This window comes from Duodenibacillus massiliensis (assembly GCF_928721995.1).
Classification (GTDB): domain Bacteria; phylum Pseudomonadota; class Gammaproteobacteria; order Burkholderiales; family Burkholderiaceae_F; genus Duodenibacillus; species Duodenibacillus massiliensis.
This window is the reverse complement of the sequence record NZ_OV788642.1, coordinates 1,544,351-1,770,328: the sequence shown is the minus strand read 5'-3', so window position 1 is coordinate 1,770,328 and position 225,978 is coordinate 1,544,351. Positions and strand designations below refer to the sequence as shown.

Annotated in this window: 217 protein-coding genes, 7 tRNA genes and 1 other RNA gene (1 of these 225 running past the window's edge); 76 read left to right on the top strand and 149 right to left on the bottom strand. The window is 56.5% G+C overall.

What is annotated here, in order from left to right; genetic code table 11:
* Positions 1-29: 29 nt before the first annotated feature.
* The 3 genes from NXF97_RS08165 to hrpA all read right to left on the bottom strand — a co-directional run bounded on the left by NXF97_RS08165 (position 30) and on the right by hrpA (position 6,491).
* The gene (locus NXF97_RS08165) at positions 30-1,136 is read right to left on the bottom strand and encodes an aspartate/glutamate racemase family protein (RefSeq protein ID WP_274955688.1); all 1,107 of its coding nucleotides are present in this window, start codon (positions 1,134-1,136) and stop codon (positions 30-32) included.
* A gap of 136 nt (positions 1,137-1,272) precedes the next feature.
* Complete coding sequence (locus NXF97_RS08160; protein WP_274955687.1) at positions 1,273-2,238, bottom strand: D-alanyl-D-alanine carboxypeptidase family protein; 966 nt, start codon at positions 2,236-2,238, stop codon at positions 1,273-1,275.
* A 137-nt stretch (positions 2,239-2,375) separates the two neighbouring features.
* A complete protein-coding gene (hrpA, locus tag NXF97_RS08155) occupies positions 2,376-6,491 on the bottom strand; it encodes an ATP-dependent RNA helicase HrpA (RefSeq protein WP_274955686.1) in 4,116 nt (1,371 codons plus the stop codon).
* Between the two features lie 385 nt (positions 6,492-6,876).
* Here hrpA and argA point away from each other — a divergent pair, with 385 nt between their 5' ends.
* Positions 6,877-8,253: an amino-acid N-acetyltransferase gene (gene argA, locus NXF97_RS08150; protein ID WP_274955685.1), complete on the top strand. Its 1,377-nt coding sequence runs from the start codon at positions 6,877-6,879 to the stop codon at positions 8,251-8,253.
* A gap of 12 nt (positions 8,254-8,265) precedes the next feature.
* Positions 8,266-8,550, top strand: a complete 285-nt coding sequence (locus NXF97_RS08145) for an oxidative damage protection protein (protein WP_274955684.1) — start codon at positions 8,266-8,268, stop codon at positions 8,548-8,550.
* A gap of 73 nt (positions 8,551-8,623) precedes the next feature.
* On the opposite strand, the gene rpiA is transcribed toward NXF97_RS08145, so the two are convergent.
* Positions 8,624-9,286: a ribose-5-phosphate isomerase RpiA gene (rpiA, locus tag NXF97_RS08140; RefSeq protein WP_274955683.1), complete on the bottom strand. Its 663-nt coding sequence runs from the start codon at positions 9,284-9,286 to the stop codon at positions 8,624-8,626.
* Positions 9,287-9,365: 79 nt separating this feature from the next.
* Between rpiA and NXF97_RS08135 the strand changes: the two genes are divergently transcribed.
* The 8 genes from NXF97_RS08135 (at position 9,366) to xth (ending at position 18,108) form a co-directional block, all read left to right on the top strand.
* A complete protein-coding gene (locus NXF97_RS08135) occupies positions 9,366-10,073 on the top strand; it encodes an ATP-binding protein (RefSeq protein ID WP_274955682.1) in 708 nt (235 codons plus the stop codon).
* A 73-nt stretch (positions 10,074-10,146) separates the two neighbouring features.
* Positions 10,147-10,791 (top strand): response regulator transcription factor, encoded by a 645-nt coding sequence (locus NXF97_RS08130; RefSeq protein WP_022373472.1) that lies wholly within the window; start codon positions 10,147-10,149, stop codon positions 10,789-10,791.
* Positions 10,792-10,868: 77 nt separating this feature from the next.
* Positions 10,869-11,948 carry a hypothetical protein gene (locus tag NXF97_RS08125; RefSeq protein WP_274955681.1) on the top strand — a complete coding sequence of 360 codons (1,080 nt, stop codon included), beginning with the start codon at positions 10,869-10,871 and terminating at the stop codon, positions 11,946-11,948.
* 6 nt (positions 11,949-11,954) lie between these two features.
* A complete protein-coding gene (recJ, locus tag NXF97_RS08120; RefSeq protein WP_274955680.1) occupies positions 11,955-13,655 on the top strand; it encodes a single-stranded-DNA-specific exonuclease RecJ in 1,701 nt (566 codons plus the stop codon).
* Between the two features lie 169 nt (positions 13,656-13,824).
* A protein-coding gene (gene prfB / locus NXF97_RS08115) for a peptide chain release factor 2 (protein ID WP_274956734.1) occupies positions 13,825-14,929 on the top strand; the annotation gives its coding sequence in 2 pieces (ribosomal slippage) (positions 13,825-13,905 and positions 13,907-14,929; 1,104 coding nt in all).
* A 46-nt stretch (positions 14,930-14,975) separates the two neighbouring features.
* Positions 14,976-16,499, top strand: a complete 1,524-nt coding sequence (lysS, locus tag NXF97_RS08110; protein ID WP_022373468.1) for a lysine--tRNA ligase — start codon at positions 14,976-14,978, stop codon at positions 16,497-16,499.
* Between the two features lie 17 nt (positions 16,500-16,516).
* A complete protein-coding gene (locus NXF97_RS08105) occupies positions 16,517-17,317 on the top strand; it encodes an NUDIX domain-containing protein (RefSeq protein WP_274955679.1) in 801 nt (266 codons plus the stop codon).
* Positions 17,314-18,108 (top strand): exodeoxyribonuclease III, encoded by a 795-nt coding sequence (gene xth / locus NXF97_RS08100; protein WP_274955678.1) that lies wholly within the window; start codon positions 17,314-17,316, stop codon positions 18,106-18,108. The genes NXF97_RS08105 and xth overlap by 4 nt, the downstream gene beginning before the upstream one ends.
* A 75-nt stretch (positions 18,109-18,183) precedes the next feature.
* Here the strand turns inward: xth and NXF97_RS08095 are convergent, their stop codons facing one another.
* The 9 genes from NXF97_RS08095 to NXF97_RS08055 form a co-directional block, all read right to left on the bottom strand.
* Complete coding sequence (locus tag NXF97_RS08095) at positions 18,184-18,540, bottom strand: cytochrome c3 family protein (RefSeq protein ID WP_022373465.1); 357 nt, start codon at positions 18,538-18,540, stop codon at positions 18,184-18,186.
* A gap of 158 nt (positions 18,541-18,698) precedes the next feature.
* On the bottom strand, positions 18,699-18,899 hold the full coding sequence (gene iscX / locus NXF97_RS08090) for a Fe-S cluster assembly protein IscX (protein WP_074009202.1): 201 nt from the start codon (positions 18,897-18,899) through the stop codon (positions 18,699-18,701).
* A 70-nt stretch (positions 18,900-18,969) separates the two neighbouring features.
* A complete protein-coding gene (gene fdx / locus NXF97_RS08085) occupies positions 18,970-19,302 on the bottom strand; it encodes an ISC system 2Fe-2S type ferredoxin (protein ID WP_022373463.1) in 333 nt (110 codons plus the stop codon).
* Between the two features lie 26 nt (positions 19,303-19,328).
* Positions 19,329-21,206 carry a Fe-S protein assembly chaperone HscA gene (hscA, locus tag NXF97_RS08080; RefSeq protein WP_274955677.1) on the bottom strand — a complete coding sequence of 626 codons (1,878 nt, stop codon included), beginning with the start codon at positions 21,204-21,206 and terminating at the stop codon, positions 19,329-19,331.
* A 2-nt stretch (positions 21,207-21,208) separates the two neighbouring features.
* Positions 21,209-21,718: a Fe-S protein assembly co-chaperone HscB gene (hscB, locus tag NXF97_RS08075; RefSeq protein WP_274955676.1), complete on the bottom strand. Its 510-nt coding sequence runs from the start codon at positions 21,716-21,718 to the stop codon at positions 21,209-21,211.
* A gap of 9 nt (positions 21,719-21,727) precedes the next feature.
* Entirely contained in the window at positions 21,728-22,051 is a 324-nt protein-coding gene (iscA, locus tag NXF97_RS08070) for an iron-sulfur cluster assembly protein IscA (protein ID WP_022373459.1), read from the bottom strand.
* A gap of 37 nt (positions 22,052-22,088) precedes the next feature.
* Positions 22,089-22,475: a Fe-S cluster assembly scaffold IscU gene (gene iscU / locus NXF97_RS08065; protein ID WP_022373458.1), complete on the bottom strand. Its 387-nt coding sequence runs from the start codon at positions 22,473-22,475 to the stop codon at positions 22,089-22,091.
* A 77-nt stretch (positions 22,476-22,552) separates the two neighbouring features.
* Positions 22,553-23,770, bottom strand: coding sequence for an IscS subfamily cysteine desulfurase (locus NXF97_RS08060; RefSeq protein ID WP_274955675.1), 1,218 nt, complete (start codon positions 23,768-23,770; stop codon positions 22,553-22,555).
* Positions 23,771-23,852: 82 nt separating this feature from the next.
* Entirely contained in the window at positions 23,853-24,323 is a 471-nt protein-coding gene (locus tag NXF97_RS08055) for an Rrf2 family transcriptional regulator (RefSeq protein ID WP_074009206.1), read from the bottom strand.
* A 227-nt stretch (positions 24,324-24,550) separates the two neighbouring features.
* On the opposite strand from NXF97_RS08055, the gene NXF97_RS08050 reads away from it, so the two are divergent.
* The gene (locus NXF97_RS08050; RefSeq protein WP_274955674.1) at positions 24,551-25,297 is read left to right on the top strand and encodes a basic amino acid ABC transporter substrate-binding protein; all 747 of its coding nucleotides are present in this window, start codon (positions 24,551-24,553) and stop codon (positions 25,295-25,297) included.
* A 174-nt stretch (positions 25,298-25,471) separates the two neighbouring features.
* A complete protein-coding gene (locus tag NXF97_RS08045; protein WP_074009207.1) occupies positions 25,472-26,137 on the top strand; it encodes an amino acid ABC transporter permease in 666 nt (221 codons plus the stop codon).
* A gap of 79 nt (positions 26,138-26,216) precedes the next feature.
* Here NXF97_RS08045 and NXF97_RS08040 read toward each other — a convergent pair whose 3' ends face one another.
* The 5 genes from NXF97_RS08040 to NXF97_RS08020 form a co-directional block, all read right to left on the bottom strand.
* A complete protein-coding gene (locus NXF97_RS08040; protein WP_274955673.1) occupies positions 26,217-26,996 on the bottom strand; it encodes a sulfite exporter TauE/SafE family protein in 780 nt (259 codons plus the stop codon).
* Between the two features lie 12 nt (positions 26,997-27,008).
* Positions 27,009-28,820 (bottom strand): ABC transporter ATP-binding protein, encoded by a 1,812-nt coding sequence (locus NXF97_RS08035; protein WP_274955672.1) that lies wholly within the window; start codon positions 28,818-28,820, stop codon positions 27,009-27,011.
* Between the two features lie 404 nt (positions 28,821-29,224).
* A complete protein-coding gene (locus NXF97_RS08030; RefSeq protein ID WP_423767299.1) occupies positions 29,225-30,703 on the bottom strand; it encodes an ABC transporter permease in 1,479 nt (492 codons plus the stop codon).
* A 13-nt stretch (positions 30,704-30,716) separates the two neighbouring features.
* Positions 30,717-31,694, bottom strand: coding sequence for an ABC transporter permease (locus tag NXF97_RS08025; protein WP_022373289.1), 978 nt, complete (start codon positions 31,692-31,694; stop codon positions 30,717-30,719).
* Positions 31,691-33,928 carry an ABC transporter substrate-binding protein gene (locus tag NXF97_RS08020; RefSeq protein ID WP_418928254.1) on the bottom strand — a complete coding sequence of 746 codons (2,238 nt, stop codon included), beginning with the start codon at positions 33,926-33,928 and terminating at the stop codon, positions 31,691-31,693. Before NXF97_RS08020 ends, NXF97_RS08025 begins: the two co-directional genes overlap by 4 nt.
* 127 nt (positions 33,929-34,055) lie before the next feature.
* Here NXF97_RS08020 and ybgC point away from each other — a divergent pair, with 127 nt between their 5' ends.
* The 4 genes from ybgC to tolA are packed head-to-tail and all read left to right on the top strand — an operon-like array spanning position 34,056 to position 36,979.
* Complete coding sequence (gene ybgC, locus NXF97_RS08015) at positions 34,056-34,502, top strand: tol-pal system-associated acyl-CoA thioesterase (protein ID WP_274955670.1); 447 nt, start codon at positions 34,056-34,058, stop codon at positions 34,500-34,502.
* Positions 34,503-34,504: 2 nt separating this feature from the next.
* The gene (gene tolQ, locus NXF97_RS08010) at positions 34,505-35,176 is read left to right on the top strand and encodes a protein TolQ (protein ID WP_022373286.1); all 672 of its coding nucleotides are present in this window, start codon (positions 34,505-34,507) and stop codon (positions 35,174-35,176) included.
* Positions 35,177-35,198: 22 nt separating this feature from the next.
* Entirely contained in the window at positions 35,199-35,624 is a 426-nt protein-coding gene (locus NXF97_RS08005; RefSeq protein ID WP_022373285.1) for a biopolymer transporter ExbD, read from the top strand.
* Positions 35,621-36,979, top strand: a complete 1,359-nt coding sequence (gene tolA / locus NXF97_RS08000) for a cell envelope integrity protein TolA (protein WP_274955669.1) — start codon at positions 35,621-35,623, stop codon at positions 36,977-36,979. The genes NXF97_RS08005 and tolA overlap by 4 nt, the downstream gene beginning before the upstream one ends.
* 61 nt (positions 36,980-37,040) lie before the next feature.
* Here the strand turns inward: tolA and NXF97_RS07995 are convergent, their stop codons facing one another.
* The 3 genes from NXF97_RS07995 to NXF97_RS07985 form a co-directional block, all read right to left on the bottom strand.
* On the bottom strand, positions 37,041-37,508 hold the full coding sequence (locus tag NXF97_RS07995; protein WP_274955668.1) for a hypothetical protein: 468 nt from the start codon (positions 37,506-37,508) through the stop codon (positions 37,041-37,043).
* Positions 37,484-38,530, bottom strand: coding sequence for a radical SAM protein (locus NXF97_RS07990; protein WP_274955667.1), 1,047 nt, complete (start codon positions 38,528-38,530; stop codon positions 37,484-37,486). Before NXF97_RS07990 ends, NXF97_RS07995 begins: the two co-directional genes overlap by 25 nt.
* Positions 38,531-38,707: 177 nt before the next feature.
* Positions 38,708-39,001, bottom strand: a complete 294-nt coding sequence (locus NXF97_RS07985) for a hypothetical protein (protein ID WP_274955666.1) — start codon at positions 38,999-39,001, stop codon at positions 38,708-38,710.
* Between NXF97_RS07985 and NXF97_RS10810 the strand changes: the two genes are divergently transcribed.
* Positions 38,894-39,232 carry a helix-turn-helix domain-containing protein gene (locus NXF97_RS10810; protein WP_423767313.1) on the top strand — a complete coding sequence of 113 codons (339 nt, stop codon included), beginning with the start codon at positions 38,894-38,896 and terminating at the stop codon, positions 39,230-39,232. The genes NXF97_RS07985 and NXF97_RS10810 overlap by 108 nt on opposite strands.
* 96 nt (positions 39,233-39,328) lie before the next feature.
* Here the strand turns inward: NXF97_RS10810 and ntrC are convergent, their stop codons facing one another.
* The 5 genes from ntrC to NXF97_RS07960 form a co-directional block, all read right to left on the bottom strand.
* Entirely contained in the window at positions 39,329-40,729 is a 1,401-nt protein-coding gene (gene ntrC / locus NXF97_RS07980; protein WP_274955665.1) for a nitrogen regulation protein NR(I), read from the bottom strand.
* A 27-nt stretch (positions 40,730-40,756) separates the two neighbouring features.
* Positions 40,757-41,968 (bottom strand): RNA-guided endonuclease IscB, encoded by a 1,212-nt coding sequence (gene iscB, locus NXF97_RS07975; protein WP_274955664.1) that lies wholly within the window; start codon positions 41,966-41,968, stop codon positions 40,757-40,759.
* 305 nt (positions 41,969-42,273) lie between these two features.
* A complete protein-coding gene (glnL, locus tag NXF97_RS07970; protein WP_274955663.1) occupies positions 42,274-43,302 on the bottom strand; it encodes a nitrogen regulation protein NR(II) in 1,029 nt (342 codons plus the stop codon).
* A 210-nt stretch (positions 43,303-43,512) separates the two neighbouring features.
* Positions 43,513-44,925, bottom strand: coding sequence for a type I glutamate--ammonia ligase (gene glnA / locus NXF97_RS07965; protein WP_022373278.1), 1,413 nt, complete (start codon positions 44,923-44,925; stop codon positions 43,513-43,515).
* Positions 44,922-45,182 carry a hypothetical protein gene (locus NXF97_RS07960; RefSeq protein ID WP_274955662.1) on the bottom strand — a complete coding sequence of 87 codons (261 nt, stop codon included), beginning with the start codon at positions 45,180-45,182 and terminating at the stop codon, positions 44,922-44,924. Before NXF97_RS07960 ends, glnA begins: the two co-directional genes overlap by 4 nt.
* Positions 45,183-45,221: 39 nt before the next feature.
* Between NXF97_RS07960 and ssrA the strand changes: the two genes are divergently transcribed.
* Positions 45,222-45,584, top strand: a transfer-messenger RNA (tmRNA) gene (ssrA, locus tag NXF97_RS07955).
* Positions 45,585-45,774: 190 nt separating this feature from the next.
* Entirely contained in the window at positions 45,775-47,106 is a 1,332-nt protein-coding gene (locus NXF97_RS07950; RefSeq protein WP_274955661.1) for a tyrosine-type recombinase/integrase, read from the top strand.
* Positions 47,107-47,219: 113 nt separating this feature from the next.
* On the opposite strand, the gene NXF97_RS07945 is transcribed toward NXF97_RS07950, so the two are convergent.
* The 11 genes from NXF97_RS07945 to NXF97_RS07895 all read right to left on the bottom strand — a co-directional run bounded on the left by NXF97_RS07945 (position 47,220) and on the right by NXF97_RS07895 (position 61,823).
* Complete coding sequence (locus tag NXF97_RS07945; RefSeq protein ID WP_274955660.1) at positions 47,220-47,852, bottom strand: hypothetical protein; 633 nt, start codon at positions 47,850-47,852, stop codon at positions 47,220-47,222.
* 27 nt (positions 47,853-47,879) lie between these two features.
* Positions 47,880-48,722 carry a hypothetical protein gene (locus NXF97_RS07940; RefSeq protein ID WP_274955659.1) on the bottom strand — a complete coding sequence of 281 codons (843 nt, stop codon included), beginning with the start codon at positions 48,720-48,722 and terminating at the stop codon, positions 47,880-47,882.
* Positions 48,723-48,761: 39 nt separating this feature from the next.
* Positions 48,762-51,287 carry a hypothetical protein gene (locus NXF97_RS07935; RefSeq protein WP_274955658.1) on the bottom strand — a complete coding sequence of 842 codons (2,526 nt, stop codon included), beginning with the start codon at positions 51,285-51,287 and terminating at the stop codon, positions 48,762-48,764.
* Positions 51,280-51,540 (bottom strand): helix-turn-helix transcriptional regulator, encoded by a 261-nt coding sequence (locus NXF97_RS07930; RefSeq protein ID WP_274955657.1) that lies wholly within the window; start codon positions 51,538-51,540, stop codon positions 51,280-51,282. The genes NXF97_RS07935 and NXF97_RS07930 overlap by 8 nt, the downstream gene beginning before the upstream one ends.
* A gap of 96 nt (positions 51,541-51,636) precedes the next feature.
* Complete coding sequence (locus tag NXF97_RS07925; RefSeq protein ID WP_274955656.1) at positions 51,637-52,404, bottom strand: hypothetical protein; 768 nt, start codon at positions 52,402-52,404, stop codon at positions 51,637-51,639.
* Complete coding sequence (locus tag NXF97_RS07920) at positions 52,388-53,602, bottom strand: hypothetical protein (protein WP_274955655.1); 1,215 nt, start codon at positions 53,600-53,602, stop codon at positions 52,388-52,390. The genes NXF97_RS07925 and NXF97_RS07920 overlap by 17 nt, the downstream gene beginning before the upstream one ends.
* 13 nt (positions 53,603-53,615) lie before the next feature.
* Positions 53,616-54,767, bottom strand: a complete 1,152-nt coding sequence (locus NXF97_RS07915) for a restriction endonuclease subunit S (RefSeq protein ID WP_274955654.1) — start codon at positions 54,765-54,767, stop codon at positions 53,616-53,618.
* Entirely contained in the window at positions 54,757-56,343 is a 1,587-nt protein-coding gene (locus NXF97_RS07910) for an N-6 DNA methylase (protein WP_274955653.1), read from the bottom strand. The genes NXF97_RS07915 and NXF97_RS07910 overlap by 11 nt, the downstream gene beginning before the upstream one ends.
* A gap of 18 nt (positions 56,344-56,361) precedes the next feature.
* Positions 56,362-59,592 (bottom strand): type I restriction endonuclease subunit R, encoded by a 3,231-nt coding sequence (locus NXF97_RS07905; protein ID WP_274955652.1) that lies wholly within the window; start codon positions 59,590-59,592, stop codon positions 56,362-56,364.
* A 1,220-nt stretch (positions 59,593-60,812) separates the two neighbouring features.
* On the bottom strand, positions 60,813-61,319 hold the full coding sequence (locus NXF97_RS07900; protein ID WP_274955651.1) for a methylated-DNA--[protein]-cysteine S-methyltransferase: 507 nt from the start codon (positions 61,317-61,319) through the stop codon (positions 60,813-60,815).
* 30 nt (positions 61,320-61,349) lie between these two features.
* Positions 61,350-61,823 (bottom strand): MFS transporter, encoded by a 474-nt coding sequence (locus NXF97_RS07895; protein ID WP_274955650.1) that lies wholly within the window; start codon positions 61,821-61,823, stop codon positions 61,350-61,352.
* A 71-nt stretch (positions 61,824-61,894) separates the two neighbouring features.
* On the opposite strand from NXF97_RS07895, the gene NXF97_RS07890 reads away from it, so the two are divergent.
* Genes NXF97_RS07890 through NXF97_RS07880 form a run of 3 tightly spaced genes read left to right on the top strand, consistent with a single transcriptional unit; the run spans position 61,895 to position 67,641 of the window.
* Positions 61,895-62,656, top strand: coding sequence for an AraC family transcriptional regulator (locus tag NXF97_RS07890; protein ID WP_274955649.1), 762 nt, complete (start codon positions 61,895-61,897; stop codon positions 62,654-62,656).
* Positions 62,657-62,693: 37 nt separating this feature from the next.
* Entirely contained in the window at positions 62,694-63,935 is a 1,242-nt protein-coding gene (sbcD, locus tag NXF97_RS07885; RefSeq protein ID WP_274955648.1) for an exonuclease subunit SbcD, read from the top strand.
* On the top strand, positions 63,925-67,641 hold the full coding sequence (locus NXF97_RS07880; protein ID WP_274955647.1) for an AAA family ATPase: 3,717 nt from the start codon (positions 63,925-63,927) through the stop codon (positions 67,639-67,641). Before sbcD ends, NXF97_RS07880 begins: the two co-directional genes overlap by 11 nt.
* A 42-nt stretch (positions 67,642-67,683) precedes the next feature.
* Here the strand turns inward: NXF97_RS07880 and NXF97_RS07875 are convergent, their stop codons facing one another.
* Entirely contained in the window at positions 67,684-69,285 is a 1,602-nt protein-coding gene (locus tag NXF97_RS07875; RefSeq protein WP_274955646.1) for a hypothetical protein, read from the bottom strand.
* 555 nt (positions 69,286-69,840) lie between these two features.
* Here NXF97_RS07875 and NXF97_RS07870 point away from each other — a divergent pair.
* The 5 genes from NXF97_RS07870 to NXF97_RS07850 are packed head-to-tail and all read left to right on the top strand — an operon-like array spanning position 69,841 to position 75,718.
* On the top strand, positions 69,841-70,434 hold the full coding sequence (locus NXF97_RS07870) for a recombinase family protein (protein WP_274955640.1): 594 nt from the start codon (positions 69,841-69,843) through the stop codon (positions 70,432-70,434).
* Positions 70,431-71,330: a DEAD/DEAH box helicase family protein gene (locus tag NXF97_RS07865; RefSeq protein WP_274955641.1), complete on the top strand. Its 900-nt coding sequence runs from the start codon at positions 70,431-70,433 to the stop codon at positions 71,328-71,330. Before NXF97_RS07870 ends, NXF97_RS07865 begins: the two co-directional genes overlap by 4 nt.
* Positions 71,254-72,870: an EcoAI/FtnUII family type I restriction enzme subunit R gene (gene hsdR / locus NXF97_RS07860; RefSeq protein ID WP_274955642.1), complete on the top strand. Its 1,617-nt coding sequence runs from the start codon at positions 71,254-71,256 to the stop codon at positions 72,868-72,870. Before NXF97_RS07865 ends, hsdR (NXF97_RS07860) begins: the two co-directional genes overlap by 77 nt.
* Positions 72,867-74,342 carry an HsdM family class I SAM-dependent methyltransferase gene (locus NXF97_RS07855; RefSeq protein WP_274955643.1) on the top strand — a complete coding sequence of 492 codons (1,476 nt, stop codon included), beginning with the start codon at positions 72,867-72,869 and terminating at the stop codon, positions 74,340-74,342. The genes hsdR (NXF97_RS07860) and NXF97_RS07855 overlap by 4 nt, the downstream gene beginning before the upstream one ends.
* Positions 74,339-75,718: a restriction endonuclease subunit S gene (locus NXF97_RS07850; protein ID WP_274955645.1), complete on the top strand. Its 1,380-nt coding sequence runs from the start codon at positions 74,339-74,341 to the stop codon at positions 75,716-75,718. The genes NXF97_RS07855 and NXF97_RS07850 overlap by 4 nt, the downstream gene beginning before the upstream one ends.
* 391 nt (positions 75,719-76,109) lie before the next feature.
* On the opposite strand, the gene NXF97_RS07845 is transcribed toward NXF97_RS07850, so the two are convergent.
* The 14 genes from NXF97_RS07845 to NXF97_RS07780 form a co-directional block, all read right to left on the bottom strand.
* Positions 76,110-77,501: a restriction endonuclease subunit S gene (locus tag NXF97_RS07845; protein WP_274955644.1), complete on the bottom strand. Its 1,392-nt coding sequence runs from the start codon at positions 77,499-77,501 to the stop codon at positions 76,110-76,112.
* Positions 77,498-78,973 carry an HsdM family class I SAM-dependent methyltransferase gene (locus tag NXF97_RS07840; RefSeq protein ID WP_274955643.1) on the bottom strand — a complete coding sequence of 492 codons (1,476 nt, stop codon included), beginning with the start codon at positions 78,971-78,973 and terminating at the stop codon, positions 77,498-77,500. Before NXF97_RS07840 ends, NXF97_RS07845 begins: the two co-directional genes overlap by 4 nt.
* Positions 78,970-80,586 (bottom strand): EcoAI/FtnUII family type I restriction enzme subunit R, encoded by a 1,617-nt coding sequence (hsdR, locus tag NXF97_RS07835; protein WP_274955642.1) that lies wholly within the window; start codon positions 80,584-80,586, stop codon positions 78,970-78,972. Before hsdR (NXF97_RS07835) ends, NXF97_RS07840 begins: the two co-directional genes overlap by 4 nt.
* On the bottom strand, positions 80,510-81,409 hold the full coding sequence (locus tag NXF97_RS07830; RefSeq protein ID WP_274955641.1) for a DEAD/DEAH box helicase family protein: 900 nt from the start codon (positions 81,407-81,409) through the stop codon (positions 80,510-80,512). Before NXF97_RS07830 ends, hsdR (NXF97_RS07835) begins: the two co-directional genes overlap by 77 nt.
* Positions 81,406-81,999 (bottom strand): recombinase family protein, encoded by a 594-nt coding sequence (locus NXF97_RS07825; protein ID WP_274955640.1) that lies wholly within the window; start codon positions 81,997-81,999, stop codon positions 81,406-81,408. The genes NXF97_RS07830 and NXF97_RS07825 overlap by 4 nt, the downstream gene beginning before the upstream one ends.
* Before the next feature lie 114 nt (positions 82,000-82,113).
* Positions 82,114-82,584: an ATP-binding protein gene (locus NXF97_RS07820; protein WP_274955639.1), complete on the bottom strand. Its 471-nt coding sequence runs from the start codon at positions 82,582-82,584 to the stop codon at positions 82,114-82,116.
* 9 nt (positions 82,585-82,593) lie between these two features.
* Positions 82,594-84,171, bottom strand: coding sequence for an IS21 family transposase (istA, locus tag NXF97_RS07815; protein WP_274955416.1), 1,578 nt, complete (start codon positions 84,169-84,171; stop codon positions 82,594-82,596).
* 113 nt (positions 84,172-84,284) lie between these two features.
* On the bottom strand, positions 84,285-84,566 hold the full coding sequence (locus NXF97_RS07810) for a hypothetical protein (RefSeq protein ID WP_274955638.1): 282 nt from the start codon (positions 84,564-84,566) through the stop codon (positions 84,285-84,287).
* Positions 84,567-84,632: 66 nt separating this feature from the next.
* Positions 84,633-85,970, bottom strand: coding sequence for a DUF7146 domain-containing protein (locus tag NXF97_RS07805; RefSeq protein ID WP_274955637.1), 1,338 nt, complete (start codon positions 85,968-85,970; stop codon positions 84,633-84,635).
* 87 nt (positions 85,971-86,057) lie between these two features.
* The gene (locus NXF97_RS07800) at positions 86,058-87,686 is read right to left on the bottom strand and encodes a hypothetical protein (protein ID WP_274955636.1); all 1,629 of its coding nucleotides are present in this window, start codon (positions 87,684-87,686) and stop codon (positions 86,058-86,060) included.
* Between the two features lie 108 nt (positions 87,687-87,794).
* The gene (locus NXF97_RS07795; protein ID WP_274955635.1) at positions 87,795-89,066 is read right to left on the bottom strand and encodes a DUF3150 domain-containing protein; all 1,272 of its coding nucleotides are present in this window, start codon (positions 89,064-89,066) and stop codon (positions 87,795-87,797) included.
* A 93-nt stretch (positions 89,067-89,159) separates the two neighbouring features.
* The gene (locus NXF97_RS07790) at positions 89,160-90,173 is read right to left on the bottom strand and encodes a YqaJ viral recombinase family protein (RefSeq protein ID WP_274955634.1); all 1,014 of its coding nucleotides are present in this window, start codon (positions 90,171-90,173) and stop codon (positions 89,160-89,162) included.
* On the bottom strand, positions 90,160-91,062 hold the full coding sequence (locus NXF97_RS07785) for a recombinase RecT (RefSeq protein WP_274955633.1): 903 nt from the start codon (positions 91,060-91,062) through the stop codon (positions 90,160-90,162). The genes NXF97_RS07790 and NXF97_RS07785 overlap by 14 nt, the downstream gene beginning before the upstream one ends.
* A 110-nt stretch (positions 91,063-91,172) precedes the next feature.
* Positions 91,173-92,180 carry an AAA family ATPase gene (locus tag NXF97_RS07780; RefSeq protein WP_274955632.1) on the bottom strand — a complete coding sequence of 336 codons (1,008 nt, stop codon included), beginning with the start codon at positions 92,178-92,180 and terminating at the stop codon, positions 91,173-91,175.
* Positions 92,181-92,490: 310 nt separating this feature from the next.
* Between NXF97_RS07780 and NXF97_RS07775 the strand changes: the two genes are divergently transcribed.
* Positions 92,491-93,090, top strand: a complete 600-nt coding sequence (locus NXF97_RS07775; protein WP_274955631.1) for a hypothetical protein — start codon at positions 92,491-92,493, stop codon at positions 93,088-93,090.
* A 43-nt stretch (positions 93,091-93,133) separates the two neighbouring features.
* On the opposite strand, the gene NXF97_RS07770 is transcribed toward NXF97_RS07775, so the two are convergent.
* The 7 genes from NXF97_RS07770 to NXF97_RS07740 all read right to left on the bottom strand — a co-directional run bounded on the left by NXF97_RS07770 (position 93,134) and on the right by NXF97_RS07740 (position 100,994).
* The gene (locus NXF97_RS07770; protein ID WP_274955630.1) at positions 93,134-93,763 is read right to left on the bottom strand and encodes a DUF4400 domain-containing protein; all 630 of its coding nucleotides are present in this window, start codon (positions 93,761-93,763) and stop codon (positions 93,134-93,136) included.
* Positions 93,760-95,658 (bottom strand): conjugative transfer system coupling protein TraD, encoded by a 1,899-nt coding sequence (traD, locus tag NXF97_RS07765; protein ID WP_274955629.1) that lies wholly within the window; start codon positions 95,656-95,658, stop codon positions 93,760-93,762. Before traD ends, NXF97_RS07770 begins: the two co-directional genes overlap by 4 nt.
* A gap of 87 nt (positions 95,659-95,745) precedes the next feature.
* Entirely contained in the window at positions 95,746-97,437 is a 1,692-nt protein-coding gene (locus NXF97_RS07760; RefSeq protein ID WP_274955628.1) for a TraI domain-containing protein, read from the bottom strand.
* A gap of 1 nt (position 97,438) precedes the next feature.
* Entirely contained in the window at positions 97,439-98,032 is a 594-nt protein-coding gene (locus NXF97_RS07755; protein ID WP_274955627.1) for a hypothetical protein, read from the bottom strand.
* An 87-nt stretch (positions 98,033-98,119) separates the two neighbouring features.
* Positions 98,120-99,121 carry a hypothetical protein gene (locus tag NXF97_RS07750; protein WP_274955626.1) on the bottom strand — a complete coding sequence of 334 codons (1,002 nt, stop codon included), beginning with the start codon at positions 99,119-99,121 and terminating at the stop codon, positions 98,120-98,122.
* A gap of 204 nt (positions 99,122-99,325) precedes the next feature.
* Positions 99,326-100,642 (bottom strand): tyrosine-type recombinase/integrase, encoded by a 1,317-nt coding sequence (locus tag NXF97_RS07745; RefSeq protein ID WP_274955625.1) that lies wholly within the window; start codon positions 100,640-100,642, stop codon positions 99,326-99,328.
* A 277-nt stretch (positions 100,643-100,919) separates the two neighbouring features.
* Positions 100,920-100,994, bottom strand: a tRNA-Val gene (locus NXF97_RS07740).
* 188 nt (positions 100,995-101,182) lie between these two features.
* Between NXF97_RS07740 and ruvC the strand changes: the two genes are divergently transcribed.
* The 3 genes from ruvC to ruvB are packed head-to-tail and all read left to right on the top strand — an operon-like array spanning position 101,183 to position 103,426.
* Entirely contained in the window at positions 101,183-101,782 is a 600-nt protein-coding gene (ruvC, locus tag NXF97_RS07735) for a crossover junction endodeoxyribonuclease RuvC (RefSeq protein WP_274955624.1), read from the top strand.
* Positions 101,779-102,351 (top strand): Holliday junction branch migration protein RuvA, encoded by a 573-nt coding sequence (ruvA, locus tag NXF97_RS07730; RefSeq protein WP_274955623.1) that lies wholly within the window; start codon positions 101,779-101,781, stop codon positions 102,349-102,351. The genes ruvC and ruvA overlap by 4 nt, the downstream gene beginning before the upstream one ends.
* Positions 102,352-102,379: 28 nt before the next feature.
* Complete coding sequence (ruvB, locus tag NXF97_RS07725; RefSeq protein WP_204206982.1) at positions 102,380-103,426, top strand: Holliday junction branch migration DNA helicase RuvB; 1,047 nt, start codon at positions 102,380-102,382, stop codon at positions 103,424-103,426.
* A 4-nt stretch (positions 103,427-103,430) separates the two neighbouring features.
* Here ruvB and NXF97_RS07720 read toward each other — a convergent pair whose 3' ends face one another.
* Together NXF97_RS07720 and NXF97_RS07715 are read right to left on the bottom strand one after the other, a co-directional pair.
* Entirely contained in the window at positions 103,431-104,099 is a 669-nt protein-coding gene (locus NXF97_RS07720; RefSeq protein WP_274955622.1) for a LuxR C-terminal-related transcriptional regulator, read from the bottom strand.
* 14 nt (positions 104,100-104,113) lie between these two features.
* Complete coding sequence (locus NXF97_RS07715) at positions 104,114-105,382, bottom strand: Zn-dependent hydrolase (protein WP_022372837.1); 1,269 nt, start codon at positions 105,380-105,382, stop codon at positions 104,114-104,116.
* 321 nt (positions 105,383-105,703) lie between these two features.
* On the opposite strand from NXF97_RS07715, the gene NXF97_RS07710 reads away from it, so the two are divergent.
* On the top strand, positions 105,704-106,969 hold the full coding sequence (locus NXF97_RS07710) for an amidohydrolase (protein WP_274955621.1): 1,266 nt from the start codon (positions 105,704-105,706) through the stop codon (positions 106,967-106,969).
* Positions 106,970-107,066: 97 nt separating this feature from the next.
* Here the strand turns inward: NXF97_RS07710 and NXF97_RS07705 are convergent, their stop codons facing one another.
* The 5 genes from NXF97_RS07705 to NXF97_RS07685 form a co-directional block, all read right to left on the bottom strand.
* Positions 107,067-107,912, bottom strand: a complete 846-nt coding sequence (locus NXF97_RS07705; RefSeq protein WP_274955620.1) for an ABC transporter permease — start codon at positions 107,910-107,912, stop codon at positions 107,067-107,069.
* 21 nt (positions 107,913-107,933) lie between these two features.
* Entirely contained in the window at positions 107,934-108,746 is an 813-nt protein-coding gene (locus NXF97_RS07700; protein ID WP_022372834.1) for an ABC transporter ATP-binding protein, read from the bottom strand.
* A gap of 81 nt (positions 108,747-108,827) precedes the next feature.
* Entirely contained in the window at positions 108,828-109,853 is a 1,026-nt protein-coding gene (locus NXF97_RS07695) for an ABC transporter substrate-binding protein (protein ID WP_274955619.1), read from the bottom strand.
* A 474-nt stretch (positions 109,854-110,327) separates the two neighbouring features.
* Positions 110,328-110,951 carry a recombination mediator RecR gene (recR, locus tag NXF97_RS07690; protein WP_274955618.1) on the bottom strand — a complete coding sequence of 208 codons (624 nt, stop codon included), beginning with the start codon at positions 110,949-110,951 and terminating at the stop codon, positions 110,328-110,330.
* Between the two features lie 244 nt (positions 110,952-111,195).
* Complete coding sequence (locus NXF97_RS07685) at positions 111,196-111,531, bottom strand: transposase (RefSeq protein WP_274955617.1); 336 nt, start codon at positions 111,529-111,531, stop codon at positions 111,196-111,198.
* Positions 111,532-111,640: 109 nt separating this feature from the next.
* Between NXF97_RS07685 and NXF97_RS07680 the strand changes: the two genes are divergently transcribed.
* Together NXF97_RS07680 and NXF97_RS07675 are read left to right on the top strand one after the other, a co-directional pair.
* Positions 111,641-111,934, top strand: a complete 294-nt coding sequence (locus tag NXF97_RS07680) for a KTSC domain-containing protein (RefSeq protein ID WP_022372974.1) — start codon at positions 111,641-111,643, stop codon at positions 111,932-111,934.
* Positions 111,935-112,212: 278 nt separating this feature from the next.
* Positions 112,213-112,833 carry a transposase gene (locus NXF97_RS07675; RefSeq protein ID WP_274955616.1) on the top strand — a complete coding sequence of 207 codons (621 nt, stop codon included), beginning with the start codon at positions 112,213-112,215 and terminating at the stop codon, positions 112,831-112,833.
* A gap of 250 nt (positions 112,834-113,083) precedes the next feature.
* Here the strand turns inward: NXF97_RS07675 and NXF97_RS07670 are convergent, their stop codons facing one another.
* From NXF97_RS07670 to mpl, 13 genes are all read right to left on the bottom strand, one after another.
* The gene (locus NXF97_RS07670) at positions 113,084-113,821 is read right to left on the bottom strand and encodes a c-type cytochrome (protein WP_274955615.1); all 738 of its coding nucleotides are present in this window, start codon (positions 113,819-113,821) and stop codon (positions 113,084-113,086) included.
* Positions 113,822-113,830: 9 nt separating this feature from the next.
* Positions 113,831-115,201: an NAD(P)/FAD-dependent oxidoreductase gene (locus tag NXF97_RS07665; protein ID WP_274955614.1), complete on the bottom strand. Its 1,371-nt coding sequence runs from the start codon at positions 115,199-115,201 to the stop codon at positions 113,831-113,833.
* Positions 115,198-115,536, bottom strand: a complete 339-nt coding sequence (locus NXF97_RS07660; RefSeq protein WP_074008813.1) for a c-type cytochrome — start codon at positions 115,534-115,536, stop codon at positions 115,198-115,200. Before NXF97_RS07660 ends, NXF97_RS07665 begins: the two co-directional genes overlap by 4 nt.
* Before the next feature lie 9 nt (positions 115,537-115,545).
* Positions 115,546-116,694 carry a hypothetical protein gene (locus tag NXF97_RS07655; protein ID WP_274955613.1) on the bottom strand — a complete coding sequence of 383 codons (1,149 nt, stop codon included), beginning with the start codon at positions 116,692-116,694 and terminating at the stop codon, positions 115,546-115,548.
* Between the two features lie 95 nt (positions 116,695-116,789).
* The gene (locus NXF97_RS07650) at positions 116,790-118,136 is read right to left on the bottom strand and encodes a c-type cytochrome (RefSeq protein ID WP_274955612.1); all 1,347 of its coding nucleotides are present in this window, start codon (positions 118,134-118,136) and stop codon (positions 116,790-116,792) included.
* Positions 118,137-118,639: 503 nt separating this feature from the next.
* Positions 118,640-118,912 carry a hypothetical protein gene (locus tag NXF97_RS07645; protein ID WP_274955611.1) on the bottom strand — a complete coding sequence of 91 codons (273 nt, stop codon included), beginning with the start codon at positions 118,910-118,912 and terminating at the stop codon, positions 118,640-118,642.
* Between the two features lie 369 nt (positions 118,913-119,281).
* Positions 119,282-119,794, bottom strand: coding sequence for a hypothetical protein (locus NXF97_RS07640; protein ID WP_274955610.1), 513 nt, complete (start codon positions 119,792-119,794; stop codon positions 119,282-119,284).
* Between the two features lie 12 nt (positions 119,795-119,806).
* Positions 119,807-120,325 carry a hypothetical protein gene (locus NXF97_RS07635; protein WP_274955609.1) on the bottom strand — a complete coding sequence of 173 codons (519 nt, stop codon included), beginning with the start codon at positions 120,323-120,325 and terminating at the stop codon, positions 119,807-119,809.
* A 194-nt stretch (positions 120,326-120,519) separates the two neighbouring features.
* Positions 120,520-122,013, bottom strand: coding sequence for a magnesium transporter (gene mgtE, locus NXF97_RS07630; RefSeq protein WP_417042641.1), 1,494 nt, complete (start codon positions 122,011-122,013; stop codon positions 120,520-120,522).
* Positions 122,014-122,267: 254 nt separating this feature from the next.
* Complete coding sequence (gene aroE, locus NXF97_RS07625) at positions 122,268-123,080, bottom strand: shikimate dehydrogenase (protein WP_274955608.1); 813 nt, start codon at positions 123,078-123,080, stop codon at positions 122,268-122,270.
* A 99-nt stretch (positions 123,081-123,179) separates the two neighbouring features.
* A complete protein-coding gene (locus NXF97_RS07620; protein ID WP_274955607.1) occupies positions 123,180-125,183 on the bottom strand; it encodes a ribonuclease catalytic domain-containing protein in 2,004 nt (667 codons plus the stop codon).
* A 4-nt stretch (positions 125,184-125,187) separates the two neighbouring features.
* Positions 125,188-125,850: a YqiA/YcfP family alpha/beta fold hydrolase gene (locus tag NXF97_RS07615; protein WP_274955606.1), complete on the bottom strand. Its 663-nt coding sequence runs from the start codon at positions 125,848-125,850 to the stop codon at positions 125,188-125,190.
* A 12-nt stretch (positions 125,851-125,862) separates the two neighbouring features.
* Positions 125,863-127,218: a UDP-N-acetylmuramate:L-alanyl-gamma-D-glutamyl-meso-diaminopimelate ligase gene (gene mpl, locus NXF97_RS07610; protein WP_274955605.1), complete on the bottom strand. Its 1,356-nt coding sequence runs from the start codon at positions 127,216-127,218 to the stop codon at positions 125,863-125,865.
* Between the two features lie 101 nt (positions 127,219-127,319).
* Between mpl and NXF97_RS07605 the strand changes: the two genes are divergently transcribed.
* Positions 127,320-127,955: a hypothetical protein gene (locus NXF97_RS07605; RefSeq protein ID WP_274955604.1), complete on the top strand. Its 636-nt coding sequence runs from the start codon at positions 127,320-127,322 to the stop codon at positions 127,953-127,955.
* Here NXF97_RS07605 and NXF97_RS07600 read toward each other — a convergent pair.
* Entirely contained in the window at positions 127,935-128,741 is an 807-nt protein-coding gene (locus tag NXF97_RS07600) for a hypothetical protein (RefSeq protein WP_274955603.1), read from the bottom strand. The genes NXF97_RS07605 and NXF97_RS07600 overlap by 21 nt on opposite strands.
* Before the next feature lie 551 nt (positions 128,742-129,292).
* On the opposite strand from NXF97_RS07600, the gene accB reads away from it, so the two are divergent.
* The 5 genes from accB (at position 129,293) to NXF97_RS07575 (ending at position 134,449) form a co-directional block, all read left to right on the top strand.
* On the top strand, positions 129,293-129,757 hold the full coding sequence (gene accB, locus NXF97_RS07595; RefSeq protein WP_274955602.1) for an acetyl-CoA carboxylase biotin carboxyl carrier protein: 465 nt from the start codon (positions 129,293-129,295) through the stop codon (positions 129,755-129,757).
* Positions 129,758-129,816: 59 nt separating this feature from the next.
* Positions 129,817-131,199 carry an acetyl-CoA carboxylase biotin carboxylase subunit gene (gene accC / locus NXF97_RS07590; protein WP_274955601.1) on the top strand — a complete coding sequence of 461 codons (1,383 nt, stop codon included), beginning with the start codon at positions 129,817-129,819 and terminating at the stop codon, positions 131,197-131,199.
* On the top strand, positions 131,200-132,099 hold the full coding sequence (gene prmA, locus NXF97_RS07585; protein WP_274955600.1) for a 50S ribosomal protein L11 methyltransferase: 900 nt from the start codon (positions 131,200-131,202) through the stop codon (positions 132,097-132,099).
* A gap of 70 nt (positions 132,100-132,169) precedes the next feature.
* The gene (locus tag NXF97_RS07580) at positions 132,170-133,369 is read left to right on the top strand and encodes a zinc-ribbon and DUF3426 domain-containing protein (protein WP_274955599.1); all 1,200 of its coding nucleotides are present in this window, start codon (positions 132,170-132,172) and stop codon (positions 133,367-133,369) included.
* A 147-nt stretch (positions 133,370-133,516) separates the two neighbouring features.
* Complete coding sequence (locus NXF97_RS07575) at positions 133,517-134,449, top strand: carbohydrate kinase family protein (protein ID WP_022372978.1); 933 nt, start codon at positions 133,517-133,519, stop codon at positions 134,447-134,449.
* Positions 134,450-134,589: 140 nt separating this feature from the next.
* Here the strand turns inward: NXF97_RS07575 and NXF97_RS07570 are convergent, their stop codons facing one another.
* Positions 134,590-135,375, bottom strand: coding sequence for an MBL fold metallo-hydrolase (locus tag NXF97_RS07570; protein ID WP_274955598.1), 786 nt, complete (start codon positions 135,373-135,375; stop codon positions 134,590-134,592).
* A gap of 95 nt (positions 135,376-135,470) precedes the next feature.
* Here NXF97_RS07570 and NXF97_RS07565 point away from each other — a divergent pair, with 95 nt between their 5' ends.
* The gene (locus NXF97_RS07565) at positions 135,471-135,854 is read left to right on the top strand and encodes a MerR family transcriptional regulator (protein WP_022372980.1); all 384 of its coding nucleotides are present in this window, start codon (positions 135,471-135,473) and stop codon (positions 135,852-135,854) included.
* A 90-nt stretch (positions 135,855-135,944) separates the two neighbouring features.
* Here NXF97_RS07565 and NXF97_RS07560 read toward each other — a convergent pair whose 3' ends face one another.
* From NXF97_RS07560 to NXF97_RS07525, 8 genes are all read right to left on the bottom strand, one after another.
* Positions 135,945-138,668: a DUF4118 domain-containing protein gene (locus NXF97_RS07560; RefSeq protein ID WP_274955597.1), complete on the bottom strand. Its 2,724-nt coding sequence runs from the start codon at positions 138,666-138,668 to the stop codon at positions 135,945-135,947.
* Positions 138,669-138,710: 42 nt separating this feature from the next.
* Complete coding sequence (gene kdpC, locus NXF97_RS07555) at positions 138,711-139,334, bottom strand: potassium-transporting ATPase subunit KdpC (RefSeq protein WP_274955596.1); 624 nt, start codon at positions 139,332-139,334, stop codon at positions 138,711-138,713.
* 11 nt (positions 139,335-139,345) lie between these two features.
* Entirely contained in the window at positions 139,346-141,424 is a 2,079-nt protein-coding gene (gene kdpB / locus NXF97_RS07550; protein WP_274955595.1) for a potassium-transporting ATPase subunit KdpB, read from the bottom strand.
* Between the two features lie 16 nt (positions 141,425-141,440).
* The gene (kdpA, locus tag NXF97_RS07545) at positions 141,441-143,126 is read right to left on the bottom strand and encodes a potassium-transporting ATPase subunit KdpA (RefSeq protein WP_274955594.1); all 1,686 of its coding nucleotides are present in this window, start codon (positions 143,124-143,126) and stop codon (positions 141,441-141,443) included.
* 248 nt (positions 143,127-143,374) lie between these two features.
* Entirely contained in the window at positions 143,375-143,923 is a 549-nt protein-coding gene (locus NXF97_RS07540) for a YggT family protein (protein WP_022372986.1), read from the bottom strand.
* Between the two features lie 77 nt (positions 143,924-144,000).
* Positions 144,001-144,615, bottom strand: coding sequence for a 1,6-anhydro-N-acetylmuramyl-L-alanine amidase AmpD (gene ampD, locus NXF97_RS07535; protein ID WP_274955593.1), 615 nt, complete (start codon positions 144,613-144,615; stop codon positions 144,001-144,003).
* The gene (locus NXF97_RS07530; protein ID WP_274955592.1) at positions 144,602-144,898 is read right to left on the bottom strand and encodes a PP0621 family protein; all 297 of its coding nucleotides are present in this window, start codon (positions 144,896-144,898) and stop codon (positions 144,602-144,604) included. Before NXF97_RS07530 ends, ampD begins: the two co-directional genes overlap by 14 nt.
* A gap of 6 nt (positions 144,899-144,904) precedes the next feature.
* The gene (locus NXF97_RS07525; RefSeq protein WP_022372989.1) at positions 144,905-145,738 is read right to left on the bottom strand and encodes a cytochrome C assembly family protein; all 834 of its coding nucleotides are present in this window, start codon (positions 145,736-145,738) and stop codon (positions 144,905-144,907) included.
* 256 nt (positions 145,739-145,994) lie between these two features.
* Here NXF97_RS07525 and ffh point away from each other — a divergent pair, with 256 nt between their 5' ends.
* The 8 genes from ffh to trmB all read left to right on the top strand — a co-directional run bounded on the left by ffh (position 145,995) and on the right by trmB (position 152,330).
* On the top strand, positions 145,995-147,380 hold the full coding sequence (gene ffh, locus NXF97_RS07520) for a signal recognition particle protein (protein WP_074008833.1): 1,386 nt from the start codon (positions 145,995-145,997) through the stop codon (positions 147,378-147,380).
* A 12-nt stretch (positions 147,381-147,392) separates the two neighbouring features.
* Positions 147,393-148,178 carry a class I SAM-dependent methyltransferase gene (locus tag NXF97_RS07515; protein WP_274955591.1) on the top strand — a complete coding sequence of 262 codons (786 nt, stop codon included), beginning with the start codon at positions 147,393-147,395 and terminating at the stop codon, positions 148,176-148,178.
* Positions 148,175-148,678, top strand: a complete 504-nt coding sequence (rnhA, locus tag NXF97_RS07510; protein ID WP_274955590.1) for a ribonuclease HI — start codon at positions 148,175-148,177, stop codon at positions 148,676-148,678. The genes NXF97_RS07515 and rnhA overlap by 4 nt, the downstream gene beginning before the upstream one ends.
* On the top strand, positions 148,675-149,472 hold the full coding sequence (gene dnaQ, locus NXF97_RS07505) for a DNA polymerase III subunit epsilon (RefSeq protein WP_022372993.1): 798 nt from the start codon (positions 148,675-148,677) through the stop codon (positions 149,470-149,472). The genes rnhA and dnaQ overlap by 4 nt, the downstream gene beginning before the upstream one ends.
* 149 nt (positions 149,473-149,621) lie before the next feature.
* A complete protein-coding gene (locus tag NXF97_RS07500) occupies positions 149,622-150,674 on the top strand; it encodes a methionine ABC transporter ATP-binding protein (RefSeq protein ID WP_074008837.1) in 1,053 nt (350 codons plus the stop codon).
* A complete protein-coding gene (locus NXF97_RS07495) occupies positions 150,664-151,317 on the top strand; it encodes a methionine ABC transporter permease (RefSeq protein WP_022372995.1) in 654 nt (217 codons plus the stop codon). Before NXF97_RS07500 ends, NXF97_RS07495 begins: the two co-directional genes overlap by 11 nt.
* 142 nt (positions 151,318-151,459) lie before the next feature.
* Positions 151,460-151,533: transfer RNA gene (locus NXF97_RS07490), tRNA-Gly, on the top strand.
* Between the two features lie 74 nt (positions 151,534-151,607).
* Entirely contained in the window at positions 151,608-152,330 is a 723-nt protein-coding gene (gene trmB / locus NXF97_RS07485; RefSeq protein ID WP_022372996.1) for a tRNA (guanosine(46)-N7)-methyltransferase TrmB, read from the top strand.
* A gap of 4 nt (positions 152,331-152,334) precedes the next feature.
* On the opposite strand, the gene hisI is transcribed toward trmB, so the two are convergent.
* The 12 genes from hisI to NXF97_RS07425 form a co-directional block, all read right to left on the bottom strand.
* Positions 152,335-152,724: a phosphoribosyl-AMP cyclohydrolase gene (hisI, locus tag NXF97_RS07480; protein WP_274955589.1), complete on the bottom strand. Its 390-nt coding sequence runs from the start codon at positions 152,722-152,724 to the stop codon at positions 152,335-152,337.
* 14 nt (positions 152,725-152,738) lie between these two features.
* Positions 152,739-153,512, bottom strand: a complete 774-nt coding sequence (gene hisF, locus NXF97_RS07475; protein WP_274955588.1) for an imidazole glycerol phosphate synthase subunit HisF — start codon at positions 153,510-153,512, stop codon at positions 152,739-152,741.
* Between the two features lie 9 nt (positions 153,513-153,521).
* Positions 153,522-154,265: a 1-(5-phosphoribosyl)-5-[(5-phosphoribosylamino)methylideneamino]imidazole-4-carboxamide isomerase gene (gene hisA / locus NXF97_RS07470; protein WP_074008840.1), complete on the bottom strand. Its 744-nt coding sequence runs from the start codon at positions 154,263-154,265 to the stop codon at positions 153,522-153,524.
* A 41-nt stretch (positions 154,266-154,306) separates the two neighbouring features.
* Positions 154,307-154,951, bottom strand: coding sequence for an imidazole glycerol phosphate synthase subunit HisH (hisH, locus tag NXF97_RS07465; protein WP_274955587.1), 645 nt, complete (start codon positions 154,949-154,951; stop codon positions 154,307-154,309).
* Positions 154,948-155,535, bottom strand: a complete 588-nt coding sequence (hisB, locus tag NXF97_RS07460; protein WP_022373001.1) for an imidazoleglycerol-phosphate dehydratase HisB — start codon at positions 155,533-155,535, stop codon at positions 154,948-154,950. The genes hisH and hisB overlap by 4 nt, the downstream gene beginning before the upstream one ends.
* Before the next feature lie 45 nt (positions 155,536-155,580).
* Positions 155,581-156,879, bottom strand: a complete 1,299-nt coding sequence (gene hisD / locus NXF97_RS07455) for a histidinol dehydrogenase (RefSeq protein ID WP_022373002.1) — start codon at positions 156,877-156,879, stop codon at positions 155,581-155,583.
* Positions 156,880-156,911: 32 nt separating this feature from the next.
* Positions 156,912-157,589 (bottom strand): ATP phosphoribosyltransferase, encoded by a 678-nt coding sequence (hisG, locus tag NXF97_RS07450; RefSeq protein WP_022373003.1) that lies wholly within the window; start codon positions 157,587-157,589, stop codon positions 156,912-156,914.
* 27 nt (positions 157,590-157,616) lie between these two features.
* On the bottom strand, positions 157,617-158,870 hold the full coding sequence (gene murA / locus NXF97_RS07445) for a UDP-N-acetylglucosamine 1-carboxyvinyltransferase (protein ID WP_274955586.1): 1,254 nt from the start codon (positions 158,868-158,870) through the stop codon (positions 157,617-157,619).
* Positions 158,871-158,986: 116 nt separating this feature from the next.
* Positions 158,987-159,850 (bottom strand): bifunctional hydroxymethylpyrimidine kinase/phosphomethylpyrimidine kinase, encoded by an 864-nt coding sequence (gene thiD, locus NXF97_RS07440; protein WP_274955585.1) that lies wholly within the window; start codon positions 159,848-159,850, stop codon positions 158,987-158,989.
* The gene (locus NXF97_RS07435) at positions 159,832-161,115 is read right to left on the bottom strand and encodes a 3-deoxy-D-manno-octulosonic acid transferase (RefSeq protein ID WP_274955584.1); all 1,284 of its coding nucleotides are present in this window, start codon (positions 161,113-161,115) and stop codon (positions 159,832-159,834) included. Before NXF97_RS07435 ends, thiD begins: the two co-directional genes overlap by 19 nt.
* Positions 161,112-162,089: a lipopolysaccharide heptosyltransferase I gene (waaC, locus tag NXF97_RS07430; protein WP_274955583.1), complete on the bottom strand. Its 978-nt coding sequence runs from the start codon at positions 162,087-162,089 to the stop codon at positions 161,112-161,114. The genes NXF97_RS07435 and waaC overlap by 4 nt, the downstream gene beginning before the upstream one ends.
* Positions 162,089-163,501, bottom strand: a complete 1,413-nt coding sequence (locus tag NXF97_RS07425; protein ID WP_074008846.1) for a glucose-6-phosphate isomerase — start codon at positions 163,499-163,501, stop codon at positions 162,089-162,091. The genes waaC and NXF97_RS07425 overlap by 1 nt, the downstream gene beginning before the upstream one ends.
* Positions 163,502-163,758: 257 nt before the next feature.
* Here NXF97_RS07425 and rfaE1 point away from each other — a divergent pair, with 257 nt between their 5' ends.
* The 3 genes from rfaE1 to gmhB are packed head-to-tail and all read left to right on the top strand — an operon-like array spanning position 163,759 to position 166,237.
* A complete protein-coding gene (gene rfaE1 / locus NXF97_RS07420; RefSeq protein ID WP_074008901.1) occupies positions 163,759-164,694 on the top strand; it encodes a D-glycero-beta-D-manno-heptose-7-phosphate kinase in 936 nt (311 codons plus the stop codon).
* The gene (gene rfaD, locus NXF97_RS07415; protein WP_274955582.1) at positions 164,695-165,687 is read left to right on the top strand and encodes an ADP-glyceromanno-heptose 6-epimerase; all 993 of its coding nucleotides are present in this window, start codon (positions 164,695-164,697) and stop codon (positions 165,685-165,687) included.
* Positions 165,674-166,237 carry a D-glycero-beta-D-manno-heptose 1,7-bisphosphate 7-phosphatase gene (gmhB, locus tag NXF97_RS07410; protein WP_235836712.1) on the top strand — a complete coding sequence of 188 codons (564 nt, stop codon included), beginning with the start codon at positions 165,674-165,676 and terminating at the stop codon, positions 166,235-166,237. Before rfaD ends, gmhB begins: the two co-directional genes overlap by 14 nt.
* Here the strand turns inward: gmhB and NXF97_RS07405 are convergent, their stop codons facing one another.
* From NXF97_RS07405 to recA, 7 genes are all read right to left on the bottom strand, one after another.
* On the bottom strand, positions 166,238-166,387 hold the full coding sequence (locus NXF97_RS07405) for a hypothetical protein (protein WP_154666302.1): 150 nt from the start codon (positions 166,385-166,387) through the stop codon (positions 166,238-166,240). It abuts the gene before it with no gap.
* Entirely contained in the window at positions 166,363-166,701 is a 339-nt protein-coding gene (locus tag NXF97_RS10805) for an AEC family transporter (RefSeq protein WP_337560128.1), read from the bottom strand. Before NXF97_RS10805 ends, NXF97_RS07405 begins: the two co-directional genes overlap by 25 nt.
* A 256-nt stretch (positions 166,702-166,957) precedes the next feature.
* On the bottom strand, positions 166,958-167,644 hold the full coding sequence (locus NXF97_RS07400) for a TerC family protein (protein WP_235836718.1): 687 nt from the start codon (positions 167,642-167,644) through the stop codon (positions 166,958-166,960).
* Positions 167,645-167,772: 128 nt separating this feature from the next.
* Positions 167,773-168,651, bottom strand: a complete 879-nt coding sequence (gene sucD, locus NXF97_RS07395; protein ID WP_274955581.1) for a succinate--CoA ligase subunit alpha — start codon at positions 168,649-168,651, stop codon at positions 167,773-167,775.
* Positions 168,648-169,838, bottom strand: coding sequence for an ADP-forming succinate--CoA ligase subunit beta (sucC, locus tag NXF97_RS07390; protein ID WP_074008850.1), 1,191 nt, complete (start codon positions 169,836-169,838; stop codon positions 168,648-168,650). Before sucC ends, sucD begins: the two co-directional genes overlap by 4 nt.
* A 123-nt stretch (positions 169,839-169,961) precedes the next feature.
* Positions 169,962-170,447, bottom strand: coding sequence for a recombination regulator RecX (gene recX / locus NXF97_RS07385; protein WP_235836713.1), 486 nt, complete (start codon positions 170,445-170,447; stop codon positions 169,962-169,964).
* A 6-nt stretch (positions 170,448-170,453) separates the two neighbouring features.
* Positions 170,454-171,668: a recombinase RecA gene (recA, locus tag NXF97_RS07380; protein ID WP_274955580.1), complete on the bottom strand. Its 1,215-nt coding sequence runs from the start codon at positions 171,666-171,668 to the stop codon at positions 170,454-170,456.
* A gap of 401 nt (positions 171,669-172,069) precedes the next feature.
* Between recA and NXF97_RS07375 the strand changes: the two genes are divergently transcribed.
* Together NXF97_RS07375 and NXF97_RS07370 are read left to right on the top strand one after the other, a co-directional pair.
* Positions 172,070-172,145 (top strand) — tRNA-Lys (locus NXF97_RS07375).
* A gap of 14 nt (positions 172,146-172,159) precedes the next feature.
* Positions 172,160-172,235: transfer RNA gene (locus NXF97_RS07370), tRNA-Lys, on the top strand.
* 159 nt (positions 172,236-172,394) lie between these two features.
* On the opposite strand, the gene tatC is transcribed toward NXF97_RS07370, so the two are convergent.
* The 5 genes from tatC to NXF97_RS07345 all read right to left on the bottom strand — a co-directional run bounded on the left by tatC (position 172,395) and on the right by NXF97_RS07345 (position 175,002).
* Positions 172,395-173,192: a twin-arginine translocase subunit TatC gene (tatC, locus tag NXF97_RS07365; RefSeq protein WP_022373018.1), complete on the bottom strand. Its 798-nt coding sequence runs from the start codon at positions 173,190-173,192 to the stop codon at positions 172,395-172,397.
* 12 nt (positions 173,193-173,204) lie between these two features.
* The gene (gene tatB, locus NXF97_RS07360) at positions 173,205-173,855 is read right to left on the bottom strand and encodes a Sec-independent protein translocase protein TatB (RefSeq protein WP_022373019.1); all 651 of its coding nucleotides are present in this window, start codon (positions 173,853-173,855) and stop codon (positions 173,205-173,207) included.
* A gap of 104 nt (positions 173,856-173,959) precedes the next feature.
* The gene (gene tatA, locus NXF97_RS07355) at positions 173,960-174,223 is read right to left on the bottom strand and encodes a Sec-independent protein translocase subunit TatA (protein WP_274955579.1); all 264 of its coding nucleotides are present in this window, start codon (positions 174,221-174,223) and stop codon (positions 173,960-173,962) included.
* Between the two features lie 35 nt (positions 174,224-174,258).
* Positions 174,259-174,603, bottom strand: a complete 345-nt coding sequence (locus NXF97_RS07350; protein ID WP_022373021.1) for a histidine triad nucleotide-binding protein — start codon at positions 174,601-174,603, stop codon at positions 174,259-174,261.
* Between the two features lie 15 nt (positions 174,604-174,618).
* On the bottom strand, positions 174,619-175,002 hold the full coding sequence (locus tag NXF97_RS07345; RefSeq protein WP_022373022.1) for a phosphoribosyl-ATP diphosphatase: 384 nt from the start codon (positions 175,000-175,002) through the stop codon (positions 174,619-174,621).
* 395 nt (positions 175,003-175,397) lie between these two features.
* Between NXF97_RS07345 and NXF97_RS07340 the strand changes: the two genes are divergently transcribed.
* Entirely contained in the window at positions 175,398-175,991 is a 594-nt protein-coding gene (locus NXF97_RS07340) for a transposase (protein ID WP_274955578.1), read from the top strand.
* Between the two features lie 18 nt (positions 175,992-176,009).
* A complete protein-coding gene (locus NXF97_RS07335) occupies positions 176,010-176,426 on the top strand; it encodes a transposase (protein WP_074008852.1) in 417 nt (138 codons plus the stop codon).
* A gap of 231 nt (positions 176,427-176,657) precedes the next feature.
* Here the strand turns inward: NXF97_RS07335 and NXF97_RS07330 are convergent, their stop codons facing one another.
* Both NXF97_RS07330 and NXF97_RS07325 read right to left on the bottom strand, forming a co-directional pair.
* Entirely contained in the window at positions 176,658-177,692 is a 1,035-nt protein-coding gene (locus tag NXF97_RS07330) for a C4-dicarboxylate ABC transporter (protein WP_074008853.1), read from the bottom strand.
* Positions 177,693-177,751: 59 nt separating this feature from the next.
* On the bottom strand, positions 177,752-178,480 hold the full coding sequence (locus tag NXF97_RS07325; RefSeq protein WP_274955577.1) for an ArsR/SmtB family transcription factor: 729 nt from the start codon (positions 178,478-178,480) through the stop codon (positions 177,752-177,754).
* Between the two features lie 691 nt (positions 178,481-179,171).
* Here NXF97_RS07325 and NXF97_RS07320 point away from each other — a divergent pair.
* Positions 179,172-179,585 carry a hypothetical protein gene (locus tag NXF97_RS07320; RefSeq protein ID WP_274955576.1) on the top strand — a complete coding sequence of 138 codons (414 nt, stop codon included), beginning with the start codon at positions 179,172-179,174 and terminating at the stop codon, positions 179,583-179,585.
* A gap of 138 nt (positions 179,586-179,723) precedes the next feature.
* Here the strand turns inward: NXF97_RS07320 and NXF97_RS07315 are convergent.
* The 10 genes from NXF97_RS07315 to NXF97_RS07270 form a co-directional block, all read right to left on the bottom strand.
* Positions 179,724-179,800: transfer RNA gene (locus NXF97_RS07315), tRNA-Met, on the bottom strand.
* A 76-nt stretch (positions 179,801-179,876) separates the two neighbouring features.
* Positions 179,877-180,170, bottom strand: coding sequence for an STAS domain-containing protein (locus tag NXF97_RS07310; RefSeq protein WP_022372780.1), 294 nt, complete (start codon positions 180,168-180,170; stop codon positions 179,877-179,879).
* Positions 180,171-180,179: 9 nt separating this feature from the next.
* A complete protein-coding gene (locus NXF97_RS07305; protein ID WP_022372781.1) occupies positions 180,180-180,812 on the bottom strand; it encodes an MlaC/ttg2D family ABC transporter substrate-binding protein in 633 nt (210 codons plus the stop codon).
* Complete coding sequence (locus tag NXF97_RS07300; RefSeq protein ID WP_274955575.1) at positions 180,809-181,600, bottom strand: MlaA family lipoprotein; 792 nt, start codon at positions 181,598-181,600, stop codon at positions 180,809-180,811. Before NXF97_RS07300 ends, NXF97_RS07305 begins: the two co-directional genes overlap by 4 nt.
* Before the next feature lie 21 nt (positions 181,601-181,621).
* Positions 181,622-182,098: an outer membrane lipid asymmetry maintenance protein MlaD gene (gene mlaD / locus NXF97_RS07295; protein WP_074008857.1), complete on the bottom strand. Its 477-nt coding sequence runs from the start codon at positions 182,096-182,098 to the stop codon at positions 181,622-181,624.
* Positions 182,099-182,122: 24 nt separating this feature from the next.
* Entirely contained in the window at positions 182,123-182,917 is a 795-nt protein-coding gene (gene mlaE / locus NXF97_RS07290) for a lipid asymmetry maintenance ABC transporter permease subunit MlaE (protein WP_022372784.1), read from the bottom strand.
* Positions 182,914-183,723 carry an ABC transporter ATP-binding protein gene (locus NXF97_RS07285; RefSeq protein ID WP_074008858.1) on the bottom strand — a complete coding sequence of 270 codons (810 nt, stop codon included), beginning with the start codon at positions 183,721-183,723 and terminating at the stop codon, positions 182,914-182,916. The genes mlaE and NXF97_RS07285 overlap by 4 nt, the downstream gene beginning before the upstream one ends.
* Before the next feature lie 162 nt (positions 183,724-183,885).
* Positions 183,886-184,728, bottom strand: coding sequence for a lysophospholipid acyltransferase family protein (locus NXF97_RS07280; RefSeq protein ID WP_274955574.1), 843 nt, complete (start codon positions 184,726-184,728; stop codon positions 183,886-183,888).
* 4 nt (positions 184,729-184,732) lie between these two features.
* Entirely contained in the window at positions 184,733-185,149 is a 417-nt protein-coding gene (gene ruvX / locus NXF97_RS07275; protein WP_022372787.1) for a Holliday junction resolvase RuvX, read from the bottom strand.
* A gap of 41 nt (positions 185,150-185,190) precedes the next feature.
* Entirely contained in the window at positions 185,191-185,772 is a 582-nt protein-coding gene (locus NXF97_RS07270) for a YqgE/AlgH family protein (RefSeq protein WP_274955573.1), read from the bottom strand.
* A 149-nt stretch (positions 185,773-185,921) separates the two neighbouring features.
* Between NXF97_RS07270 and NXF97_RS07265 the strand changes: the two genes are divergently transcribed.
* The 3 genes from NXF97_RS07265 to NXF97_RS07255 are packed head-to-tail and all read left to right on the top strand — an operon-like array spanning position 185,922 to position 187,315.
* Entirely contained in the window at positions 185,922-186,419 is a 498-nt protein-coding gene (locus tag NXF97_RS07265; RefSeq protein WP_022372788.1) for a YbaK/EbsC family protein, read from the top strand.
* Positions 186,420-186,426: 7 nt separating this feature from the next.
* Positions 186,427-186,855, top strand: coding sequence for a DUF2721 domain-containing protein (locus tag NXF97_RS07260; protein ID WP_074008862.1), 429 nt, complete (start codon positions 186,427-186,429; stop codon positions 186,853-186,855).
* Between the two features lie 13 nt (positions 186,856-186,868).
* Positions 186,869-187,315 (top strand): DUF2721 domain-containing protein, encoded by a 447-nt coding sequence (locus NXF97_RS07255; protein ID WP_022372790.1) that lies wholly within the window; start codon positions 186,869-186,871, stop codon positions 187,313-187,315.
* Between the two features lie 60 nt (positions 187,316-187,375).
* On the opposite strand, the gene NXF97_RS07250 is transcribed toward NXF97_RS07255, so the two are convergent.
* The 7 genes from NXF97_RS07250 to NXF97_RS07220 all read right to left on the bottom strand — a co-directional run bounded on the left by NXF97_RS07250 (position 187,376) and on the right by NXF97_RS07220 (position 192,119).
* Positions 187,376-187,624 (bottom strand): hypothetical protein, encoded by a 249-nt coding sequence (locus NXF97_RS07250; RefSeq protein WP_274955572.1) that lies wholly within the window; start codon positions 187,622-187,624, stop codon positions 187,376-187,378.
* Between the two features lie 14 nt (positions 187,625-187,638).
* Positions 187,639-188,442, bottom strand: coding sequence for a hypothetical protein (locus NXF97_RS07245; protein WP_274955571.1), 804 nt, complete (start codon positions 188,440-188,442; stop codon positions 187,639-187,641).
* Between the two features lie 147 nt (positions 188,443-188,589).
* Entirely contained in the window at positions 188,590-189,594 is a 1,005-nt protein-coding gene (locus tag NXF97_RS07240; RefSeq protein ID WP_274955570.1) for a DUF7146 domain-containing protein, read from the bottom strand.
* A gap of 123 nt (positions 189,595-189,717) precedes the next feature.
* A complete protein-coding gene (locus NXF97_RS07235; RefSeq protein ID WP_274955569.1) occupies positions 189,718-190,227 on the bottom strand; it encodes a hypothetical protein in 510 nt (169 codons plus the stop codon).
* Between the two features lie 93 nt (positions 190,228-190,320).
* Positions 190,321-191,001 (bottom strand): response regulator, encoded by a 681-nt coding sequence (locus NXF97_RS07230; RefSeq protein WP_074008866.1) that lies wholly within the window; start codon positions 190,999-191,001, stop codon positions 190,321-190,323.
* A gap of 75 nt (positions 191,002-191,076) precedes the next feature.
* Entirely contained in the window at positions 191,077-191,619 is a 543-nt protein-coding gene (secB, locus tag NXF97_RS07225) for a protein-export chaperone SecB (protein ID WP_022372795.1), read from the bottom strand.
* Between the two features lie 95 nt (positions 191,620-191,714).
* Complete coding sequence (locus NXF97_RS07220) at positions 191,715-192,119, bottom strand: rhodanese-like domain-containing protein (RefSeq protein ID WP_074008867.1); 405 nt, start codon at positions 192,117-192,119, stop codon at positions 191,715-191,717.
* 134 nt (positions 192,120-192,253) lie between these two features.
* On the opposite strand from NXF97_RS07220, the gene gpmA reads away from it, so the two are divergent.
* The 4 genes from gpmA (at position 192,254) to NXF97_RS07200 (ending at position 196,747) form a co-directional block, all read left to right on the top strand.
* The gene (gene gpmA, locus NXF97_RS07215; RefSeq protein ID WP_074008868.1) at positions 192,254-193,000 is read left to right on the top strand and encodes a 2,3-diphosphoglycerate-dependent phosphoglycerate mutase; all 747 of its coding nucleotides are present in this window, start codon (positions 192,254-192,256) and stop codon (positions 192,998-193,000) included.
* Between the two features lie 61 nt (positions 193,001-193,061).
* Positions 193,062-194,345 (top strand): murein hydrolase activator EnvC family protein, encoded by a 1,284-nt coding sequence (locus NXF97_RS07210; RefSeq protein WP_274955568.1) that lies wholly within the window; start codon positions 193,062-193,064, stop codon positions 194,343-194,345.
* Positions 194,346-194,480: 135 nt separating this feature from the next.
* Positions 194,481-196,010 carry a S41 family peptidase gene (locus tag NXF97_RS07205; protein ID WP_274955567.1) on the top strand — a complete coding sequence of 510 codons (1,530 nt, stop codon included), beginning with the start codon at positions 194,481-194,483 and terminating at the stop codon, positions 196,008-196,010.
* Complete coding sequence (locus NXF97_RS07200; protein ID WP_274955566.1) at positions 196,007-196,747, top strand: HesA/MoeB/ThiF family protein; 741 nt, start codon at positions 196,007-196,009, stop codon at positions 196,745-196,747. The genes NXF97_RS07205 and NXF97_RS07200 overlap by 4 nt, the downstream gene beginning before the upstream one ends.
* A 61-nt stretch (positions 196,748-196,808) precedes the next feature.
* Here NXF97_RS07200 and NXF97_RS07195 read toward each other — a convergent pair whose 3' ends face one another.
* Positions 196,809-199,022, bottom strand: coding sequence for a patatin-like phospholipase family protein (locus tag NXF97_RS07195; RefSeq protein ID WP_274955565.1), 2,214 nt, complete (start codon positions 199,020-199,022; stop codon positions 196,809-196,811).
* A 281-nt stretch (positions 199,023-199,303) separates the two neighbouring features.
* Here NXF97_RS07195 and NXF97_RS07190 point away from each other — a divergent pair, with 281 nt between their 5' ends.
* Both NXF97_RS07190 and NXF97_RS07185 read left to right on the top strand, forming a co-directional pair.
* Complete coding sequence (locus NXF97_RS07190) at positions 199,304-200,032, top strand: amino acid ABC transporter ATP-binding protein (RefSeq protein ID WP_074008908.1); 729 nt, start codon at positions 199,304-199,306, stop codon at positions 200,030-200,032.
* 391 nt (positions 200,033-200,423) lie between these two features.
* Positions 200,424-201,023, top strand: coding sequence for an FAD-binding protein (locus NXF97_RS07185; protein ID WP_418744450.1), 600 nt, complete (start codon positions 200,424-200,426; stop codon positions 201,021-201,023).
* Positions 201,024-201,074: 51 nt separating this feature from the next.
* Here the strand turns inward: NXF97_RS07185 and NXF97_RS07180 are convergent, their stop codons facing one another.
* The 7 genes from NXF97_RS07180 to rsmD all read right to left on the bottom strand — a co-directional run bounded on the left by NXF97_RS07180 (position 201,075) and on the right by rsmD (position 207,116).
* The gene (locus tag NXF97_RS07180; RefSeq protein ID WP_274955563.1) at positions 201,075-201,491 is read right to left on the bottom strand and encodes a cyclophilin-like fold protein; all 417 of its coding nucleotides are present in this window, start codon (positions 201,489-201,491) and stop codon (positions 201,075-201,077) included.
* 106 nt (positions 201,492-201,597) lie between these two features.
* Positions 201,598-202,737, bottom strand: a complete 1,140-nt coding sequence (gene lptG, locus NXF97_RS07175; RefSeq protein ID WP_274955562.1) for an LPS export ABC transporter permease LptG — start codon at positions 202,735-202,737, stop codon at positions 201,598-201,600.
* Positions 202,734-203,861, bottom strand: coding sequence for an LPS export ABC transporter permease LptF (gene lptF, locus NXF97_RS07170; protein ID WP_074008875.1), 1,128 nt, complete (start codon positions 203,859-203,861; stop codon positions 202,734-202,736). The genes lptG and lptF overlap by 4 nt, the downstream gene beginning before the upstream one ends.
* Before the next feature lie 144 nt (positions 203,862-204,005).
* Positions 204,006-205,556 carry a Na+/H+ antiporter NhaC family protein gene (locus tag NXF97_RS07165; protein WP_022373048.1) on the bottom strand — a complete coding sequence of 517 codons (1,551 nt, stop codon included), beginning with the start codon at positions 205,554-205,556 and terminating at the stop codon, positions 204,006-204,008.
* Positions 205,557-205,598: 42 nt separating this feature from the next.
* Complete coding sequence (locus tag NXF97_RS07160) at positions 205,599-205,892, bottom strand: 4Fe-4S binding protein (RefSeq protein WP_022373049.1); 294 nt, start codon at positions 205,890-205,892, stop codon at positions 205,599-205,601.
* Positions 205,892-206,386: a pantetheine-phosphate adenylyltransferase gene (coaD, locus tag NXF97_RS07155; RefSeq protein ID WP_274956731.1), complete on the bottom strand. Its 495-nt coding sequence runs from the start codon at positions 206,384-206,386 to the stop codon at positions 205,892-205,894. Before coaD ends, NXF97_RS07160 begins: the two co-directional genes overlap by 1 nt.
* Before the next feature lie 34 nt (positions 206,387-206,420).
* Entirely contained in the window at positions 206,421-207,116 is a 696-nt protein-coding gene (gene rsmD / locus NXF97_RS07150) for a 16S rRNA (guanine(966)-N(2))-methyltransferase RsmD (RefSeq protein WP_274955561.1), read from the bottom strand.
* Here rsmD and ftsY point away from each other — a divergent pair.
* The 6 genes from ftsY to trmL all read left to right on the top strand — a co-directional run bounded on the left by ftsY (position 207,115) and on the right by trmL (position 213,213).
* The gene (gene ftsY / locus NXF97_RS07145) at positions 207,115-208,029 is read left to right on the top strand and encodes a signal recognition particle-docking protein FtsY (protein ID WP_274955560.1); all 915 of its coding nucleotides are present in this window, start codon (positions 207,115-207,117) and stop codon (positions 208,027-208,029) included. The two genes, rsmD and ftsY, sit on opposite strands and share 2 nt — an antisense overlap.
* Before the next feature lie 49 nt (positions 208,030-208,078).
* Entirely contained in the window at positions 208,079-209,596 is a 1,518-nt protein-coding gene (locus NXF97_RS07140; protein WP_274955559.1) for a Ppx/GppA phosphatase family protein, read from the top strand.
* 2 nt (positions 209,597-209,598) lie between these two features.
* Positions 209,599-210,303, top strand: a complete 705-nt coding sequence (locus NXF97_RS07135) for a cell division ATP-binding protein FtsE (RefSeq protein WP_274955558.1) — start codon at positions 209,599-209,601, stop codon at positions 210,301-210,303.
* Positions 210,291-211,199: a cell division protein FtsX gene (locus NXF97_RS07130; RefSeq protein ID WP_074008879.1), complete on the top strand. Its 909-nt coding sequence runs from the start codon at positions 210,291-210,293 to the stop codon at positions 211,197-211,199. The genes NXF97_RS07135 and NXF97_RS07130 overlap by 13 nt, the downstream gene beginning before the upstream one ends.
* Positions 211,200-211,664: 465 nt before the next feature.
* The gene (gene rpoH / locus NXF97_RS07125) at positions 211,665-212,711 is read left to right on the top strand and encodes an RNA polymerase sigma factor RpoH (protein ID WP_022372760.1); all 1,047 of its coding nucleotides are present in this window, start codon (positions 211,665-211,667) and stop codon (positions 212,709-212,711) included.
* A 31-nt stretch (positions 212,712-212,742) separates the two neighbouring features.
* Complete coding sequence (gene trmL / locus NXF97_RS07120) at positions 212,743-213,213, top strand: tRNA (uridine(34)/cytosine(34)/5-carboxymethylaminomethyluridine(34)-2'-O)-methyltransferase TrmL (protein WP_074008880.1); 471 nt, start codon at positions 212,743-212,745, stop codon at positions 213,211-213,213.
* 50 nt (positions 213,214-213,263) lie between these two features.
* Here trmL and proB read toward each other — a convergent pair whose 3' ends face one another.
* From proB to NXF97_RS07090, 6 genes are all read right to left on the bottom strand, one after another.
* Positions 213,264-214,388, bottom strand: a complete 1,125-nt coding sequence (gene proB, locus NXF97_RS07115; RefSeq protein WP_274955557.1) for a glutamate 5-kinase — start codon at positions 214,386-214,388, stop codon at positions 213,264-213,266.
* Positions 214,389-214,396: 8 nt separating this feature from the next.
* Entirely contained in the window at positions 214,397-215,509 is a 1,113-nt protein-coding gene (cgtA, locus tag NXF97_RS07110; RefSeq protein WP_022372764.1) for an Obg family GTPase CgtA, read from the bottom strand.
* A 134-nt stretch (positions 215,510-215,643) separates the two neighbouring features.
* Positions 215,644-215,907, bottom strand: coding sequence for a 50S ribosomal protein L27 (rpmA, locus tag NXF97_RS07105; RefSeq protein ID WP_022372765.1), 264 nt, complete (start codon positions 215,905-215,907; stop codon positions 215,644-215,646).
* 38 nt (positions 215,908-215,945) lie between these two features.
* Positions 215,946-216,257, bottom strand: coding sequence for a 50S ribosomal protein L21 (rplU, locus tag NXF97_RS07100; protein WP_022372766.1), 312 nt, complete (start codon positions 216,255-216,257; stop codon positions 215,946-215,948).
* Positions 216,258-216,456: 199 nt separating this feature from the next.
* Positions 216,457-217,938 (bottom strand): glycerol-3-phosphate dehydrogenase/oxidase, encoded by a 1,482-nt coding sequence (locus NXF97_RS07095; RefSeq protein WP_274955556.1) that lies wholly within the window; start codon positions 217,936-217,938, stop codon positions 216,457-216,459.
* A gap of 192 nt (positions 217,939-218,130) precedes the next feature.
* A complete protein-coding gene (locus NXF97_RS07090) occupies positions 218,131-218,829 on the bottom strand; it encodes a hypothetical protein (RefSeq protein WP_074008883.1) in 699 nt (232 codons plus the stop codon).
* 258 nt (positions 218,830-219,087) lie between these two features.
* Here NXF97_RS07090 and NXF97_RS07085 point away from each other — a divergent pair, with 258 nt between their 5' ends.
* Entirely contained in the window at positions 219,088-219,387 is a 300-nt protein-coding gene (locus tag NXF97_RS07085; protein ID WP_022372515.1) for an HPF/RaiA family ribosome-associated protein, read from the top strand.
* Between the two features lie 145 nt (positions 219,388-219,532).
* Here NXF97_RS07085 and NXF97_RS07080 read toward each other — a convergent pair.
* A tRNA-Glu gene (locus NXF97_RS07080) sits at positions 219,533-219,608 on the bottom strand.
* A 10-nt stretch (positions 219,609-219,618) separates the two neighbouring features.
* Positions 219,619-219,694, bottom strand: a tRNA-Ala gene (locus tag NXF97_RS07075).
* Between the two features lie 180 nt (positions 219,695-219,874).
* On the opposite strand from NXF97_RS07075, the gene rfaE2 reads away from it, so the two are divergent.
* Positions 219,875-220,369 carry a D-glycero-beta-D-manno-heptose 1-phosphate adenylyltransferase gene (gene rfaE2, locus NXF97_RS07070; protein WP_074008884.1) on the top strand — a complete coding sequence of 165 codons (495 nt, stop codon included), beginning with the start codon at positions 219,875-219,877 and terminating at the stop codon, positions 220,367-220,369.
* On the opposite strand, the gene galU is transcribed toward rfaE2, so the two are convergent.
* On the bottom strand, positions 220,366-221,202 hold the full coding sequence (galU, locus tag NXF97_RS07065) for a UTP--glucose-1-phosphate uridylyltransferase GalU (RefSeq protein WP_274955555.1): 837 nt from the start codon (positions 221,200-221,202) through the stop codon (positions 220,366-220,368). The genes rfaE2 and galU overlap by 4 nt on opposite strands.
* Before the next feature lie 194 nt (positions 221,203-221,396).
* Here galU and NXF97_RS07060 point away from each other — a divergent pair, with 194 nt between their 5' ends.
* The gene (locus tag NXF97_RS07060; RefSeq protein WP_022372518.1) at positions 221,397-222,209 is read left to right on the top strand and encodes a symmetrical bis(5'-nucleosyl)-tetraphosphatase; all 813 of its coding nucleotides are present in this window, start codon (positions 221,397-221,399) and stop codon (positions 222,207-222,209) included.
* A gap of 99 nt (positions 222,210-222,308) precedes the next feature.
* Positions 222,309-225,978: the 5' portion of an excinuclease ABC subunit UvrA gene (gene uvrA, locus NXF97_RS07055; RefSeq protein ID WP_274955554.1), read on the top strand. It continues 2,153 nt past the right edge of the window; only the first 3,670 of its 5,823 coding nucleotides appear in the window; it begins with the start codon at positions 222,309-222,311; its stop codon lies beyond the right edge, outside the window.

Here is a 225,978-nt window from a genome sequence, read left to right as displayed (position 1 = left end):
TCAGACGGGCACTGCCGCTGTTTTTCTTGTCAGAAACCGCGCTCCTTGTTGGCGGCAAGCGCGGTCTTTACGACGCGACGCGCCAGAGACGATGTCGGATCGATGATGTAGACCGTCTTACCTGCGCAGTCAAAATCCCCTTCATCCAAAATCAGCGGCAGCTCCGTGCAGCCCAGAATGAGCACGTTGCAGTCATAGGTCTTCACCAGGTACTCGGCGGCGCTGACGAGGTCCTCGCGGCAGATGCCGTCGGTAAATCCCGCCTTGGCGCCCTTGGGCCCGTAAATCGCCGCCATTACGCGCGCCTGATGCGCCTCATCGGGCACAAACATGGGAATGCCCATCGCTTCAGCTTTCTTCGAGTAAATGCCGGTGCGCACGGTGCCTGTCGTCGCCATCAGACCAACGCGGGCCTTATCGCCGAACTTTGCCTGAATTTCGTTGAGGCACGACTCCTGCATGTCGATGAAATTCACATCGAGGTGACGCCGCATGTAGGGCATAAAGGCGTGCGCCGTATTGCACGGGATGATGACTGCGTCACAGCCGTCGGCCTGCAGGGCCTTGGCGCAGCGGTACAGTGCGAGCGTGGGATCGGCTCCGCCCTCCAAAAGCGCCTTCGTCCGGTCCGGAATCTGGGGATTTTGTTCCACCACCAGACGGATATGTTCCTGATCGGTTGTCGCGGGCGTTGCCTTCACAATCTTGTCGTAGAGGTCCACCGTTGCAGCGGGTCCAAGGCCGCCGATAAGTCCCACCTTGTAGGGTTTCGCAGGCAGCGCATCACACGTTGAAAGCAGCTTTTCCGCGTAGTCTTCAACGGGAAGAGGCTCGCCCTTGGCGCCGCAGGCATCCACCACGGCGATGCTCACCTCGGCCGCGAGCTCATCAAACCAGGCATGCGGGCACGCACAGGTAAAGGCGGCAATTCTCACGCCCTTTGCGGCAAGCGCTTCCACCGCGTTAAAAAGCTCAATCTTGCGGTCGGCAAGCTTCACCCGTTCGTCCGGCGCATCCTGCCGCATGGCCGTCTCTTCAATCACAACCTTCACGAGCGGATCTTTTGCAATGAGTGCGGCTTTCAGAGCCGTTGCCTGCTCCGGTTTGGCGCCGGCCACAATACCGATATATTTCATTTCTTTCTCTCCTGCACTTTGTGTCTGCAGTGTTTTTTCCAGGACGCCCGCGGCGCCCGGCTGATCGGGTCATGATACCGCCCCTGATACGAAAAAACCTTCGGTTTTTTTCCGAAGGTTTTGCCTCTGCCGGGTCTTACATCAGCTCGTAAGGAGTGCTCTTGGCAAAGACCGCCTGATACTCGGTTTCGTCCTCAAGCCAGCGGCGCATCCTGAGCATATCGTCGGCGCGCTTACCGTTGGTGGCGGAGTCAAGCACCACCATCACAAGGCGGTGCCCGGCAAATTCGCTCTGCACCACCATGCAGCGGCCCGCTGCCGTCGTAAAGCCCGTTTTCTGCAGTCCCACATTCCAGCGCGGATCACCGATCAGACGGTTTGTGGTCTGAAGGCGAAGTTTCGAAATCCCGGCGTTTAGTAGTGCCGTGGGCGTTGTCGATGCCTTACGGATCACGGCATAGCCGTGTGCGGCCGCCGCCAAAAGCCCGAGATCGCGGGCCGTGGAAATATTTTCGTTGGAAAGTCCCGTGGGATCGGTAAAGCGGCTACTTGTCATGCCGAGTTCCGCAGCCTTCTCGTTCATTGCCTTCACAAAGGCTTTAACACCCCCGGGATACGTGCGCGCAAGCATGTGCGCGGCGCGGTTGTCGGAGCTCATAAGCGCCGCCTGCAGCGTGGCTTCACGCGTTAAAACCATTCCGTTTCTGAGCTTACTTTCCGCGCGCGACTTCACGTAATCGGCGCGCGTCACCCGCAGTTTCGCTTTCATCGGCAGTTCGCTTTCCACAATCACCAGAGCCGTCATCAGTTTGGTGACGGAAGCGATCGGAAGGCGCACATCGGCATTTTTCTCAAAAAAGACTTCGCCCGAGTCCTGATCGGCCATATAGGCAACGGAACTCGAAAGTTCCAGCGGATCCGGTGTATCGCGCAGGCCCGCGAGCATCGCCACCGACGGTCTCTGGCGCGTAAAGCGCGCACGGGTGCGGCGCTTGGGCGTTTTCACCTGGGGCTTGGCAGGCGCATAAACCGAGGCGGGCCGCAGGCTTGCAACGGCGTCGCCCGTGGCGGCGGGCGCGGCAATGGCCGAGCCTGCCAGCACAAAAGCAGCACTGACTGAAATCAACAATTGACGGAAAAACACGCGGAGAGCCCCGAAAAAAACGCGCCCGAAAACGGCAAAAACCCTATTAATGCTAAGGAAAAATTTCTTCAAAATCAACCAGATTAACAATTTTTTTAAAGTCGGCGGATCGACTCCCAGACCTTGGTGAGGCGCTTCACGCTCACGGGCATCGGGGTTCTCAATTCCTGAGCAAAGAAGGACACCCTCAGCTCTTCAAGAAGCCAGCGGAAGTCCGTGAGCCGCTCATCGGGCTGTCCGCGCCGCTCGGCCAATTCCCGGAAGTACGGTACCGAAAGGCGGGTGATGTCTGCCATGCGTTCGGCGTCTTTTGCCGGATCATTACGGATTTTGTCCAGACGGCTGTTGACCGCCTTCACGTAGCGCTCGTAATGCCTGAGTCTGTCAAGCCCCACCACCAGGAGAAAGTGTTTCGGGAAAAGCCCCCGCAACTGATTTTTGATGTCCTTGACGGCCTCGGGCCAGGCCTTGGCGCCCTGCAGTTTTTTGGGCACGAGCGCGAGTTGCGCCGTCACCGCTTCAAGCGTGCGGGCAATTTCCTGGCCGATGAGCGTGAGTTTTGTCCGCGCCTCGTCCTTGCGGTGTCCGAACTCTTCGGCGTTCACGGGCCAGGGTTCAGCCATCGCGCAGGTCTCAACGGCCGCTGCCACCACGTCGTCGCGGAGCGCTTCAAAGCTTTCAAAGGCGGCACTTACCTCCTCAATGACACCGGCCTGCATCTGCACGCGGTGCAGTCCCGAGAGGTTCTTTTCGAGGTACTTCACCTGCTCTTTCATCTGAATGATGAAAAGGCGACGCAGCCCCGCGCGGTGCGCGGCCTTTGCCTGCAGCGGATCATCGAAGACTTCCAGGGAGCACGCGTCTCCCCGGTCGACTAAGGCCGGGTGCCCGATCAGAGTCTCACCCCGGCGGCTGATCTCCATAAGTTCAGGCAGTTCCCCGAAATTCCAGACCGTGATGTTGTCGGCCAAATCTTCGGCAATCGATTCATCGGCCTGCGCCACGGTCTGAAAACTCTTTTGAGCCTCCTCTCCGAGCTCACTTCTGAGTTCGGCAAGGTTTCGGCCCATACCGAGCTGACGGCCGTGCTCATCAACAACCTTAAAGTTCATGATGAGGTGCTTGGCGAGAAACTCGGTTTTAAAGTCTTCCCGCTGACAGCGCACGCCGCTCTCTTGGGCAATATCGTCGATCAGGGCATCAATGAGGGTTTTGGAGCCGACCTGAACCCCCTTGGTGCGCTCGAAAAAGCCCGCGGCGTACTGCTGCAGCGGCACGCAGTGCCGTCTTAAGCGCTGCGGCAGGCTCTTTAAAAGACTCTGCACCTTTTCCTTGAGCATACCCGGCACCAGCCACTCGCAGCGCACGGGATTAACCTGATTGAGCGCGAAAATCGGCACCGTCATCGTGACACCGTCGCGCGGTGCACCGGGTTCAAAGTGGTAGGTAAGCCCCATCTCAACCCCCGCAACCGTCACCTTCTTCGGGAAGAAGTCCGTGGTGACCCCCTGCGCATCGTGGCGCATGAGCTCTTCCCGGGAGAGGTAAAGCACCTTTTTATTGTCTTTTACCGCCTCTTTGAGCCACGCTTCAAAGCCCGCCTGATCCGTCACGTCCTTGGGGATACGCTCATCGTAAAAAGCCACAATGAGTTCATCATCGACCAAAACGTCCGGACGGCGGCTTTTGTTTTCAATGTCGCGGATTTCCCGCACAAGCTGCATGTTGTGCCGGAAAAAGGCGGCGTTACTGTCAAAGTCCCCGCCGACGAGCCCCTCGCGGATAAAAAGTTCTCGCGCGAGCACCGGATCATGCCGGGCAAAGGAGACACGGCGCTGCATGTAAACGGGGAGCCCGTAGAGCGTCCCCCTTTCAAGCGCCACCACTTCACCGCGTTTTTTCTCCCAGTGCGGTTCCGTCCAGCTCTTTTTGATGAGGTGCGCCGCGGCCCTTTCCACCCACTGCGGCTCAATATCAGCCGCGCAGCGGGCAAAAAGCCGGCTTGTTTCAACGAGTTCCGCGGCTATGAGCCACTTTGCGGCTTTCTTTGCCAGCCCCGAGCCCGGCCACACCCAGAAGTGAATGCCGCGGGCACCGAGATACGGGGGCGCCCGGAAGTCGGCGTCAAGCTGCCGGCAGCCGAGGTTACTCAAAAGCCCTGTTAACAGTGCCTCGTGAATCTCTTCGTAGCGGGCGGGCTTGGTGTTCACGGTCCAGCCGATCTCGCTCGTAAGTTCACTTAACTGCTTAAAAACGTCGCGCCACTCGTGAAGCCTTCGCGCAGAAATAAAGCGCCGGTGCAGCTCTTCGGTAAGTTTCCGGTTGCTTTCTTTTTTGGCGCGTGCCTCTTCGTACCAGCGCCAGATTCTGAGATAGGACAAAAAGTCGCTTTTTTCGTCCTTAAACATCTTGTGCGCGTTGTCGGCGGCGTCCGCCGCATCCGCAGGCCGCTCTCTGGGATCCTGAATCGAAAGACCGGAAACAATCACAAGCGCTTCAGCCAAAGACCCCTTCTCGTGCGCGGCAAGGAGCATCCGCGAAAGGCGCGGGTCCACCGGAAGACGCGCCAGAGTCTTACCGACCTCGGTGAGGTTTCCGATGTCGTCCGTTGCGTTTAATTCATTGAGAATCTGATAGCCGTCGGCCACCGCGCGCGCGGGCGGCGCCTGCACAAAGGGAAAGTCCCGGACTTCGCCGAGTTTTAAGGACTTCATCCGCAGAATCACCGCCGCCAGGTTGGAGCGCATGATTTCCGGATCGGTAAAGGCCGGGCGCCGGGCAAAATCTTCTTCCCCATAAAGACGGATACAGATACCGTCGGCCACACGGCCGCAGCGGCCGGCACGCTGATTGGCCGAAGCCTGACTCACGGGCTCAACCAAAAGCTGCTCCACTTTGTTGCGGTAGGAGTAGCGCTTGATGCGCGCCAAGCCCGTATCCACCACAAAGCGGATTCCGGGCACCGTAATGGAGGTTTCCGCCACGTTTGTGGCAAGCACCACGCGTCTTAAGCCGCCCGGTCGAAAAACGCGCTCCTGATCCTGCGCCGAAAGCCGTGCGTACAGGGGAAGAATATCAATCATCCCGGGGCGGTGATGCTTGGCAATCACTTCCGCGGCTTCCCGGATTTCACGTTCTCCGGGCAAAAAGACAAGAATGTCGCCGCGGCCTGCCGTCTCCAGTTCATCAACGGCATCGGCAACCGCGTCCATAAGCGTGCGGTCGTCTTCCTCGTCGAGGTCTTCCACAGGTCTCCAGCGGATTTCCACCGGATACATGCGGCCTGAAATCGTAAAGACAGGGACCGGATGCTCGGCGTCTTTACCGAAGTGCTTGGCAAAGCGCTCGGAGTCAATTGTTGCGGACGTCACAATAACTTTGAGGTCAGGACGCTTTGAGAGAAGGCGCTTTAAGTACCCCAGCAGAAAATCAATATTGATCGAGCGCTCATGCGCTTCGTCGATAATGATCGTGTCGTATTTTTTGAGCAGCGGATCGGTCTGGGTTTCCGCAAGGAGAATGCCGTCGGTCATCAGCTTGATGGTGGCGCCGAGCGAAGTGACGTCGGTGAAGCGCACCTTGTAGCCCACCACCTCACCGGGCTCGGTGTTCAGTTCCTGAGCAATGCGTTTAGCGATGGAACTTGCGGCAATACGCCGCGGCTGAGTGTGACCGATAAGCCCCTTTTTGCCGCGCCCCGCCATCAGACAGATTTTCGGAAGCTGCGTGGTCTTCCCCGACCCCGTTTCACCGCAGACGATGATCACCTGGTTATCTCGTATGGCCTTCACAAGCAGATCACCCTGCTCACTTACGGGCAGCCCCGGCGCGAGCTCAAAAGGCGGAATCGGGTTGCGGGATTCTTCAAAACTTAAGCGCGCTTTTGCCGGTGCCGCGGGTTTTCGGGCTTTTTCATGATCCGCCCGGCGGGCTTTCTGAAGGGGCCCTTGGGCCGGCATCTCACTTCTGCGGTTTACCGGCGCGCGCTGCGGCTGCTTTTTCTCTGTGGGCTGCTTTGCTGCCGCACGGCCCGTCTTCACTTCCTGCACGGCCGTTTTTTCGGGCTGCCGGGCCTTTTTGAGCTGATCCGGTTTCTGCGGGGTCTGAGGCTTTGCCGCTAACTTGGGCGCAGCCGCCAGAAAAGTGGCCTTCCGGCCCTCAATAAGGCTGCGCAAATCACCGAACGGACGGGCCGAGGCTGAATCTGTCATAAGGAATTGAAAAAACGGACGAAATAACAGAAGGCCGCCATTTTAACGAAGTCGGGGAAGGCCCAACCACGAAACAAATCCGAACTTCCGCAGAATCCGCGCAACCGTTTCGCCCTTGAGGAAGGCGATATCCGGGATTCGGTGTTGGCAGAGTTCCGCCGAATCACAGTGCCGCCGTTGCGGCGTCTGTTGAGTACAGAAAACTGCCAAAAGTTAACGCCCGCAAGTCTCGTAAACAAGCGGGCGTTGGAGGACGCGATGAGCACTAGAAACCATCGCTTACCTGCCATTCTACTCAGACTCAGATGCGAATTCGGCGTAGGATGCGCTTACGGCCGACAGCTGCTGGCTTTTCCGGCCGTTTTGCACACAGCAAGGAAACACCATGCCGACAGAAGAAAATCACGCCGCAGAGACGCAGAAAGCCGTCCCCGCGGTCACAGAACCGGCCGCCGCCGACCTCTCACGCTGGGTGGCGTGGCTGCGCTCGGCCGCGCCCTACGTGCATCTTTTCCACGGCAAAACCTTTGTGATCAGCTTTGCGGGCGAAGTGGTGGCCGACACCAAGCTTCTGAACCGCCTCGTGATGGACGCAAGCCTTATTGCGAGCCTCGGGATCAAGCTCGTGCTCGTGCACGGCTCGCGCCCTCAGATTGAAGAGCTGATGCAGTTAAGGGGGCTTGCGGGTGAATTTCATAAGGGCGTGCGCATCACCGATGAAGCGGTTTTGGAATGCGTGAAGGAAGCCTGCGGCGAAACGCGGTTTGACATTGAAGCAGCGTTTTCCCAGGGGCTTCCCAACACCCCGATGCAGCACTCCCGCATCCGCGTGGTCTCCGGCAACTTTGTGACCGCCCGCCCCATGGGCATTATTGACGGCGTGGACTTCCGGCACACCGGTCTTGTGCGCAAAGTCGACGCCCAGAGTATTGAAGACGTCTTAAACCGGGGCTTTGTCGTGCTCGTGAGCCCCTTCGGCTTTTCCCCCACGGGCGAAGGTTTTAACCTCACGACCGAAGACGTCGCCACGTCCATCGCTTCTGCCATCAAGGCCGACAAACTCATTCTTCAGGTCGGGGTTGCAGGCGTTCGTCCTGACGGGGTCATGGCCCCGGAACTCACGGCCACACAGGCCGAAAAACTGATCGGCGACAAACGCGTCGACGCTGAAGACGTCTACAACCTCAACTTTGCCCTTAAGGCGATCCGTAACGGCGTGAGCCGCGTGCACATCGTCCCCTGGATGGTTGACGGCGCCATTTTGACCGAGCTTTTCACGCACGACGGCGTGGGCACGATGATTGCCGAAGAGAATATGGAAAGCATGCGTGAGGCGGTCGCCGACGACGTGGGCGGCATCATGAAGCTGCTTGAGCCCTTTGAAAACGAAGGGATCCTTGTAAAGCGCCCGCGCGAAAAGCTTGAGCGCGAAATCAGTCACTTTACTGTTTTGGAACACGACGGCATCATTTACGGCTCGGCCGCCCTCTATCCCTATCAGGAAGCTAAAATCGGGGAAATGGCCGCCTTTGCCGTGCATCCGGCCTATCAGGGCAGCGGCGACGGCGACAGGCTTTTGCGCCGCATCGAGCAGCGTGCCCGCGAACTCGGGCTCACGCGGCTTTTTGTGCTCACCACGCGCACATCGCACTGGTTTATCAATCACGGGTTTGAGGCTGCGGACCTCGAGAGCCTTCCGATTGAAAAGCAGCGCATGTACAACTGGAACCGGCGCTCACAGATTTTTATCAAGCAACTTTAAGGAATAACGACCATGGCACGCACCGTGCACTGCATCAAACTCAACAAAAACGCCGAAGGGCTCGATTTTCCGCCGGTTCCGGGCGAACTCGGCAAGCGCATCTGGGCTGAAGTCAGCAAAGAAGCCTGGGAAGACTGGAAGAAGCTGCAGACGATGATGATCAATGAGTACGGTCTGAACTGCGCCGACCCCAAGATCCGCAAGCATCTGATGGAGCAGTGCGAACGCTACTTCTTCGGCGAGGGCGTGGAAGCCGTCCCCAATCATGTGCCTGTGGAAGAAAAGAAGCCTGAATAATTCCGCTTCCCTCCAAAGCAAAAGCCGGCGAAGACTCGACAAAGGCGTCTAGCCGGCTTTTTTGTCTATGCGCTTAACGGACCTTGAAGGTCTTCACGCCCTCTTCCGTTCCGAGCAACAGCACATCCGCCCCTCTCCGGGCGAAAAGCCCGACCGTCACGACGCCCGCCATCGAATTAATCTTGTCTTCAAGCGCCTTGGCGTCCGTAATCGAGAGCCCGTGCACATCGAGAATCCGGCAGCCGTTATCAGTCACAAAGTCCCGGAGCACCGGACGCCCGCCCAGGGCGGCAAGTTCCCGGGTTAAAAGGCGGGCAGCCATCGGGATGACTTCAACGGGCAAGGGAAAACGCCCGAGCACATCGACTTTTTTACTTGCGTCAGCAATGCAGACAAAAGTGTCGGAAGCCGCGGCCACGATCTTTTCACGGGTGAGCGCGCCGCCGCCCCCCTTGATCATTTCAAAGTCCGCGTTGATTTCATCGGCCCCGTCCACGTACACCGAAATGCGGTCTTCGAGCGTATTGAGGTCAATCACCTTAAAGCCCAGGGCTTCCAGTTTTTTGCGGGAGCGCTCGGAACTTGACACACAGGCGGACGGCTTTTTCCCGGCTTCTTTGAGAGCATCAATAAAAAAATCCACCGTGGAACCGGTACCGACGCCAAGCACTTCGCCGTCGGTGACATAGTCAAGCGCCGCAAGGGCGGTTTTGCGTTTAAGATCGTTCTGATTCATCTTTTAAATCCTCTGCGGGGCGGTGTTTAACCGTCTCAACAGAGCGAATTTTGGCAAACGCGGGCGCAGATTGGAAACCATGGCAACAGGACACAACGAAACGGACACCCCAGAGGCTCAGTTTCTCGCGCATCAGCTCATGCAGCCGGTGACGGCTGCCGACAATTACGCGGCGGCTCTCCTGGAACTCCTTCACGGCGGGCGCCTTACCCCCGAAAAGCTCGAAGAAGGACTCGCCAAAATTAAGTCGCAGACAGAAAAAGCGCTCGGCACCGCCAAGGCCCTCCGGGCACTCACCCGCGCGCAGACAACGGCTGCGGGCCGTGCCCTTTTTTCAGAGGCGTTTAAGGCGGGGCTTACCCGCGTGCAGACCCTTTTTCCGGCCTTTTCCTGTCCGGCCGAAGGCCTTTGCGGTACGAACGTTGTCTGCGACCCGGTCCTTTTGGAAGAGCTCCTTTTTAATCTGCTGAAAAACGCCGCAGAAGCCGCTTCTGACACGGGCAGCACTAAAGCCCGCGCAGCCGTCACGGTCTCGGGGGGCACCCTCGTTTTCACGCTCACCAACCCCGTTGCGGACGCAGACGAGGCGTTCACCGCCGCGCAGGGACCTGCGGCCGCAAACCGCAAAAAAGGCGGCAGCGGCACGGGACTCATTGTCGTGCGGCGCATTTTGGAGGCCTGCAGAGGACGCCTCTCACTGACCGCTCTTTCCGAAGGACAATTCAGCGCAACCGTCACGTTTTGTGTCGCCGGATACAGCCCGCGAACCGTTTCTAATAAAAACTAACCCTTACGCGTAAACCCTCGGTGCGGTACAATAAGAAACACGACCGATTGCTATTGTTCCAGGAGTTTGATTTATGGCTTTCCCGGATTACTTCACCGAGCCGCAGCAGCCTTTGGGCACTGTTTACGTTGTCGACGACGATGAGGCCGTCTGCGATTCCGTGCGCTGGCTTCTGGAAGCCGGCAACTACAAGGTGGAGATTTTCGACAGCGGCGAAAGCTTTATCGCAAAGTACGATCCGCAGGCCATTGCCGTGCTGCTGCTTGATGTGCGCATGAGCGGCATGAGCGGACTGGAAGTCCAAGAACACCTCATTGCCCGCAAGGCAGACCTTCCGATCATCATTCTCACGGCCTACGGCGACGTGCAGATGGCCGTCAACGCCCTGAAAAAGGGTGCCGTCGACTTCATTGAAAAACCCTTTGACCATGCGGCTCTGAGGCAGCTCGTGGAAAAAATGCTCGGTGAAGCTCGCCGCAGACGCAGTCTCAACGAGCGGGAAGCCGCGGGGCGCCAGAAACTTGCCAAACTCACGCCGCGCGAACGCCAGGTTCTGGAGCGCATCGTAGCCGGGCGCCTTAACAAGCAGATTGCCGATGACCTCGGTATCTCCATTAAGACGGTGGAAGCCCACCGCGCCTCCATTATGGATAAAACAGCCTCCGGCACCGTTGCCGATCTGATGCGTGTGGTGATGGATTCGGGCGAGCGGCTCTGAAGCCCGCCTGACAACGACTTAACGCAATCCGGCGCAAGAAAAACAAAAAACGCCGGATTTTGTTTGGCTTTCCTTTAATGACCCAGGTTTATTTTCTGATTCCGGGCTTGCTGCTGCCTGAAGCGGCGCGCCCCTTTCTCTCAGCCGAAACGCTTGCCGTTGCGGGACGCATCACACGCGCTGCGGCGGGCGACGCCGTCACGCAGGTGCTCACCGCCGGCCCTGCGGCAGCAAGTGTGCATCTGGCATGGCTCTGGCGGGTGCTTACGCGAAAGCCCCTGCCGTTTGCCTCAGCTCCCTACGCCTGGCTTATGGATCAGGGGCCGGAACTTTCGGGCGAAATCTGGCGCATGCACTTTGCTCACGATGACGGCACGGCACTTACGGACCTGGACGGCCGCATCACAAATGACGCGGCCGAGAGCCTTGCGCAGTTACTCAGAGCGCCTCTTGATCAGGCGGGCTTTGTGCTGCAACGCTGGGATCAGACGTTTTACCTCACCCGCAAGACGGACTGGGGCGTGGAAGCGGCCGCCTGGCCCGCGCTGCGCGCAGGAGTCATTAACCGGGATTGCGCCCTGGCCGCGCGCTCTGATGCGGCGCCCGACGCATTACCGAAAGCGCAGGAAACGGTGAGAACCATCAACAGCCTCTTGGCCGGCGTCCGCATCACAACAGACGGTACCCAAGTCAACTTCACCTGGATTGACGGGGGCGGTCACGGCGAGCGCTTTTATCCACCCACCAAAATCCGCAGCGTCCTCACCGACGAACCGGCTGTTTTGGGCTGGGCTCAGGAAGCCGGGATTCTCAACCACCGCACCGGAAAAGCCAAGGACGCAGAGACCTGGCCCGGGGATGCCCCTCCGGGCGAATGCATTGCCGTGCTTGAGGACCTTTACGAGCCGTGGCTCACGCGCGACTGGAAAACCTGGAGTGAAAAACTTCCGGCGCTTGTCACGCACATCGAAACGCTTGCTGCCGCCTCCCGCATCAAAAACTGTGATCAGGCGCTTGTTGTTGCCTGCGGCATGACGCACACGGTGTCGGTTCCGGTGAGACTTCCCGGGGCCGCCGCACGCGCCTTAAGCCTTTTGGAGCGCCTCAGGGGAAACAGCGGGCTTACTGCCGAAGCCTGGCTTTTCGAACCGGATTAATTCATCATGACCACTCTTTTTCAGCTGCGTCCTTACGACAAGCAGGCGTTTGAAACACTGGTGCACGGCGGAGTACTGCGGCCCGTCGCGCAGGCTCTCGCGGCCCGCGGGGTCACCTCAAACGAAGACCTGCGGGAAGACTGGAAGGCGATGCTCCCTCCGTCAGCGCTTGAAGGCACCGAAAAAGCAGCCCGCCTTTTAGCCGACCTCAGGGAAAAGAAGGGCCGCGTCATCATCGTTGCCGACTACGACTGTGACGGGGCAACGGCCTGCGCCGTGGCGATGAAGGGGCTCAACCTCATGGGGATTGCCGCCGACTACATCGTCCCTGACCGCTTTAAGCTCGGCTACGGGCTTACGCCCGAGATCGTGGACATGTGTGCGGAACGCACGCCGAACCCCGATCTCATCATCACGGTTGATAACGGCATAGCAAGCATTGAGGGTGTGGCGCACGCCAAGGCGCTCGGAATCGACGTTTTGGTCACCGACCACCATCTGCCCGCGGATGTGCTGCCCGAGGCTGCCTGCATCGTGAACCCCAACGTAAAAACAAGTACCTTCCCGAGTAAGTCCCTTGCCGGCTGTGGTGTGATGTACTACGTGCTTCTTGCGCTGCGTGCGGAGCTGAGACGCCGGGGTGTGTTTACCGCAGAAACACAGCCGAGGCTTGATGCGTTAAGCGACCTCGTTGCCTTGGGGACGGTCGCTGATGTCGTGAGACTCGACAAAAACAACCGCATTCTTGTGGCGCAGGGGCTCGGACGCATCCGCCGGGGCCTTGCCGCCCCGGGCATTTCCGCGCTTTTTACCGTCGCGGGCCGCGACTGGCAGAAGGCTTCGGCGCGCGACATTGCCTTTGCGGTCGCCCCGCGCATCAACGCCGCAGGGCGCCTCACGGAAATGGGTGTCGGTATTGAATGTCTTTTAACCGACAACCCCGATCACGCACAGCTCTGCGCCGAAAAACTTGAGGAACTCAACAAAGAGCGGCGCGGTCTGGAAGACACCATGCAAAACGACGCGAGCGAATACGTCGCGCAGCTTGACTGGCACAGCCGTGCCACCGTTACGCTTTTTGACGAGAGCTGGCATCAGGGTGTGGTGGGACTTGTGGCAAGCCGCGTCAAGGAAAAAATCCACCGTCCGGTGATTGCCTTTGCCTGTGACGGCGAAGAAGAACTCAAGGGGTCGGGGCGCTCAATCGAGGGAATTCACCTCAGAGATGCCCTGGATCGGGTGAGCAAAATTGCTCCGGACGTCATCGTGCGCTTCGGCGGCCACGCCATGGCCGCGGGCCTTACGATCCGCAAGGAAAACCTGCGGCGCTTCAGCGCGCTTTTTGAGCAGGCAGTCTCCGAAATGTACGACGCCTCCGTCTTTAACCGCGTGGTGCTTGTAGACGGCGCGTTAAGTCCCGAAGAGATCACGTTTCCTCTGGTGGAAGCGATCAGCGCGCGCATCTGGGGGCAGGGCTTTGAAAGGCCCCTTTTTGCCAATGACTTTACGGTGCTTTCGCAGCGCGTTTTGAAGGAAACGCACTTAAAGATTTTGCTCGAACTCGGCGACATGCGCTTTGACGCGATTTTTTTCCGCAGAAACACACCGTTGCCGGCCAAGGTACGCCTGGCGTACCGCCCTGAAATCAATGAATTTCAGGGGCGGTGCACCGTGCAGCTCGTCGTTGAAGCCGCTGAAGGCGCTTAAGCTTTCATTTTTCGAAAGAAAAACGCGCCCCGCGGGCTTTTGTAAGCGGTCCTGCTCCCTTATAATTCACAGTTTCTCCGCACGAAAAGCACTTTTTTGAAAGAGGCCGGGTTCACGCGTGAATCCGCCCGTGCGGACCGTTTGACGAATACATATTTGTAGGGACATGATGGAAGCCGAACGCATCAACCACATCACGAACCTCTGTGAAGATTTAGCTCACCGTCTTGTTGAGCTTAGGGGGTATCTTTGACGTCGACCGCAAGGAGCGCCGACTCGAAGAAGTAAACCGCGAAATGGAAAATCCGGATCTCTGGAACGATCCGGAACACGCGCAGAAAATCAGCAAGGAAAAGAAAACGCTTGAGGATCTGTGCGGCAGTTTCAAGCGTCTCACATCGGGCATAGCCGACGCCAAAGAGCTCTTTGAGATGAGCCTGGTCGACAACGATGAAGCCGGCGCCGAAACGGTTGCCGCCGAAGTCGAAGGCTTTGAAAAAGACGTTGAAAAGCTCGAATTCAAGCGCATGTTCAATCAGCCGATGGACAGCGCCAACTGCTACCTCGAAATTCAGGCGGGCGCAGGCGGCACCGAAGCCCAGGACTGGGCCTCGATGCTTGAGCGCATGTATCTGAGGTATGCCGAACGCTCCGGGTTTTCCGCCAAACTCACCGAAGAAACCGAGGGTGACGTCGCAGGGATCAAAGGCTGCACGATCTTTATCGAGGGCGAATGGGCCTACGGCACGCTCAGAACTGAAACCGGCATTCACCGTCTGGTGAGAAAAAGCCCCTTTGACGCCAACGCCCGCCGCCACACGTCCTTTGCCAGCGTCTACGTCTACCCCGAGGTCGACGATTCCATTGAAATCACGATTAATCCGGCGGACCTTCGCGTTGACGTCTTCCGCGCTTCCGGTGCGGGCGGCCAGCACGTGCAGAAAACGGAATCCGCGGTGCGCATCACCCATATTCCGACCGGTATCGTCACCGTCTGTCAGGATGACCGCAGCCAGCACAACAACCGTGAGCAGGCCATGCGCCAGTTAAAGGCCAAGCTTTACGAAGCCGAACTCAGAAAACGCATGGCCGCACAGGAAAAACTTGAGGAAAGTAAGAGCGACATCGGCTGGGGACACCAGATCAGAAGTTACGTTCTCGATCAGTCCCGCGTTAAGGATCTCCGGACCAACGTTGAAACCGGCAACACCGGTGCGGTTCTGGACGGCGACCTGGATCAGTTTATTGAGGCAAGCCTCAAGCAGGGCATTTAACCGGACGGCCCAAACGGACACAACTATTTTTCGGAAAAAAGAGAAAATGACCGAACAGAACAACAAGAATCAAGCCCCGGCAGCCGCAGCTGAGGATGAAAACCACATCATCGCCGAGCGCCGTGCCAAGCTCGCACGCCTGCGTGAAGCCGGTGTCGCCTACCCCAACGATTTCGTGCGCAAGGACCTTTTCGGGGACCTGCGCGCCAAGTTTGGCGACAAAAGCCGCGAAGAACTCGAGGAACTTAAGCCCGAAGTCGCCGTTTCCGGCCGCATGATGCTGAAGCGCGTCATGGGTAAAGCCGCCTTTGCGACCATGCATGACTTCACAGGCGACATGCAGTACTTCATCACCCCGAGCGAAGTGGGCGATGAAGCGTTTGCGCAGTTTAAGGCGATGGACCTCGGGGACATTGTCGCCGCCCAAGGGCGCCTTTTCCGCACCAACCGCGGAGAGCTCTCGGTGCACGTCACCAAAATCCGGCTGCTCACAAAGAGTATCCGGCCGCTGCCCAATAAATTTAAGGGCCTGCAGGATCCGGAACAGTGCTGCCGTCAGCGCTACGCCGATCTCATCATCAATCCGGAAAGCCGCACGCGCTTTGAAACGCGCTCCAAGGTTGTGGCTTCGATCCGCGAATACATGCAGGCGCACCGCTTCATGGAAGTGGAAACGCCGATGCTCAACCCCATCCCGGGCGGCGCCAACGCCAAGCCCTTTGTGACGCATCACAACGCGCTTGACATGGACCTGTTCCTGCGGATTGCCCCCGAGCTTTATCTCAAGCGCCTCGTGGTGGGCGGCTTTGAGCGCGTCTTTGAAATCAACCGGTGCTTCCGTAACGAAGGCATCGACACGCGCCACAACCCGGAATTCACGACGATCGAGTTTTACGCCACCTACTGGACGTACCGCGATCAGATGGAATTTACGGAAAACCTCCTGAGAACCGTGGCTCAGAAGGCAACGGGCTCGATGGTGCTCAACTACCAGGGCACTGAAATTGATCTTTCGAAACCCTTTGCGCGGCTCACGCCCGAACAGGCAATCATGAAGTACGCGCCGCAGTACACGCCGGAAAACCTCACGGATGAGGCGTTCCTCAGAGCAGAACTTAAGCGCCTCGGAGAGCCCCAGCCCGACTGGGTCGGCATGGGTGCGCTCGTGATGGGGCTGTTTGAAGCCGTGGCAGAGTCCAAGCTCATTGAGCCCACGTTCATCATCGACTACCCGGTCGAGATTTCGCCTTTGGCCCGCGCTTCCGACACCCATCCGGAACTTACCGAACGGTTTGAACTCTTTATCTACGGGCGCGAGACCGCCAACGGCTTTTCCGAACTCAACGACCCCGAAGATCAGGCGCGGCGCTTCCAGGCGCAGGCTGACGCCAAGACCCACGGCGACGATGAAGCCATGTACTACGATGCGGACTTTATCCGCGCGCTCGAGTACGGGCTGCCGCCGACCGCGGGCTGCGGTATCGGCATTGACCGCTTCGTGATGCTTTTAACGAACGCCTCCACGATCCGCGACGTGCTGCTCTTCCCGACGCTGCGTCTTGAAGCGTAAGCCGCAAAGGACGATTCATGCCGGTTCAGTTTGACGGCGTGACGCGAGAGCCCCGGCCCGCCGGGGCTCTTTTGCTGTCGGTTAACGGGCAGAGAGCCGGCCTTGTCACGCGCGAAAACCTCGCCTTTATCGAAAGGCTCGAAAAGCCTCTGGCATCCGCCTTTTCACTGAAGGGAGAAACCCTCACGCTCACCCTTCCCGCGGCTTCCGACGCGTTTTTGGCTGACCTCGCGGCAGCGCTCTGGCGGCGTCACGCGTTTTTTCAGTGGCGAAATGAAGCGCTTGACGTGTTGGCCGAAGACGACGCAACGGTCATTGCGCACGCCGAGCGCGGCCTTTTTCGGTTTCTCGGGCTCACAACCCGCTGCGTTTATGCGGTTGCCTCCACCCCTTCAGGAAAATTTTGGCTCGGCAAAAGAAGCGCACATAAAGCAATTGATCCGGGGCTTTACGATACGCTCGCTAGCGGGCTGATTGCCGCGGGCGAAACCGTGCAGGAAGCGCTCATCCGGGAAACCGCCGAAGAGTCGGGACTTACGCCCGAGGTCTGTCAGTTTCACCCCGGCTGTGCCGTCACGTTGATTGAACGGCGCGTCAGGGAAGGCTGGATGCGGGAAATCACATACACATACCGCGCAGAGGTCGCTGAAGACGTGACGCCCCAAAACACCGACGGCGAAGTGGAACGCTTTGACGCCGTGGATACTGAAGAGCTCAAAGACTGCGCACGGCGCGGGCTTCTTACCTTTGAGACCGTTGAGGCGCTCACCGTCCTCGGACTTCTTTCCAAAACCAAACAACAGAACACAACACCGTGAAAATTGCCACCTGGAACGTAAACAGCATCAAAGTGCGCGCCCCGCAGGTCTGCGCGTGGCTTCAAGCCTCCGGAACCGACGTGCTCGCGATGCAGGAAATCAAAACAACAGACGACCTCTTTCCGCGCGACGCATTTGACGCCGCAGGGTACGATACGTATGTCTTCGGGCAAAAGACCTATAACGGGGTGGCGCTTGCCGTCAGACGCGAAACCGTCGCAAAAGTCGAGGATGTCGTTACGGGGATTCCGCATTATCCGGACGAACAGAAGCGCTTTATCGCCGCGACAATCACAGGTAAGGACGGTGCCCTCGTGCGGCTTGCGGGCGTTTATGTTCCCAACGGCCAGGCCGTGGGCTGCGACAAGTACCTCTATAAGCTTGACTGGCTCTCGGCACTGACCCACTGGACGCGCGCTGAAATTGCTGCCGGCAATCCCCTCATGATTGTCGGAGACTACAACATTGCGCCCACGGACGCCGATGTCTGGAATCCGGAGAGCTGGAAAGGCAACATTTTGGTGAGCGAACCCGAGCGCAGTGCGTTAAAAACACTGCTTGCCGCCGGCCTCACCGACACGTGGAACCTGGAACTGCACGCCCCCGAAACCTACTCCTGGTGGGATTACCGCCAAAGCGGTTTTGAAAAGAACCACGGCCTGAGAATCGATCTGATGCTCGCTGCCGAGCCGCTGACGCAGCGCATTAAAGACGTTGCGGTCGATACGGCCCCGAGAGCCACCGAAAAGCCGAGCGATCACGCACCGGTGGTGCTCACGCTTTCAGCCTGATTCTTATCCGCAGGTACAAAAAAGGGAACCGTTTTTTAGCGGCTCCCTTCTTTTTTATCCGGCAGTCAGCAAAGACTACGGAACATTGAACTTAAAGTCGTGGCACTGAGCGCAGAAGTTTTCGCTCTTTTCGTGGCCTAGGTGGCAGTTCGTGCACTCGAGCTTATCCTGGTAGTGCGGAGAGGTGTGCGGGTTGTGGGGCTTGACGTTTTTCGTCTTATTCACCAGAGCCTGCGTCGGATGGCACTTCGTGCAGGTATTGATGTCGGGCGGATCAAGCTCGGCGGGATTGCCCTTACCGTGACACATCTCGCAGCTCACCCCCTTTGCGACATGGCGGTCAGCCAGAAACTTATCAGCGGCCGAAGCCTGGCTCACAGCCATGAGGCCGGCGCTCACTACAGCCAACGTCATCAGAGCAGTACGCAGCATTTTCTTTTTCTCCTGAATCGGGGGATTTCTCTTTTATTCTGCAGGGCGCATTATGAGCTTATGCGAAACTTAAAACCATAACAAAAAAGGGCGTCCCTACTGGGGAAATCACTAGGAGAATTATGCGGACCTTAAGCTCCTAGGAGTTTTTCCCGCGGTCAGTCGCGCTCGTCAATCCAAATCTGAAGGATCGCCTCAAGGCGCGCTTCGGTGGAAGCCTGCGGGTCATCGTCAAAATCCGGAAGCGCCAGAATTTTGGCGTGCAGTTCCGTCATTCTGAGCGTTGTCGGGTCCAGGTCCGGCTCATTGTCGTAAAGCTCTTCGGCAATGGCGCGGCTGTCGGTCCATTTGAGTCCCATGATTTTCTCTCCCAGGCAAAAAGAAAAAAGCCGGTGCTCACGAAAAACACCGGCAGCGGCCGAAAACGGCTTATTCGTTGACGAGATTGCGGTTATTTTTCGGAATCTCAATGGTGATGTCTTTGTCACCCATCACGGTCTGGCAGGCAAGGCGCGATTCGCTTGTGGCGCCGAAGGCGTTGTCGAGCTGATCGTACTCGTCGTCGGAGGGCTCACCGAGGCTCTCAAACCCCTCCTTCACAATCACGTGGCAGGTCGCGCAGGCGCAGTTGTACTCGCAGGCGTGCGGCAGATTGATGCCCGCCTTATTGAGGCTCTGCGCGAGCTTTTCACCCGTTTTGACTTCAATTTTGGCGCCCTGCGGGCAGAGTTTTTCGTTCGGAAGAATCGTTACAAATGGCATGGTTAATCTCCTGATAATTTGTGTTTTTAAATCTTGATGTCACTTAAGCTTTGGCCGGCCAGGGCCTGACGGATCGAGCGGTCCATGCGCCGTGCGGCAAAGTCGCCCGTGACGCGTGTGAGCTCATCAAGCGCCTTTTTAATGGCGGCGGCGTCCGTCCCTGAAGCGGTCTTTTTAAGTGCCGCTTCAGCTGCATCAATCGTGCGGCGCTCGGCGTCATCCAAAAGGTCTCCGTCCTGAGCCAAGGCCGAATCCGTGGATTCGATGAGACGGTCGGCTTCCACGCGGTTTTCACGCAGTTCCCTCTCGTGCATGTCGCTTTCAGCCGAGCTCGACCCGTCTTTAAGCATCCGCACGATATCCTCGTCACTTAACCCGTAACTCGGTTTCACGGTGATGGAACTTTCCACCCCGGTGTGCTGTTCGCGGGCTGAGACCGACAAAAGGCCGTCGGCGTCAATCTGAAAGGTCACGCGGATGCGGGCAGCACCGGCTGCCAGCGGCGGGATCCCGCGCAATTCAAAGCGCGCAAGCGACCGGCAGGCGTCCACCACTTCGCGTTCGCCCTGCACCACATGAATGGCCATCGCGGTCTGTCCGTCCTTAAAGGTCGTGAAGTCCTGCGCCATCGCCACCGGTATTGCGGTGTTTCTGGGAATGACTTTTTCAACGAGCCCGCCCATGGTTTCCAGGCCCAGGGACAACGGCGTGACGTCCAGAAGCAGCCAGTCGTCGCCTTCGGCAACGTTACCGGCAAGCTTATTGGCCTGCATCGCTGCGCCCACGGCCACCACCTGGTCCGGGTCGATGTTGCAAAGCGGCGCCTTTCCGAAATACGCATCAACGGCCTTGCGCACGCAGGGCATGCGCGTTGCGCCCCCCACAAGCACCACGCCCTTAATATCGGCGGCGCTTTTTTTGGCGTCCTTTAAAACGTTTTCCACGGCGTCCGTTGTCTTTTGCACAAGCGGAAAGACCATGTCGTCAAAAGCCGCGCGGGTGAGCGTTTTTTCAATTGTGCGGCCGTCGGAGAGTTCGAGCTTTAAAACCACCGCATCGGTGTCGGTGAGCGCTTCGCGCGCTTTTTTCGCCGCGAGCGTGAGCCTGCGTTTGTCTTTGGGCGTGAGAATCCCCTCGCCCTGACCGGCAACGCCTTCAAGCGCCCAGCAGACGACGCGGTGATCGAAGTCATCGCCCCCCAAGGCGGAGTTGCCGCCCGTGGCGAGCACTTCAAAAACACCCTTGGTGAGTTCCAGCAGCGACACGTCAAAGGTGCCGCCCCCGAGGTCATAGATGAGATAAAGGCCTTCCGCGGCGTTATCAAGCCCGTAGGCGAGCGCCGCAGCCGTCGGTTCATTCAAAAGCCGCAGAACGTTAAGCCCCGCCAGACGCGCCGCGTCCTTGGTGGCCTGGCGCTGCGCGTCGTCAAAGTACGCGGGCACCGTAATCACGGCCCCCACAAGCTCCCCGCCGAGGCGCGCTTCAGCGCGCGCTTTCAGGGCCTTTAAAACTTCAGATGAGACTTCCACGGGGGTTTTCACGCCCGCCGCGGTTTCAATTTTCACCATCCCTTCGCCCGGCACAAAGCGGTAGGGAAGCGTGATGTTCCCGGCGATGTCTTTAAGCCCCCGGCCGATCAGGCGCTTGGCTGAACTGATGGTGTTTAAGGGATCGTCGGCCTGCTCGACCGCGGCCTGCCAGCCCGTGTGCACGGTGCCGTCGGCGAGATACCGGACGATTGAAGGCAGAAGCGCCCGCCCCTCATCGTCGCGGATCACTTCGGCTGCGCCGCTTACGACGCTTGCCACAAGGGAATTAGTGGTGCCGAGGTCAATACCGACCGCAAGCCGCTCCTCGTGCGGCGCCGCGGACAAACCCGGTTCGGCAATCTGCATGAGCCCCATGATCAGAATTCCTTACGTACATCACTGCCCGCGAGTTCCGCGCGCATCTTTTCAATAAACATGAGGCGCCGCACGGACTGAATCGCCGCGTCATTGTCCCTGGCGTCATCAAGCGCCGCAGCCAATACGCCGATTTCCTTCGTGCGCGCGGCGTCCACTTCGGCGATCAACTTGTCCCGGGCCTCACCCTGCGCTTCTTCAGCGGCTTCCCGCCACTGCATCTGCTGCATGAGAAAGGCCGTGTCCATGTGCGTGTCGGTTTCGCTTTTGATGTCGCGGCCCCTGAGTTTCAGCAATTCCGTGGCCCGGGCAACCGGCGTCATCAAAGCATCGCGCGCTTCGTTGATGCGGCCCGCCCACTGCTCGGCCACGCGGCGCTCGGCGGCTGAGCGGTCGGCAAAGCGGTCGGGGTGCACCGCGGCAATGGCTTTTTTCCAGCCCGCTTCAATCGCGGCCGGATCAAGCCTGAACTGCTCGGGAACCCCGAGCAGTACAAAAGACGTCATCTGCATGATCAAAAATCAGACGTGAAAGGACTTACCGCACCCGCAGGTCTCTTTTTCCTGCGGATTGTTGTACTTAAAGCCTTCCTGCAGGCCCTCCTTGACATAGTCAAGTTCGGTGCCGTCAATGTAGGGAAGACTCTTTGCGTCAACAATCACCTTGACGCCGTGACTTTCCCACATCTGATCATCGTCGTTCACGGCATCGGCAAACTCAAGCTTATAGGCCATCCCCGAGCAACCCGAGGTTTTTACGCCGAGCCTTAAACCAATGCCCTTGCCGCGCTTGGCAAGATAGGCTGCAACGTGCTTGGCGGCGGCTTCCGTTAGTGTGACTGCCATAATCCTTTACTCCTGAAATCCGGTGTCCTGCGCGGGCTTACTTTGCCTGCTGCTTCTTCTTGTAGTCGTCAATGGCGGCCTTTACCGCATCTTCGGCGAGAATCGAGCAGTGAATCTTCACGGGCGGAAGGGCGAGCTCCTCGGCAATCGCGCTGTTGGAGATCTTGGCTGCATCGTCCAGGCTCTTACCTTTCACCCATTCGGTCACCAGAGAACTCGAGGCAATCGCCGAGCCGCAGCCGTAGGTCTTAAATTTGGCGTCTTCAATCACGCCCTTGTCGTTGACCTTAATCTGCAGGCGCATCACGTCACCGCAGGCGGGGGCCCCCACCATACCGGTGCCGACGTTGGCGTCATCCTTGTCAAGCGTTCCCACGTTGCGGGGATGCTCGTAGTGGTCCATCAGTTTTTCGCTGTAAGGCATTTCTTCTTCACTCCGGAAAATTCGTGATTTTCCCCGGACGCGCTTTATAAAGCAGAGCCCGGGGTACGGTCAAAGACTCAGTGTTCGCTCCACTTCACCTGGGCCATGTCGATGCCCTGCTGGTGCATTTCCCACAGGGGCGAGAGCTCACGCAGCTTCGCGACTTTTTCCGTGAGAAGCTTCACGGCAAAATCGATTTCTTCTTCGGTCGTAAAGCGCCCGAGCGTAAAGCGGATCGAGCTGTGCGCAAGTTCATCGCTTCTGCCCAGAGACTTCAGCACGTAACTCGGCTCAAGCGAAGCCGAGGTGCAGGCAGAGCCAGAACTCACCGCCAAGTCCTTGACGGCCATCATGAGGCTTTCGCCTTCGATGAAATTGAAGGACACGTTAAGGTTGGAGCAGACGCGGTGCTCCATGTCGCCGTTAATGACGATTTCGGGGATGTTCTTTTCGATCCCGTCCTTTAAGCGGTCGCGAAGAGCGGCGATACGCTTGATTTCCTCGGCCTGCTCCAGGCGCGCGAGGCGGTAGGCTTCACCCATACCGACAATCTGGTGCGTAGGCAGCGTGCCAGAGCGCATGCCGCGTTCGTGTCCGCCCCCGTGAATCTGCGGTTCGATACGAACACGGGGCTTGCGGCGTACGTAAAGGGCACCGATACCCTTGGGGCCGTAAACCTTGTGACCGGAAAGGCTCATGAGGTCAATCTTGAGTTTTTCCGTATCCAGGTCCATCTTGCCCACAGCCTGCGTGGCGTCGCAGTGGTAAAGCACGCCGTGCCTGCGGCACATTTCGCCGATTGCGGCAATATCCTGAATGACGCCGATTTCGTTGTTGACGGCCATCACGGAAACGAGCGTCGTGTCCGGACGGATGGCGGCTTCAAGCTTGGCAAGATCGAGAAGGCCGTTTTCCTCAACGTCCATGTAGGTCACTTCAAAACCTTCGGTTTCAAGATGGCGCATGGAGTCAAGCACAGCCTTGTGTTCGGTCTTGACCGTAATGAGGTGCTTGCCCTTATCCTTGTAGAAGTGCGCAACCCCCTTGATTGCGAGGTTGTCGGCTTCCGTTGCGCCCGAAGTCCACACGATTTCACGGGGATCGGCGTTGATGTAGCGGGCCACTTCGGCGCGCGCTTCTTCAACGGCCTTTTCGGCCTCCCAGCCGTAGGCGTGCGAGCGGCTTGCGGGGTTACCGAACTTTTCGCACAGGTAGGGAATCATTTTTTCGGCCACGCGCGGATCCACCGGGGTCGTTGCCGAGTAGTCAAGGTAGACAGGAAGCTTCAGGGTCATTCGTTGTTACTGCGGCCTTTTGTTGCCGCATCCTCATGGATTAAAAGTGTCTTCTGATGAAAAACGGGTTCTTCAAAAAAAATCAGTGCGCGGGCATTCTCACCCGCACGGGCGACTCATTGGCGGCCTCGGCGGCATGCGCGTGGCGCGCTTCGTAGCGGTCGCGGATGTCGGAGAGCGTCTGCGTATTTAAAAACTCGGCCATCCGGTCGTTTAATTCCGACCACAGACCGTGCGCGAGGCACTCGGCGCCGCCGCGGCAGCTTGCGCCCCCGCGGCACTGCGTGGCATCAACCTTACCTTCCACCGCAGAGACAATTTCTCCGGCGGTGATTTTGTCGGTCGGCCGTGCCAGGCGGTAACCGCCTCCGGGGCCGCGGACGGACTGCACAAGTTCGGCGCGCCGCAGCTTACAGAAAATCTGTTCAAGATAGGCCACTGAGATCTGCTGGCGGCGGGCAATGTCACTTAAGCGCACCGGGCCCGCGTCACCGTAGAGGGCCAGGTCGATCATGCTCGTCACCGCAAAGCGGCCGCGTGTCGTCAGTTTCATAATCGTGTCGCTCAGCCTCAAAAAAATAAATAGCCGAGTAATTTTGTCAGGAATGATACAGATTCCGGCAGAAAATAGCTGACTAAAACTGTCAGGTTTAGAAAAACCCTGCTTCCGAACTAAGACTTGTTACGGTGTCCTCCTCCGGCTTTATTACAATGTTCTGCTAAGACGAAAGGTGCGCCGGACGTAAGGGCGCGCCTTCTTTGTGTTCGGAGAAACAAACCATGAGAAAAACGACGCTTTGTGCCGTCCTTTTTGCCGCTGCGTTCGGCGTCCACTGCGCGCAGGCCGCCCAGACCCTGCGCGTTGCCACGGAAAGCACCTTTCCGCCCTTTGAGTACGTGAACACCAAAACCGGTGACATCGAGGGCTTTGACATGGACCTCATCCGGCTGCTCGCGAAAAAAGCAGGCTACAACATCGAAATCGCCAACATGGGGTTTGATGCGATTGTCCCGGGCATTCTCACAAACACCGTTGATATCGGCGCCGCGGGCATTTCCATTACGCCGCAGCGCGCTAAGCGCGTTCTTTTTACGGATCCCTACTACACCTCGGGGCTTTCCTTCGTGATCCGCGCTGAAGACAAAACGAAACTCAAAAGCATCAAAGATCTCGACAATCAGCCGATCTGCGTGCAGATCGGCACCTCGGGCGCCATGCGCGCGGCCAAGATCCCCGGCGCCACGGTCCGTACCTATAACGGGCTCAATGAAGCCTATACGGAACTCTTAAACGGCGGCTGCCGCGCCGTGCTTAACGATAAGCCCGTAAACGGCTACTTCATGGCCAAGTCCAATAAGAGCAAGCGCTACCACCACGTCACCGACGAGAGCCTTAAAGCCGAAGAGTTCGGGTTTGCCGTGAGTAAAGAGCGCCCGGAGCTGCTTGAAAAGCTCAACAAGGCCCTAAGAGAAGCCCGTAAAACCGGCGAGTACCAGGCGCTTTACACGAAGTACTTCGGGGAGTAATCCGCCCGCCGTATGCGGTGTAAGCCGCACGCAGCGCGATTCTTCTTTATGATGCGTTGATAAGAAAGCCCGTTTCCGGGACGCCCCGCGTTCCGGGGGGCTTATTTCGTCCGCTGTTTTCACTGTTTTTCTGCGTTCTCGGCCGCGGCTGAGAGCCAATCTTGGGAGCCACACATGGAGTTTGATTTTTCACTGATTACCGGGTCGCTGCCCCTGTTACTGCAGGGCGCACTTGTGACGCTGGAAATCACCGCGCTCTCCGTGGGCCTGGGGCTCGTATTCGGTCTGATTGCAGCGCTCGCGCAGATTTCCAAGTTTGCCCCGCTGCGGCTTTTGGGCAAGATCTACGTGGACTTTATCCGCGGCACACCGCTTCTGGTGCAGATCTTCATCATCTACTTTGCCCTGCCCGTCATCATCGGCCAGCGCATCGACCCGTTTGTGGCGGCCGTGGCGGCCTGTTCCATTAATTCGGGCGCCTATGTGGCGGAAATCTTCCGCGCGGGCATTCAGTCGATTGACATCGGCCAGATGCGCGCGGGGCTTTCGCTCGGGATGAACTGGTCCATGACGATGCGCTACATCATCCTGCCGCAGGCCTTTAAGCGCATCATTCCGCCGCTTGGAAACGAATTTATCGCCATGCTCAAGGACTCGTCCCTTGTGTCCGTGATCGGCTTTGAAGAGCTCACGCGCTCGGGGCAGTTGATCATTGCCGAAACCTACGGGTCACTGGAAATCTGGTCGGCCGTGGCGGTGATTTACCTCGTGATGACTCTGACCATCACGCGCCTTGTGAGTTTCCTTGAAAAGCGCTTTAAGACGAGCGACGCACGTTAGAAAACTTTCAGGCAACACGCAAAAGGCCGCATTCCTTTTTTGGAAACGCGGCCTTTTTGTTGGGCGGGCGCTTTACGCCTCAGAAAAGTTTGCCTGAGGCAATGTCCCAGGCGGTCTGCACGAAAAGAACCGCAAGCACGATGAAAATGATCGGCCGCACGATGCGGCTGCCGTTTTTAATCACAAGGCCCGCGCCGATGTAGTGGCCCGCGATGCTAAACAGCGCAGCCGCAGCACCGAGCACCCAAAGCACTTCGCCTGAGGCGGCAAACGTCACAAGGGCCGCCGTGCCGCTTGCAAGATTCACAGCCTTCATTTCGCCCCCGGCGTTACGCACATCAAGCCCCGCAAAAAGGGAAAAGCCGATCAGCATAAAAGTGCCCGCACCGGGCCCGTAAAAGCCATCGTAGATCCCGCAGATAGCGGACACCGCAACAAGCATGACGATGCGCCGCTCAAAAGGCATCTCCCGGCGTTCCGCCGCGAGCGACCCCGACCGAAAAAGAAGAAAACCGGCCACAAAAGGCAGCGCCGCCACCATCACAATGAGAAAAATATCCGCCGGCACTTTAAGGGCAATCAGGGCTCCGAGTGTGCTCCCCACAAGCGCAGCCGCCACTGCGGGCACGGTCTGCCGCCAGTGCATGCAGCCCGCGCGCGCAAGCCTCACCGCCGACACGGCCATCCCCACGCTGCTTGAGAGCTTGTTGGTGCCGATTGCCATATGCGGGGGCACCCCGGCAATGAGGTATGCTGGCAGCGTAATGAGGCCTCCGCCTCCGGCAATCGCATCCACAAAACTGCCCAAAAACACCAGCGGGCAGACGATGAGAAAAAGTGTGAGATCCAGCTCAGGCACGACAAAACCTTCCTAAAGATCAAGGCGCGGCACGGCCTTTAAAAGGCGCTTTGTGTACGCAGCCTGCGGGTTGCACAAAACTTCTGCCGCGTCACCGGCTTCCACCAAGCGCCCTTTTTCCATCACCGCCACGCGGTCGGCAAGATACTCCACCACGGCAAAGTTGTGGGTAATAAAGAGGTAGGCTACACCCGTCTCTTTCTGAATCGCCTTCATGAGGTTCAAAATCTGCGCCTGTACGGAAACGTCAAGCGCGCTCGTCGGTTCATCACAGATAATGAGCCGGGGATTGGCGGCCAAAGCCCTTGCAATGGCAATACGCTGGCGCTGGCCGCCCGAAAACTCGTGCGGCAGGCGCTCTGCCGCTGATGCAGGCAACCCCACACGCTCCAGAAGCCCGGCGGCGCGCTTTAAGCGTTCTTCCTTCGTTTCTCCGATGCCCAGCGCCCGCATGCCTTCGGTGATGCTCTCCCCCACACTCATACGGGGATCGAGGGAACTGAAGGGGTCCTGGAAAATCATCTGGTTTGCGCGCCTCAATTTCGTGAGGTCTTCACCCTTGGCGGTCAGCGCTTCAATACCGCCGCAGACCACACGTCCCGTGATGCGCACGTCTTCTTCAATGAGTCGCAGCACGGCTTTTCCGAGCGTTGTTTTCCCCGAGCCCGACTCCCCGACCAAGGCCACGGTTTCACCCTCACGGACCGTGAGCGTCACGTCATTGACTGCCGGCGTGAGAAGCGGCTTTTTAAAGAGCCCCCGCGACTTTACAAAAGTAACCGAAAGGTGTTCTGCCCTCAGCACTTCGTGTGAGCCGGTTTCGGTGAGAGGGCTTTCCGTCACATCAGCGTGAGCGGCGGGCAGCCTTCCGGGATTAAGGCACCGCACCCGCCGATCCGGCCGCCCCTTGACCGGCACCTGCGGCACAGGCGCTTTACGGCATGCTTCCCTGGCTTTCGCGCAGCGGTCTGCAAACCGGCAGCCCGCAGGCATCTCGTTTAAGTTGGGAACGCGTCCGGCGATCCCCGAGAGGCGCTGTCCACGCTTTGCTGTTGAAGGCACGGCGGAGAGGAGGCCCGCGGCATACGGGTGCAGGGGCGAGGCGAAAAACGCACTGCAGGGCGCTTCTTCCACGATCTCTCCGGCGTACATGAGCGCCACTCGGTCGGCATAACGCTTTACGACCGCAAGGTCATGGGTAATCAAAAGAAGCGCGAGATTTCGCTCTTTCTGCAGGTCCTTTAGGAGATCAAGAATCTGCGCCTGCAGTGTGACGTCCAGTGCCGTTGTCGGTTCGTCGGCAATCACCACGTCGGGGTTACCGGCGAGCGCAATGGCAATCAACACGCGCTGCTTTTGCCCGCCCGAAAGTTCGAAAGGGAAAGCGTCAATGCGCTCTTCAGGCTTGTCAATTCCGACGCGCGTGAGCCACTGAAGAACCTTTTGGCGGACAACATCTTTTCCCGGGTTTTCGTGCAGCCGGATCACTTCGGCTATCTGCTCGCCCACCGTCATCACGGGATTTAAGGCGGTGGCTGGCTCCTGAAAGATCATCGCCATTTTGGCGCCCCGCACGCGGCACATTGCATCTTCGGGCAGGTCCGGAAGCGACACACCGTCAAGCACCACGTCACCGGCACTCACACCGGCCTGCGCGGGCAACAGGCGCATGAGCGCAAGAGCCGTCAATGACTTTCCGCACCCGGATTCTCCCACGAGCGCAAGCGTCTCGCCGGGGCTGACGGTAAAGCTGATGTCCTTGAGTGCCGTGACTTTCCCTGAAGGCAGGTAAAAGTCCACGGCAAGTGATTTCACGTCGAGCATGGAGTGCTTCTTTAGTATCCGTTAAGTGAGAACGATAACAGAAGGAAAAACGCACGAGAAAGAACTTCTTGAAGCGCGAAAAAAGTCCGATTTGCGAGAAGTGTTGCCTTTTTCGTTTCCCGGGCACTTACTGAAAACTATGCCCCCGATTCGAATCACTTAATGCAAAGCGGCGGCTTGTACTAAAAAATTCCGGCAGAAACGTCTGCCCCTCATGTCTCAGCCGCAAAGGGAAACCACTGAGTTTGCATTAAATGCCATACTACCTTTCGCCACCCCTTCAACCTTTCATGGAGTGGCAAAACATGCGATATTCGCAGGAGTTCAAAGACAACGTCGTAGCGCGCCTGCTGAGCAAGGAGCTCAGCATCTCTGAAGCCGTGGAGCAGTACTCGATCGGCAAATCAACGATCTCGTACTCGCTCAGGATTGCCAGAGAGAGCAAGCAGGTTGCGGCAAGCTGCCCGACGAAACCGCAGCACCCGTCCGCCCGCACCAGATCCGGACCTCGGATCAAACACGTCCCGCACGGCCGAAGCAAAGAGGTTCGCGCACAAAACAAGCGTCACCATGAAAAGAAAACAGGCGGCCAGATTCCACCAGATCATGGGGCTGCGGCTCATCTCAACGGCTGCTGCATTAATCATGGTGCCGAAACTGTCGATCGTCGGATCAACCCCGACCCCCACGTAACTTAAAACCGCTTCGTAAAGCACAATCCCCGAAAAGTCGAGCACCGCCACAATGAGCACAATGTGCGTGACGTTCGGAAGCACGTGGCGCGCCATGATGCGCCAGGGCGAGACGCCGAACGCCTTGGCGGCGGTCACAAAGTCCATCGCCGCCACCTTCATCGTTTCAGCGCGCAAAAGTCTTGCGAGCGCAGCCCACCCCGTCACACCCATGATGACTGCCAGAAGAAAAAGCCGCACGTCCGCGCGCTCAAGCCCCGTTTCGTAGAGCTGCGGGTTTTTGTCGATAAAAACCTGCACCATCAGAACTGACGCAGCAATCAGAAGCACCGAGGGAATGGACGAAAGCGTCGTGTAAATGTACTGGATGACGTCGTCGGTCTTACCTTTAAAGTACCCGGCGGCTATACCCAAAACAACCGCAAAGGGAAGCGCGGAAAGTGTGGCGAGAGACCCGATCACAAAGGCCGTTCTCACCGACTTTAAGGCTGTGTAGAGGACGTCGTTACCCGTGGCATCGGTGCCGCAAACATGCCACATCGGCCAGATAAACATAAGAATGACCGCCAAAAGCACGGCGACCTGCACCACCTGCACCGCAGGTCGCGCGGGATTGGTGCGCGCCGTAACCTTCACCAGGCTCAGCGTAAAAGGCGTTTTGCAGACCGCCTTATGCGCGAGCGCCAGGATAATCCAGAGCATTGAGAGCGCAATCACCCCCGTTAAAAACCCCGCAAAAAAACGTTTTCCGAGCTTAAGCCCCGCGCCCTTTTCGGGCACGTCAGGCGAAGCCCCGGTAAGCCTCTGATAGTCGCGCACGCTTTTACCGTCCCTGATGACCGTTGTTTTGTCAAAGTCGTGCAGGGCAAAAGGCGCTGAGTAACTTCTCTCGCGTCCCGCAATGTGCGGCAGCACCAGGGTGTCTAAAAGCGACACGGTCTTCGTGTCGTAGGCAACGGTTGCCTCAGCTGTCTGCTTCGGGAGTTCATTTCGCCAGTGCACGCTGTCGGCAAGCGCCAAAAGGAAAAAGAGCAGCAGCACCGTGCCGCAGGCCTGGGCCGCGGGGCGGATGAGCACTTGTTTCCATTTGGCCGCAAGTTCCGGGGTTTTCGCGGCATAAACCGCAAAAAATAGAACCGCGGCCGCAAGAAACCACATCACAAGATCGGTGTAGAGAACAACAATTTTCACTTTGCCGCATCCTTTACTTCAGCCGTATTCTGGGGTCAACCACCGTGTAGGCCACGTCCGTGAGAATGAGCCCGAGAATATAGGCGGCCGTTCCCAAAAACACCATCGCGCGCACGACGGAAAAGTCCTGGGCGTTAATCGCGTCAATCGTGTAGGAACCAAGCCCCGGAATACCGAAAAAGTTTTCCATGATAAGTGACCCCATAAAAAGCATCGGGATCACGGCCACGGTACTGGTGATCACCGGAAGCATGGCGTTACCGAGCACATGGCGGAAAAGCACCCGCATTTCGCTTACGCCCTTGGCGCGGGCCGTTCTCACGTAGTCTTTTTCGCTTTCTTCAAGAAACATCGAACGGTAAAGAAGCGCTTCGCCGCCAAGGCGCGTAAAAACGCCGATAGCGACCGGTAGCACCAGAAACGCGGCCATGGCAAACCCCTCGGAAAACCCAGAGACCGGCACCCATCTCAGGGTCTTAGAAAAAAGCCACTGCCCCACGATGATGTAAAAAAGCGCCGAAATGCTCATCACCGTGACGCTCATCGCCACACCCGCCCACTCCAGTCGCGTTCTTCTCACCATCACCAAAATGAGCGCAAAACTCACCGATACAAATACACCCAGCAAAAAGGTCGGGAGGGCAAGCGCCAAAGACGCGGGCGCCCTTTCCTTAATTTCGGTATTGATACTGCGGCCGGTGTCCGAGAGCCCGAAGTCCCCGGCCAAAAGGGGCGCTGAGCGCCGGAAAAAGATCGTTTCCGTGAATTTCCCGGTACCTTCGGCCGCACTGTTAAAGATAAGCGGCACGTCGTAGCCCCGCTCCTTTTTCCAAGAGTCAATTGCCTGCTGCGTCACGTAGCGCCCGCCGATTGAAAGCCGGGCCATATCATCCGGCGTGTTGACGGCAAAAAAGAGGGCAAACGTAAGGGCGTTCACACCGAGCAGAATGAAAAAGCCGTAGACAATGCGGCGGAAAATGTAGCCGATCATTTATTTCCCTCCGCAATACGGCCGGTCACGGAACGGCGCGCCCTCACATAATTTCTCACCGCCCAAACCAAAAGTCCCGCCGCCAAAAGAATGATGAGCGCCGGCCAGAGAACGGGCGTATTCCACGCGCGGATTTTTTCAGCCCGCGCTTTTGCGTCAACGGCCATGTACTGCACGTTATCCCGCACCGTCTGCGTTGGCTTGGCGTTTTTCACCCAGCCGTGCAGAGCCGCAGCCTGCCGGGGGTAGTAACCGAAACTCCACGGGGCCTCGGTCTGCGCGATCCGGATCATGCGGTCAATCAAAGCAGCTTTTTCCGGACCGTTTTCTTCCGTGCGCATTTTTTCAAAAAGCCGATCAAATTCGGCGTTGCAGAAATTACTCGCATTTTCGCCTCCGGACGTGCTTCCCACTTTACTGTTGGGGCCGTACAGGAGAAAAAGAAAGTTTTCCGCATCTGGATAATCCGCGATCCACCCCCAGTAATAAATCTGGGCCGTGCCGTTCATCATCTTGTCCTGAAAGCGGTTGTAGTCGGTGGCACGGACTTCGAGCTGAATGCCGATCTTGGCAAACTGCCGCGTAAACCACTCAAGAAACGCTTTGGAGCCCGGGGCCGCGCTCTGCCAGTCAAAATTAAGCACAAGGGGGCGCCCCGTCTTCACGTCGCGCCCGTCGGGGTAACCGGCTTCACGCATCAGACGCCTGGCGTCCTCAATACTGCGGCGCACAATGCGGCCGTTTTCGTCCTTACGGTAGACAACCGGGTTAAAGGCCGCAGGCCCGTCTGCGCGGTAACCGAAAAGCCCGGGCGGCAGCGGCCCGTGCGCGGCTTCACCCTGCCCCTTTTCAAAGATCGCAATCTGCTCTTCCCAGTCAACAGCAATGGAAATGGCTTGTCTCAATTTTCGGTTGCGTTCGCGCTCGGCTGTCGTTTTTCCAGCGCCCACCACGGGGTCAAGCCAGTTAAAGCCGAGGTACCAGAGATTGGCTTCCACGGTTGTCGGAAAAACAAGCTCACGCTCGGCGTAAAGCTTTGCCTTATCCGCGTCATCTCCCGCAGCAACCAGATACCCCTGCCCCACATCCACGCGCGAAATCTGCGGACTGTCGTAATAGCCCTGCAGGAATTTTGTGGTCACCGGAACCGCTTCCTTTTCAAGCGTCATCACGATGCGGTCAACAAAGGGAAGGGGCTTGCCGCAGTCCTTTAAAAGGCCCTTTGCCTCATCCTCCGGCTCACCCTCACACGGATAGGGCACAAAGCGAAACTCGGGGTTGCGCTCCAAAACGTGCTCCCGGTTTTGCCGCGAAGAAACGAGCCGGTAGGGGCCTGTGCCCACAGGCCAGGCCTCAAGCGTGACATTGTTCTTTTTAAGGAGCGGATTGGCCCCGTAAAAGGCGGTTGCTTCCCACGGAACCGGTGCAAAAAACGCCATCGTGAGCCAGTTGGCAAACTGCGGATAACGCCCGTAGACCGTGATTTCAAGCGTATGGCTGTCACGGGCTTTCACACCCTCAACGGGAAAATCCCGGATATCGGGCGCCGGACGTCCGGCAGCTTCCGTCTCCTTTAAGGCTTGGGCAAAAGTTTCGGAAAAGGCCTTTAACCCCACGATGTGCGAGGACAAAATCCCCAAAACAGGGCTTACGGTGCGGACGTCACCGATGCGCTTAATGCCGTAGACGTAATCGTCGGCCGTCAGTTCCCGCGTCCCTTTTTCCGGAAGGTCCAGGGGATTGGTGAGTTTTTCCGCCACCGCATCGGTGAGCCGGTGATAGCGGTAGTTGCCGGCCGCGTCTTTCGCAAAAACCGGGTGCGGTGCGTAGCGGATCCCTTTTTTAATCGGAATCACGTAGCGGGAGAAGGCACTGGCGGAAACATCCGCCCCTGGCGCAAGTTCCCGGCCGTTTTTATCAAGGTAAACAGGGGTGACCACGCGCTCCGCCGTTTTCGGTATCACTTCATAAGGGCGCTTCAGATAGTGGTAACCGTAGGGCGGCTCGTAGATCGTATAGGTGTAAATCGTCTCGTCGCTTGAGTAGGAGACCTGGGGATCAAGCGTCTTGGGGCTTCTCCCCGAAAAGCTCGAAAAGAGCGTGTTCTCGGCATAGTCCGCAAGGGGCCTGGGGTTATTAACCGGGCGCGAACAGCCGCAGGCAGTAAGGACCGCGACCACTGCCGCGGCCGTCAAAAACCGTTTCAAAGTGCATTTTTGCGTTGCAAAGCGCATCTTTTTCGCCCGAAAACAATGGCAAAACCCAAATCTTCTGTAGTATTTCGGCTCATCCGGCCGAAGGCTGACGCCAAATTAGCACGACTTCGACCAGACAAGCATAAATTTTCTGCCACAAAACCTCATGCCGAGTCCAGTTTTTACCCTGCCCGTACGCATCTACTGGGAAGATACCGATGCGGGCGGCATTGTTTATCACGCCAATTATCTGCGCTACATGGAGCGCGCCCGCGGTGAATTTTTAAGAAGCGCGGGGTTTGAGCAGCGCCGCATGCAGGAAGCCGGCATGCCCGTGATTGTTGTGGCGGACTTGTCACTTAAGTACCGGCGTCCGGCAAAGCTCGATGATCTTCTCACCGTCAAAACCCGCGTCAAACTCATCCGGGCCGCCTCCGTCGTTTTTGCGCAGGAAGTCTGGCGGGACGATACACTGCTGGTTTCCGCCGAAGTACGCTGCGCCGCGGTTGACCCCGAAAAAGGTACGCCCGTCACGATTCCTGACGCATTGTCCGAGGCCTGCCGCCGGATGCTTGCCGAGGCCGAAACAACAACCAATACCGAAAACAAATAAAAATGAATCCGTCTTCTGCCGATCTTTCCATCGTCACCCTGGTGATGAACGCAAGTGTCGTCGTTCAGTGCGTGCTGGGCATTCTGGTTCTGGCGTCTCTGATGAGCTGGGCCACGATTTTTTCAAAGGCCATTGTTCTTTCGCGCACGGCGCGCCAGACCGAAGAATTTGAAAAGCGCTTCTGGTCGGGCGCTGATCTCGCAAAACTCTTTGAGTCCGCCACGTCGCGCCACGACAGAACGGGCGCGGAAGAACGCATCTTCGTTGCCGGCATGGCCGAATTCGTAAAGCTTGCCGGCAAAGCCGAGGTCGAGCAGCTCTCGGGCGTGCGCCGCGGCATGACCGCCGCCTTTCAGCGTGAGGTCGATGACCTTGAGCGCGGGCTTCCGCTTCTCGCCTCCATCGGGTCGGTCTCCCCTTACATCGGTCTTTTCGGTACGGTCTGGGGCATTATGAATGCCTTCACCGGGCTTTCAACGCTTGACAACGTCTCGCTTGCCGTCGTGGCCCCGGGCATTGCCGAAGCGCTCGTTGCGACCGCAATCGGCCTTTTTGCCGCCATTCCCGCGACGGCTGCCTACAACTATTTTGCCAACCGCCTTGAGCGCATCACCAACCGCTTTGACAGCTTCAGCGAAGAGTTCTTAAACATCCTCTCGCGTCAGACGGCCTGACACCCCTGAAGGACAGACAATCATGGCACTTAAAAGCCTTCAGACGCGCAAGAAACGCCGCATGATGAGCGACATGAACGTCGTTCCCTATATCGACGTGATGCTTGTGCTCGTGGTGATTCTGATGGTCGCCGCCCCTTTTGTGAACCCTTCGGTCATTAATCTGCCAAGTGTTTCCAAGGCTTCCGCCGCACCCGCCAATCCCGTTGAAGTCGTGGTGCACGCCGACGGTCACCTCTCGCTTAAAGTCCAAAACGGGCTCAGGCCCGTTGACATGACGGCTCTCATTGCCAACGTGCGTTCGGCGCAGGCCGATGCCGACACGCCGGTCGTGATCGCCGCCGACCGCGATGTGCGCTACGAGCAGGTCGTGAACGTCATGAAAGCCCTGCAAAACGCCGAAATCAAGCGCGTGGGCCTCGCGCTGAAGGTTGAGCGCACGAAATGAGCGAAGGCAATCAGGATAAGCGCGAAGATCCGCAGGATCTGCAGTCGGACCGGACTCAGACGGACAATGAGTCCGGAGATCCCGCGCGCCTTGCGCCCGCCAATTCCCGTCTGACGGATGTACCGGCCGGCGTCATTGCGGCGGTGGTTGTGCACGGGCTCCTCTTTTTCGCGCTCTTTAACGTCTTTCAGTGGAATACGGATACCGAAACGGTCTACGCCGAACTCTGGGCGCCGGAAGACGCCTCCGGCATGAGCCTCAAAGGCACGGCGCAGGAAACCGAGGAAGAAGCTCCTGACAACAAAGCGGCACCGGCGCCGGAAGAACCCACGGCCGAAGAACTGCAGCTCAAAAAAGAAGCGCAGGTGAGACGTGAGGCGCAGCGCCTTGCCGACGAAAAGGCGCGCGCCGAAGCTGAAGCAAAGGCGCAGGCTGAAGCTCAGAAGCTTCTTGAAGAAGAGCGCCGGGAAGCAGAACGCAGAGAGGCTGAGCGCCTGGAAGCTGAAAAACGGGCCGCCGAAGAAGCTGAACAAAAGCGCCGCGAAGAAGATATCCGTATCGCTGAAGAAAAGCGTCTGGCGGAAGAAAAGCGTATTGCCGAAGAAAAACGCATCGCTGAGGAAAAGCGCATCGCCGAAGAAAAGCGCATTGCTGAGGAAAAACGCATTGCCGAAGAAAAGCGCATCGCTGAGGAAAAACGCATCGCCGAAGAAAAGCGCATCGCTGAGGAAAAACGCATTGCCGAAGAAAAGCGCATCGCTGAGGAAAAACGCATCGCCGAAGAAAAGCGCATCGCCGAGGAAAAACGCATCGCCGAAGAGAAACGCATTGCAGAGGAAAAGCGTTTGGCGGAAGAAAAACGCATTGCGGAAGCCAAAAAGCGTGCCGAAGCCGCCCGCCGCAAGCGCATTGCCGAAGAAAAACGCCGGCAGGCGGAGCTCGCTGAAGAAATGCGCCGGGCCGAACTCGCCCGCATCACCGGGGCACCCGCCGTTACTTCGGGCCGCGTGGGCTCAACGCGCGGCACACCGGGCGTTGAACGCTCGATGCAGGGGAAACTCTCTGCAGCGTACGCCTCACGCGTCATCAGCTGCATCCGACCCTTTATCCTGTTTTCCGTTCCCTCGGGCATTGCCAGAGGCACGCATGTGGCCGTCTACAGCGTGAGCCTTCTTCCGAACGGCGAAATCGCCGAAACCCCGCGTATGACGCAAAGTTCGGGGCTTCCCGCCTTTGACCGGGCCGTGCGGCACGCCATCAGCCGCTGCAATCCCTTCCCGCGGCCCCTTGGCAACACCCCGATGCCGCGGCGCATGGAGATTTCCTTCGATCCGGTTGAAGACGCACAGCCCTGAAAAATGCAAAAACCGAAGCAGAACACAATATCCGCTTCGGTTTTTCTTTATTCTCGCGGCTTTATTTCGGGAGCGAATCCACCACCGCAAGCCACTCCGTGAGGGCTTTGTTGCCGGTGGCCATATGCCGCACGTCATCGAGTCTTGCAAAGCGTTCGGTGCCGCCCGGAAGCGTCACCATGGGGACGTCACGGGAGCACTTAAACGTATCGGCAAAAGCGTCAATATCAACGTAGCGCACGCCGTCCTTCTGCACAAAGCGCGCGATCGTCTCGCCGTTTTCGCCGCTGATGACATCATCGTCAATCTCAACCCACTCATCATTGCGCCGCGTCACAAGCCACAGCCAAATAAAGGGCCAGACGGCAAACAAAAGCCAGAAGGGCGAGGTAAGGAGAAACGAGAGCCAGCCCGAGCCGCCCCTGGAGTCCTCGAAAAGAAAGATGCTGCCGATCACGCCCCAGGCAATCCACGCCAGCCACATGGTGCGGGACCGGGCCTTACTCAGTTTTTGTTTTCGTCGCTGCATTGTTCAATCTGTCGGTTAATCTCAAGTACCCGTGCCCGCAGCTGGCCGCATCCGCCTTCAATATCCTGCGCCGCACTGTCCCTTATCGTAGCGACGATCCCCTGACGGCGCAAAATTGTGATGAGATCCTGCATGTGAGCATTTGACGGACGCTTAAATCCGGTGCCTTCCACGGGATTGACGGCGATAAAGTTCACCATCGCGTAGCGCCCCTTGATAAGTTCGGCAAGGCATTCGACTTCTCGGGCAGAGTCGTTCACGCCCTCAATCAGTGTCCACTCAATCTGCGCCGGGTACTTGGTGCTTTCCGCGTAATCGAGCGTCATCGCCAAAAGGTCTGCGGCAGGAATTTTCGGCGCCTTGGGTAAAAGCTCGCGGCGCTTCATGTCGTCCGTTGTATGAAGCGACAGAGCAACAGCCGGATGCACGCCGTTGGTGCGGATCGCATCAAAAAGCCTCGGATCCCCCACCGTTGACACCACAATTTCCTTGTGCGCAAGGCTCAAAACGTCGCCGAGAAAATTCACCGCCTCCAGCACTTCCTTCAGGTTGTGGCTGGGCTCACCCATCCCCATCATCACAACCTTTTTTATATCGGGCCGGATTTTGAGGGCTTCGACAACCTGAGCGACAATTTCCGCGCTCCCCAACTGCCGCACAAGGCCGCCCTTTCCCGTCATGCAGAAGTGGCACCCCACAGCGCACCCCACCTGCGTCGACACGCACAGCGCACGGCGCGGCAGCAGGACGCTTTCAATGCACTCTCCGTCACTTAACCCCACGATAAGTTTTAAGGATTCCGCCTGCTCACTTTTTACGGGCAGCACTTGCGTGAGTTTTGTGAGCCGGTTGCGGATTTCTGTGAGTTTTGCTTCCAGAGCGGCCGGGTAGCGCGCCGAGTCCTTGGCCTCCCAGGGGCCGAGCCCCAGCCAGGCACGGTAAATGCGGCGGATATGACGGGGCCCTGCGCCGAGCGCGCGCAGTTCGTCTTCAAAGTCCGAGAGTGAGAGGCCTTTTTGCATCAGAGAATCGCAGCAGGATCGGGGATGTTGATAAAGTCGGTTCAGCCAATTAACGGCATCTAACGAGAAAAACTCTGTGTTTTAGCTGCCTGCTCCTCACCAACAGCGTAGCAAACAGGTTTTTCAAAAATCTAAACCGGTTTGTGACGGTTAAATTAAAAATTCCATCATTGATTTTCAATGGTTTTTTACTTCGCTCAATGAGCCGATTTTATCAACACCCCCAGGAATGCCGCTTGTTATTTTTTCCAAGCATATCTGCAGGATTCTAACCATTAGCACAGCCATTGGTTTTGATAGACTTCGAAGCTCAGTGGTACCAGCCGTACCAGAGATCACATGCTTCACGTTGTCAAAGTCCGCATCTACCCGACAGAGGAACAGCAACAGTTCCTGCGCGGGCAATTTGGTGCCGTGCGTTACTGCTACAACAAAGCCGTCGCCATAAAGAAGCATCGCTATAAGGTTCATGGCGAGAGCCTCAGTGTTATTAAGGACATTAAACCGCTGCTGACGAAAGCCAAAAACTACACAATCACAGCTGGCTTAAGCAATACGATTCCATGGCGGAGCAGGAAGCGGCCCGCCATGCAGATAAGGCCAAAGGCGGAAGGGCTGTCCGTCTCTGCTCGCGGAGGCTGTGTAAGTCACAACGACAGTTGTGCTGTAGCCGTTGAACCAAGAAGCCCCTCAATTTATTAAGGGGAGCAGTCACTTGGTACGGATGATTTTCTTGTGCGGCCGATTATGCGGGAAAACCGTACGCGACTGCAAGCGCTGCCGGGTTCGTCCAAGATCTCAGAGCCCGAGCTCCTGAATCTTTCGCGTGAGCGTGTTGCGCCCCACTCCGAGCTTTTGCGCTGCCTCCACCTTGCGGCCGTGCGTAAAGTCAAGTGCCGCGCGAAACACCGCGCACTCAAAATCGCGGGTAAATTTCGCCATTACTTCCGGAGCTCCAGTGGTCAGTGCCGCGCGGATTTCGTCTTTGAGCGCCGATGTCCACTCGCCCTCGGCACCGCCCTTTACGACATCCTTTGCCGCCTCACCCCGCAAAAACTCGTCCGGTAAGTCTTCGGTCCGGATCCACTGGCTCGGGGCCATCACGGTAAGCCAGTTACAGAGATTCTCAAGCTGCCTCACGTTTCCCGGAAAAGGGAAACGCCGTATAAAGTCCAGCGCTTCGGGCTTTAAGTGCTTGCGTTCTGTTTTGAGGTTTTTCGCGGCCTCAGCCAAAAAGTGATCGGCCAAGGCCGCAATGTCTTCAGAGCGCTCGCGCAGGGGCGGAAGCCTGAGACGAATCACATTTAAGCGGTGAAAGAGGTCTTCACGGAAAAGGCCTTCGCGCACGCGGGCCTCCAGGTTTTGGTTCGTAGCGGCAATGACGCGCACATCACTTCTGATTAACTGACAGCCCCCGACGCGGTAAAAGCACCCGTCCGACAAAACGCGCAAAAGCCGCGTCTGCATCTCCATCGGCATGTCGCCGATTTCGTCCAGAAAGAGCGTGCCGCCCTTAGCCTGCTCAAAGCGCCCGTACTGCAGGGAGTTTGCCCCCGTAAAGGCCCCCTTTTCGTGGCCGAAAAGTTCGCTTTCAAGGAGTTCCCTCGGTATCGCTGCCGTATTGATCGCCACAAACGGTGCCGAGCGGCGCGGCGAATGATTGTGAAGGGCGCGCGCCACCACTTCCTTACCGGTACCGGATTCGCCCGTCACAAGCACTGTGACGTTACTTTGAGAAAGCCGCCCGATTGCCCGAAAGACTTCCTGCATGGCAGCGGACTGTCCGATGATTTCGGGCACCGCCTCCCCTGTCTCAGTCTGTGGCGTCTCCGAGGCCCCCGACTCTTCGCAGGCACGGCGCAGAAGTTCAATCGCGCGGTTGATGTCAAAGGGCTTGGCGAGGTACTCGTACGCTCCGCCCTGAAAGGCGTTCACCGCACTGTCCAGGTCACTGAAAGCCGTCATGATGATGACCGGCACTTCCGGATGCTCTTTTTTGACAGTGTGAAGGAGCTCCATGCCGGACGTCCCCTTCATACGGATATCACTTAAAAGCACTGAGGGCGTTTCGGTCTGAAGCGCCGCAATGACGTCAGCGGCATCCTCAAACATCCGGAAAGGCAGGTTCTCGCGCTGCAGCGCCTTTTCAAGCACCCAGCGGATGGACCGGTCATCGTCAACAACCCAAATGGCTTTCATAGAAATTCCGCGAGGAAACCCGCGTCTTCAGACGCGGGAGGAATCGCGGCCCTCCTTTCTCAGTTCAGTTAAAAATATCTTTTGCTTCTCAAGAAACGAAAGTTTCTTGTAGGAAATACCGGCAGAAATCTTTGTACCGTTCAGACGGCGCACATCGAATGCACCCGAGGAGCGTCTGCCAAAAATAAAGCCGACTTCCCCTTTGCACAGCACCTTGTCAAAGAGCCTGAAGCCGTGCACTAGGTACGGAGCCTGATGGCGCTTGCGCACACCGCCTTTGAGAATCGTCAGCTTGTGGATCTGGCGATTGTGGCGGCGCGTCTGTTTCTGAAACAGGTATTCGCCCCGACGTTTTGCGTCGAGGACGCCAGCAATGCAGAAAGCGTCCGCGCAATGCGTCTTCGGCAAGCCCGCGACGATGCGCTTGTGTTTGGTCAGATACCCGTAGGTATTCGTGACAGGCAATTCGGGATGGCGCTCGCGCCGGGGACTGAACTGCTTCAACTTGCCTGCGTGATACGCCTTGTGGCACGCCTCACACAGCGTGATGAGGTTGCCCGGCGCGTCGCCTCCTGTTTTCCGACTCTCAATGTGATGCACGTTGAGAATCAGATCTTTCGATCTGCCTTTGCAGGCTTGGCAAACGTGACCGTCGCGGAACAGCACATATTCGCGCACGTTCCGGAATCCGAGCTGCTCGCCCTGCTGATAGTCCGTGCCTTCGACTTCGGGATTCTTGATCTTCTGAATGCCGAAGGATGCGGTTTCAATCACGATTTTGGTGATCGGAAGCACTCGGCAAACCGCTTCAATGCGCGATATGTGCGCCTGAATGCGGTTCTCCACGGACGGCGCAAGCCAGCCCTTGTGCTCCGATCGAACGCGGTTGGCAAAGCGTGGTGCGCGGTAGCGGGTCTTGCGGTTGCGTCGGGCGCGGCGAAGTGCCAAGCGATTCGAGAGCAAGCCCGTCACGTCCTGCCGCAGTTCGACCTCGGAAGCCAACAACTCTTCCTTGGCGGTCGTTGCGCTCAGGCCGACGTGCTTGTAGCCCGCATCCACACCCAAGGTGATCGGCTGCTTGGTTTCGCCCGTCGGCACCGTCAGTTGAATCACAAAGGGCGTTCGGCGCACAGGCACGGCCTTGCCGGCCCGAAGGAGCTTACGCGCCTTGGGCGGGGAGCACGGCATGAGCGGTTGCCCGCGCATATTCAACACAAAAACTTTCAAAGTGTTCTCCATTGACGGATACCTCACGGGCTCCGTCTGCTCGACCTTGCGGTCGGTGGTGATCCTTCGCCAATGTTGGAAGGGGTTTGTTGTCTGAAGCACTGCTCCTACCTCTCAGAGCTTTTAACCGCAGACCGCAGAGCGCGGGACTAGGATCGACATCCCACGGTGCCTGTTTGCGTCCCGTCTTGCGACGGAACGGATTCCCAACCAACGGAGTCCGTCCGAAAACGGACTGAGGCTAGTCAACCAAGACTTGTTGCCAAGCCTCTGACTTCAGTCAGGGGTAGTTGACCTCGGTGTTCCTTTCGTTTGTTTCAGGCAGCTTTTAACGGAAAAAGCAGCCGGAAGTCCGTGCGCCCGGGTTCGCTTTCCGCGTCAATCGCCGCTCCGTGCTGATCAACGTAGGTTTTCACAAGCGACAACCCCAGCCCCGTGCCGCCGTCTCTGCCCGTTACGAGCGGGTAGAAAATCTTTTCGCGGATCGCCGGATCAATGCCGGGCCCGTTATCGATCACTTCCACGCTTAAGGCCATGCGCCAAAGTTTTCGCTGAATCGTCACCTGCCGGGCAATACGGGTTTTAAGCGTGATCTCGGCACGTCCCTCGTCAATGAGCGTATGCATCGCCTGCACGGCGTTACGCATCAGATTTAAAAAGATCTGAATGAGCTGCTCTTTGTCCCCGGTGATTTCCGGTGCCGACACGTCGTAATCCCGCCGGATCACAAGGCCCGCCGGAAATTCCGCGGTGAGAAGATTTCTCACGCGCTCCAGAACCTCGAGAATATTGACCGGTCCCACACGCCTTTCCCTGCGGTAGGGCACCAACAGCCGGTCCACGAGGCTTTGCAGGCGGTCGGCCTCACTGATGATGACGGCGGTGTATTCCCGCTCATCGCTTGTGGCAAGCTCGGCGTCGAGAAGCTGCGCCGCACCGCGGATGCCTCCGAGCGGATTTTTCACTTCGTGCGCGAGGTTTCGCAAAAGGGCCTTGGTGGCCTCGTTCATCCCCGCCTGCTCTTCCTCACGCACCAGCTGCATGGCGTCGTGCACGGCGGTGATTTCCAGCACCCGATAGCCCTCGCTTCCCGCTAAAGGCGAAAGCGTTGCGTAGACGGGCTCGGGGTCGGTCATCGGACGGCAGAGTTCCGCGACGGCTCCGTAGGGCGAAAACTTGTCGCCCTGCGCAGGCAGATGCGAGAGCCACTGCGTCACCGCGGGCAGCCACTGGCCGATACCAGACCCGGTGAGGTTGCGGCGCGAGACACCGAAAAGCATTTCAGCCGCGGCGTTACACCAGGCGACAACGCCCGTTTTTTCCAGCACCACAACTGATGTTGCCAAAAGATCGGCGCCTGCACAAAGCCGCACGCCAAACGTGCCGCACGGCTCTTTGGTTCTCAACACAATCTCTGCCTTTATGCCGTAAAAGAGGAAAGAAAAGGCGCAAGCGGCTGATGTCACCACTGCGCCTTTTTTTTGCGTTCATCTGCCGAAGGCGGGCCGCGGAAAAACCTTGCCACGGCACCGTCCTTTCAGCGTGAGCGCCCTATATCAGCCGGCGTAGTACATATCGAATTCGCAGGGTTCGATGCTTGCGCGGTAACGCGTGACTTCCTGCATCTTCAGCGCAATGAAGCTGTCGATGAAGTCGTCGCTGAAAACGCCGCCGCGGGTGAGGAACTCACGGTCGCGATCGAGGTAGTCAAGGGCCATGTCCAGGCTCGAGCAAACCGTCGGGATCTTCGCGTTTTCTTCGGGCGGCAGATCGTAGAGGTTCTTGTCGGCCGGATCCCCCGGATTGATCTTGTTCTGAATACCGTCAAGGCCAGCCATCAGCATCGCGGAGAAGGCGAGGTAGGGGTTGGCCATGGGGTCCGGGAAGCGCACTTCCACGCGGCGGGCCTTGGCGCTCGAGACGTGCGGGATACGCAACGAGGCCGAGCGGTTGCAGGCCGAGTACGCAAGCTTCACCGGGGCTTCAAAGCCCGGGACCAGACGCTTGTAGGAGTTCGTGGTCGGGTTGGTGAGGGCGTTTAAGGCACGGGCGTGCTTGATGATGCCGCCGATGTAGTGCAGGGCGAGCTCGGAAAGACCGGCGTAGCCGTTGCCGGCAAAGAGGTTTTCACCGTTCTTCCAGATGGACTGGTGCACGTGCATGCCCGAGCCGTTGTCGCAGCTCATGGGCTTGGGCATGAAGGTCGCGGTCTTACCGTAGGCAGCCGCCACGTTCCAGATCGTGTACTTCATGATCTGCAGCCAGTCGGCGCGCTGCACGAGCGTGGAGAAGCGAGTACCAATTTCGCACTGACCCGCAGCACCCACTTCGTGGTGGTGGATTTCACAGGGCACGCCCTGCTGCTCCAGAAGCGTCACCATTTCGGCACGGATGTCGGTGAGGGAATCAACCGGCGGAACCGGGAAGTAGCCGCCCTTAAAGGGAGCGCGGTGGCCGAGGTTGCCGCCTTCAAATTCGATCTTCGTGGACCAGGGGGCTTCTTCCGAGCCGATCTTAAAGAACGTGTGATCCGGGTCGGTGCTCCAGGTGACGCTGTCGAAAATGAAGAATTCAGGTTCCGGACCGAAGAAAGCCTGATCACCGATCCCGGTGGACTTCAGATACGCTTCGGCGCGCTTTGCGAGAGAGCGAGGATCGCGGGCATAGCCCTTGCCGGTGTCGGGTTCAGCGACGTCGCAGGTCAGAATCAGCGTGTTCTGTTCGCGGAACGGATCCATATGAGCCGTGTTGGGGTCGGGCATCAGGATCATGTCGCTGGCTTCAATGCCTCGCCAGCCGGCCATCGAGGAGCCGTCAAAGGGCTGACCGTCTTCGAAGGTTTCTTCCGTGAGCTGATGAGCGGGAACGGAAACGTGCTGTTCACGGCCGCGGGTATCGGTCAGGCGGTAATCGACAAACTTAACATCGTTGTCTTTGACCATCTGCAAAACGTCAGAGGGGGACGTCATATTCTTTCTCCTCGAATCAAAGGGAAGTGTTTTACGTTATCTGTCGCGGCCGGGCCCGAAATAAGCTCACCCGCTTCGTGTTGTCCGAAATAAAGCAAAAACCGTGCCAAAATGAAATTCGCGTTTTTTGCACCTTTTTGCGGCGCCGGCACGCTCGCCATGCACAAAGAATGATCATAATGCACCTGATTGGTGCTTTGTTGCTTTTTGGTGCGCACCTTTGCGGCAGCAACAGTTTTTACCAAAAAAGCGCGCAAAGTCCGCCGGCTTCCTTTAATATGCACGATCCAGCGTGTGGGGGTGTTCCGGTTTCGACGGGGTATAGGACGCTGCACGATGCATGTCGAGGTCTAGTCACCTCGTAAAACAGCTAGACACAAATAAACGCCAACAACGAGCGTTTCGCTCTCGCCGCCTAAGGGCCGCGGGCGATGCACCGGATGGTCTCTGGTCCGGGTCGGGTAAAACCGGCAGCATCGTCATTCACAGGGACTGGACTGATGCGGTGTCGCGACGCATTGGTCGAGATCAAGCGACTGGCTGATGACCGGCCCGCCCGAAGGCAGGGTTGTCAGTAAGACTTAAATTTCCGGGCTAAACATGTAGATTCGGCGGAAAAATTGCTTCGGACGCGGGTTCAATTCCCGCCACCTCCACCACTTTTCAATCCCAGACAGTCTAAAGACGTCTGGGATTTCCTTTTATATCAAGCATTTAACCGAATTCCGCGTCTCTAGCCGTCCAGAGCCCTCCATGAACATCTGTGATTTTATGATGTATGCTATGATGGATACGGTGAGTTATATAAATATGTAACAAGTTATCCATCATAAAAAACAGAGGGTACAGATGCCGAAAATCGCAAAAGAGCTGACAGTGCTTGAGATCAAACGGCTGGGACAAGGAACTTTTGCCATCGGAGGCGTCAAGGGGCTCTACATCCGCAAAACCCCCACTCAGACGCTTTTTATCCTGCGCTACAGCGACGCCACCGGAAGGCACGACTTTTCCTTGGGCTCATTCCCAGAAACAAGCGTAGCTGCGGCAAGGAAGGCTGCGCGTGAGGCGCGCGCCCTGATCGACAAGGGCGGCAGTCCCATTGAGGAGCGGGAAGGACAAAGAAAAGCAAAAAGAGAAGCCAAGGAAGCAGCGTTGCGAGAAGTCGAGAAAAGCAAACTCACTTTCGAAGCCGTCGCCTTGGAATGGATTTCGGACCGCGCCAAGAATGGCTTTTGGTCCAAGAACCTACGCGGAGAGAAAGATACAAGGCAAATTCTCGCCCGGCACCTCTTTCCGGTCATTGGTAGCAAAAACATTGAACACATCACGCCGGAAGACATCCGCACGTGTCTGGCCCCGATCTGGCAGGCCACGCCTTCAATCGCAAAGAAAGCCCGAACTCATGCCCAGAAGATTTTCCAATGGGCAATCGCCCTTCATAAACGGAACAACCCGGATAATCCGGCCATGATGAGCGGCGCCTTGGGCGTGCTCATGGAACCCTTTTCAAAAAATCGCAAGCCTAAGCAAAACTACGCCGCCTGCGCCGTCTCCGAGCTTCCAAAACTGATGTCGACCATCCACCAGTACGACTCCATGTCCGCCCAGGCTTGTGAGTTTGCAATTTTGACAGCGGCGCGCTCTAAGGCCGTTCGCTTGGCTCGCTGGGACGAAATCGACCTTGAAAAGGGCATCTGGGTCGTTCCTCTAGAACACGACAAAATCAAAACCCCCAATCGCGACAGAACCATTTTTCTGTCCTCTCGCGCAAAGAAACTACTGAGCAAGATTGTTCGTTATGCTGAAAGCCCCTACGTCTTTCCCAGCTCTCATGGCAGCCACTTCTCTGACGTCGCACTCACCATGTTTCTGCGAGGCCTACATGAGAAGCGCCTTGAAGAAGACGGCATCGGGTGGATTGACCCCGTCAAGACGGAAAAACTCAAGAAACCCTGCGTAATCACGCTGCACGGTACGGCGCGTGCCACGTTCCGGACATGGGCCAAGGACGATGAGATAGGCAACAACCGGCGTTTCGACCAAGAAGCCGTCGAATTCTGTCTGCTGCACTCACGCAACGATGCGTACAGCGGCGCTTACGACCGTGCACCGCTCGCCAAAGAGCGCCGCGCCATCATGGAGGCTTGGGGGGAATATGCCTGCTCGTACATCAAGTCATAGGGCTAAGCCACTGACATTTTTTCAGCGATAGCCGTTCAAAACCCCAAAAACCACCAAAACCCTAATTCTAATAAAACATCAAAATTGCTAAACAAATAAACAAAATCTATCGGTTACCAGCCGTCGTATTGCAGCTCCCTTGAGAAAGACTGACTCAAAATCCGCCTTCCTAGAGCAATCAAGCGCTCCTCTGAGCGTTTCTCGGCTTCCTGACTGACTGCAAAATATTGCATTCGCAAGCGATCAAATGTGTTCCGATGCATCCTCTTCGGCCGTTGATACGGATCTCCCCCCAGCCGGTCCTTGATTTTTGCTGCTTTTGAACGTAAACGATCGATTGCATCTTCGCTCTCCGTTCGATAGGAAAGATGCAAACACTTTCGGCAGGCAACCACCTCGCTGCAGTAAAGCACAGCAACGCGACGCCCGCAATGAGGGCAATGAAACCACAAGCGCTTGCCGCCAAAATGTGGCGCCGAGTAGGAAAGCTCGACAACCTTGTGCACGTCTTGCCATTGCGTTTCGCCGCCAGAGCGTTTCCGATAGACGATGTGCAACCGCTGGTCAACTAACGCAACTTCTGCTTCACCATAAGGTTGACCTCCTCGCTTCCAGCTGACTTTTATAGCGCCCCTCGTATTCAGCACCCCCATCCGCGCCTTAACCCACTCCGATTGAATAAATCGGGCGTGCTCAACTATCTCCTTGTGCTGCGAGCTGACACGTCCACTTCCTAAACCACCCATCTTTTTTCCCAAATCAACAGCAAATTTTCATTGAACATGCTGCATGCAATTCTCTGCAACGCCTTGCCCCACGGGTGTTGAGGCATCATTGACCGGTACCGTTTTCATTGCCTTCAACTTGATGAGCATGGAGAGCGTTCGCTCGAATTTACGGTCCAAATGCGCCTCATAGCGCGCGATTGACTCGAAAGGCAGTCCCGCCACGGCGCTTCCGAGTGCTTGGCGACGCAACGAGTCTGCGTTTTCAAGCAGTCTTTTCTCCTCCGCAAGATGCGGCAGCACTTCATTTTCCAAAAAACGATCGACCTGATAGATGGTTTCGCCATACCGATCTTTCGCGTACCAAAGGTCCGTCAATGAACTCGGCAGCGCTTCAAGCGCCTTGCGCGCCGCTCCTCGTCCGCCCAGAGTCAACAACTGGCGCGACTTGGCAACCGATCCATACTCCGCTTCAAGCGCCTGTCTTCTTTGCTCAAGACCTTCCGCATCGAGCGCCAAAATTTCTCTCACAGGCAATGCCTCATCTCCCAATAGTTCGTTACGTGTAATCTTCGGAAGAAAAGGCGTTGCTTGATTTGCCACTCGCAGCGAATTTGTCATGGCACAAGCAATCCCGCTATTGATCTGCGCACCTTCGGCCGCAAGCACTCGGCGCTTTCGCCAAAGAATGGATGCAAGCTCTTCGACCAAGGCTTTTTCCGTTTGACCATTAGGCGCATACTCGTTCTGAAGCTCGTTGAGCAAAAATTCGAAGTCTTGCCGCGATTCATGAGGCAACACCGTTTCACGAGACAAAATGCCATGTCTCACGGCATTCAAGCGCACAATCGCATAACCATTTGTTTTGTTTATCAATTCACCATCTTTCATAGCTAACACATTAAAATTAGAACCTGAACATTTTTTTCTTCAAGGCTTTGTGGACGGCGATGGTTGCACCTCTAAGCGATACACAATCTGCTTGCCCGACGAAGGCAACTTAATGAGTTTGAGACCGTTTGCCGTCCAGCCATTTTTTCTTCTGAACCACCATCCGAGACGACGCCGATCCAACAAACCTGCTGCACTCAGGCCCGCTTCTTCGAATGCATCGAAAATGTCGTCATCGAAACCGGAGTACCGTGCTTTTGTCGCGACATCCTTGACACAGAATGCATCTGACTTGAAAATTCGGCTCAGCACCTCAAATATCCGTGCTGTTTGTTCGCGTTCTGGGTCATTCACCATCAACTCAAACAACCGTGTTGCCGGGTCACTTCGCCCCAGCCATAGAAGTGGCAAACGACACCACTCCCCCCATTGCATAAAGGAATTGAGAGTCTTCACTCTGTCCGGTCGCGGCCTGCCTGCATACAGCCATGCCGAGATCACTGTGAGGGCGCACGAAACAAAATGGGCACGCTTCGCTCTTAAATCCTCTATGAGATTCGGATGCTGAAATTCACGTTCAGCAGGATTTATCTCTGCAGGGTTAAGGCAGATCGTCAGCACCCGCCGCGTCATGTCCTCAACGGGACCGACATTGTTGCCACTTGATAGAAGCAGCGTCCGCGTGCTCGCCTCCGCCGTGCGACTCACCCCGAGAATTCGGGCGTTGAATGTCGGCTCCGTAATTGTCATGCAGAGACTTTTGAAGGCGTAAATATCCGTTGTTAGATTGTCGAAAATGATGGCCGCAGGCGACGAAAGCAATTGAGAGTGAAGGAACTTTCGACACTCCTCATCGTCCTTTGGAAAGCTTGATGCGGCTACCTCATCAACCGTCGCGAACGCCGCGACCAGCGCCGTCAGATACGACTTTCCTGAACCCGGTAAGTGCGCCTGCACATGGATCATCGGAGCCAACTTGAGCTGCGGGCGGACAACTGCCGTCAAAATAGCCGAGAGAGCCGCACTCTTGTCACAGTCGTCTTCAAAAGGAAATTCCTCTAGCAGTGCTTCAAGTTCATACAGCGCCTTGAATGCATCTTCCTTTGTCGGTCTATCCGGCACCTCGTATGCGTGCTCATCAAAATCAGCGTAGAGCTTGCTAGCTGCGTTGTAGCCCGACGTTTTTGACACTCTGCCGAGCTCATCAATCATGGGCTGCCTTGCGATTCCAATGATTTCAGGCAACGCCTGGTGCCGCCCGCTCTCAAGAATGGCTGACAAGTACTTAGACGAAGGATCGCAGGGAACGACCTTTTTTGACCTCCCGTCATAATGCTGCCACCGCGTCAGTACCGATAAATCCACAAGCAGACTGTTGGCATTGACTTCCTGAAGCTGTAAGTTACCTGTAATCGTCGATCGCTCAAGTCGAACGATGCGCCCGCTGCGTTGAAAGTAAAGCCCTGTACGAGCAAGCTCTGTCTCAGCAGCGACAACGATGCGATTGACTTCCCCCGGCGCAGTCGTAATACGCGCCTTCATGAGAGCCGCCTCATGCTCAATGCCCAAGTAATCCAACAACTCTGAAATGCCGCGCCCAATGCAATGCCCGTGCAGACACTTGAAGGAACCATGCGGGTGATTCTCATCCGGTGCCCAATAAACCGCGCCGCTATCGACCTGATCCGTGTGCTCGTTGACCCACGGACAAGCCAGCTCGTATTTGCCGGGCGCAACTTCGCGCTTCAAAAGGCCTCGCTCGCTCAATGCTTGAAGCACGATGTTCGTCGTCGGTGCAGGCGTATAGACCGCATTTCCTTCCGCAACGGACTGGCAAACGTTGCTGAGCAAAGTAACAGTTTGTTGTTTGACACATGCCGCACTGACAAAACCGATCTGCAGCCCTTCGCGCAGCTCATCAATGGTGTAGCGGCGCTTTGGCTCCCACAATCTCAAACGGCAGTGGAATTCAGGTTGGTACTTCCCGTTGCAACCAATCGGCAGGCGCATCAGACGCGCACAAGGGCCACCCGCGCCGGGATCGCTTAGCCCCGAAGCAATGACTGCTTTCGAGAGGTCTTCGGCTTCACCGCAATCAAATATCGGCTCGCGGAGAAAGTAACCCACCTGAAAATTGCCCTCGGAGGTCTCAAGCACATATGTTGGTGGCAGCGTAACGCGGCTGAAAGGAATCTGAGCTTTCTGCTTTCCCCCAACAACGACTGGTGTCACATCGTCAAGCGCCACGACGAATTGAGCGGCAAAAGACTTCTTGCGCCGATGGTAGGTACCTTCTAAATCCGGCATGAATGCCGAGAGGGCGAAGTAGTTGTTCGCATGGTCGGATTCGGGTGCATCGTTGCCCGTGAAAGGTCGGGCTACCCAGCGAGCATCGCGGGAAGGATTGCCAACGAAAGACACAGTAACAGGGCAACAATTTCCGCAATGAGCGGCAGAAATGGCAAAAGCTTCATGAAGAAATTCGGCATTTGAAACCTCAAGGCGTTCGTTTGAAAGAAGTCCCATCGACAGGACATACCCCTTCTGGTTCTGCGTCTCACTCATCGGCGTCGTCCTCCATTCGAGAACGAGCCTCGACGAGCGAGATCACGAGCGCTTTGATTTCTTCATTCGTCTTGCCGAGAATACGTGCCTTATTGACGGCAACGATCTCAGAGACGAGCCAAGCCGAGGCGCGGTCTCCAACCTTGATCGGCGGTGGTAGCAAGCCCTTGGCGATATAAGCGTAGAAGGTCGAGCGAGCGAGCGCTGTATGATCCTGCGCCTCGCGAGCTCGGAAAAAGAGTTTTTGAGTCATCATGGAATCCTCATGGATCGATTAAGATGACTCAACTATCCGTCAGCTATAGTCTGGCTTGTCAATATAGCCGATCAAATTATTTAATCTTTTGATTTATAAAGATTTTATCTGCCATTCAGCTATACCCAACGCCTGCAGAACATCCGAATTATTCTTCGCAGCAAGAACTAGTCGTTTGACTTCGGAAAAACTGCAGTTCAGTTTCGGTGCCATCAGTTTGTAGCGAGCTTCCACTCCCGCCTCCTGCTGTTTGAGCCCCATAAAAAGCCGCAATATCCGGCAGTATTTTTCGACGGTTGTTTCGGATTTCCCCTTTTGAGCGGGCAACAGGTTTTCTACTCGCGATTTGATGAATGCAAATGTCGATCCCGTCCAGCGAAAACAATCTGCAAGAACTGCGGTTCGATCTGCTATTTGCACACAGACAGGCGCTCCCGGCGTTAAAAGCAATTCATAGCCATTTAAGTAGCAAATTCTGATTTGTCCGTCTTTGAGTCCGTTCAAAAATTCAAGCCCGAACGACTTCGCTATTGTGGCGGCAACGGCAAAAAAATCCACACGAGACTGCCGCACGTCTTCTGACTCAATCGGAATGCGGGCAATGTCTTCCCGGTCGCTGCAAAGTGCGTACAAGTTCCCGTTCTTTTCTTCAACGGCGACTGAGCAGCGAAAGCAGCCGAGCTCAGGGCATTCTGTAAATACTGCGCAGGGAGCCGTTTTCAAAAATCCGAGTTTTCTCAGCGCCTCTGCCTTTTTGACTCCATGCATCCGAATCCGCTTATCCGGATATCCCGACGGTCTTTGCAAGTCGGCCTCATTGCCCCATAGCGCTGTCAACAGAGCATCAGGCCCGGTCGTCATCGACAGTCCCTTGAGGCTGCTGCGAAGGCTTTTCCAGCCCGTTGGCAACTAAAAATGCATGAATGTCTTCGTCTGCCTCACCAAAATCTAAATTTTGCATGCCCCTTTCGGAGAGTCGGATATTTTTCCTGATTTCGCTGCCGTAGCGCAGCTTGATTTTCATCTGCAAGGTCACTGACCGCAGCTCAATCATATTTTGCAGTGCTGTGCCGAAAAGCCTATTAAGCTGGTCGTAAATAGCCTGTGTCGAGCTTTCTTGCGAGTTATTCGGTGCCGTCAAATTGATAGCAACGACTTTCCCAAGTCGACAGTCTCTGAGCTGCATTCCGACAACGGCGCAGGATTTAACTGCCTCCCAAGGCGCACACACAAAGTCCGGTTGGCATTTCAGCAACCAGCCGAGGCAATACGCTGGGGCTTGCTTTTCTTTGGGTAGTTCGGGCAGTCCGAGGATGCACTGACAGAACGCCTCGTGAAATATGTCTCCCACACGCCCGAAACCCTGCGTACTGACGTCAAGCGTACCTTTGAGTGCGTTGTAGGCAAAAACAAGCGTTCGGGAGGGCAGTCGCGGCCGACCTGTGAATTCTCCCCGTACAAATTCATCCGACGTCTCGTTGTAGTCCGAAATCTGAGCAAGAATCAGTCGCTTTTCGCCTCGCTGTCCCACGTCTTTGATTTCGCAATAGCGCCCTCGCATTTGCCTGCTCAGAATACCTCGAATCGCCTCGGACAGGCTAAGAAATGCCGACGATGAAGTGTCAACTTCGTGGTTGCCGATTCCTGTTCGCAGTCTCCATCCGCTTCTAGCGATAGAGTCAATGACGTAGAGACTGCAGGCATACTCAAAAATTTCCTTTTTGGTAAGCCACGCCTGCAAAAGGCACGCATGAATGTTTTTCAGATTCAGACACTCTTCTCGGAATGCGTCGAAGGCTGATTCCGAGAGCAATTCTTTAGCCGCATCCTGCATTGCTGCTTGCGCTTTCTCTCCCCGGAACTCATTCGTTTGTTGGAAAAGCGTCAGCAATTCCGCTTCAAGTTCATTCCCGTGCGCGACGCGTTCCCATTCCTGCCTCCATTCCTCTGACCTCAACGCCTTGAGATCGACTTTTTCAATCTCAAAGCGCTCAAAAACACTCTGCAGCAAATTGTCTGGAATCTTGGAACAGAACAAATTAAATTGAAATACGGCCATATGTCATCTACCTTTATCGACAATGCGAAGCTCGCTGAATCATGGCAGGGCAGACCTGTGTCAGCTGTAGCCTTGCCTCAGCCGCTATCTTTCTTGCTTCTTCTGCGCAATGGTAGAGCGCAACAATCGCCCTCTGCACCTCGATCGGCGGCAGCGGGATCTTCACTCGGCACATGTCCTCCCAGTTGAAATTCTCTCTCGCGCTTCCCCACGAATTAAATCGAGCATGTCGATCTGTTTCTGGCCGTTGAAAATACAACTGAAGAAATTCTGGTAATAAGCGTTTGTCATCCTTAACTTTAAAAGTAATATAGATCGGAGAAACGACTATCGGCTCTTCAAAGCTCGAAAGACAAACCGCTAAACAACGCCAAGTATCTGTTGTAGGAACATATGCGAACTGACGAGGCTGAACGATTTTGTAGTTATGTAATTTTGTTCGATCAACACGGGAGTTAGGTTCACGAAAGCGTTTTGTAGTAGAGATTCCTCGCACATCTTTGATACTCCCGTCCGTATTTCGAGTATTTGTTTCTTGAAGGCATGCCCCCAAAGCAACCATCGGCCATTTCTCTCTGCACTCAGCCACGCACGCCTGCGCTGTTGCTTCGAGCGAGTTCAAAAGTGCCTCGTTCTCCTCAATAAGCGCTGTCAAGCCTTTGTATGCGTCAACGTACTCTCGTTGCACCTCGATGGGCGGCAGCGGGATCTTCACTCGGCACATGTCCTCCCAGTTGAAGAACTCTGTTGCGCTACCCCAAGAGTTACTGCGAACGTATCTATCGAACTCATCGCGCAAGAAATAGAGATAAAGAAAATACGGCGATAGTTCTTTATCTTTCTCGGGTTTTACACGAAAGGCTACGTAATCCTCTGTGAGGATAAATGCGCGATCGCTCATATTGAACCCAAGCCCCAATCGCTCACCGTTTCGGGTTGTCCGACGGTTAAATACGAACTCAAAAGGTTCAATCACAAGGAACTTTTTCAGCGAGCGTCCTTCAATATTTGCTCGAGTCTCCATGAAGCCTTTTGTGTTTGATACCCCTCGTACATCCTCTGCTCCATACGCTCCTGCAGAGTTTGCTCTTTCAACGCGAACGATGTATTCACCTAGAGTAACTTTTGGTGCGTTTCCTATCAAGTTCAACAGCTCAGAATTCATAACCGAGCTCCTTGAAAGCGTGCTTGAGCGCCTCTTGATTGGCCGTTTGCCGCTTGAGAAGATTGGCAACTACTGAAGCGGTATCACTCATGATTCGTTCATAGTCAATGTCTTTGTCGCGGTCCACGAACTCGATGTAGCGACTCGGTACAAGGGAAAAATCGTTATCTTCAATCTCCTTGAGCGAAACCGAGCGATAGAGTTCTGGCGCGGCGTATGCGGTGCTATCCGTACCTTCGCTCTGCCATGTGTGGTAGATCTCAGCAACTCGCTTAATTTGTTCCGGCAAGAATTGCACGTATTTTTTCTCGTAAATGTTCTGATTCCACGTACGCAAGTCAACGAACAGAATTTCCCCTTTACGATTGCGCAGTTGCCGCTTGTGATAAAGCCCGCCCTTTTTGTTCTGATTCAAAATCCAAAGTGTCACGCTGATGTCGGTTGAATAGAACATCTCGCGTGGCAAAACGATGATGGCTTCAACTTTGTCGTTCTCAATGAGTTTGCGACGAATGTCATAGGTGTCCGAATCCCCAAGGGCGCCATTTGCCAAAAGGAAACCAGCGACGCCGTTCACAACATTGAGCTTGGAGAGCATGTGGAGAATCCATGCGTAGTTCGCATTGCTCACCGGCGGCACTCCGTATCCTGCCCAGCGCACGTCCGTCAAAAGTTCATTTTCGCTTCGCCATTTCTTCAAATTGAAGGGCGGATTTGCCATGATGTAGGACGCTTTGAGGGTCTTATGCAAATCGTTCGTGAAAGTCGAAGCTGCCGTACTTCCGAGGTTGTAAGAGATGCCGCGCACAGCCAAATTCATCTTGGCAAGTCGATAGGTTTCCGGTTGACTTTCTTGCCCGTAGACCTGCACGGCTTTCGTATTGCCGCCATGTGCCTCAACGAACTTTGACGCCTGCACAAACATGCCGCCCGACCCGCAGCAAGGGTCATAAATCGTGCCATCGTATGGCTCAATCAATTCGCAGATGAGCTCAACAATGCTGTGCGGCGTATAGAACTCGCCTTCCTCCTTGTCGGCATTGATGGAGAATGCCTGCAGAAAATATTCATAGACGCGTCCGATCAGATCTTTCTCGTGGAAACGGTCTTCACTGATCTTGTTGATTTCATCAATGAGCGCTTTAAGCGTCTTCCCTTCAATACGAGAATCCGTAAAAAGCTTCATCGGGAGCGCACCTCGAAGACTCTCAATTGACGAATCGAGATTCGAAACCATCAAATCGATCGTAAACGGCAACTTGGCGCTGTCGGACGAAAGAAGCTCCTCCCAACGGCACTCTTCCGGCAAATAGAAAACCCCATCGCATTGATATGAAGACGGTTCTTCAATGAAAAGCTCGACAGGGAGATTCTGTGCCGACATTTCTGAGCGAATCTTCTCGCGCTGCCGATAGAACTTCTCACCGACGAATTTCAGAAAGACGAGCGTAAGAATCATGTCACGCCGCGTCGCCATGCTCGCCTTGCCGCGGAGAATATCGCGGCAATTCCATAAAACATCCTCAAGCTTGAGCTCTGCGGGCTTCTTGTTTTTTGAACCCTTCGTTCGTGCCATTTCTTATCCTGTTCTTGATCAATTGTTGTGGGTCTTGAAGTTGCGAACTTGCTCCATGACCTTATTGAAAACTTCTTTGTTCCATGTGGGCGGATAGCCCTCCCGGAAAAGCAGAATTGTGAGTTCCTTCTGAAGATTTGCCTTCAAGTTGTCGTTGTTAAGCCAATCGGCATAAACAGATGAGTTATCAATAAGCGCCTTGATCTTGCGGGATAGCCCGAGACACTTCTCGTCCGAATACTCAAATCCGTGTGCTTCACGCTGATCTACAAGAATGTCGTAAAAGGCCTTTTCTTCAAAGGTGATACCAAGCCGCTTGAACTCTTCGCGATCTTTTCGGAGGCGCCGGAAGAGGTCCAACACTTCCCCCGTTAGCTCATTGAGCTTCTGATTCACCACTTTCTGAATGGCCTTCACCGTCTGAGACGCCACCTCGTTCGTAAATATCAACTTGTCGCGCGTGTTGTACTCGTCGATAACCTTCTGCAAGCGCTCATCAAAGCGCTGCGCTTTAAGCTGGTTGGTTTTGCCGTACTCACGAATTGCCTTCTTGAGCGACTTGACGAGCAACTGAAACTTCGTATGCGGAAGCTTCACCTTCTCAATTTCTTCCGTGAACTTTTCAGAGAAAAGCTCTTCCTCGCCTTCGGCATTGAGCACCGTCTCGATGCCCGTACATTGCAGCGCCTCGGATACCATATTCTCGACAACACGATTCATGGTTTCGACACTGTGCCGTGTATTCGTCGTCTTGCCGTTAATTTCCTGAACAGCCATGAAGAATTGCGCCCAAGTCGTTTCTTCTTTACTGAGACGGCCGGCAGGCTGCAAGATGCCGTACGCGGATTTGAGCCGTCTAACGTGCCCTTTGAAAATCGTTGAAAAGCTCGTTTTAGGGTCATCGGGCAACGGGAGTTGCGAAAGCACGAACTCCGCCGCGCGCTGCAGAGCCAAAAGACGAGGCAATGGGCCGCCCGTAAAGAAGTCCGACGCGTCGAAGTCCTTTGTTAACTCCTTGAGGATTTGTAATTCGTTCGCAAAAACCATGTATGTGACTTCGGTATCGGGCGGCGGCTCTTCATCACCCCCGTACTTCTTCAAAGCTTCCTGCATGTTCTTGCGAATACCGATGTAATCGACAATGAGCCCGTATTCCTTTCCCGGATACTTTCTGTTGACGCGCGAAATCGTCTGAATGAGCGTGTGGCGCTGCAGAGGCTTGTCGTTATAAAGGACTGCCAAACACGGAACGTCAAAGCCCGTGATCCACATATCGACAACAATGGCGATACGGAAATTGGACTGCGGCTTCTTAAACTCGCGGTCAAGCATCTGACGATGCGACTTGTCCCCCAGTAGCTCGAACATGTCCTTTGGATCATTGCTACCGCGTGTCGCCACCATGTTCACCATTGGGAGACTTTGATAGCTTTCGAGCTCCGCTTGCTTTTCAGGCGTATCGAAGATCGATTCATCCGCGACTCGCTTCGGCTTAAACCATTCAGGGCGAATGGCTTTGAGCTTCTCGTGAAGGCGGTAAGCAATCGGGCGCGTTGACGACACAATCATTGCCTTCGAAACCGTCCCGACATGCTCAGCCACATAGCTTTCGTAGTGCACAACGATGTCCGCAGCCATGCGCTCCAATCGATCGTCATCCCCCAAGATCACTTCGAGCTTGCTCATCGCACGTCGACTGCGGTCAACCTTCTCTGCATCCGCGCCTTCTTCTTCGCATTGCGCGTAATAGGCCTCAATCTCCTGCGCCTTTTCAGTGTCCAGCACAATCCGAGCTAGCCGTGCCTCATATTTGAGCGGCACCGTAATACCGTCGGCAACAGCCTGCTTCATCGTGTACTTGTCAACAACGGGACCGAAGACATGCACGGTCTCTTCAATGGGTGTTCCGGTGAAACCGACGAATGTCGCGTTCGGAAGCGCATCATGTAGGTACTGAGCAAAACCGAACTTCACGAATGCTCCGGCCTTGCCGTCTTCACTGCCGTCTTTGATTTGGAGCTTTTCTCCGAGATTGAGCTGAGTACGGTGCGCCTCATCGCTAAAACAGATAATGTTGCCTCGCTCGGAAAGGAGCCCCGTCGTCTCGCAGAATTTCTGAACCGTCGTAACGAATATGCCGCCCGACTGTCGAGCAAGAAGCTCCGTTTTCAAGTCTTCTCGGCTATCAAAAGAACGAATGGAATCGTCGCCGAGAAAATCTGTTGAAGACTCAAAAAGCTTGCCCGACTGCGTTTCCAAATCTTCTCTGTCGACGATGATGAGAATCGTCGGCGAGAGCACCGTACGCTTGATAATGCGCCGAGCGAGGAAAAGCATGGTGAAGGTTTTGCCGCAGCCAGTGGCGCCGAAATAGATTCCGCCCTTTCCGTCGCCGCCGTGCTCACGTAGGTGCCCAAGAATGCTGTCGTAGAGCTTTTTCACTGCAAAGAACTGCGGATATCGACAGACAATCTCTGTCTCACGCTGTTGCCCTTCCTGAACGTCGGGAAAATACACAAAGTCCCTAACGATCTCAAGAAAACGCTCAGGCGCAAAGGCACCCTTGACAAGCGTTTGCATCTCGCCGAGCCCAGCTGCTGCGTCCTCCTCGTTCTCGACTTTTTTCCACGCGTAGTAATGCTCGAAAGGCGCATAGGTTGTGCCGAGTCTTGTAGAGCCTCCGTCACTAATAGCTGACAACACGCAAAACTTCATGAGCGACGGAATATCGCGCTTGTAGCGGATATGAATTTGTTCCCACGCATCAAAGATAGACACCTGTCGCTGGGCAGGATTCTTAAGCTCAATGATGCAAAGTGGAATTCCGTTCACGAAAAGCAAAATGTCAGGACGCCTTTCGACCCCAAGTTCTCGAATCGTGAGCTGGTTGACTGCACGGAAGATATTCGCATGCGGATTCTCAAAATCGATGTAATCCACATGTTGATTCGGCAAGGAGAGATCATCACGCGAAAAAACAAAGCCGTTCACACAAAGCGAAGCCGTCGCACGAAGCGCTAAATAGTCCGTGGCGGCACCCGAATTACTCAGATTAAAGATAATCCGCTCCAATTCTTCGGGGGTGAAATCCGGAAATCGTTGCTGAAGGTATGAACGTAGATCGTCAAGAATTAAGGCATCGGAATATTTGCGATACAGCTCATCGCCTCCGGATTGCGTCCATCCCAAAGACACAAGCAAATCCAGCATGGCAGCCTCATATTCGGATTCGCAGTAACCGACTTCCATGAATACTCCTCAACACTACTCTCCGTCCGAGCGTAATAGAGTAGGGGGTTTTTGTGGTTTTTCACTTCGGAAATTATAAAATTGTGTTAGCGCAAAAAGGGATATGGACAGTTATGACTTGAGGATCATCTCAGCTCTTGAGATCCTTTGCCTTCAAAAATCAAAATCGCCGCCCTGAAAACCATCAGAAGCACGATCAACATCAATGCCTCGGGTTCCTTCTGCAGCCCTGATCCTCCCTCGAAGCACAGTGTCTCCTTCACGATTAAGAAACTGGCGCAAGAAGCTTTTTTAGTAATTGGCAGGGCGGGGAAGAAAACAATAATCCCTGTTCGCCGACTTCTTTACAAGCGTGAAGCGCTTCGCCGCGTTTCGCCATACGCAACGCAGTCAGGAAAGAAGTCAGGAGAGCTTTGGCTCACCGAAAAGGAGAAATCTGCCGTTTTGTCACTCCTTTTTTGAACTACGACAGAACGCTGACAAGTGCGGGGTTTTTAGTGTTTTTGAGGTTTTTAACACCAGGGACAAAAAATTTGTCACTAAGATAAGATATGCGCATGGCGCGAAGCTCTGCGCAGAGATGAACCAGAGGCAGCGGCTAGGTGAAATTCTTATGATGGATAAGATGATGGATAAATATTTTATAACCCGAAATATCACCTGATTTTACGCGGAACTTTTGTTCCCGCCACCACCAGGAATACGTCCCGGGTTGTCCATGACAACTCGGGTTTTTTATTTCCTTTCAAAGATTTATCCCTGAAATTCGTCCATGGTCGTCCACCTCCACCAACCTCAATACCGATGGGGCACCACCCTCCCAAAATTTACTTGCAGACATTTGCACCTGCGGCGTTTTCCCAACCGCTCCACCTCCGCCAGCCTCAATACCGATGGGGCACCACCCTCCCAAAATTTGCTTGCAGACATTTGCACCTGCGCCATTTCCTCTGCCGTTCCACCTCCGCCAACCTCAATACCGATAGGGCACCGCCCTCCCAAAATTTGCTTGCAGACATTTGCACCTGCGGCGTTTTCCCCGCCGCTTCACCTCAACCAACCTCAATACCGGCGGGGTACCGCCACCCTCAAATTTGCTTGCAGACATTTGCATGTGGTCATCGTTAGCTCTCCAAGAATTCTGAACACCGTACAATGAGGACTTCGAAAATTTCTTCGGTTAACTCCAAAAACAACAGGAGCACTCATAACTTTTGATGTTAATGGACTCCTGATTCCAAACCCAAAAGAAACTTCTTTGCCTCAAAACCTCCGCCGTAGCCCGTGAGGCTGCCGTCAGCACCCACAATCCTGTGGCAGGGAACGATGATGGAAAACGGGTTTTCGCCGACCGCAACGCCCACGGCCCGCACGGCCTTTGGGCGCCCTATGCGGCGCGCAAGTTCCCCGTAACTCACCGTCTCGCCGTACCCGATCTTCTGAAGCGCCTGCCAGACACTTTTCTGAAAGTCGGTTCCGGCAAAGGCCAGCGGCAGGTCAAACGTTCGGCGTTTACCTTCAAAGTACTCAGCGAGTTCCTTTTGAGCCTCCTCAATCACAGGGCTTGTCCCTTCAACGAAAGGCCCCTTAAAGTACCGCTCAAGGCGCTTTTGCACGCTCGCACAGTGCCATCCGCCCCGCCAGTCACTCATCACAAGGTTTCCCTCGCAGGAGCCGATTAAAAGCACGCCGCAGGGCACCTGAAATTCTTTGACATAAACAGTCATTACCGGCTCCTTTGCATCTGCACTGCTGCATCATGCCCGGCTTCTTTGGGTAAAAACAGTGCAACAGCGCCCAAAAGCGGCGGCCGCAATACCGCCCAAACCGAAACTTAAACCGAAGAAAAGTCCCGAAACCATTCCGGTTTTACCGGGCTTTAAATCGAGCGCACAGACAAGTATGGCCGAAAAGGCGGAGGAAATCTCAACAGCGGCCGCAATGACCAGAAACACGGTTGCCGCAAAATCCGCCCAGGGAAGCATCAGTGCAAAAGACGCCGCACCGAAAATCGACCAAAAAATGACGTTACGCCGTCCGAAGCGGTCGATGAGAAAACCGCCTGCCACAGTCCCGAACGCACCTGCCGCAAGAAAACCAAAGAGCACATACTGCGAAACATCCACTGACACCGAGAACCGGGCGCGCTCAGCGAGCTTTTGCGCAAGCGCGAGATAGCGCTCCCGGCCGCCTGGAACAAATTCCGCCTCAAACAGGACAACCACAGACATTAATGACTCCGCATCAGGATTTTGATGCGGTGAGCGTATGATCTCCTAACATAGATCAAACAGCATTTAACATGGATGAATCAACAAAAGAAGCAACAGAAGGATGGCGCTGGTTTTCCCGTGACTTCGTGCTCGGACAGGAGCGTCCTGAACACCGACACGCGGACGCACAGCTTCTTTACGCAATGAGGGGCGTGATGCTTGTAAAAAGCGGTACGGTGCGCCGCATCATCACGCCCAACCAGGCACTTTGGATTCCGGCGGGAACGCCGCACGCGATTCATTTTCTGTCGGAAACCGCGATGCGTACGCTCTACTTTGCAAAAGCGCCGGAGCGCATGCATGTGTTGCGTACCCTCTCCATTACGCCGCTCATCAGGGAGCTGATGGGAACACTGTTTCTTAAAAACCTCAGTACCAAAACCAACGGCCTCATGACGGCACTGATTCTTCAGCTTGTGCAGGAAGCACCGGTCACGCCGGCTGATCTTGCACTGCCGGCAGAAACCGGTCTGAGGCGCACGGCGGAAATGATTCTCTCCAAAGGCCTCTGGAACACACCCCTGGAGCAGTTTGCAGCCGCACTCAACATGACGCCCGTCACATTTTCGCGGCACTTTCAAACAGACACCGGCATGACATTTCGGGACTGGCGGCACCGCGCGCGGCTCACGCTGTCAATGGAACTGCTCGCGCAGGGACTCACGGTCAAACAGACGGCGCTGCGTCTCGGATTTTCGGACCCCTGCGTCTTTACGGCCGCGTTCAGGCGCCTTTTCGGAGCCACACCCACGGCACTCATGCGCAACCATACAAAGCCCGCGGCTACCTGAAATAATCCTCTCACAACTTTTGGGGCTTTTCTCTTTTATGCGGTTACTTCACTCCTCCGACTGGCATCTGGGCAGAACGCTTTGCGGCGAGCGGCGCGATGCGGCCTTTAAGGCCTTTCTTGACTGGCTGCTTGAGCTCATTGATGCCCGCGCAATCGACACGCTTCTGATCGCAGGCGACATCTTCGATTCGGCGATGCCCCCGATTTCAGCCCAGAACCAGTACTACGAATTCCTGGCGGCACTGCGCACCCGCACGGCCTGCCGCAACGTCATCATTGTTTCGGGTAACCATGATTCCGCGCTCTTTCTTGACGCGCCGGGCGCACTTTTAAACGCCTTAAATATCCGCGTGATCGGGCGTGCCGCGGAAAACCCCGAAGACTCGGTCGTTGCAGTGACTGACAGTAAAGGTGCAACCGAAGCCGTTGTCTGCGCCGTTCCATTTTTGCGTGAAAGCGATCTGCATACGCTCACGGATGCCGACACACTCGCCAACCGCACCGAGCGGATTACTGAAAGCGTCGCAGGTCACTACCGCAAAAGTACGGACGCTGCACTGCGCCTTTACCCGGCTCTCGAAGAGAGCCTCCCCCTTATCGTCACGGGGCATCTTTTTGCCCGCGGCGGCAAGACCGGCACGAGCGAACGGGAGCTCTATGTAGGAAGCCTCGGCGACGTCCCGGACAGCGTCTTTCCCCCTGAAGCCGACTATGTGGCGCTAGGCCACCTGCACCGGCCGCAGACCGTAGCCGGCAACCCCGCGCACCGTTACTGCGGGTCACCGATGGCACTTGACTTTTCCGAGGCCGCCGGCCGCCACTGTGTAAACCTTGTCACCTTTAACGGCAAAACGCCCGCCGTTGAAGAAATCGACGTTCCCGCCTTTGACCGGCTCGCGCACATTGAGGGCGACGAAGCCGCAATCTCTGAGGGGCTCGCAAAGCTCGCGCAGGAAAAAACGCCGGTCTTGGCTGAAGTCATTCACACGGGAGACACGCCGCTCACCGGCCTTGAAAAACTCTGCCGGGACGTGACCGAAAAGTCCTGCGTCAAAATCCTGCGTGTTTCTGACCGCGGCTACGTCCGGGCCGTACTTTCCGGTCAGGACACCGCCAAAAGCATTGCCGATCTCACGCCCGAAGAAATCTTTGAACTGCTTTTAAAGCAAAAGTCTGTGGCTGAAACCGAAAAAGAGGCGCTGCGCACGGCCTACCGCAGCATTTTGGAAACGCTCGCACAAAACGACGTTCCCGCCGGAGACAATCATGCGCATTGAAGTAATCCGCCTCACCAACCTCAATTCCCTTGCGGGCGCCTGGGAAATCGATCTCACCGATCCCGTGTACGGTGCCGAAGGCATTTTTGCGATTACCGGTCCCACTGGGGCGGGAAAGTCGACGATTCTCGATGCCGCAGCGCTTGCGCTTTACGGAAGAACACCGCGGCTTGACAAGGTCAATAAGTCCGAAAACGAGATCATGACCCGCGGCTGCGGCGTTGCCTCTGCGGAAGTGATCTTTTCCACGGGTTCGGGGCGCTACCGCGCCGAATGGCACCAAAACCGCGCGCACGGCAAACCCGAGGGGGCCCTTCAGGACTACACAAAGCGCCTCTCGCGGGAAACGGCGCCCGGCACCTGGGAAGTGCTCGCGGCCGAGAAAAAAGCGGTGGTTGACGCAAAGATCGTTGAACTCACCGGCATGGACTACGACCAGTTCACGCGTTGCGTGCTTTTGGCGCAGGGCGATTTTGCGGCGTTTTTAAAGGCCGACGCTGACGTGCGTGCCGCAACGCTTGAGCAACTGACCGGCACCGAAATCTACAGCCGGATTTCCATTGAAGTGCAGCAAAAGGCCGCGGCTCAAATGAAGGCTCTTGCCGACCTTGAGGAACGGCACAACGCCGTGGGGCTTCTGACCGATGAAACGCGCACTGAACTTGCCGCACAAAAAGAGGCCTGTGCCAAGGAAAGTGCTGCGGCCGACGTTGAGCGCAAGCGGCTTGAAGCTGTGATCGCCCGCTACGACGCGCTTCACAAAGCCGAAACTGAACTCACCGAAATCCACGTCCGGCAGGAAAAAGCACGGGCTGAGAACACGCTTTTAAACCCGGAACGCGAAAAACTCACAGCGCACCGCGCAGCCGCTCCTTTAACAGCCGATGCCCGCCGTGCCGCAGAAGCCCGTCAGTCCGTCAGGGACGCTGACACCCGCGCCAAGGCCGCTCAGGACGCGGCACGCACGGCGCAGACGCAGGCAGACAAAGCCCGCTCGGACCTCACCGCCGCGAAAGACCATGCGCTCAAGGCTCAGAGTGACTACGAAAGGCTCCTGGCCGTCATTCCGGAAGTGAGGACACTCGATCAGTCCGCGGTAAAACTCACAGCCGAAACGGAAGAACTCAGAAAGCGGGAAACGCTGCTCAAAAACGAAACGGAAACCATCACCCGGGAAATCCAGACACTGCAGGCAACGGTCACAAAGACACAGGCCGATCTTGCCGCAACCTCACGCTTTGTCAGGGAAAACACCGCGTTGGCAGGGCTCACGGAAGCGCTTCCCGGGCTATCGGCCGCACTGCAGTCCGTGATCACGGCAACCGCTGATCAGCAAAAAGCGGCGGCTGAAGCACAAGCCGCGAAGACAACTGCCGAAGAGGCAAACAAAGCCTATAAGGCCGTTCTTCCTCAGGCTGAAGAGGCTAAAAAGAAGAAAGAAGCACTCAAAAAAACAGGGCTTGAAACGCGGGAGCGGCTCACCAAGCTTCTTGACGGAAAAACAGAAGAGACCCTGCACTCTGAGGTGACCGCGGGCGAAAAAGTCCTCGGCAATTTAAAGCGCCTTCCGGAACTTCTCGCCGCCCACAGTGAAAGCCGGGAAACGCAGGCGCGTCTTCAGAAGGAAAAGGAGGAAAAAGCCCGACTTCTTGCTCAAACCCGCACGAGCGTCACGGCAACGGAAGAAGCACTTAAAGCCGTGGAGACGGCCGTCACGGCGCTTGAAGGGCAACTCGCCGCCCTGGACCTTGTGGCGCGGCTTAAGGTTGAGCGCACCAAACTCACCGAGGGTCACCCCTGTCCCCTGTGCGGTGCGACGCATCACCCCTGGGCGCACGAAAGTCCGGAAGCGGATACCGCGGGCATCTCGGTTCAGTTAAAGGACCAGAAAACCCGGGAAGCAAAACTCAAAACAACGCTGGACGAAAGCCGCCTGTCTTACGCGCGGCTTGAAGCACAGTGCACGGAACTTGATAAGCGCCTCGCAGAAGCTGACACCGCCGGCAACAAGTGCCTGACAGCCCTTACCGGACAATCAGCGCTCTGCGGGTTTTCCGAAGTGCCGTCAGCCGATACGGTAAACCGCCGGATTACGGAACTCATGGCGCAGCAGACCACCGGTCTTAAGCGTCTGGCCGACACCCGCTCGGTCTCCGCTGATCTCATGCGTCTGCGGGAAAGTTACGCAAAACTTGAGGAAAAGAACAACGCCCTCACCGCACGGGAAGCCTCCCTCAAAGCACAAAATGATGCTGCTCAAAAGACGCTTGCCGAAGCCCGCAAACGCGTCTCAGATTCGGACCTGACGCTCACGGCTGCCCTCAGCGCCTACCGGAAACTTACCGCACCCTACGCTGAAGACACGGTGTCGGCTCAAAACTCTGATGCGCTTTACAAACGCCTTAAAGACGCGTCACTGCGCTACGAAAAAGCCAAAAAAGATCAGACGGACCTGCAGGCGCACTGCGATAAGACCACGGCTGAAGAAAACGGCAAAAAGACGCTTTTAACCGCAAAATCACAGATGGCTGCGAGAGCTTCATCCGAACTCAAAACCCACACAGAAGAACTCACCCGGATTCAGTCCCGGCGCCGAGAGCTTTTCGGCGCGCAAAATCCCGACACCGCGGAAAAAACGGCCGTCACGGCGCGCGATGCGGCACAAAAAGCGCTCGTCGCCGCAGAGACTGCCGCAAAAACAGCTGACGCCGAAGTGACCCGCACGCAGACGGAACTCAATGCCTCTGTTGAGTTTCTTACCAAAGCTCAGAGTCTTCTCAGTCAGACGGAAGCGGCTTGGACAGCGCTTCTTGCTGAAAAAGGGTTTGAAAACGAAGCGGCCTGGGCTTCTCACCTCATGACCGACACAGCAGCGCAGGCGCTTGAAGTCAAGATTGCCGCTGCCGAACAGTCTGTCATCGAACTCACGGCGCTTTTGCGAGAGAAAACAGCAAAAACCCAGGAACTCAAAAACCAAACCATGCGGGATGACACAGAAGAGCGTGTGCGGCAGCAGGCTGCAGAGGCCGCCGCCCGCATCCGCGCCAACACCCTGCGCACCGGAGAACTCAGCCAGCAGCTCGCCGCGGACGATGAGCGGCGCAAAACCGCGGGGCAGATTGCCGAAGAGATACGGCGTCAGGAAGCTGTCTGCAAAACCTGGTCAACGCTTAATGCGCTCATCGGGTCGCATGACGGCAAACGCTACCGCGAGTTTGTGCAGGGCATTACCTTTGAGCGGCTGATCGCCAACGCCAATCAGTCGCTGTCTGAACTCACCGACCGCTACCTCTTGGTACGAAACCAGGTTCAGCCTCTCACGCTTGACGTGATCGACAACTGGCAGGCGGGTACCGTGCGCTCGGCCAAAAACCTTTCGGGCGGCGAATCCTTCATTGTCAGTCTCGCACTCGCGCTCGGCCTTTCGCGTATGACCGGAAGCTCAATCCGGGTGGATTCGCTCTTTTTGGACGAGGGCTTCGGCACGCTTGACGAAGACGCCCTCAACACGGCACTCGGAATGCTCTCGGGGCTTCGCAGTCAGGGAAAACTGATCGGCGTGATCTCTCACATCAGTCAGATCCGCGAGCGTATTCCGGTACGTATTGAAGTACGCCGCAAGGCGGGCGGCGTCAGCGAGCTCGCCGGTCCCGGCATCCGGCAGAAAGCGGCGGAAAAGACTGTTAAGAAGGAACAGGTAAGATGAAGAATTTATGAATAAATTATTCATATCCGTTCATCGCTGATGCTAAACAACCCGCGCTTGAAAGCGCGGGGTTTCCTGACACAGTGCAGGCTTTCCCGTAACAGGCAAGGTTTTTGAGGCCTTGTCTGCCCGGGCGTCCCCTGCACCACAGGAACATTTAAAACGCAACCGCTCTACGGGTACGGGCTTCATCAGCTCGATCCGTCGGTTCCGGCGAAGGACTGCTTCGTCTTGCCGATTCGCTGGTTTGTACTGCACTACTGATCCGGCGTTCCCTGAGACTTGTTTGTGCCTCGCAAGCGCTGATTGCTCAGCCTTCAGATCGTAGCTGTCAGTGGCGGGATCCGCAAAATACAGGTTCATGGCGGCCGCAAGGTCGCGGTCCATGTACCAGTCCGTGTCTCCCAACTGATGACTTCTCTCCCAAAGAGCTTTCTTCCGGTACGTTCCCGTTTCGGGATCGTGCTGACTCGGGCGCAGTTTCCGGGGACTGACTTTCACCACACAACAGCCGGCGCTTTCAGCCTTACTTGTCATCCGGGGTATCAATCCTGCAATACCGCTTTTGCCCAAATTCTTGCCGTATCCGGCTCTCTGAAATGCTTTGTATGAGTTCTTCTCCACAATGACGGTGCCGGCCCTGCCGAACACCTGGTTAATCACTTCGCCGTGCAGGCAACGGCGGGTTTGCGCCTGGCGGCGGTACAGATCCGCAAGTTTTGCCTTTGTTGCCTTATAGGTCTTGGATTCCTTCCAGACAATCTTTTTTCCGGCGGCTTTAACGGTGCCGTCCGCGTTGCAGCACTCCCGGTTCGTGTCTCTGCGGGAGCGGTCCATGGCACGTAAAAGACGCGCAATCTCCTTTTCCTGAGAGACAGTGCCCGCGCTCACCAAAATCTTCTGCTGCCACTCGGGGCTGTAAAAAGTCATGGTCCTCGGGCCCGGGTCAACAGCCACCTTGAGATCCTTGGGAGCATAAACGTGCTTGACGGGCGGTACGCCTTCGACAATGAGCTGAACAAAGTAGCGCATACGGCCGCGGATCATCCGCCAGAGAAGACGGCAGTATTTGACACGCTTAAAGCCGGACGGATCTGTTGCTGAAAGAAGCGCTTCTTTCTGCCAGGCATCCGGCGCTTCAGCCTTTATCACCAGATCCAGAACCTCGAGCGTCCACGTCTTGGCCTTCCAACGCAACCCTGTTTTGTTTGATTTTCCCTCAACGCTGTGCAAGCCCCGTTTAGCACTCTTAAACCGCGGCTGACCTCCCTGATGAAGCAGCCAGCGCTCAATGCCCTGCCAGACACGTGTGGCAATTTTCTGCGCTTCGTTGATGCCGATGCGCTTTGTAAAGCCGCCCTTGGCACGGTGCTCTTTCACGACATCATGCAGGGCATACTCGGAAAGGCGAGCGGACTTCTGTATTTCCTTAAACCGCTTGTTACGGTCTTTGCCCTTGGGCATCGCGGCCGTCAGCTTCCATGCTTCAGTGCTTTTCATGGCACGCACGCGTTTCTTTGCCGTTCCGAGAACAGCATTGAAGAGCTGGCGTGCATCGGAGAAGTAGGTCTCCAGTGCACTTTCCTGATCCTCTCCGATTTTCAGGCCCAGCTCGATGACAAGGGACGGTGTGCGCGATTTCATAGCGGCTGAATATACCTTAAGCGAAAACTATGTGCATGGTTTGGCTGCGTTTGGGCCAAGATTAAAAAAATTTCGAAAGCCCGCATTCCTCCCGGGGCTCAAGCCCCGGGCTTCCTGCGGGAAATTCTGTGATTATTCATAAATCGACGGTTTTAAAGCTATCGGTTACGCAGCAGATATTGGCGCATTCCCGCTGAAGCCCTCCCCAAACTTCGGGAGCCGGCTGTGTTCAAAGTATCATCGGGGAAAAAACGGACGGCGTTCAGATACGCCGGACAAACAAAAACCGCTCAAAGTCATCAGACCCGGCGGCTCAGCGCAGTACTTTCACAAGTACCGGAAAGAGAAATTGTATGGTGCGCGATACTCGCTAGCGAAGGATTGCAAAGAGCCTTTACAAAACAATCCCTAACGTCTGGATGTGCTTAAGTGTACACCTGAAACGAACAAGCACAAACCTCCCATCAAATGTCCATCAGAACTACAATCCTTGGATATTTGAACATTCCTGTTCTAAAGACACCTTTATCGAACACAGTATTCACGAGGTCGCCTATGGCCGCTGCCGCTAAAGTTGCTTACGCCAGAGTCAGCAGTCAAGATCAGAATCTTGATCGTCAGCTTGAGGCATTCAAGCTCATTGCCCCTGACCGTATCTTCACCGACAAATTGTCAGGCAAGAACATTGACAGACCAGGGTTTCAGGACATGATGGACTACGTCCGCGATGGGGATCATCTCTACGTCGCCAGCATGGATCGTCTGGCTCGCAACCTCAAGGATCTTTTGGAAGTAACTGAGTCTCTTCAGAAGAAAGGCGTGGCGGTGCACTTCCTCAAGGAAAATATTTCTTTAGACCCCACAGGTGATCAATCTCCCATCGCGAAACTGCTCCTATCAATGATGGGTGCCGTCGCTGAGTCCGAACGTTCGCTCATCCGTGAACGTCAAGCTGAAGGAATTGCCATCGCCAAAACTCGAGGCGTTTATAAAGGACGAGCACCGATCAGCTCCGACCTGATCGCTCAGGCCAAAGAAAAGATTGCGATGGGGGTTCCCATTTCCCGTGTTGCCAAGAATCTCAAGATTGGACGCACGACAATCTACAAATACCTGAGGGAATCTGAGGCACCGGGAGCGCAAGCATGACGAAACACATTGACCTTGAAACAGAAGAAGACACCAAAGAACGACGCATTACCCCTGCACTTAAGGCTGCCGGTTGGTCTTCGTCAATGATCTGGATGGAGTATTCGCTGCGAAGCGATCGCTTTCGTATCGTCCCGGAAAAAAACATTGCGTTGAAAGTCAAACCCACCGGCAGAAATAAGCCTGATTATCTCCTTTGTCGGAACGTCAACTGCCCATTAGCAGTGGTTGAAGCAAAGAAGGCTTCCAAATCGGCAGAAGATGGCATCGATCAAGCCATTACTTACGCCAAGATGTTGGACATTCCTTTTGCCTATGCATCAGCAGGCGAAAAATTTATCGAGTTCAACCTTAAAACAGGCAAACAGAGGGAGTTGGCAATGACTGCCTTCCCCTCGCCAGAAACACTCTGGAAGATGTGGTGCGAAGCTCGTGGCGTCCCTGTCGATCGAGAAGATGCAATGGCCGACGCTCAGTATTACACGAGCGAAGACGGCAAAGTTCCTCGCTACTACCAGATGGTGGCCATCAATCGCGTGGTCAATGCCATTGTCGCCGACAAGAGACGGCGAGCACTTCTTGTCATGGCCACGGGAACCGGCAAGACCTACACGGCATTTCAGATCGTTTGGCGACTTCGTTGCGCCGGGATTGTCAGAAATGTCCTCTATCTTGCGGACCGTAATCAGTTGGTTGATCAGACCATCGTCGGGGACTTCGCACCCTTTGAAAAAATCCAAACAAAAATTCAAGGCGGAGAGATCGACTCCAGCCACTGCATTTACTTTGGCCTTTATCAGCAATTGAAGGGGCGCGAAGATGGCGGAAGCGGAAAAACATTCGCCGACAATTTTCGTCAGGTACCCCCCCAACTACTTCGACCTTGTCATCGTTGATGAGTGTCACCGCGGAAGTGCATCCGAAGAAAGTAGTTGGCGAGAAATTTTGGAATATTTCAAGCCAGCCATTCAGTTAGGGCTTACGGCAACACCCAACAAAAAAGACGGTTCAGACAATGCAGCCTACTTCGGCGAACCGCTCTACACCTACTCTCTTAAACAGGGTATCGAGGATGGATTCCTAGCGCCGTTTCAGGTCGTCAGTGTTTTTCTGGACAAAGATCGTGACGGTTGGGAACCTCAAGAGGGCGAGCGTGACATCAATGGTCAACTAATCGAAAAACGACTCTATACCTTGGACGATTTCGACCGGCGCCTTATCTTGGAAAACCGTACGAAAGTTGTGGCAGAACACGTAACAAAGTACCTTCATCATTTGGGCCGCATGTCAAAAACAATTATCTTTTGTACGACCCAAAACCACGCAGCTCGCATGCGTGATGCGATACGTCGGTGCAATGCGGATTTAGTAGCTGAAGAACCGTTTTATGCCGTCCGTATGACCGGAGATGACGAGGAAGGTCGCAAACTGTACTCAAGCTTCACGAGTCCCTACGAGCCTTATCCTGTAGTCGTCACAACGTCGAAACTACTGACAACCGGAGCTGATACAAAATGCGTCAAGCTAATTGTGCTCGATACGCCAATTCGCTCAATGACTGAGTTCAAACAGATCATTGGACGTGGAACTCGCTTGAGAGAAGATGCCGGAAAAACCTTTTTCACGATTCTCGACTTCCGCGGCGCATGTGAACTCTTTAAAGATCCGGACTTCGACGGAGACCCGGACGTGCAGACAGAATGGGGCGAAGGAGATCCGGTTCCAACAGGCGGCAACGATAAAAAGCCAGTTCTTCCTCCAATCACACCTCCGGCTCCGGAACTACCGGGAGTAGTGCTCAAACCTGGAGAGAATGATGGGGCATCGGGAGAAAAGGTAGTTTATCAAGTACGCGGGGTTCCTGTTGAGGTAGTCGGCTCTTCCGTGAGTTACCTGGACGAGAATGGCAATCTTGTTACTACTAAGTTTCGGGATTACACACGGCGCAACATTTTGCGTGCATTCGGATCCGAGGCTGATTTCATGGAAATCTGGAACGGCTCGGAAGAAAAGAAGGCTATTCTGGAGCGGCTTGAGCGCGAGGGCGTACTTTTTGATCAACTTCGCAAGGAACTTAAAAACCCGGACGCAGATGAATTTGATCTGCTTTGCGAGATCGCATTTGGTCGCACACCAATGACAAGACAAATGCGAGCATCCAGAGCAGCTCGTGGCAAGTTCTTGGAAAAATACCAAGGAGTAGCTCGAAAGGTTCTAGAAATTATGATCGACATCTACGCTCGTGAAGGCGTACGCGAAGTCGATAACATTGCAGTGCTTCGCAGCGAAGAATTCAAAGAGCTCGGTGGCCCAGTTAAAGTTGTCAAAGCTTTCGGTGGCAAACCTGCCTATCGTGCTGCAATCATGGATTTGGAAAACGCTTTATACCAACCGGAAGAATCCCGGTTATTGATATCAACAGTGGAGACTGAATGAGCATCGGAAATTTTGTTAAGCGCATGAGAGACATCATGCGCCAGGATGCGGGCGTCAACGGTGATGCACAGCGAATTGAACAGCTGACGTGGATGCTGTTCCTGAAAATTTATGACGACGCAGAAAGCGTATGGGAACTGATGGACGATGACTTCGAATCGATCATTCCCGAAGCACTTCGTTGGCGCAACTGGGCGAATACAGATCGAAGCAATGTCAACATGCGCAAAGGCGATGCTCTCATCAGCTTTGTCAACAACATCCTGTTCCCCAAACTGCAAAGCCTCCAACTCCCGCCCAACTGCCCACGCAGAAAGAGTGTCGTCAAATCGGTGTTTGAAGACATTCACAACTACATGAAGGACGGCGTACAGCTCCACGAAATGCTCGTTCTCATCAATGAGTTCGACTTCAGTGACCCTCAAGAGACACATGCCTTCGGTTTGATTTACGAATCAATTCTGAAAGAGCTCCAAAATGCCGGCAGTGCGGGCGAGTATTACACGCCTCGTGCTCTGACCGACTTCATGGCTACTCACGTAAACCTCAAACCAGGCGACATGGTGGCCGACTTTGCCTGCGGTACCGGCGGCTTTTTGAATTCTGCTCGACGGGTACTTGAACCGCAGGCCGCAGCCGGTACAAATGAAGATCGAGAACTCTTGAGTCGCTCGTTCTTCGGTATTGAAAAGAAGCCATTGCCTTATCTGCTTTGCGTAACGAATTTACTTCTCAACGGTATAGACGAACCCAACATCCAACACACCAACTCGCTCGCCACAAATGTCCAAGAGTTCGGCGAGAAAGACAAGTTTGACGTTATCCTCATGAACCCTCCATATGGTGGGAGTGAGAAATCCGTCATTCAGGGGAACTTCCCCGAGCAGTTTCGCAGCGCGGAAACAGCGGATCTCTTTATGACGCTCATCAGCTACCGTTTGAAGAAAAACGGTCGAGCTGCCGTGGTCATTCCCGATGGTTTCCTGTTCGGATCCGGAGCAAAACGAGCAATCAAAGAGCGCCTCATCACGAAGTTCAACGTACATACAATCGTTCGTCTTCCGACGAGTGTCTTCGCGCCGTACACCTCAATCGCGACAAACGTCATTTTCTTTGACAACACGGAACCAACCAAAGAAACCTGGTTCTATCGCGTGGACATGCCCGAAGACTACAAGCACTTCTCGAAAACTAAGCCCATGCTTCTTGAGCATCTCAAAGAGCTTGATGCATGGTGGACGGATCGCAAATCCATTTCTGTAGACGGTTTCGACAAAGCACGTTCCTACACACCTGAAGAGCTCAAGAACAACGACTACAACCTCGATCTATGCGGATTTCCGCAGGAGGAAGAAGAAATTCTTCCTCCAAAGGAGTTGATTGAAAAGTACCAGGCTGATCGTGAGGCCCGTGAACGCGTCATGGATGAAATGCTTTCTAAGATTCTCGCGAAGATCGGAGAAGCGGAATGAAAGCAGATACTTTGAAGAAATCTATCCTTCAGTGGGCCATTGAAGGGAAGCTAGTTCCTCAACTAGAGAGCGAACCTGAGGTAAAACAAATCGGTGAAGCTCCGGAGGATGTGCCGTTTGCGATTCCGGAGAAGTGGAAGTGGATATCCGCATCATATGTGCAGACTTTGGTAAGAGGGATCACTTTTCCTGCTAGTGCCAAAACCAAAATGCAGACTCACAACAGCATCTGTTGCCTGACTACTGGATCTGTTCAAGAAAAATATGCAAGCAAGGCAGATGTTTTTGTTGATCAATCTTTTATGAAGAATACACGTCAGATTCTTCAAGTGGGAGATGTGGTGATTTCATCTGCAAATTCTAAGGAACTGGTAGGTAAAAGCATTCTCTGGGAAGACAAGTCCGGGATACAGAAAACCTTCGGTGGATTTCTGACTGTAGCAAGAGTCAAAGACAGCCAAAGTGTGATTCCGGAATATCTTTTCCTTGTTTACAGGTATATGTTTAAGACCGGATATTTTGCCAATCTATCAACACAAACAACTAATATTGCAAACCTAAGTAATAAACTTCTGGATGCTTTGGCATTTCCCATTCCTCCTCTAGGAGAGCAACAACGTCTTGTTGCAAAACTCAATAAACTTCTGCCTCTTGTCGAAACCTACGGGAAAGAACAAGAAGCTCTTGAAAAACTGGAAAAGGAGTTTCCGGACAAGCTGCGTGCTTCACTGTTGCAAGAAGCCATCCAGGGAAAGTTGGTTCCACAGCTAGAGAGCGAACCTGAGGTTACACAGATCGGAGAGGCTCCAGAGGATGTGCCGTTTGCGATTCCGGAGAAGTGGAGGTGGGTACGCGTTTCGGATGTAGCGCATACAAATCCCAAAGTTACTGCACAAACTTCCAGTACAGAGGTCTCTTTCATTCCTATGGCAGCTTTGTCTGCAGGTTACATAAGCCAAATTGCCTTGGACGCCAAGAGATCCTGGGGAACCGTTAAAAACGGCTACACAAAATTTATCGAAGGCGACGTTCTTTTGGCAAAAATTACTCCATGCTTCCAGAACCGAAAATCGGCCATTGCAAAAAAACTATCAAATGGGATTGGCTGTGGATCTAGTGAGTTTCACGTACTTCGAGTAAATGAAAATATTGTGACTCAAGAATATCTACTAATGTTCTTAAAATCTCAATGGTTTATTACATACGGCGTTGAGAATTTCAAAGGAACAGCCGGACAACAACGTTTAGGAACTTCAGATTTGAAAAATTGTCTATTCCCTCTCCCGCCCATGTCTGAACAACACCGCATCGTCGCAAAACTCAATGAGCTCCTTGACTCTGTTAAACACCTAGAATACAACGTTTCGAAAACGTAGCATCTAAAAAAAACAAATGCCCGACGGCCGCAACTGTCGGGCATTTGCTTGCAAATAAACTTACTGTTCTTGACGTCACTCCAAAAAGCTCCGTTTCATTCGCCCTCATAAAAACGCTGTCATCAAAAGCTAGCAACCGCTTTCTACAACAGTAACCCTCATCCGTAATCAGTCCTTTAAACACATGCATTGACACCCGACAAGCATCCAAGCATCGTGCCAACTGACGCGTCCAATAGTCCAAGAAAATGTCCGCACTCTTAGGGAAGTTTGTTTTGTTCCGCAGCTTGCAGAGCACTGTTTTCAGCAAAAAGCGAGTGTCTTGAGTAAACAAATGCCCGATAGTGGTGACCGCCGGGCATTTGTTTTTCAGAATCCGAAGTTCAAGGGATTACGTTGCAGAAATGGTGTTTTCGAGTTGGACAACAGCGCCAAGAAGTTCATTGAGTTTTGCTGCAATGCGGTGTTGTTCTTCTAGAGGAGGAATGGGAAATACCAAAGAATCCAAAAGTTTATTACTTAAGTTTGCAATATTAGTTGTTTGTGTTGATAGATTGGCAAAATATCCAGTCTTAAACATGTACCTGTAAACAAGGAATAGATATTCAGGAATCATAGTTTGGCTGTCTTTGACTCTTGCTACAGTTAGAAATCCACCGAAGGTTTTCTGTATTCCAGAGTCGTCTTCCCAAAGAATGCTTTTACCAACTAGTTCCTTAGAATTTGCAGATGAAATCACCACATCTCCCACTTGAAGAATCTGACGTGTATTCTTCATAAAAGATTGATCAACAAAAACATCTGCCTTGCTTGCATATTTTTCTTGTACAGATCCAGTAGTCAGGCAACAGATGCTGTTGTGAGTCTGCATTTTGGTTTTGGCACTAGCAGGAAAAGTGATCCCTCTTACCAAAGTCTGCACATATGATGCGGATATCCACTTCCACTTCTCCGGAATCGCAAACGGGACATCCTCTGGAGCCTCTCCGATCTGTGTAACCTCAGGTTCGCTCTCTAGCTGTGGAACCAACTTACCTTGAATGGCCTCCTGCAACAGCGAAGCGCGTAACTTGTCCGGAAACTCCTTTTCCATCTTCTCGAGAGCTTCTTGTTCTTTCCCGTAGATTTCGACAAGAGGGAGAAGTTCGTTGAGTTTGGCAACGATACGGCGTTGTTCTTCTAAGGGAGGAAGCGGAATAGAAAATTTTTTTAAAATTTTTAGTGTAACTCGAGGAATTCCTGTTCCCTTCATCTTTCCGCGCACTAAGTCGGTCATACTCTTGGAGCGAAGAGTAAATGATAAAAAATCAGGATCCAACATTAATTTAATCGGTTTTATTAAAGCAACGCTAGATAAAAGTGAAAATGGTTCTTCAATATTGTTTACGGTTACTACGCCTGTAGTGGCTCCATCTTTAATATACAGGACATCTCTGTATTCAGGAAGGCAACGAGAAGTAATCTCCTTATGGGTATCTTCAGTAACATAAGTTGCTGTGGAGCAATCAACTCCAGTAAACTTAATATTCTTCGCCGTAATATATAGAAACTTTCCTCGAGGATCCTCCTTTGAAAAGCTTACAGGCGAATGATGTGTTCCATCTGTGATTTGCGTAGTCACATTATTGAGTTGAACCCACTTCCACTTCTCTGGTATCGCAAACGACACATCCTCTGGAGTCTCACCGATTTGTTCTACTGCAGGTTCGCTTTCTAGTTGAGGAACTAGCTTCCCTTCAATGGCCCACTGAAGGATAGATTTCTTCAAAGTATCTGCTTTCATTCCGCTTCTCCGATCTTCGCGAGAATCTTAGAAAGCATTTCATCCATGACGCGTTCACGGGCCTCACGATCAGCCTGGTACTTTTCAATCAACTCCTTTGGAGGAAGAATTTCTTCTTCCTCCTGCGGAAATCCGCATAGATCGAGGTTGTAGTCGTTGTTCTTGAGCTCTTCAGGTGTGTAGGAACGTGCTTTGTCGAAACCGTCTACAGAAATGGATTTGCGATCCGTCCACCATGCATCAAGCTCTTTGAGATGCTCAAGAAGCATGGGCTTAGTTTTCGAGAAGTGCTTGTAGTCTTCGGGCATGTCCACGCGATAGAACCAGGTTTCTTTGGTTGGTTCCGTGTTGTCAAAGAAAATGACGTTTGTCGCGATTGAGGTGTACGGCGCGAAGACACTCGTCGGAAGACGAACGATTGTATGTACGTTGAACTTCGTGATGAGGCGCTCTTTGATTGCTCGTTTTGCTCCGGATCCGAACAGGAAACCATCGGGAATGACCACGGCAGCTCGACCGTTTTTCTTCAAACGGTAGCTGATGAGCGTCATAAAGAGATCCGCTGTTTCCGCGCTGCGAAACTGCTCGGGGAAGTTCCCCTGAATGACGGATTTCTCACTCCCACCATATGGAGGGTTCATGAGGATAACGTCAAACTTGTCTTTCTCGCCGAACTCTTGGACATTTGTGGCGAGCGAGTTGGTGTGTTGGATGTTGGGTTCGTCTATACCGTTGAGAAGTAAATTCGTTACGCAAAGCAGATAAGGCAATGGCTTCTTTTCAATACCGAAGAACGAGCGACTCAAGAGTTCTCGATCTTCATTTGTACCGGCTGCGGCCTGCGGTTCAAGTACCCGTCGAGCAGAATTCAAAAAGCCGCCGGTACCGCAGGCAAAGTCGGCCACCATGTCGCCTGGTTTGAGGTTTACGTGAGTAGCCATGAAGTCGGTCAGAGCACGAGGCGTGTAATACTCGCCCGCACTGCCGGCATTTTGGAGCTCTTTCAGAATTGATTCGTAAATCAAACCGAAGGCATGTGTCTCTTGAGGGTCACTGAAGTCGAACTCATTGATGAGAACGAGCATTTCGTGGAGCTGTACGCCGTCCTTCATGTAGTTGTGAATGTCTTCAAACACCGATTTGACGACACTCTTTCTGCGTGGGCAGTTGGGCGGGAGTTGGAGGCTTTGCAGTTTGGGGAACAGGATGTTGTTGACAAAGCTGATGAGAGCATCGCCTTTGCGCATGTTGACATTGCTTCGATCTGTATTCGCCCAGTTGCGCCAACGAAGTGCTTCGGGAATGATCGATTCGAAGTCATCGTCCATCAGTTCCCATACGCTTTCTGCGTCGTCATAAATTTTCAGGAACAGCATCCACGTCAGCTGTTCAATTCGCTGTGCATCACCGTTGACGCCCGCATCCTGGCGCATGATGTCTCTCATGCGCTTAACAAAATTTCCGATGCTCATTCAGTCTCCACTGTTGATATCAATAACCGGGATTCTTCCGGTTGGTATAAAGCGTTTTCCAAATCCATGATTGCAGCACGATAGGCAGGTTTGCCACCGAAAGCTTTGACAACTTTAACTGGGCCACCGAGCTCTTTGAATTCTTCGCTGCGAAGCACTGCAATGTTATCGACTTCGCGTACGCCTTCACGAGCGTAGATGTCGATCATAATTTCTAGAACCTTTCGAGCTACTCCTTGGTATTTTTCCAAGAACTTGCCACGAGCTGCTCTGGATGCTCGCATTTGTCTTGTCATTGGTGTGCGACCAAATGCGATCTCGCAAAGCAGATCAAATTCATCTGCGTCCGGGTTTTTAAGTTCCTTGCGAAGTTGATCAAAAAGTACGCCCTCGCGCTCAAGCCGCTCCAGAATAGCCTTCTTTTCTTCCGAGCCGTTCCAGATTTCCATGAAATCAGCCTCGGATCCGAATGCACGCAAAATGTTGCGCCGTGTGTAATCCCGAAACTTAGTAGTAACAAGATTGCCATTCTCGTCCAGGTAACTCACGGAAGAGCCGACTACCTCAACAGGAACCCCGCGTACTTGATAAACTACCTTTTCTCCCGATGCCCCATCATTCTCTCCAGGTTTGAGCACTACTCCCGGTAGTTCCGGAGCCGGAGGTGTGATTGGAGGAAGAACTGGCTTTTTATCGTTGCCGCCTGTTGGAACCGGATCTCCTTCGCCCCATTCTGTCTGCACGTCCGGGTCTCCGTCGAAGTCCGGATCTTTAAAGAGTTCACATGCGCCGCGGAAGTCGAGAATCGTGAAAAAGGTTTTTCCGGCATCTTCTCTCAAGCGAGTTCCACGTCCAATGATCTGTTTGAACTCAGTCATTGAGCGAATTGGCGTATCGAGCACAATTAGCTTGACGCATTTTGTATCAGCTCCGGTTGTCAGTAGTTTCGACGTTGTGACGACTACAGGATAAGGCTCGTAGGGACTCGTGAAGCTTGAGTACAGTTTGCGACCTTCCTCGTCATCTCCGGTCATACGGACGGCATAAAACGGTTCTTCAGCTACTAAATCCGCATTGCACCGACGTATCGCATCACGCATGCGAGCTGCGTGGTTTTGGGTCGTACAAAAGATAATTGTTTTTGACATGCGGCCCAAATGATGAAGGTACTTTGTTACGTGTTCTGCCACAACTTTCGTACGGTTTTCCAAGATAAGGCGCCGGTCGAAATCGTCCAAGGTATAGAGTCGTTTTTCGATTAGTTGACCATTGATGTCACGCTCGCCCTCTTGAGGTTCCCAACCGTCACGATCTTTGTCCAGAAAAACACTGACGACCTGAAACGGCGCTAGGAATCCATCCTCGATACCCTGTTTAAGAGAGTAGGTGTAGAGCGGTTCGCCGAAGTAGGCTGCATTGTCTGAACCGTCTTTTTTGTTGGGTGTTGCCGTAAGCCCTAACTGAATGGCTGGCTTGAAATATTCCAAAATTTCTCGCCAACTACTTTCTTCGGATGCACTTCCGCGGTGACACTCATCAACGATGACAAGGTCGAAGTAGTTGGGGGGGTACCTGACGAAAATTGTCGGCGAATGTTTTTCCGCTTCCGCCATCTTCGCGCCCCTTCAATTGCTGATAAAGGCCAAAGTAAATGCAGTGGCTGGAGTCGATCTCTCCGCCTTGAATTTTTGTTTGGATTTTTTCAAAGGGTGCGAAGTCCCCGACGATGGTCTGATCAACCAACTGATTACGGTCCGCAAGATAGAGGACATTTCTGACAATCCCGGCGCAACGAAGTCGCCAAACGATCTGAAATGCCGTGTAGGTCTTGCCGGTTCCCGTGGCCATGACAAGAAGTGCTCGCCGTCTCTTGTCGGCGACAATGGCATTGACCACGCGATTGATGGCCACCATCTGGTAGTAGCGAGGAACTTTGCCGTCTTCGCTCGTGTAATACTGAGCGTCGGCCATTGCATCTTCTCGATCGACAGGGACGCCACGAGCTTCGCACCACATCTTCCAGAGTGTTTCTGGCGAGGGGAAGGCAGTCATTGCCAACTCCCTCTGTTTGCCTGTTTTAAGGTTGAACTCGATAAATTTTTCGCCTGCTGATGCATAGGCAAAAGGAATGTCCAACATCTTGGCGTAAGTAATGGCTTGATCGATGCCATCTTCTGCCGATTTGGAAGCCTTCTTTGCTTCAACCACTGCTAATGGGCAGTTGACGTTCCGACAAAGGAGATAATCAGGCTTATTTCTGCCGGTGGGTTTGACTTTCAACGCAATGTTTTTTTCCGGGACGATACGAAAGCGATCGCTTCGCAGCGAATACTCCATCCAGATCATTGACGAAGACCAACCGGCAGCCTTAAGTGCAGGGGTAATGCGTCGTTCTTTGGTGTCTTCTTCTGTTTCAAGGTCAATGTGTTTCGTCATGCTTGCGCTCCCGGTGCCTCAGATTCCCTCAGGTATTTGTAGATTGTCGTGCGTCCAATCTTGAGATTCTTGGCAACACGGGAAATGGGAACCCCCATCGCAATCTTTTCTTTGGCCTGAGCGATCAGGTCGGAGCTGATCGGTGCTCGTCCTTTATAAACGCCTCGAGTTTTGGCGATGGCAATTCCTTCAGCTTGACGTTCACGGATGAGCGAACGTTCGGACTCAGCGACGGCACCCATCATTGATAGGAGCAGTTTCGCGATGGGAGATTGATCACCTGTGGGGTCTAAAGAAATATTTTCCTTGAGGAAGTGCACCGCCACGCCTTTCTTCTGAAGAGACTCAGTTACTTCCAAAAGATCCTTGAGGTTGCGAGCCAGACGATCCATGCTGGCGACGTAGAGATGATCCCCATCGCGGACGTAGTCCATCATGTCCTGAAACCCTGGTCTGTCAATGTTCTTGCCTGACAATTTGTCGGTGAAGATACGGTCAGGGGCAATGAGCTTGAATGCCTCAAGCTGACGATCAAGATTCTGATCTTGACTGCTGACTCTGGCGTAAGCAACTTTAGCGGCAGCGGCCATAGGCGACCTCGTGAATACTGTGTTCGATAAAGGTGTCTTTAGAACAGGAATGTTCAAATATCCAAGGATTGTAGTTCTGATGGACATTTGATGGGAGGTTTGTGCTTGTTCGTTTCAGGTGTATTCCAAAAGAGCAGTTTCTCCGGCCTTAATTGCAGCCAGCAGGTGAGCAAGTCGGTAAGTTCTGGCAGTGAAACCAGCTAAACAAGCCGCCCTTGTCACGGCTGATGCCATCCATGTCTTACCGCAGCCGGTTTTCCCGGTGATGATGAGGTTTTGGTGGTGCCGGATCCAGTCACAACTGGCCAGCTGGGCAATGAATGCCTTATCCAGACACCTGACGGGGTCATAGTCAACGTCACTGAAGCAGGCATCGACGTAGCGAATTTGGGCATCCTGAATGCGACGCTTGAGCGCTTTATCTTCACGGCGGACGATTTCAGCTCTCAAGAGGGTTTCGATCCATTGAGCGTGTGTCAGGGCGGCTGTTGCGGGATCCTTGTCCAGTTCCCAGGCATGCTCACAGACACTGCTCATGCGCAACCGCTTAAACAGCGGCTTCAAATCAATAAATGACGTAGTCATCTCTGTTCCTTATTCATAGTTATTGCGGATGTTTTCGTGCCGGATGTCAACCGGCTCTGCTTCTTTGACAAAGAGACTGCGGTTAGTAGCCGCAGCAACGCTGTACTTTTCACTGAGCAGCTTTATGTAGCGGTAGCTCACGACATCGTCTTCCAGAGCTTGCGCTACGGCTTTGCGCAGAATGGCCGGCGTGTAGGTTTTGGTAAGCCTCAGAAGTGCGCAACAAGTGCGGCTGCCGGGAAATTTGCCCTGTTTGTCCTGCAGCACAGAGACAAGCCGATCTGCCAAGGCTTCGGATAATCCTTTTTGGATGAAAATCTTTATCCAGTCAGCCGGAGTCTTTCGATAACTCTTTTCTGCCGCAGTCAGGTGTTCTTCAAGAATGTGTGTTTTCTCACCGTGCTGATTCGTGCAGCGAATGTGCCGCCCCAGCATTTGATTGCTGTCCGGATCGTAAATCTCGACAGTGTTACTGCAGATGCGCACAGCAACTTTTTTATGCGCATAGGCGGCAGGAACGCTGTAGCGGTGCCCGGCATCAGAAGAGATACGAATGCAGTGTGCCTTGTCAGCAACGAGCAAGCGCCATTGCCCCAGTTCGTAGCGCAACGGCGGCAGAGCCCGCATACAGGATCGTTCTTCTTCCTCATATTTCTGGAGGCGTGATCCGGTTGAGCCTTTGGATCTGAACGGCTGGGCATTGATTTCATCAATGCGCCTGCGAATCAGGCTGTTAAGCGTATCGATATCCGGAGCCAGAATATGCGGCTGGTGCAGAGTCAGTTGAGCGATGATCCATCGCTCAACATCCCCGGCAGCGGCTTCTACCCGATTCTTCTGTTTGGGGCTTGCCGGCCGGCAAGCCCATGGTTGCATTGAGTAGTAAGCGCAGACTGAGCGCACTGCCGGCTGGATGTCAGGCTCATGCCAGTGAGCTCTTTGAACCAGGGCTCGGGCATTGTCCATGACCAGGACCTGGGGAGAGCCTCCGAAGTATTCCAAGGCTGAGATGACGCCGTCGAGCCAACTGGCTTGTGTTTCATCCTGGTAAGCCTTGCAGAAAATCAAACAACTGAATGGCAATGTCGCTACAAAGAGCCTCGATTTGTGGATCTCTCCATAGGAGTCAACCCAGGGAATGTCATCACCGACAAAGTCGATTTCCATTCTCTCGCCGGGCAAGCGTTGTGTGTTGCCTTCGATACGGAAAATGCCGTTGGCCTGCTTCCACTCGTTGTAGCGTCTGCAATATGACGCGTAAGTGTAGGTTTCCCCTTCAGCCTGCTTTTCGTACTCAGCGAAAAGCATTTGAAGTGTGACTTTTTTTCGTTTGAGAAGGCTGTGAACCTGTTCCCAGTCCGGATCAACACGTACTTTGCCTGTCGGCGGATAGAAGATCTTTTGAAGGTCTTCATCATCCAGCCCGCAAAGTTCTTGAGTAGACAAACCGGAATTGACTGCCGCCGTCCTGATGCGGCCTGCTGCGGTTTTGGAGATATGAAGCCATGCTTCAATCTCACGATAGGACATGTTTTCATCAAGGGCCTGCAAGACAGCCCTGATGTGCTCAGTTTGATGCTTTTGCATAAAGCCTCCTGTAGGTTAACAAGAGCACTTTTTGTTTAGCGTCAATCATTAGCGGACGGAAGGTGTGTACCTGTGTCCCAATGGTTAAGAATCAGTGTCCCAGTAGATAAGAATCAAAAATTTAGGCTTCTGTCCCAATCTTTAAGAAACCCCCGTCCCAGTGTTTGAGAAGCGCCGTGCCAATAAATAAGAAAAGCCAGATCCTCAGCTTCGAGCGAACTGGCCAAGAGGACATCACATAAAACTTCTCTTTGCCGATCGACGACAGCTTCCACATTCTGCCCCTGCAGATACTTCCATACAGGATATGAAACACTCTTGAAGACTTGAGCTTGCCGGATCCGGTTCCAGCACTGCTGAATATCAATGTTCTCGGTTATGGTTGAATCTTTCATTGGTTTGTCCTAAAAAGAAGCCCATCGTTTCTCAGGCGATTTGCTTGAGAAACGATGAGCGTTGAGTTAGAGAGCATCCGGAAATCCGCTTGGTCCCATACGGACCAAAACATCGTTCCAATCGATGCCCTTTTCCGCCTTTGGTATGTCCAAAGGCACCGCCTCGATGGCAGCTTCAATTCCTTGGACTTGAAGCCGACGGCACAATCCCTGCGCCGATCGTTCTCCCGTGCAACTGCGGTCTTTATCCGAGAAGATCAGAACGCGCTTGACACCGGAGGGAATCACAACCTGTTGCAGTCCCGTCGCACAGATGCACGACCACGTTGGCAATCCCGTAGCAAGCGCCACGGAAAGCGCCGTCTCGATGCCTTCAGCCACGGCCAAAACCTCTTGCGGTTCACCGAAGTGAATAGCGCATCCGGAAATGGTTCTGCCTTCCGGCAATCGCATAAGGCGCTTTGGAGTCGACACCTCGGCTTTCAGACCATCCGGCGTCAGCAGCGTGCGATGCAGCGTCACCAACTGTCCGGTAACGTCTCTCACCGCTGCAAGCATGGCCGGGTACCAGCGACGGCTTTCTCGGTCAAAACTGCGCTCCTCAAATCGAAGATCACGCAGAATCGACTCATCCAGACCATCAATGGCACGATGCTGCAGATATCTCTGCATCGGCTTTTGCCGCTCATCCATCGGTGAATACTTCAGCGCCCGAAGCCAGTGTTCTCGAATGCTTCGCGCAAGCTCACCGTTGAAGTACGCCTTCTCGCTTGCGAAAAGCTCCTCGCGTGCTCTTGAAGCAAGGTGCTTGACGCACCAGACGTACCGATAACGACAAGCACCGCCGAAACGTCGAACACGCTCTCTGGCCACAAGCACGATCTCAACCCGCTCATGCGGCTTGATGCCGGCCTCAGCCAAAGCCGTTTTCAGCGCTCGTGTTCCGAGCTCTCGAACCGATTTGGAGATCTCGTCGTCAATCTCGACGACAAAACCTTCAAACGCTTTCGGGCATCGCTTTTCAGACATCCCCATGAAGAGAATGTGCCCGCGGTATACGCGATTGAGCGTCCTGCGTTCGAGCACTTCTTCCCCGTACCGAGGTTGAAGCCCCAACACACTCGCCACCCGAGACAACGTGTACGCAAAGCTCCAGTCATGCAGCCACTGAAGCGCAGCAAAACCGTCTCGGAAATTTCCACAGGTATTGCACACGCACGAGCCCGCTTCCCGATAGTCTTCGAAAAGTCGGAAACCGTCCTTTCCTCCGTGCACGGGACACGGAACATGTTTTCCCGGCCGCTGCATCGCCACTTTAAAGGTCGGTGCAAGCGCACAGAAAATCGCGTCCCAGTGTCCTCTGGCCGCCTCACGAACAGTCGTAACGTCAAGTTGATAGGCCATTGCGCCCTCCTGATGAAATGAAGGAAACCCTCCTTCCCCCGAAGGGAAAGTCAGCTCCCCTTCGGGTTGATGAAAGTGAATTTCTCCTCACAAGAGGATTTTTTTGGCAAAGCCGAAAAGCACCTGCTGCAGATCTTCGACGGAGTCGATATGCGCACTGTCAATCGACAAATTCTTGAGGTCGTCGCAGTCGCCGATCTGAATGCCCAGCACATAGATGCCGGCCTTCTTCAGCTCCTCGATCACCCTCTCGATTGCCGGAGCGCGTACTCGCCCGTCGGTAATCAGCATCAATGCCTTCTTGCTTTGTCTACACGCGGCTAATGCCCAACCTCCTGCCTGCAAAGCCTGCAGCAGCGGAGTTCCACCCCAACTTGTAATGCAGCCGATCTGTCCGGGTGTGACTCTTGCAAGCCGTTCTCCGTGTTTAATCACGGTGCACACGGCATGTTTCGCTCGCCCGCAAGCGGCTCCCGGAAAGACCGTCAGCGCCGGATTGACGCCTCGGATGCCTTCAAGTCCCTGCACAAGACCGAGACTTGCGCGTACCGCAAGATCTCCGCCCTTTACGCCCATGCTGCCGCTCATGTCCAAGAGCACATGAACCGCCGCATCGGGAGCTTGTCGATCCGCTCGCGCCTGAAAGACACGAGCATCCGACACAACCAGCCTGCACAGATGCGAAGCCGAAAATCGACGTCCTCGATCGGTGATGCGCAAACCGCTTCTGGTTTTGGCCTGAACCAAACCGCGCAGAGCCAACCGCAAAGACACCGAATCCTTGCGAGCCAGACACAGTCGTTCAAGCCCAAAGGCTTCATCTCTGGCCACCGGACGTATCCGACCCGACACGTCAATCGATAAACCACCCGTACACTCATCGGACTGAACCCGCTTGAATGCATTGGAGAGATCCATCGGATTGACTACCGGTTCGTGACTGCGCCGCAGCAGACGCTGCAGTGACGTCTCGGACTGTCCATGAGATTTCTCTTGGGACGACTCCGGCGGCATATCCTCGTCACGAGCTTCCTGTGAAGCCGCCTCTTGTGTCTTTTGAAGACATGAGTTCTGCTCCTTGGAAGCTTCAGACTTCAAAAGCTGAATGATTCGCTTTCGAATCGCCGCCACATCGACCGTGCTCTTGGCGTTTTCGACTTCAAGCGCAAGCGACGTGAGCTTTGCCGTCAGTTCCCTGCCGAAAGACTCCTGCATACGGCTTTGGAGCTTGTTAGCAAGTTCCGTGAGCCATTTGCGGCAAAGGAGTTTTTCCTCGGAAACGACCAGAAGAAAAAGCGGCAGCAGCGTTCGTTCGTCAAACTTCTCACAGCGGACAAGTTCCTGAACTTTGCCTGTATGCGCCTTTTCAAAAAGACCTTCGGCTCCCGGATACAGCCGCCCCATCTCCGCCTCGATCCGAGTATCTTCGAGGGCATTGTCAATCGCGCGCTCCAGTTGGGTGCACTTTTGACCGACTGCCTTGAAGTTCGTCAGCCTGACGTGCCCGGCTTCGTGACAGAGGATGCCGAGCGTTGAGAGCTCGTCATCTTCCGTCACGTTCTCAGGAACCGGCATCCAGATCGTCTTGCCGTCCGTTGATGGCACCTGACCGCCGATTTCAACCGCCACGCCGCATAAACGGCCGAGCGCCGCCGCCACAATGGGCAAACTGCGTTCGAACACGGATTTCGGCTGCGTGCTTCGCTGTGTTTTCATGGGATTCTCCAAAAAAGAAATCCCGCAAAAGCACACTCCTTCCCCACGCAGGGCAATGAAGATGCCCTTGCGGGAGAAAAAGACAAACCAAGAAAAAGGCCTGTCCGGTTAGAAATAAAGCCCGTCACCCACATCAACGGCAGGAACCGTTACGGGTGTGAATGGCTCCGAACCCTCGTGCCAAAGAGCGGTTTGAGAATCCGAGGACTTCTCGTCACCGTTGGTCTCATACTTCGTCTCCGTCGGAGTTGACGTCGTGCTTGCGCTCGATATCTTTCCTTGGGAAAACGGCTTGTCAAAAAACTCCTCAAGTTCCTTGAAGAGATCTTGCTGCTCGTTGCCGTCCTTTGAAAAGCCCCGTGGATCAAGGCTTTCAGAGGCATCGTTCACCGAGCCGGATTCGTCACTTTCGTTTGAACCCCCAAGTGCCAAGTGCGGGTTGGCGTCCGTTTGCGGCATTTCAAGTTCAGGCAGGACTTCGTCACGAGAACTCGCCTGCTCCTCTGCCGGAAATGCCGCTGCGGCATACGCCGGATCGTTGATGACCTCTTCCAAAAGAGTCGCGTCGCCCAAGGTTTTCACCAGCGCGGCAAGCTTCCAGAAGGGTTCTCCGGAGAAATAACCTTCGGAGGGCATCTCGCAGACGACCTTGTCGATAAACGCAATCAACGGCAGGATGCTGGAACTTAAAAAGGCCAGTCCCTGCAGCTTTTGACGGATCTTCAAAACCGCATTGACGGTCTTGCGATTGGCGCGACTCTTCCCAAGGAAGCTTTCCTTGAAAAAAGTTCTGGCCGTTCGAGTGACGCTTGCGATGAGCTCGGAAGCAAGTCCCCCGATGCTCTTTGCCAAGTCCGCCGCTTTCTGCTCGGAAACGGGCTGCAGACGAAAACTTTCGTATCCGGCGCTGATGCGTTCGGAAACGGCGTTGACGTCCAGTTTGCCCTCCATGATTTCTCTGGAAAAGGTCGGGTTTTTATCGGCCCATTCCTTGACCAGCGTGTCGTACCGACTCAGGAAATTGGCTTTTTCCATCGAATAACGCTCAACGAGCGCGTCCAAAGCCTTGAACACCTCGCCGATCCGCTCCTCCGGAATCGCCCACCCTGACAGATACTTCACGCCGCAGCCCTCAAGAAGCACTTCGGCCTTATGCTTGATGCGATCAAAGACGCGCAGATGCTGCGTATCGATGATTGCCTTAAGCCCTAAAGACTTGGCGACTTCCTTGGGCGGAAGCTGACCACCCGTGCCGATGGCGAAGTCTCCTTCGTGCATCGCACGTGTTCCGGTCCACTGCGTAAAACGCGGAACAATGACGACGATTCGTCCGATAATGTCCGGATTCGTCACCGCTGCAGCATTCGTTTGCTGAGTCATTTCTTTTCTCCATCCCGAAAGGGGAAGAGCAAATGACTCGTTCCCTAACGGGAAGTGAGTTTTCACTCTTCCCGCTTGGGAAAAACAAAGTTGTTAGAACCACATGGCTTCGCTGCTTGAGTTTCTTTCGAGCGCCGCTTCAAGCTCCTCGTCTTGGAAATCCTTCGGAAGCGGACTGTGCGTCAACCGCACAAGCCAGTTCTCCGAACTCTTTCCTCGAAAAGCCTCCAGCTCGCTTTCCGGGATGCCTCTGTTGAGCAAAAAATCCCTGTAGTTCACCGTGCCGCGTGTCACGCGCTTGGTCAGCGCAATGCCGGCAAAGTCCGCATGCAGAAATTCCCCCATCATCTCTGTGAGTTCATCCCTGCAACGATTCTTGATTGCGGCGTACGTTTCGATCTGCTTTTGCAGAGCGTCCGCCGCTTCCTGCGCTGCCGCATAGTCAGCCGCACACTGATTCCAACGGGCGATTTCCACATCCCCTTTGGGCACGTAGACATCCCGCGTCGGATCCTTCGCAGGCTCCTTGCGTTTTGCCACAAACCGATCAAAGAACTCGCGTCCCTTGCTGCGGATTTCGGCAATCAGCGCTTCGTCTCGCACGACTTCGAACTCGACGAGTTCCGTGTTCGTGCGGTCATAGAACACAAGCCAGCCGTGCTTTGCGCCGCACACCATCAGCTGATGCTGAAGCTGTATGCGATAGAGCCGTCCGGCAGTGCTCTCAAGCCCCTTTTTTCGAACATCCGCAAGCGTCGATTCACTCGGACATTTGATTTCCACGGGCTCCATTGCGGAAGTGAGTCCATCAAAGGAGGCTCTGAAAAGAGCATCCTCGTCAAACTCTCCGCAGACGGGCATCACGACTTCCAGGTGTTTGAGCTCAAAGAGCTGCCGCACCTCGTCTTCGTGTTCGATGCCAAAGCGCACCAAAGGGTTTGAGGATAGATCCGCGAACAGCGCCCGTCCGACCTTCTCGCACCACAGTCGCCACGGCGTCATGTAAGGATTGAGTCCCAAAATCGCTGCGCTTTCGGTGGCCGTAATGCCGCTTCGCCTCCAATCAAGCCACGCCTGACTGCGCTGCTCAAGTTCAAGCAAACGCATGATCGGCCTCCTTACCAATTGACTCCGGTTCAACATCGTCAACGACGTCGGCCGGATTGATTGGCTCAAGAGCAAGTCTCTGCATACGCAGCTTTTCCTCGGCATAGAGACGGTCTTCACCCTCGAGCTTGGCTTCCACCCACTTGGCTGTGCGCTCCCAACCGTTGGGCTGGCTGTGCGCAAACGTCATGAGCTTGGCAAGCATCTCGTCGAGCTTTTCTCGTTCAAGCGCAAGTTTCGGCACGCTCGATTGAGCAACTGCCGGCTGCTGAGCTTGAGGCTGAGTATGCCCTGCGGCAACCACGCCGGAGAGATCCTCGGCGAAGTCCTCGCCTTCGTCGTAGAGTCCCGTCAGACTGAAAGCCAGACGAGCGCACTGGATGAAAGCGCGGGTTCGAAGCATCCTCCTTGGCCACTTGCGCCAAACAGGGCTCTTGTCGTTGAAGCACTCGACCATGAACTCCTGGATCACGATCGGTTCGTCAACGCCTTTGAGCCGCATGGCGCATTCGACAAATTCGGGAAGTTCCTGAGCGCACCCGGAAACCTTGACCGTATTGCTCGAAAAGGCAAACGTCACGCCGTTGAAGTCCTTCTGACTGCGGACGATCTTCGCCCAGCCGTCAAGACTCACAACGGGAACAATGTCACCGCTCTTGCCGCGAAACGCATAGATTTCACGATTGAAGGGATTCAAGCCAAAGTTCTCACAGACCAAGAGAAGAACCATGAGCTCTTCGTTGCTGGGCTGCCGTCCGTCGGCCTGCTTGAAGACCTGAGTTGTCAGACACCTGAGCAGGCGGTTCGGTTCAACGCCGAATTTGCCTGCCAGACGAGCAATCAGTCCCTGGGTTTGCGCCTTGGCGCCGGAAATGTCGCGACTTTCCATGATGAGTGTTTCCTTGTTTGGTGGTTTCAAAAAAGAAAACCGCCTTCAGGAGACACTCCTCCCGCATAGGGACTTGTATTTCCCTACGACGGGTGTTGAGGATTGAACGTTTATTTCTTGGCGCCGGTCGCTGACCACGCGTCACCGAAAATTGTGCGGCAAAGCCCCACAATGGCCTGACTTTCCTCGGGTTCGGCTCGTATCAGAAGTGCTCGCCGCAGTCCGTATTCAAGTGAATTGGGAGAGTTGCGGAAATCCTGAGCGATCTGAGCCCAGCGCACCAGCGTGCGCGTGGAAAGCGTCAAAGACAATCGGCCTTCGGTAAAAAGCTTTCGAATCTCATTGGCCAACTGCACCATGCCGCCCAGCACGGGCTTCATGGCCGGAGTCAACTGACTCAAAAGCTCTTCTTCGACCTTGGCGTCCTGATACGGCACTTCCAGATAACGGAAGCGGTCCAGAAACGCCAGGTTTTGCTGCTGAACGCCTGCGTAGCGCCCGGAGTCGTCACCGTTGCCGCATGAGTTGGCCGTGCAGATGACACGGAACATCGGATGCGGACGAATGATTTCTCCTGCGTTTTCGGCAAGCACAAGCGGACGACCTTCAAGAACGTCATTGAGTCCGGCGAGTTCCCCGGCATCGGCCAGATCAACTTCGTTGAGAACCAAGACGTGCCCAAAACGCATGGCAGCTGCCAGCGGGCCGTACTGAAATCTCATCTGCGGTGCTTCACCCACGGCGTTTGCCGAGAAAGTGAAGTGCCCGATGAGCTGCGCGAATTCAAACCGAGCGTTCAGCGTAAGCGAAGACACGGGCCAGTTCAGTCGAGCACAAGTCTCGAGAACGGCACTTGTTTTTCCGCTGCCGGTGGGGCCGGTAATGAAAAGCGCGTCGTTGTTGGGTTTGCGAAGAAACCCGAGAAGATCCCGAAGCACCTCGCGCCTGAAAACATAGTTCTCGTGGGCAACAGGCACGGCAGGATTCTTGTCGTCGGAGAAGCCGAGAATCTGAAGCGACTTCGGCATCTGGATTTTCTTTTCGCCGTCGTAGACGTTCGAAAAGACATCGGCACCGAAATATTTGAATTCCGGTGAAAGTGCATTTTCGTGATGCATCGTTTGAGCTCCTAAAAAAGGGAGCTCACACCCCACTTCGGGAAGAGAACTCCCGAAGTGGGTTATCAGCTGGTCTTGATGAGTCGCTCAGCGGGCGACCTGCTTGCAGCCATCTGCAGGAAAAGGCTGTCAATCTCGCTTTAACGTGTGAGACAGAACCACGGCAGCGAACTGCATTTTTCAGAACAAGGATACCCGCTAAATCGTTGCAAAACCTACTATTTTTTCGTCGTATCCGTCTGTTTTTTATAAGGCCTGCAAGCAGTTGGAAAAGTATGCTTCAAAGCATATTCACTCTTGGGGAACACTCATGGATCTCGAAGCACAGAAGGAAGAAACAGACGCCATTCCCGTCATCAAAGTCGTGAAGCGTCAAAAATCCGCCGATTTTTCTAAGGGCGCACGCCTTGAAGAGATTCAGCTCAGAACTAATGCCGTGCAGATTGTCTTTGAACACACCTACAGCCGTGCGGACAACACGCTCTTTGCCGTCACCAAGCAACTGCGCCGCCAAGGCCGAATAGCCGCCGCCAAAGCAATGGAAAAGACCCTCACGGAAATGTTCGACACGTTTTCAAGCGAGCTCTCGGAAGCTCTTGAGGCCGTCCGGAAAACCTTCGAGGAACAGGTTCCCGCCTCCAAGCGCAACATTGTCTACAACCATGTCCGAACGCTGTCCGTACCGGCAAGTAGTGGCTATGCATCCCGCTTAATCAATATCACCCTGCAGTTAGACACACTAGCAAGCACTATCGACGGCCTTGAGATCAACAACGTACTTAGTCCTGACCTTGCGGATCAGACCACGCAGTCCTGGATCAAACGTTACCGCCGATTCACCAGCGCCATCCAAGCTCTTCGCGCCGCGGAATCCAAAAAGAATTCCGATTCGTCTGTCCAAACAAAGTAGGAAGCGGCCAGGAAATGCCCCTCAAAGGCATTCCCTGGCACGCTCACAACTCTTTCTGCAAGCCCGCAACAAGCCACCCGGGCAATACAGCCAACACGCATACAACCGCCATCACCCCGTACAACGGTAGCTTTACGGGGCACAGCAACAGCACGACGGCCGCTATCGCCGTCCATTTGAGCAACGCAACCTTGGAAGCAATTCGATAAGGCGACGTGAATGTGAACATCTGGCGATTGAACTCTCGCTGAAGCAGGCCGACGATCAAAACAGCCACAGCCAAAGGTAGGCAGAAACACCCCCACCGTAGCACCACAGCCAAACGAACAAACCAAACATACACAAGCCCGAATCCGTTGATGACGCAGCCGGCCAGAAAACGATCGGCCTGTTCGCCCAGTTCCCGCAACGGATCGTTCTCCCGGTAATCGAAAAAAACTGCCTGAATGCAAGCATCCTGCAATGCATTCAACTGTAATTCGTCCCACCACCGACTCGCCAAAGCCAACGGCCATTCACCAAAAAGAGCGTACGCCGCCTCGACTTCTGCCTTGGCAATTCCGGCAACTTCCTCTCCCGACCAATACGCCGTCGCTCCAAACAGAATTGATACTGCAAAAATCAACAGCCAACTCTTGAAGACTAAGGAGCCTGTTGAATCTTTCGACTTCATGCTTCACCTCTGTAGTCTTCCGCACGCGGCAACAACAGCGGAACACGGCCTTTGATGACGTGTCCTCCTGCCACGAAGGCAAAAAACTCTCGGGTCGGCAACCCTCCCAACAGAAACGACGGGACAAGCTCTGTTTCCTGTTCGACTTGACGCTCGCCCATGCTGGCACCGACTGCAGGCAACTGTTGCGACCCGACACTGACATCGTGCGAAAGCATCGTCGTGGCGACAGTCGTCTTCGAAGTCCTATCCTTCACGAAGGCGGCCGTGTCGGGATCGTTGCACCTGAGTGCGACAAGCGTGCCCGTATTGGCAAGAACACAGCCCGCTTCGGCTTGCCCTCCCAGCTTGGCCACGAAGTCGGAAATGGTCTGAGTGGCGACCGTGATGATGAGCCCGGCGCCGCGTCCCTTGTTGAGCATCTGAATGAGCGGCTCACAACAAACTTCTGCGGCTTCGTCAACAAACAACCGAATTTTTCCCGTGACATCGGCAAAGTTGTATTTCGCCCCCGCCACCGCCCGAATATCCGCCAGAAGCATCGTGCCGACCGCACGTGCCAAAGAGGAGTCCGTCAAGGCATCAAGTCCGATGTAAACAACCTTGTTCTGAGCAATCAAGTCTCGAACGTTCGAAAAGCCCTGCCCGCCCAACTTGTCGGCCCTCGGAGAAAACAAGCCTTGGAGACTTTCGCCGGCCATTTTTGCCAAAAGCTGATAGGTGGCCAGAGTTCGCTTCATGATCATCTCATCGTCGAGATCGGCCACAAAAATCACTTGATCCACGTCGGCCGAATGCCGCGACGCAGCAACGTATCGCCGCTTCAGTTCTTCGTACCTAGCATCGATGTCGTCGTCGGCAAGCAGGTCGTCGTCCAAAGCCAAGAAGGCCTGTAAAGCCCTCACGGCAAGTTCTTTTCGGTTCGTGTAGTACCGAAATAACGAGTAAAAAGTCGGCTTCTCCCCTGCGAGCTCCAACCCCAGGCAAAGCGCCGCAAGAACATTGCGTCCCATCTCCACAAAGGTCGCCCCGTCCCCGGTCGCCACGGGCTGCGCCTCGACGATTCGGCCAGCGACTTCACGCGATCGAGCAAAGTTAGCGAGCAAATCGATTGGCGTCGACAGTTCCGGATGCGCAACGTCGAAGCAAACGAACTCCCGGCCAGCCGTTGCGCACATCTCTCGCATGCTCTCCCGAAGCCCTCCATCGTTTTTCGGGTCAATCACAAAGATTGGCTCGCCCTTCAGCACAGACTCGTAAATGCTGAAGCACAGAAACTGCGTTTTCCCAGAGCCAGTGGTTCCCAGAACAAGAACGTGACCTTCAAGGTCTTTGGTTCTAACGTAGCACGGCGTCTCCTTGGCCAAGGAACGTAGAAAGACGTATCCCGCATCAAAGGCGATGCAGCTCTTGTAGGCATTCAATTGCTCAAATGAGCTTAGCGGATGCAGCAGCATTGTTCGAACGTTTCTTCGAATCCACTGCCCCTGCATCTGCTTCGTTTGCCTGCGATGGATATCCTCGTACCAATCGGTGGCCAGAATATCCTTGGCAGCCTGACACTGACTTTTCTGCCAAACAAAGCCTAGACCGAGGAAACTGAACCCCTGCCTCTGCCGAGCCTTCATATCCTTCTGAAAGTCTTTGAAGGTCACATAAGGCAGACTTTTTGTCGCAAGTAGGCCGGATTCGCGTTTAAGGCGAACGTACTTCGGCAGCATCGTCAAGCCAATCGACAACAAACCTGCAGCAATGATCCACAGCGGAAGCCGCAGAGACGGGAAGCCTTGTCCGGCCGCCAAATACCCGGCGCTGCTCAATCCAAGCGTTCCCAATTGCGTGGTCAAAACAGCAACGCTTCCTTCGGCCTTCGGAGCTCTTCGCATCGATTTCATTCTCGCCTCCTGTGACGTTATTCCGCTCACAGACTAGCGAGACATCTTCGAAAAAACCCCTTCAAAATTCGACGTATTCGCCTGAAATCACGCAGGTTTTTTCAGTCGGCATATGATCCAATGCCCGTTTTGCTCAAAGGTAAAGCCCGGAAGACTCGTTCTCATCTGCAACAACATCTCGAAGGTTGTCGTTTCGATGCGGTGTCGTTTTAAAACAGCTTCCACTTCATGAGAGTCGGCCCGAATCTGATCGTCCGAAATCTTCTGCACTGAGGCAAATAGTCGTCCCTTGCCTGCCAGCATTTGCCGTTGAATCGTTTCACACAAACGTTCAACAAATTGCTGACAAACCACGGCATCTGGCTTCTGGGGCCAGACTTCCTCAAGTTCAGACTCAGAAAGTCCGACTTTTTGCTGCTGTCGGTTTTCCTTCTGTTTTTTTACCTCCCCCGCAGCGTTCGTCAATGCCTGAGCCTCCTTGTCAGCTTTGGTGAAACCGCCGGCGGGAGCTCGGAAATCCATGGTCGTCGCCGCTTTTTCCTGCGGCTTCTCCTGTGCCGCCTCACACAATTCAAGCGCTTTCGGAGGGGCTTTGTTTCCGAACAAAAGGACGCCATCGTCAAGACGAAGGCAGTCGAAGCGTCGCGGCTCATCAAACTTCAAGCAGATTTGCCATGCGTACCTGTCCTGCTCCTGCTGAGAATCAGGCTTGGCAACCAGACAGCCGCCTTCGGCCAGAACGAGTACGAAACCAGGAATGGTGCCCGGCAAGTATCCGATTCCCTTCTCAGCCGCCCTCTGTCGAACCGAGAAAACCACTTCTTCGTTCAGCAGGAGAAAAACACCTTTCGTCGTGACGAAAACCAAAGAGTCCTTCGTGTTCACCTTCCAGTAACCCTGAGCAATGTTGTCCTTCATCGCTGCCAGCATCGGCGGGATCAGCGGCGAAGAGGCATGAACGTACTGTCCCAGCAGGTGACGCCGAATCTCGGCATCCTGCAAAATCGAGAACTCCTCAGCCTGACGCAGTATGTCACCCAAAGGTCCCTCGCCGAAGGCAACCGCTTCATCGAACATACGGAGCAACTTGGCGTGCGGATATGCGTCCAGATAACAGATCAGCTGCTGCGTGAAAATTCTTCCGTAGGCAAGCCTAAGCGATCGAATCTGATGCTTCTTATGCTGTCTTTCCGGAACCCAGGTCACGAAATACTCTTTGATCCCAAGGCGACTCAGCCACTGCATCAGGGATTCTTTTTCGGCCTCCCATTCATGATCGACCGCATCCACCACGCGCAAATCGAATACTTTGCCCAAGTCGTGAGTCAATGCGACGAGCGCAGCCGTCAGCAAAAACCGGTTTTTGTTGTGGTAGTTCTCCTCGAGCGTGTCACCGGTACGAACCGAATGCGACTTGGCCAGTTTGACCGCTGCGGCTGCGCACTCAAGCTGATGCACGAGGCAACCCCCTATGCCGGAGTGATGGTGAGCCTCGGAAGCAGGTATCAAATGAACAAGCTCTATCACTCTTTGCAGCACAGGCATGACCAACTCGTCGATCTGCTCCTTAGTCTGAGGAAGATCATCGAGCAGCGCATGCAATCGATCCGCATACCGATTGCAAATCTCCTGCAATGAACTCGCTGGAACGGTGGATAACACTTGCGGATACGTCGTACCTTCCAAGCGCTTATCTGTTTTGTCGGGAATATCCTCGTAGCGAAGAGTTACGAGAGAGCTCTCTTCCTTCTTCGGAGACTGCTTGGCAAACCACCACATCTCACTGCCCCTCCGTTTCTTGCCGAACCTGTTTAGCGTAGTTGCACAATGCTCGACTTACTGAGGCGAGTGTTCGGTTTAGACACCGCAGCCTCTTTAGTTTTTGTTCAATGAGCAACCCGGCGACGCGAGCCCATTCTGGTTCGGCATCAAAAACATGCGGATCCACCGTGTGCGTTTTCTTGTTGATCGTCACATGCTCGGACATCAGCACCACCTTGGCCTTTTCCTTCTTGCCAGAGCCCTTTCGACCCACGTAAGCAATGTACGAACGCCCCTTACCCGGCTCACTTTTCGTCTTGGCATTCGTCTTGGTGGATGCAATTCGCTGACGGATGCGTTCCCAAGCAAACGAAGGCGTCTTATAGCGCCGATCCAGTCGAATCCTCGGGCACAACCGTGAACGCTGACTCGTGTACATGTTTTTTCGCATCATCTGATAGAAGGGATCCGTCGCCTTCATTCCCCAAAGGAAATAGACCAGCCGAATTCGCTGAATGCTTGAATACATTCGCTCGATCTCCTCGCTGACGACCGCCTGAAGATCCTCTTCCGAGAAAGAAATCCGATCTTGCTGTTCCCCAATGGCAGCCAAATACAGCTGCTCTGAAGTGTATGAAGTCACCTACTCTTCACTCCGCATAAAACTATTTTTTGCGGTGAGAACATCGTCCTCACCGCTTCACTCTCCGGCCTCACACAAACGGTAGAGCTCGTCTTTCATCTGCCTGCCGAGCCAGTCCATCCAAGCCGCACTGCCAAGCACGCTCGGATCAATGCCTATGGCCCACACCGCGTGCACCACCGCATAAGGAATCAACGCCAGAGCGTCCAAAGTCTCAAATCCGTCATCCAAAGCGCGACACAGCAAGCGCATGCTCAGCTCCTTCACCGCCTGATGCTTCGCCGGACTAAGATAGAGACGCCGAACCGGCTTGAGACGCAGACTCCCCTGATAACGTCTCACCAGGCGACAGACACAGGCTTCCGCCTGCTCTTGCGGCAACACCATTCCAAGCAAGGTCTTGACTGTGGCGCGCGAGACTTGCGAGAGCATCATCCAAGCAAAAAACTCCACCTCTGGGGAATTTGCCTTTAGCGAATGTGACAACTTATTCACTTTTGGTCCACGCGGGGAAAGACCTCCGAGCAAACTGCAATCAAATTCGCAAAAAGTCTTGCGTCTAGGCCTGTTGCTACTCATTTCCTGAATGGCTTTTTTCCATGCCTGCCGGACTCGGATGCGAGACTCGTGATCCTTGTTCGGCTGCAGTCGAAGCGTCATCGGACACAAAGAGACCATGTGCCCCGCCGCTGACTCTCCGAAACCGCTTTCCGAAAGGGCTTGCGCCTGCCGCTTCGACAAGTCGGCGACATACCGGCAACAGGCAGCGGACTGGCGTGCGCACGCGGCCGCCAGAATCCAGAACCTTTTTTGAATCTCGAACTGAGCAGTCGTTCCGATCACGGTTTTTTCTCGACCCAAAGCGGCGGCCCTGAATATCGCGGCTTGAACCTCTTCGTCCGTCATGCCGGAGGGAAACTCAAACCGAAAAACTCCCACGGGCCGGCTCAGCCACTTGATGCGATCTCTTGGCACGCTTGCCAAAATCCGCTCGATGGCGTCCGGGTATTCCACCGTCAGGCTACGATCATGCATTTCCTGCACGGTCAAAAGATCCAAACACTGCTTTTCCGCCAAAACAGATGCAAACCACGGTGCTGAGGGAAGTTCTGCGAGCAAACTTGGCCTTGTGATGTCTGTTTGAGTCATAGCTTTGTCGATTTTTGAGCAAAAAAAAGTCCCTCCATCTCTTTAAAAGAGATTTTTTGTATACAAAAGATGAAGGGGAAGAAAATCGAACCGGACAGGATCCGGTCTTACCGCTTAGTCAAGTGGAGGTCGGTACGAATAGCAGAAGTCCGCCCAATCCTGAAGAATGTTTCTTTGCTGCTCGGGGAAGTCCTCGCGATCATATGCACCGCCGTACATGTCCTTTGTGTAGTGATGCATGCATCTCTCCACGGCAACGTTGTCGTACCGCTTCCAGTTCCCAAGCTTGTCGCTACGTGTCCATGACTTAAAAGTTGCTCGGAATCCATGCGGCGTCGGTGCTCTGTCTTTGCCTGCAATTCTTGATTGCTCCGGATCGACCCAAGTCGGCATGCCGCGCTTTTTTCGGCGTCCGTTCATTGACGAAATGACCTTCGTCAATGCATTGCAGATCTTGTCGCCACGAGCAGTCGAAAAAACCCAAACAGCTTTTCTCTTACCTGACAGATATCGAGGCATGGACGCCAGGATCTGCATTGCCTGCTTTGAGAGGTAAACCACGTGGTCGCCGTTGCTTTGCACCTTCATGTCCGCTTTCGGACATCTCCAGATGCCTTTTTCGAAATCGATGTGATCCCACTGCATGTTGACGATCGGCTGAACGCGAGAAACCGTCAAGATCGCCACCTCCAAACACCGGGCGGTGGTGCCACCCACTTCCCGAAGTTCTGCCATGAACTCCGGCAGATCCGTGACAGGCAAAGCGGGCTGATGCCTAAGCGGCCCCTGTTGACGCCACCGGGCTTCTTTGACAAGCATTTGGAGCCGGTGAACTTTGGCGTAGCCGTCAGCGAGCAGTCCTTTTCTTTCCGCCCACATGAACGTTCCGCACACCCACGGCAACAGCGACTTTGCAGAGGATGCGTGCGCTCGGTAGAGCATGGTCAGGTGCTCCTCGAGCTGCTCAGCCGTGACCTTATCGACTGGAACGCCGATGAACGGCTTTAAATGGTTTTTGATGAGTCCCTCGAATTTCACTCGGGCTTTCCTATCCTCTGGCTTCCAACGAGGCACTGGCAGTTTCTCTTGAACTTCACGCCATTCAAGCATGAGGCGGGGAAGATCATGGACGCCATCGACAGCAGCGAATCCCGCTTTCCTTGTCTTGGACTCGGGAAGAGCCTCTCCCTTTTCCAAAGCAAGTAGCAACGTGAGGGCTTTCTGCTTAGCCTCCATCGGAGAAATTTCGTCGATCCCACCCAAGCTTCTTGTCACCTGCCGAGGTGAACGAGTACGAAAATAGAACTTTGCGCTATCTCCCGCAACGCGAAGACTAAGAGCACATTCCTTGTCCAGGACAATCCAATGAGTTTCGCCACCCTGTCTACGGAGGTCGTCAGACAAGCGGGTAAGTTCTGAAATGGTGAGCATTTTTTCTTCCTACAGTAACAACACTTCTTGCCCAGACGAGATCTGTTGTATTCGAGAATTTCGCCTCGAAAAAGCGTGTTGTATTTGATTTTAGAGGGGGGTCAGGGCCTGTTGCATTGCAACAAAAGCGCTGTTTTTGCTATAGGAAGTCTTTTTTTCTATTTGAAAAAAAATTTCCACCAACAGACGTAAGTCCTTGTTCTAAATGAAATTTTTCTTCTAGTAGATTTTTTCGGGCAACAAAAAAAGCAGCCCGAAGCTGCCTTTTTGTTGTTTGTGGTGCGCGATACTGGTTTCGAACCAGTGACCCCCGCCGTGTGAAGGCGATGCTCTACCACTGAGCTAACCGCGCATTGATCCAAACGAATCAAGACTGCGCATTGTACTGAGTTTTTCCGTCTTGTAAAGACTTGCGCGCAGAAATTTTTGCCGCTCAACACCGGTAAGCCCCCCCCCAAAGAGCTTCCCTCTCAAAGCATTCGCACCCACGGCATCTCGCGTAAAATCGCGTATTCTTTCATTTTTTGTCCCGAAAGCACCGTGTCTGAAACAACCCGCATTCTTGGCATTGACCCGGGATTAAACCGCACGGGCTTCGGCATCATTGACGCCGTCGGGGGCAAGCTCACCGTGGTGACGGCGGGCTGCATCCGCATCCCCGCGGGCGACTTAAGCGAGCGGCTCGGCACCATTTACCGCAGTCTCTCGCAGATTATTGAAGAAACAAAACCCACGGTCGCGGCAGCGGAAATTGTCTTTGTAAACATCAACCCCCGCTCCACACTGCTTCTCGGACAGGCCAGAGGCGCGGCGCTCACGTGTGCCGCCGTTCATAACCTCAGGGTGCACGAATTTACGCCCTCAGAAATCAAGCAGTCCGCGGTGGGAACGGGCCGCGCCACGAAGGAACAGGTTCAGATGATGATGGGCGAAATTCTCGGTATCCGGGGGCCGCTGCAGGCCGATGCCGCCGATGCCCTTGCGTGCGCCGTCACCTGCGCTCACACCCTAAGGCTTGCCGACGTGACCAAGCTTGGGAAACTGCAGTCAAGAACGGGAACCCGCAGCCTTAAGACGGCTTCAAGCCGCAGAAGCGCCTGGACGCAGCTCGCGCAAAACAGAAATAAGGAAAGCAAATGATCGGACGTATTGCCGGACGGCTTCTGGAAAAGAACCCGCCGATGATTCTGGTGGATGTGCACGGCGTGGGCTACGAAATCGCCGTGCCGATGTCAACCTTTTACAACCTCCCTGAGGTGGGCGCGGAAACGGTGCTTCTCACGCACTTTATCGTGCGCGAAGACGCCCAGCTTCTCTACGGGTTTCTTACCGCTGCTGAGCGCAGCGCCTTCCGGGAACTCATCAAGGTTTCCGGCATCGGCCCGAGAACGGCCCTCTCGGTACTCTCAGGGCTTTCGGTGGAGGCGCTTACCCAGGCCTTGACCGCGCAGGACAGCGCCATGCTCACGCGCATCCCCGGTATCGGCAAAAAGACCGCCGAGCGCCTTGTGCTGGAACTCAAAGGTAAGCTCGGTGCCGACTTCGGCGGAGCACTGACGCCTGCCGCGGGCAGCAAAGCCGACATTGTTTCGGCGCTTGTGGCTTTGGGCTACTCCGAGCGCGAAGCCGCCGCGGCCGCACGAAAGCTGCCCGAGGACATCTCTGTTTCCGACGGCATCCGCGAGGCGCTTCGCGGCATGGCAAAATAGTTAGTCTCTCAGAACCCCGATGCAGACCATGGATACGATCGAACGCGTGGTGTCCGCCGACAGCGCCAGTCCCAACGAGGACAACATTGACCGCGCGCTGCGCCCGACGCTTTTAAAAGACTACGTGGGCCAAAAAACCGTCTGCGATCAGCTGCAGATTTTCATTGCTGCCGCGAAAAAGCGTCATGAGCCCCTGGACCACCTCCTCGTGTTCGGACCGCCCGGGCTCGGGAAAACGACGCTTGCGCACATCGTTGCCAACGAAATGGGTGTGAACCTGAGGCAGACATCAGGGCCCGTTCTGGAGCGACCCGGAGACCTCGCCGCGATTCTCACAAACCTTGAGAAAAACGACGTCCTTTTTATCGATGAAATCCACCGGTTAAGCCCCGTGGTGGAAGAAATTCTGTATCCGGCGCTGGAAGACTTTCAGATCGACATCATGATCGGAGAGGGGCCGGCCGCGCGCTCCATCAAGCTTGACCTGCCGCCCTTTACCTTAATCGGCGCCACGACGCGCGCGGGGGCCCTCACCAATCCTCTGCGCGCCCGCTTCGGGATCGTGAGTCAGCTGCAGTTTTACGACGCAACTGATCTGCAGAAAATCGTGGAGCGAAGCTCAGGGCTACTTAACGTTCCGATTACGCCGGAAGGGGCAGCCGAAATTGCCTGCCGCTCCCGCGGCACGCCCCGCATCGCCAACCGGTTGCTGCGGCGCGTGCGCGACTACGCGCAGGTAAGGCACGACGGCAAAATCACGCAGGAAGTGGCCTCCGCAGCACTCAAAATGCTCGACGTCGATCCCATCGGACTCGATACGATCGACCGGCGCTTTATGCTCGCCATCATTGAAAAGTTTGCAGGGGGCCCGGTCGGCATCGACAACCTTGCCAGTGCCGTCGGGGAAGACCGTGAAACCCTTGAAGACGTGGTGGAGCCCTACCTCATTCAGCAGGGTCTGGTGCAGCGAACCGTCCGAGGCCGCATGGCAACGGCGCTTGCCTACCGCCATTTCGGTCTTGCGGCGCCGTCCACGCACCCCGCGGCGGCCGACCTTTTCGGCGACCTCGTCTGAGGCCTTACCTGTGGCCGTGCTCGCTTGCCCAGAGCGCGGCCTCAACGCGGGTGGTGAATTTGAGTTTTTTCAGAAGGTGCTTCACGTGCACTTTGACGGTGCCGTCAGAGATCGCAAGACGCTCGGAAATCAGGCGGTTGCTCATCCCGCTCGCGATGCATTTCAAAACCTCGAGTTCCCTCGGCGACAGCGTGGAGATATCGCGGTTTTCATCCATGTAAGGGACGTTTCTCAGAGAAAGCGCCAGGGCACTTGTGAGCGTATCGCTGATCACCATTTCCCCGGACAAAATCGCCTGCAGTTCACGGACAAACTCCTGCGCCGTGAGGCGCTTGGTGAGAAAGCCGTCAGCCTGCAGGCGGATTGCGGCCATGAGTTCAGGCTGACTGCCGTCGGCAATCATCATCACGCAGCGGCACTCGGGGCGCGTTGCTTTAATCCGTTGCAAAAGTTCCAGGCCGCCCGCCCCGGCATCGAGATCAATCAAGGCAAAATCAACGCCTTTTGCGTCAAGAACCGGGAGCACCTCCTGGGCCGTGCTCACCGTCACGCAGCCTCTGAAGGCGGGCATGGTGCGCACGACGTCCGCGAGTGCCTCGCGAAAAAGCGGACACAGATCGTAGATAAGCGCCTGAGAGCCCGTCTCAAGGGCGGCTTCTGACCGGGTTGTCATAAGCCACTGTCCTCTTACGCGTCGTAGCCCGTGACGGCCGCTTTCAAAAGCTCTGCCCCGAGCATGAAGTCATCAAGCTTCATGGCTTCGTGCGGGTTGTGTGAGCCGTTTTGATTGGCAACGAAAATCATCGCAACCGGCACGCCTGCGGCACCAATCACCGCTGCATCGTGCCCTGCGCCGCTTGCGATAAGCCGCACGGGCAACCCGATCGTCTTTGCGGTTGCCTCAAGCCGCTGCATCAGTTCCGGATTGACCGAAGCGGGGTCCGTAATGAGTTTCTTATCAAACTCAAACTTCACGCCGCGCGCTTTGCTCACAGCCTGCGCCGTTTCAAGAAGCTTTGCGTGGAACTTCTCCACGGTTTCGAGTTTGAGGCTTCGCATATCCACGGTAAAGGTCACTTCACCGGGAATCACAGAGATCGCGGCCGTGGGCGCTGTCTTTAAAACGCCCACCGTAAAGACGAGATCGTCGCCTGCGGCCAAAAATTCATCCCATGCCTTATCCATGCGGGAAAGAAAGTCCGCGCACGCCAAAACCGCATCGTGCCGGTAGGGCTTGTCAACTGCCCCGGAGTGCGCCGTTTCACCGATGATTTTCACCTGTTTATGGCGGATGTTGCCGCGGATACCAGTGACAATACCGGTTCGCACCGTCTCGGAACTCGTCAGCGTCGGCCCCTGCTCGATGTGAAGTTCCACAAAAGCCGCGATTTTCTTTAAGTCCATCAGGGGTTTTCCGGTCGTGAGTTTCTCCGGATCAAACCCGCATTCACGCATGTGCTCCCCAAGCGTTTTTTCCTTGGTACGGTCGGTGAGCGCCGTCACGTCCGGCGTGAGCTTACCGGTAAAGGCAAGCGACCCGATGTAGGACTTACCGTAAAAACTTGATTCCTCACAACGCATCATCAGAACCGTGAAGTCGCGCTTAGGGGTAAAGCCCGCCTTTTTCATGGCGCGCGCCGTGTAAAGCGCTGCGGTGATGCCGGCAAGACCGTCGTAGTTGCCGCCCTCGGGGACGCTGTCGGCGTGGCTGCCCGAAACAAAGGCAGGGAGCGTTCTGTCTTTTCCCGGGAGCGTCATCCAGATGTTGCCGGCCGGATCTTTCTTAATTTCCAGACCGAGGTCACGGCCGATTGCAGTGAGATAGTCAAGCGTTTTGGTTTCCACCGGGCCATACCCCTGACGGGTTACGCCGGGGCCGTCCTTACTCATGGCCCGCACATCGTCAAAAATTTTGGAGCAGAACTCCAACCCCTCAGTATCAACGGTCAGCATCATTTTTTACTCTTATGCAAAAGACGACAAAACTTTTTTCGAAAGATATACCCATTTAGGGGTGTGTCTTTTCTAATTCGAAAGCATTATTCACCTTTTGCATGCGCGTACACCCGATATTTCTGACACAAGTTTGACTCAAGTCGGTGCATCCCCGCAGAACTAACACTTAAGAGAAATCTCTCTGCGTCCGGCGCATTGGCCGAGTTCTAAAATAGTCCGAGTCAGGCGGTGCTGCAGGCGCCTCCCCAAGGGCTTTATTGAAAAGCTCAACCGTCGTCAGCAGATGTCACCGCATTCCTGTTATCACTAGGAGAAGTTCTCATGAGCATTTATCACGATCAACTGATCAGTATCCGCCGCCAGCTGCACCAGAACCCCGAAGAGGGTTGGTCAGAATTCACCACGACGGCCTTTTTGGTGAAGACCCTGCGCGGCTACGGCTACCAGGTGCTTCTGGGCCGCAACATCATTGATCCGGATGCCTGCCTGGGGCGTGAAATGTCGGTTGTGAAGGCCGGTATTGAACGTGCCCGCAAAAACGGCGTCAGTGAAGAGCTTCTTGCGGAAATGCAGGAACTCACCGGGTGCGTGGCCGTTTTGGACACGGGCCGCCCCGGCCCCACGCTTGCGCTGCGCTTTGACATTGACTGCATCCCTGTGACGGAAAGCACGGACGACAAGCACGTTCCCACACACTGCGGCTTTGCTTCCAAAAACCCGGGCTTCATGCACGCCTGCGGTCATGACGTGCACATGTCGATGGGCCTTGCGGTCTGCCACTGGCTCATGGACAACAAGGATAAGCTCAGCGGCAAAGTGAAGATTCTCTTCCAGCCTGCTGAAGAAGGCGTGAGGGGCGCCGCCGGCATGGCCGCAAGCGGCATTTTGGACGACTGCGACTACTTCCTCTCCTCGCACGTTGCAATGCTTGCGAAGTCGGGTGAACTCGCCACGAACCTCTATGGGTTCCTGTGCACCACGAAGTACGACGTCACCTTTAACGGCCGCGCCTCCCACGCGGGCGTGAGCCCCCAGGAAGGCCGCAACGCGCTTGCCGCTGCCGCCAACGCCACCGTTCAGATGCTGGGCATTTCCCGCCACGGCGGCGGCATGACCCGCATCAACATCGGTCAGCTCGTTGCCGGCGAAGGCCGCAACGTGATCCCCTCCAAGGCCGTCATGAAGCTTGAAGTGCGCGGCGAAACGATGGAAATCAACAACTACATGAGCGAACAGGTCACAAACATCGTCGAAGGCATCGCCAAGGGATTCTCGGTCACCTACGACATGCGCAAGATGGGTGAAGCCGTTGACCTCACCGCCGACCAGGAATTGATTGACATCCTCAACGAATCCGGCCGCGAAGTGGGTCTGAAGGTTCTTGATAAGCCCCTGAACTTCGGCGGCTCTGAAGACGCCACGATTCTTGCACGCCGTGTGCAGGCTCACGGCGGCAAGGCGGCCTTCTTCGTCTGGGGTTCAGATCGTCCGAGCGGACACCACAGTGCGCTCTTTGATATCCAGGAAAAGGATATGGCTCCTGCGTTTGACCTCTGGACGCATGTGCTGCCGAAGATCCTTAAGTAACAAGGCACGAAAAAGCCCGGGAGGTTTCTGAAAATCCCCCGGGCCGCCGTCTCTCACGTCCTGCCTTTCAACCGTAAGGCAGGACTTTTTCTGTTCCTCAGATACTGCCCTTTACCGTCGTGGACGAGCCGGTCTTAGGCTGCCAGCGCATCGCGCGGCGCTCAATGATGCCCACGATCCAGTCCAGAATCAGGGCAAAGACCGTGAGCACCAGAATACCCGCCATCACCGTGTTGATGTCAAAGACACCTTCGGCCTGAAGAATCAGGTAACCCACTCCTTCACTTGACCCCAGGTACTCGCCGATCACGGCACCCACAAAGGCCATGCCCACTGAGGTGTGAAGCGAAGAAAAGACCCAGCTCATGGCAGAGGGCAGATACACGTAACGCATGAGCTGCGAGCGGTCGGCTCCGAGCATCCGCGCCGACGCGAGCACGTTGGGATTCACCTCCCTCACACCCTGATAGACGTTAAAAAAGACGATAAAAAAGACAAGCGTCACGCCGAGCGCCACTTTGCTCGAGATTCCGAGGCCGAACCACACGGCAAAAATCGGCGCAAGAATCACGCGGGGCATGGAATTTAACCCCTTGATGAAGGGATCAGCGACGGCTGCGGCAAAAGGCGACAAAGCAAGCCACATCCCCACACCGCCCCCGGTCACGGTTCCGATCACAAAGGCAAGCAGCGTTTCAATGAGCGTTACCTGCAGATGGGGATAAATATCGGCGTTGGCGACAAACCAGTCCCAGATGCGCGTGAAAATAACCAGGGGCTCACCGAAAAAGAAGGCAGCCTGCGTGTCGTTGTCAAACACAAAGGGCGGAATAAGACCCGGTTTCGTGAGCGTCCACCAGACGATGAAAATAACGGCCAGAAGCGAAAACTGCCAGGCGCGCAGTTTGAGCGTGCGGCGTGCGGCGTGCATAACGGCATCCATTTTCTTTTTCTCCCTTTTCTCTTAACCCTGAAGCTGCCGCTTGTAGCCGCGCAGCACTTCTTCACGCAGAACCGACCAGATTGCGGTATGCAGTTCAATAAAGCGCGGCGTCACGCGGACTTCGGCCACGTCGCGCGGTCTCGGAAGGTCGATCACGAACTCGCCGATGGGGTGACTGCCCGGCCCCGCACTCATCACGATCACCCGGTCGCTCATCGAAATCGCTTCATCAAGGTCGTGCGTAATAAAGAGCACGGCCTTACGCTTGGCGCTCCAAAGCGTCAGAAGCTCGTTTTCCATCAGCTGCCGCGTCTGAATATCCAGAGCCGAAAACGACTCGTCCATCAAAATGATGTCCGGATCCATGATGAGGGTCTGCGCCATCGCCACACGCTTACGCATGCCGCCGGAGAGATGGTGGGGGTAACTTTCCTCAAAACCGGCAAGGCCCACGCGCTTAAGCCACTCCCGCGCCTGATCATGCGCCTTTTCCCGGGGCTCACCGCGGAAAATAAGACCGGCGGCGACGTTATCCAAAGCGCTCATCCAGGGCATGAGGCTGTCGGCCTGAAACATATAGCCCGCGCGTTTGTTAAGCCCCTCAAGGGGTTTGCCGAAAATCTTCACGGTCCCACAACTCGGCTGCAAAAGTCCCGCGCTCATATTTAAGAGCGTGGATTTGCCGCAGCCCGTGGGGCCCACGACGCTCACAAATTCCCCTTCGCCGATTGTGAGGTTGACGCCCTTTACAGCGGTGTACTGCGTGAGTTTTCCGCTGTCGTTGCTCACAAACGTACAGGCGATGTCACTGAGTTCAATGGCCGGTGTTGTCATTTTCTTTTTTGTTTGATCTTATGAAATGCAGTGCGGCGGGATGCGTTTTTATGTCCGAGGCGCATCCCGCAGTTTTAAAAATCAGGCCGGATAGCGCTTATTGGCTTCAATTGCAAACTTATTGGTGTAGACGGCATCCAAGTCCACCTTAAAGCCCGCCATCTTCGGATTGACGCTTTGCAGAGCCTTCAGAGAAATCGCCGGAGCGCCATCGGGGACGATCCCGTCCTTGGAGAGTGCCGGGCGGTTTTTGAGGAACCCGTCAATGTAAATGGCTTTGTTACCGAGGAAGTAGCTTTCAGGCACTGTCGCCGTGAGTTCTTCGGCGGTCGCTTTGGCAAGCCACTTGTCCGCACGCACCACGGCATTGGTAAGGCCCTGAATGATTTCGGGGTTTTTCGTGATGTAGCGCGTCGGGGCGTAGAGGCACCCGGCAACCATGGGGCCGCCGAAAATCTTGTCGCTTTCCTCGACCTTACGGGTGTCTGCGACGATACGGATGAGGTTGTCGCGTTCGAGCGTTGCAATCACCGGGTCAAGGTTTGTGAAGGCATCGATCTGGCCGGAGCGCATGGCGGCAACTGCGGCCGAAGAAGCGCCCACGCCGATAAAGGAGACTTCAGAGGGTTTCACACCTGCCTGACCGAGCACGAAGTTTGCAAGCACCTGAGAGCTTGACCCCGGCGCCGTCACGCCGATCTTCTTGCCGCGAAGATCGGTGAGCGACTTGTAGTCGGGCATCGTCTTGTTGCTCACGGCAAAGACAACCTGCGGGGCTCTGCCCTGCAGCACAAAGGACTGCATCGCCTGGCCGCGCGTCTGCATGGAAATCGTGTGCTCAAAGGCGCCCGAAACGATGTCGGCCGAACCGCCCACCACAGCCTGCAGGGACCTAGAGCCCCCCTGAAAGTCGATGATCTGCACATCAAGCCCTTCGTCCTTGAAGTACCCGAGGCGCTCGGCAATCGAAATCGGGAGGTAGTAGTACAGGGCCTTACCGCCCACGGCAATGCGCACACGGCGGTCTGCGGCAAAGACCGCGGGAGCACTCATCGTAAAGGTAGCGGCGGCTGCGGCGGAAAGAATCTGACGGCGGGTAAAGCTCATTTGATTTTCTCCAAAAACTAAAAAACGCACAGGTGAAACTTCACGTGTGCGTCTGAACAAACTCTGTAATTGTCTGCGGCTCTTCGTGCTTTGCCTTTTTACCGCCACTGCAGCCGGATAAAAACTTCCCCCCGACTGTCGTGTCTGCTTGAAGGCAGAACCGCAATGCGGGGGATGTCAATGTCAGTCACCGACGCACAGGTGCTTATCCCCCGCCCGCTTTAGCGGTAGGGATAGCAGACGCAGTAAAGCGGCGCTTGCGCTGCGCTTCATTGCATATGTCTGTGCGGTGGTCTGCATGGTAAAAACTGTGTTTCCTTTAATACCGAAAGGCTCCAGCCGCCTTTCAATGCGTGCAAGATAGCGCGCTCAAAAAAGGTTGTCAAAAATTTTTTGCGCTTCTGAGACATTATCCTTAGACAAATCCCGCAGGAAGGAAAAAATGCAGGACGACAACCGCGCCGCAGCGGAAAACTAACCTCGCCGTCCCGGCATCACCTTGCGGTCAACCACTGCTGCCGCAATACTCGCCGCATCCGTATATTCCACCTCAACGCCGGCAGGCAGCCCCCGAGCCAGACGCGTCACACGAAGTTCAGGAATATGGCGTTTGAGCGCAGCTGCCACCATGTGCGCGGTGGCCTCCCCTTCGGGCGTGTAGCTTGTAGCAATCACGACTTCCTTAACCTCAGGATCTGAAGCCTCTTCAATGAGCTTATCCACGCCGAGCTCCTTTGGACCGATTCCGTCCAAGGGATTGACGCGCCCCATAAGTACGAAGTAGCGGCCGCGGTAGGAGACACTGTCTTCAACAGCATTCTGATCCGCCGGCGTTTCCACCACACAAATGACCGAGCGGTCGCGGTCGGGCTGCCGGCAGATGGCGCAAAGCGGTTCCGTCGTGAGCGTATTGCACTGCGGACAACGGTGCACCTTCTCAATGGCTTCAGTCAAGGTGCGCGCCAGATCCATGCCGAGCGCACGCCTGCGGTCAAGAAGATCATCCACGAGACGCGCGGCAGATTTGGGCCCGAGCCCCGGCAGATCGGCAAAAAGATCCGTGAGATGCGAGAGCCGCTCATCGGTATTTAACGGCATGTGTCACCCTGGCATTGAAGTTGGCTGCCGCCGATTGTAATGCGTAGAAAGAAAGCTCAGTCCCGGAGGCAATACCACAAAGACCCGTCACATTCAGAACACTGCCTGCCGCTCCTCTCGTAAAGTCTTACCACCATCAATATATAAAAGGCGGGCCGCAGGGAGACCAGACAAGTAAACAACACCCCGTCTGAAGACGGGGGCTTTATTGTAACCGCATCACACGGCCCAACATAAGGCTGGTTTACATCAGCCCCTGTGCTGACAGCTGTCGGCACAGACCCTGCAGGTTGCGGCTCGCATTCAAGTCGCTGTGCGCAAGGTGACCACATTGGCTGCAGCGGAACCCGTGCTTATGGCGTTTGCCCGGTGCCCCGCACTGTGAGCATGTCTGGCTTGTATAGCACGGATCCAGGAAAACACACCGGATTCCAGCGGCTGCCGCTTTGTAAACAATCATCTCCTGCAACTCACGGAAAGACCAGCGGTGCAGTCGGCTTCTGATGCTTTTGCCGAATTCAACCGCTTTATCGGGTTGAATGCCTATCGGGAACTCGAACAAAAGTACGGCGTCAGACACTGAGACCGATTCCGCCACGGCCTCGTCTTCAGCCCCCGGCAGAAAAAGACTTCTGCAGGCAAATGGCGGATAATGAGACCATTGTCAGCGCATTTGAAGGAGTTTCTCCATGCAGAGAAGACCGATTCGCCGCGGCGGCATTCTTTCCGCGGGCTACGACCCCGAAAGGCGTCAGCTTGACATTGAGTTCGATACGCACCGCATCATGCGCTATGAGGATGTGGGCCAGGAAGTTGCAGACCGGTTTTTAACCTCGGCCGCTCCGGCCTCTTACTTTGCCGATGAAATTGACGGCGAGTACCCGGCGCACGAAGTCAATTCCAAAGAAGCCCGCAGTGCTTCACCGGCGCCCCGCAAAAAAGGTGTCCCCGAAGAATTAAAGCGGCTCTTTGGAGACGCGTAAACCGACCAAACCTCCCGTTCAGTCTGCAACCGGAAGATGTCCAAAAGCACCTTCCGGTTTTTCTGCATCAAGACAACAGAAATGCGGCTTAATTCCAAAAAGCCGCCATCGGAACAGCGATACAGCCATCCCCAAAGTCGCGGACCTGTTGGCCGCAATAAAAGACAAAAGCTCTTACCACTTTTTTACCCTGTTTTTCTTTAAACCAGCGGATGTGCCGGAAATCCTCATCGGTCGGTTATGTCATTGGGTTTTCGCCGAATCCGAAAACCCAATGAATGGTAAAAGAAAACGGTCTGAAGAATCCCCGCCGCAAGATGGTGAAACGCTACACCACGACCGGCATGGCTCACCGCACCATCGGCGAACTCGTCAATTACAAAGCTAAGTCCTGGAAGCAGGAACGTCGGCTCATCGCCCGACGACAGCATGACGCTCGTACCAACCAAATGGATCTGCGCCTGATTCAGACCAACATCAAACATGTCAAAAAGGGGGAAGACGGCTGGTACGGAAAGTATTCCGAGTACGGCGCAGCCAAGCTGTATGAAGACCTTTACTGCGGTCGGGCGGCTGACTGCGAACTCAATATCGCAGAATTTAAAACGGATTGCTTTGGCGGCAGAGCAAGTTCAACGCGCTTTTGCACCAACGGCTACCGCATGATATTGGGCATGGTGACATTGCTGGTGCTCAAGTTGGCCCGGCACTATCTCTTTGGTGTTGTGAAGGAAAGCGCGAAAAAAGCTGTACGTGTTTCCATTGCCCGGCTCAGAACCACTGTCATCCTGGTGACTGCTAAATGGAGCTCAACGATAAACACCGTCCGACTGACGCTGCCCTCTGTTTTGCCGGGAGCCCGCGAGCTGGGAGCGCTTTTCAAGATACCGATACTCTGACGCCTGAGCGTCCCCGACTCACAAAGCGTGCCATCGGGGGTTGGGGGCAATGCACCCAAAATCGGGCTCCGCGTGAATTTTTGCCATGATGCCCCCAGAATTTTCTCGATTTTTGATCTTGCACCAGCCTGCCTTTCTAAAAAATCAAGCTGCTGCAAAATTCAGGCTAGCCAGGAGGTACTGAGCCGTCCGGCTGCGACAAGCGGCCGGGCGGCTCTTTCCTTATGCCTCAACTATGCCTCAACGCTCCTTACGGCTTTGAGCCGGGACGTCCGGCCTGAGAGGCGTAGTAGACGGCAAGCGCGTTAATCTCGTCATCGGTGAGCTTCTGCACGAAGAAGCGCATTTCCTTCAGGATGTCGTTCGTGCGTCTTCCGTCGCGGTAGTCTCTGAGCTGGCCCGCAAGATAGGCCGGGTTTTGGCCGTGAATGACGGGCACGCTTCCGGTGGCCCTTCCTTTCCCCGTCGTACCGTGACAAGCCGCACACGGCGTGATCGCACGCTTGGGATCTCCCTTTCGGACAAGCCCGGAAACATCGATGCCTGAAGTGTCGACCATGTTCTTCTTGCCGACCTCAAGCTTCGTTCCGTCGGGGCCGGGAAGCATGGCGTACATGGCGGCGACGTCAGCGATCTGCTGATCGGTCATTGTTTTAACGGCCGCGACCATCAGTTTGGCGCGTTCGCCGCCCGAGCGGCGTCCGTCGCGATAATCCAGAAGCGCCTTGGCGGTGACCTCGAAGGGCTGTCCGGCGACATGCGGCCACGCGGAAGTCTGAGAAATGCCGTTCGGTCCGTGGCAGCTCCCGCAGAACTGCTTGCTGTGCACGGCAAAGCCGCCGAGCGGATTGGGTTCCGGAAGCGAGGCGACGACAGCATCGAACGCCTCGGGCGTGAGCGCAGGAGCGTCCGGATTTGCGGCCGGCGAAGCGGCCGCCATCACAGGCAAAGCCGCCATCATCAACATGCAGAGTTTTACTGCTTTCATCTTGTATCCTTAGCCGAAGCTGTCGGCCGTAATGGTGTTCATCCAGCTGTGCAGGTAATGTGCGGCAACGGCCTGCTCCTGCGGGCTCGCCGTCAGGAACTGATAGCGGGCTCGCGTATTGACTCGGGCGATTTTGCCGTTGACGATTCGGAAGACGTCGGCCACGAAAAGACCGTAGTCCTCGCCTGCAAGCGCATAGCAGGTGTTCGACCAGGCGGGCTCGGGAATCGGCCGGCCCGCGAGCTCCTCGACGATGGCGCGGGCCGTCGTCTTCGCCTGCGTATTGGCTGAAAAGCCCGACTTCGGCATGGCATCCGCGATGGACGCATCCCCGAGCACATAGACATCGGGAATGATCGAGCTCTCAAAGGTCCGGCGATCGACCGGGCAGAAGCCCGTCTTGTCGGCTAGATCCATCTCAAGCGCAATGTTTGCCGCACGCATCGGCGGAATGATGTTGATCACGTCCGCCTTGATCATGCCCGCTTCGGTCCGTACCGTCATGCCGGCTGCATCGAGTTCCAGAGGCTTGCCGCCGTCGTGCGCCTGAATCCACGCAAGCCGGCAGTCGTCGCGTGCGGGCTTTGCGTAGTTGGAAAGCTTCGCCGAATAATCGGCCGGGATCGGGAACCCGTAGAGGCGGTTCCAGCCGAGGATCATTGTTTCATCCGTCACGAAGCTGTTCTTCGGATCGGTGATGATGACCCTTGCGGTCGGATTGTGCTTTGCGCACCATTCGGTCACGAGCGCAGCGCGTTCGTACGGACCGGGCGGACAGCGGTACGGATTGGGCGGCGCAACGATGAGGAACGTGCCGCCGCTACGCATCGACTGAAGCTGATCGGCAAGGAGCTGCGTCTGAGGACCTGCGATCCAGCCGCTCGGGATTCGGGAGGCCGCCAGATCCGCGCTGTAGCCCGGCAGAGCATCGTAGAGAAGCTCGATGCCCGGCGAAACGATGAGCTTGTCGTAGGCATAACGGCTTGTTTTGCCGATCACGGTCTTTCTGTCGGCATCAAGACCGATGATCGTGTCGCGAACGACCTTGACGCCGTAGCGCTCGTGAAGCGCGTCGTATGAGACCGTGAGATCCTCCATTGTCACGGCGCCCGTCAGAAGTTCAGACGAGCCGTAATGGCGCACGAAGTTCGGATTCCGGTCGATCAGCGTAACGTGGATCTTCGGGTTGAAGATCTTGAGGTATTTGGCCGCGGTAGCGCCGCCGACGCCTGCGCCGACGATGACGATTGTTGCGCCGGCCGCAGGTGCGAGCGATTCGGCTGCCATCCTCGCCCAGGAAGTGCCGGCGGAAGTACCCGCGGCGGCAAGGGCCATGGCCGTCAGAAGGCGGCGGCGGTGAAGCATGACTGCATTTCTCATTTCTGCTCTCCCGTCTTGATGTTCGCAAAGAAGTCGGCCATGCGTTCGATTTCATCGTCGCCGTAGCCCTGAGCAATGTGGCTCATGATGGAAGACGGCCGCTTGAGGTTCTTGAAATCCTTCATCGAGATAATGAATTCGGCGGGCGGCATGCCGGCCAGCGGCACAAAGTTTTCACCCTTAACTTCTCCGAAGGTCCCGTGGCACGCGGCGCACGTATGCGCCAGAGAGTCGGCCCTGGGTTCGGACGAAGAAGCGTCGCCGCCGAGAGCACTCCCGGATGCTGCGCAGAAGAAGGATGCGCCCGCCGCTGCAATGATTTGCCTGATGTTCATGTTGTCTCCTTATCCGTTGATCACGATCCAGCCGATGATGAAGTAGCCGGCGACCCAGCAGATATGGGACGCAATGGCGAGGGTGCCTACGCGGGTGAGTCCGGAGGAAGGCGTGTAGAGATCCTTCGTCTGACCGCTCTTCCAAGCCAGTGTCAGAAGGTACGAAAGGTTGAGGCCGCCCAGGACGAGGAAGGTCACGAAGAAGATGGCGGTGCTCGGCCAGTCCATCGTGATCTTGTAGTCGAGCGCATTCCAGCCGACGGCGTCAAGCAGCGTGACGAAGCGGAGCACTTCGCGAACGGCGGCGAGCACAATCGTCATGATGATCGTCATGCCGAATGCCATGTAGTTGCAGAAAATGCAGAGCTTGCGCTTTTTCTGAATGAAGCTCATGGCGCCGAAGTACGCGATCGGGACCAGCGCAATCCACATCCAGACGGACGTGCGGAACCATTCCATGTTTTCAGGAAGCGCCGCCATCCAAAGCGCGCCGGCAGCGAGGACGAGCACGGCGCCTGCCTTGGCCATGGCGTGTGCAAGGCCTTCGATGAAGTCGACGTAGCCGTAGTCCGTCTCGCCCGAAGAGAGGAGATAGCGGCGCATGCCGAAGAGCCAGGCGGCCGTGACGGGAAGGCTCAGCAGCAGGAAGAACGCCAGACGTCCGATCGTGAGGCTGTGAAGTTCCCGGCCGTAGGGCACGATCGTGCCGCCGGGAGCGTACCAGTTCATCCATTCCGCGGGCTGAAGCGACTGATTGACGACCGCGTGCATGATGGCGCCGCAGACGATCATCAGAAGGAGCGAGCCGGCCAGCCAGAAGCCGCCGCGCGGTGCGCCCGGACGGCTCGACGGCGTGCCGTCGTCCGCATATGAATGATTCAGACCGTACCAGCGGTAGAGCGCCAGATAGGCGACCGTGAGAACGGCAAGGAAGCCGAGAAGCCACCAGGCCGAAATCACGTTCGATGTGTACCAGAACGGATCGTAGATGACCTGAACGAAGAGCAGCGGCGCGACGCCCAACACGATGGCGACCGAGACGGCAGCCTTGGCGGTCGTGCCCAGCGCGCCGGAAAGTCGCTGCCAGTACGGATTCGAAGAGAAGCTTCCCACAGCGGCAAGGCCTAGCGTGCCAAGCATCACATTGACTGCCGTCATGTGAAGCGCGAACGTTACGACGCCGAGCACGAGGAAGACGAGCGGATGAGCCGGCGCGCCCGCAGGATCCATCAGCGCCAGAAAAAGGGATTCATTCATTTGGCGTCTCCTTTCTTGACAAGAGTTTCGATGTAGGCGGCCATGGCTTCACGCTCCGCTTCGGGGAGCGGAACCGCGGGCATGTAGACCGTGTGGCCGCGATGCAGGCCTGCTCCTAGATAGTCGGCGATGAAGCGCCGGTCTGCATCGGACGGGAAGAAGCGCTCAAGCGGCCGAATGCCCGTGGAGGTGAGCGAATGACAGTTGCTGCAAAGCGTGAGCGCAAGCACGCGGCCGGCTGCGACCTCGTTTTCAGGCGTCACCCTGCGAAGGCTTTCCGGCACGAACGGATGCTGAGCGAGAATGCCCTTCTCCGCCATGCGCGGCAGTTCGCTTTTGATGCCAAGAGCCGGAACATCGCGCCCGATGATCTGATTGCCGTAGACATACTGGCCAGCCACCCACGGCTTGCGGATGATTTCGCGAGCCGTCTCCTCAGGCGCAAGACCGAGGACGAGAATGACGATCGTCATGACGCCGGCCAGCCACGGACGCAGAACCGCGGGCTTCCAGGCGGTGATGATGAAGTACGCGGCGGAGACGGCCACCGAAGCCGCCATCATGAGGCCGAACTGCTCGGGCAGGCGCGTGGCCGCCAAATCATGCGCCTCGGCCGGAATCGTGGACAGATACCAGTTGAAGGCTAGACAGCCGAAGAACGTGCCGATGAGGCCGGCAGCCGAAAGAATGCGCACGATCGCCCTGCGGTCGTCCGCATCGCGGATGCGCCCGGCCACCATGCCGCCGACGACGCCGGTGATGGTGAGCATGAACATGAAGCGCGCGGCCACCTGAGCAAAGGTGTTTTCGCCGAAGAAGGCATTGAGCACGCCGCCCGTCTGATGCCAGTCGGCCTGACCCGGCCACAGCATGAAGGAGAGAATGCCCGCAATCACAAGCAGCGTTGCGACGGACGAGAGCCCGAAGATCGTCGCAATCCGCGTATGGGTCTTCGGATCTACGCGGCCGGCCAGATAGACAAGCAGATAGACGCCGACGACCTCAATGAGGAAGAACACCCATTCGCTCGCCCAGAGCCAGACGAAGCTGTGAATTAGAGCGGAAATGCCGCGCGGGCTCGCAACTGTTGCGGCAAACCAAATGCCAGGCCCCGTGATGGAACCCAGCACGTAGCTGAAGATGAGAAGAAAGAGACCGTAGCGGCGAATGAAGCTGAGATAAACGGGCCGGTCCTTGCGAACGGCATAATTGGCCAGCCACGCAAACAAGATGCCGCCGCCAACCGAGGCGTGAGAGAAGAGAACGTGAATCGTGGCAATGAAGCCGATGATCCAGCCGCTTCCGACACCCGGTTCAAACCAGGTCGGATAGAGTCCGAGCATATATTGCTCCTGAAGAAACGTTTGAAAGACTTTTAAGGTCGCGCTCATTCCAAAATTATCGCGAATGAGAGCAACTCCTAATTTTTCCATCAAGCGATCTTCGAATGCATTTCGGGTTTATCCGTATGCACGTCATTTAGCCTACATCAGCCGGTCTTCTTTCAAATAATTGTCTTCGCCTGCACCGCTGTCTGTTTTAGCTGTTTGTAGACGAGTCTGAACAACAAATTGCTCCTAACGACGTAGTCGTCTAATCCTAATTGTCTTCGCCTGCACCGCTGTCTGTTTTAGCTGTTTGTAGACGAGTCTGAACAACAAATTGCTCCTAAAGACGTAGTCGTCCAATCCTTTTGGACATCGAAAAAACAAAGGGATATAAGATTTTCCTATTGAAGCTTTAGCCTGCATTTTGCACCAGCTTGATTTTTCAAAAAGGCAGGCTGGTGCAAGATCAAAAATCGAGAAAATCCTAGCTCTTCGTGCATAGTTGTGGGTAAAAAAAATCAAGCAACTACACCGGAAGGCTGTTGTTTAGCGGGCTTTCCGGAGACAGCATGGTTTGGCAAAGGGATCACCAAATTTGAGCAGCATAAAAGCACCTTTGCCTTGAGATTTTCAACATTACGAAACCGGCGCCGGCAACGGTATCCCCGGGTGGCGTGAACCTGGACCACTGCAGATTTTGTACCGTCAGTTTCTTGGAAGAATTCGATGTCCTCGACGACGGTGCTTTTGACATTGAGAAGATGCTTGAATAAAGTGGTGTCCAGAGCCATTCCGGTCCTTATTTTGTGAGTGTAGACAGCCACAACTTTAAAAACTGTGAATGGCTTTTTTGTTAATGAAATCTGAAGAAAGGCCGGCAGTCGTGCTGCTCGCCATGCCTATTCGGCGGCCGTTACGGAGAGAGCCCCCGGTAATCGCGCAGGTATGCAGCGTAGCGAGTACCGGGGGCTCTCTCCGTATTTGTTAACAGGCTCTTGTTGCCCAAAATCGGGGGACTAACTACCCACACATATGCCCGAAGAATCATTTTTACGCGCGCATTTGTGTAAAAGCCACCCCGTCCTCCAACACTTTCCCCGTCCGGCTCTTTGAGTCACCGTCGGGAAAAGCGGCTTTACGCGCTTTGAGTGCAACTGACGTTATTTCACGTCAGCCTCCCGACCTTCCTTAATCGCCTGGTTTTTCGCGCGGATGCGCTCCACCTTGGCGCGCTCAGCATCAATCTTTGTGTCCACAAAATCCTTGGCACGCTTGGCGGTTTCATTGTTGATCGCTGCGTCAGCGCCCACTGCGGCACGCTTTTTCTCCACGTCAAGGCGCAAAAGCTCCATCTCAAGCGCCGCCTTTTCATCGGCTCGCTTTTCAGCCTTCGCGGCCTTACGGGCACGTTCCTTCGCGGCAGCACGCGCCGCGGCATCCTTTTTCGCCTGAGCGGCGGCCGCAGCCTTTGCGCGCGCCTGAAGTTCGGCCCGAGCCGCAGCCTGCACTTCCTGATAGTTCTGTTTAACAGCCTGAATCTGCGCGTCCACCGGGGAAATGCCCGAAGGCACATAGTCGGGCGGCACGCTGCCCGCGGTCTGTGCGAGCACCACTGAGGCCGCCAGAACGGAGAGAGCGGCCGAGCATACCTTCACCATTACTTTCATCGTCATCACCTCAAACCGTTACTTTCTCGGACAGCCGTAGGGGTTGTTGGGCTGAATACGGGTTTCGTTGGGCGAGGGCGACACCATGATGGCCGTCCCGGTCTTAAATTCGCAGACCTGGCCTACCTGGGCGGAATTAAACATGCGGTTGCCGTCACGGAAGGTGATCTGCACGCCGTTGACGAGTTCCTGACGGCCGCCGCCCGCGGCCTGGCCGGCTAAGCCGCCGATTGCACCGCCCGCAAGGCCGCCCGCGATCTTATTTGACGTGGAGTGGCTGCCCTGATTGGCGATCACGGTGCCGGCGATCGCCCCGAGAAGCATGCCGATATTACGGGCATCCGTACGGTTGTCGCTGTTGGTGACGGCAACACGCGCCGGAACCACCGCGATGATTTCAACGGTCTTTACTTCCTGCGCCTGATTGACCATCGGAGCCGTATAAACGTCTGAGCGGTAAAGCGAACCGTCCGAAGCACAACCCGTTGCAAGCGCGGCACTCACAAGCATCGCGGGCAAGAGAAGTTTCTTTGTCATTTTTATTTCCTCTTTTTGGGGCCGCTCCCCTGAAGGCAAAGCAGCCGGGCCGGAGTAAAACTCGCAGCCGGATTCATGGTTTTGGAAATAATGTACCGCATTTGCGCGCAGAGGACACGGTTAAAGCCCAGGCATTAACACTGCGCAACAAATCTTTGCACTGCCGTGTCGTTTTTTAGCCGCAGTGCGCCGGGTTACCGGAAAAAGACCGTGGCGAGTCCGAGGAAAATCAGAAAGCCCCCGGAGTCGGTGGTAAATGTGAGAAGGACCGAACCGCCCATCGCAGGATCCCGCCCGCAGGCTTTCAGTATCAGAGGCACCGCCAGGCCCACGGCCGCCCCCACGATGATGTTTAAAAGCATCGCAAGGAACATCACAAACCCGAGGAGCATCCCCTGAGAGCTGTTGAAGTAAAGTCCCCAGGCACAAAGTCCTGCGATGGCGCCCCACAAGAGGCCGTTGATAAGCGCCACAACAAGTTCTTTTTTCAGGAGGTCAAAGCGGTTGGCGTCGGTGACCTGGCCCATTGCCATTGAGCGCACCAAAAGCGTGAGCGTCTGGTTACCGGAGTTGCCGGCCATACCGGCCACAACCGGCATCAGAGCGGCAAGCGCCACCACACGCTCAATCGTGCCGTCAAAGGCCGTAATCACGCGGGACGCGAAAAAGGCCGTGCAGAGGTTGACGCCCAACCACACCCAGCGGCTCTTGGCGGCATCCCAGACACTGCCGAAAATATCCTGATCATCATCAAGGCCCACCGCCGCGTATGCGTCTTCATCGCTTTCTTCACGGATAACGTCAACGACTTCGTTCACGGTAAGACGCCCTACGAGACGCCCGGACTCATCCACGACCGGCGCGCTCACCAGGTCATAACGTTCGAAGGCCTGTGCGGCATCTCCTGCGTCATCCAGAGGGTTTAAGGTGAGAATATCGGTGCGCATGAGGCTTGAAACCGAAGCCTCAGGCTCGTGCACAAGAATCTGGCTTACCGCTAAAGACCCCTTGAGTTTTCCCTGACGGTCAACCACAAAGACCTGGTCGGTATGGTCCGGCAACGAATCAAAGCGACGCAGAAACCGCAGCACAATCTCAAGCGTCACCTCTTCGCGGATGGAGAGCATCTCAAAGTCCATGCGCGCACCGACGCTCTCCTCGGGGTAACTCATCGCGGCGCGCAGCTGTGCGCGCTCTTCGTGCGAGAGCCCTTCCTGCACTTCCGCGACAACGTCAGGCGGCAGGTCTTCCACGAGGTCGGCGATTTCGTCGGTATCGAGCGTTTCAACCGCGTCAACGAGTTCATCGCGGTTCATCGCCTCGATGAGGGTCTCGCGCACGCCGTCATTGACTTCAACGAGAATATCGCCTTCACGGTCGCCGTCAACCAGCTGCCAGACGGCGAGGCGGTCATCCTGCGGGAGCGCTTCAAGCACGTAGGCGATGTCAGCCGGATGCAGGTCCGCGAGGACCTCCTTTAAGGCTTTCTTTGCTGTTTCCCCCAGGGGCGTCGCGTCCCCCCTGACGTCAGACGCAGGAACTTTCTCGCCGCTTTCGTCCTGCTCGTCAAAGATCTGGGAGATCCGCTCCAGAGCCCGGCTTGCTTCATCCGGGTCTCGCGCCGGCGCTTCGTCCTCACTGCGGGACTGCTGTGCAAGCCGCATCTTTTCAGAGTCGCTTTCTGCCATCGCCAAACGTCCTGCCGGAGGATGAATAAAAAAAGGAGAAGCCGCGTCACCGTCACAAAGGCAGCACGGCCAGACAAACCCGCCGCAGATACGAAAGGTTGCGGCGCGGTTAAACCGCAGGCATTGTAACCACAAAAACCGCGGCTGAGGAGGTGTGTTTTTCCTCCCGCATGCCCCCTCATATCGGGGTTTGCAGACAGCAAAAAGCCGGCTTCCAAAGAAACCGGCTCTTTGTCGGAAAACCGCCTCAGGCCTTAGCCGTGCAGCGCCTTTCTGAGCGTTTCGTACACGCCCTTCGTTTCAGGCATCTTACCGTGCCAGACACGGAAGGATTCCGCAGCCTGTTCAACGAGCATTCCGAGGCCGTCCTCGATGCGCTTCACACCGGACTCAGCCGCAAGACGCATAAAGGGCGTGGGCTCGGCCGCGTAAAAGAGGTCGTAGGCCAAAGCGCAGTTTTTAAAGGCCGTGTTGGGAACGGCGGGCGCGGCGTCAGATAGCCCCGCACTCGTGCAGTTCACCACGAGGTCAAAGCCCCCTGCTGCGGTTTCCGTGAAAAGAAGGGGCTTCACGCCGAATTCCTTCACAAGATCATCAACGCGCGAAGGCGTTCTGTTGGCCACGCAAAGCGACGCGCAGCCCTTGTCCTTTAACACGGCAAGCAGACCGCGGGCAGCGCCGCCGGCGCCGAGAATCAAAACCCGGGCGCCCTTAAGGGCAAAGCCGCAGCGCTTTTCAACGTCGGCAACAAAGCCCGCGCCGTCGGTGTTGTCACCCACAGGGCGGTCATCGTAAAAGCTGATTGTGTTGACGGCGCGCGCCGCGCGGGCACGGTCGGAAAGCACCTCGCAGTAGTCTGCGGCATCAAGCTTAAAAGGCACCGTCACGTTGATGCCCGTGGGCTTTTCCTTAAGGCACAGCGCCCCCATGCCTTCGGCGAAACGGTTGTCTTCAAAAGCGCGCGCCTCATACGTCATTTCGATGCCGAACTGTTGGGCAAAAGCCTTATGAATGGCAGGCGACAACGAATGACTGACGGGATTTCCAACGACAAAATAGCGGTTCATACGCCCTATCCTTTGCTGTCCGCGGATCCTCGTAAAGCAGCGGTTCGCCGCGTTCAGCCTTCTATTAACAGATGTTCGCGCCGACTGTGTCGACACACCTTATTTGTCAGGACTATTTTGCCCGATTTCAGCCGCACTTTGGCTGTCTTTTGTCACATTTTCCTCAGTCTGAGGAACGTCCGTCTGCGCAGCCGCCGCGTCATCGTCTTCCTCATCGTCAACGTCACCGAGACCGGCCGACTCAGGCAGCACTTCAATGAGTTTGGTTTCGAGCACAAGCTCAATGTAGTCAAAGCCCAGCACGGCAAGCCGCACACGGCGTCCGCGCTCAAGTTCAGGCAGCCCCGGAATACGCTGCACAAAGGGGAAATCCTCGGCGCGCACAAGGTCTTCCTTGATCACCGCGGCCGTAATTTCCTTTAACCCTTCCTGCTCGATCCACCGGAGTGCCCAGTAGCGTTCCAGCCGTCTTTGGAAATCGTTATAGGCGTCGTAGAGCCCCTCAAAGCGGCTCACGATCGTAAAAAAGTCCGCGTCGTTACCCTGATACACGGGGTCTGCGCCCTGCACGGCCGCAATGATCTGACGCTGATTGACCATATCGACATAGCGGCGCAGCGGAGAGGTTGCCCAGGAATAGCGCACCACACCGAGCCCGTCGTGCGGCCCTGGAACGGTGCTCATTTTGACGCGCCCCATGCGCTGACTGCGGTAAATACCGGCATAGCCGTGCTCTTCAAGCCAAAGACCCCAGGTGGAGTTGGCAAAGATCATGAGTTCGGCAACCAAAAGGTCAATGGGGGCACCGCGCTTGCGGGGTTTGAGCGTCACATGAGCCTTATCCTCTTCACCGTCCAGAACAAAGCTCCACTCAATGCGGCCCAGAATTTCGGGCTTGCCGCGCACCTCCTCGCGCTCGGCGAGCCGCGCGCGGGCAAAGTGCCAGAGAAACTCCACCGCACGGGCGTGCGGGATCGTGAGCGCGTGATTGATCATCATCTCATCGGTGATCTCGGGCTCAAAGGTGTCGTAGCGCAGATTCGTTTTGACGGCAATGCGTTCAAGCCGCGTTTCCGTACCGTAAATCACCTTGGCGTCGTCGCTGACCGTCACGTAAAGCGACACGCAGGGCACAAGCCGCCCCTCATCAAGGCTTGCGGCCTTGACCCAGGCCTCCGGCAGCATCGTGGTCTTTAACCCCGGCCCGTAAACGGTGGACATACGGTTTCTCGCAAGCCGGTCAATGGCGCTGTCGCGCGGCATGATCAGTGCCGGTGCCGCGATATGAATGCCGATGCGTTTTTTGCCGTCGGGCAGGTCCGTGACGCTTGCCGCATCATCGATTTCCGTGGTCTGAGAGTCATCGATGGAAAAGGCTTCGACCTCAGCAACCGGCAGATCTTCCGGGATTGCAGGCACCGCCGGCACTTCGGCAAAACCGGTGCCTTTGGGAAAATATTCAAAGTAAAAGCCCTTCACAAGCCAGTGCCAGGGACTCGGGATGATGCCGAGATTAAGCATCAGCCTTAACGCGCTCATATGCGCGTTGTCCGCGGCTTCCGCAAGCGCCTTCCACTCGATGCTGTTTTTATCGGGCTTAATCAGAAGACCGTAGGGATTTGCGGCAATTTCCGCGGGCACTCTGCCTTCTTCGAGTTCCTGCGTCATCGCTTCGCGCCTCTTTTCCATTTCCTCGCGCTTTTTGACGGCTGCCAGCGCCCGCTCGAGAATATCAGCGGGGGCTTTACGGTAGTTGCCGCGGCCCTTGCGGTAAAAGTAGACGGGGTTGCCGTGCAGAGCGAGCAAAACCGCGGCGCGCTCAAAGGGTTTGGGGGCCGTGAAGTAGTCGGCGGCAATCGCCTCGTACCCGAACTCCTCATCGGGCGCAACCTCCCACAGGAAGGCCGGATCAAGCTCCGCGGCCGTCGCCTGTGCTTTTTCCATGAATTCGGCCGCACTCATCCCGTCAAACTCGAAAAAGACGTGCCCGCCCTTAACCTTGGTGCGCCGCCCCGTAGGAAGCTCCGCCTGATAGGCCGTACCGTCCTTTTTCAGAACGTTACCCGCCTTAAAAACACCGTCTTCTTCAAAAAATAACTGCATGGCTTTAGTGCCTTTCGTTGCGAAGGTTGTCCGAAAGAATACGCTTTTGCGCTTCGCCCGCGCTGATGGCGGCACGCTTTAAAGGAAGTGTCCCGTTAACGAGGAAATCCGTAAGGGCGTCAGCATAGCGGTCAATGTCAGAGACAGCATGATCCGACCCTTCAATCACATACTGCGGTGAGGCGGGATAGGCCCGCAGGGCCTCATGCCAGTCAAGCACTTCGTCGCCGGTGGTCACCGTCACCAAAACCTGCTGCGGCGAAGCAAAAGCACCGGGCCGCATGGCTTCCAGGGACTGCGCAAAGTCCGGCCTGATAAGAAGTGTGCGGCCGTCGGCTGTCTTTTGCTCCCCGAGATACTTTTCCACGAAAAGCCAGGGGCGCACTGCGGGGTTGATAAGAAGCGTTCTCACGGGCCTTCGGCCTGCAAGCCACGCGGCATAAAAGCCCCCGAGGCTTGAGCCGATCACGGCAACGCTCTCCGCAGACTCACCCCGCAGCAGATCATCAAGCAGAAACGGCAGACACCTCGGATCCGTCACGTTTAAGTCCGGTGCCTTGTAAGTAAGGCCCCGCGCGCGGGCTTTTTCACCAAATACCCGGCCTTTAAGCGACGCGGGCGAGGATAAAAACCCGTGCAGGTAAATGATCGTTTTAACAGAAGACATGATGGACCGTACTCACGCTTTCTGCGCCGTTGCCGCGAGTTCCTTTAAGAGTTTGGCGTGAATACCGCCGAAACTGCCGTTACTCATGCAAAGAATCACGTCGCCGGCGCGGGCCCTGCGGCAAATGTCCTCAATCATCGGCGTCATGTCGCCTCTGAAGGTTTCGGCTTTTTCCCCCAGGGGCAAAAGCGCTTCGTGCGTATCCCAGTGCACGGCGTCTCCGGCCCAGCAAAAGACGCGCTCTGCGCCCGCAAGCGCTCCGGCAAGCTGCGCCTTCATGGTTCCCAACTTCATCGTGTTGCTGCGGGGTTCGAGCACCGCAAAGATGCGGCGCTGCGATCCCACCTTCTGGCGCAGTGCGGCAATCGTTTCGCGGATCGCGGTCGGGTGGTGCGCAAAGTCGTCAATCACGGTGACGCCTCTCACTTCGCCCTTTACTTCCAGGCGGCGCTTGACGCCCGCAAAGTGTGAAAGCGCTTCAAGCGCCGCCTTCGGATCAACGCCTGCGTCACGCGCGGCTGCGATGGCCGCCGTCGCGTTTAACGCGTTATGGTGACCGGGAAGCGCCATCTCAAGCTGTCCCACGGGATTTCCGGCAAAACTCACGTTGCGCGCATCGTCCACCGTCCAGCCGCCCTCGCGGTCGAAAAATTCCGTACGGCTCCAGCAGCCCATTTTGAGCACTCTGTCGAGGGCCTCACAGCGGCCGTTTACGACAACGAGCCCCTTTTCAGGCATCGTGCGCACAAGATGATGAAACTGCTTTTCAATCGCCGCGAGGTTTTCAAAAATATCGGCGTGGTCGTACTCGAGGTTATTTAAAACCGCGGTTCTCGGACGGTAGTGCACGAACTTACTGCGCTTATCAAAAAACGCCGTGTCGTATTCGTCCGCTTCAATCACAAAGTGCCGGCCGCTGCCGAGCCGCGCTGAAATGCCGAAATCGTCGGGCACGCCCCCGATCAGAAACCCCGGTTCAAGCCCCGCGTAATCGAGAATCTTTGCCACCATTGAGGTGGTCGTGGTTTTGCCGTGGGTGCCGGCAACGGCAATCACGTGCCGCCCCTGAAGAATGTTCTCGCACATCCACTGCGGGCCCGAGGTGTAGGGGGCGCCAGCGTCAAGAATGGCTTCAAGCAGGGGGTTGCCGCGGCTCACGGCGTTACCGATCACCCAAAGGTCGGGTTTCACGGCCATCTGTTCGGCACCATACCCTTGCGTGAGCTCAATGCCGGCAAGCTTTAACTGGTCGCTCATCGGCGGATAGACGTTGGCATCACACCCCGTCACCGTATGCCCGGCGTGCACCGCAAGCTGGGCCACACCGCCCATAAACGTACCGCAGATACCCAAAATATGAATGTGCATGAAACCACCTGTGCCCGATAAAATCCGAGTGCCGCGCCATTGTACCGCCCGAACCCGGAGCATTTGCCGGCGTTTCCCGATTGTTTTTCTGAGACTCTTCTGTGTTTGACAACAATCCTGAATTTCTCACCGCCGCCGATGACCGGCGTCTTGAACTCGCGGCCCGGGCCGCTGCGCTTATTGTGGACGACGGCATGAGCTGGGCTGAAGCGCGCGAACGCATCACGGGGGATCTGCGGGGAGCAAGGCACGCTCAGTGTCCCTCATCGGCTGAAATCGAGTCGGCCGTGCGCGAGCGTCACGCCGTTTTTAATCCCGAAGGACATGCGGCACTTCTGAAAAAGCGCAGGCTTCTGGCGCTTGATGTCCTCGAAAGGGTTTTTGCTGGCTTTGACGCGTGGCTCACCGGTGCCGTTTTAAACGGCGCCGCCACCGGAGAGAGCAATATCGCCCTGGCGATTTTCTGCGACGACGTTAAAAGCGTGGAAGTGGCTCTGATGAACGCCAACCTTACGTTTGAAGCGATGGAATCGGTCGCGAGCCCCATGCCCGAGCCGCTTGAAACGATTGCGGTTCTCATCCCCGACGGCAGGGAGCGTGTAGGCTGCCTCATTGAAGTGCATTCCACCAAGTCAATCGGCATCAATCCCTTTAAGCGAGAACCCGACAGTCATCAGAAGGCCTGGGAAGCTGCGGGCCGCATTACGGCCGCCAAACTAAGGCAGGAACTCATCTGAGCTTATACCGAGCAGTCTGCACATCGCCCGGTAATCGTTAACGAGTTTGGTTTTGTCGATGAGACAATCTTCCTGCGTTCTCAAAAGGTACTCAAGATCGCTGCTCTCGAAATAGCTGAGAGCGTTGCTGATATCAAATTTCCTTTCTTCCGAAATCCGGTCAAAAAAGAGCCGGACGACAAAAGCCAGGTCATACAGATCCCGAAGATGTCTGCTGCGGTTAAAGGCAAAACACGCCCGGGAAGCTAAGGTGTTCGGCTCACTGACACGGATGCCGCGGATCACCGGTGTCGGAACAGCCCGGGCCTTACGGTAGCTGACAATCACCCGCAGTTCGTCCGTTGCGCTGCGGATAAGAAACTTGCGCCGGATCAAGACCTCATTGATCAGAGACAGGCTGACGCTGCGGGCTGCGCAAAAGCGGCGCAGCACCCCGGCCGCTTCGCCGCCGGAACAGACAAGTTCCAGATTCTCCGCGGGTCTCTCAAGCCCGTAGCAAAGCGCGAGCGCCGCCTCCCTCGTCACGGTGAGTTGGTCGACGGCCTGCGTTACAAAAGTTGCGCAGTCTTGGAGAAACGCCGCGTGCGTTGCCGGTAAGGGCATGCGGCGGATAACCTCAAACGGCGTCTCCTCTCCGTAGCCTTCCAGAAAATCCAGCCATTCGGCGCCGTATTCCCGGCCCATGAACGCCGCAATCTGCGGCCAGCGCCCGGAGCCCTTCAAAAGCAACACTTTCTCAAAAACCTCCGGCGTGTATTGGTCCGCGCAGATAAAGTCATTTTTCATTCCGCCCGCCGAACGGAACCGACCATCCGCGATGAGATCCAAAAATGCCCGGATATGGTTGGCCCGCTTTTGCACACCGGATGCTGGGGCACAAAGCTGCAGTCTTCGATACCGTAGGCTCCGAAAACGCTTTTCTCCGTATCAGCCGTCTCCGGCCGCTCCCAGTTAAGCGCCGAAGAGTGCCAGTCGCCCTGTGGTCTCAAGGCTGCAGGGCAGATTGAGCGCGTAAACACCCGTAATGTATTGCACGGCAAAAAATCCTTCTGCAAAGATCCCGAAGTTCGCCCAACGCTGTGTTTTTCGAATTTCGTCCGAAATACGCAAATTTCGGAGAAAAAAGGCCCTATTTGCTCCCATCCGTACGGATGATCCCCAACTTTTCACGCGTTTTTCTCAAACCGCGGCGGCTATAATTTCCGGACAAGGGGCCATTGTTCTGAGAAATTTTGGCTTCTTTCGATGAAATTAACAACAATTCAGTGCATTTTCGGCATTTGCCGGCTCACTGTCCGCGAAAAACGACACTCATTCTTTACGACGGGGATAAGCCCATGGATCTGAGAAAACTCAAAACGCTGATTGATCTTGTCAGCGAGAGCGGCGTTGCCGAACTTGAAATCCGCGAAGGCGAAGATCACGTCCGAATCGTCAATCCCACGCGTGCGTCCGCTGCCGCCGCCCTCCAGCCGCAGACCGTCATTACGGGTGCGGGCGCCGCGGCGCCCGCACCTGCCGCTCCGGTTGCTACCGCAGCCCCCGCGCCTGAAGCACCGGCCGCGGAAAAGAAGACTATCAATTCGCCGATGGTCGGCACCTTCTACCGCTCGCCCTCCCCGGGGGCCAAGCCCTTTGTGGAAGTCGGCCAGAAAGTGACCGCGGGCGACACGGTCTGCATCATTGAAGCCATGAAGCTTTTAAACGAAATTGAAGCCGAAACCGACGGCGTGATCCGCGAAATTCTCGTGGAAAACGGCTCTCCGGTTGAATTCGGTCAGCCGCTCTTTGTGATCGACTGATGTCTGCAGGCGGCCCGTCGGGCCGCCTCTCTGTCTCTGTTTCCTCACCAAAAAAGCTCATGTTCGGAAAGATTCTGATTGCCAACCGCGGTGAGATTGCACTGCGGATTCAGCGCGCCTGCCGCATGCTCAACATCAAAACCGTTGTCGTGCATTCCACCGCAGACGCCGACGCCATGTACGTTAAGCTCGCCGATGAGAGCGTCTGTATCGGTCCGGCGCCCTCTTCTGAAAGCTACCTCAACATTCCGGCCATTATTTCCGCAGCCGAAGTCACCGACGCCGAAGCCATTCACCCCGGTTACGGCTTTCTCTCGGAAAACGCCGACTTTGCCGACCGTGTGGAAAAAAGCGGCTTTGCCTTTATCGGCCCCCGCGGCGACACGATCCGCCTGATGGGCGACAAGGTAAACGCCAAGCGCGCGATGATTGAGGCGGGCGTGCCCTGCGTACCGGGCAGCGACGGCGCCCTCCCGGACGACCCCAAGGCAATCATTGCCGCAGCCCGCAAGATCGGCTACCCCGTCATTATTAAGGCAAGCGCCGGGGGCGGCGGCCGCGGCATGCGCATTGTGCGCACCGAAGCCGCGCTCATTAATTCCGTCGCCACGACCCGCACCGAAGCCAAGGCCGCTTTCGGCAGCGACAAGGTTTACCTGGAAAAATTCCTGGAAAATCCGCGCCACATCGAAATCCAGGTTCTCTCCGACAACTTCCAGAACGCGGTTTACCTGGGCGAGCGCGACTGCTCCATGCAGCGCCGCAACCAGAAGGTTCTTGAAGAGTCCCCGGCTCCCGGCATCCCCCGAAAGCTCATCGACAAACTCGGCGCCCGGTGCGTGGACGCCTGTAAGCGCATCGGCTACCGCGGTGCTGGCACATTTGAATTTCTCTACGAAAACGGCGAGTTCTACTTCATTGAAATGAACACGCGCGTGCAGGTGGAGCACCCCGTGACGGAACTCGTAACGGGTGTGGACATCGTGCGCGAGCAGATTGCGATTACCGCGGGCGAGCGGCTCTCCATCCGCCAGAAGGATATTGAAGTAAAGGGCCATGCGGTCGAATGCCGCATCAACGCCGAAGATCCCTTCAACTTCCGTCCCTGCCCCGGAAAAGTCACGATGTGGCATATGCCCGGCGGTCCCGGCATCCGCTTAGACAGCCATGTCTTTGCCGGCTACCGCATTCCGCCCTACTACGACAGCATGATCGGCAAACTCATTGCCTACGGACCTGACCGTGAGACCGCAATGGCACGCATGCGTGTGGCGCTGTCTGAAACCGCGGTGGAAGGCATCACCACGAACATTGCGCTGCACCGCATGATTTTGGCCGACAGCCACTTCCTACAGGGCGGCACGAGCATTCACTACCTTGAGAAAAAGCTTGCCGAATGGAAGGCCGTTCCCAACACCAACCCCGTCGGAGGCGATGACTAAATGGCATTAAACGAAGCGAGCCTTCTTTGCCCGGAAAACGTTGCCGAGGATTTGGCCGACGCGCTGATGGACGCAGGCGTCATGAGCGTTTCCACCGAAGACGCCGATGCCGACAGTCCCGACGAAGTACCGCTTTACGGTGAGCCTGGTCTGGAACCCACCACGCAGGCCTGGCGCAATTCGCGTCTCAAACTCCTCGTGGATGAGAGTTTTGATATCGGTAAGGCTGTGCGGGACGCTTCTGAAAGCCTCGGCATTGAACCGCCCGCGCTGGAATCCGTTACGCCGGTTCCGGACGCCGACTGGGTGCGCGTCACGCAGGCGCAGTTCGGGCCCACGCAGGTAAGCCCGCGCCTGTGGATCGTTCCTTCCTGGAGTGAACCGCCTGTTGCCGACGCCTTAAATATCCGGCTTGATCCCGGCGTGGCATTCGGTACCGGTTCGCACCCCACGACGCACCTGTGCCTTGAGTGGCTTGACGCCAACACAAAGGCCGGAGACGACGTGCTTGACTACGGCTGCGGCACGGGGATTCTTGCGATTGCCGCCGCCAAACTCGGCGCAAAGGACGTCTGGGGCACGGACATTGATCCGCAGGCCGTGGAAGCCGCGGTTTACAACTCCCGCGAAAACGGTGTGGACGCACACTTTGTACTTCCCGAAGGCATGCCCGAAGAGAAGAAATTCAAAATCGTGGTGGCCAACATCCTTGCCAACCCCTTAAAGCTTTTGGCGCCCGCGCTTGTCGGCCGCGTCTCCGCGGGAGGTCACCTGGTACTTTCCGGGCTTCTTGCGCACCAGGCCGATGAGATCATCGCCGTCTATAAAGGTTTGGGAATTGAAATCACCCTTTATAAAGAAATGAACGGGTGGATTTGTCTTGCCGGAAAACGCGGCTAGACTTAAGAGCTGTCCGGATCAAAAAACCGGACAGCTTTTTTCTTGGCCTTTTTCTTTCTCGGGTTTGACTATGGCTTACGTAACACGTTGTCCCTACTGCGGTTCGGTCTGGCTGATGCCGGACAAGGAAACGGCGGACCGCACGCCCGTGAAGTGCCCGGACTGCAATCACAGTTTTGATGCGACATGCTCGCTTACCGCCGTGCCGGATTCTCTTTTCCCGGGACGCGTGCCGGTGATGCTGCAGGGCAGCGGCATGCCCGCTGCCGCTACCGACAAAAAGGAACCTTTTTCCGTGATTCCGGAAATTGCCGCGGAAGAAAAACCTGAGGCCGCGCCGGAAAGCACTGAAGAGAGCGCCCCCGATTTCGCTGACGCCGCGCCGCAGACACCGCAGGCCGACACTGCCGAAAGCACCCCGAAAGAGGCTGCCGCGCCTGAAGGTGAAGATCAGCCCCGGGCTGCGCACGAAAACCCCGCGGAAGCTGAGCCGGAAAAGGCATCTGCGCCCGCGCAAAAAGCCGAACCCGCGCAGAGTACGCAGCCTGAACAGCCCGCGCCCATCGCCGGCGTGCCGCTTGCCAAGCCCGAGACCAAACTGAACGCAACGGCAACGGCGCTCTCCCTCATGCAAAAAGGCTTTTCCAATGAGCCGCGCCTCGGAAACCTTTCGAGTCTGCAGTCGGCCGTTGCCGGCAACGGCACGCCCAAACTCAAAATCGAGGCAGAGGTTGCGCAGGCGACGGACTCTGCCGCACACGGAGCACCCACGAAAGCCGGGCGCAAAAAGAGAAGCGGCGCCGGAAGCCTCATTCTGACCGTGATCGTTCTCGTTGCGATTGCCTGTGTTGCAGCCGTCATCTTCAATCAGCGCCTGATGGCAGCTTTCCCGCAGACTGAACCCTACTTTGACAACGTCTGCCGCACGATCCCCTGCCCGGGCTTTTATCTGCACCAAATCGAAAGCTTTGTGGTGAGTAAAACCAATCTGCGGCCGCTGGACGAATCCGGAAACTATGCGCTTGAAGTGACGGTCGTGAACGGCTCCTCCACCGCACAGGCCGTACCGGACCTGCAGATCGAACTTGTTGACGACAATGACGGGTCGCTGCTGCGAAAAACGCTCACCCCGCCCGAATTTCTGGATCCAGGACAGGCTGATGAAAGCATCGCCGCCCGCGGGCAGCTCACGGTGCGCGTGAATCTGCAGACCAACGTCACGCCTGCGCGCTGCATCGTCACGCCCGTCTACTCAAAACAACAGAAGTAACTGTTTCTGAGCCAAAGAAAGCCCGCCTTTTTTCGGCTCTTTTTGTCTTTCGCCTACAATTAGCTAGAAATGCTTAGTTCAGACGGACGGACTTTCCCCTCCGGCCGAACCGGGCAATCCTCGGTTTTTCTTTGGATACAAGAGAAAATGTCTGTTCTTATCAGCGGTTCCATTGCCTATGACAACATCCTGTCCTACGGGTCTCGCTTCAGCGACCACCTGATTCCGGGCAGCCTCGATCACATCAACCTGTCGTTTGTCACCGACAACATGATCCGCGGGTACGGCGGCTGTGCCGCCAACATCGCCTATTCTCTCAAAATGCTCGGCGGCGACCCCCTGGTGATCGGCGCCGTCGGTACCGACGGCCGCGACTATCAGGTCTACTTTGAGATGCACGGCATTGATACGGCCCTGGTGAAATTAAACGACACCTTCACGGCCCAGTGCTTTACGACCACCGACATCACGGGCGCACAGATCACGGCCTTTAACCCGGGCGCAATGCTCAGAAGCCATGAAGCGCCTTTCCCGGAAGACCGCAAGATTGAACTCGCAATCGTCGGCCCTGACGGCAAACAGGCCATGCAGCAGCGCTCGCGGGAACTTGCCATCCGCAAGATTCCGTTCATCTTCGATATCGGCCAGGGTGCGCCGCTTTTTAACGGCGAAGAAATGAAGGAGATGCTCTACCTTGCCGACTACGCCGTCGCAAGCGACTACGAAGCCGACCTCATGACCCGTGCCACGGGCCTCACGGTGGATCAGATCGCCTCCGGCCTTAAGGCCTTCATCATCACCCACGGCGAAAAGGGCTCCACCGTCTACTATGACGGCAAGACCCTGGACGTGCCGGCTGTTAAAAGTAACGCCGTTGATCCCGTGGGCGCGGGCGACGCCTACCGCGGCGGACTCCTTTACGGTCTTACCCACGGCTACGACTGGCAGCAGACGCTGCGCCTTGCCTCCGTCATGGGGTCCTTCAAGGTGGAAAGCGCGGGCGCTCAGGCCTACAAGGCCACGAAGGAAGAAATCGCCGCGAAGTACGAAAAGGCTTACGGCGAAAAGATTGAACTCTAAAGTCTGCCCGCAAGGGCTCTGAGTTCCGGCGGCCTGCAGAAAAAACGCTTTCTGCAGGCCGATTCTTTTCAGGATCTTCGGAAAATACCGGGCAACTTAACACTCCGCGATTAATCTCTGAGGTGCCTGTCATCAGCTTCTCAAAACTCAAGCACTTCACCGTCGTTCGGAACAAAGAGCTGGTCGAGTTGATTGGCCTTGGCGAACTCACGCAGCATCGGACGATTAACCGTGGCGTGCGAAACACCTTCGACGTGCGTGGCAATCACCTTGAGCGTCGGGAAGCGGCGCATCAGCGAGCGCACATCGTACTGGTTCATGATGATGAGATGCCCGAGTGGATACTGTGCACCTGCTGCATTAACCGCAATGATGCCGGGCTTGAACTTTTCTACCGCATCCACCACGAGCTGACAGTAGATCGTATCGCCGGCAAGGTAGAAGCGCTCAGTCTCAGCTGCACTTTCAAAAACGACCCCGCTGGCTTTTTCCGTTAAGCCTCTGTCTTTGTACCCGTCAACTGTCACCAAATTACTCGAGCCGTGGTCGCATTTGGTACGGTAGAGCCTGACGCCGTCAAAGGCGATACCCTCACCGGAGAGCACACGCACATCATCAAAGCCCATGCCGCGCAAAATCTGCGCTTCTTCTTCGGACTGCGAAAATAGTGTCAGGGCCTTGGGCAAAACTTTTGCCGCTACTTCGTCAAAGTGGTCAAAATGCAGATGCGTCACGATGACGGCATCAACATCAAAGAGGCTTTCGACCGGACATGGCAGGTCACAATCGGGATTGCCCCGGCCGGTACTCGTTGTTTCGGGCACTTCCGGATACGCCCCCTGATCAGCCAGCATCGGGTCAATCAAAAAGCGCTTGCCGCCAAAATGCACTATGCTCGTAGCGTTGCGTATTTGGTGAAATTTCATGACGATTCCTCCGAAATCGATTGAAGATTGCTTTGTTGAGTCCGATCATAAAAGCTATAGTTACTGTAGCTTCAAGCGTTTTGAGGAAACAAATTGTGAAAATCGGAGAATTGGCACAGAAAACGGGCTGTCCCGTGACACGGATTCGCTTTTATGAGCAAAAGGGACTGCTGCCTGCGCCCTCGCGCTCGCCGGGCGGGCAGCGCAACTACACGGAAAAAGCAGCCGAACGTCTGGAATTCATTTCCACGTGCCGTGCCAACGGCATGAAACTCGAGTGCATCGAGCGCTTTATTGCGTACGAAAAGGATCCCTCATTGGGCAGCCAATGGCTACTTGACCGGATTGACGATTACCTGGCGCAGGCCAAAATTCAGCGGGAAAAACTCGACAAGGCCGAAAAGTACCTGCAGCACCTCAGGGCAACGTTTCCGGAAGAAATTCTCGCAAAAAAGAAAGATCCAGCGCGGGGCTTGTAAACGCCGGATCCGTCTGAACGATAGCACGCCGGGCTTCGGGCTCTCGCCCATCTCCCCGCTTCTTTTTGGCCTGAGCCGAAATGCCCCGGCTTAAGCCTTGTCAGCCGCTACTTCTGCCGGTGCCGTCACAAGGGGCTTTCCGTCCTTTTCAGTTTCTTTTTCCTTGGCCTCTTCTTCAGCCTCTTCCTCTTCCGGAAGCGGCAGAATCAGGGTGAAGGTGCAGCCCGGACCGTCGGCGTTGTTCTTACCGATTAACTGAGCGCCGTGCACGCGGGCAATGGTGCGGCTGATGGCAAGCCCCAGGCCCACACCGGCCACGGCACCGTTACCGGTCTTCACACCGCGCTTAAAGGGATCAAAAAGGCGGTTGACGTCGCCTCCGGGAAGGCCCGGACCGTTGTCGCTGACGCTGATCAGGACGTTACCGGCTGCGGCTTCCGCGGAAAGCTCAATCGTGCAGCCCGCGGAGCAGTATTTCACGGCGTTATCGAGAAGATTCACAAGCAGTCTGCGGATAAGCGCCGGATCCACGGAAATTTCAGCCGGGCAGTCCTTGGCGATGTTGGTGACGATATGGAACTGCTGCCGCTGCGAGGGCGCGATTTCATCAAGCGACTCTTCAAAGAGTTCGGCAATGGGCGTTTTCTTCGCTTCGAGTTCAAAACCTGAAGACTGCAGACGCGACATTTCCAGAAGGTTGCCGGTCAGGCGCGACATACGGCGCACATCGCTTAAAAGCTTGCGGCCTTCGGCGGCTTCAGGCGAATTCTGCACGGAGAGTTTCGCGGAGAGCGCTTCGGCGCCTTCGGTGAGGTCAGACAAAGGCACCTGCAGTTCGTCGCCCAATTCCTGAATCAGCGCATGACGGAACCGGTCGCTTTCCATTTCAACGAGCGTCTTCTGCGACACATCAATGTAGTGCAGACGTTCAAGCGCCAGAGCCGCGAGGTCTGCTACCGCCGTTGCCACACGCCGCATTTCCGGATCAAGCCACCGGTCGGGCTCATCCACCGAGAAAACAATCACGCCGTGCACGCGCATCTGGCCGCGCAGCGGCAGATACAGGTACGGGGAATACGGCAGCGTATGCGTACCGCGCCCGGCTTCGTCCCCGTGCTCCACGCACCAGAGAACAATCGCGCGGTCCACGTTTTTGATGTTGGCGGTCAGGCGCTTCACATCACTCACGGTCCCGCCGCTGCTCCAGAGTTCGATTTTGGCGCCCAAGTCCGAAAAGGCATGCTTTTCCAGAATCTCCGCCACCTCTTCGACCATCAGAGACTTACCGAGCTCACGGCTTAAGGTAAAAAGCATGCGCATGTGCGCCGTGCGGTCATTGGCCTGATCCGAAATCCGGCGAAGCCGCGCAAAAAGCGTGCCCGTGCCCGCGGCCACCAGAAGCATCACAAAGGGAACAATAAGGTAGGAGGGATCGTCGACCGCAAAGGAAAAGGGCGGCTCGACAAAAAGGACAATAAAGGCCGCAGACGATAAGAGCGCGGTGAGCACGCCCGGTGCCCTGCCGTAGCGCATGGAAATGATAAGTGTCGGGATGAGAAGCACCATCACGGCGTTGGCGGGCTTAATGTAGGGCTCAAGCCACATCAGAATAAGCGCCACAACGGCCGTGACCACACAGGACTGCCACCAGCCGTCGCGCTCGGTGATCGCAAAAAGCCCGGTGGTCTGAACGGTGTCTTTTTCAGTTTCCGTGGGAAGCGCCGTCATTTCGAGGATTCTCAGATCCTCGGCTTCGTTCATGAGCCTTCTGCGTCGCCAGAAATTCATGTAGGCCTTGGAAACGGCGATGGTGCTTGCGCCGTGCGTGCGGGCGTAGTCGCAGACCGCCCGCTCTTCTTCAAAGCCGCTTAAGACTTGGGTGGCCGCGCCCAATTCTTCAGCAAGCGCAAGGCAGTGCATCATCTCAAGGCGCCGCTTTTCGCCTGCGGTTCCGTCGTCATACCAGACAACGTGCCAGTTTCTCTGCTGCGTTGCCGAAAGCCTTGAGCAGCTTCTCACGAGCTCCTCAGCGCCGCTTGCGTTACCAAGCCACAGGACAATGCCTTCGGTCGTAAGATCCGGCGTCTGGCTTAACACGCGCCGCGCATTGGTTTCGGCGTCCGCCCTCTCGGCCATGCGCTTTAAGGAGAGTTCGCGCAGCGCAAGGAGGTTTCCCTGCTTAAAGAAGCTCCCGAGCGCGGCTTCAATCGTCTGTCTCAGATAAACCTTACCGGCTTTGAGGCGCGCAATAAGGTCCGCGGGCGGCAGGTCCACCAGGCGCACTTCATTTGCCTCATCAAAGAGGCGGTCGGGCACCGTTTCGTTAACGGTCACGCCGATCATGCGCTCAACGACGTTATTAAGGCTTTCCAGATGCTGAACGTTTAAGGCGGTGTAAACGTTAATGCCCGCGTCAAGCAACTCTTCAACGTCCTGCCAGCGCTTGGGATGGCGCGAGCCCGGCGCATTGGAGTGTGCAAGTTCATCAACGACAACGAGCCCGGGCCTGCGCTTTAAAACCTCGTCAATATCAAATTCCTGGTACTTAAAGCCCCGATGCACGATGGTTTTGCGCGGCAGCACTTCAAGGCCCGCAAGCATCGCTTCGGTGTCTTTACGGGCGTGGGTGTCAACCCATCCCACCAGCACATCGAGGCCCTGGGCACGCTTTTCCTGCACTTCCTGCAGCATGGCGTAGGTTTTACCCACGCCCGGCGCCGCCCCGAAAAAGAGCTTTAACTTACCGCGCCGCTCTTTCTGGACTTCTTTCAGAATCTGATCCGCTGTTTTTGTGTTGGAAGCATTGTCGGGCATAACCGTGCATCCTTTTTCCGCATTACTTTCACTGTCAGCCCGTCAGTGGGGGTTCGGGCGGGTTTTGCTGATCTGCGCTTTAAGCCGCAGATTAAGTTCCAGCACGTTCACATACCGCGAACCGCCGAAAAGACTCATCTGCGCGCACTCGTCAATCATTTCCGTGAGCTTATCAGGGCTGATCCCGGTTTGGCGCGCAATGCGTCCGACCTGCCAGAGGGCCGCTTCAACGGAAATATGCGGATCTATCCCTGAAGCCGAGGCCGTGAGAAGCTCCGCGGGCGGCGTGTCGCTTCGGCCTTCACGCGTTTGAAGTGCTTTGAGGCGCTCGGTCACTTCGCTTTTAAACACGGGGTTATCCGTGGAAAGGTTGCTTGCGGCGCTCGCTGCTGCGTTATAGACCGGAGTCGTTGCCGACGGGCGCGACTCAAACCAGGCGCCGCCCGAAAAATCCTGGCCGATTAATTCCGACCCCACGATGCGGCCGTCCGCTTCCACAAGCGACCCCTGCGCCTGATGCGGGAAAAAAAGGTTTGCCGCCCCCGTAATGAAAAGAGGATAAAGGACACCGAAAACCACCGTAAAAAAGATGAGCACCGTCAGTGCCCTCACCACGATACGGCGCCAGATCACGGGTTCTGCAACCACTGCTGAGCGTTTCACCATCGTTATCACTCCTACGCTCCAAGCCCGGTGAAGGCCAAAAGCCAGTCAGCGGCCTTAATGACGATAAAGGGCGAAACAAGGCCCCCGAGACCGTAAATCAGAAGGTTTCTGCGGAAAAGCCGCTGCGCGGACATCGGCCGGTAGCGGATCCCCTTTAACGCAAGGGGCATCAGAGCCGCCATACTGAGCGCATTAAAAATAACGGTCGCCAAAAGCGCGGTCTGGGGATTGGTAAGCCCCATCACATTCATCACCTGCAGACCCGGATAGATGCCCATAAAGGCGGCCGGAATCACGGCAAAGTATTTGCCGATGTCGTTTGCGAGCGAAAAGGTGGTCAATGCCCCGCGGGTCATGAGCATCTGTTTGCCGATACGCACGATGTCAATGAGTTTTGCCGGGCTTGAATCCAGATCCACCATGTTGGCCGCTTCCCGCGCGGCCTGCGTTCCGGTGTTCATCGCAACCGCCACATCGGCCTGCGCCAGAGCCGGCGAATCGTTGGTGCCGTCACCGGTCATGGCAACCATGTGCCCGGCGTCCTGCAGTTCCCTTACCTTCGCGAGTTTCTTCTCCGGCGTTGCTTCCGCAAGAAAATCATCCACTCCGGCTTCCGAAGCAATCGTTGCGGCCGTAAGCGTACTGTCCCCGGTAATCATCACCGTGCGGATTCCCATGCGCCTTAACTGTGCAAACTGCGCGGCAATACCTGGTTTGACGGTATCTTTGAGTTCGACGACGGCAAGCGCTTTTTCGGCCGTACAGACAATGAGCGCAGTAGAGCCGCGTCCTGAGACAACGTCGGCGCGCCCCGTAAGGTCCGCGGGTACGGTTTTGCCGCCTGCGGCAAGAAACGCTTCCACGGCATCTGCCGCACCCTTACGGTAGGTGGCGCCTGAAAAACTTACGCCCGACATCCGCGACTGAGCCGAAAACGGGATAAACGCCGCTTCGTCCGGAAGGACTTTGAGGCTGCGCCCGAGTTTTCCTGCCGCAAAAGAGGCCAATGACCGGCCTTCCGGCGTCGGATCTGCCGCCGAGGCGTAATAGGCTGCCTGCAGTGCTTCTTCGCGTGTGACGCCCTCGGCGGGAAAAACAGCTTCCGCGCGCCGGTCGCCGAAGGTGATGGTGCCCGTTTTATCCAGAAACAAAATGTCGACGTCGCCCGCGGCCTCCACGGCGCGGCCCGAGCGCGCAACCACATTTTTCTTCATGAGGCGCGCCATGCCGGCTGCGCCCACCGCGGACAAAAGGCCCCCGATGGTGGTGGGCAGAAGGCACACAAGCAGCCCCAGAAGCACCGTGTGGCTCACGCTGCCGCCTCCCGCGGCCTTTGCGCTGTATTGGGTAAAAGGAAGCAACGTAATCGTTGCCATCACGAAAATCACGGTGAGCACAAGAAGCAAAACAGAGAGCGCCTTTTCATTCGGCGTTTTGCGGCGTTCCGCACTTTCCACCATCCCGATGATGCGGTCGATAAAGGCTTCGCCCGGGTCATTGGCAACCCGCACGATGATCCAGTCACTTAAAACCGTGGTGCCCGCGGTAACGGCACTTGCGTCCGTCCCCTCGCCTCTCACAACGGGCGCGGATTCCCCGGTGACGGCTGATTCGTTCACACTGGCAATGCCTTTGACGACTTCGCCGTCGGCGGCAATGATTTCGCCTTGCCTCACAAGAATCAGGTCACCGCGCCGCAGGTTTTCCGACGTGACAGCTTGACCGGCCGTTCCCGGACCCGCATCACTCAGATCACTTTCGGCAATCCGCACGGCCCGTACGCTTTCCTTCACGGTCTTTAAGGACTCGGCCCGCGCCTTGGCGCCGCTTTCGGCGTAACTTTCAGAAAACGCGGCAATCAAAACCGTTACCCAGAGAACGAAGGCCGTCAGTCCCGTAAAGACCGCAGACTCGGCGTAAACACCGGCAAGCGAACCGAGCCAAAGGCCCGTCACCACAACGCTTGCAAGCCACACCAAAAACATCACGGGGTTTTCAATCTGCCTTTGAGGCGTGAGCCTTGCCGCCATGCCGATAAGGGCACTGCGGATCAGTTCACTCTGCGCTTTTTCACGACGGCGTCTTGTCATTTCTTCACTCCGTCATTTAGGGAAGCACCGTGTCCGAATAGGCCGCAACGGGCCCGAGCGCCAATGCCGGCATGTAGGTGAGCGCCCCCACCACGAGCACCGTCGCGCTTAGAAACACCGTGAACAAAAGTCCGTAGGTTTTAAGCGTCCCGTCCCCGGCCGCGGTCATCTTCTGCCGCGCAAGGGAACCGGCCAAGGCCGTCACCGAAATGAGGCACACAAAGCGCCCGAACCACATCGCAAGCGCGAGCCCCGCATTAAAGAAGTCCGTGTCGGCGTTTAGCCCCGCAAAGGCTGAACCGTTATTGTTGGCGGCCGAACTCCACGCGTAAAGGATTTCTGAAAATCCCTGTGCCCCGGGGTTTGTGAGACTTTCAAGGGCGGGCGGATAAACGCACGTCACGGCCGTACCGAAAAGCACAATCATCGGGGGCGTAAGCATTGCTACACCCGCAAGTTTCATCTGCACGGGCGTGATTTTCTTACCGATATATTCGGGCGTGCGTCCCACCATCAGGCCCGCGGCAAAAACACCCACCACGGCAAAAACGATCATGCCGTAAAAGCCCGCACCGACGCCGCCGAAAACAACTTCGTCCATCTGCATCAGCCACAGCGGAAACATCCCTCCGAGGGCCGTGAAGGAATCATGCATGGCGTTAACCGCCCCGCAGGAGGCCGCAGTGGTGGCCATGGAAAAAAGCGCGGTTGCGGCAATGTCAAAGCGCGCTTCTTTTCCTTCCGGATTCATTACGCCTTCGGGGACACCGAGATCGGTGAGTACATGCGGGGTATCCAGTTCAAACCAGGCAAACGCCACCGTGCAGAGCGCAAAAATAAGCCACATCGCGGCCCAGATCGTCCACCCCTGACGGGTGTCACGCACCATCACGCCGAAGGTATAGGTGAGCCCCGCCGGTACCGCAAGGATAGCAAGCGAAGCAATGAAATTCGTGATCTGCGTGGGATTTTCAAAGGGGTGCGCCGAATTCACCGCAAAAAAGCCGCCGCCGTTGGTGCCGATCATTTTGATCGCTTCCTGGCTTGCAACGGGCCCCATCGCAATCGTCTGCTCTCCCCCGGCAAGCGTCTGAATCACCGCGTAATCCGACCAGTTCTGAATCACGCCCTGGCTCACGAGAAAAAGGGCGTAAAACACACAAAGCGGCAGATAGACCCAGAGCGCGCAGCGCACCACGTCCGCCCAGAAGTTTCCGAGGTCATCAGTGAGTTTCCGTGAAAACCCCCGCATCAGGGCAAAAGAAACGGCCGTACCGGTGCACGAGCAGCAAAAATTCTGCACGGCAAGGCCCACGGCCTGCGAGAAGTAACTCACCGAGACTTCGCCGCTGTAACTTTGCCAGTTTGTGCCCGTGACAAAACTCACAGCAACGTTAAAGGCCTGAAGCGCCCCCATCCCGTCAACGCCCTGCGGATTAAAGGGAAGCCACCCCTGAAAGCGGAGAATGAGGTAGAGAAACACCGCTCCCGCCATATTGAAAACCACGGCGCTTGCGGCATAGGCCGCCCACGTCTGCGGGGTGTTGGTAAGGCCCAGAAAATGCAGTACCGCGCGGTCGGCGGGTTCAACAACGGCGGGCGCACGCCCCTTGGCAAGCGGCGTAAGCCACAGTCCCAGGGGCTTGGTGATGAGAAAAAGCACGATCGAAAAGACCGTGAGGGCAATCAGTGCCGGCTGCATGGGCGGGGACCTTTTTAGCAGGCAGAAACGTCAGAAAAAACCTTACACGTTCCAGAATTTGTAGAGAACCCAGCCGATGATGAGGGCACCGGCCGTGAGAAAAAGTATGTCGTCAAGCGGCATGCAGCCTCCTTCGTCAGGATGCATCCTTATCAAGAAAGCGCCTGAAAAGCGCCAAAAGCGCAAGCGTTACGCCGAAAGCGGCGGACGCGAGAAGCGCTGCCAGCAAGTCCTGCATGAGTACGTCCTTAAAACATCAGGATACCAGCGGACACCGGCGCCACAAACCGCAGCACGAGGTTAAGCAGCAGGAAAAGCACGATGGGCGACAAATCAAAGCCGCCGATTCTCGGGATAAAGCGGCGGAAGGGCCGCAGAAACGGATCAATCATCGTTGCCATCAGCGCCATCGTTCCGGAATTGCGGGCACTCGTAAAACTCATGATGCAGTAAATGATCGTGCCCCAGATGAGAAGATCCACGCCCCAGCGCACGAGAAGCGCGACGGGCATCGCGACAAAAGCCGCAACCGTTGCCGGCAGCCCCGTAAATTCCCGCGTAAAGACCGTGTAGGCAACGGCAAGAATAAGTGCCGCCGCAAGGCTTGAGAGATCCCAGTTACCGCGGGGCTTCACCAGATAAGCCACGGGATTGACAAGCCAGTCGGTGAGTTTCCAGGCAAAGCGCACCAGAGGATCGCGGGGGCTGATCGCCAGAGACCAAAGATAGGCGCGCAAAATAAGGAGGCTTCCCAAAAGCCCCACCACAACCGCCAGAACCGTTAAAAGAAATCCCATGAAAGTACTCACTTATGCGTCAGAAGTATCGTGCGGCTAGTTTAGCGGACTTCCGCATGCCGGACCTGCTTTTAAGGCTAAATATCTGAAAACCCGAGCGAATTTAAGGCCGCCTCACCGGGGAAAGCTGGGGCCCCGAACTCAGCCCTTTTAAACCACAGCCGCCGCCAGTCAAAAAACGGACCCGGATCGGTTTTGCGGCCCGGGGCAATGTCACTGTGCGCGACAACTGCCCGCACGGGATAAGCCGCGGCCAGCGCCGCAAGAAGCTCCGTCAGGGCCGCGTACTGGCTTTCGGTAAAGGCCGTAAAGTCCGTCCCCTCGATTTCAATGCCGACGGAAAAGTCGTTGCAGCGGCTTTTGCCCTCAAACGTGCTCACGCCGGCGTGCCATGCTCTCTCAAGGCAGCTCACAAACTGAGTGACGCCGCCCCTGCGGTCAATGAAATAGTGGCTGCTTACGCGCACCCCGCGGATATCCTCAAGCCGCGGATCGATCGCAAAATCGAGCCTGTCGGTGAAAAAGTCCGCAACGCACCCGGAGAGAAACTCTCCCGGCGGCAGCGAAATGTTGTGAAGCACCACAAGATAAGGAAGTTGCGCCCCGGACCTCGCGTCAAAGTGATCGGAAGGCTCACGCACAACGCTTTGGCTCCAGCCGCAGGCGTCAACGGCAAACTTATTTGCTGCCATGCAGGGTCTCTTCAAAGGCGCGGCGCCGCGCCTCACCGCGGCACTTTTCCGAGCAGTAGGCAACGCCGTTACCGAGCACAGCCTCTTCTTTGGGGAAATGCGTGCCGCAGACCGGGCACTGCAGCATGGGCTGCGGTGTCTGTGCGGCTGCGGCCGCCGCCTGTGCCTCGCGCCGTGCTTCACGCCTTAAGGCTTTTTCCTCCGCCGACCGGCGCTTTCTGCCGATCACGATGACGGCGTAGATGATGACGGCCAAGCCGACCCAGAAAAGAATACGACCCATGGCGTCTTAACTCAGAAAGAGTTCAATCACAAAACGGTAGACGACGTAGGCGGCCACCAAAAACGCGTAACCGGCCCAGAAAAGCATCAATGCACGCTTGTTGCGCCAGCCGAAGAAGTAGCGCCCGACCATCAGCACGGCAAAGACAATCCAGGATATCCAGGTGAGAACCGTCTTGTGATCAAACACAAAGGGCTGCCCCATGTACTGCTGGGTGGCAAAGCTTCCGATAATGAGCACAAGCGTGAGGCACACAAACCCGCACAAAACAATGCGGTAAAGAATGCGCTCCATCGCCATGAGGTTGGGCATGTTGGCCACAAGCCCCGTTGTCTTATGCGCCGCGGCCGGATCCTTTAACTGCCGCTGCAGCATCCACAAAAGCACCGCCTGCAAAAAGGCGATCGTCATGAAGCTGTAGGCGCCGAGCGCAACAATCAGATGCACGCGGAAAAGTACGGTCCAGGTTTCGCTCGCAACGGCTTCACCCGGAAAGACAACCGGCATCAGGGCGCAGACGGCCGCCACAAAAAGAAGCACCCCCATCAGGCCCGAAACCCGCCGCACAAAGCTTTCCACAAGGGTAATGAAGACCGCAAACAAGAGTGCGATCGAAAGCGCCATGCCGAAACCGAAATAAACCGTGCCCGGGCCGAAAAGGTCGCAACCCACCGCCGCCGTGTGCACGAGCGCCGCGGCAAAGGAGAGCCACCACATGGGTTTGAGAGCCCCTGCTTCCGGCACGCCCCGGCTGCATACACGCACGATTTTGAGGCCCGCCGCAAAGTAGCCGAGCGCTGCAACGATTGCCAGAATCCAACCCGCTGTTATCTGCGTCATACGAAATCTTTCCCGATAGCTGTTAGGGCATCCCGGCAAAGCACTGCCCGCTCGAGCCGATGCCGTACAATAAGACGTTCGGCGCACGGCACACAAAAAGTGCCCCGGAATGCTGCGCAAAAAAGGCGATTTCCCGTCTTTGCGCGGTCCGCGTTTTGCCGACGCAGACCATTCGTTACGCCGATTTTAGTTCGAAACCGTTGACAGCACACTTAATTAGCCGGTTCTTTGCAAAAAGAAAACGGCGGCCATAACCATGCTTGACACTCTGAGCTCCCGCTTATCCCGCATTCTGAAGACAATGCGCGGTCAGGCCCGTCTGACCGAAGAAAACACCCGCGACATGGTGCGCGAGATCCGTCTTGCGCTTTTAGAGGCCGACGTGGCGCTCCCGGTGGTGCGTGACCTTATTGCCCGCATCAAGGCCAAAGCCATGGGCGAAGAGGTGATCGGGAACTTAAACCCGGGACAGGCTCTGGTGGGCGTCGTGGAGCGCGAACTCACAAGCGTCATCGGCGGAGACCTTCCGCCCGAAGAGCGCACGATCCGCTTAAACGTGCAGCCTCCGGCCGTTATTTTGCTCGCCGGCCTTCAGGGGGCCGGTAAAACGACCACGGCCGGTAAGCTCGCAAAGTGGCTTAAGGAAACCCAGAACAAAAAAGTCCTCACGTTTTCAGCTGACGTCTACCGCCCCGCAGCCATTGATCAGTTAAAGACGGTAACGGAACAGGCCGGCTGTGACTTCTTTCCCTCCACGCCCGAGCAAAAGCCCCTCGATATCGCCCGGGATGCCATGGACTGGGCCCGCCGCCACTTTTACGACGTGGTGATTGCCGATACGGCCGGGCGCCTTGCAATTGACGAACAGATGATGCAGGAGGTAAGCGACTTAAGCGCTTACCTCAAACCCGCGGAAACCCTCTTTGTGATTGACGCGATGCTGGGCCAGGACGCCGTCAACACCGCCAAGGCCTTTAACGAGCGGCTGACCCTCACGGGCATCATCCTCACCAAGGTCGACGGCGACAGCCGCGGGGGTGCAGCGCTTTCAGTGCGCATGGTCACCGGCAAACCCATCAAATTTGTGGGCGTCGGCGAAAAGCTCACAGGTTTTGAGCCGTTTAATCCCGAGCAGATGGCCGGACGCATCCTCGGCATGGGCGACATCGTGGCCCTTGTCAAGGACGTGCAGAAGTCCGTGGATATCGAGCAGGCTCAGAAACTTGCGCAAAAGATCAAGACGGGCGAGCGCTTTGACCTCAATGACTTTAAGGCCCAGATTTCTCAGATGAAGTCGATCGGCGTCTCAGGCCTCATCGACAAACTCCCCGCGCAGTTTCAGGAAGCCGCGGCCAAGGTTAAGGACAAGGACGTCAACAAGACGATCGGCCGCACCGAAGGCATCATCAATTCGATGACGCCGAAGGAGCGGCGCAATCCGGACCTCATCAAGGCAAGCCGCAAGCGCCGTATCGCCGCGGGCGCCGGGGTCTCGGTGCAGGAAGTCAACAAGCTTCTCAAGCAGTTTGAGCAGACCCGTGAAATGATGAAGCGCATGCAAAAGGGCGGCCTTGCCAAGATGATGCGTGCGCTCGGCAATTTCGGCGGCTTCGGCGGGGGCTTCCCCGGCTTTAAGCGCTAAAGGCAAGAGCTGATGACGCGCGGCAAAACACTTGCCTGGCTGCAGTTTCTGGGAACGGCGCACGGCGTAACGGTGCTTAACTGGGAACGCGCCGCGTATGCGCGCTCGGTGAAAACCGTCACCGGGTCGCGGGCCGTACAGATCGGCAGGCCCGAACTCGATGCTTTGTCCGGCAGTAGCATCGGCCACCGGATTCTGGTGACGCCAGAGGTATGCCGTCTCTCTGATGATGACTGGCGCGAGCCCGTTGCGGCGCTCCCCGAAGCTCTGCCCCTTGCGGCAGAATGCGCCGACCTCGTTGTATGGCCTCACGGACCGGACGATACCGCAAGCGAAGCAAAAGTGGTTTTAGCTGAAATCACGCGCGTTCTCGCCCCCAACGGCGTTCTCGTTCTCACGTTTTTTAATGCTTCGGGCTTTTGGGCCCTGCGGCAGAAGCTCTTTTGTACTTCACCCCGTTTACCCACGGATACGCGCGCCAGCACGGTAGCAGGCGTCAAAGCGCTTCTTGCCGCCGCAGGTCTTACGGTCGAAGGCGGTTTTTACGGTGTCTACGGAACCGCGTCGCAAAAAGAGCGTACCGAAACCACGGAAAAAGCCTCAAACCTTCTGCCCACGGGGCTTGACCTCGCGGGCAACCGCTGGTGGCCCACCTTAAGTAACGTCGTGATTCTCACGGCCCGCAAAAAAGTCTCCGGCATGACGCTTGTGGGGCGGGCGGCCTTCAGTAAAAGCGCAGTGGCCGCGTCGGTTAACCCCGCCGTGCAGCAAAATGCCTCCCGAAAAGATGTCTTATGAGTGAAACCGTTCTTGAAATCTGGACCGACGGCGCCTGTAAGTTCAACCCGGGCCCGGGCGGCTGGGGTGTGCTGATGGTCTACGGCGGCCACCGCCGCGAGCTTTGCGGCGGCGCGCGTGAAACCACGAATAACCGCATGGAACTCAGGGCCGTGATTGAGGCCTTAAGGGCCGTCAAACGCGACTGTCCCATGAAAATTCACTTGGACAGCAGCTACGTCAAGGACGGCATCATCAAGTGGATTCACGGCTGGAAGAAAAAGGGCTGGAAAAAAGAGGGGAAGACCCCGATTAAAAACATCGAGCTCTGGCAGTGCCTCGACAGAGAGCGCAACCGCTTTACGCAGATTGAATGGTGCTGGGTGAAGGGCCACGCCGGCAACCCCGGCAACGAAAAGGCCGATGAGCTCGCCAACAAGGGCGTGGCCGGTGTTTTGGCAGGCACCATCCCCGAGGACATCCCCATTGGTTCCGCCGCCGCGGAAGGAAGTTTGTTATGAGCACGCGTCAGATCTGTCTGGATACGGAAACCACCGGTATTAATGCCGATGACGGCGACCGCATTGTGGAAATCGGCTGCTTTGAGATTGTGGGCCGCACGCTCTCTGATGATCCGAGCCACGTTTACTGGGCTTACATCAATCCTGAGCGTGATGTGCCGGACGAAGCCGTCGCCATTCACGGCCTCACCAACGAGTTTCTCGCGGACAAACCCGTCTTTGCCGACGTGGCCGATGACTTTCTCAAATTCATCAAGGGCGCCGAACTCATCATTCATAACGCCAAGTTCGACGTGGGCTTTTTAAACGCGGAACTAAAGCGCATCGGCAAAGGCCGCGTGGAAGACTACTGCAGTAATGTAATCGACACCCTGGCGATGGCCCGTGAGATCTTTCCGGGGCTAAGAAATACCCTGGACGTTCTCTGCGGCCGCTACGGTGTGGACCGGTCGGCTCGTACGCTGCACGGAGCTTCGCTTGACGCCCGGCTTTTGGGCGAGGTGTACCTCGCGATGACGCGCCGCCAAGAAAGCCTCATCGGCGACACGGTGGAGGAAATGCTCAAGGAGGGCGGCACGATTGCGATGCCCGACAACAAGCTCTTGCTCGCGGCATCCTGTCCGGATGAAGAAATGGCCGTGCACAAAGCCTTCATTGAAAACATGAACAAAAAGTCCAAAAAGGGCCCGTGCCTCTGGACCACAAAGCTGGGAAGTCCCGAAAGCACCGTGCCGCAGCCTGCGGGCTCTGCTGATGCGCCCGCAGCCGCCGCCGCAGCCCCGGCTCAGAAGTAATACCGCAAAGAACCGCCGGATTTTTCGGGAAATACCGGCCTTTTCTCCCTCACGGGCCCAATAACCCGATAGACTCGCGGACACATTACATTGGGACGGGTGGGCGCACACGGTGCGCCTCCCTTCCCTACCAAAGAAAAAACTCACTTATGATCGAGCTGCAACACATTACTCAGCGCTACCGCACGCCGGAAGGCCGCGACTTTTTTGCGCTCAACGATGTCTCCTTAAGCATCAAATCGGGAGAAATCTTCGGCATCATCGGCCGCTCGGGCGCCGGCAAATCCACGCTTGTGCGCTGCATCAATTTCTTAAACCGCCCCACCGAAGGGACGGTGACCGTGGACGGCAAGTGCCTCAACACGATGACGAACGCTGAACTGCGCGCCGCACGCCGTCAGATCGCGATGATCTTTCAGCACTTCAACATTCTCTCCTCGCGCACGGTCTACGACAATGCCGCGTTTCCGCTGGAACTTGCGGGCTGGGACAAGACCGAGATCCGCAAAAAGGTGGAGCCGCTTCTTGACCTCGTTGGCCTGGCGGATCACCGCAACAAGTACCCCTCGCAGCTCTCGGGCGGCCAAAAGCAGCGCGTGGGCATTGCCCGAGCGCTTGCCTCTGACCCCAAGGTCCTTTTAAGCGATGAGGCAACCAGTGCGCTCGACCCGGAAACCACGGTTGCGACGCTGCAGCTTCTTAAACAGATTAACCGCGACCTCGGGCTCACCATCGTGATGATCACCCACCAGATGGACGTCGTGAAGGAAATCTGCGACCGCGTGGCTGTCATGAATAAGGGCGTTGTGGTTGAAGAAGGTCCCGTCATTGACGTCTTTCGCCGTCCGCAGAGCGAAACGGCGCGCGCCATGGTCGGTAACATCATGGGCCAGGAAATTGCGCCCGCGATGGTCGAGAGAATCCGAGCGCAGGTCAAAGCCGTCACCGACGGCATCCCCAACCACATTCTGAGGCTTACCTTTGTCGGAAGCGAAGTCACGCGTCCCATCATTTCCGAAGCCTCGCGGCTTTTTAACGTCGACTTCAACATTCTTCTCGGGCAGATTGCGGAAGTGCAGGGGAAGAGTTTCGGCACGCTCACGGTTCTCACCAAAGCTGATGCCGACACGCTCAGCAAGACCGTTGCCTATTTCCGCGAACACAACGTCACCGTAGAGGAGAAAACAAACAATGTCCTCTGAACTGCTGTTAATGCTTTGGAATTCTCTGCTTGAAACCATCACGATGGTGGGAATTTCAGGGCTTTTGGGGGCCGCAATCGGCATCCCCGTGGGTATTCTTCTTTATACGACAACGCCCACAGGCATTCATCCGATGCCTGTTGCCAACCGCCTGATCGGCTGGGTTGTAAACGCCATCCGCTCCACCCCCTTCATCATTTTGCTGGTGGCAATCATCCCCTTTACCCGTATTGTGGCCGGCACCTCGATCGGCACGACCGCAGCGATTGTGCCGCTCACGATCGCCGCGGCCCCCTTTATCGCACGTCTGGTGGAAACCAGTTTGCGTGAAGTGGATAAGGGCCTTATTGAAGCGGCGCAGTCCATGGGCGCCACGAATCTCCAGATCGTGACGAAGGTTCTGATTCCGGAAGCGCTTCCCGGCATCATCGCGGGGCTCACAATCGCTCTGGTCGCTTTGGTCGGGTCCTCTGCCATGGCAGGCGCCATCGGCGGGGGCGGTCTGGGCGACATGGGTATCCGCTACGGCTATCAGCGCTTTATGCCTGACGTGATGCTCGCCGTTGTCGTGATTCTGATTGTCTTTGTGCAGTCGCTGCAGAGTTTCGGTGACTGGCTTGTGAAACGCATGAGTCACAGATAACCGGCCCGTCATTTGAAGACGGCTCCGCCGGGAATTTTCCTGCGGGGCCGTTTTTTTTGCGGGTCGGCGTTGGAAAAAGCCCGCCGATTGCGGCATAATCTCGTGCGCTTCGGTGGTTGCCGGAGCGAAAAACTCAAAGTGTGCGGGCGTAGTTCAATGGCAGAACGAAAGCTTCCCAAGCTTTATACGAGGGTTCGATTCCCTTCGCCCGCTCCACAGAATTCCTGATGACGGATCGTTTAACGAATGAAACGATCCGTTTTTCATATGCACCGCCCGGGGACACCGCCATGGCCACTGACCTCACGCCCGAACAGATTGAAGAGCTCAAGCACCGTCATATCCGTAGCTTTGTGCTGCGCCGCGGACACATCTCGGCCGCGCAGGAACGGGCCCTCGATGAGCTTTTTCCGCGTTACGCCGTTACCTACGAAACAAAGCTTTTTGACGCGGAGGCAGTTTTCGGGCGCAAAGCTCCCCTGGTGCTTGAAATCGGCTGCGGCATGGGGGAAACGACGGCAACGATTGCCGAAGCTCACCCCGAAATCAATTTCCTCGGATGCGAAGTCTTTGCGGCGGGCGTCGGAGCGCTGAGCAAACTTTTAAACGAAAAGGGGCTCACCAACGTCCGTATCTGCCGGCATGATGCGATGGAAGTTGTGCGCGACATGATTGCGGATAACTCGCTTGCTGGTATCCACGTCTACTTTCCGGATCCCTGGCGCAAGGCGCGCCACCATAAGCGCCGTCTCATCCGTCCGGACTTTGTGAAGGTTCTTGCCGCCAAACTTGTGCCCAGGGGCTACATTCACTGCGCCACCGACTGGGAAAATTACGCCGAACAGATGCTTGAGGTGCTCTCCGCGGAGCCGCTTCTTACAAACGCCCACGGCTCGGGATTTTCACCGGTGATGGCCAACCCCTTGTGCGAGCGCCCCTGCACGAAATTTCAGGCCAGGGGCGAGCGGCTCGGGCACGGCGTGTGGGATCTGGTGTACCTCAGAAAAGCCTGATGCATCAGGCATGAGGCTTGGCGTACATCGATTCGGGAGTTTTAAGAACCGGTTCGGCCTCACGCCAGGCGCCGTCAGTTAATTCACGGTAAAAGCAGCTCGCGTGCCCGGTGTGGCACGCCACGCCCCCCACCTGCTCAATTTCATAGATAACGGCGTCGCCGTCACAGTCAAGCAGGATTTTCTTCACAATCTGGACGTTGCCGGACTCTTCACCCTTGCGCCAGAGCTTGCCCCGGGAGCGGGAAAAATATACGCCCCGTCCGGTGCGCGCGGTTTCTTCCAGGGCCTCACGGTTTGCCCACGCCAGCATCATGACTTTACCGTCAGAAGTACGCTGTGCAATAACCGGCACCAGACCCTTCTCATCAAACTTTACGTCGTCAAGCCACATGGCGCACCCCTCTGTCAGAGTCTCACGGTGATTCCCTGAGACGCCATAAAGTCCTTGGCTTCCCGGATCGTGTACATCCCGTAGTGAAAGATGGATGCGGCCAGCACCGCGTCGGCGCCCCCTTTGGTGACGCCGTCAGCAAGATGCTGAAGATTTCCGACGCCCCCGGACGCAATCACCGGCACCGAAACGGCGTCGGCCACAGCGCGGGTGAGTTCCAGATCAAACCCTGCCTTGGTGCCGTCTGCGTCCATCGATGTGAGAAGAATTTCGCCGGTACCGAGTTCAGCCACGCGCTTAGCCCATTGAACGGCATCCAGGCCCGTTGCCTTTCTTCCGCCGTGCGTATAAACCTCCCAGCCCTTTGAAGGATCGTTTTTGTCGCGGCGTCTTGCATCCACCGCCGTCACGATGCACTGCGAGCCGTAAAGCGCGGCCGCTTCCCCGATGAGGTCGGGGTTATTGACGCCTGCGGTATTAATGGAAATCTTGTCCGCGCCCGCGTTTAAGAGACGGCGGATATCGGCGACTGCCCGCACACCCCCGCCCACGGTAAGCGGAATAAAGACCTGGCCGGCAACGGCTTCGATGACGTCCAAAATAGTGTCGCGGTCATCGCTTGACGCGGTGATGTCAAGAAACGTGAGTTCATCGGCGCCCTGCTCGTTGTAGCGCCGGGCGACTTCGACCGGATCCCCGGCGTCCCTCAACTCCACAAAGTTAACGCCCTTCACCACGCGGCCCGCGGTGACGTCAAGACACGGAATAATGCGTTTGGCAAGCATCACTGATGTCCTTTACTTTTGAGCCGCTTCCACGACCTTGAGTGCCTCGGCAAAATCAATCGTGCCTTCGTAGAGGCTACGGCCCAAAACAGCGCCCGTGACGCCGTCTTTTTCAACCGCAAGGAGCGCCCGCACGTCGTCCAAGGTATGCATGCCGCCCGAAGCAATCACCGGAACCGAAACGGCACGGGCAAGTTCCGCGGTCGCCGCGGCATTAACGCCCGTCAACATCCCGTCACGGCTGATGTCGGTGTAAAGAAACGCCTCCACGCCGAAATCTTCAAAGCGCCGGGCAAGGTCTTTCACCTCGTGCCCCGTGCTCTTGACCCAGCCGTCGGTGGCGACAATACCGTCTTTGGCGTCAAGCGCCGCGATGATGTGGCCGGGAAAGGCCGCGCAGGCTTCACTTAAAAACCCCGGCTGCTTGACGGCGGCGGTGCCGATCACCACGTAGCGCACACCCTCATCGATGTACTTTTCCACCTGGTTTAGCGTGCGGATGCCGCCTCCGAGCTCGATATCGATCCCTTCGCCGATTTCCTGAATCATTTCGCCGATCAGTTTCGCGTTCACGGGTTTTCCGGTCTTGGCGCCGTCAAGATCCACGATATGGATGCGCTCGGCGCCGAGATCAGCCCAGCGCCCTGCCTGATCCACGGGATCTTCGTTATAAACCGTCACGTTGTTTTTCAGGTCACCCTGACGCAGGCGGACGCACTGTCCGTTCTGAATATCAATAGCCGGAATCAGAAGCATGATGAATTGTCGGTGAGTGGTTGTCGGTTAAACGCCGGTCCTTACGGATTCCAGCGCAGGAAATTGGCAAAAAGCCGGAGGCCGTCGGCAGCACTTTTTTCCGGGTGAAACTGCGTGGCAAAAATGTTGTCGTGCGCCACGGCGCACACGAAAGGAAGCCCGTAACTCGACGTCCCCGCCGCGATCGTGTCGTCTTCGGGACAGACAAAGTAGCTGTGGACAAAATAAAACCAGGCGCCGTTTTTAATCCCCTGCCAGACGGGGTGATCCATGCGCTGCGTCACGGTGTTCCATCCCATCTGAGGGACCTTGAGGCGCGTGCCCTGCGCGGTCACAAGGGCCGCTTCCGGAAAGCGGATCACCTTCCCCTTAAAAAGCCCGAGCGCGGCAGAGCCGCCCCCCTCATCGCTTGCTTCAAAAAGCATCTGCATGCCGATACAGACGGCAAGCACGGGTTTATTTGCAAGCGCACGCAAAACTGCTTCCTTAAGGCCTGAGGCATTCAGGTGCACCATACAGTCGCCGATCGCGCCCTGACCGGGGAAAATCACGCGGTCTGCGGCGTCAATGGCTGCTGCCTCGTGCGTCACGATCACGGTATCGGCCGGCGCTGCCGCGCTTTTGACGGCCTGGCTCACACTGCGTAAATTGCCGCACCCGTAGTCAACGACAGCAATCGTAGTCACAGTGCCCCCTTGGTGCTCGGTATTGCATCAGGACAGCGGGGATCGGGGCTCACCGCCATACGAAGCGCCCGGCCGAAAGCCTTAAAGATCGTCTCGGCCTGATGGTGGGCGTTGTCACCCCGGAGATTGTCGATATGCAGCGTCACGGCGGCGTGGTTCACAAAGCCCTGGAAAAATTCCCGCACGAGCTGCGTGTCAAGCTCCCCGATCATCGGTGCCGTAAAGTCCGCGGCAAACACAAGGCCCGGGCGCCCCGAGAGATCAATCACCACACGCGAAAGCGCTTCATCCAGGGGCACGTAGGCAAAGCCGTAACGGATAACGCCCTTTTTGTCTCCGAGGGCCTTTTTAAAGGCTTCACCCAGGGCAATCCCCACGTCTTCCACGGTGTGGTGACCGTCCACGAAAAGATCTCCCTCAGCCTTAACCGTGAGGTCCACGAGGCCGTGGCGCGCAATCTGATGCAGCATGTGGTCGAAAAAACCGATGCCGGTAGCGATGTCAGCCTCACCGGTGCCGTCGAGGTTTACCTCAACGGCAATTGCCGTTTCAGCGGTCTTTCGTTCAATACGGGCACTGCGCATGGGTGTGTCTCCCGAAAAATGTCCAAAACGATGGGCGGCGCTTACTTACTTCTTCAGACGGTAACGTGCGCTCTGAGCGTGCGCGGTGAGGTGTTCGCCTTCGGCGAGAATCCCCGCAACGACCCCAAGGTGCTGCACACCGGCGTCAGAAATATGAATCATGCTCGTGCGCTTCTGGAAGTCGTAGACACCCAGGGGCGAGGAGAAACGCGCCGTGCGGCTCGTGGGAAGCACGTGGTTGGGGCCGGCACAGTAGTCACCGAGTGCTTCAGAGGAGAAGCGCCCGAGGAAGATGGCACCGGCGTGGTGGATTTTTTCCGCCCACTTTTCCGGCTCATCGGTGCTCATTTCAAGGTGTTCCGGCGCGATCTGATCGGCGACGGCACAGGCTTCGGCCAGATCCTTCGTAACGATGATCGCGCCGCGGTTGGCAAGCGACTTCTCGATGATCGCCTTTCGCGGCATGCCGGGCAGCTGCTTATCGATGGAAGCGGCAACGGCGTCGGCAAAAGCGGCGTCGGGCGTGAGAAGAATGGCCTGGGCAAGTTCATCGTGTTCGGCCTGGCTGAAAAGATCCATCGCAATCCAGTCCGCCGGGGTCTTGCCATCACAGATGATGAGAATTTCCGAGGGGCCGGCAATCATGTCAATACCCACGCGCCCGAAAACCTTACGTTTGGCAGCGGCCACATAGGCGTTGCCCGGCCCCACGATCTTATCGACCGAAGGAATCGTTTCCGTGCCGTAAGCAAGAGCCGCCACGGCCTGGGCGCCCCCTATCGTGAAGGCGCGCGAAACACCGGCAAGGCTTGCCGCAGCAAGCACCAGCTGATTTTTCTCGCCGCCCGGGGTGGGCACCACCATTTCAATGCGGCGCACACCGGCCACACGCGCGGGCATCGCGTTCATCAGAACCGAGCTCGGATACGCGGCCTTGCCGCCCGGGACGTAAAGGCCCACCGAATCAATGGGCGTGACGCGCTGACCGAGGCGGCTGCCCATGGCGTCAGTCATCGTGAAGCTTTCAGCGAGTTCCTTTTCGTGAAACACGCGGATGCGTTCCGCGGCTTCTTCAAGGGCCTTACGCTGCTCGGAGGGAAGCGTCTCAAGGGCGTGCTTCATCTCGTCGGCCGTCACCATCAGATCCGAGAGTTTTTCTGCGGGCAGATGGTCAAACTTTGCCGTGTACTCAAGCACGGCGGCGTCGCCGCGTTCGCGCACGTCTTCGACAATGGCTTCCGCGCGCTGGGTGATCACCGGATCGACACTCGCGTCACGCGCCACGAGATGATTGAACTTTTCCTGAAAGTCTGCGTCCTTAGTGGATAAACGCCGAATCGTCATACTGTGTACTCCCGTTAATTTTGTATTTGTTCTCAGGATTTAAGCGCGGCTTTCTGCCGCCGCTCCTCTGCCTTTTTAAGTGCTGTTTCGCGCATTGCGGTGATAATCGGCATCAGGTCCGTGCGCTTTAACTTCATGGCGCCCTGATTGACGATGAGCCGCGAGGAAATCGGCGCCACGGTTTCGATTTCCACCATGTTGTTGGCTTTAAGCGTCGCCCCGGTGCTCACAAGGTCGACAATGGCGTCCGCGAGCCCCGCAATGGGCGCAAGTTCCATCGAACCGTAAAGTTTGATGAGATCAACGTGCACGCCGGCACGCGCAAACCAGTCCCGCGACCACTTCAGATATTTCGTCGCGATTCTGAGGCGCGCTCCGCTTCGGACGTTAGCCGCCCAGTCAAAGGTTTTGGGCGCGGCCACACACATGCGGCAGCGGGCAATCTGCAGATCCACGGGCACATACAGGCCATTGCCGCCGTGCTCATAGAGCGTGTCCCATCCCGTTACACCCATGTCGGCCGCCCCGTACTGCACGTAGGTCGGAACGTCCGTTGCTCTTAAAACGACGATCCGCAGGTCACTGCGGTTCGTGTCGATCATGAGCTTTCGGGACTCTTCCGGATTTTCAAGCGGCCTGATGCCGGCTGCGGCCAGAAAAGGCAGCAGCTCCTCAAAAATGCGGCCCTTGGAAAGTGCCAGTGTGATCACAGGTTTCTCCCCTTTTCCCAAACGGCTTTACTTAATCCTAACAATGTCGGCGCCAAGCGCCGAGAGCTTTGTCTCCAGATGCTCGTAGCCCCGATCAAGATGATAAATACGGTCAATCACAGTTTCCCCGTGTGCGGCAAGTCCGGCAATCACAAGGCAGGCCGAAGCGCGAAGGTCGGTGGCCATCACGTTGGTGCCTGCGAGGGCCTCAACGCCTCTCACGACCGCCGTATGGCCGTCCACCGCGATGTCAGCGCCCATGCGCTGCAGTTCCGGCACGTGCATGAAGCGGTTTTCAAAAATTGTTTCCACAATGCGGCCCGTACCGTCAGCGACCGCATCAAGTGCCATAAACTGCGCCTGCATGTCGGTGGGAAATCCCGGATGCGGCACCGTGCGGATATCCACGGCCTTGGGTCGCTCACTGATCCTTGCGCGGATCCAGTCGCTGCCGGTTTCTACCGTAGCGCCCGCTTCTCTCAATTTGCCGATCACGGCTTCAAGCGTTGCAGGCGCCGCGTGCGTCACGAGAACGTCGCCGCGCGTCGCGAGCGCCGCACAAAGAAACGTCCCCGTTTCGATGCGGTCGGCCACCACGCGGTGCTCGGTGCCGTGCAGTTTCGCAACCCCTTCGACCTCGATCACGGGGCTGCCGGCGCCGCGGATTTTGGCGCCCATGGCGTTAAGCATCGCCGCCAGGTCCACGATTTCGGGTTCACGCGCCGCGTTTTCAATGACGGTGGTGCCTTCGGCCAAAACAGCGGCCATCAGAATATTTTCCGTACCGGTCACGGTCACCATGTCGGTGACGACCCGCGCACCCTTAAGCCTCGCGGCCTTTGCCGTCACATACCCGTGATCAATCGCGATATCTGCGCCAAGCGTCTTTAATGCCTTGATGTGCTGATCCACGGGCCGCGCGCCGATTGCGCAGCCCCCGGGCAACGACACCTTGGCCGACCCAAAGCGCGCCGTCAGGGGGCCGAGCACGAGAATGGAGGCGCGCATCGTTTTCACCAGTTCATAGGGTGCTTCGGTGCTCGTAACGCCTGCGGCGCAGATTCGCACCGTGTCGCCGTTGATGCGCTCAAAAGCCGCCCCCATGCCCGTGAGCAGTTTTCCCATGGTTGCGACGTCAGCCAGATCCGGGACATTGTGAAGGATCACCTCGTCCGCGGTTAAAAGCGCCGCCGCCATGATGGGAAGCGCCGCATTTTTTGCGCCCGAGGCGCTTACTTCACCCACAAGGCGCCGGCCGCCGACAATTTTGAGTTTCTGCATGGATTCTGACTTCTTTCGGGGAAAACAACACGGGGAAAAATACCGGTCACGCCGGCTTTTTCCGCACGGGCGGACATTGTAACGGACGGGCCAAAGCCCGCCCTATTCAAAACAGCTCAGGACTCACGCGGCAAAGACGGTGTTTCTGTCTGCCAGAGACGTACAAAATGATGTACGGGGCCGTGGCCGCTGCCGACACTGAGGCTGTCGGCGGCAGCAATCGCCTCCGCGATATAGGCTTTTGCCAGGCGTACGGCTTCGGCCGCATCGTCCGTGCGCGCAAGAAACGCCGCCAGGGCTGAAGAGAGCGTACAGCCCGTGCCGTGCGTATTTTTTGTGGCCGTGCGCGGCGCTTCAATCCAAAACGTTTCCCCGCGCGAATAAAAGAGGTCGCTTGCAGCGCTTGAGGCCTCGAGGTGCCCGCCCTTTAAAAGAACGGCGCCGCCGGCCTTCATCATCGCTGAAAGCGCTTCTGCTGCCTCAGCCATTGCGTCTTTCGTTTCAACCGTGCGCCCCAAAAGGTCGCCGGCTTCGGGCAGATTCGGCGTCACGATGTCGGCTAAAGGCAAAAGCTCGGTTTTAAGCGCCTCAAGCGCGTCTTCGCGCAAAAGGCGGTCCCCGCTTTTTGCGACCATTACCGGATCGAGCACCACCCAGCGGGGTTTATAGCGGCGAAGCGCCCCGGCGACAACCCCGATCACCGCCGCGTCGTTCAGCATCCCAATCTTGACGGCCGCAGGCGGCACATCGGTAAAAACGGCCTCAAGCTCTTTACCCACAAAGTCCGCGGGCACGGGCATCACGCCCGTCACGCCCCGCGTATTCTGAGCAGTGAGCGCCGTCACCACGCCCATGGCGTAAACGCCGCAGGCGCTCATTGCCTTAATGTCGGCCAAAACCCCGGCGCCGCCCGAGGGATCAACGCCGGCAATGGAAAGGCAGTTCTTGACGGCGCCCTTTTTTACGCACTCTTTTTCCACAGCTCCTCCGCCTTATCAGCCATCTTGCCTACGGCACCCGTGTAGGTCTTGGCAAAGGTGAGCGCCCTTTGCGAAGCCAGACTGCGCAGTGCGGCATTATCCACAAGTTCCAGGGCCCGGGTGATGCCCTCTCGGGCATCCTTTACGGCAAAAGCCGCGCCCATACGCAGCGCATCCGCGGCAATCTGCGCGAAGTTATAGGTTGAGGGGCCAAGAATCACAGGGGAACCGGCCGCAGCCGGTTCAATAAGGTTCTGACAGCCCGTGTTGCCGAAACTGCCGCCCATGAGGCACACGTCCGCAGCCGCGCAGTAAAAACTCATCTCCCCCATGCTGTCGCCCAGAATCACATCGTGTCGGGCGTCAAGCGCCTCAAGCGACGGGCAAGCGCTGCGGCGGACAACGTCAAGCCCTGCAGCCTCCAAAAGCTGCGCCACTTCGTTAAAGCGCTGCGGATGGCGCGGCACCAAAAGCACTGTGACCTTGCCGGCAAAACACCTTAAAAGCGGCGCAAACATCGCTTCTTCGCCTTCGCGGGTGCTCGCTATCAGAACAACGGGCCGACCGGCTTTTGCCTTAAAGTCCCGCGCAAGACGCGTCTGTCCAGGATCCTCACGCACCTCAAACTTAAGCGAACCGCAGACCGTGATGTTTTTGGCGCCGAGCGCCTCAAAGCGCGCCGCATCGGCTTTACTTTGCGCAAGCACTGCATCAAACGAGGCAAAGGCCGGACGCATGACGGCCTCAAACTGAAGCGCCTTTTTCAGGCTTTTTTCCGACTCACGGGCGTTCGCCAGCACCACAGGAATCCCGCGGCGGTGAATTTCGGCGAGCATATTGGGCCAGACCTCGGTTTCCATGAAAACCGCAAGCCGCGGACGCGTCTCATCCAAAAACCGCCGGGCATACGCAGGCACGTCGTACGGGAGATAACACTGCGTGACGCGCCCGGCAAAGCGTTTGGCAAGTTTCAGGCCGGCATCCCGCCCCGTCGGCGTCATGCAGGTAAGAAGCACTTCAATATCCCCGAAGCGCTTGACGAGTTCTTCAATCAGGGGCGCCGCCGCATTGGTTTCACCGACACTGACCGCATGCACCCAAAGGCGGGGCTTTACGGGGGAGGGAAAAGGCTTTCGGGCAAAACGCTCATCCCAGTTAAGCAGATAGTCAGGTTGCTTTTTGGCACGTTTTTTCAGGTAGAGCTTTGCCAGCGGCACGCAAAGCGACGTGAGCAAGCCGTAGATGCGCGGCGTCACGAGCGTCATACCGCGACCTTTCGGCCGGTAACGGCGGCAAAGGCGTCAAGCACTTCGCTCACGCCCGGAACAACCCCCTTATCACCCACCGTCACGGCTTTACCTTCGCTCACAAGCGAGAAAAGTTGCGCCGAGGTGCCGACAATGATGCCCACGGCCGGCACGGCAAGCGCGGCTGCGAGGTGCGAAAGCCCCGTATCCACGCCGATCACACCCACTGAGTCCTTCATGACGGAGGCAATTTCGGGAATCCGCATATGAGGCGCCACAACGGCTCCGCGCACCTGCGCGGCAATGTCTTCCACGCGGCTTTTTTCTTTCTGGTTACCCCAGACAAAAAGAGGTGTGATGCCGCTTTTAACGAGCGCATCGGCAGCCTCCGCCCACCGCTCGCGCGCCCAGAGCTTTTCCTCGCGGCTTGTGTTGACCGCAAGAACCGCAAAGGGTTCCGCGCAGGGGGCTTCTGTCAGGGGCTTGGCCTTAAGGCCGAACTGAGGGTGTTCCTCATCAATCGTGTAACCGAGGCACCGGGCCGCCATCACACGGTAGCGCCGAACGGGCGTGAGGCTTTCCGGCACCTCTTCGGTTTCGGAATAAAAGTAGCTTGCCAGAGGCTCACGGATCGTGTTTTTGGAGTACCCCACGGACTTCACGCCGCACCAGCGGGCAATAAGCGCCGTTCGGATCAGTCCCTGCAGGTCAATCACGATGTCGTAGTGATTTTCTCTGAGAAGGTGTCTGAGATCCGACACCTCCCTGCGGGTGACCGCAGAAAGCGGATGCTTTTTCCAGCGCCTGAAGGCCGTGACAATCGTGTTGTCGATAAAGGGACTTAAGTCGGTGACGTCCCGGAAACTTTCCTCAATCACCCAGTCAAGCTGCGCCTCGGGCAGCGCCTGTTTGATGTCAAAGGCTGCCGGGAGCGCGTGAATCACGTCGCCCATGGAGCTTGAGCGGATCACTAGAATCTTTTTTACTGTCATCAGAGAATGTCGGCTTCAGCCGAGCGGCTCAGTTTCTTACCGAGCTCCACCCCCGGCTGATCAAAGGGATTGATGCCGAAGAGTGTACCGAGCATTGTGGTCTTGTGTTCGTAAAGCGCCATCAGAGCGCCCAGGCGCCCGGCGTTTAATTCGTCCACGGCGAGGGTGCTCACGGCATTAAAGTACGGTTCTGCCGGATCGCGCGTCACAAGCGCTTCGGCCTGGGCCTTGGCGTTTGCGATCAGCACGCGGTGCAGATCCGCATGACGGTGCCCGGGCTTCTCGCACCAGCACAGATCAATCGAAGAGCACGACGTCCCCTCGCGCAGCCACTGATAGAAGGAGTGCTGCGACTCGTTGCCGTGACCGCCCCAGATCCCCTGCCCCGTGCGGCCTTTAATGCGGCTGCCGTCAGGCGCCCGGTTCTTGCCGAGGCTTTCCATCTCAAGCTGCTGAATCCAGGAAACAAGCACCCGCAGCCTTTCGTCGTAGGGAAGGAAGCAGTGCGTGGGAATAGCCTGCGTGACGGCGTTGTAGTAGGTCATCAGGGCCATTAAAAGCGCCATATTGTCTTCGGCCGGGGTGTCCGCGACGTGTTCGTCCATAGCGTGAGCGCCCGCGAGAAGCTGCCGGAAAACCTCCGGCCCCAGGGCAATCGCGCAGGGCAGTCCCACGGCACTCCAGACGGAAAAGCGCCCGCCCACCCAGTCCCAGATCGGGAAGAAGTTTTCTTCGGGTAGGTTCATCGACTGCGGGGCCTTGGAATTGGCGGACACGACAACCATATGGTGCGTTCTGTCCTTGCCGGAAATACCTGCGTCCAGAAGCCACTGATCCAGCGCCGCGGCGTTAACCGCCGTCTCACGCGTTCTGAAACTTTTGGAAGAAACAACGACGAGCGTCTTAAAGGGGTTTAAGCCGCTCACGACCCGGTCAAAAAGCACGCCGTCAGCCGAACTCATAAAGTGCAGGCGGATTGAAGGCTGCACATAACGCAGCGCGTGGTAAACGGCGCGCGGCCCCATTTCCGAGCCCCCGATACCAACATTGATCACGTCGGTGATCGCGTCACCGCGGCAGCCGCAGAAAAGACCGCTTCTGACGTCTTCGGCAAAGCGGCAGACCTGGTTTAACGCCTTCATCACTTCGGTGTGAAAAGGCGCCGAGACCGAGGGGTCTCTTAAAGCCGTATGCAGTGCCGGACGGTTTTCGCTCGGATTCACGATTTCGCCGCTTCGCATCGCGGCGTTGGCGGCAAGAACCCCTTTTTCTTCGGCAAGGTCGAGAAGCCCCTTTAAGTCCCGTCCCGTGAGGCGCTGCCTTCCGATGTCCAGTGTGATGCCGCAGGCGGTTTTGACGCACCGGCCGGCCAGGGTGTCGCGAAGGAAAGGATGCTGAAGCGTATCGGGCATGACAAAGACGGATTTGTGGTCCAGGCAGGGCAAAAACAGCCGCCGGGAACGTGTTGCAGATAACCTGAAAGTTTATCAGGGTACTTCCCTGAGCCCGCCGCCCTATTCGTTACCCGCCGTTTCCGCGGAAACACTGTTTTGCAGATTGCGCAGCGGCCGCGGACAAAATGCGCAGAAAGCCGCCGTTTTCCCACGTTGCCTCGGCTAAAATCAGCAAAATCGAGCGGCACCTCCCTTATGCCGCGAAAGCTCTGCGAATGATTACAAAAGAAGAACTCTCCGCCAAACGCCTTTTAGTGGTCGGCGACTCAATGCTTGACCGCTACTGGTTCGGCGACACCAACCGTATTTCCCCCGAAGCGCCCGTTCCCGTGGTGCGTATCGTCAAAGAGGAAAACCGGCTCGGGGGAGCGGCCAACGTGGCGCTAAACATCGCCTGCCTCGGAGCCCGCGTGTCTCTGATGAGCGTGATCGGGCGCGACGATGCCGGGCACGCCCTGCGTGACCTTCTCGATAAAGCCGGTATTGAAGGCTTGCTGCAGGAAGACACCTCAGTGCGCACCACCGTGAAACTCAGGGTGCTCGCACGGCGCCAGCAACTTGTGCGCGTGGACTTTGAAGACCACCCCGCCGGCGAAGTGCTTGCCGCACTCACCGAAGAATTTTCCGCCAAGATTGCCGGTTACGACGCACTTGTGCTCTCGGACTACGGCAAAGGCGGGCTCGAACATATCCGCCGCATCATTGCAACGGCCCGCGAATGCTGCATTCCGGTGCTTGTTGACCCGAAGGGCGACGACTACAGCCGCTATCACGGCGCCACCGTCATCACCCCGAACCGCTCAGAACTCGCGCAGGTGATCGGCCAGTGGAAAACCGAAGAAGAACTGCACACCAAGGCGCAGAACTTAAGAAAGGAGCTTGCCCTCAAGGCGCTTCTTTTAACGCGCAGCGAAGAAGGCATGACCTTATTTACCGATGCGGGTGCTCTCACCGTACCCGCACAGGCGCGTGAAGTGTTTGATGTTTCAGGCGCCGGTGACACCGTGATTGCCGTCACCGCCGCCATGCTTGCCGCAGGGCTCAGTGAAGAAGAAGCCGTGCGCATTGCCAACAGAGCCGGAGGCATCGTTGTCGGAAAACTCGGCACGGCTTCTGTGAGTTTTGAAGAACTTTTCTGTCAGGATCATTAAATGTCGATTCTTGTGACCGGAGCCGCGGGTTTTATCGGCTGCAACTGTGTGCTTGCCTTAAACAAAGCGGGCTTTAACGACATCATTGCCGTGGACAACCTCACCCGTGCCGAGAAGTTTTTAAACCTCGCACAGGGACACATCACGGACTACTTCGATAAAAACGACTTTATTGAACGCGTGCGTAAGGGCACGGCTCCGATTCCAGAGGCCGTGGTTCACATGGGCGCCTGTTCCGACACGATGGAAACGGACGGACGCTACATCATGGAGAACAACTACCGCTATACGCTTGACCTTTTTGCCTGGGCCCAGAAGCTCAAGATCCCCTTTGTAAACGCAAGTTCGGCCGCCACCTACGGCGCAAGCACCGTCTTTACCGAAGACCTCAAAAACGAGGGGCCCCTGAACTGCTACGGCTACTCGAAGTTCCTGTTTGACCAGGTGCTCCGAGCCCGCATGGCAAACCTCTCCGCCCCCACCGTGAACCTGCGCTTTTTCAATGTCTACGGCCCGCACGAGCAGCACAAGGGCCGCATGGCCTCCGTCGCGTTTCACCAGTATTTCCAGTTCAAAAAGGACGGAAAGGTGAAGCTCTTTGAAGGGTGCCTCGGTTACGGCAACGGCTGCCAGATGCGCGACTTCGTGTATGTGGAGGATGTCGTCAGCGTCGTGCGGTACTTCCTCACCGCGGGCGTTTCCGGCATCTTTAACTGCGGCACAGGCCGTGCGCAGCCCTTTAACGACATTGCCCTTACCGTCGTGAATTCCCTCACGGGCGTAAACCGCACACTTGAAGAAGCGGTGTCTGCGGGCCTTATCGAATACATCCCCTTCCCCGAAGCGCTCAAGGGAAAATATCAGGCCTACACGCAGGCTGATCTTTCGGCACTGCGAAACGCCGGCTGCAACGTCAAGTTCCGCAGCGTCCAGGAAGGTACGGCCGACTACATGAATTACCTCGCCAAGACCTATCCCGATGGCAACCGGTAATTTGCGCCGCGCGGTTTTCTTAGACAGAGACGGTGTCATCAACGTCGACACCGCCTACTGCTCCCGGATCGAAGACTTCCGGTTTGTGGACGGCGTGCTTGAAGCCGCTAAAGCCCTTTACGCTGCGGGCTGGCTTCTGGTGGTGGTCACCAACCAGTCCGGCATCGGCCGCGGCTACTACACCGAGGTGGATTTCAGGCGGCTTACGGGCTGGATGAAGGATGTCTTTGAAAAGGCGGGAGCACCCTTGGCGGACGTCCGTTTTTGTCCGCACCACCCGGACGCTGCCGTCCCCGAATACCGCTGCCGCTGCAACTGCCGCAAACCCGCGCCCGGGATGATCCTTGAGGCTGCCGAAACACTCGGTATCGATCTCACGCAAAGCGTGATGGTCGGTGACAAACAAGGCGACATGCAGGCCGCCAAAGCCGCCGGGATCCCCCACCGGATTTTGGTCGGTACCGACGGCAAAGCCGTGCCCGAAACCGTCCCCGAAGCCACCGATACGGCCCGATCGCTCACCGAAGCCGCGGCGCTCATTCTCGGGTAGTCAGACTTTTCCGGCCAGCGGCGCAAGAACAAACGCGCACCAGACAGAAAGCGTCACCATCGAAACCAACGTCTGGGCAGTGGTGACGTTTGCCACCGCCGCGGCATTTCCCCGCATCGACGCCGTCATGACGTAACAGGACTGTGCCATCGGAAGCGCCGCAAAGAGAATAAGCACACCGCTTTCGACCGCCCCCAACCCACCAGCGGTACGGCAACAAGCCGCTGCACGGACGAAGCCGCCATCAGCGAAAGCTCTTCCTTAAAGGCCTTCCACTGCAGGCCCGCACCGATGCAAAGCAAACCCATCGCAAGTGAAGCGCTCCCGAGGTGTTGTAAAAAAGTCTCCGCGGGCACGGGCAGTTTCAGACCCGCACAATTCACGGCAAGACCCAAAAGCGTTGCGATGATAAGGGGATTTTTAAGAACGGTTTTAATGACCGATGTACGAGGCCGTCCGGACACGGCAAGAAGCCGCAGGAAACCAGGGGGAGGCCGCCAGAACAGCTCTTAGCAAAATGATCAGAAAGTCCGGCAGGACAAGAAACACACTGTCCATCTTTTCTCCCGAGAACCTCGGCCGATACCGCAAGGCTACCGAACTTTCGGCAATCGCGGAGCACCCGCGCCTGAGCGCTCGCTCAAAGACAGGATACAGGCAGCAAAAAGGCCGGGTATCTGCTTTTGATATCCCGGCCTTTTTCTTACCGCTTAACGTGCATTACGGCTTTTTCACCACAACGCCTGCCGCGGGCTTTAATTTGGCCCTGGCCTTTGCGCGCTGCACGCAGATCGCGCCCACAACCACCACGATCGCCGCACCGACAGCGGCGCCGAGGTAATGCCATTCAGGCAGCGTCGGCCAGTACTTCACAAGGAAACCGTCGCTTGTGAACATGCCGCCCGCGATCCACCCGAGAAGACCGCCGCCGAACCACACAATCACCGGGAAGCGGTCAATCAGGCGCAGAATCACCTGGCTGCCGAACACAATAAAGGGCACGGAAACCACAAGGCCGAAGATCACGAGCAGTGTCTGATGGTCTTCATGCGCCTGCTGCGCAGCGCCCGCGATGGCGATCACGTTATCCAGACTCATCACAAAGTCCGCAACGATGATGGTCTTGATCGCACCGAGGAGCTTGGAAGATCCGGCAATGTTTTCATGCGAATCCTCAGGCTCAGGCAGCACAAGCTTCACGCCGATCCACAACAAAAGCGCCCCGCCCACAACTTTCAGGAACGGCAGATCCAGCAGCAGCACGGCAAACGTGATGAGAATCACGCGCAGGATGATGGCGCCGGCGGTACCCCAGAAAACGCCCTTAAAGCGCTGTTCGTGCGGCAGGTTGCGGCACGCAAGCGCAATCACGACGGCGTTGTCGCCGCCTAGAAGAATATCAATCATGATGATCTGGCCCACCGCACCCCAGTGCAGGTTGACCAGAAGATCCCAAAGCCACTCCACTTTTTACGCCCCCAAAACTGTCTCAAAAAATAAGCGGTGCATTATGGCACCGCTGCATGACAATAAATTTACAAAACCGATGCAAGAAGCTCACCGATAGCGGCCGGATCCCGCGTGGTACGGATGCCGCAGGCGTTCATCACCGAGAGTTTCTCTTCGGCCGTGCCGCGCCCCGCGGCGATGATGGCGCCGGCGTGCCCCATACGACGCCCTTCCGGAGCCGTCAGTCCCGCGATAAAGCCCACCACGGGTTTAACCATATTGTCCCGGGCCCAGCGCGCGGCAATTTCTTCGTCTTCGCCCCCGATCTCACCGATCATCACCACGGCGTCCGTATCGGGATCTTCGTTAAAGAGCTTCAAAACGTCAATATGCTTTAGTCCGTTCACAGGATCCCCGCCGATACCGACGGCAGTGGACTGCCCGAGCCCCAGGGCCGTCAACTGCGCCACCGCTTCGTAGGTAAGGGTGCCGGAGCGCGAGACCACGCCGATGCGGCCCTTCCTGCAGATGTGTCCCGGCATGATGCCGATCTTCATCACATCAGGCGTAATGATCCCGGGGCAGTTGGGTCCCAGAAGCAGCGTACGGCTTCCCATGTCGCGCATGGTATTTTTCACGCGCAGCATATCCATCACGGGGATGCCCTCGGTGATGCAGACCACAAAACGCAGTTCCGCCTTCACCGCTTCAAGAATTGCGTCCGCGGCAAACGCGGGCGGCACGTAGATGACGGACGCGTCCGCGCCGGTTGCCTCTTTGGCTTCCGCCACCGTCGCATAAATCGGAATATCGTCAAAAAGCTGTCCGGCCTTACGGGGATTGACGCCAGCGACAAAGTTGGCGGCATTGGCGTATTCCCGGCAGGCTCTCGTATGAAAAGCTGCCGTCTTGCCGGTAATGCCCTGGGTGATGACGCGCGTGGCGCCGTTAACCAAAATACTCATGACGCCTCCGAACTGTTGACGGGTTTGCCGGCCGCACAGGCAACGGCTTTTTCCGCGGCCTCGGCCATGGTGACCGCCGTAATCACGGGCAGGCCGCTTTCGGCGAGAATTCTGCAGCCGAGCTCTTCATTGGTGCCGTGCATGCGCACCACCAGCGGGACCTTAAGCTGCACCGCGCGGCAGGCTTCGGTCACCCCTTGGGCAATCGTGTCGCAGTGCATGATGCCCCCGAAGATATTCACGAGAACCGCTTTTACCTTCGGATTGGCCAGCATCAGCTCAAACGCGGTTTTGACGCGCTCGGCATCGGCGCTCCCCCCGACGTCAAGAAAATTCGCGGGCTCGCCGCCGTAAAGCTTGATGGAGTCCATGGTGGCCATCGCAAGCCCCGCACCGTTCACCATACAGGCAATGTTGCCGTCAAGGTTCACAAAGCTCAGATGACTTTCCTGGGCCTTCACTTCGGTCGGGTCTTCCTGTGTGACGTCACGCAACGCTGCAATGTCCGGATGCCGGAAAAGCGCGTTGTCGTCAAAAATCATCTTGGCGTCCAAGGCGCAGACCGTGCCGTCAGCCAGGACCGCCAGCGGATTGATTTCAATGAGTGAGGCGTCCTTGTCTTCAAAAAGCCGGCACAGTCCCTCAAAGTACGCGGCAGCGAGTTCGGCCGTCTTGCCTTCAAGCCCCACCGCGCGGGCAACTTCAAGAAATGCGCCGGGCTCAGCGCCCTTTACAGGGTCAATAAGAAGGCGCTTGACGGCATCAGGGGCCTTCTGCGCCACCTCTTCAATATCCATACCGCCCGAAGCGCAGGCAATGAGGCAGAGCTTTTGCGCGGCTCTGTCAACCAAAACCGAGGCATAAAGCTCACGGGCAATCTCTGCGCCCGACTCAATGTAAAGCCGGGAGACCGTCTGACCTTCGGGGCCGGTCTGTTTGGTGACAAGGCATTTACCGAGCATGCCGGCCGCCAGTGTTTCCACTTCGTCCGCGGAGTGCGCGATTTTGACGCCGCCCGCTTTGCCGCGGCCGCCCGCATGAATCTGCGCCTTGACGGCATAAACGGGACCGGCAAGACGCTCTGCGGCTTCTTTAGCCTGGGCTGCACTGAAGGCAGGAAGTCCGGCGAGCACCGCAAGGTCCGCGGCCTTCAGAAGCTCTTTTGCCTGATATTCGTGAATTTTCATTTTGCGGTGTCGGCCGCTCAGGCCGCATCAGTCAAATCGAAACGGGGGGGGGTTAATTGTGCAGACTTTCCGCGCCCAGTGCCTCAGCAATCAGACTTAGAAATTCCCTTCCGGCCGCGGCCTTTAGGAAAAATCATCCTCGTCGGCGCTGCTGCCGGCTTCCGAGAGAATTTTGGAAATCACGTCAAAGGAAAAGCCGCGGGCCGCCAGAAACCGGATCTGCCGTGCTTTTTCCTTGTAGTCGGCAGGCGCCTCGCCGAACTTACGCTGCCAGACAGCGCGCGCCCTGTCGATTTCGGGTTCGGTCTGCTCCATGGCGGCTGTGATTGCGTCGGCATCCACCCCCTGCTGCCGCAGCTCCTGCGCCACACGGCGGTTGCCGTAGCGCATGCTTCTTACGCGTACCCGCCCCTCAGCGTAACGTTCGTCGGAGAGGTAGCCCTTTGCCTGCAGATCGTCCAAAACCGCAATCACGTCGTCTGCGGTCTCCCCTTCTGTGAGGGTACGCATGAGCTTACGGTAAAGCTCCAGCCGGCTGTACTCACGTCTGGAGAGGGCATCAATGCCCCGCATCATGAGCGAGCGGGGCTTTTTCTCACGTCCGGGCAACTTCGCTTACTCGTAAAGTTCTGCCGGATCAATCACGGTTTCGGCAACCGGATCGACGGTCTTGGCCTTAGCAGGGACCAGGTCCTTCGCTTCCGCCTTCTTGGTGGGCTTGTCGGCCTTAGCGGCCTCAGCTTCGACGGCCGGAGCGGGCTTGGCGTCCAGAGACACCGTCTTATTCTTCATGCCCTTTAACGCACGGATCTTGTTTTCAATCTCAAGGGCCATCTCCGGATGTTCCTTAAGGTAGTTGCGGGCGTTGTCCTTACCCTGACCGATACGGGTGCCTTCGTAGCTGTACCAGGCGCCGCTCTTATCGACGACGTTAAGGTCCGAACCGATGTCAAGGAGTTCGCCTTCGTAGGAGATGCCTTCCCCGTAAAGGATGTCAAAACCGGCTTCCTTAAAGGGAGGCGCCACCTTATTTTTCACAACCTTCACGCGGGTTTCGGAACCGTAGACTTCTTCGCCCTTTTTCAGCGCGTTCTTGCGGCGGATATCGATACGCACGGAGCTGTAGAACTTCAGGGCATTGCCGCCCGTCGTGACTTCGGGGCTGCCGTAAGTGACGCCGATCTTCATACGGATCTGGTTAATGAAGATCACAAGGGTCTTTGTCTTCGTGATCGAAGCGGTGAGCTTACGCAGAGCCTGACTCATCAGACGGGCCTGCAGGCCGGGAAGCGCTTCACCCATATCGCCTTCGATTTCGCTTCTCGGCGTTAAAGCCGCCACCGAGTCAATGACGATGAGGTCAACGGAACCCGAACGCACGAGCGCATCTGTGATTTCCAGTGCTTGTTCACCGGTATCGGGCTGCGACATGTAAAGCTCATCAAGATTCACTCCGAGCTTGGCGGCGTACTGCGCGTCAAGCGCATGTTCGGCATCGATAAAGGCGCAGGTGCCGCCGATTTTCTGCATCTCGGCAATGACGTGCAGCGTAAGCGTCGTCTTACCGGAACTTTCAGGCCCGTAGATTTCAACCACACGGCCGCGGGGAAGTCCGCCCACGCCGAGCGCGATATCAAGACCCAAGGAGCCCGTACTCACCACATCAACGTCTTCGACCTTTTCAGTGCCGGACATACGCATGATGGAGCCCTTGCCGAACTCCTTTTCAATGAAGGAGACGGCGGCGGCCAGCGCCTTCTTGCGTTCTTCCTTGTCGCTGATGCGCTCAACCTTCGGCAGTTCCTTGTCCTTTTTCTTGTCAGCAGCCATGATGCAACTCTTTTCTCTGAAAATATATAATAGAAATAAACTATTTTGCAGTTTTCCACTCCGAAAGCAGCTGAATCAGAAGATCATCAATTGCTACTTTTAGAATATTCAGATTGTTTATTCCTTTATTTAAAAGGGATCAGAACAAACATCCGTCATCTGCTTAATCGGAATCTTGCCTGAAGAAAATGAGAAAAGCGAGAAAATCCGAGTCATTTTTGTTAGAGTTAACCCTAAACATTGAGACACTGTTAACAAAAATTTGAAAAATTCTCTCTATTGATCCTCTGCTCCGGGCGCTCTTTCCCGCAAAAAAATTTGACAAGAGAAAAAAACTCGTGTTTAATTCGCGTCCTCGGTTGATTGTTCCTCTGCGAACTGGACAGATCGCCAGGTTCTGGGGGTCGTTAGCTCAGTCGGTAGAGCAGCGGACTTTTAATCCGTTGGTCGTGAGTTCGAATCTCGCACGACCCACCAACAATTAATCGATCGGGAGCGTAGCTCAGTTGGTAGAGCAGCGGACTCTTAATCCGTCGGTCCAGAGTTCGAGTCTCTGCGCTCCCACCACAATTCAGAAAGCCTGACAATCTCACGGTTGTCAGGCTTTCGTCTTTTCCGCCCCTTCTCCCCGACAAAGAAAACGTCCCGCCAGACGCAAAAAAACCGGCAAAACACAGTGCGCGTCCTGCCGGTTCGGTTCGTTTCGCTTCGCTTCAAAGAGAAGCGTCAGCTTTCTTCCTCGTCGTCATCGTCGTTTCCCTCGTCCCTGCGCCCGAACATACGCACGCAGAGAAGCCCCACTTCAAAGAGAACAACAAGAGGAATCGCAAGCAGCAGCTGCGAGAGCACATCGGGCGGCGTAAAGATCGCCGCCAGCACGAAAGCGCCCACAATGATGAAGGGCCGGGCTTTAACGAGCTTTTCATAGGAAGCCACGCCCACGCGGTTTAACACCACCACAAGTATCGGCACTTCAAAGGTAATGCCGAAAGCAAAAAACATCGTGAGCACGAAGCTGAAGTAGCTGTCAATGTCAGGCGCAAAGTTCACGGAATCCGGCGAAAACCCGGCAATGAACTTAAAGACCATCCCGAAGACGATGAAGTAGCAGTAGGCCATGCCGACGGCAAACATCACAACGCTTGAGATAATCACCGGCAGCGCCAGGCGCTTTTCCCTGCGGTAAAGCGCAGGCGCAATATAGGCCCAGAGCTGATAGAGCACATAAGGCAGAGCCACCACAAAGGCCGCAAAAAGCGTGACCTTTAAGGGCACCATAAAGGGCGCCACAACGCCCGTGGCAAGAAGTTTTACGCCCTGCGGCAGCGCCACCATCAGAGGTCTCGACAGGTAGTCAAAGATCTGCTTCATGAAGGGCGACATGCACGCAAAGACGATCAGAATCGAAATCGCCGCCTTGACGATGCGGTTTCTCAGTTCAATGAGGTGCGAGACAAGCGGCTGCTCGTTGGCCGGATCGTCCGGCGCCTCAAGCTGTTCAGGTTCGTTTTTGATGTCAGCCATAGTGCTCAGTCATCAACGGTAAATACGGACCCGGTTGGAACGGGCACGGGACGCAAAACGGCGGTTGTTGCCGCCCAACTGAGGTGAGCGGTCGCCGAGCTCAGCCTTGAGTTTTTCGATCTGCTCGGCGAGTTCGTCAATGCTCGGCCCCGCCTTATAGCGCTTCTCAAAGACGTGCGAGGTGTCGTTGGCGGACGGATCTTCCCCGTACCAGCTGTAAAAGTCATCCGTGGCACTGGCCGTATTGTCAACGGCCGGCACTTCCTTGTACTTGGGCTCAGGATCGCTTTCAACAGCACCCGTCGTGTTTTCGGTGAGTTCCTTATAGCTGTCGGCAACGTCCTTGGCGGAAGCGTTGATGTCGTTTTCCACGCCCTTGACGTCATTTTCAAGTTGCTTGACTTCCGACTGCAGGCTGTCGGTTTCACCCTTAATGGTCTTGGTGAGGTTGTCTGCGGCGCTTTTGGCTTCTTCCTGAATCTTTTTGAGTTCAGCCAGTTCGGCCTCGCGCTCAATATCACCTTTGACCTGCGCCACCATGCGCTGCGCCTTGCCGATCCACTCGCCGGCGGTGCGCGCCACGACGGGCAGTTTTTCCGGGCCGAGCACGACAAGCGCCACAGCGCCGATCACGACAAGCTCTGAAAAACCGAAATCAAACATTTGGATGTTTCCGTAGGCTTACAAACACGCGAAAAAGGGGATGCCTGCCGAAAAACACGTTCCGGCAGCATCCCGCTTACATCAGTATCAGACCGAAGAAAGAATCAAGCGTCTTTCTTTTCGGTGGCCTTGCCTTCGACCACGTCGGCAGCGGCGGTCTTGGCGACTTCGGTCTTTTCTTCAGCGACCTGCTTGGGGGCTTCGGCGGTCTTTGCCGCAGCGCCCTTGTCGCCTTCGTTCATGCCTTCCTTAAAGCCCTTGATGGCGCCGCCCAGGTCCTTACCCATGTTCTTGAGCTTGCCGGTACCGAAAACGAGCACAACAATCGCCAGAACGATGAGCCAGTGCCAGATAGAAAGGGAACCCATTTTTTTACTCCTTGGCTTTAAGCCGCTGAATCGATTTACTTATCCCAGGGCTGAGGTCCGCCCAAGACATGAATATGCAGGTGAGGAACTTCCTGACCGCCGTCGCGGCCGGTGTTGATCACCGTTCTGAAACCGTTTTTGCAGCCGGCCTTTTTTGCAAGAACCGGCACAAGATTGATCATTTTACCCAACAATGCCGCATCTTCGGGAGCGGCGTCGGCCAAAGACTGAATGTGCTTTTTGGGAATGATCAGAAAATGCACGGGGGCCTTGGGGTGAATGTCATTGAAGGCGACGACGTCATCGTCTTCGTAAATCTTGCCGGCGGGAATATCGCCGCGTGAAATTTTGCAGAAAATACAGTCATCGAGCTGATGCATGCTTTCTCTCCCGGGTTATTTCTCAACAGTAGTTTGTGTCTGGTTTCTGCGGCGCTTTTCCTCAAGGCCGCTTAGACCCTCGCGGCGGTGAAGTTCCGCGAGAACCGTCTCAGGCCGCAGCCCGTAGTGCGAAAGCATCACGAGTGTGTGAAACCACAGGTCGGCCGTCTCGTAAATGATGTCTTTGGGGCTCTTATCCTTAGCCGCCATCACCACTTCGCAGGACTCCTCCCCGATCTTTTTCAAAATGCCGTCAGGCGCCTTGGAAAAAAGCTTGGCCACATAGCTCTTATCGGGATCGGCTCCCTTGCGGCTCTCAATCACATCGGCAATTTCCGTGAGCGTACGGCTCACATCAAAGTCCGGCGGTTCAATACGTACCTGATCGTGTTCCGACATAAAAACAAAAGTTCCTTACGCAAAGGATTCGTTGTCCGAGAAGGATACCAGCAAAGATTACGTGCGGCATTATCCCGAAGGCGGTATGCGCGCCGTCCTGAATACTCTGACGAGGGTTTCAGCCTTGGTTCGAAATACCCAGATTCCTCTGTACAAGCATTTGATTTATCAGGGCTATCAGAAAATTCAAAAGCAGAGAAACTCGGCTTCCCCGATGCCAAAAATCAGAACTATCCGTCTGCTTTCCCTTCCGGACAGCAGTGCTTAGTCTGAATTTTGCATGAGCGCTGAAAAAACAGCGCTCTTTTCATTGGTTAAATTCTGATTTTAATAAAGAAAAAAGGTCTTTTTGTTAATGTTTTTCTACCACAAAAAACAAAACAAAAGACCTTTTCATGAATTCTACTCAAACAGCAACAACTGATGGGTTCGGCCGCAGCGTGCAGATCACCAACGGGCGGTTTGTCGCCACCATTATGACGGGCCTGCTGCCCGTCGCCGATATGGTCTCCCGGATTCAGCTTTTGGCCCCCTTTGAGCAGGCGTTGGAGCAGACACACAAGCCGAAAGACCGCAGTCTGTATTCCGCCGGAGCCATGTTTCGGCAGCGTGTTTTCGCACATATCTGCGGATTTGAGGATTTGGCTGACCACGACGTCATCACAGAAGACGAAGGCTTTCTTTCCGCACTCGGGGTTAATGATGCTGCAGGCAGCTCAACTCTCTGCAGATTTGAAAACTCAATAACCCGACACGATCTTGATCGCCTCAACTGCTGTTTTTGGACGCACTGCTTCGGGCCAACCGAAAGCATCGCATCTTTTCCAGGGCCGGGGCCAGGAAGACTCCGGTACTCACCACGACCGGCATGGCTCACCGCGCCATCGGTGAACTCGTTAATTACAAAGCTAAGTCCTGGAAGCAGGAACGTCGGCTCATCGCCCGACGACAGCATGACGCTCGTACCAACCAAATGGATCTGCGCCTGATTCAGACCAACATCAAACATGTCAAAAAAGGGGGAAGACGGCTGGTACGGAAAGTATTCCGAGTACGGCGCTGCCAAGCTGTATGAAGACCTTTACTGCGGTCGGGCGGCTGACTGCGAACTCAATATCGCAGATTTTAAAACGGATTGCTTTGGCGGCAGAGCTAGTTCAACGCGCTTCTGCACCAACGGCTACCGCATGATATTGGGCATGGTGACATTGCTGGTGCTCAAGTTGGCCCGGCACTATCTCTTTGGTGTTGTGAAGGAAAGCGCGAAAAAAGCTGTACGTGTTTCCATTGCCCGGCTCAGAGCCACTGTCATCCTGGTGACTGCTAAATGGAGCTCAATGATAAACACCGTCCGACTGACGCTGCCCTCTGTTTTGCCGGGAGCCCGCGAGCTGGGAGCGCTTTTCAAGATACCGATACTCTGACGCCTGAGCGTCCCCGACTCACAAAGCGTGCCATCGGGGGTTGGGGGGGGGGCAATGCACCCAAAATCGGGCTCCGCGTGAATTTTTGCCATGATGTCCCCAGAATTTTCTCGATTTTTGATCTTGCACCAGCCTGCTTTTCTGAAAAATCAAGCTGGTGCAAAATGCAGGCTAGTGCTCCGGGAGATCAGGGGGAGGGCGCGCGCTCGATGCGGCGCCCTGCCGCAAGCATCAGCCCGCGCTCTTTTCGGGCTTGGGAATGATGGTGCCGGCCACAAGGCCGCGCACGGTGCCGATGGCCGCGGCGAGCCACACGAGCATCAGGAGCCCAAAGAACGCCTGCGCGAGATGGCTCAGAAGCAGGAGGTTGGCGAGGTTGCTCAGGCGCACGGCGAGCACCGTCAGGGCGCCCACCGGGAAGACGAAGGCCCACCACGACAGCGCAAAGGGCAGTTCGCCGCGCACGTAGTTGCGCACGGTCATGGCGATGCACAGCAGCAGCCACCAGATCGAGGCGCCCATGAAGCCCGTCGAGACAAGGATGCCGTAGGTGAGGGCGCCCTCATTGCCGATGGCGTGCAGCAGCGAGAGGAGGCTCAGCGGAATGACCCCCAGAGGCGCCAGATGCACCCAGAGCGTGGGGGTCATCTTGCCGGTGATGCCCGGGCGCAGGAAGTGGCGCAGCATCGACATGGCGAGCAGCCCGATGTACATGAAGCAGCCCGCGCCCAGGCCGAGCATGTTGATGCCGAAGTAGACCTCGCGCATCAGGCCCTCGGCGTGGGCCGCCAAGCCTGCGCCCGCCACCGGAATCACCACCAGGCCCACGGCCGGGATGAAGTGCGCAGGCGTGACCATCTCGAGCTTGAGCTTGTCGAGCGTGAAGAGCCGAAAGAGGATGATGTAGCTCGCAAGGAACGTCCCCGCGGTGCCCGTCCACCACAGCGCGCCCACGCAGACAGGGTCGATGCCGCGAATGCTCCACTGGCCCGCCATCACCAGCATGGCGATGGGGAAGGTGGCGTAAAAGCTCCCTTCGACGGGGTGCGACATCGTCTCAAACACGCGCCGCGGGAACATGAGGATGCGCGCCAGGCCCGCCAGGCCCAGCACGACCATCATGACGATGGCCAGATAGTGCAAAACGTCGGCGACGATCTGCCAGGGGGTGCCGGCAAAAAGAAGCCATGCGGCCAGACTGGCCACCGAGGTACCCATGACGGAGGCAAACCAGCCCGGCGCCATGGTTTGGATGAAGTGCTTCATGATGAACGTGATGTTTCAATGAATGAGAGAAATCGAAGTGACGGGCGGCGCGGCTTGCCTCAAGCCGGCTGCTCTTCTTTTTCAAGCAGTTCGTCCCTGCCATCACCGCGCCAGTCCATGACGCCCTCGCGGATCACCAGCAGCTCCCGGCCGTGCTCGGCAAAGACGCGCGCCGCGCGCTGCGCAAGAAAGCAGTAGGAGCCCCGGCAGTAGGCCGCGCACAGCTTGTCGGCGGGCAGATCCGGGAGCATGCGCTCGATGCATTCAAGCGGCATGCTCTTGGCGTTGGGCAGATGCCCCGCGTCGAACTCCTCGCGCGGGCGCACGTCGATGAGCACCAGATCACCCGCGTCGGCAAGCTTTAAGGCCGACTCGAGATCCACGCCCGCGTCCTCCCGCGCCTGGGGCTCCTCGTGCTCGCCGCCTTGCGCGTTGCTCGCCGCGGCGACTTCTGTGACGCGCGCCGTCTGCTGCAGGACCACCACCAGATGCAACACCTCAGTCGAGGAGATGGCATACTGGCGGAAGCGCCCGAAGCGGCGCACCGACACAAGGCCAGCCTGCAGCAGCACCTTCAGATGCGCGCTCACGTTCTTGTAGTCGATCTGCAGAAGGTCCGTGAGCGTCTCGACCGTGCGCGGGCACTGCGCGAGAAACTCCAGAATCTCCAGGCGCACGGGCTGGCTGCACGCCTTGCCCACGCGGGCGACCTGCTCGTACAGGGCGCGCTTGTGCTCGCGGGGGTCTTCAGGCAGAGGGTACACAAGAGGTGAATCGGTCTGCGGCATGGGTGAACGGGTCCGGGGAAAAGAGAAGAACGTGCTTTGCTGATATTCTAATAAATTTTAGAATGAAGTGAAACCCCCGGTTGAACCCGAATTTCAAGGCAAAAAAGGGGCCCGTCTCCACCCAAACTCCCGGCCTGCTAGATCAGATCCGGCTTGACCTTTGTCAACACGCTGATTAATAAAGTTTTTTGCCTTTGAAAATCCTGCATTTTTCGGTCGCCCGGAATGCAGGATTTTTATTTTTGCTATAATAGATCATACTTTAATTAATTTGATCTATCACGCCGCGAATCACAGATAAAGACGGGAAGCTCTGGTCGTTAATGTCCTACAAATCTGGTATCGGCCGCGTTTACATCCGCGCCTATCGCAATGACTGGGATCGTCAGAAGAAGCGCTCATTTCCGGAGGCGCGCATGCAGGTCGGTCCCTTGCAGCCCGACGGCATGGTCAGGCTCTCAGCAGAGTTTCGCAAGCACTTTCCCGCTTACGCTGAGGGTGATTGGTTCTGGGCGGATCATGAGCTTGTCAGCGAGGAGCAGTTCAGAGAGGAGTTCCCGACAACCCCTCAGCCCAAAGACATCAGCTGGAGCGATGAAACGATCCGCGTGGGTCTGACTTTTGCGGCCTGGACGACTGCTCAGAGAATGGGAATCCTCGAAGATTTGACGAGGATTTTTGGCAGAGAGGGATGGGTTGCTGGGCCATTCGCACCAATGCCATTGACGATCCCTTTGAGACCAACAGCATCTATCGTCAGCGCGACATTATTGAAAAGGGCTTCAACCAACTCAAGAACGAGGTGGATGGCTCAAGGCTGGAGGCCACGGAAAGCGCCTACAGAGGCAAGCTCTTCATCTACACGCTGGCTCAGTCCTTGCGCATGAACATGCTGGTGACGGCGCGCGAGGCGCAGAGGGCTAATAAAGGCCTCAAAGTACCCGAGGAGTCCTTGAGCAAGCTCATCGGTCAGTTGGGGAGTATTCAGGCCCGAAAGCACCGCTCGACAGATACGTTTGTAACGGGAGCGGTGGCGAAGAAGCGCCGGGACCTGCTCGCGCTTCTTCGCATTGAAAAACTCCCGAAGTACTTCGATCGTTTTTGATCTAGTGCTCCGGGAGTTCAGGTCTTAACGACAGGAACCAAAGAATATCTGCCGGCAAGAAAAAAGCCGCAAACCTTTCATTTTCGAGGCTTTGCGGCTTGATACGGCAGTTTCCTGAAAAACTGCGGTATTTTGAATTGGTGGCGCATCACGGATTCGAACCGCGGACACAAGGATTATGATTCCTCTGCTCTAACCGACTGAGCTAATGCGCCGTCAGCGAAACGCTGAGCTGTGCATTATGAAGAAGCCTTCGGATTTTGTCAAATGCAGCGTAAACCGAAGATTTCCTCATTTAGCCGCTGTCTCTGACGCACGCTGCGAGCAGAATCCCTTTAAAAGATCCCACACCCCGTAAAGACGCATCAGCGAAACCATTTTCGCCGGAACGTTTAAGACCTGCGGCGTGCCGCCCTTAGCCTGCACGGCACGCACCCAGGAAAGCGTGAGCGCCACGGCCGAGGAATCGGCTTCGGCTACAGCGGCAAAGTCCAGCACGGTTTCGCCCCCGGCAGCAGCCTGCATCAGCGTCTCTTTAAGCGCCCGGGCATTGCCGCGCGTCACCTTATCCGCGGTGATTTTCATACACGTTCCTTACTTTGCGGCGCTCTGCCCGACCTTTTCGCGCAGGCTCTTGATGAGCCCGTCGATGCCGGAGGAGTTCACAACCGAGGCAAACTGACTGCGGTAGTTGTCCACGAGCCAGATACCTTCCACATCAACGTCAATGATGCGCCACTCGCCCTTCACCTTCTTTAAGCGGTAGTTGATGCGCATATCGGGCTTACCCGGCGCCACCAGAAGCGTACGGACAATGGCGTCCGTTTCCGTGGGCTTGACGCGGTTGGGCGCAAGCTTCACCGTCTGATCCTTCACGGTCGCAAGAGCCCCGGAGTAGACGTTGGTGAGCTGAGCGCGGAAAAGGCTCTGCAGTTCGGTGCGCTGCTCTGGCGTTGCCGTACGCCACTTCGGGCCAACGGCCATACGGGTCATGCGCACGAAGTCCACAACCGGCATCACCATTTCGTCCACGAACTTGCGGACCTGCTGGGGATCGGCCTGCGCGAGCTTGGCATCGCCCTTGATGCGCGAAAGGATGTTGTTGCTGATTTCAACGACCCAGGTCTCAGGATCGCCCTTGGCGTCAGCGGCGGCCAAAACGGCCGGAATCTGCGTTAAAAGTCCGAGTGCGGCAGCTGCTGCCGCAAGCGTGCGTCTTGTAATCATTTGGCTTTCTCCGCGGACGCGGCCTCTGAAGCAGTCTGTGCCTCAGCCTCCTCGTCCTCATCTTCAAATTCATCGGGCGTAAGTTCCAGCGGGGGATTACCGTCGTAAACGGCGTTTCTGCGCGTAGAGAAATACGCTTCCCGCGCCATCACATAAGGATCAATCGAATCACGCAGAAGGTCCGTAGCAGGGAGCATCCGCGCTCTCAGATCCACCGCGTACACGCCCCATGAACCCCAGCTCACCAAGTCGTTTTCAACATAGGTCATGGGTTCGCCGAAACAGTCGACAACGTCACCTGCGGCATCCGTCACGGTCGAGGGCCCCAGGAAAGGAATCACGAAGTACGGTCCCCTGGGGACACCCCAGACCTGCAGCGTCTGACCGAAGTCCTCACGGCGCTCGGGCTGATTACCCACCGTTCCCGCCACATCAAAAATACCGCCTAGACCGAAGGTGGTGTTGATCAGGAAGCGAAACACCGAGGCAAGCGTATCCTCGCCCTTGCCCTGCAGCGCGTTATTGACAACGTTGGAGGGTTCGCCGAGGTTAACAAAAACGTTGGTGACACCGGTGCGCACGGGCTCAGGCACCACGTTGACGTAGCCCTTGGCGATCGGACGCATCACGAATTCGTCCAGAACCGTATTCATAATGAAGGTCTGGCGGTTCATTTTCTCCCAGGGGTCTTCGGGATTGGTACCGGCATCGGGCGGCACCGAAGCGCAGCCCGCAAGCACGAGTGCCGAGGCAAAGCCCGCCGCCAGAGACAATTTATTGAAACGCATCTTCTTATTCCTGCGCGCGTTTTATTTTTTGTCGTCGCCGCCCTTTTCAGCCATCTGGAAAAGGAACTGACTGATCAGGTTTTCCAATACGAGCGCCGACTGTGTCTGTTCGATTTTGCTGCCCTCTTTGAGATCACCGTCGTCGCCCCCGGCCTGCAGCCCGATGTACTGCTCGCCCAGCAGGCCCGAGGTGAGAATCTTTGCGGAGGTGTCGGCCGGGAACTTGTAGCCGCTGTCAAGGTCCATCTTCACTGTGGCCTGAAAAGTCGACTGGTCAAAGGTGATGTCCCTCACGCGCCCCACAACAACGCCGGCGCTTTTGACCGGCGCACGGGCTTTGAGTCCGCCGATGTTGTCGAAGTTTGCCGTCACTTCGTAGGTTTTGGCACTGAAGGAGAAGTTTCCGAGGTTAGCCGCCTGCAGTGAGACAAAAAGCAAAGCGACAAAGCCGGCCAGAACGAAAAGGCCGACCATAAATTCCATGCTTCTGCGTTCCATAGTCTGTCTGTCAACTCAAAAAAGTTAAATTCCGGAAAACATGAGGGCGGTCATCATGAAGTCAACGCCCAGCACCAAAAGCGAACTGATCACAACCGTACGGGTCGTGGCGCGCGAAACGCCGTCAGGGGTCGGGCGCGAGCTGTAACCCTGAAAAAGAGCCACCAGCCCTACAATCACGCCGAACACAAAGGACTTGATGACGCTGTTTACAACGTCAATGTAAAGGTCCACGCCGTTTTGCATCTGCGACCAGAAGGCGCCGTTATCCGTGCCGATTAACTGCACGCCCACAAACCACGAACCGATGATGCCGATGGCGGAGAAAATAATTGCCAGAACCGGCATTGAAATGACGGCCCCCAAAAAGCGCGGCACAATGATGCGCCGCAGGGGATCCACCCCCATCATTTCCATGGCGGCAAGCTGTTCGCCCGCGCGCATCAAACCGATTTCAGCGGTAAGCGAGGTGCCGGCGCGGCCCGCAAACAAAAGTGCCGTCACCACCGGGCCGAGTTCACGCAGCAGTGACACGGCAACCAGAACGCCCAGCGCCTGTTCGCTGCCGTAGCGCACCAAAATGTAGTAGCCCTGCAGCCCCAGCACAAAGCCCACAAAAAGCCCCGAAACCGAAATGATCACCAGGGAATAGTTCCCGATAAAGTGAATCTGCTGGACAACCAGCCCGAAGCGCGAAAACCCTGCACCCAGACGCAGGAAAACCTGCCAGGAAAAAAGCGCGAGCTTGCCGATGCCTCTGACCTGACTGATGACGTAGTGCCCGAGCGCGGCAATCACCTGATAAAGCCACTGACTCATAAGGGCCTCACTGAAAAATCCGCCGCACGGTCGGCTGCCGGATAATGAAAACGCACGGGACCGTCCGGGGCTCCGTCCAGAAACTGCCGCACATAGGGATCCTTGGAAGCCGAAAGCACCTCGGGCGTGCCTTCCGCAGCAATGCGGCCCGCGTTAATCATGTAAACGTAGTCGGCAATCGCAAAGGTTTCCGCAACGTCGTGCGTCACGATAAGGCTTGAGGCGTTTAAGGCATCGGTAAGCCTGCGGATCAACTGCGCGGTAATGCCCATCGAAATGGGATCAAGCCCCGCAAAGGGTTCGTCATACATGATGAGGGCCGGGTCCAGGGCAATCGCGCGCGCGAGCGCCACGCGCCGCGCCATGCCGCCCGAGATTGCCGAAGGCATCAGAGCGGCGGCGCCTCTTAACCCTACGGCATCAAGCTTCATGAGCACCAGATCCCGGATTGTTTCTTCATCCAGATCCGTCTGCTCCCTCAAAGGGAAGGCGACATTGTCAAAAACGGAGAGATCGGTAAAAAGCGCACCGAACTGAAAAAGCATCCCCATCTTGCGCCTGAGCCGGTAAAGCTCTTTCTGATCCGCGGCGTCAAGCGTCTCACCGTCTAGAATAATGCGGCCTTTCTGCGGCTTTAACAGTCCGCCGATGAGCTTTAAGAGCGTCGTCTTACCCATGCCCGAGCCGCCCATGATCGCCACGACCTGCCCGCGGCCGAAACTCAGGCTCACGTCATCCAAAATAACGCGGCTTGAGTAACCGAAGGTCACATCGTCGATCTGAAGATAAGGATCCGTCAGGGACATCGTATTAATGCGTCTGTGAGAATAAAAAGCTGAACGGATGTTCAGCATGGTTCATTCGATTATGGCACGTCAGGCTTACGGCTGCATACCGCAAAGCCCGCTGAAACTGCAACAATTTTTGAGTCCGCCTTAAGAGGCCGCCCGTTTTTGCACCCGACTCCGTCAGAGTGCCGGCTCTTTCAATGGCGCCTTTATGGCCTCAGGCTGCAGCACAACTTCAGCTTTTACCGCGAGGGGATCGGCCACGCCGATCGCCGCGCTCATCACGGCACTGGCGCGGCGGCACAGGCTGTGACGGTCTTCACCGGCCATCGGCCGGATGGGTTCGCCGATTTTGATCAGAATTGTCAGATCCGGCGTATTCACAACCTTCCAGAGGCACTCAAAAAGTCCGACCTTACCGACGTAGGCGGGCGCTGTTGTAATTTCGCCGCGGCTTTTGTAGCGCAGCACCACCGGAATCACTTCGGCACCGGTTTTGGCGGCCGCATCAAACAAATTGGCATGAAGCTTTAAAAGGCCCGTACCGTCAGAGGTTGTGCCTTCCGGAAACATCAGAAGGGTTTTGCCTTCTTCCAGGGCCTTTTGCATGTTGGAGCCGATTCCGAGCAAAGCCTTGCGGTTGCCGCGCTCAATAAAGATTGTGTTCACGGCCTTGGCGATACCGCCGAAGACCGGCCACTTGGCAATTTCAGCCTTGGCAACAAAAGCCGAGGGCACAACGCTGTCCAGGGAAAAGATATCCAGAAACGACACGTGGTTGGAGACGACCAGCCGCCCCATCGCCCCGGGTGTAATGCCGCAGTCGTGCACTGCTTCTTCGGCAATTCTGCCCTCGACTTCAACGCGAATGCCGAGCCAGCGGGGAAGTTTTCCGGCCCAGCGCCGGATAATGCGCCCCTTTTTCTCATCCGTTGACCGCGGAAAAACAAACGCAATCAGAAAAAGGCAGCAGACGGTGTAGACAAACACCGAGAGAAAACGGGCACAGGCACCGATACGCATTGCTTTAAACCTCCGGATGCCGCTCGGGGCACCCTTCATCAAACCATTGCTGCAGGATAACGGCGGCCGCGGCATCGTCAATCACCTCGGCCCCGGGATTGTCCCGTTCGGCTTCAACCGACGAGTAGCGCTCATCCACCGTGAAAACGGGCAGATGAAAGCGCCCTGCGAGCTGCCTGGCAAAGCGCGAAGCCCGCACGGTCACTTCGTGCGCCGCGCCGTCGGGGTGCCGCGGAATACCGCAGACCAAAACCAGCGGCTGCCACTCACCGATGAGCTTTTCAATGGCGTCCCACCGGCGTTTTGTGGTGCCGTCGATCACGCAGTGAGCGTGCGCTGAGGCCGTGAGTGTGTTTCCGAGCGCCACGCCGATGCGCTTAACACCGAAATCAAAGCCCAAAACGGTTCCCTGCGGCACCATGCCCGTCATCCCTGCTGTTGTTTTAGTACGTCGGGCGCATTTTACGCGTGCCCCGGGCCCGGCATCCGGAAAACCGAGGGGATGTCGGTGGGCTCAGGCGGCTCGTCTCCGACGGCCGCGAGGGCCGCCTCATAGCGCTCCTCAACAGGCATATCAAAGACAATCCGGTTGTCCGCAGGCGCAATCAGCCAGGCGCCGCTTTCGATCTCCCCTTCGAGCTGCCCGGGTTCCCAACCGGCGCAACCCAAAACGATGTAGGACTTTGCGGGGCCCTTACCTTCGGCAATGGCCTTTAACAGATTGGCCGAAGCCCCGAGCGCAAGTTCCCCGTCCGTGAAAATCAGGGGCTCACCGTCAGCGGCCGGCGCATGCACGATAAAGCCCCGGGTATTGGCAACCGGCCCGCCCCAGCCCAGGCGGGCCGAGGGATCAGCCGTGCATTCAAACCCAAGTTGCCGGCAGGCTTCCTCCATCGTCACCGACGACTCACGGTTAAGCACCAAGCCCAAAGCCCCGGTTCCAGCGTTATGCCCCACAAGCAGAATCACGGTTTTGGAAAAGAACGGATCCTTCATGGAGGGGGTGGCCACCAGAAAGCGTCCGGCCAATGTTTTTTCTGTCACGATTCAATGCCTCCAGGGACTAAAATACGCTCCTAGCCCGCCATACGGGTTCACACCTCCCATATGCGGACGAGAATAAATATATCAAGACCGGCGAAGAAACTATCCGCCGGTTTTCTTTTCCGCGTAAAGCGGATCCGGAAAACGCCATGGTTGAACAGGTTCTTGAAAAACTCTGCACACTTTTTGATGAAGGCAAAGCCCGCTACCGCGTCATGCACCACCCCGCAGGTGAACGCTCAAGTGCGTCGGTGGCTGAACTTCGCGGCACCGAGCTCGGTCAGGGCGCCAAGGCCCTCGTGTGCATGGTGAAGGGTAACGGCGTCAAGCAATACGTCCTTGCGGTGCTCCCCGCGGACTGCCAGGCCGATCTCGTAAAGATTGCGCACGCTTTCGGCGGCACGCGCTGCGGACTGTGCAGCGCCTCGGAAGTCATGGACCTCACGGGCTGCATCTTCGGAGCCGTCCCGCCCGTCTCCTTTCACGAGAAGCTTCTTAACATCGCAGACCCCACGCTTTTTACGCGCTATGAGAAACTCGCCTTTAACGCGGGCTCGCGCGACACCTCAATCATCATCAATACCGAAGACTTTCACCGCATCGTGCACCCGAAGGAAATCGATTTTCTGAAATCCGCTGAAAACTGATAAAAAAATGAACCATATTGATTTTGCGCAGGTTTTAAGTGCTGCGCTCACACCCATTACGCTCATTTCGGGCGTGGGTCTACTGCTTCTTACCATGTCGGCCCGGTACGCGCACACCACCGGGCGCGTACGGCAGCTGCTGCGCACACGCAACCTGATCGGCAACAACGATCCGAAGCTCAATCACGCCATTGAACTCATCTTCATGCGTGCGGCACTTCTGAAAAAAGCGATTCTGCTTGTGGTGCTCTCAGCGGCCTGCTCGGGGCTTCTCGTGTTGGCAAGCGTTGTTGAAGCGATGTTCGGCACGCCCCTTGAAACCCTCAAAGGCATTCTTCTTTTGGGCGCTGTGGGTCTTATCGTGATTTCAACGATTTTCTTTTCGTTTGAAGTCAACATCTCGCTTAAAGCGCTCGGCATGAGCGTGCATCACTGACGGGGAAAGAAAAATGGAATACATTGACTTTGCCTACGTTTTAAGCACGTCGCTTACCCCCATTACGCTCATTTCGGGCGCGGGGTTTCTGCTGATGACGATGTCAGGGCGCTATGAGCACACCACAGGCCGCGTAAGAGAACTGCTTCAGGCCAAGGATCTCGCAGGCTACGAAAACCCCGAGCTTGATGAAGAGATCGAACTCATTTTCCGGCGCGCGACGCTGCTGAAAAAGGCGATTCTTCTGGTGACGCTTTCGGCGACGTTTTCCGGTCTTCTGGTGCTTTCCAGCGTCGTGGAATCGATGTTTAACGTGCCGCTTGAGATCGTCAAAAGCATTCTGCTTTTAATCTCCGTGGGGCTTATTGTTCTCGCGGCCTTTACCTTTGCCCTGGAGGTCTCAATTTCGGTGCGGGCTCTGGGGATGAGCGTACACCACACGGACAACACGCACGGCTAAACGCATTGCACAAAAAAATGCCGGAACTCTTTTGTCGGAGCCCGGCATTTTTTGTTGCCTTCAGCTTTCCTCAGCCAAGGCTTTAAGCGCCTCTTCGTTTTGCCGCAGAAACTGCACCATGGCGGTTTTGCGCTTCACCGCAGCAATCTCGGGATAGCGGTCTTTGAGCCGCGCGACGATTTCCTTCACGGAACTTGCCGCCACAAGTTCGGCCGCAGCCGCGGTCTTAAGGGCTGAGGCCGCAAGGCGCTCAGCGCTTGCGGCCTGGGCACCGGCGGGATAAATCACCCGCTTCGGACGTCCTGCCATCGCCGGAGCAATCCTTAAGAAGCCTTTGCCTGAGGCGCTGCTTCAGGGGCCTTCACCTCTGCAGCAGGCGCGCTCTTAACGGTCTCAGCGGGCTTTTCGGCGGGCGCCGTCTTTTTCACGGACTTTTCGGCGGCGGGTTTGGCCGCTGCCGCTTTCCTGACCGTTGTCTTGCGGGCCGCGGGCTTTTTGGCTGTCGTTTTCTTCGCGGGCGCCTTCGTTTCAGCTGCAGTTTCCGCAGCGGGCGCAGCAGCCGGTTTCTCAGCCTCCGCCTTCACGGTCTTTTTTGCGGTTGCACGGGGCTTTTTCGCGGCAGCTGCGGCTGTTTCAGCCTTGGTTTTAGCCGTCCGGGGTTTGCGTGCAGCGGGTTTGGCGGCAGGCTTAGCCTCCGCCTTCACTTCCGGCGCCGCGGCCGTTACCTTTTCCGGTTCGGCCGTCTTGGCTGTCTTGGTCGTCTTGCGGGCGGCGGGCTTTTTGGCTGCCGGCTTTTTAGCCGCCGTCTTTTTCACGACGGGTTTCTTGGCGGCCGACTTTTTCACGGCCGGCTTTTTTTCCTCTCCGGATTCAGCGTCCTTGGCGGCTTCAGCGGGCTTCGTGCGCATATGGCGCTTATCGGGCACAAGGCGCGGTTCGCCGGAATCCTTCGGGGCCTTCACAGCGGCTTCAAGCGTATCAACCGGATCTCCCCCCGTGCGGCTCGGCTCATGACGCCGGACGTCGGTGCCTTCCTGATTGGTCCACTCATAGTCGATTGCCTTGGGGCAATGGCCGGGCTTTGGTTCGTAGAGCTTCCGGATGAAATTGAGAATAGCCTTGAACATCGATTCTGCCTCCTTGCCTGATCCACACATGAGAGTTGTATCAACACACACCGCTCCCATCATAGTCAAGCCATTGACGGAAAAGCCAAACAAACCCCCCGTTTTTCTGCCGTTCGTTGTCGAAAGCACACAAAAAAGACCCGCCGTTTACACGGAATTTGCATTAAAGCCCGGTTTTGACCCGCGGTTTTTGCTGTTGAGCACATCAAGCCAGTCCTCTCCCACGGCGTCCGGCACCTTCACTTCAACGGTGAGTCCGGAAAGACTCAGGCGCCTTGCAAGCTCGAAGGCCGCCGCCTGTCCGGTGAAATTGGCATCGTTATCGGAAAAGACCACCACTTTTTTCACGCCCGCGGGCACCGCCTCAAAAGCGGCAAGATTTGAGGCTCCGAGCGCCGCCCAGACGGGAAAGCCGAAAAGCGCAGAGGCGGCCAGTGCCGTTTCAACGCCCTCCGCGACCCCGAGCACAGCTCCGGGGTTACCGAGTTCAACGGCGGCGCCCCGGATTTTTCCGGGCGTCACGCGTTTGGGCGACTCAATCGGGGCCTTCATGCCCTCCTCGGTGAGATAGGTTCGGTGCAGTGCCGTCACGATGCCTTCGGCGTCCGTCACGCGGGAGAGCATCGCCGGGAAAACGGTCTCAGTCTCTTCCTCACTGTCGCTCACAAAAAGCGCGGTGTGGCAGCGGATTTCGCTCCCGGCGTTTGCCGGGTCAAGTCCGCGGTTTACAAGGTACTTCCATACGGGATCAGCGGGCGCCACGGGACGCGCCTGCGCCCAGAGTTTCAGATGAAAGGCGACCGGTAAAGAGGCATCTTCCTGCGCTTCTCTCACGGACTTTACGGGCTCGACCGGGACGTCAATCCCGCAGAAAGATTCCACTTGTGCCAAAGCCGCCGTGCGCGAAATGCCGTTAACGCGCGCTATAAGTTCAAACCCGTCTCCGGGGCCGCAGCCGCGGCAGAAGAAGTTGCCGGCGCCGAACTTGTCGTCAAAAATAAACCGGTCGCGACCGCCGCAGTTGGGGCACGGCCCCGCCCGGCGCGATAAAAACGCTTCGTCAATGCCGCAGGCAATAAAGATTTCGCGCCAACGCCCCTGCGCCGCACGCCGGGCCCTCTCAAAGCGCTCCGACAGTACCGTGCTCTGCATGATGAGCCTCCTTATGCAAAAAAGGCCGGCCAAAAACGAAAATCCCCCGCGGATTCAGTTTTAATCGTGGGGGATTTTCAGCCGGCTGTCAAGCCGGCTTCATGCGGAGGCAATGCATGACGGTTACGGGAAGGCCATCCAGTCGGAATCACGGTCCTTCCAGGGGTCCGTGGTCACATCAAGGCTTCTCACGATCCCCTTGGTGTCAAACTGCGGCCACACGGCCATATCAAATCCGCCGTGATCCTTAAAGCGGTACATCCAGGCGTGTTCGTTCACCAGGTGAAACTCGTACTTCTGCGCGCACCGTCCCCAAAGTTTCCAGACATCGGCTTCGGTGGATTCGCCGATTTTGATGAGCGGAAAATATTTTTCCTGCAGCCCCTGCTCACGCCCAACGACGCGTCCGGTCTTATCCATGAAAAGCCACCAGACTTCCTGGCCGAAAGGCTGCATGGAATAGGTCCAGCGTTCCGTGCCGTCAGGCATCGGTGTTTTGGCCATGGGCTCTCCGAGCTCCTGCGCCACAACCGCTGAGGACTCACCCATATCGATTAACTGCGGATGAGCGCACCCGGCAAGAAAAACCACCGCGGCCGCGGCCGCACAGAAAAGACGAAAACTACCCTTCATAACGCAACCTCAACGGGCAAAGAAAACCCCGTACGCCTTCGATTGTAGGAAGGCCGCACGGGGGCGCACAAAAACAGACCGCCAAAAGTCGTTTCAGAGTTTGTCGAGGTGGTGTTCCACGGCAAAGACGGCCGCCTGCACACGGCTCTTGATGTTGAGCTTACGCAACACGCTCTGCACATGCACCTTCACGGTGGATTCCGCGAGGTCAAGCGCACGGGCGATTTCCTTATTGGAAACGCCGCGGGCCAGCCACGCCAAAATCTGACGTTCACGGGGCGTAAGCGACTCCACGTCAGGAGCCGGGGCCGCGAGATAAGAGTCGCGCCGCAGTTTCATTACGAGCTTACTGGTCATCTCTGGAGAAATGACCGAGTCACCCGCCACGGCGTGGCGCACGCTCTGCAGCAGAAAGTCCGCGTCAATCTTCTTTAAAAGATAACCGCGGGCACCAAGCCGCATGCATTCGGCTAGATCATCACCGTCTTCGCTCACGGTGAGCATCAGCACCGCCATGTTGGGATCGGCTTCCAGAATCTGCTCAAGCGCCTCATGCCCGTTCATGGTGGGCATATCAAGGTCAAGCAGAACCAAGTCGGGCTTAACCTGCTCCACGAGCTTGACGCCCTCAAGACCATCGGCGGCTTCGCCCACGATCTCAAAGTCGTTCTGACGCGTCAGAAGCGCCTTCAGACCGCTGCGGAAAAGCGTGTGATCGTCAATGAGCGCAATCCGGATTTTTTTGACTGCCTCAGTGTTATCGGCGGCTTCCATGCTTTTGACTCCCAAAAGTCCTCAAAAACTGCGCAAACAGAAACAGCTGCACAGTCTCTGACGGTTAAATGTGTTTTACGCGTGCGCGGCGCCTTCATCGGCAGCAGCCGGGGCCGCACCGCTTTCCTGGGCCTTGGCCTGCGCCTGTGCGAGACGCTGCTGATAAAGCGCTTCAAAGTTCACTTCCGGCAGATGCACCGGGGGCAGTCCTGTACGGGTCACGATGTCGGCGAGGTTGGCACGCAGATAGGGGTAAACGATCGTCGGACACATGACGTTGGTGAGGTGCGCCACGGCTTCGTCGGGAATGTTGCGGATATCAAAGATACCGGCCTGCTTGCCTTCCACGAGGAACATCGTCTGATCCTTCACGGTCACGGTGATCGTGCCGCGCACAACCACTTCCCAGGCGCCTTCCATCGGAAGCCGGCGCTGAGAGACCTCAAACTGAATGTCCACATTGGGCTGCTCGGCGGGCGCCGTGAGGAAAATCTCCGGGGCGTGCGGCATTTCAAGCGAGGCGTCCTTTAAGTAGCAGCGCACGAGCTGGAAGCTGGGCTGCTGCGCCGCTTCTTCGTTGGCAGGCTGGGCATTGTTGGTGGTGTTTTCTTCGGCCATGGATAAACTCTGTCAAAAAAATTCGGACTGAAAACAAACGGTCTGCCGGCTTTATCCGAAGCAGCCGGCAGACGCCGAAAAACCGGGGAAAAAAATCAGCGCGAGAAGGGAAGCTTAGCGGTACGCCAGGCGTTTAAGCCGCCCGCGAGAATAAAGACTTCCTTAAAGCCCGTGCCTCTTAAAAGGGGCGAAGCCATCCGGGAGCGCCGGCCGTCGTCATCGACGAGAAGCACCGGGCGCGTCTTATCGAGCTTACCGAGTTCGTTCTGAATACGGTCGGCGGGAATATTAACCGAGCGGGCGATGCATTCCTTTTTAAAGTCCGCCGGGTCTCTGAGATCCACAATCTGGGCGTTTTTATGGTTGATGAGTTCGGTGGCGGAGCGGTTGTCGACTTCCGGCCCCCAGCGGCGCTTGGCAACGTAAGGCCACGCAAGCGAAACCACGCACACGCAGATAATGGCAATCAGCAGAATATTGTCCAGCAAAAAGGCGTTCACGATTGACTACTTTCACTTAAAGGAAAAATCCTTTCGCCGACTGCATCAGCACAGTCTTTTTGGAAAGGGCGCAGTCCGTCATTATAGAATGACGGAATAGGCTTCTTTTTTCCTGATCTAGGGCAGTCAATACCATGCATAAACTCGTTCTGATGCGCCACGGACAAAGTCAGTGGAACCTTGAAAACCGCTTTACCGGCTGGACCGATGTGGACCTCACCGAACAGGGCCGCGCCGAAGCCAAAAAAGCGGGCGAACTTCTCAAAAGCGAAGGCTACGGGTTTGATATTGCCTTTACAAGCGTTTTAAAGCGCGCGATCCGCACGCTCTGGATTACGCTTGACACACTGGACGAAATGTGGATCCCGGTGAAAAACTCCTGGCGCTTAAACGAACGCCACTACGGGGCGCTGCAGGGGTTAAACAAAGCCGAAACCGCCGCCAAGTACGGGGAAAAGCAGGTGCTTATCTGGCGCCGTGCCTACGCCACGGCCCCCAATCCGCTGCCCGAGGGGGATCCCCGCAGTGCGCTCACAGATCCCCGGTATGCTGACGTCGATCCGAAACTCATTCCCGCAACCGAATGCCTCAAAGACACGGTCGCCCGCGTCGTTCCCTACTGGGAAGAAGTGATTAAGCCCACGGTTGCCTCGGGTCAGCGCGTCATCATTGCCGCTCACGGCAATTCCCTGCGTGCGCTCATCAAGCATATTGATAAGGTGAGCGATGATGACATCGTCTCGCTTAATATCCCCACGGCGCAGCCCCTCGTCTACGAGTTTGACGATGCGATGAACCCGATCCGCCACTACTACCTCGGTAACGCCGAGGAGATTGCGGCGGCGGTGGCTGCCGTCGCCGCCCAGGGTAAGGCAAAGTAAGCCCGATCGGAGAAAAGCCGGCCCGCCGGAGGTTTACCGGGCCGGCCGGATTATTTCTGCCATGCAGCAGCGCTTTATCCCGCGGGTGTTGGGCCCGCTTGCCGTGTGTGCCGCCCTTTTGGGCGCGGCATCAGCGGTGTTGCCTGCCTGGAGCAAACCATCGCCCGACGCAGACCGCAAAACACTCACCCGTGAGCGCGACTCCCTTAAGGGGCAGATTTCCGACATCCGCCGCGACATCAACCGCAAGGAAGCGAGGCTTGACGCGATCAACACCGATCTCAGAAAAAGCGAACAGGCGATCAGCCGCAGCAGCCGGACCCTTAAAGAGTTGAGCGAACAGAAAAAAGGCGTTGAAAACCAGCTCTCCGACTTAAGGCGAGAAGCCGCGATCGTCGGCGAACACGTTAAGGACGCCGAGGGGACGGTCGCTTTGATCAGCCGGGCGCAGTACATGAACACGCTACGGCATCCCTGGCAGACGGTTTTGATGGGCGGCAACCCCAACGACATCTCCCGCATGACCGGGATGCTCCGATACATGGCGCGCGAACAGGACCGCACGATTGACCGCCTGGAAAACCGGCAGAAAAACATTGCCGAGGTGACGCGCAAAACCAACGCCAAACGCACGGAACTCGCCAAAATCGAAAAAGCCGAGCAGGATAACCGCCGGCAGCTTGAGCGTGAGAAAAAAAGCCGCGAGACGGCGTTAGCCGACCTCAAAAAAGCGCTGGACAGCCAGCGGGCCCGCTACGAGCAGCTCGTCAAAAACGACCGCGAACTCAGTAACCTCATCGCAGGGATCGACAAGCGCATTGCCGAGGCCGCCAAAAAGGAAGCCGCCCGGCAGCTTGCGCTTAAAACAGAGGCGGAAAAGCGCCGCCGCGAACAAAAAGCCACGGCCCGCACCGAGCCCCCTGCAATTGCCTCACCGTCGCTTAATTTCAGGTCACTTCGCGGGAAACTTCTCATGCCCACGCGCGGCACGGTTACGGCGCGCTTCGGCCAGAAACGCGCGGGCGCTGCGGCAAGCCTTCCCTGGCGGGGTCTTTTAATCCGCGCAAAACCGGGGCAAAGCGTGGTGGCCACGGCCCCGGGCACCGTTGTCTTCAGCGACTGGATGCGCGGCTTCGGCAACCTCCTCATTCTCGATCACGGCTCCAACTACCTTTCCGTCTACGCCAACAACGAGTCGCTTTATAAGTCTGTGGGCGACAAGGTGCGCCAGGGCGAAACCATTGCGAGCGTCGGCAGCTCCGGAGGCGAAGACGAGCCCGGCCTATACTTTGAACTCCGTTACAAAGGAAAACCCTTTGACCCGAGCCGATGGCTTGCCCGGTAAGCCCGCGCTTCGGTATTCTTGACGTCTTTGGTATACGTGTGCACCGCTTTTACTGCGCTTTGCTGCGGCAAAATTTCCGGTGCTCAACCGGCGTACCCTCAACAAACATAAAAAACTGACTCTCCCCTCGAGATCATGACCATTCGTACATTCATGCGCTCAGCGGCACTCGCTGCCGCGGGCGTTGCCTGCGGCGCAGCGCTTACCGTGAGTCTCACGGCTTTTGCCGAAAAATCCCGTACGGTACAGCTGCCGGTCGAAGACATCCGGCTCTTTGCCGACGTCTTCGGCTCCGTCAAAAACTATTACGTGGATGAGATTTCGGACAAAAAGCTCCTGGAAAACGCCGTCAAAGGCATGGTTGAAGGGCTCGATCCCCATTCGACGTTTCTTGACGCGAAAGCCTACGCGGACATGGAAGAAAGCACGATGGGCGAATTCGGGGGCCTGGGGCTTGAGGTTACAAAAGATCCTTCGGGCGTCAGGGTTGTCTCCCCGATTGACGACACGCCGGCGGCCCGCGCAGGCGTCATGGCGGGCGACCTCATCATCAAGATTGATGACAAAGCCACGGCCGATCTGAGTCTGAACGAGAACGTCAAGCTCATGCGCGGCAAACCCAAAACAAGCATTGTTCTGACGATTGCCCGCAAGGGGTCGGCAAAACCCATCGTCATTAAGCTTGAGCGCGCGATCATCAAGATTCAGTCGGTAAAAAGCAAGCTTCTCACCGATAACGTGGGCTACATCCGCATCTCGCAGTTTCAGGAGCGAACGGCCGATGATGTGGCGCTTGCCTACACAAAACTTGCCGATCAGGCGCCCCTTAAAGGCGTGGTGCTTGATCTGAGAAACAACCCCGGGGGACTTCTGCAGGCCGCCATCGGCGTCTCCGCTGTGTTTCTGCCGGAACACAGCCTCGTTGTTTCCACCCGCGGGCGCACCCCTGAAAACGAGAAAAAGTACCTCGCTGTGCTGCGTGACTACGCCGTCGGAAACGAGTCGCCGGACCATATCGCACAGGTTCCGGAATCCGCCAAGAGCGTGCCGCTCGTGGTTCTCGTCAATCCCGCCTCGGCTTCGGCCTCTGAAATCGTCGCGGGCGCCCTGCAGGACCACAAACGCGCCACGATCATGGGAACGCGCTCCTTCGGCAAGGGCAGCGTTCAGACCATCATCCCGCTGCGCGTCAAAAACGGTGAGACAACGGGCGTGAAATTTACGACCGCACGCTACTACACCCCCTCGGGCCGCACAATTCAGGCCAAGGGCATCACCCCCAACATCGCCGTAGACGATACGCCGGAAGGCAATTACCCGTCCTTTAACCTCAGAGAGTCCGACCTCGCGCACCACATTGAGGTGACGGACGGCAAGAATGAGGACGCAAAGGCGGCGAAAAAGGAAACGGACGACGCCGGTGAGGAGGCCTTTGACGAAGAAAACGCCAAAGTACCGACCCTTCGCTACATGTTCGGAGACGACAAGGACTTTCCGCTTGAACAAGCCAAAAACCAGCTTCTCGGCAAAAAAGTGATCACGCACGCCGAAACGCAGGCAAAGCTTAAGGCTGAAGCCAAGACCGCCAAGGAAAAAGCCGCCAAGGAAGCCGCTCAGAAAGAAAAAGCCAAGGCAAAAACCGACGCCAAGGGAGAGAGCAAATGACCAATCCCGCAGCTGAACGCTACAGCCGGCAGGTGCTTCTGAAAGAATGGGGCGAAGCAGGTCAAAGAGCGCTTTCTGAAGCACACTTTGTGGTGATCGGCGCCGGCGGCATCGGCTCCCCCGCACTTTTGGCGCTCGCGGAAGCCGGCGCCGGCCGCATCACGGTGATTGACTCCGACACGGTGGATGAAACCAACCTGCCGCGTCAGATTCTGCACATTCCGGCGCGCATCGGCATGAATAAGGCTGAAAGCGCGAAGCGGATGCTCTCCGACATCACGCCCGACGTGCCGGTGACCGCGGTCGCGGAGCGCGCAGACGATGCGCTTCTGGCCCGGCTTCTCGACGAAAAAAGCATTCTTCTTGACTGCTCGGACAACTTCAAAACGCGCCACACAGCAAACCGTGCGGCGCACGCCGCACGCAGACCGCTTGTGACGGCCTGCGCCGTGCGCTTCAGCTTTCAGATCGCGGTCTTTGACTTCAGCCGGCACCCCTCGCCCTGCTACCAGTGCACGTTCCCCGAAGACGAAGAAAAGGATGTAAAGGCCGCGCAGACCGGGGTTTCCGGGCCCGTCACCGCGATTGCCGGGATGTTTGCCGCGCAGGAAGCGATCAAACTCGTTTTGGGCGTAAAAGGCCTTGACGGGAAACTGTTGATCGGCGACACGCTCACCATGAAGTTTGACGTCATGGGCCTCTCCGCAGATCCGGCCTGCTCCGTCTGCGCAAAATAATTCCGGCGGCGTCCGTAAAAAAAGCGGCACGGGTTTTTAAGCCTCTGCCGCTTTTTCCACATCAGTGCAGCCGCCCCCAGTAGAAGGTAAGCGCCGTACTGCGACCGAAGGTTTGCCCGAGCACCATGTACATGGGCCCGATCCAGGTGTCCGCTCCCAAAAACACAGACCCCGCCTGCTTCCACTCGCGGCTTTCTTCCGCGTAAAACGCCGTGTCGTTATAGGCGCGCCCCACCTCGTAACTCATGCCGGCGTAAAGCGCGATGCCCTTTTCTTTTAAGGGCGTGGCAATCGAGCGCATGAGCATCACGCGGCCCAGGGCCATATGGTCGCCGGAAAACCGTCCGTAAGGCGACCCCGAGAGGTTGAAAACGCCGCCGAGCGTAAAGATCCCGGGAAGCGTTGATACTCCGTAGCGCCCGGAAAGAATCATGCTCCAGTCGTCGTTTAACACCACGGGCAGCACACCTTCCACCGTGTAGACCGTATCGTTTGTGCTGCGGCTGACGCCGTCGTTGACGTCCGGATTAAAAAGCCGGTGCACCTGCGCGTTTAACAAAAACCCGGAGCGCGGGAAGTTGACGTTATCCAAGGTATCGAAATTCACCTCGGCCCCGGCAAAAGGGGCGCTCGCCCGGTATTTAAGCCCCGGCGCGCCGATGTCGCGGTCGGCGTAAAGCCGCATGTAGCCTGCGGAAACCGATGCAGTACCGAGCCGGCCGAATTCGTAGCCAAGAGAGACGTCTGCCGTCACCTGCGTGTTGTTGTAGCGGGCATACGGAATGTCGTCCCCGTCGTTATCAGCATAGAGATCCACCCCGGTGCGCTCGGCTTCAATGCGCGGCAGCACGTACCAGGGAGAGGCTGCACCCAGAGGCTGATACCACTCGGTTTTGGCTCGCCGCGTCTCACCGAACTGCAGTTCGGTTTTCCACTCGGCTCCCCAGTCATTTAACCACCCCCAGGTGTGCGCAAGAATCACGTTGAAGCTGTGGGTGCGGTCGGCGTCAAACTGGACGTTGCCGCCGAAGCGCAGCACGGAATAACCCCAGCTTTTTTCATCGGGCTCAAAAACGAGAACCTCCGTATTGCGCGGCCCCGGCTCAAAGCGGTAGGGAACGCTTCTGAAGTCACCGTCAGCCCAGACGCGGCGCGCAGAGCGCGCCACATCTTCGTCGGTCACGGGTTTTGAGATATCGAGGTCAGCGTCACGAAGCACCGTTTCGGGATTAACGGTCTTAAGCCCCTCAACCCGCACTTCGGTGACATGATGCACGGCGTTGTCAGTAAGCCCCGCGAGCACCCGGGAGCGCCACTTTTGGTACTGTCCGGGAGACACCCGAAAGCGCTCAAGTTCAGCTCTGTGCTTCATCACGGCCTCATAGCCCGCGCGTTCAATCGCGTCAAAGGCATTGAAGTCGCCCGCCGTAAAGTCCGATAAGTCAGGCGTAATGAGAATGTCGCGGTCGGTGAGCGACGCAATCGACGCCCGTACGTTTTGCTCGGTGAGAATATTGACCATCTGCCCCATGATCCCGAAAACACTCTCGAGCTTCTCACGCCCGAATAAAGGAGTGCCGACATTGACGGCAATCACGCGCTCAGCGCCCATGGCACGGGCTTGATCCACGGGGAGGTTATCCGTGAGTCCCCCGTCCACCAAAAGCGCCTTACCGTAGGGAACCGGCGCAAAAGCGCCCGGAATCGACATCGAGGCACGCATGGCTTTGGAAAGCGTCACGCCCTCCTGTAAAACCACTTTGGCCCCCGTGACAAGGTCCGTTGCTACGCCCGCGAAGGGAATGGAAAGTTCTGAGAGGTTATTGATGCGGCTCACGGGCTGCGTCACGCGCGCAAGGAATATATCGAGTTCCTGCGTGGGCATGACTTCTGCGGGAAACGAGACGCCATTTGCCGACACCCCGACCTCACCCGCACCGATTCCCGCAAGGTCATCGGCTTTTCTGCGCCAGGTAAGGCTCGGACGGTCGGCCCGGGGAGCAAACATCTTCGCCCAGTCCACTGCCTTTGTGACGCGCGCGATTTCCTCAGGCGTATAGCCCGCGGCAAAGCCGCCTCCGACCATCGCGCCCATGCTTGTTGCCGCCACCACGTCAATCTGGATACCGAGTTCCTCAAGCGCCCTTAATACGCCGATATGCGCAAAGCCACGGGCACCGCCCCCGGAGAGCACAAGCGCCGTTTTCGGAGGCTCCTCCCCGTCCGCGGCATAAGCCGCCTGCGCGGCACCTGCCGCAGCAAACGTTAGTAGCAAAGTAAAAAACAGTCGGCGCATAACGGCAGAACAAAAAACGGACTCCAGGAAAGCGTATGATACCGCGGCACTGCCTCTTTTCTCAGAAAATCAAGGTGTTGACACCAAAAAGCGGGGTTATCGGCAACGATTCCTGTCCGTAAGCGCCGCCGCGCGCGGAATTTGTGCGGGCGTGCTCTACAATGGCACTTTGAACGAGTGCCGCAGAAGACATGTCTTTTGTCGGCCCTTTTATGATGTTTTTTCGCTTCTGACGGGAAAAGGACTCTGCGCCCATGCCGATGATTGACATTAAAAACGTGAGCAAGTGGTACGGCTCATTTCAGGTTCTCAAGAACTGCTCGACGTCCGTGGAAAAAGGCGAAGTCGTGGTGGTCTGCGGACCGTCGGGTTCGGGTAAGTCCACGCTCATTAAAACCGTCAATGCCCTGGAACCCTTCCAGCAGGGCGAGATTTTTGTGGACGGCGTCAACGTCGGTGACCCGAAGACGGATCTGCCGAAACTGCGTGCGCACGTCGGCATGGTGTTTCAGCACTTTGAGCTTTTCCCGCATCTGACGATTATCGACAATCTGACGCTTGCGCAGATCAAGGTGCTCGGCCGCGGCCGCGAAGAAGCCACAGAAAAAGGCTTAAAGCTTCTGGACCGCGTGGGACTTTTAAAGCAGGCTCCGAAATTCCCCGGTCAGCTCTCGGGCGGCCAGCAGCAGCGCGTGGCAATTGCCCGGGCCCTTGCAATGGACCCGATCTGCATGCTTTTTGACGAACCGACCTCTGCGCTTGACCCGGAAATGATTAACGAAGTTCTGGACGTCATGGTGCAGCTTGCCGGTGAAGGCATGACGATGATGGTGGTGACGCACGAAATGGGCTTTGCCCGTAAGGTCGCTGACCGCGTGGTCTTTATGGAAGCGGGCCAGATTCTTGAAGACAGCACCAAGGAGCAGTTCTTTGAGGAACCGACGAGCGAGCGCGCCAAACAGTTCCTCTCCAAGATTCTCTCGCACTGAAAAAACGCTGTTTCCTTCGTGCAAAAGCCCGCAGCCGCGGGCTTTTTTGTTGCCCGCGCTTTCTGTTTGTCTTTCTCATCAAGGAGTCTACCTTCCCGGGGAAGTGCCCGTTGACATTGTCCAAATGTCCCGGGACACCCCGCACATAGACTCCCCGACAAGAGATCTGAAGCAATGCAGGCTTTTTAAACCCTCTGCAACGCAACTCTCTCGGAAGATTTCATTCCAAGCAACAACCGCCAAGGAGAACTTTATGCATCTCGCGCCGCAGCATACTGGGAACAGCAGCCGCACTTATGGGGACCGCAGGACTCGGAGCCGCGCAGGCCAAACCGGTCAGCGCTCCCGCAAAATATGATGAAACCACCGACGTAATCGTGATCGGTTCCGGATTTGCAGGCTTGCCGCCGCTTACGAGGCCGCCAAAGCCGGCAAAAAGGTCATCGTGCTCGAAAAGATGCCGACCTTCGGCGGAAACTCCGTCATCAACGGCGGCGAAATGACAGCTGTCGGCGCACCCCAGCAGAAAGACGCAGGAATCAAGAACAGCCTTGATCTTTGGATGAAAGATACCGTTACTGCCGGCCTGGGGCTCAACCAGATGGACAAGGCGAAGGAGCTTGCCGACAACATGATGGTCTGCTACGAGTGGCTGAAAAACGAAATGGGCGTCAAATTTAAACCCGTGATCACCCAGGACGGCGGCCATTCCGTCCCCCGTTCAGTGGTTGCGGATAACGGCTCCGGTTCCGGCTTTATCAACCCGATGCATCAAAAGTGTGAACAAGCGGGCGTATCCCTGCTTGCGGCAGAACTGGCCGAAGGCAGTCTCGCTCATGATTTCCCTGGCAACAACTGCGCTGTGGGCTTGAAGGTAGGTCACTCCTTTAGGGAGCTTGAGGCTGGTCATGAGCTTGGGATTTCCTTTGTTGGGCAGCATGCCGCAACCTGCTTGCTCTCTGGCAATCCTGAGCCAGTACGAGATCGTTGATTTGCCAATCGAGTACTGCTCCACGGCTTCAGAGATACTGTTTTTCCAAAGTTACGGCTTCACCGCAAAATGCACCGGCGTGTTCCCGCTCTTTCTGACCGCTTCAAGCGCTTCTTCAGAGAGTTTTCCGAGCGGCACCAAATCCGGGGAGTGCCGGAAAGGCCCCGTAAACACCGCAAGGTTTCCCCACGGGATGTAGTACGTAAGATCCCCTGCCGCAGGCGTTGTTTCCCGCGGCGCGGAGCCGAGGTTAAGCGCTTTTTTGAGATACGCAATACGCTCGACGGCGCCGAAGTTTTCAAACGTGACTTCCAGCGGAAGCCTGCGCATCAGGTCCCGGGCCGCATCGTTTTCAAGAAGTTCGACGGCGTAGCTTTTTTCGCCGACCGTCATTTCAATGACGGCGGCATCGGCCGCCGCTGCACCGGCCGTCACTGCGGCAACGAGTCCCATAACCGCTTTTTTCATTTTTTCTCTCCCGAAGGGCGTCATCCGGGAGAACGTTAACGGGAAAAAGCGGCCGATGACTGACAAGGCCCGTCAAAATATTGCCCGAAACTCTTTTCTGGCGTTTCTAACGTTTTTCCACCCACCACATGACGGCCGCAGCCGCAATGAGCATGATTAAGGGCGGCAGCACCGCCATCGCCACCGGTGACCAGGTGTTGATCACCCCAAGGAAGGAAAAGATGTTGTTAAGCGCGTAAAACGTGATACCGATCATGAGACCCGCGAAGATCTTGATCGAAATGCCGCCCGAGCGGGCATTAAGGTAGGCAAAGGGCATCGAAACCGCGAGCATCACAAAAATGGCGAGCGGATAGAAAATACGCTTCCACATCGCCGTTTCATAGCGCTCGGTGGTCTGTCCGTTTTCCCGGAGGTAACCGATGTACTGCCAGAGAGAGCCGATCCCCATACGCTCAGGACGAATCGTGAGTACCCCCAGAAGGTCTGGCCGCATCTGCGTGGCAAGCAGAAAGTCCGCATGCCGGCGGATCCCGGCCTTTTCAATCATGGGGCTCTCGCCTTTGGCAAGTTTGGGCAGCGTCTCCACCGTCGCGTTTTTCAGATGCCACCCTTCACCGGTAATGTAATTGGCGCCTTCGGCGTGAATCACGCGCGTTAACGCGTTGTCCGGCGTAAATTCAAAAATACGCCAGGCACCGGTGCGCGAGCCCTTGCCTTCGGCAAGCAGGTTTCTCACGTTCACAAAGCGGGTCAGAAGGGGAGAACCCTGCGCGTCCTTCACGACGTCACGCACCCAGATACCCGAATCGTAGTCGTGGGACGACAAGGTGCTGCCGGAAACCTCCGAGCGCATTTCGTCTCTGAGCTTATAAGTCTCAGGCGCCACGAATTCGCCGATACCGTAGGTGACGACCGAAAGAATGATGCCGGAAACGGAGAGCATTGCCGCAAGGCGCACGGGCGAAAGGCCCGACACGCGCAGAATCGTGAATTCACTCGTTGCGGCCCAGCGGCTCAACGTGTAGACCGCGCCCACAAGTGCTGCCACGGGCATCACTTCGTAGATGCGGGTCGGGAGGTTTAACGCCGTAAAAATCAGGCCGTGAATAAGGTCGTAGCGGGTGCCGATGCGGCCCAGCTGGCGCACAAACTCAAAAAAGGCAAAAAGCGCCGTGAGCGCAAAAAGCACAAAAAGCGACGCAATCAGAACTTCTTTTGTCAGATGCCGGGCGATGACGCTCACTTTTCATCCCTCCCGATCCATTTGTAAGGAAGCTCCGTGAGCTTCAGAGGCAGCCACCGCACAAGCCACACGCGCCGTACAAAGAGCAGTGCCGTGAGCAGAAAGACGCCGCCGTTTAACGCAATCAGTCCCGTCACCCAGCTGATCTTGCCGCCTCTCACCCAGGTCTCCGCAATCGAAATACCGTTTAAGTAGAGAATAAAGATCAAAACGGCAATCACCATCGAAAGGCTTCGTCCGGCTCTGGGGTTCGTGTAGGAAAGCGGAATCGCGAGAAGCACGAGGTTTAATGCCGCCAGAGGCCAGCAGAGACGCCAGAGCAGTTCAGCGTTGGCGGCATTGGTGTTGATCGCCGTGAGCATCGCCACCGGCATCATGTCCACGCTCATGCTCGTAAGCGCCGTATCAGCCTTGACGCGGATCAGCATGTCGTAGCGCGCAAAATCCAAAACCTTCCAGGAGGCCCCTTTATCCGGATCCGTTTCATAGCGGCGGCCGTCAGAAAGCGCAATGTAGCGGTCACCGGCGTCGTTGGTGCGCACCGCGCCTTCGCCTGCGTGCACAATGATTTCCGCGCCGTCCTTGCGCTCACTCATGAAGACGTTGTGAATGCGCGAGCCGTCTTCGGCCGCGTCTTCAATGAAAAAGACGCGCTGTCCGCCCGCGGTTTCAATAAAGCGCCCGGGGGCGATGCGGTTGACGTCTTCTTTCTGCTGAAAGGCTTCCGTCGTGCGTTCAATCTGGCTTTTGGCCCAGGGGGTGAGCGCAATGGAGAGAATCCCCACAACGAGAATCATTGGAAGCGCAAAGCGCAGCACCGGGCGGATCCAGGAAAGAAGGCTCAGGCCCGCGGAGCTGAACCACACCACCATTTCGCTGTCCTGCCAGCTTCGCATGAGCACCATCAGTACGGCCATAAAAAGCGACAGGGCCACCAAAGGCGGGAGATTTACCAGGCTTGAATAGGCCACCAGTTCAAAAACGGTCGCCGAATCGACGCTGCCGTCAGCGGCCTCCCCCAGAATTTGGACGAGTCCGACCGTCAGTACGATGGAAAACAACACCGTAAAGACGCCGCCCGCGCTGTTGGCGAGCTCATTAACGAGTGAACGTCGGAAAATCATGAGTGGACCCGGTCCGGGGGCAAATGAAAGTTAAGCCTGATTCGACCGATTTTAGTTTAAGAACCCGACAAACTGCAGCGGCAAAACACAGAAAAAGCGTTGCTGCTTTTGTCCGTATTCTGCCGCCCGTGTCTGTCGCGCCGATTAAGCGGGAATCTCTTCCGGATCCTTTTTCTGATACCAGAAATGAAGCACCGCGGTTGCAACCAAAAGGCACAGAAGCGCCGCGGAGAAGCTCCAGAGAAGGCTGCCCCCGGAAATGCCGGCCACAAGGTACCCTATACCGGCACACACGGCAACAAGGATTGAGTACGGCAGTTGCGTTGCCACATGCGAAATATGCGTGCAGCGGCTGCCCGCTGAGGACAGAATCGTGGTATCGGAAATGGGCGAACAGTGATCACCGAAGACCGAGCCCGCAAGCGTGGCGGAAAGCACCACCACCGTGAGGTTGGGATCAAGAGCCTGCACAATCGGCACTACGATGGGGATGAGGATACCGAAGGTACCCCAAGCCGTGCCCATTGAGAAGGAAAGAAACGCCGCAATCGCAAAGACAATCACCGGCAGGAACATCGCGCTCATGCCGGAACTTGTGACGATGGACTGCATGAACTGCGGGGTGCTCAAAAGTTCACGGCACACCCCCGAAAGGGTCCAGGCAAGAATCAGGATGATGTTGGCAGGCAACATGATCTTCATGCCTTCAACGCTGCCGTTAAAGAAGTCGGCAAAGGAAAGAAGCCGGCGCGGCACGAAAAGAAGCAGTGCCACAACCATGGCGCCGAAGGAAGCCCACACAAGCGACATCGAGGCCGAGGAATTGCCGATTGCCGCCATAAAGGTGTGGTACTTCGCGTCTTCACCCCAGTAGCCGCCGGAATACATAAGCGACAGGACGGAGAAAACAATGAGGGCAACCAGCGGGATAAGCATGTCCCAGACCGTGCCGCGGGGGTTGCTTTTCACCTCACGGTCGACTTCCTGCACGCCTTCTTCGGAGAGTTCCTGATCCCTCTGAGCATTGATTTCAGCTCGGCGCATGGGCCCAAAGTCGTAACTTGTGAGGCAGATAAAGACCACGAGAATAAGGCACAGCAGCGCATAGAAGTTCCACGGAATAGTGGCGACAAACGCGCCCAGTTCGCTTTCAAACGCACCGGTGTCTTTCAAAGACGACCCCACGGCCGCCGCCCACGAGGAAATGGGCGCAATGATGCAGATGGGGGCCGCCGTACTGTCGATGATGTACGCAAGCTTTTCGCGGCTGATGCGGTAAAGGTCCGTCAAGGGTCGCATGACGGTACCGACCGTGAGGCAGTTAAAGTAGTCGTCGATAAAGATCGTAAGGCCCAGACCACCCGTTGCGAGCAACGTTGAGCGGCGGCCCTTGATGAGCTTAACCGCCGCCTTACCGTAGGCTTTGGTGCCGCCCGCCATCGTGATCACGTAAACGAGCGCCCCCAGAAGCGAACAGAAGATGATGATGTTGAAGTCGAGCTTCTGGGCCATCATCTTGAAGGCGACTTCCGTTGTCCCCATCACGATGTTGCCGCCCGTGCCCACCGCGTAGATGAGCGTACCGGTAAAGATACCCACAAGGAGCGAAGAAAACACTTCCTTCGTCATGAGCGCCAAGCCGATAGCGACGATCGGCGGGATGATGGAAAGCCATTCTGCGGCATAGGGTTGCATAGTGTTGTTTCCCGTGTGTTACTGTGGAGAAACGCGGCCGTGTCATGCCGCTTCTTCTTTGGTTTTATCGAATTCTTCAAAAAGCCGGCGCAGTTTAAAGGATGCGGCTTTACGCAGAAGCGCTTCACGCGTTTCCGTGCGCCGGGGGTTGGTGACGATCACCTCGGGCATCGGGCAGAGCCTTCTGCAGTGCGGCCCTTCGGGGTCCTCGGCGCATTCCGTACAGCGCCCCGCGCGGATCCAGAAGTTGCCGTCCTCTTCGCAGATTGCCTGATGCGGGCATTCGGGCAGGCATACGCCGCAGCCGATGCATTCGTCGGTGATCATCAGAGCCATCAGTGTGCATCCCGCAGATGAGCTGCCTTACGCGCGAGCGCCTCGGCAACAGCCGGTACCACGCACTCCGTGACGTCGCCCCCTAATAGCGCGATTTCACGCACGAGCGTGCCGCTCACGTACTGCAGCTCGGCGCTCGGCGTCAGAAACACCGTTTCAGCTTCAGGCACGAGGTGCCGGTTCATCATCGCCATCTGCAGCTCGTACTCAAAGTCCGTCGCCGCCCGGGAGCTTCTCACGATGACCTGCGCGCTTTTGCGCGCCACAAACCGGCAGAGCAGATCATCAAACCCTTCGACCGCCACATTGGCGAGGTCCGCGCACTGAAGCCGCGCGAGTTCCACCCGCTCCTCAAGCGTAAAAAGCGGTTTTTTCTTGGGACTGGCGGCCACAGCCACCGTCACAAAATCAAACAGCCGTGCAGCCCGGCGCACCATATCGAGGTGCCCGAGCGTCATCGGATCAAACGTTCCCGGATAAACGGCCTGGATCATCACGGACAAAAATCAAAAGACAAGATTATGAATTTTAACGGAAATTTTTCTGTGCAAGCAAATAAAAGACAGCCCCCGCACGGCCCCGGCGCACCGAGGCAAATCCTTGATCCTGAAGCTTTTCTTCACTGATCTCCCGGTCGCTTTCCACGTAGACAACCGCCTTGTCCGTGAGTCTGGGCCTGACTGCCGAGAGCGCCTCAGCCTGCAGGCTCTCGGCAAACGGAGGATCGATAAAGACAATGTCAAAAGTCTCATTTGTACTTCCGACATAGGAAAAAACGTCCCCGCAGACGACGTTAACCGTCCCGGCTGCGCCGAGTTTTTCCACGACCGCGCGGATCTGCGCCGCGCTTTTGCGGTTTAATTCCGTGCAGACAACACGCCGTGCGCCGCGGCTTGCAGCTTCAAGACCCATGGCGCCGCTTCCCGCAAACATATCGAGCACCGTGAGGTCTTCGATCGTGCCCCCTGAAAGGTGCATGAGCCAGTCAAAGACGGTTTCTCTCACGCGGTCGGGGGTGGGCCGCAGGCCCTCGCGATCCTGCACCGCCAGAGGCGTACGCTTGAAGCGCCCTCCGATGATGCGCACGGCCCCCACACTCTTAGCCCCGGTTGCTAAACTAACCCTTTGGGCGGGCTTAACGCCCCGTCCCGACGACTGATTTTCCGAACCCGCTTTTCTCCCGTGAGAGTGAAGCGCCGGTTCTTTTTTTCCCGCACGAGCCATGGGTTTCTTTTCTCGCTTAAAACAGGGTTTGGAGCGCACGCGCATCAATCTGGCCGGTCTTTTTTCCGGCGCCGTGATTGACGAAGATTTCTTTGAAGAGCTCGAAACCTCACTGATTGCCGCCGATATCGGCGTTGAAAGCACGAATCTTATCTTAGAGCGGCTGCGCGACACGGTAAAACTCAGGGGCCTTAAAACCCCGGAAGAGGTGCGCCTTGCGCTGCGCGATGAAATTAAGCGCATCCTCCTGCCCGCGCAAAAGCCGCTTGACGTAAACCGCACCAAGCCCTTCGTGATGATGATGGCGGGCGTTAACGGTGCCGGCAAAACCACCACAATCGGCAAGATTGCCAAGTGGCTTGCCGCCGACAATAAGACCGTGCTTTTGGCCGCTGCCGATACGTTTCGGGCCGCCGCGCGCGAGCAGCTTGCGGTCTGGGGCGAGCGCAACCGCATTGACGTCGTGAGCCAGACCGGGGGCGATCCCGCGGCCGTTGTCTTTGACGCCGTGAGTGCCGGCAAGGCCCGCGGGCTTGACGTGGTGATTGCGGACACCGCAGGACGCCTTCCCACGCAGACAAACCTCATGGAAGAACTCGGACGCATCCGCCGCGCGCAGGGTAAAGCCCTTGAAGGCGCGCCCCACGAGGTAATCCTCGTGGTGGACGGCACCAACGGACAAAATGCCCTGGCGCAGGTCAAAGCCTTTGACGCCTTTGCGCAGCTCACGGGCCTTATTGTCACCAAGCTTGACGGCACCGCCAAAGGCGGCGTTCTTGTGGCAATCACCGCAAGCCGAGGCGACAGGCCGCTTCCGATATATTTTGTCGGCGTGGGTGAAAAGATTGACGATCTGCAGCCATTTAACGCCGAGGCTTTTGCCGATGCCTTGGTGGGTATCGAGCGCGAATAACCGGTAAAAAACGCTTTTTCGCAACTACTCCTTCTCGGGACGAGACACGATGACGGCAACGGAAAAACCTTTGCTTTTGGGTGCAGTGGATCTGGGCAGCAACAGCTTTCGCGTTGAAGTCGGCCGGGTTGTCGACGATCAGATTCTCACGGAAAGCTACTGGAAGGAAACCGTGCGGCTTGCCGCAGGCTTTGACGAGAAGGGGTTTCTGACGGAAGAAGCGCAAAAGCGCGCCTTGAATGCCCTCTCCCGCTTTAAGGAAAAACTCGCGGGCGTTGATCCCAAGTACATCCGTGCTGTGGGCACGCAGGCGCTGCGCGTTGCGAAAAATTCCGACGAATTTCTTCCCAAAGCCGAAGCCGCTTTAGGCCACCCCATCGAAATCATCGCGGGCCGCGAAGAGGCGCGCCTCGTGTTTTCTGGCTGCGCGCATACGCTCCCGTCTTCCCCCGAGAAGCGTCTGGTTGTCGACATCGGCGGCGCCTCCACGGAACTCATCATCGGCCGTGGGTACCTGCCCAAACAGTGCGAATCGTTTCACGTGGGCTGCGTCAACACCTCGGTTCAGTTCTTTAAAGACGGCAAAATCACGGCAAAAGAGTTTAAAGCCGCGCAACTTTCAGCTCAGGCCGAATTTGAAGAAGCGCACCAGGAGTTCAGCCACCGTCAGTGGGATGCCGCCTACGGCAGCGCAGGCACGATCGGTGCCGTCGCTGACATCGGCACGGCCTTAGGCCTTACAAACGGCGTTGTGACGCCCGCGCTTTTAAAGTACCTCAGAGACGAACTCATCAGCTCGGGCGAAATCCGCCGCATCAAGCTCGCGGGCCTCAAAGAAGACCGCCGCGAGGTGATTGCGGGCGGCATCGCTGTTTTAACCGCCGTTTTCGAAACCTTCGGCATCAAGGAGATGCGGCCGGCTTCAGGCGCCCTGCGCGAGGGGCTTCTTTACGACATTTTGGGGCGCAAGAGCCAGCACGACGTGCGTGATGCCACCGTTACGGCGATTCTTAAACGCACGAACGTCGATAAGCAGCAGGCCGCGCGCGTGGCGGCGCTTTCCGACAAGTTTTTCCAGGCTTTGTCTGACGGCAACCCTGATCCGGCGCGCAGGAAACTGCTGCAGTGGGCAGCGATGCTGCACGAAACCGGCAAGATGATCAGCCCGAGCGGCTACCACCGTCACAGCGAATACATTCTGAAAAATTCGGACCTTCCGGGCTTTTCCCGGTCGGATCAGTCCGATATGGCGGCAATTGTCCTCTCGCAGCGCGGCAACCTCAAAAAGGTGGAAAGCTGCCTTAAGGACCCGATGCTCATGCGCATGATCTGCGCGATCCGCCTTGCGGTCATCTTTGCGCATGCCCGCCGCACAGTGCGGCTTCCGGCCTGGACACTCAAAGCCGACGGGAAAACGATTGAATTTGCGCTTGACAGTGCGTGGCTTATGAAGCACCCCCTTACCGAGTATCTGCTTCATGCCGAAGAAGATGTCTGGGACAAGATGGACATTGACTTTCGTTTTGAGCGCAAAAACTTTAAAGCCGACACATCGGCCGGAGACTGACCGTGGCCGGAACACCGCTTATTGAACTCACCAACGTTGCCGTCGACTTTGACGGCAAGCGCCGCGTCTCGGGGATCACGTTTTCCGTAAACCGCGGCCAGTTCATTTACCTCACCGGTCCCACCGGAAGCGGTAAGTCGCTTGTTTTAAAACTGATTGCCGGGCTTTTAAAGCCCTCGGCCGGCGAAGTGCGCATCGGGGGCGACCTCGTCAACAACTTCACCGAAAACCAAAAGATGTGGATGCGCCGCTCGATGGGCATCATGCTTCCGGACGGCGTGCTTTTAAGAGACCGCTCGGTGATTGATAACGTCATGCTTCCGGCGCTGGCCGCGGACGAATCCTACCGCGAGGCACGCATCCGGGCCCGTCACGCGCTGCAGAAGTGCCGCATTGAGGATCTTGCGGACCTCTTCCCCGCGGAACTCTCCTCGGGGCAGCGCCAGATGGCGTGCCTGGCGCGCGCTGTTGTGAACGACCCCGTGATGATTCTCGCGGATGAACCGGCGGCGCACTTAGACCTCACAAACGCCCAGGAACTCATGAACCTTCTGGGGTCCTTCTCGCTCGGAACGGTCTCGGTGATTGTCGCTTCGCACCTGCAGCTGCTCCCTGCGAACGTCTCGCACAAAACCATTTACCTCGGCGACGGTCCCGTGACCTATGATGACGACGAAGATGAGGAGGGCGCGTCGTGCGGTTACTGACACACATCTACTGGACGATCAGCCAGACGCTGCTCGGCATCCGCGTCAACAAGGGCCCCTTCATGCTCGCCGTGACGCTTGCGGCACTGGCGCTCACCATTCCGATTTTCATCATCAGCGTCATGGTGTGCCTTAACGACACAGTAATCAACGTGCCGATGAATACGGAGATCACGGCCTTTACCGAGCGCTCTGCTGGCCCCAATACCGTCAAAGACCTCTCGCAGAAAATCAACCGGCTTCCGGGCGTCACTTCCGTGCGCATTATCCCCAAGGATGATGCGCTCAAGATGGTCAATAAAAGCCTCGGTCTGCAGTCAAAGCGCTCGGCAAACAACCCCTTGCCTGACATCATCGTTGCAACGCTCGGGAACAACGTCACCGAAAAAGACACGGAAGCGCTCGCTGCTTCCATGGAAAAACTTGAGGGCATTGAGTCGACCGCCTTTGATGACCGCTGGGCGAGTTACCTCGCGCGCCTTAAGGCCGCGCTGTACGTCACGCTCGGGATTCTTGCGTCCGTCATTCTGATTCTCGTGATTCTGGTGGTGATGTCTTCGGTGAGGATGACAACGGCCGCGCAGCGCGAAGAGCTCCTTGACCTTCACATCTTCGGCGCGAGCCGCGGGTTTGCCACGGCGCCCTACGCCTGCCGAGGGCTTTTAACTCTCGTATTTGCCGCCGCGATTTCGCTCGGGATCACCTGGATCGGCATCAGCATTCTCTCGCAGCCCGCGGCGGACTTTGCGTCGCTTTACGGCGTTAATCTGACCCTCAGACTCATCAGCACCGACTGGTGCCTCGTGTACCTCGGAGCCGCCGCCCTGGTGGGCGCCGGCATCGGCCGCTACACCGCCGGTGACGCCTTAAGAAAGCTGCAGAAGTTCGGCTTCTGACTTTACCCGGTATCAGCCTTCGCTCAGATGTTTTGCGACCGTCAAAGGCTGATACCAGCCGCCGCGGCAATAACACAAAATCCGAACTTTCCGGGTCGGCACGTCAAATGCCGTTCTTTTGTCCCTTTTGGAGGTGGGTCAATTTTTATGTCGTTTTGAGGGTCAATTCTTATGTCGCTTGACACCCCCAGCGCCGCTTTGTCAAGAGGGGGGGGGGAGTCCATAAAAATTCAGCCGCTGTTGCACAAAAAACCACGCGTCAGACGGTTGCGTTTCTCAAACCTTCGTGACGCCGGCCCAACACTGAAGCCAAGGCCGCATCAGTTGCCCGGTTCAAAGACGCGGCGCTTCACATCTTTGCCGTTTTTCTGAAACACAATCAGCAACACCACCGCGAAAATTTGCCCCGCCTTCGGTGCTAGCATCCCAACACCAAAGTAATCCCATTAAGTCGTCCCGTAAGCCGTGCCAGAAACCGTTTCCGACAAGAAAAAAGCCGCACAATCCGCGCCGAAACTGCCGGCCGTTCGGGCCTCTTCGGCTGTTGCGCTTAAAAAGCCGCAGGCGCTTGTTGCGCGCCCTGATGTGAAGGGCTCTGTCGTCCCGTACAAAAAGCCCGCGGAAAACCTGCCGGCGGTGGTGCCGACGGCCTTGGGCGACTTAGATGCCTTCATCCGTGCCGCAAACGCTGCGCCGCTTTTAACCGCTGAAGAGGAAAAAAACTACGCGGTGGCGCTCAGAGACAAAGGCGACCTTCAGGCCGCGCAGGCGCTCGTTGTAAGCCACCTGCGCCTTGTGATTTCCATTGCGCGCGGGTATCTGGGCTATGGGCTGCCGCACGCCGACCTCATTCAGGAAGGCAATATCGGGCTCATGAAGGCGATCAAACACTTTGATCCCGACCGCGGTGTGCGGCTCATGACCTTTGCCGTGCACTGGATCCGCGCGGAAATCCAGGACTATGTCGTCAGAAACTGGCGTCTGGTGAAACTTGCGACCACCAAAAATCAGCGAAAGCTCTTTTTTAACCTGCGTCAGATGAAGGAAAGCGACAAGTCGCTGACACTGGATCAGGCCAAGAAAATCGCAACGGAGCTCGACGTTAAGCCCGAAGAAGTGCTTGACATGGAAGAGCGCATGACAGGGGGCGACACCTCCATTGACGGGCCCGTAAACGACGATGATGACAATCCGACGTTTTCCCCGATTGACTGGCTCTCGCGCGACGAAGACGGTCCGATGCATACGCTCGAAAACCAAAGCCGCGAGAAAATGTCACGGGAAGGGCTGCAAAAGGCTCTTAATGCGCTTGATTCCCGCTCGCGGCGCGTCATTGAAGCGCGGTGGCTCACCGGCGATGAAGAAGACGGCACTAAACCCCTGACGCTTCAGGAACTTGCCGCTGAACTCGGTGTCTCCGCCGAGCGCGTCCGGCAGATTGAAAAGAAAGCACTCGTTACAATGCGACAGGCGCTCACCGATGAGCGCGACGACATCATTGACGGCAATTAAACGCCGCAGCAGGTTCACTCTTTTTTCAATCATGTATCACGTTGTTTTAGTGCATCCGGAGATTCCGCCCAATACCGGCAACATCATCCGGCTGTGCGCCAATACCGGAAGCAAACTGCACCTTATTAAGCCCCTCGGGTTTTCCGTGGACGACAAGCACCTTGTGAGAGCGGGGCTCGACTACCACGAGATGACAACGCTTACGGTTTACGAAAACTGGGATGACTTTCTCGCACGAGAAAACCCGGACCGCACCCGCATGTTTGCGATGACAACCAAGGGCTCTTCCGTCTTTTCCACGATGCATTTTCAAAACGGCGACTGGCTTGTTTTCGGCAGTGAAGGTAAGGGGCTTCCTGACGCCGTCCGTGATTTTTTCCCGGCTTCGCAGCGTATCCGCCTTCCGATGTTTCCCGACAACCGCTCGTTAAACCTCAGTAACGCCGTGGCCGTCACCGTCTTTGAGGCCTGGCGCCAAAACGGCTACGCGGGAGGCATTTAGCAAAAACGGGAGCCCTGCTCCCGTCTTTGTCTGAAACATCCGAAGTTTTCTCAGACCGTCATCACCAGATTGTCGCGGTGGATGAATTCGGGCTGCGCGCAATAGCCCAGAACCCCTTCGATTTCTTCGGTGTGTTTGCCCTTAATCATCCGGATTTCAGACGAGGCGTAATTTGCAAGCCCCCGCGCAATTTCCACGCCCTTTTCATCCGTGCAGGCCACGACGTCACCGCGGACAAAGTCGCCCTCCACGGCCTTAACGCCCACAGGCAGCAGACTTGTTTTGCGCTTAAGCAGCGCCGCCGCGGCACCGGCGTCCAGAATCACACGGCCTTCGCACCTCAGGTGATCCGCAAGCCACTGGCTTCTTGCGTGCATCGGCGCCTGCCGGGGACTTAATTCCGTGCCGATGGCTTCACCTTGAGAGAGCCGGATCAAGACATCTTTTTCCCGCCCCGAAGCAATGATGGTCGCGGCGCCCGAGCGTGCCGCGCGCTTGGCCGCGAGAATCTTTGTGATCATGCCGCCCTTAGAGAGCGTACTTGCCGCGCCGCCCGCCATTTTTTCCAGGGCCGGGTCACCCGCCACAGCCTGCGCCACAAATACGGCGGTCGGATCCTTGCGGGGATCGGCCGTATAAAGGCCCTTTTGATCCGTGAGAATCACAAAGGCATCGGCTTCAACGAGGTTTGTGACAAGGGCGCCCAACGTGTCGTTGTCGCCCACCTTGATTTCATCGGTGACGACCGTGTCATTTTCGTTGATGATCGGCACGCACCCCAGACGCAGGATTTCAATCAGGGTATCCCGGGCATTGAGGTAGCGCTCGCGGTCCGCAAGATCAGCGTGCGTAAGCAGAATCTGCGCTGTTTTGATGCCGTGCCCGGCAAAGCGCGTCTCATAGGCCTGCACCAGCCCCATTTGGCCCACGGCCGCCGCGGCCTGCAGTTCAAAAAGGCGCTTGGGGCGGGACTTCCAGCCAAGCCTTAAGACGCCTTCGGCAATGGCGCCGGAACTCACAAGCAGCACTTCTTTGCCGGCCTTTTGCAGCGCGGCAATCTGCGTGGCCCACCGGGCAATGGCTTCAAAGTCAAGGCCCCGGCCGTCGTTTGTGACAAGAGCGCTTCCGACCTTCACAACCACGCGGTGCGCATTTTTAAGCACGGATTCCGTCATATCCGGCCTCACAGAGGCTTTTCACTCATGTCAATTTCTTCGTGAGGAAGTTCTTCCTGCGCGGCCTTTTCCTCTGCGATGGCGCGCGCGGCTTCGGCTTCCTTCTGGCGGCGGTGCAGTTCTTCGGCGATGGCCTTCACGAGTTCCTGCGTACCTTCGCGCGTGGCGGCCGACATCACAAAGAAGGGCCGACCGTCATCAGCTAATGCTTTGCGGTACTTTTCAATCAAAGCGGGCCGCTCGTCTTCGGGCACCAGATCGATCTTATTGAGAACAATCCAGCGGGGTTTGGCCGCAAGCGCCTCATCGTACTTCGCAAGTTCCTGGGTGAGCGCATGCGCTTCTGCCACGGGGTCCGTGCCCTCGGTATCCATCGGCGCACAGTCGATGATGTGAAGTAAGAGGCTCGTTCTTGAGAGATGCCGCAAAAAGAGGTGTCCGAGCCCCGCGCCTTCGCTTGCGCCCTCAATAAGGCCGGGCACGTCGGCAATCACAAAACTTTGTTCGCTTGCGATGCGCACGACCCCGAGATGCGGATGCAGCGTCGTAAAGGGATAGTCCGCGATTTTCGGGCGGGCGTTGGAAACCGCCGTAATAAAGGTGGACTTACCGGCGTTGGGCATTCCAAGAAGTCCCACGTCCGCAAGAACCTTAAGTTCCAGACGCAGTTCACGGTACTCACCCGCTTCCCCGGGTGTTGCCTGCCGGGGTGCTCTGTTCGTACTCGTCTTAAAGTGAAGATTCCCCAAGCCACCCCGGCCGCCCTTGGCAAGCAGCTTCTTTTCCCCGTGCTCGGTAAGGTCGGCAACGGTTTCACCGGTTGAGGCGTCGATAATCTGCGTGCCCACGGGCATACGCAGAACCACGTCGTCGCCGCCCGCGCCGAAGCAGTCCGCGCCGCGCCCGTTTTCGCCGTTGGGGGCAAAAAAGCGCCGCGTAAAGCGGTAGTCCACAAGCGTATTGATGTTGCGGTCTGCGACAGCATAGACACTGCCGCCGCGGCCGCCGTCACCGCCGTCGGGGCCGCCCTTGGGAATAAATTTTTCGCGGCGGAAGCTGGCTGCGCCGTTACCGCCATTGCCGCCCTGCACCTCAATGCGGGCCTCGTCGACGAATTTCACGGTGATCTGTCCTTGGAATCAGGTAAAAAAGAAGAGATATCAGGTAATTGTGCCACGGCACAAGCCACAGCATTAAAAAAGCTCCGCAGGGACACGCCCGACGGAGCTCTTTACTAATGCCGTAAGCGCTTTAATTAAGCAGCAGCCGGCACGACCTTCACAAACTGGTGGTTGCGCGGGCCCTTGACTTCAAACGTCACGATGCCGTCAACGAGAGCAAACAGCGTGTGGTCACGGCCCATGCCGACATTGTCACCGGCATGGAACTGCGTGCCGCGCTGACGGACGATGATGCCGCCGGCGTTGATGAGCGAGCTGCCGAAAACCTTCACACCGAGGCGCTTGGCCTGGGAATCACGACCGTTGCGGGTAGAACCGCCACCTTTCTTATGTGCCATTTTTGTATCTTCCTAAATTGCTGACGTAAACGTGAAAATCAGGCGTTGATCGCTTCGATCTTCAGTTCAGTGTAGTTCTGACGATGACCGGCGCTCTTCATGGAGTGCTTGCGGCGGCGGAACTTGAAAATACGAACCTTGTCGTGACGGCCGTGGCTCACCACAGTCGCCTTGACGCTGGCGCCTTCGAGCACGGGCTTGCCGGCCTTGATGCCTTCGTCCGTGGCAACGAGAAGAACGTCGCTGAGGGTCACTTCGGAGCCGGCTTCGGCTTCGATGGTTTCAACCTTGACGGTGTCGCCGACGGCCACGCGATACTGCTTGCCGCCGGTTCTGATAATTGCGTACATGAAAAATTAACCTCGCCCGTTTCGCTCCCGAACCGAATCGGTTGACGAAACCTTTTTATATTAAAGAAATACCGGCCGGGCTCCTCACAAAAAATCAGGGATGGCGCCGCCGATACGCTTTCACTTGCGTGGAAAAAGGCCGCCATTATGCCATGGCGGCCACACTCTGTCAACGGATTTTCAACGAAAAATCAGCGGCTCAAAGCGCGGCCAGCGTTTCGGCCACCGCTTTTTCAACAACGGGCGTCAGAAGCTTTGTGACGCGGGCGTTCATCTGCCCGATTCTCAGACGCCGGTAAAGGACGTCGTTTGCGGTGCGCGCGCCGTTTGTTTTCACGCAGTAGGCCGCATAGTCCGCCGCCTCGCGCTTGAGTTCTGCCGTGAGTTTTTCCGTATCAAGCCGCGACTCAAGGCCCTTAACGTCCACCGTCATATCAACGGCGAGAGGTAACGAGCGCGTGGTGCATCCCGATTTGGGCAAAAGCCCCATCTTCTGTGCCGCTTCAATGGCGTGCTCAGCCATCAGACGGTAACTCGTCCACTTGCCGCCGGTCACTGTAATCATGTTGCCGAATTCCGGAATCACGGCGTGCTCACGCGACAAGCGCGCGCTCGACGGCCCGCCGGAGACAACGTTACCCTTAAAAAGCGGCCGCAGGCCCGAGAAGCTCGCCTTCACGTCCTTCTTTTCGATGGGTTTGGCGAGATACCGGTTTGCGCCCGCAATCAGAAAGTCTGTTTCGTCGTCCGTAATCTGCGGATCAAAGGGCGCCTGCCCCTGCTCCAGATCCGTCGTGCCGATTTCAACGTTTCCCTTCCAGGGAATACAGAAAAGCACACGCCCGTCAGCGGTTTTCGGGATGAGCATCGCCGACTTTGCCGGCATAAATTCGCGCCCCACCACGATGTGTGAGCCGCGGGAAATTCGCACAAGGCTGTCAACCTCGGGGTCGGCAAGCCGCCGGATGTTGTCCACCCAGGGGCCCGTGCAGTTAAAAAAGACACGGCCCCTTACATGAAAGGTTTCACCCGTTTCATTGTCTTTGACCGTCACACTGTCAACACGGCCGTCCTTTAGTTCTGCTTCCGCCACCGAAGCGTAGTTAAGCACCGCGGCACCGCACCCGAGCGCCGTCTGCATCAGAGCCACGGCCGTGCGGGCATCGTCAAACTGCGCGTCAAAATACTTCACGCCGCCCTTGAGTGCCTTTCTTTTCACCCCCGGCAGTTCACAGAGCGTATCAACGGCGCCCAGCAGCTTGACGGGCCCCAAAAGGCCGCCCCCGATACCCAGTAGCGTGTAAAGCGTGAGCCCCAGCCCGTAAAAGACGAGATCGGTCGCGCTGTAGCAGGGCAGAACAAACGCCTGGGGATGCGCAAGCGCCGGCGCATTTTTCAGAAGAATCCGCCGTTCGGCAAGGGCCTCCCGCACCAGGGACCAGTTGCGGATGTTTTTCATGTACCGCACGCCGCCGTGAATGAGCTTTGTGGAGCGCGACGACGTCCCCGCAGCAAAGTCCTGCGCGTCCACCACGAGGGTCTTCAGGCCCCGGCTTGCCGCATCAACGGCTACGCCCAAACCGGTTGCGCCCGCGCCGATCACGACAACATCAAACGGCCGGGCACTTCTGAGCATCTCAAGCATCCGGGCGCGGTCAAGCGCCTTTACTGGCTGCGGCATGAAAGAAACTCCTTTTGGGGGATGACGGCGCCGGTAAGAAACAGTTTTTTTCCCTCACCGGCAGATGAATGGTTAAGTTTAGCCGCTCAGCGGACGAAAAAAGCGCACCTGCCGTTAAGACCGTGCGCTTTTACGTGCTTTCCCCTGAAAAACCACTCTTTAAGCCCGTGTGGTTTTCAGGCCGCCCGACAGTCAGAGCGTTTCTTTCTTCTCTTCGGTCGTTTCGCCGGCAGCAGCCTCGGCTTCAGGCGCTGCGGCAGCCTCTTCAGCGTCAGCTGCTTCGGTTTCAAGAGCGACTTCTTCACCTTCAGCGGCTTCTTCAGCAACAGCAGCTTGCGCCTGCGCTTTTTGATCACGCACGGCTTCGGCCTTGGCGGCCTCGTCCTTTACAAGGCGGCTTATCGCAATGATCTGGCGCAGCGCGGCGTTCACGGCCTCAGCGTCCGCAAAGTACGCGGCCACATCGGCATCAAGCCGCACGGTCTGCGTCTGCACAAAGGCGGCACGGTCCGTGTAGCGGCGGGTTTCAAAGGCCTTCGCGCGCGGGCCGGAACGGTCCCCGAAGCGCGGTTCGCTGCGGTCAAAGCGGCGGAAGGGCTTACCATCGTTAAAACGGCGGTTGCCGCCGAAAGCGCCTTCGCGGCGCTCAAAGCGATCGCCCCCGAAGCGTTCACCGCGGTCGGCAAAACGGCCGCCGCGGTCCCCGCCGAAGCGATCGCCCCGGTCAAAACGGTCACCGCCGAAACGGCTGCCGCGGTCTTCGAAGCGGTCATTGGAAAAACGCGGACGGCGCTCGCCCCCGAAACGGTCGCCGCCCTCGGAGAAGCGGTCACCGCGGAAAGCGGGCTTTTCATTGAAACGGTCAAATGCGGGCTGCGGTTTGCGCTGCATGGTATGTCTTCCTATCAGTAAATTTGCGCGGCGGCACCCGAAATGCGCCGCGGCGTCAGGCCTTCTGTACCGTATAAAACACTGAGTGAGGCCTGTATTTTCACAATTTTCTCCGAAAAATCAACGGAGCTCATTTTTTTGGTTCAACACAGCAGGCAAATCCCCTGCCGTCTGAGTACACTTGAAGCATCAGGAAAGTCATTTAGTGACTTACCCAATATAAAAATTCCTACTCAACAGTAAAAAGAGAGGTTCAATATGTTGCAGGTCGTTTTTCACGGTGTAGACCGCTCTCCGGCTGCTGAAGCTGACGTCGCTGAACGTTTTGAAGCACTGAAACGCTTTGACGGCACGATCGGCGAATGCAAAGTCACGATCACCAAAGACGGTCATCAGGGCCTGGGCTCTTTTGCCGTCAAGATTGACCTCGCCATGTCCGGCCGCAGCAACGTGATTGCAACGGAAAGTGATCCCGATGCCATGGCTGCCATCAACAAGGTCTTCGATACCATCCGCCGCGTTGTCAAAGACGAAAACGACAAGCGTCACGGCCGTTAACCGTCGGTTCTGATTGTCTCCCGATTCAGCCGCCCGCTCTCATTGGAGTCCGGGCGGCTTTTCTTTTCATTCACATCCTGCGGCCTTCAGTCTGCCGCGGCCCGATAACACAAAAGCCCGCCGGAAATTCCGTACGGGCTTACTGTGGCGTCCCCAAGCGGATTCGAACCGCTGTACCAACCGTGAAAGGGTTGTGTCCTGGGCCTCTAGACGATGGGGACCCTGAATTCTTGGTGGAGGTAAGCGGGATCGAACCGCTGACCTCTTGCATGCCATGCAAGCGCTCTCCCAGCTGAGCTATACCCCCGAAGGAAGTCCGCATTATGAAGATGTTTTTCACAGAATGCAAGTCTTTTGAAGAAAAAACTTCCCTGACTTTTATTAGTTCACTGTTTTATAACGAAAAATAATTTTCCTCCGATTCCACTTTTTTGCAATGCGCCGGTTTTGTTAGGATTGCCGTAAGCCCTTTTTAGGAACAAACCCGATGTCCACCCGACTGCCCCCGCCTGCCTTTGAACAAAAGATTGTCACGTCTGAGGCGCTGGCCTCACGCGCCGCAGCGCTTCCCAAACCCGTTGTGATGACAAACGGAGTTTTTGACATCCTTCACAGAGGGCACGTCACGTATCTTGCGCAGGCCCGTGCGCTCGGCGGCAGCCTCATTGTGGCGGTCAACAGTGACGCCTCCGTCAAAATGCTCGGCAAGGGTGATGACCGGCCGATCAACACGGAGTGCGACCGCGCGGCGGTATTGGCGGCCCTCGAAAGCGTGGATCTTGTGGTGGTCTTTACCGACAAGGTCCCCCTGAAGGTCATAGAAAAAGCCCGCCCCGACATCTACGTCAAGGGCGGGGATTACCGCGTTGAAGACCTTCCGGAAGCCAAACTCGTGGCCGGCTGGGGCGCCAAAACCGTGACAGTCACGTTTGACTACCAGCGCTCCACCACGGCGCTTCTGAAAAAAGTCCGCTCTTCTTAAATCGAATAGCCCGCAAGGCGCGCGTAGTGCACGGTCGCCGACAAAAAGCCCTGCTTGCTGCCGCAGTCAAACCTCTGACCTTCAAAGCGGTGCGCGTAGGTGTTCGCATCCTTTAGGCGCGCGGCAATGGCGTCGGTCAGCTGAATTTCACCGCCCACACCGCGCGGGATGTGCCGCAGGGTTTCAAAGATTTCCGGTTCCAGAACATAGCGCCCGATCACGGCCATATCCGACGGGGCGTCCGCGGGCTGCGGCTTTTCCACGATCGAATGCACGCGGCTGGTGGCGCAAAGCGCGTCTTCCACGCCCACAATACCGTACTTGTTGGTCTGATCATGCGGCACGTCCTGCACCGCAAGGACGCTGCCGCCGCCCATGCGTTCACGGGCGTCCGTGAGCTGCTTTAAGGCCGGGGTCTGCGCGTAAACCAGATCGTCGGCCAGAATCACGCCGAAGGGTTCATCCCCCACCACAGGCTGCGCGCAAAGCACGGCATGCCCGAGGCCTAAGGGTTCAGGCTGGCGGATATAGATGAAGTTCACACCAGCGGGCGTAATGGAATGCACCAGGTCCAGAAGCTCGGTCTTACCTTTGCGGGCGAGATCTTCTTCAAGTTCCGGGCTCTTGTCGAAATGATCTTCAATGGCTCTCTTGTAGCGCCCCGTGATGAAAATCATGTCGGTGACGCCTGCGGCCGCCGCTTCTTCCACGGCGTACTGGATGAGGGGCTTATCCACCACCGGCAGCATTTCCTTGGGCATGGCCTTTGTGGCCGGCAGAAAACGCGTGCCGAGACCGGCCACGGGAAAGACAACTTTACGGACGGGTTTCATCGGAATTTTTCCCACAAAAAGGACTCGGCATCGGACAAGGAAGCGCCCGCTGAGTCAGGTTTTTCTTGAAGACCGCGATTTTAAACGGGTGCGTCCCTTCGCATGAACTCTTTGTGTTACAAAGTCCGCTCAGGTGCGCCCCTTTGCCGCGTCTAAAATGACGGCACTTTTTCGTTTCGGGCGTACATTGGCTTATGGCCGGAGAACTTTTTGCCGTCGGCGATCTGCAGGGGTGTCTGGAAAGCCTTAAGGGCCTTCTTGAGCAGCTGCCGAAATCGGCGCACATCATTTTTGTGGGCGACATCGTTAACCGCGGCCCGCAATCCTTAAAGACACTGCGCAAAGTAAAAAAGCTCTGCGATTCGGGCAGAGCCGAAATGGTTCTCGGCAACCACGACCTGCACCTTTTAGCGGTTGCCGCCGGTGCCGGGCGCGTGCACCGCAAGGACACGATCGGGGAGATTCTTGAAGCACGCGACTGTGATGAGCTCATCGACTGGCTCAGAAAGCAGCCCCTCATCATCAATACGCCCGACACCGTCTTTGTGCACGCCGGAATTCCTCCGGCCTGGACCTTAAAAGACGCCTTAAGTCACGCCGAAGAAGCGCACCGCGCCCTGGCGGGCGACGACTGGAAAGCCTACCTTCAGGGCATGTACGGCAACGACAACTACAGCGACAGTCTTTCGGGCCCCGCCCGGATGCGCGCGATATTAAACGGCCTTACCCGCATGCGCTTTATGGATCCCGAAGGTAACCCCGACTACAGCATCAAAGAGGGCCTGGGCGCAGCACCCGCGGGATACAAACCCTGGTTTGAGTGCCCCCGGCGCGTCACGAAAACGATCTGCTTCGGCCACTGGTCGATGCTGGGGCTCATGCTGCGGCCAAAACTCATTGCCGTTGACACCGGATGCCTCTGGGGCGGAACGCTCACTGCCGTGCGGCTTTCCGACCGGCGCCTTTTTCAGGAACCCTGCCCCGAGTGGGCGGCACCTGCCTGCTGATGTTTTCAATCGGGTGGATCGACCTTAACAAGATCCGCCCTCTCTACAATCTCCGCTTATACCTGCCCGTCATTTTGTTTTTTGGCCCGAGGTCACGTCATGCCCGCAAAAACCGCTGCCGCCCCCGAATCCGCCGCACCCGTCATCGCCATCCGGGGCGCCCGGCAGAACAACCTGAAAAACCTCGATGCGGACATCCGCACCGGAGAGCTCACCGTGATCACGGGCCCCTCGGGCTCGGGGAAAAGTTCGCTCGCCTTTGACACACTCTACGCCGAAGGCCAGAGGCTCTACGCCGAAACGTTCAGCCCTTACGCGCGGCAGTTTCTTGAGCGCTGCGACCGCCCCAAGGTGGACAAAATTGAGGGTGTGCCGCCTGCGATTGCCATTGACCAGAGCGGCACCGTGCGCACCTCACGCTCCACCGTGGGGACAATGACGGAAATCAACGACCACATCAAACTTTTGTTTGCCCAGAAGGCGCGCCTTTTCTGCCCCTGCTGCGGCCGCGAAGTCAAAGACATGTCGCCGGCCGCGGTCTGGGACGACATCAAGGCCTTTACGCTGGCTACGCCCGAAGCCCGTGTCTACATTCTCTTTACGGTGTCGGTGCCGAAGTCCTTTGAGCTTGAAAAAGCCAAAGCCGCATTAAACGCCCAGGGCTTTACGCACATTGAAGACGAAATAAAGACCAAAGACGGCACGGATCTTTCGGTGGCGGCCGACCGCTTTAAGGCGGGAAAAATCACCGATGCCCGCGGCCGTGAAGCCGTGGAAAAAGCGCTCGCGCAGGGGAAGGGCCGCAACGCCGGGCGCCTTACGGTGCGTGTTGTGACCGAAGCCGGTACCGTCGAGCGCCGCTATGCCGCGGGGCTTGTGTGCCCGGACTGCGACAAGACGTTTCACGCCCCCAACCCGTCGCTTTTCAGTTTCAACTCCCCTGTGGGCGCCTGCCCGGAATGCCGCGGTTTCGGCCGCGTGATGGGGCTTGATCTTGCGCTCGCCATTCCGGATCACTCCCGCAGTATCAACGGGGGCGCCGTCCGGCTTTTCAGCGGCACAGCGGGCGGCGAATGCTTAAAAGACCTCGCGCGCAGCGCAAAGGGGCACATCCGGCTTGACGTTCCCTACAGTGAGCTCACGCCCGCCGAAAAGAAGTGGCTTCTTTCCGGCGACCCGGCGCACACCGAAGGTGACCGCCGCTGGTACGGCCTTTACGGCTACTGGCGCTGGCTTGAATCGAAGTCCTACAAGATGCACGTGCGCGTGCTTTTATCGCGCTACCGCAGCTACACTGCCTGCCCGGTCTGCGACGGCTCACGGCTTAAACCCGAGGCGCTCTGGTGGCGTCTCGGAAGCCGCGCTGCGGCCGACGCCGTTTTAGGCAAGGACAAGACCGGCAAAGGCCTCTACCGCCGCTTTACCGGTAACGGCCTTGCGGGTATCGCCGCGCGCATCGACAAGGACCTTCCAGGCCTTACGGTGCACGATCTGATGCTGCTGCCGGTTGCACGTCTGAAAACCTTTTTCGACACGATTGCCACCGACATCACCGATGAGGCGGGAGCGCTCATTCTCGGCGAAATCCGCCGGCGCCTCATCTACCTCATGGACGTGGGCCTCGGCTACCTCACGCTTGACCGCCAGAGCCGCACGCTCTCCGGAGGCGAAGTCCAGCGCGTAAGCCTCACCACGGCCTTGGGCACCAACCTCACCGACACGCTGTTTGTGCTCGATGAACCCTCGATCGGCCTGCATCCGCGGGACATGGACCGCATCAACGCCATTCTTGAAAACCTCAAAAAGGCGGGCAATACGCTCGTGGTGGTGGAACACGATCCCCAGGTGATGCTTGCCGCCGACCGCATCATCGATATGGGACCGGGCGCAGGAAGCGCCGGGGGCACCATCGTCTTTGACGGCACGCCGCAGTCCATCCGCGCGTCCAAAACCGAAACCGGGCTTTACCTTTCCGGCAAAAAGTCCTGCGACGGCTTCAAGCACAAAGCCTTTGACCGGAAAAAAGATCCGAAGCTCACGGTCGTTAAGGCGCACGGCCACAACCTCAAAAACATCACAGTCGAAATTCCGTTAAACCGCATCACGACGGTAACCGGCGTTTCCGGGGCCGGCAAATCCACGCTCGTGACCGACATCATCGTGAGCAGCCTGCAGCGCGCCTTCGGCACCGCCGCCACCTCTGCAGAACCCGCCGTTGAGCGAATTGACGGGATCGAAAACCTCAAGGCCGTGCACTTTGTGGATCAGTCCGAAATCGGGCGCACGACGCGCTCCACCCCGGTTCTCTACATGGGGGCCTTTGAAGAAATCCGCCGTCAGTTTGCCGCCACAAAGCTTGCCGCAGACCGCAACTACGACAGCTCCTTTTTCAGCTTCAACTACGGCATGGGGCGCTGCCCCACCTGCGAAGGTGCCGGGTTTGAGCGCGTGGAGATGCAGTTTTTAAGCGATGTGCTCATCAAGTGCCCCGACTGTAACGGCAGCCGCTACCGGGATGAAACGCTGGAAGTGACGATTGCGCCCGCGGGCAAACCCGCCAAAAACATCGCCCAGGTTCTTGACATGACGGCCGACGAAGCCATCGACTACTTCGCAGGCAGCGACAAGATCGTCAAAAAGCTCAAGCCCTTAAGTGACGTGGGTCTCGGATACTTAAAGCTCGGACAAAACGTCTCCACGCTCTCCGGAGGCGAAGCGCAGCGCCTCAAACTTGCCTCCATTCTTATTGAAACCACGGGCTTTGCCCGCAGCCGTGCGCTCTACGTCTTTGATGAGCCGACCACGGGGCTTCACTTTTCCGACATTGCCAAACTGATTCCCTGTCTGAGGCGCCTGATTGATGCCGGGCACTCGGTTCTTATCGTGGAACACAACCTTGACGTCATTGCCGCCAGCGACTGGGTGATTGACCTCGGGCCCGACGGCGGTGACGCGGGCGGCGAAGTGGTGGTCTGCGGCACGCCCGAAGCGCTTGAGAAAAAAGGTGTCGGCTACACCGCCCGAGCTCTCGCGGCCTACCACAAGGCACTCAAAAGCCGCGCGGGCAAAATGACCGGTTGGTTTGACGACACGGCGCCCCTCATTGAAAGCCAGAAGGAAGTCAAAGGCCGGTCGCTTCAGAGCGTGTGGCGTGAAGCGCGTCAGGGCGACCTCGGAATTTTCGGCGCCCGCGAGCACAACCTCAAAAATATCGACGTTGTGTTCCCGAAGAAAAAGCTCACGGCTGTGACCGGTGTTTCCGGTTCCGGCAAGTCAACGCTGGCTTTCGGCATCGTCTTTGCCGAAGGCCAGCGGCGCTACCTTGAAAGCCTCAACGCCTACGCGCGTACCATGGTGCAGCCCGCGGCACGCGCCGAAGCCGACCGTATTGTGGGAATCTCTCCCACCGTTGCCATTGAACAGCGCACAAGCCGCGGCGGCAATAAGTCCACCGTCGCCACGATGACGGAGATTCAGCACTTTCTGCGCCTGATTTATCTGAAACTCGGCGTGCAGTACTGCCCGGACTGTCATGTTCCGGTCAAGGATCAGTCCTTTGATGCGGTGGTGGCGGCCGTCATGCGCCGCCATAAAGGCAAAACTGTTGCGGTGTGCGCCCCCGTTGTCAGTAACCGCAAGGGCATTTACACGGAGCTTGCCGCTGACGCCGCAAAAGCCGGCGTGCGGTGGCTACTCGTGGATGACGCGTGGAAAGACACGGCGCACTTTCGGCCGCTTGCGCGCTACTACGACCACTCGATTGACTGGC

What these genes read in the sequence shown, in the direction of transcription:
- NXF97_RS07805 (WP_274955637.1), bottom strand. Translation starts at nt 85,970, where the DNA reads ATGGCCTATCAACTTGACGTTACGACTGTTCGTGAGGCGGCCAGAGGA.
- NXF97_RS07330 (WP_074008853.1), bottom strand. Translation starts at nt 177,692, where the DNA reads ATGAAGCACTTCATCCAAACCATGGCGCCGGGCTGGTTTGCCTCCGTC.
- NXF97_RS07875 (WP_274955646.1), bottom strand. Translation starts at nt 69,285, where the DNA reads ATGAAATCGCGCACACCGTCCCTTGTCATCGAGCTGGGCCTGAAAATC.
- mlaE (WP_022372784.1), bottom strand. Translation starts at nt 182,917, where the DNA reads ATGAGTCAGTGGCTTTATCAGGTGATTGCCGCGCTCGGGCACTACGTC.
- lptF (WP_074008875.1), bottom strand. Translation starts at nt 203,861, where the DNA reads ATGATTTTCCGACGTTCACTCGTTAATGAGCTCGCCAACAGCGCGGGC.
- NXF97_RS07890 (WP_274955649.1), top strand. Translation starts at nt 61,895, where the DNA reads ATGGATGAATCAACAAAAGAAGCAACAGAAGGATGGCGCTGGTTTTCC.
- NXF97_RS07635 (WP_274955609.1), bottom strand. Translation starts at nt 120,325, where the DNA reads ATGACAAAGAAACTTCTCTTGCCCGCGATGCTTGTGAGTGCCGCGCTT.
- argA (WP_274955685.1), top strand. Translation starts at nt 6,877, where the DNA reads ATGCCGACAGAAGAAAATCACGCCGCAGAGACGCAGAAAGCCGTCCCC.
- dnaQ (WP_022372993.1), top strand. Translation starts at nt 148,675, where the DNA reads ATGAGCACGCGTCAGATCTGTCTGGATACGGAAACCACCGGTATTAAT.
- NXF97_RS07190 (WP_074008908.1), top strand. Translation starts at nt 199,304, where the DNA reads ATGATTGACATTAAAAACGTGAGCAAGTGGTACGGCTCATTTCAGGTT.
- NXF97_RS07775 (WP_274955631.1), top strand. Translation starts at nt 92,491, where the DNA reads ATGGATCTCGAAGCACAGAAGGAAGAAACAGACGCCATTCCCGTCATC.
- rfaE2 (WP_074008884.1), top strand. Translation starts at nt 219,875, where the DNA reads ATGTCCACCCGACTGCCCCCGCCTGCCTTTGAACAAAAGATTGTCACG.
- rsmD (WP_274955561.1), bottom strand. Translation starts at nt 207,116, where the DNA reads ATGGCTCGTGCGGGAAAAAAAGAACCGGCGCTTCACTCTCACGGGAGA.
- NXF97_RS07945 (WP_274955660.1), bottom strand. Translation starts at nt 47,852, where the DNA reads ATGGGTGGTTTAGGAAGTGGACGTGTCAGCTCGCAGCACAAGGAGATA.
- ruvB (WP_204206982.1), top strand. Translation starts at nt 102,380, where the DNA reads ATGGATACGATCGAACGCGTGGTGTCCGCCGACAGCGCCAGTCCCAAC.
- ruvA (WP_274955623.1), top strand. Translation starts at nt 101,779, where the DNA reads ATGATCGGACGTATTGCCGGACGGCTTCTGGAAAAGAACCCGCCGATG.
- ybgC (WP_274955670.1), top strand. Translation starts at nt 34,056, where the DNA reads ATGCCGAGTCCAGTTTTTACCCTGCCCGTACGCATCTACTGGGAAGAT.
- sbcD (WP_274955648.1), top strand. Translation starts at nt 62,694, where the DNA reads ATGCGGTTACTTCACTCCTCCGACTGGCATCTGGGCAGAACGCTTTGC.
- ruvX (WP_022372787.1), bottom strand. Translation starts at nt 185,149, where the DNA reads ATGGTGCCGCAGGGAACCGTTTTGGGCTTTGATTTCGGTGTTAAGCGC.
- NXF97_RS07985 (WP_274955666.1), bottom strand. Translation starts at nt 39,001, where the DNA reads ATGAACCTTATAGCGATGCTTCTTTATGGCGACGGCTTTGTTGTAGCA.
- NXF97_RS08125 (WP_274955681.1), top strand. Translation starts at nt 10,869, where the DNA reads ATGACCCAGGTTTATTTTCTGATTCCGGGCTTGCTGCTGCCTGAAGCG.
- NXF97_RS07845 (WP_274955644.1), bottom strand. Translation starts at nt 77,501, where the DNA reads ATGAAAGCAGATACTTTGAAGAAATCTATCCTTCAGTGGGCCATTGAA.
- NXF97_RS07770 (WP_274955630.1), bottom strand. Translation starts at nt 93,763, where the DNA reads ATGAAGTCGAAAGATTCAACAGGCTCCTTAGTCTTCAAGAGTTGGCTG.
- NXF97_RS07570 (WP_274955598.1), bottom strand. Translation starts at nt 135,375, where the DNA reads ATGAAATTTCACCAAATACGCAACGCTACGAGCATAGTGCATTTTGGC.
- proB (WP_274955557.1), bottom strand. Translation starts at nt 214,388, where the DNA reads ATGACGGAATCCGTGCTTAAAAATGCGCACCGCGTGGTTGTGAAGGTC.
- NXF97_RS08050 (WP_274955674.1), top strand. Translation starts at nt 24,551, where the DNA reads ATGAGAAAAACGACGCTTTGTGCCGTCCTTTTTGCCGCTGCGTTCGGC.
- NXF97_RS07660 (WP_074008813.1), bottom strand. Translation starts at nt 115,536, where the DNA reads ATGAACATCAGGCAAATCATTGCAGCGGCGGGCGCATCCTTCTTCTGC.
- NXF97_RS07915 (WP_274955654.1), bottom strand. Translation starts at nt 54,767, where the DNA reads ATGAATTCTGAGCTGTTGAACTTGATAGGAAACGCACCAAAAGTTACT.
- NXF97_RS07560 (WP_274955597.1), bottom strand. Translation starts at nt 138,668, where the DNA reads ATGCCCGACAATGCTTCCAACACAAAAACAGCGGATCAGATTCTGAAA.
- iscB (WP_274955664.1), bottom strand. Translation starts at nt 41,968, where the DNA reads ATGGAGAACACTTTGAAAGTTTTTGTGTTGAATATGCGCGGGCAACCG.
- NXF97_RS07320 (WP_274955576.1), top strand. Translation starts at nt 179,172, where the DNA reads ATGGGTTGCTGGGCCATTCGCACCAATGCCATTGACGATCCCTTTGAG.
- NXF97_RS07230 (WP_074008866.1), bottom strand. Translation starts at nt 191,001, where the DNA reads ATGGAAGCCGCCGATAACACTGAGGCAGTCAAAAAAATCCGGATTGCG.
- tolQ (WP_022373286.1), top strand. Translation starts at nt 34,505, where the DNA reads ATGAATCCGTCTTCTGCCGATCTTTCCATCGTCACCCTGGTGATGAAC.
- NXF97_RS08005 (WP_022373285.1), top strand. Translation starts at nt 35,199, where the DNA reads ATGGCACTTAAAAGCCTTCAGACGCGCAAGAAACGCCGCATGATGAGC.
- NXF97_RS07405 (WP_154666302.1), bottom strand. Translation starts at nt 166,387, where the DNA reads ATGGCACAGTCCTGTTACGTCATGACGGCGTCGATGCGGGGAAATGCC.
- hscA (WP_274955677.1), bottom strand. Translation starts at nt 21,206, where the DNA reads ATGGGGCTCATGCAGATTGCCGAACCGGGTTTGTCCGCGGCGCCGCAC.
- NXF97_RS07160 (WP_022373049.1), bottom strand. Translation starts at nt 205,892, where the DNA reads ATGGCTCTGATGATCACCGACGAATGCATCGGCTGCGGCGTATGCCTG.
- NXF97_RS07905 (WP_274955652.1), bottom strand. Translation starts at nt 59,592, where the DNA reads ATGGAAGTCGGTTACTGCGAATCCGAATATGAGGCTGCCATGCTGGAT.
- tatC (WP_022373018.1), bottom strand. Translation starts at nt 173,192, where the DNA reads ATGGCTGACATCAAAAACGAACCTGAACAGCTTGAGGCGCCGGACGAT.
- hscB (WP_274955676.1), bottom strand. Translation starts at nt 21,718, where the DNA reads ATGCAGATGACGTCTTTTGTACTGCTCGGGGTTCCCGAGCAGTTCAGG.
- sucD (WP_274955581.1), bottom strand. Translation starts at nt 168,651, where the DNA reads ATGAGTATTTTGGTTAACGGCGCCACGCGCGTCATCACCCAGGGCATT.
- ftsY (WP_274955560.1), top strand. Translation starts at nt 207,115, where the DNA reads ATGGGTTTCTTTTCTCGCTTAAAACAGGGTTTGGAGCGCACGCGCATC.
- NXF97_RS07825 (WP_274955640.1), bottom strand. Translation starts at nt 81,999, where the DNA reads ATGGCCGCTGCCGCTAAAGTTGCTTACGCCAGAGTCAGCAGTCAAGAT.
- NXF97_RS07205 (WP_274955567.1), top strand. Translation starts at nt 194,481, where the DNA reads ATGACCATTCGTACATTCATGCGCTCAGCGGCACTCGCTGCCGCGGGC.
- NXF97_RS07840 (WP_274955643.1), bottom strand. Translation starts at nt 78,973, where the DNA reads ATGAGCATCGGAAATTTTGTTAAGCGCATGAGAGACATCATGCGCCAG.
- NXF97_RS08045 (WP_074009207.1), top strand. Translation starts at nt 25,472, where the DNA reads ATGGAGTTTGATTTTTCACTGATTACCGGGTCGCTGCCCCTGTTACTG.
- NXF97_RS07580 (WP_274955599.1), top strand. Translation starts at nt 132,170, where the DNA reads ATGGCTTACGTAACACGTTGTCCCTACTGCGGTTCGGTCTGGCTGATG.
- gmhB (WP_235836712.1), top strand. Translation starts at nt 165,674, where the DNA reads ATGGCAACCGGTAATTTGCGCCGCGCGGTTTTCTTAGACAGAGACGGT.
- traD (WP_274955629.1), bottom strand. Translation starts at nt 95,658, where the DNA reads ATGAAATCGATGCGAAGAGCTCCGAAGGCCGAAGGAAGCGTTGCTGTT.
- NXF97_RS07995 (WP_274955668.1), bottom strand. Translation starts at nt 37,508, where the DNA reads ATGCAGCGACGAAAACAAAAACTGAGTAAGGCCCGGTCCCGCACCATG.
- NXF97_RS07790 (WP_274955634.1), bottom strand. Translation starts at nt 90,173, where the DNA reads ATGCGTTTGCTTGAACTTGAGCAGCGCAGTCAGGCGTGGCTTGATTGG.
- NXF97_RS08145 (WP_274955684.1), top strand. Translation starts at nt 8,266, where the DNA reads ATGGCACGCACCGTGCACTGCATCAAACTCAACAAAAACGCCGAAGGG.
- NXF97_RS07085 (WP_022372515.1), top strand. Translation starts at nt 219,088, where the DNA reads ATGTTGCAGGTCGTTTTTCACGGTGTAGACCGCTCTCCGGCTGCTGAA.
- ntrC (WP_274955665.1), bottom strand. Translation starts at nt 40,729, where the DNA reads ATGAAAGCCATTTGGGTTGTTGACGATGACCGGTCCATCCGCTGGGTG.
- NXF97_RS07705 (WP_274955620.1), bottom strand. Translation starts at nt 107,912, where the DNA reads ATGGATGCCGTTATGCACGCCGCACGCCGCACGCTCAAACTGCGCGCC.
- NXF97_RS07515 (WP_274955591.1), top strand. Translation starts at nt 147,393, where the DNA reads ATGACGCGCGGCAAAACACTTGCCTGGCTGCAGTTTCTGGGAACGGCG.
- NXF97_RS07720 (WP_274955622.1), bottom strand. Translation starts at nt 104,099, where the DNA reads ATGACAACCCGGTCAGAAGCCGCCCTTGAGACGGGCTCTCAGGCGCTT.
- rpmA (WP_022372765.1), bottom strand. Translation starts at nt 215,907, where the DNA reads ATGGCACATAAGAAAGGTGGCGGTTCTACCCGCAACGGTCGTGATTCC.
- NXF97_RS07300 (WP_274955575.1), bottom strand. Translation starts at nt 181,600, where the DNA reads ATGCGTTTCAATAAATTGTCTCTGGCGGCGGGCTTTGCCTCGGCACTC.
- NXF97_RS07060 (WP_022372518.1), top strand. Translation starts at nt 221,397, where the DNA reads ATGGCCGGAGAACTTTTTGCCGTCGGCGATCTGCAGGGGTGTCTGGAA.
- iscU (WP_022373458.1), bottom strand. Translation starts at nt 22,475, where the DNA reads ATGCCTTACAGCGAAAAACTGATGGACCACTACGAGCATCCCCGCAAC.
- NXF97_RS08035 (WP_274955672.1), bottom strand. Translation starts at nt 28,820, where the DNA reads ATGCTCGACGTGAAATCACTTGCCGTGGACTTTTACCTGCCTTCAGGG.
- NXF97_RS08135 (WP_274955682.1), top strand. Translation starts at nt 9,366, where the DNA reads ATGGCAACAGGACACAACGAAACGGACACCCCAGAGGCTCAGTTTCTC.
- prmA (WP_274955600.1), top strand. Translation starts at nt 131,200, where the DNA reads ATGGCATTAAACGAAGCGAGCCTTCTTTGCCCGGAAAACGTTGCCGAG.
- NXF97_RS08105 (WP_274955679.1), top strand. Translation starts at nt 16,517, where the DNA reads ATGCCGGTTCAGTTTGACGGCGTGACGCGAGAGCCCCGGCCCGCCGGG.
- fdx (WP_022373463.1), bottom strand. Translation starts at nt 19,302, where the DNA reads ATGCCATTTGTAACGATTCTTCCGAACGAAAAACTCTGCCCGCAGGGC.
- NXF97_RS07200 (WP_274955566.1), top strand. Translation starts at nt 196,007, where the DNA reads ATGACCAATCCCGCAGCTGAACGCTACAGCCGGCAGGTGCTTCTGAAA.
- NXF97_RS08095 (WP_022373465.1), bottom strand. Translation starts at nt 18,540, where the DNA reads ATGCTGCGTACTGCTCTGATGACGTTGGCTGTAGTGAGCGCCGGCCTC.
- NXF97_RS07245 (WP_274955571.1), bottom strand. Translation starts at nt 188,442, where the DNA reads ATGTTCAAGGCTATTCTCAATTTCATCCGGAAGCTCTACGAACCAAAG.
- hisB (WP_022373001.1), bottom strand. Translation starts at nt 155,535, where the DNA reads ATGCGCAGTGCCCGTATTGAACGAAAGACCGCTGAAACGGCAATTGCC.
- NXF97_RS07210 (WP_274955568.1), top strand. Translation starts at nt 193,062, where the DNA reads ATGCAGCAGCGCTTTATCCCGCGGGTGTTGGGCCCGCTTGCCGTGTGT.
- NXF97_RS08055 (WP_074009206.1), bottom strand. Translation starts at nt 24,323, where the DNA reads ATGAAACTGACGACACGCGGCCGCTTTGCGGTGACGAGCATGATCGAC.
- NXF97_RS07800 (WP_274955636.1), bottom strand. Translation starts at nt 87,686, where the DNA reads ATGAAAACACAGCGAAGCACGCAGCCGAAATCCGTGTTCGAACGCAGT.
- NXF97_RS07665 (WP_274955614.1), bottom strand. Translation starts at nt 115,201, where the DNA reads ATGAGAAATGCAGTCATGCTTCACCGCCGCCGCCTTCTGACGGCCATG.
- rplU (WP_022372766.1), bottom strand. Translation starts at nt 216,257, where the DNA reads ATGTACGCAATTATCAGAACCGGCGGCAAGCAGTATCGCGTGGCCGTC.
- NXF97_RS08020 (WP_418928254.1), bottom strand. Translation starts at nt 33,928, where the DNA reads ATGCGCTTTGCAACGCAAAAATGCACTTTGAAACGGTTTTTGACGGCC.
- NXF97_RS07695 (WP_274955619.1), bottom strand. Translation starts at nt 109,853, where the DNA reads ATGAGCTTTACCCGCCGTCAGATTCTTTCCGCCGCAGCCGCCGCTACC.
- NXF97_RS07180 (WP_274955563.1), bottom strand. Translation starts at nt 201,491, where the DNA reads ATGAAAAAAGCGGTTATGGGACTCGTTGCCGCAGTGACGGCCGGTGCA.
- trmB (WP_022372996.1), top strand. Translation starts at nt 151,608, where the DNA reads ATGGCCACTGACCTCACGCCCGAACAGATTGAAGAGCTCAAGCACCGT.
- NXF97_RS07165 (WP_022373048.1), bottom strand. Translation starts at nt 205,556, where the DNA reads ATGCAACCCTATGCCGCAGAATGGCTTTCCATCATCCCGCCGATCGTC.
- tolA (WP_274955669.1), top strand. Translation starts at nt 35,621, where the DNA reads ATGAGCGAAGGCAATCAGGATAAGCGCGAAGATCCGCAGGATCTGCAG.
- hsdR (WP_274955642.1), top strand. Translation starts at nt 71,254, where the DNA reads ATGGCGGAAGCGGAAAAACATTCGCCGACAATTTTCGTCAGGTACCCC.
- NXF97_RS08060 (WP_274955675.1), bottom strand. Translation starts at nt 23,770, where the DNA reads ATGACCCTGAAGCTTCCTGTCTACCTTGACTACTCGGCAACGACCCCG.
- NXF97_RS07830 (WP_274955641.1), bottom strand. Translation starts at nt 81,409, where the DNA reads ATGACGAAACACATTGACCTTGAAACAGAAGAAGACACCAAAGAACGA.
- NXF97_RS07670 (WP_274955615.1), bottom strand. Translation starts at nt 113,821, where the DNA reads ATGAAAGCAGTAAAACTCTGCATGTTGATGATGGCGGCTTTGCCTGTG.
- NXF97_RS07325 (WP_274955577.1), bottom strand. Translation starts at nt 178,480, where the DNA reads ATGCCGCAGACCGATTCACCTCTTGTGTACCCTCTGCCTGAAGACCCC.
- NXF97_RS07280 (WP_274955574.1), bottom strand. Translation starts at nt 184,728, where the DNA reads ATGCGTATCGGTGCCTGTGCCCGTTTTCTCTCGGTGTTTGTCTACACC.
- NXF97_RS07940 (WP_274955659.1), bottom strand. Translation starts at nt 48,722, where the DNA reads ATGAAAGATGGTGAATTGATAAACAAAACAAATGGTTATGCGATTGTG.
- NXF97_RS07500 (WP_074008837.1), top strand. Translation starts at nt 149,622, where the DNA reads ATGATCGAGCTGCAACACATTACTCAGCGCTACCGCACGCCGGAAGGC.
- NXF97_RS07435 (WP_274955584.1), bottom strand. Translation starts at nt 161,115, where the DNA reads ATGACGCTCGTGACGCCGCGCATCTACGGCTTGCTCACGTCGCTTTGC.
- kdpB (WP_274955595.1), bottom strand. Translation starts at nt 141,424, where the DNA reads ATGACAAGACGCCGTCGTGAAAAAGCGCAGAGTGAACTGATCCGCAGT.
- NXF97_RS07810 (WP_274955638.1), bottom strand. Translation starts at nt 84,566, where the DNA reads ATGAAAGATTCAACCATAACCGAGAACATTGATATTCAGCAGTGCTGG.
- tatB (WP_022373019.1), bottom strand. Translation starts at nt 173,855, where the DNA reads ATGTTTGATTTCGGTTTTTCAGAGCTTGTCGTGATCGGCGCTGTGGCG.
- aroE (WP_274955608.1), bottom strand. Translation starts at nt 123,080, where the DNA reads ATGAACCGCTATTTTGTCGTTGGAAATCCCGTCAGTCATTCGTTGTCG.
- NXF97_RS07895 (WP_274955650.1), bottom strand. Translation starts at nt 61,823, where the DNA reads ATGTCTGTGGTTGTCCTGTTTGAGGCGGAATTTGTTCCAGGCGGCCGG.
- trmL (WP_074008880.1), top strand. Translation starts at nt 212,743, where the DNA reads ATGTATCACGTTGTTTTAGTGCATCCGGAGATTCCGCCCAATACCGGC.
- recR (WP_274955618.1), bottom strand. Translation starts at nt 110,951, where the DNA reads ATGCCGTTAAATACCGATGAGCGGCTCTCGCATCTCACGGATCTTTTT.
- NXF97_RS07785 (WP_274955633.1), bottom strand. Translation starts at nt 91,062, where the DNA reads ATGGAAAGTCGCGACATTTCCGGCGCCAAGGCGCAAACCCAGGGACTG.
- NXF97_RS07950 (WP_274955661.1), top strand. Translation starts at nt 45,775, where the DNA reads ATGCCGAAAATCGCAAAAGAGCTGACAGTGCTTGAGATCAAACGGCTG.
- NXF97_RS07095 (WP_274955556.1), bottom strand. Translation starts at nt 217,938, where the DNA reads ATGCCGCAGCCAGTAAAGGCGCTTGACCGCGCCCGGATGCTTGAGATG.
- NXF97_RS07530 (WP_274955592.1), bottom strand. Translation starts at nt 144,898, where the DNA reads ATGGGTCGTATTCTTTTCTGGGTCGGCTTGGCCGTCATCATCTACGCC.
- NXF97_RS07865 (WP_274955641.1), top strand. Translation starts at nt 70,431, where the DNA reads ATGACGAAACACATTGACCTTGAAACAGAAGAAGACACCAAAGAACGA.
- NXF97_RS07710 (WP_274955621.1), top strand. Translation starts at nt 105,704, where the DNA reads ATGAGCATTTATCACGATCAACTGATCAGTATCCGCCGCCAGCTGCAC.
- waaC (WP_274955583.1), bottom strand. Translation starts at nt 162,089, where the DNA reads ATGACAGTAAAAAAGATTCTAGTGATCCGCTCAAGCTCCATGGGCGAC.
- rfaD (WP_274955582.1), top strand. Translation starts at nt 164,695, where the DNA reads ATGTCGATTCTTGTGACCGGAGCCGCGGGTTTTATCGGCTGCAACTGT.
- recA (WP_274955580.1), bottom strand. Translation starts at nt 171,668, where the DNA reads ATGGCTGCTGACAAGAAAAAGGACAAGGAACTGCCGAAGGTTGAGCGC.
- accC (WP_274955601.1), top strand. Translation starts at nt 129,817, where the DNA reads ATGTTCGGAAAGATTCTGATTGCCAACCGCGGTGAGATTGCACTGCGG.
- NXF97_RS07745 (WP_274955625.1), bottom strand. Translation starts at nt 100,642, where the DNA reads ATGCTCACCATTTCAGAACTTACCCGCTTGTCTGACGACCTCCGTAGA.
- rfaE1 (WP_074008901.1), top strand. Translation starts at nt 163,759, where the DNA reads ATGATTACAAAAGAAGAACTCTCCGCCAAACGCCTTTTAGTGGTCGGC.
- NXF97_RS07525 (WP_022372989.1), bottom strand. Translation starts at nt 145,738, where the DNA reads ATGACGCAGATAACAGCGGGTTGGATTCTGGCAATCGTTGCAGCGCTC.
- NXF97_RS07495 (WP_022372995.1), top strand. Translation starts at nt 150,664, where the DNA reads ATGTCCTCTGAACTGCTGTTAATGCTTTGGAATTCTCTGCTTGAAACC.
- iscA (WP_022373459.1), bottom strand. Translation starts at nt 22,051, where the DNA reads ATGGCAGTCACACTAACGGAAGCCGCCGCCAAGCACGTTGCAGCCTAT.
- NXF97_RS07340 (WP_274955578.1), top strand. Translation starts at nt 175,398, where the DNA reads ATGAATTCTACTCAAACAGCAACAACTGATGGGTTCGGCCGCAGCGTG.
- rpiA (WP_274955683.1), bottom strand. Translation starts at nt 9,286, where the DNA reads ATGAATCAGAACGATCTTAAACGCAAAACCGCCCTTGCGGCGCTTGAC.
- NXF97_RS07675 (WP_274955616.1), top strand. Translation starts at nt 112,213, where the DNA reads ATGGTAAAAGAAAACGGTCTGAAGAATCCCCGCCGCAAGATGGTGAAA.
- NXF97_RS07870 (WP_274955640.1), top strand. Translation starts at nt 69,841, where the DNA reads ATGGCCGCTGCCGCTAAAGTTGCTTACGCCAGAGTCAGCAGTCAAGAT.
- mpl (WP_274955605.1), bottom strand. Translation starts at nt 127,218, where the DNA reads ATGCACATTCATATTTTGGGTATCTGCGGTACGTTTATGGGCGGTGTG.
- NXF97_RS07310 (WP_022372780.1), bottom strand. Translation starts at nt 180,170, where the DNA reads ATGAAAATCACCGCGGATAAGGTGACGCGCGGCAATGCCCGGGCGCTT.
- NXF97_RS07925 (WP_274955656.1), bottom strand. Translation starts at nt 52,404, where the DNA reads ATGACGACCGGGCCTGATGCTCTGTTGACAGCGCTATGGGGCAATGAG.
- hrpA (WP_274955686.1), bottom strand. Translation starts at nt 6,491, where the DNA reads ATGACAGATTCAGCCTCGGCCCGTCCGTTCGGTGATTTGCGCAGCCTT.
- NXF97_RS07655 (WP_274955613.1), bottom strand. Translation starts at nt 116,694, where the DNA reads ATGACGGCAGTCAATGTGATGCTTGGCACGCTAGGCCTTGCCGCTGTG.
- NXF97_RS07540 (WP_022372986.1), bottom strand. Translation starts at nt 143,923, where the DNA reads ATGGGATTTCTTTTAACGGTTCTGGCGGTTGTGGTGGGGCTTTTGGGA.
- NXF97_RS07795 (WP_274955635.1), bottom strand. Translation starts at nt 89,066, where the DNA reads ATGACTCAGCAAACGAATGCTGCAGCGGTGACGAATCCGGACATTATC.
- hisA (WP_074008840.1), bottom strand. Translation starts at nt 154,265, where the DNA reads ATGCTTCTGATTCCGGCTATTGATATTCAGAACGGACAGTGCGTCCGC.
- NXF97_RS07780 (WP_274955632.1), bottom strand. Translation starts at nt 92,180, where the DNA reads ATGCATCACGAAAATGCACTTTCACCGGAATTCAAATATTTCGGTGCC.
- istA (WP_274955416.1), bottom strand. Translation starts at nt 84,171, where the DNA reads ATGCAAAAGCATCAAACTGAGCACATCAGGGCTGTCTTGCAGGCCCTT.
- NXF97_RS07910 (WP_274955653.1), bottom strand. Translation starts at nt 56,343, where the DNA reads ATGGCACGAACGAAGGGTTCAAAAAACAAGAAGCCCGCAGAGCTCAAG.
- NXF97_RS07615 (WP_274955606.1), bottom strand. Translation starts at nt 125,850, where the DNA reads ATGTCTTCTGTTAAAACGATCATTTACCTGCACGGGTTTTTATCCTCG.
- NXF97_RS07140 (WP_274955559.1), top strand. Translation starts at nt 208,079, where the DNA reads ATGACGGCAACGGAAAAACCTTTGCTTTTGGGTGCAGTGGATCTGGGC.
- NXF97_RS07855 (WP_274955643.1), top strand. Translation starts at nt 72,867, where the DNA reads ATGAGCATCGGAAATTTTGTTAAGCGCATGAGAGACATCATGCGCCAG.
- NXF97_RS08130 (WP_022373472.1), top strand. Translation starts at nt 10,147, where the DNA reads ATGGCTTTCCCGGATTACTTCACCGAGCCGCAGCAGCCTTTGGGCACT.
- NXF97_RS07260 (WP_074008862.1), top strand. Translation starts at nt 186,427, where the DNA reads ATGAACCATATTGATTTTGCGCAGGTTTTAAGTGCTGCGCTCACACCC.
- NXF97_RS07920 (WP_274955655.1), bottom strand. Translation starts at nt 53,602, where the DNA reads ATGGCCGTATTTCAATTTAATTTGTTCTGTTCCAAGATTCCAGACAAT.
- NXF97_RS07265 (WP_022372788.1), top strand. Translation starts at nt 185,922, where the DNA reads ATGGTTGAACAGGTTCTTGAAAAACTCTGCACACTTTTTGATGAAGGC.
- NXF97_RS08165 (WP_274955688.1), bottom strand. Translation starts at nt 1,136, where the DNA reads ATGAAATATATCGGTATTGTGGCCGGCGCCAAACCGGAGCAGGCAACG.
- NXF97_RS07255 (WP_022372790.1), top strand. Translation starts at nt 186,869, where the DNA reads ATGGAATACATTGACTTTGCCTACGTTTTAAGCACGTCGCTTACCCCC.
- NXF97_RS07935 (WP_274955658.1), bottom strand. Translation starts at nt 51,287, where the DNA reads ATGAGTGAGACGCAGAACCAGAAGGGGTATGTCCTGTCGATGGGACTT.
- ffh (WP_074008833.1), top strand. Translation starts at nt 145,995, where the DNA reads ATGCTTGACACTCTGAGCTCCCGCTTATCCCGCATTCTGAAGACAATG.
- NXF97_RS07990 (WP_274955667.1), bottom strand. Translation starts at nt 38,530, where the DNA reads ATGCAAAAAGGCCTCTCACTCTCGGACTTTGAAGACGAACTGCGCGCG.
- NXF97_RS07820 (WP_274955639.1), bottom strand. Translation starts at nt 82,584, where the DNA reads ATGACTACGTCATTTATTGATTTGAAGCCGCTGTTTAAGCGGTTGCGC.
- murA (WP_274955586.1), bottom strand. Translation starts at nt 158,870, where the DNA reads ATGCAGAAACTCAAAATTGTCGGCGGCCGGCGCCTTGTGGGTGAAGTA.
- galU (WP_274955555.1), bottom strand. Translation starts at nt 221,202, where the DNA reads ATGAAACCCGTCCGTAAAGTTGTCTTTCCCGTGGCCGGTCTCGGCACG.
- iscX (WP_074009202.1), bottom strand. Translation starts at nt 18,899, where the DNA reads ATGGGACTCAAATGGACCGACAGCCGCGCCATTGCCGAAGAGCTTTAC.
- lysS (WP_022373468.1), top strand. Translation starts at nt 14,976, where the DNA reads ATGACCGAACAGAACAACAAGAATCAAGCCCCGGCAGCCGCAGCTGAG.
- NXF97_RS07850 (WP_274955645.1), top strand. Translation starts at nt 74,339, where the DNA reads ATGAAAGCAGATACTTTGAAGAAATCTATCCTTCAGTGGGCCATTGAA.
- kdpC (WP_274955596.1), bottom strand. Translation starts at nt 139,334, where the DNA reads ATGGTGAAACGCTCAGCAGTGGTTGCAGAACCCGTGATCTGGCGCCGT.
- NXF97_RS07400 (WP_235836718.1), bottom strand. Translation starts at nt 167,644, where the DNA reads ATGATTGATATTCTTCTAGGCGGCGACAACGCCGTCGTGATTGCGCTT.
- mlaD (WP_074008857.1), bottom strand. Translation starts at nt 182,098, where the DNA reads ATGGAACGCAGAAGCATGGAATTTATGGTCGGCCTTTTCGTTCTGGCC.
- NXF97_RS07620 (WP_274955607.1), bottom strand. Translation starts at nt 125,183, where the DNA reads ATGCAGTTATTTTTTGAAGAAGACGGTGTTTTTAAGGCGGGTAACGTT.
- coaD (WP_274956731.1), bottom strand. Translation starts at nt 206,386, where the DNA reads ATGATCCAGGCCGTTTATCCGGGAACGTTTGATCCGATGACGCTCGGG.
- NXF97_RS07760 (WP_274955628.1), bottom strand. Translation starts at nt 97,437, where the DNA reads ATGTGGTGGTTTGCCAAGCAGTCTCCGAAGAAGGAAGAGAGCTCTCTC.
- NXF97_RS07090 (WP_074008883.1), bottom strand. Translation starts at nt 218,829, where the DNA reads ATGCAGCGCAAACCGCAGCCCGCATTTGACCGTTTCAATGAAAAGCCC.
- secB (WP_022372795.1), bottom strand. Translation starts at nt 191,619, where the DNA reads ATGGCCGAAGAAAACACCACCAACAATGCCCAGCCTGCCAACGAAGAA.
- NXF97_RS07880 (WP_274955647.1), top strand. Translation starts at nt 63,925, where the DNA reads ATGCGCATTGAAGTAATCCGCCTCACCAACCTCAATTCCCTTGCGGGC.
- NXF97_RS07575 (WP_022372978.1), top strand. Translation starts at nt 133,517, where the DNA reads ATGTCTGTTCTTATCAGCGGTTCCATTGCCTATGACAACATCCTGTCC.
- NXF97_RS07600 (WP_274955603.1), bottom strand. Translation starts at nt 128,741, where the DNA reads ATGAAAAATGACTTTATCTGCGCGGACCAATACACGCCGGAGGTTTTT.
- NXF97_RS07335 (WP_074008852.1), top strand. Translation starts at nt 176,010, where the DNA reads ATGTCAAAAAAGGGGGAAGACGGCTGGTACGGAAAGTATTCCGAGTAC.
- NXF97_RS07715 (WP_022372837.1), bottom strand. Translation starts at nt 105,382, where the DNA reads ATGATGCTGACCGTTGATACTGAGGGGTTGGAGTTCTGCTCCAAAATT.
- NXF97_RS07425 (WP_074008846.1), bottom strand. Translation starts at nt 163,501, where the DNA reads ATGCCCGATACGCTTCAGCATCCTTTCCTTCGCGACACCCTGGCCGGC.
- tatA (WP_274955579.1), bottom strand. Translation starts at nt 174,223, where the DNA reads ATGGGTTCCCTTTCTATCTGGCACTGGCTCATCGTTCTGGCGATTGTT.
- hsdR (WP_274955642.1), bottom strand. Translation starts at nt 80,586, where the DNA reads ATGGCGGAAGCGGAAAAACATTCGCCGACAATTTTCGTCAGGTACCCC.
- NXF97_RS07650 (WP_274955612.1), bottom strand. Translation starts at nt 118,136, where the DNA reads ATGCTCGGACTCTATCCGACCTGGTTTGAACCGGGTGTCGGAAGCGGC.
- NXF97_RS07235 (WP_274955569.1), bottom strand. Translation starts at nt 190,227, where the DNA reads ATGAAGGGTAGTTTTCGTCTTTTCTGTGCGGCCGCGGCCGCGGTGGTT.
- NXF97_RS07900 (WP_274955651.1), bottom strand. Translation starts at nt 61,319, where the DNA reads ATGACTGTTTATGTCAAAGAATTTCAGGTGCCCTGCGGCGTGCTTTTA.
- NXF97_RS07930 (WP_274955657.1), bottom strand. Translation starts at nt 51,540, where the DNA reads ATGACTCAAAAACTCTTTTTCCGAGCTCGCGAGGCGCAGGATCATACA.
- accB (WP_274955602.1), top strand. Translation starts at nt 129,293, where the DNA reads ATGGATCTGAGAAAACTCAAAACGCTGATTGATCTTGTCAGCGAGAGC.
- glnA (WP_022373278.1), bottom strand. Translation starts at nt 44,925, where the DNA reads ATGACGTCCCCCTCTGACGTTTTGCAGATGGTCAAAGACAACGATGTT.
- NXF97_RS07250 (WP_274955572.1), bottom strand. Translation starts at nt 187,624, where the DNA reads ATGGCAGGACGTCCGAAGCGGGTGATTTATCCCGCCGGTGCCCAGGCC.
- NXF97_RS07305 (WP_022372781.1), bottom strand. Translation starts at nt 180,812, where the DNA reads ATGATTACAAGACGCACGCTTGCGGCAGCAGCTGCCGCACTCGGACTT.
- NXF97_RS07645 (WP_274955611.1), bottom strand. Translation starts at nt 118,912, where the DNA reads ATGGCTCTGGACACCACTTTATTCAAGCATCTTCTCAATGTCAAAAGC.
- rnhA (WP_274955590.1), top strand. Translation starts at nt 148,175, where the DNA reads ATGAGTGAAACCGTTCTTGAAATCTGGACCGACGGCGCCTGTAAGTTC.
- ampD (WP_274955593.1), bottom strand. Translation starts at nt 144,615, where the DNA reads ATGGCAGCAAATAAGTTTGCCGTTGACGCCTGCGGCTGGAGCCAAAGC.
- hisI (WP_274955589.1), bottom strand. Translation starts at nt 152,724, where the DNA reads ATGTGGCTTGACGACGTAAAGTTTGATGAGAAGGGTCTGGTGCCGGTT.
- hisD (WP_022373002.1), bottom strand. Translation starts at nt 156,879, where the DNA reads ATGACGATTCGGCGTTTATCCACTAAGGACGCAGACTTTCAGGAAAAG.
- mgtE (WP_417042641.1), bottom strand. Translation starts at nt 122,013, where the DNA reads ATGGCAGAAAGCGACTCTGAAAAGATGCGGCTTGCACAGCAGTCCCGC.
- recJ (WP_274955680.1), top strand. Translation starts at nt 11,955, where the DNA reads ATGACCACTCTTTTTCAGCTGCGTCCTTACGACAAGCAGGCGTTTGAA.
- NXF97_RS07350 (WP_022373021.1), bottom strand. Translation starts at nt 174,603, where the DNA reads ATGCATCAGCTCGATGACTGTATTTTCTGCAAAATTTCACGCGGCGAT.
- NXF97_RS08025 (WP_022373289.1), bottom strand. Translation starts at nt 31,694, where the DNA reads ATGATCGGCTACATTTTCCGCCGCATTGTCTACGGCTTTTTCATTCTG.
- NXF97_RS07680 (WP_022372974.1), top strand. Translation starts at nt 111,641, where the DNA reads ATGCAGAGAAGACCGATTCGCCGCGGCGGCATTCTTTCCGCGGGCTAC.
- sucC (WP_074008850.1), bottom strand. Translation starts at nt 169,838, where the DNA reads ATGAAAATTCACGAATATCAGGCAAAAGAGCTTCTGAAGGCCGCGGAC.
- NXF97_RS07640 (WP_274955610.1), bottom strand. Translation starts at nt 119,794, where the DNA reads ATGACGATGAAAGTAATGGTGAAGGTATGCTCGGCCGCTCTCTCCGTT.
- kdpA (WP_274955594.1), bottom strand. Translation starts at nt 143,126, where the DNA reads ATGCAGCCGGCACTGATTGCCCTCACGGTCTTTTCGATCGTGCTTTTT.
- NXF97_RS07700 (WP_022372834.1), bottom strand. Translation starts at nt 108,746, where the DNA reads ATGACAACACCGGCCATTGAACTCAGTGACATCGCCTGTACGTTTGTG.
- NXF97_RS07240 (WP_274955570.1), bottom strand. Translation starts at nt 189,594, where the DNA reads ATGCAGAGCACGGTACTGTCGGAGCGCTTTGAGAGGGCCCGGCGTGCG.
- gpmA (WP_074008868.1), top strand. Translation starts at nt 192,254, where the DNA reads ATGCATAAACTCGTTCTGATGCGCCACGGACAAAGTCAGTGGAACCTT.
- NXF97_RS07285 (WP_074008858.1), bottom strand. Translation starts at nt 183,723, where the DNA reads ATGTCCCTGACGGATCCTTATCTTCAGATCGACGATGTGACCTTCGGT.
- NXF97_RS07345 (WP_022373022.1), bottom strand. Translation starts at nt 175,002, where the DNA reads ATGTCGGAACACGATCAGGTACGTATTGAACCGCCGGACTTTGATGTG.